General features: G+C 60.5%; 211 protein-coding genes, 1 tRNA gene, 1 other RNA gene and 10 pseudogenes (2 of these 223 only partly in view). 103 read left to right on the forward strand and 120 right to left on the reverse strand.

The genetic code is table 11. The features are described 5' to 3' along the window. From LPU83_RS51690 to pncA, 3 genes and pseudogenes are all read left to right on the forward strand, one after another. Positions 1–1,366 (forward strand): annotated as a pseudogene (locus LPU83_RS51690) (sensor domain-containing diguanylate cyclase); it begins 99 nt to the left of the window's first position. A gap of 266 nt (positions 1,367–1,632) precedes the next feature. Next, positions 1,633–2,913, forward strand: a complete 1,281-nt coding sequence (locus LPU83_RS51695; protein WP_024313593.1) for a sugar MFS transporter — start codon at positions 1,633–1,635, stop codon at positions 2,911–2,913. Positions 2,914–3,018: 105 nt separating this feature from the next. Further along, a complete protein-coding gene (gene pncA / locus LPU83_RS51700; RefSeq protein ID WP_024313594.1) occupies positions 3,019–3,645 on the forward strand; it encodes a bifunctional nicotinamidase/pyrazinamidase in 627 nt (208 codons plus the stop codon). Here pncA and LPU83_RS51705 read toward each other — a convergent pair whose 3' ends face one another. Then, the gene (locus tag LPU83_RS51705) at positions 3,646–3,894 is read right to left on the reverse strand and encodes a DUF2164 domain-containing protein (RefSeq protein ID WP_024313595.1); all 249 of its coding nucleotides are present in this window, start codon (positions 3,892–3,894) and stop codon (positions 3,646–3,648) included. A gap of 132 nt (positions 3,895–4,026) precedes the next feature. On the opposite strand from LPU83_RS51705, the gene LPU83_RS51710 reads away from it, so the two are divergent. Both LPU83_RS51710 and LPU83_RS51715 read left to right on the forward strand, forming a co-directional pair. Continuing rightward, a complete protein-coding gene (locus LPU83_RS51710; RefSeq protein ID WP_024313596.1) occupies positions 4,027–4,743 on the forward strand; it encodes an AzlC family ABC transporter permease in 717 nt (238 codons plus the stop codon). Positions 4,744–4,745: 2 nt separating this feature from the next. Further along, entirely contained in the window at positions 4,746–5,054 is a 309-nt protein-coding gene (locus LPU83_RS51715) for an AzlD domain-containing protein (RefSeq protein WP_024313597.1), read from the forward strand. A 30-nt stretch (positions 5,055–5,084) separates the two neighbouring features. Here the strand turns inward: LPU83_RS51715 and LPU83_RS51720 are convergent, their stop codons facing one another. Further along, entirely contained in the window at positions 5,085–6,920 is a 1,836-nt protein-coding gene (locus tag LPU83_RS51720; protein WP_024313598.1) for an aminopeptidase P family protein, read from the reverse strand. A 280-nt stretch (positions 6,921–7,200) separates the two neighbouring features. Here LPU83_RS51720 and LPU83_RS73070 point away from each other — a divergent pair, with 280 nt between their 5' ends. After that, positions 7,201–7,374: a hypothetical protein gene (locus LPU83_RS73070; RefSeq protein WP_167546209.1), complete on the forward strand. Its 174-nt coding sequence runs from the start codon at positions 7,201–7,203 to the stop codon at positions 7,372–7,374. Positions 7,375–7,531: 157 nt separating this feature from the next. Here LPU83_RS73070 and LPU83_RS51725 read toward each other — a convergent pair whose 3' ends face one another. Genes LPU83_RS51725 through LPU83_RS51735 form a run of 3 tightly spaced genes read right to left on the reverse strand, consistent with a single transcriptional unit; the run spans position 7,532 to position 10,159 of the window. Next, a complete protein-coding gene (locus tag LPU83_RS51725; RefSeq protein ID WP_024313599.1) occupies positions 7,532–8,410 on the reverse strand; it encodes a 50S ribosomal protein L11 methyltransferase in 879 nt (292 codons plus the stop codon). Between the two features lie 14 nt (positions 8,411–8,424). Beyond that, the gene (locus LPU83_RS51730) at positions 8,425–9,552 is read right to left on the reverse strand and encodes an FAD-dependent oxidoreductase (protein WP_024313600.1); all 1,128 of its coding nucleotides are present in this window, start codon (positions 9,550–9,552) and stop codon (positions 8,425–8,427) included. A gap of 4 nt (positions 9,553–9,556) precedes the next feature. Then, positions 9,557–10,159, reverse strand: coding sequence for an SCO family protein (locus tag LPU83_RS51735; protein ID WP_024313601.1), 603 nt, complete (start codon positions 10,157–10,159; stop codon positions 9,557–9,559). Positions 10,160–10,512: 353 nt separating this feature from the next. Between LPU83_RS51735 and LPU83_RS51740 the strand changes: the two genes are divergently transcribed. The 3 genes from LPU83_RS51740 (at position 10,513) to LPU83_RS51750 (ending at position 13,583) form a co-directional block, all read left to right on the forward strand. After that, positions 10,513–12,477 (forward strand): methyl-accepting chemotaxis protein, encoded by a 1,965-nt coding sequence (locus tag LPU83_RS51740; RefSeq protein WP_024313602.1) that lies wholly within the window; start codon positions 10,513–10,515, stop codon positions 12,475–12,477. A 2-nt stretch (positions 12,478–12,479) separates the two neighbouring features. Beyond that, a complete protein-coding gene (locus LPU83_RS51745) occupies positions 12,480–12,947 on the forward strand; it encodes a chemotaxis protein CheW (protein WP_018858340.1) in 468 nt (155 codons plus the stop codon). Positions 12,948–13,172: 225 nt separating this feature from the next. Continuing rightward, positions 13,173–13,583 carry a GFA family protein gene (locus tag LPU83_RS51750; protein ID WP_024313603.1) on the forward strand — a complete coding sequence of 137 codons (411 nt, stop codon included), beginning with the start codon at positions 13,173–13,175 and terminating at the stop codon, positions 13,581–13,583. 17 nt (positions 13,584–13,600) lie between these two features. On the opposite strand, the gene LPU83_RS51755 is transcribed toward LPU83_RS51750, so the two are convergent. Both LPU83_RS51755 and LPU83_RS51760 read right to left on the reverse strand, forming a co-directional pair. Then, the gene (locus LPU83_RS51755; RefSeq protein ID WP_024313604.1) at positions 13,601–14,095 is read right to left on the reverse strand and encodes a CreA family protein; all 495 of its coding nucleotides are present in this window, start codon (positions 14,093–14,095) and stop codon (positions 13,601–13,603) included. A 63-nt stretch (positions 14,096–14,158) separates the two neighbouring features. Further along, positions 14,159–14,749, reverse strand: coding sequence for a 3'-5' exonuclease (locus LPU83_RS51760; protein WP_024313605.1), 591 nt, complete (start codon positions 14,747–14,749; stop codon positions 14,159–14,161). Between the two features lie 264 nt (positions 14,750–15,013). Between LPU83_RS51760 and LPU83_RS51765 the strand changes: the two genes are divergently transcribed. Beyond that, on the forward strand, positions 15,014–15,535 hold the full coding sequence (locus LPU83_RS51765; protein ID WP_024313606.1) for a GNAT family N-acetyltransferase: 522 nt from the start codon (positions 15,014–15,016) through the stop codon (positions 15,533–15,535). A gap of 33 nt (positions 15,536–15,568) precedes the next feature. Here the strand turns inward: LPU83_RS51765 and ligA are convergent, their stop codons facing one another. The 9 genes from ligA to aqpZ all read right to left on the reverse strand — a co-directional run bounded on the left by ligA (position 15,569) and on the right by aqpZ (position 27,784). Continuing rightward, entirely contained in the window at positions 15,569–17,740 is a 2,172-nt protein-coding gene (gene ligA / locus LPU83_RS51770; RefSeq protein ID WP_024313607.1) for an NAD-dependent DNA ligase LigA, read from the reverse strand. Between the two features lie 108 nt (positions 17,741–17,848). After that, positions 17,849–19,522, reverse strand: a complete 1,674-nt coding sequence (gene recN / locus LPU83_RS51775; protein WP_024313608.1) for a DNA repair protein RecN — start codon at positions 19,520–19,522, stop codon at positions 17,849–17,851. 5 nt (positions 19,523–19,527) lie between these two features. Beyond that, a complete protein-coding gene (locus tag LPU83_RS51780) occupies positions 19,528–20,397 on the reverse strand; it encodes an outer membrane protein assembly factor BamD (protein WP_024313609.1) in 870 nt (289 codons plus the stop codon). Between the two features lie 275 nt (positions 20,398–20,672). Next, the gene (gene lpxC / locus LPU83_RS51785; RefSeq protein ID WP_024313610.1) at positions 20,673–21,629 is read right to left on the reverse strand and encodes a UDP-3-O-acyl-N-acetylglucosamine deacetylase; all 957 of its coding nucleotides are present in this window, start codon (positions 21,627–21,629) and stop codon (positions 20,673–20,675) included. A gap of 287 nt (positions 21,630–21,916) precedes the next feature. Further along, a complete protein-coding gene (gene ftsZ, locus LPU83_RS51790) occupies positions 21,917–23,638 on the reverse strand; it encodes a cell division protein FtsZ (protein WP_024313611.1) in 1,722 nt (573 codons plus the stop codon). 56 nt (positions 23,639–23,694) lie between these two features. Continuing rightward, a complete protein-coding gene (ftsA, locus tag LPU83_RS51795; protein WP_018858330.1) occupies positions 23,695–25,026 on the reverse strand; it encodes a cell division protein FtsA in 1,332 nt (443 codons plus the stop codon). After that, the gene (locus LPU83_RS51800; protein ID WP_024313612.1) at positions 25,023–25,955 is read right to left on the reverse strand and encodes a cell division protein FtsQ/DivIB; all 933 of its coding nucleotides are present in this window, start codon (positions 25,953–25,955) and stop codon (positions 25,023–25,025) included. Before LPU83_RS51800 ends, ftsA begins: the two co-directional genes overlap by 4 nt. Further along, positions 25,943–26,869 (reverse strand): D-alanine--D-alanine ligase, encoded by a 927-nt coding sequence (locus LPU83_RS51805; RefSeq protein WP_024313613.1) that lies wholly within the window; start codon positions 26,867–26,869, stop codon positions 25,943–25,945. Before LPU83_RS51805 ends, LPU83_RS51800 begins: the two co-directional genes overlap by 13 nt. A gap of 210 nt (positions 26,870–27,079) precedes the next feature. Further along, positions 27,080–27,784 (reverse strand): aquaporin Z, encoded by a 705-nt coding sequence (aqpZ, locus tag LPU83_RS51810; RefSeq protein ID WP_024313614.1) that lies wholly within the window; start codon positions 27,782–27,784, stop codon positions 27,080–27,082. A gap of 213 nt (positions 27,785–27,997) precedes the next feature. Between aqpZ and LPU83_RS51815 the strand changes: the two genes are divergently transcribed. Both LPU83_RS51815 and LPU83_RS51820 read left to right on the forward strand, forming a co-directional pair. Further along, on the forward strand, positions 27,998–29,302 hold the full coding sequence (locus tag LPU83_RS51815) for an MFS transporter (RefSeq protein WP_024313615.1): 1,305 nt from the start codon (positions 27,998–28,000) through the stop codon (positions 29,300–29,302). Between the two features lie 109 nt (positions 29,303–29,411). Further along, entirely contained in the window at positions 29,412–30,509 is a 1,098-nt protein-coding gene (locus LPU83_RS51820) for a metallophosphoesterase (protein ID WP_024313616.1), read from the forward strand. Positions 30,510–30,512: 3 nt separating this feature from the next. Here LPU83_RS51820 and murB read toward each other — a convergent pair whose 3' ends face one another. The 12 genes from murB to mraZ all read right to left on the reverse strand — a co-directional run bounded on the left by murB (position 30,513) and on the right by mraZ (position 44,323). Continuing rightward, positions 30,513–31,487, reverse strand: coding sequence for a UDP-N-acetylmuramate dehydrogenase (gene murB / locus LPU83_RS51825; RefSeq protein ID WP_024313617.1), 975 nt, complete (start codon positions 31,485–31,487; stop codon positions 30,513–30,515). Continuing rightward, positions 31,484–32,899, reverse strand: coding sequence for a UDP-N-acetylmuramate--L-alanine ligase (gene murC / locus LPU83_RS51830; RefSeq protein ID WP_024313618.1), 1,416 nt, complete (start codon positions 32,897–32,899; stop codon positions 31,484–31,486). The genes murB and murC overlap by 4 nt, the downstream gene beginning before the upstream one ends. Beyond that, positions 32,896–34,020, reverse strand: a complete 1,125-nt coding sequence (gene murG / locus LPU83_RS51835; protein ID WP_024313619.1) for an undecaprenyldiphospho-muramoylpentapeptide beta-N-acetylglucosaminyltransferase — start codon at positions 34,018–34,020, stop codon at positions 32,896–32,898. Before murG ends, murC begins: the two co-directional genes overlap by 4 nt. 6 nt (positions 34,021–34,026) lie before the next feature. After that, positions 34,027–35,181, reverse strand: a complete 1,155-nt coding sequence (gene ftsW, locus LPU83_RS51840) for a putative lipid II flippase FtsW (protein WP_024313620.1) — start codon at positions 35,179–35,181, stop codon at positions 34,027–34,029. A gap of 1 nt (position 35,182) precedes the next feature. Continuing rightward, a complete protein-coding gene (murD, locus tag LPU83_RS51845; RefSeq protein ID WP_024313621.1) occupies positions 35,183–36,595 on the reverse strand; it encodes a UDP-N-acetylmuramoyl-L-alanine--D-glutamate ligase in 1,413 nt (470 codons plus the stop codon). Between the two features lie 7 nt (positions 36,596–36,602). Then, entirely contained in the window at positions 36,603–37,703 is a 1,101-nt protein-coding gene (gene mraY / locus LPU83_RS51850; RefSeq protein WP_024313622.1) for a phospho-N-acetylmuramoyl-pentapeptide-transferase, read from the reverse strand. A 22-nt stretch (positions 37,704–37,725) separates the two neighbouring features. Further along, positions 37,726–39,159, reverse strand: coding sequence for a UDP-N-acetylmuramoylalanyl-D-glutamyl-2,6-diaminopimelate--D-alanyl-D-alanine ligase (locus LPU83_RS51855; protein WP_024313623.1), 1,434 nt, complete (start codon positions 39,157–39,159; stop codon positions 37,726–37,728). Further along, on the reverse strand, positions 39,156–40,613 hold the full coding sequence (locus LPU83_RS51860; RefSeq protein WP_024313624.1) for a UDP-N-acetylmuramoyl-L-alanyl-D-glutamate--2,6-diaminopimelate ligase: 1,458 nt from the start codon (positions 40,611–40,613) through the stop codon (positions 39,156–39,158). Before LPU83_RS51860 ends, LPU83_RS51855 begins: the two co-directional genes overlap by 4 nt. Before the next feature lie 66 nt (positions 40,614–40,679). Continuing rightward, entirely contained in the window at positions 40,680–42,431 is a 1,752-nt protein-coding gene (locus tag LPU83_RS51865; protein WP_024313625.1) for a peptidoglycan D,D-transpeptidase FtsI family protein, read from the reverse strand. Between the two features lie 2 nt (positions 42,432–42,433). After that, positions 42,434–42,841 (reverse strand): cell division protein FtsL, encoded by a 408-nt coding sequence (ftsL, locus tag LPU83_RS51870; RefSeq protein WP_024313626.1) that lies wholly within the window; start codon positions 42,839–42,841, stop codon positions 42,434–42,436. 1 nt (position 42,842) lies between these two features. Next, positions 42,843–43,868 (reverse strand): 16S rRNA (cytosine(1402)-N(4))-methyltransferase RsmH, encoded by a 1,026-nt coding sequence (gene rsmH, locus LPU83_RS51875; protein WP_024313627.1) that lies wholly within the window; start codon positions 43,866–43,868, stop codon positions 42,843–42,845. Positions 43,869–43,882: 14 nt separating this feature from the next. Continuing rightward, entirely contained in the window at positions 43,883–44,323 is a 441-nt protein-coding gene (gene mraZ, locus LPU83_RS51880) for a division/cell wall cluster transcriptional repressor MraZ (protein WP_024313628.1), read from the reverse strand. A gap of 576 nt (positions 44,324–44,899) precedes the next feature. On the opposite strand from mraZ, the gene LPU83_RS51885 reads away from it, so the two are divergent. Next, positions 44,900–45,094 (forward strand): hypothetical protein, encoded by a 195-nt coding sequence (locus LPU83_RS51885; RefSeq protein WP_024313629.1) that lies wholly within the window; start codon positions 44,900–44,902, stop codon positions 45,092–45,094. Between the two features lie 44 nt (positions 45,095–45,138). On the opposite strand, the gene rnpB is transcribed toward LPU83_RS51885, so the two are convergent. The 5 genes from rnpB to LPU83_RS51910 all read right to left on the reverse strand — a co-directional run bounded on the left by rnpB (position 45,139) and on the right by LPU83_RS51910 (position 49,179). Beyond that, positions 45,139–45,534, reverse strand: an RNA gene (gene rnpB / locus LPU83_RS51890) — RNase P RNA component class A. A 110-nt stretch (positions 45,535–45,644) separates the two neighbouring features. Continuing rightward, positions 45,645–46,832, reverse strand: coding sequence for an NAD(P)/FAD-dependent oxidoreductase (locus LPU83_RS51895; protein ID WP_024313630.1), 1,188 nt, complete (start codon positions 46,830–46,832; stop codon positions 45,645–45,647). Positions 46,833–46,931: 99 nt separating this feature from the next. Then, positions 46,932–47,450: a lytic transglycosylase domain-containing protein gene (locus tag LPU83_RS51900; RefSeq protein ID WP_024313631.1), complete on the reverse strand. Its 519-nt coding sequence runs from the start codon at positions 47,448–47,450 to the stop codon at positions 46,932–46,934. Between the two features lie 260 nt (positions 47,451–47,710). Next, complete coding sequence (locus tag LPU83_RS51905; RefSeq protein WP_024313632.1) at positions 47,711–48,475, reverse strand: N-acetylmuramoyl-L-alanine amidase; 765 nt, start codon at positions 48,473–48,475, stop codon at positions 47,711–47,713. Further along, entirely contained in the window at positions 48,472–49,179 is a 708-nt protein-coding gene (locus LPU83_RS51910; protein WP_024313633.1) for a J domain-containing protein, read from the reverse strand. Before LPU83_RS51910 ends, LPU83_RS51905 begins: the two co-directional genes overlap by 4 nt. A 360-nt stretch (positions 49,180–49,539) precedes the next feature. Between LPU83_RS51910 and LPU83_RS51915 the strand changes: the two genes are divergently transcribed. The 3 genes from LPU83_RS51915 to LPU83_RS51925 all read left to right on the forward strand — a co-directional run bounded on the left by LPU83_RS51915 (position 49,540) and on the right by LPU83_RS51925 (position 52,494). Beyond that, a complete protein-coding gene (locus LPU83_RS51915) occupies positions 49,540–50,751 on the forward strand; it encodes a pyrophosphate--fructose-6-phosphate 1-phosphotransferase (protein WP_024313634.1) in 1,212 nt (403 codons plus the stop codon). A gap of 58 nt (positions 50,752–50,809) precedes the next feature. Continuing rightward, positions 50,810–51,445: a LysE family translocator gene (locus tag LPU83_RS51920; protein WP_024313635.1), complete on the forward strand. Its 636-nt coding sequence runs from the start codon at positions 50,810–50,812 to the stop codon at positions 51,443–51,445. A 113-nt stretch (positions 51,446–51,558) separates the two neighbouring features. Continuing rightward, positions 51,559–52,494, forward strand: a complete 936-nt coding sequence (locus tag LPU83_RS51925; protein WP_037069861.1) for a lytic transglycosylase domain-containing protein — start codon at positions 51,559–51,561, stop codon at positions 52,492–52,494. Here the strand turns inward: LPU83_RS51925 and LPU83_RS51930 are convergent, their stop codons facing one another. Next, positions 52,495–53,874: a serine hydrolase domain-containing protein gene (locus LPU83_RS51930; RefSeq protein ID WP_024313637.1), complete on the reverse strand. Its 1,380-nt coding sequence runs from the start codon at positions 53,872–53,874 to the stop codon at positions 52,495–52,497. Positions 53,875–54,046: 172 nt separating this feature from the next. On the opposite strand from LPU83_RS51930, the gene LPU83_RS51935 reads away from it, so the two are divergent. The 4 genes from LPU83_RS51935 to LPU83_RS51950 all read left to right on the forward strand — a co-directional run bounded on the left by LPU83_RS51935 (position 54,047) and on the right by LPU83_RS51950 (position 58,202). Further along, on the forward strand, positions 54,047–55,291 hold the full coding sequence (locus LPU83_RS51935; protein WP_024313638.1) for a BtaA family protein: 1,245 nt from the start codon (positions 54,047–54,049) through the stop codon (positions 55,289–55,291). Positions 55,292–55,341: 50 nt separating this feature from the next. Continuing rightward, the gene (locus LPU83_RS51940) at positions 55,342–55,959 is read left to right on the forward strand and encodes a class I SAM-dependent methyltransferase (protein WP_051166634.1); all 618 of its coding nucleotides are present in this window, start codon (positions 55,342–55,344) and stop codon (positions 55,957–55,959) included. 131 nt (positions 55,960–56,090) lie between these two features. After that, entirely contained in the window at positions 56,091–56,888 is a 798-nt protein-coding gene (locus LPU83_RS51945) for a glycoside hydrolase family 25 protein (RefSeq protein WP_024313640.1), read from the forward strand. Between the two features lie 81 nt (positions 56,889–56,969). Next, positions 56,970–58,202, forward strand: coding sequence for a lytic murein transglycosylase (locus tag LPU83_RS51950; RefSeq protein ID WP_024313641.1), 1,233 nt, complete (start codon positions 56,970–56,972; stop codon positions 58,200–58,202). Positions 58,203–58,703: 501 nt separating this feature from the next. Here LPU83_RS51950 and metF read toward each other — a convergent pair. From metF to LPU83_RS51970, 4 genes are all read right to left on the reverse strand, one after another. Next, positions 58,704–59,603 (reverse strand): methylenetetrahydrofolate reductase [NAD(P)H], encoded by a 900-nt coding sequence (gene metF / locus LPU83_RS51955; protein ID WP_024313642.1) that lies wholly within the window; start codon positions 59,601–59,603, stop codon positions 58,704–58,706. Positions 59,604–59,607: 4 nt separating this feature from the next. After that, the gene (locus LPU83_RS51960) at positions 59,608–60,630 is read right to left on the reverse strand and encodes an ArsR/SmtB family transcription factor (protein ID WP_024313643.1); all 1,023 of its coding nucleotides are present in this window, start codon (positions 60,628–60,630) and stop codon (positions 59,608–59,610) included. Between the two features lie 169 nt (positions 60,631–60,799). After that, entirely contained in the window at positions 60,800–62,449 is a 1,650-nt protein-coding gene (gene ettA / locus LPU83_RS51965) for an energy-dependent translational throttle protein EttA (protein ID WP_024313644.1), read from the reverse strand. A gap of 226 nt (positions 62,450–62,675) precedes the next feature. Continuing rightward, the gene (locus LPU83_RS51970; protein WP_024313645.1) at positions 62,676–63,413 is read right to left on the reverse strand and encodes a ribonuclease T2 family protein; all 738 of its coding nucleotides are present in this window, start codon (positions 63,411–63,413) and stop codon (positions 62,676–62,678) included. Between the two features lie 153 nt (positions 63,414–63,566). On the opposite strand from LPU83_RS51970, the gene LPU83_RS51975 reads away from it, so the two are divergent. The 4 genes from LPU83_RS51975 to LPU83_RS51990 are packed head-to-tail and all read left to right on the forward strand — an operon-like array spanning position 63,567 to position 68,345. Beyond that, positions 63,567–64,496 carry an alpha/beta hydrolase gene (locus LPU83_RS51975; protein ID WP_024313646.1) on the forward strand — a complete coding sequence of 310 codons (930 nt, stop codon included), beginning with the start codon at positions 63,567–63,569 and terminating at the stop codon, positions 64,494–64,496. A gap of 16 nt (positions 64,497–64,512) precedes the next feature. Then, the gene (locus LPU83_RS51980; RefSeq protein ID WP_024313647.1) at positions 64,513–65,469 is read left to right on the forward strand and encodes a DMT family transporter; all 957 of its coding nucleotides are present in this window, start codon (positions 64,513–64,515) and stop codon (positions 65,467–65,469) included. 18 nt (positions 65,470–65,487) lie between these two features. Continuing rightward, positions 65,488–66,690, forward strand: a complete 1,203-nt coding sequence (gene caiB, locus LPU83_RS51985) for a succinate--glutarate CoA-transferase (protein ID WP_024313648.1) — start codon at positions 65,488–65,490, stop codon at positions 66,688–66,690. Continuing rightward, positions 66,687–68,345 carry a thiamine pyrophosphate-binding protein gene (locus LPU83_RS51990; protein ID WP_024313649.1) on the forward strand — a complete coding sequence of 553 codons (1,659 nt, stop codon included), beginning with the start codon at positions 66,687–66,689 and terminating at the stop codon, positions 68,343–68,345. Before caiB ends, LPU83_RS51990 begins: the two co-directional genes overlap by 4 nt. A gap of 40 nt (positions 68,346–68,385) precedes the next feature. Here the strand turns inward: LPU83_RS51990 and LPU83_RS51995 are convergent, their stop codons facing one another. The 3 genes from LPU83_RS51995 to LPU83_RS52005 all read right to left on the reverse strand — a co-directional run bounded on the left by LPU83_RS51995 (position 68,386) and on the right by LPU83_RS52005 (position 70,051). Further along, positions 68,386–68,730 (reverse strand): RidA family protein, encoded by a 345-nt coding sequence (locus tag LPU83_RS51995; RefSeq protein WP_024313650.1) that lies wholly within the window; start codon positions 68,728–68,730, stop codon positions 68,386–68,388. 73 nt (positions 68,731–68,803) lie between these two features. After that, positions 68,804–69,142, reverse strand: a complete 339-nt coding sequence (locus LPU83_RS52000; RefSeq protein WP_024313651.1) for a protein tyrosine phosphatase family protein — start codon at positions 69,140–69,142, stop codon at positions 68,804–68,806. A 69-nt stretch (positions 69,143–69,211) separates the two neighbouring features. Then, the gene (locus LPU83_RS52005) at positions 69,212–70,051 is read right to left on the reverse strand and encodes a DUF4432 family protein (RefSeq protein WP_024313652.1); all 840 of its coding nucleotides are present in this window, start codon (positions 70,049–70,051) and stop codon (positions 69,212–69,214) included. A gap of 231 nt (positions 70,052–70,282) precedes the next feature. On the opposite strand from LPU83_RS52005, the gene LPU83_RS52010 reads away from it, so the two are divergent. Next, positions 70,283–71,635, forward strand: coding sequence for a L,D-transpeptidase family protein (locus tag LPU83_RS52010; protein WP_024313653.1), 1,353 nt, complete (start codon positions 70,283–70,285; stop codon positions 71,633–71,635). A 78-nt stretch (positions 71,636–71,713) separates the two neighbouring features. On the opposite strand, the gene LPU83_RS52015 is transcribed toward LPU83_RS52010, so the two are convergent. The 6 genes from LPU83_RS52015 to LPU83_RS52040 all read right to left on the reverse strand — a co-directional run bounded on the left by LPU83_RS52015 (position 71,714) and on the right by LPU83_RS52040 (position 79,251). Next, positions 71,714–72,427: a ParA family protein gene (locus LPU83_RS52015; RefSeq protein WP_024313654.1), complete on the reverse strand. Its 714-nt coding sequence runs from the start codon at positions 72,425–72,427 to the stop codon at positions 71,714–71,716. A 227-nt stretch (positions 72,428–72,654) separates the two neighbouring features. Next, entirely contained in the window at positions 72,655–73,806 is a 1,152-nt protein-coding gene (locus tag LPU83_RS52020) for an iron-containing alcohol dehydrogenase (protein WP_024313655.1), read from the reverse strand. Then, the gene (locus LPU83_RS52025) at positions 73,803–75,188 is read right to left on the reverse strand and encodes an aldehyde dehydrogenase family protein (RefSeq protein ID WP_024313656.1); all 1,386 of its coding nucleotides are present in this window, start codon (positions 75,186–75,188) and stop codon (positions 73,803–73,805) included. Before LPU83_RS52025 ends, LPU83_RS52020 begins: the two co-directional genes overlap by 4 nt. 104 nt (positions 75,189–75,292) lie before the next feature. Then, on the reverse strand, positions 75,293–76,660 hold the full coding sequence (locus LPU83_RS52030) for a glutamine synthetase family protein (protein ID WP_024313657.1): 1,368 nt from the start codon (positions 76,658–76,660) through the stop codon (positions 75,293–75,295). Between the two features lie 144 nt (positions 76,661–76,804). Further along, positions 76,805–78,352, reverse strand: coding sequence for an amino acid permease (locus tag LPU83_RS52035; protein WP_024313658.1), 1,548 nt, complete (start codon positions 78,350–78,352; stop codon positions 76,805–76,807). Positions 78,353–78,477: 125 nt separating this feature from the next. Continuing rightward, on the reverse strand, positions 78,478–79,251 hold the full coding sequence (locus tag LPU83_RS52040; protein ID WP_024313659.1) for an N-formylglutamate amidohydrolase: 774 nt from the start codon (positions 79,249–79,251) through the stop codon (positions 78,478–78,480). 175 nt (positions 79,252–79,426) lie between these two features. On the opposite strand from LPU83_RS52040, the gene LPU83_RS52045 reads away from it, so the two are divergent. The 7 genes from LPU83_RS52045 to LPU83_RS52075 all read left to right on the forward strand — a co-directional run bounded on the left by LPU83_RS52045 (position 79,427) and on the right by LPU83_RS52075 (position 86,260). Next, entirely contained in the window at positions 79,427–80,299 is an 873-nt protein-coding gene (locus LPU83_RS52045; RefSeq protein WP_024313660.1) for a MurR/RpiR family transcriptional regulator, read from the forward strand. 201 nt (positions 80,300–80,500) lie between these two features. After that, positions 80,501–81,583: an ABC transporter substrate-binding protein gene (locus LPU83_RS52050; protein ID WP_210363622.1), complete on the forward strand. Its 1,083-nt coding sequence runs from the start codon at positions 80,501–80,503 to the stop codon at positions 81,581–81,583. A gap of 74 nt (positions 81,584–81,657) precedes the next feature. Then, on the forward strand, positions 81,658–82,551 hold the full coding sequence (locus LPU83_RS52055) for an ABC transporter permease (protein WP_024313662.1): 894 nt from the start codon (positions 81,658–81,660) through the stop codon (positions 82,549–82,551). Next, positions 82,548–83,336: an ABC transporter permease gene (locus LPU83_RS52060; RefSeq protein WP_024313663.1), complete on the forward strand. Its 789-nt coding sequence runs from the start codon at positions 82,548–82,550 to the stop codon at positions 83,334–83,336. The genes LPU83_RS52055 and LPU83_RS52060 overlap by 4 nt, the downstream gene beginning before the upstream one ends. A 13-nt stretch (positions 83,337–83,349) precedes the next feature. Further along, the gene (locus LPU83_RS52065; RefSeq protein ID WP_024313664.1) at positions 83,350–84,411 is read left to right on the forward strand and encodes an ABC transporter ATP-binding protein; all 1,062 of its coding nucleotides are present in this window, start codon (positions 83,350–83,352) and stop codon (positions 84,409–84,411) included. Positions 84,412–84,554: 143 nt separating this feature from the next. Continuing rightward, complete coding sequence (locus LPU83_RS52070) at positions 84,555–85,889, forward strand: MFS transporter (protein ID WP_024313665.1); 1,335 nt, start codon at positions 84,555–84,557, stop codon at positions 85,887–85,889. 65 nt (positions 85,890–85,954) lie between these two features. Next, entirely contained in the window at positions 85,955–86,260 is a 306-nt protein-coding gene (locus LPU83_RS52075; protein WP_024313666.1) for an NIPSNAP family protein, read from the forward strand. A 56-nt stretch (positions 86,261–86,316) separates the two neighbouring features. Here LPU83_RS52075 and LPU83_RS52080 read toward each other — a convergent pair whose 3' ends face one another. From LPU83_RS52080 to LPU83_RS52100, 5 genes are all read right to left on the reverse strand, one after another. Beyond that, the gene (locus LPU83_RS52080; RefSeq protein WP_024313667.1) at positions 86,317–87,318 is read right to left on the reverse strand and encodes an ABC transporter ATP-binding protein; all 1,002 of its coding nucleotides are present in this window, start codon (positions 87,316–87,318) and stop codon (positions 86,317–86,319) included. A gap of 12 nt (positions 87,319–87,330) precedes the next feature. After that, entirely contained in the window at positions 87,331–88,413 is a 1,083-nt protein-coding gene (locus tag LPU83_RS52085; protein WP_024313668.1) for a Gfo/Idh/MocA family protein, read from the reverse strand. Beyond that, positions 88,410–89,252 (reverse strand): carbohydrate ABC transporter permease, encoded by an 843-nt coding sequence (locus LPU83_RS52090; RefSeq protein WP_024313669.1) that lies wholly within the window; start codon positions 89,250–89,252, stop codon positions 88,410–88,412. The genes LPU83_RS52085 and LPU83_RS52090 overlap by 4 nt, the downstream gene beginning before the upstream one ends. A gap of 10 nt (positions 89,253–89,262) precedes the next feature. Continuing rightward, positions 89,263–90,210 carry a carbohydrate ABC transporter permease gene (locus LPU83_RS52095; RefSeq protein WP_024313670.1) on the reverse strand — a complete coding sequence of 316 codons (948 nt, stop codon included), beginning with the start codon at positions 90,208–90,210 and terminating at the stop codon, positions 89,263–89,265. Positions 90,211–90,395: 185 nt separating this feature from the next. Next, positions 90,396–91,655 (reverse strand): ABC transporter substrate-binding protein, encoded by a 1,260-nt coding sequence (locus LPU83_RS52100; protein WP_024313671.1) that lies wholly within the window; start codon positions 91,653–91,655, stop codon positions 90,396–90,398. A gap of 86 nt (positions 91,656–91,741) precedes the next feature. On the opposite strand from LPU83_RS52100, the gene LPU83_RS52105 reads away from it, so the two are divergent. The 4 genes from LPU83_RS52105 to LPU83_RS52120 are packed head-to-tail and all read left to right on the forward strand — an operon-like array spanning position 91,742 to position 94,744. Further along, positions 91,742–92,116 (forward strand): hypothetical protein, encoded by a 375-nt coding sequence (locus LPU83_RS52105; RefSeq protein ID WP_141652540.1) that lies wholly within the window; start codon positions 91,742–91,744, stop codon positions 92,114–92,116. A 58-nt stretch (positions 92,117–92,174) separates the two neighbouring features. Next, positions 92,175–93,065, forward strand: coding sequence for a glucosamine kinase nucleotide-binding domain-containing protein (locus LPU83_RS52110; protein WP_024313672.1), 891 nt, complete (start codon positions 92,175–92,177; stop codon positions 93,063–93,065). After that, positions 93,055–93,819 carry a GntR family transcriptional regulator gene (locus LPU83_RS52115; RefSeq protein ID WP_007802416.1) on the forward strand — a complete coding sequence of 255 codons (765 nt, stop codon included), beginning with the start codon at positions 93,055–93,057 and terminating at the stop codon, positions 93,817–93,819. Before LPU83_RS52110 ends, LPU83_RS52115 begins: the two co-directional genes overlap by 11 nt. 49 nt (positions 93,820–93,868) lie before the next feature. Then, complete coding sequence (locus LPU83_RS52120; RefSeq protein ID WP_024313673.1) at positions 93,869–94,744, forward strand: PP2C family serine/threonine-protein phosphatase; 876 nt, start codon at positions 93,869–93,871, stop codon at positions 94,742–94,744. An 89-nt stretch (positions 94,745–94,833) separates the two neighbouring features. On the opposite strand, the gene metH is transcribed toward LPU83_RS52120, so the two are convergent. Beyond that, complete coding sequence (gene metH, locus LPU83_RS52125; protein WP_024313674.1) at positions 94,834–98,607, reverse strand: methionine synthase; 3,774 nt, start codon at positions 98,605–98,607, stop codon at positions 94,834–94,836. Between the two features lie 172 nt (positions 98,608–98,779). Between metH and LPU83_RS52130 the strand changes: the two genes are divergently transcribed. Continuing rightward, a complete protein-coding gene (locus tag LPU83_RS52130; RefSeq protein WP_024313675.1) occupies positions 98,780–100,036 on the forward strand; it encodes an AGE family epimerase/isomerase in 1,257 nt (418 codons plus the stop codon). Positions 100,037–100,202: 166 nt separating this feature from the next. Beyond that, a complete protein-coding gene (locus tag LPU83_RS52135; protein ID WP_024313676.1) occupies positions 100,203–101,456 on the forward strand; it encodes a D-arabinono-1,4-lactone oxidase in 1,254 nt (417 codons plus the stop codon). Positions 101,457–101,578: 122 nt separating this feature from the next. On the opposite strand, the gene LPU83_RS52140 is transcribed toward LPU83_RS52135, so the two are convergent. After that, the gene (locus LPU83_RS52140) at positions 101,579–102,070 is read right to left on the reverse strand and encodes a heme-degrading domain-containing protein (protein ID WP_024313677.1); all 492 of its coding nucleotides are present in this window, start codon (positions 102,068–102,070) and stop codon (positions 101,579–101,581) included. Positions 102,071–102,275: 205 nt separating this feature from the next. Here LPU83_RS52140 and LPU83_RS52145 point away from each other — a divergent pair. After that, a pseudogene (locus tag LPU83_RS52145) lies at positions 102,276–102,380 on the forward strand (GntR family transcriptional regulator); the annotation flags it as partial. Between the two features lie 53 nt (positions 102,381–102,433). Here LPU83_RS52145 and LPU83_RS52150 read toward each other — a convergent pair. Together LPU83_RS52150 and LPU83_RS52155 are read right to left on the reverse strand one after the other, a co-directional pair. Next, positions 102,434–102,817 (reverse strand): BRA0787 family protein, encoded by a 384-nt coding sequence (locus tag LPU83_RS52150; protein WP_024313678.1) that lies wholly within the window; start codon positions 102,815–102,817, stop codon positions 102,434–102,436. A gap of 250 nt (positions 102,818–103,067) precedes the next feature. After that, on the reverse strand, positions 103,068–103,811 hold the full coding sequence (locus tag LPU83_RS52155; protein WP_024313679.1) for an SIMPL domain-containing protein: 744 nt from the start codon (positions 103,809–103,811) through the stop codon (positions 103,068–103,070). Between the two features lie 155 nt (positions 103,812–103,966). Between LPU83_RS52155 and LPU83_RS52160 the strand changes: the two genes are divergently transcribed. Beyond that, positions 103,967–104,042, forward strand: a tRNA-Ile gene (locus tag LPU83_RS52160). Between the two features lie 207 nt (positions 104,043–104,249). Here the strand turns inward: LPU83_RS52160 and LPU83_RS75840 are convergent. The 3 genes and pseudogenes from LPU83_RS75840 to LPU83_RS52175 form a co-directional block, all read right to left on the reverse strand. Beyond that, positions 104,250–104,582 (reverse strand): annotated as a pseudogene (locus LPU83_RS75840) (tyrosine-type recombinase/integrase); the annotation flags it as partial. Further along, positions 104,557–104,922, reverse strand: a complete 366-nt coding sequence (locus tag LPU83_RS52170) for a hypothetical protein (protein WP_024313681.1) — start codon at positions 104,920–104,922, stop codon at positions 104,557–104,559. The gene LPU83_RS52170 and the pseudogene LPU83_RS75840, both read right to left, overlap by 26 nt. Continuing rightward, positions 104,922–105,395 (reverse strand): plasmid mobilization protein, encoded by a 474-nt coding sequence (locus LPU83_RS52175; RefSeq protein ID WP_331000945.1) that lies wholly within the window; start codon positions 105,393–105,395, stop codon positions 104,922–104,924. The genes LPU83_RS52170 and LPU83_RS52175 overlap by 1 nt, the downstream gene beginning before the upstream one ends. Positions 105,396–105,856: 461 nt before the next feature. On the opposite strand from LPU83_RS52175, the gene LPU83_RS52180 reads away from it, so the two are divergent. The 4 genes and pseudogenes from LPU83_RS52180 (at position 105,857) to LPU83_RS52195 (ending at position 107,422) form a co-directional block, all read left to right on the forward strand. Then, positions 105,857–106,468 carry a ParA family protein gene (locus LPU83_RS52180; protein WP_231052278.1) on the forward strand — a complete coding sequence of 204 codons (612 nt, stop codon included), beginning with the start codon at positions 105,857–105,859 and terminating at the stop codon, positions 106,466–106,468. Then, complete coding sequence (locus LPU83_RS52185; protein ID WP_037069868.1) at positions 106,465–106,692, forward strand: hypothetical protein; 228 nt, start codon at positions 106,465–106,467, stop codon at positions 106,690–106,692. The genes LPU83_RS52180 and LPU83_RS52185 overlap by 4 nt, the downstream gene beginning before the upstream one ends. 111 nt (positions 106,693–106,803) lie before the next feature. Next, a pseudogene (locus LPU83_RS52190) lies at positions 106,804–107,044 on the forward strand (WGR domain-containing protein). Positions 107,045–107,148: 104 nt separating this feature from the next. Further along, positions 107,149–107,422 (forward strand): annotated as a pseudogene (locus LPU83_RS52195) (HU family DNA-binding protein). Between the two features lie 45 nt (positions 107,423–107,467). Here LPU83_RS52195 and LPU83_RS52200 read toward each other — a convergent pair. From LPU83_RS52200 to LPU83_RS52230, 7 genes and pseudogenes are all read right to left on the reverse strand, one after another. Continuing rightward, positions 107,468–107,779, reverse strand: a complete 312-nt coding sequence (locus LPU83_RS52200) for a DUF736 domain-containing protein (protein ID WP_037069871.1) — start codon at positions 107,777–107,779, stop codon at positions 107,468–107,470. A gap of 651 nt (positions 107,780–108,430) precedes the next feature. Continuing rightward, positions 108,431–109,347, reverse strand: a pseudogene (locus LPU83_RS52205) (ArdC family protein). Positions 109,348–109,566: 219 nt separating this feature from the next. Then, positions 109,567–110,229, reverse strand: a complete 663-nt coding sequence (locus LPU83_RS52210; RefSeq protein ID WP_225039686.1) for a hypothetical protein — start codon at positions 110,227–110,229, stop codon at positions 109,567–109,569. Positions 110,230–110,748: 519 nt separating this feature from the next. Beyond that, positions 110,749–111,660: a DUF3991 and toprim domain-containing protein gene (locus LPU83_RS52215; protein ID WP_024317537.1), complete on the reverse strand. Its 912-nt coding sequence runs from the start codon at positions 111,658–111,660 to the stop codon at positions 110,749–110,751. A gap of 960 nt (positions 111,661–112,620) precedes the next feature. Next, a pseudogene (locus tag LPU83_RS52220) lies at positions 112,621–113,085 on the reverse strand (hypothetical protein); the annotation flags it as partial. A 309-nt stretch (positions 113,086–113,394) separates the two neighbouring features. Continuing rightward, positions 113,395–116,547 (reverse strand): efflux RND transporter permease subunit, encoded by a 3,153-nt coding sequence (locus LPU83_RS52225; protein WP_024317539.1) that lies wholly within the window; start codon positions 116,545–116,547, stop codon positions 113,395–113,397. A gap of 34 nt (positions 116,548–116,581) precedes the next feature. Next, positions 116,582–117,772 (reverse strand): efflux RND transporter periplasmic adaptor subunit, encoded by a 1,191-nt coding sequence (locus LPU83_RS52230; RefSeq protein WP_024317540.1) that lies wholly within the window; start codon positions 117,770–117,772, stop codon positions 116,582–116,584. Positions 117,773–118,165: 393 nt separating this feature from the next. Here LPU83_RS52230 and LPU83_RS74175 point away from each other — a divergent pair. Then, positions 118,166–118,512, forward strand: a pseudogene (locus tag LPU83_RS74175) (hypothetical protein). Positions 118,513–118,547: 35 nt separating this feature from the next. On the opposite strand, the gene LPU83_RS52240 reads toward LPU83_RS74175, so the two are convergent. Then, complete coding sequence (locus LPU83_RS52240) at positions 118,548–118,700, reverse strand: hypothetical protein (protein WP_157997357.1); 153 nt, start codon at positions 118,698–118,700, stop codon at positions 118,548–118,550. A gap of 464 nt (positions 118,701–119,164) precedes the next feature. On the opposite strand from LPU83_RS52240, the gene ku (LPU83_RS52245) reads away from it, so the two are divergent. Next, on the forward strand, positions 119,165–119,974 hold the full coding sequence (ku, locus tag LPU83_RS52245) for a non-homologous end joining protein Ku (RefSeq protein ID WP_024317541.1): 810 nt from the start codon (positions 119,165–119,167) through the stop codon (positions 119,972–119,974). 21 nt (positions 119,975–119,995) lie between these two features. Here ku (LPU83_RS52245) and ligD read toward each other — a convergent pair whose 3' ends face one another. The 5 genes and pseudogenes from ligD to LPU83_RS52265 form a co-directional block, all read right to left on the reverse strand. Continuing rightward, on the reverse strand, positions 119,996–122,509 hold the full coding sequence (gene ligD / locus LPU83_RS52250; RefSeq protein WP_024317542.1) for a DNA ligase D: 2,514 nt from the start codon (positions 122,507–122,509) through the stop codon (positions 119,996–119,998). A 2-nt stretch (positions 122,510–122,511) separates the two neighbouring features. After that, positions 122,512–123,339: a non-homologous end joining protein Ku gene (gene ku / locus LPU83_RS52255; protein ID WP_024317543.1), complete on the reverse strand. Its 828-nt coding sequence runs from the start codon at positions 123,337–123,339 to the stop codon at positions 122,512–122,514. 10 nt (positions 123,340–123,349) lie between these two features. Continuing rightward, entirely contained in the window at positions 123,350–123,580 is a 231-nt protein-coding gene (locus LPU83_RS52260; protein WP_263622950.1) for a hypothetical protein, read from the reverse strand. 113 nt (positions 123,581–123,693) lie between these two features. Next, positions 123,694–124,052, reverse strand: a pseudogene (locus LPU83_RS75360) (hypothetical protein). Positions 124,053–124,453: 401 nt separating this feature from the next. Beyond that, on the reverse strand, positions 124,454–125,479 hold the full coding sequence (locus LPU83_RS52265) for a substrate-binding domain-containing protein (RefSeq protein ID WP_024317546.1): 1,026 nt from the start codon (positions 125,477–125,479) through the stop codon (positions 124,454–124,456). Positions 125,480–125,793: 314 nt separating this feature from the next. Between LPU83_RS52265 and LPU83_RS52270 the strand changes: the two genes are divergently transcribed. The 6 genes from LPU83_RS52270 to LPU83_RS52295 all read left to right on the forward strand — a co-directional run bounded on the left by LPU83_RS52270 (position 125,794) and on the right by LPU83_RS52295 (position 131,977). Continuing rightward, positions 125,794–127,059 (forward strand): ABC transporter substrate-binding protein, encoded by a 1,266-nt coding sequence (locus LPU83_RS52270; protein ID WP_024317547.1) that lies wholly within the window; start codon positions 125,794–125,796, stop codon positions 127,057–127,059. 85 nt (positions 127,060–127,144) lie between these two features. Beyond that, the gene (locus tag LPU83_RS52275) at positions 127,145–128,131 is read left to right on the forward strand and encodes a carbohydrate ABC transporter permease (protein WP_024317548.1); all 987 of its coding nucleotides are present in this window, start codon (positions 127,145–127,147) and stop codon (positions 128,129–128,131) included. Continuing rightward, on the forward strand, positions 128,131–128,961 hold the full coding sequence (locus tag LPU83_RS52280) for a carbohydrate ABC transporter permease (protein WP_037069880.1): 831 nt from the start codon (positions 128,131–128,133) through the stop codon (positions 128,959–128,961). Before LPU83_RS52275 ends, LPU83_RS52280 begins: the two co-directional genes overlap by 1 nt. Before the next feature lie 12 nt (positions 128,962–128,973). Then, entirely contained in the window at positions 128,974–130,002 is a 1,029-nt protein-coding gene (locus LPU83_RS52285; RefSeq protein ID WP_024317550.1) for an ABC transporter ATP-binding protein, read from the forward strand. 71 nt (positions 130,003–130,073) lie between these two features. Next, entirely contained in the window at positions 130,074–130,859 is a 786-nt protein-coding gene (locus tag LPU83_RS52290; protein WP_024317551.1) for a ThuA domain-containing protein, read from the forward strand. Positions 130,860–130,870: 11 nt separating this feature from the next. Then, positions 130,871–131,977 (forward strand): Gfo/Idh/MocA family protein, encoded by a 1,107-nt coding sequence (locus LPU83_RS52295; protein WP_024317552.1) that lies wholly within the window; start codon positions 130,871–130,873, stop codon positions 131,975–131,977. 70 nt (positions 131,978–132,047) lie between these two features. Here the strand turns inward: LPU83_RS52295 and LPU83_RS52300 are convergent, their stop codons facing one another. Beyond that, positions 132,048–133,208, reverse strand: coding sequence for an aminotransferase (locus LPU83_RS52300; RefSeq protein WP_037069884.1), 1,161 nt, complete (start codon positions 133,206–133,208; stop codon positions 132,048–132,050). Between the two features lie 75 nt (positions 133,209–133,283). After that, entirely contained in the window at positions 133,284–133,958 is a 675-nt protein-coding gene (locus LPU83_RS52305; protein WP_225039693.1) for a Crp/Fnr family transcriptional regulator, read from the reverse strand. Positions 133,959–134,057: 99 nt separating this feature from the next. On the opposite strand from LPU83_RS52305, the gene LPU83_RS52310 reads away from it, so the two are divergent. The 7 genes from LPU83_RS52310 (at position 134,058) to cydX (ending at position 141,271) form a co-directional block, all read left to right on the forward strand. Next, positions 134,058–134,213, forward strand: a complete 156-nt coding sequence (locus LPU83_RS52310) for a hypothetical protein (protein ID WP_157997358.1) — start codon at positions 134,058–134,060, stop codon at positions 134,211–134,213. Between the two features lie 148 nt (positions 134,214–134,361). Then, on the forward strand, positions 134,362–134,940 hold the full coding sequence (locus LPU83_RS52315) for a GbsR/MarR family transcriptional regulator (RefSeq protein WP_024317555.1): 579 nt from the start codon (positions 134,362–134,364) through the stop codon (positions 134,938–134,940). Positions 134,941–134,944: 4 nt separating this feature from the next. Further along, a complete protein-coding gene (gene cydD / locus LPU83_RS52320) occupies positions 134,945–136,645 on the forward strand; it encodes a thiol reductant ABC exporter subunit CydD (RefSeq protein ID WP_024317556.1) in 1,701 nt (566 codons plus the stop codon). Next, positions 136,642–138,330, forward strand: coding sequence for a thiol reductant ABC exporter subunit CydC (cydC, locus tag LPU83_RS52325; RefSeq protein ID WP_024317557.1), 1,689 nt, complete (start codon positions 136,642–136,644; stop codon positions 138,328–138,330). Before cydD ends, cydC begins: the two co-directional genes overlap by 4 nt. Before the next feature lie 76 nt (positions 138,331–138,406). Beyond that, on the forward strand, positions 138,407–139,987 hold the full coding sequence (locus LPU83_RS52330; RefSeq protein ID WP_024317558.1) for a cytochrome ubiquinol oxidase subunit I: 1,581 nt from the start codon (positions 138,407–138,409) through the stop codon (positions 139,985–139,987). 6 nt (positions 139,988–139,993) lie between these two features. Next, positions 139,994–141,148, forward strand: coding sequence for a cytochrome d ubiquinol oxidase subunit II (gene cydB, locus LPU83_RS52335; protein ID WP_024317559.1), 1,155 nt, complete (start codon positions 139,994–139,996; stop codon positions 141,146–141,148). A gap of 12 nt (positions 141,149–141,160) precedes the next feature. Continuing rightward, positions 141,161–141,271, forward strand: coding sequence for a cytochrome bd-I oxidase subunit CydX (gene cydX, locus LPU83_RS52340; protein ID WP_007790147.1), 111 nt, complete (start codon positions 141,161–141,163; stop codon positions 141,269–141,271). Positions 141,272–141,408: 137 nt separating this feature from the next. Here cydX and LPU83_RS52345 read toward each other — a convergent pair whose 3' ends face one another. Continuing rightward, on the reverse strand, positions 141,409–141,897 hold the full coding sequence (locus LPU83_RS52345) for a GAF domain-containing protein (protein WP_024317560.1): 489 nt from the start codon (positions 141,895–141,897) through the stop codon (positions 141,409–141,411). 378 nt (positions 141,898–142,275) lie between these two features. Here LPU83_RS52345 and LPU83_RS52350 point away from each other — a divergent pair, with 378 nt between their 5' ends. From LPU83_RS52350 to LPU83_RS52360, 3 genes are all read left to right on the forward strand, one after another. Further along, entirely contained in the window at positions 142,276–142,536 is a 261-nt protein-coding gene (locus LPU83_RS52350; RefSeq protein WP_024317561.1) for a hypothetical protein, read from the forward strand. 62 nt (positions 142,537–142,598) lie between these two features. Then, complete coding sequence (locus LPU83_RS52355; RefSeq protein ID WP_024317562.1) at positions 142,599–143,084, forward strand: NUDIX hydrolase; 486 nt, start codon at positions 142,599–142,601, stop codon at positions 143,082–143,084. 117 nt (positions 143,085–143,201) lie between these two features. Further along, positions 143,202–144,188 (forward strand): DMT family transporter, encoded by a 987-nt coding sequence (locus LPU83_RS52360; RefSeq protein ID WP_024317563.1) that lies wholly within the window; start codon positions 143,202–143,204, stop codon positions 144,186–144,188. A gap of 77 nt (positions 144,189–144,265) precedes the next feature. Here the strand turns inward: LPU83_RS52360 and LPU83_RS52365 are convergent, their stop codons facing one another. From LPU83_RS52365 to LPU83_RS52380, 4 genes are all read right to left on the reverse strand, one after another. Next, positions 144,266–144,616 (reverse strand): hypothetical protein, encoded by a 351-nt coding sequence (locus LPU83_RS52365; protein ID WP_024317564.1) that lies wholly within the window; start codon positions 144,614–144,616, stop codon positions 144,266–144,268. A 170-nt stretch (positions 144,617–144,786) separates the two neighbouring features. Next, the gene (locus LPU83_RS52370; RefSeq protein ID WP_024317565.1) at positions 144,787–145,089 is read right to left on the reverse strand and encodes a hypothetical protein; all 303 of its coding nucleotides are present in this window, start codon (positions 145,087–145,089) and stop codon (positions 144,787–144,789) included. Positions 145,090–145,191: 102 nt separating this feature from the next. Next, entirely contained in the window at positions 145,192–145,614 is a 423-nt protein-coding gene (locus LPU83_RS52375) for a secondary thiamine-phosphate synthase enzyme YjbQ (RefSeq protein ID WP_024317566.1), read from the reverse strand. Positions 145,615–145,692: 78 nt separating this feature from the next. After that, the gene (locus tag LPU83_RS52380) at positions 145,693–146,046 is read right to left on the reverse strand and encodes a DUF1428 domain-containing protein (RefSeq protein ID WP_024317567.1); all 354 of its coding nucleotides are present in this window, start codon (positions 146,044–146,046) and stop codon (positions 145,693–145,695) included. A gap of 207 nt (positions 146,047–146,253) precedes the next feature. Here LPU83_RS52380 and LPU83_RS52385 point away from each other — a divergent pair, with 207 nt between their 5' ends. Next, on the forward strand, positions 146,254–146,706 hold the full coding sequence (locus tag LPU83_RS52385; protein ID WP_024317568.1) for a VOC family protein: 453 nt from the start codon (positions 146,254–146,256) through the stop codon (positions 146,704–146,706). Here LPU83_RS52385 and LPU83_RS52390 read toward each other — a convergent pair. Next, complete coding sequence (locus tag LPU83_RS52390) at positions 146,694–147,713, reverse strand: LysR substrate-binding domain-containing protein (RefSeq protein WP_037069890.1); 1,020 nt, start codon at positions 147,711–147,713, stop codon at positions 146,694–146,696. The genes LPU83_RS52385 and LPU83_RS52390 overlap by 13 nt on opposite strands. 487 nt (positions 147,714–148,200) lie before the next feature. Between LPU83_RS52390 and LPU83_RS52395 the strand changes: the two genes are divergently transcribed. Further along, a complete protein-coding gene (locus LPU83_RS52395) occupies positions 148,201–149,226 on the forward strand; it encodes a porin (RefSeq protein WP_024317049.1) in 1,026 nt (341 codons plus the stop codon). Positions 149,227–149,466: 240 nt separating this feature from the next. On the opposite strand, the gene LPU83_RS52400 is transcribed toward LPU83_RS52395, so the two are convergent. The 13 genes and pseudogenes from LPU83_RS52400 to dnaG form a co-directional block, all read right to left on the reverse strand. After that, positions 149,467–149,847, reverse strand: a complete 381-nt coding sequence (locus LPU83_RS52400; RefSeq protein ID WP_024317050.1) for a DUF427 domain-containing protein — start codon at positions 149,845–149,847, stop codon at positions 149,467–149,469. Positions 149,848–149,983: 136 nt separating this feature from the next. Further along, positions 149,984–150,871 carry a DMT family transporter gene (locus LPU83_RS52405; RefSeq protein WP_024317051.1) on the reverse strand — a complete coding sequence of 296 codons (888 nt, stop codon included), beginning with the start codon at positions 150,869–150,871 and terminating at the stop codon, positions 149,984–149,986. A 69-nt stretch (positions 150,872–150,940) separates the two neighbouring features. Next, positions 150,941–151,741 (reverse strand): AraC family transcriptional regulator, encoded by an 801-nt coding sequence (locus LPU83_RS52410; protein ID WP_024317052.1) that lies wholly within the window; start codon positions 151,739–151,741, stop codon positions 150,941–150,943. A 118-nt stretch (positions 151,742–151,859) separates the two neighbouring features. After that, positions 151,860–152,021 carry a hypothetical protein gene (locus LPU83_RS73080; RefSeq protein ID WP_167546210.1) on the reverse strand — a complete coding sequence of 54 codons (162 nt, stop codon included), beginning with the start codon at positions 152,019–152,021 and terminating at the stop codon, positions 151,860–151,862. Between the two features lie 80 nt (positions 152,022–152,101). After that, positions 152,102–153,289: a DUF930 domain-containing protein gene (locus LPU83_RS52415; RefSeq protein WP_024317053.1), complete on the reverse strand. Its 1,188-nt coding sequence runs from the start codon at positions 153,287–153,289 to the stop codon at positions 152,102–152,104. Positions 153,290–153,447: 158 nt separating this feature from the next. Then, positions 153,448–153,741, reverse strand: coding sequence for a GYD domain-containing protein (locus LPU83_RS52420; protein WP_007790116.1), 294 nt, complete (start codon positions 153,739–153,741; stop codon positions 153,448–153,450). Between the two features lie 208 nt (positions 153,742–153,949). Further along, entirely contained in the window at positions 153,950–156,004 is a 2,055-nt protein-coding gene (rpoD, locus tag LPU83_RS52425) for an RNA polymerase sigma factor RpoD (protein WP_024317054.1), read from the reverse strand. A gap of 456 nt (positions 156,005–156,460) precedes the next feature. Then, positions 156,461–156,808, reverse strand: a complete 348-nt coding sequence (locus LPU83_RS52430) for a GFA family protein (RefSeq protein WP_024317055.1) — start codon at positions 156,806–156,808, stop codon at positions 156,461–156,463. 9 nt (positions 156,809–156,817) lie between these two features. Next, positions 156,818–157,855, reverse strand: a complete 1,038-nt coding sequence (gene tdh, locus LPU83_RS52435; protein WP_024317056.1) for an L-threonine 3-dehydrogenase — start codon at positions 157,853–157,855, stop codon at positions 156,818–156,820. 21 nt (positions 157,856–157,876) lie between these two features. Next, positions 157,877–159,064, reverse strand: coding sequence for a glycine C-acetyltransferase (locus LPU83_RS52440; RefSeq protein WP_024317057.1), 1,188 nt, complete (start codon positions 159,062–159,064; stop codon positions 157,877–157,879). A 70-nt stretch (positions 159,065–159,134) separates the two neighbouring features. Further along, a pseudogene (locus tag LPU83_RS52445) lies at positions 159,135–159,850 on the reverse strand (class I SAM-dependent methyltransferase). Between the two features lie 125 nt (positions 159,851–159,975). Then, entirely contained in the window at positions 159,976–161,829 is a 1,854-nt protein-coding gene (gene recQ, locus LPU83_RS52450; protein WP_024317058.1) for a DNA helicase RecQ, read from the reverse strand. Next, positions 161,829–163,814: a DNA primase gene (gene dnaG / locus LPU83_RS52455; protein ID WP_024317059.1), complete on the reverse strand. Its 1,986-nt coding sequence runs from the start codon at positions 163,812–163,814 to the stop codon at positions 161,829–161,831. Before dnaG ends, recQ begins: the two co-directional genes overlap by 1 nt. 671 nt (positions 163,815–164,485) lie before the next feature. On the opposite strand from dnaG, the gene LPU83_RS52460 reads away from it, so the two are divergent. Next, a complete protein-coding gene (locus tag LPU83_RS52460) occupies positions 164,486–165,364 on the forward strand; it encodes a hypothetical protein (RefSeq protein WP_024317060.1) in 879 nt (292 codons plus the stop codon). On the opposite strand, the gene LPU83_RS52465 is transcribed toward LPU83_RS52460, so the two are convergent. Next, positions 165,365–165,817, reverse strand: coding sequence for a GatB/YqeY domain-containing protein (locus LPU83_RS52465; RefSeq protein WP_024317061.1), 453 nt, complete (start codon positions 165,815–165,817; stop codon positions 165,365–165,367). It abuts the gene before it with no gap. A gap of 273 nt (positions 165,818–166,090) precedes the next feature. Here LPU83_RS52465 and carA point away from each other — a divergent pair, with 273 nt between their 5' ends. Continuing rightward, positions 166,091–167,296 carry a glutamine-hydrolyzing carbamoyl-phosphate synthase small subunit gene (gene carA / locus LPU83_RS52470; RefSeq protein WP_024317062.1) on the forward strand — a complete coding sequence of 402 codons (1,206 nt, stop codon included), beginning with the start codon at positions 166,091–166,093 and terminating at the stop codon, positions 167,294–167,296. Between the two features lie 289 nt (positions 167,297–167,585). Here the strand turns inward: carA and LPU83_RS75845 are convergent, their stop codons facing one another. Beyond that, on the reverse strand, positions 167,586–167,828 hold the full coding sequence (locus LPU83_RS75845; protein ID WP_082321222.1) for a GNAT family N-acetyltransferase: 243 nt from the start codon (positions 167,826–167,828) through the stop codon (positions 167,586–167,588). 504 nt (positions 167,829–168,332) lie between these two features. Between LPU83_RS75845 and LPU83_RS74180 the strand changes: the two genes are divergently transcribed. Both LPU83_RS74180 and LPU83_RS52485 read left to right on the forward strand, forming a co-directional pair. Beyond that, complete coding sequence (locus tag LPU83_RS74180; RefSeq protein ID WP_024317063.1) at positions 168,333–168,626, forward strand: hypothetical protein; 294 nt, start codon at positions 168,333–168,335, stop codon at positions 168,624–168,626. Positions 168,627–168,815: 189 nt separating this feature from the next. Beyond that, positions 168,816–169,136 carry an antibiotic biosynthesis monooxygenase family protein gene (locus LPU83_RS52485; RefSeq protein ID WP_024317064.1) on the forward strand — a complete coding sequence of 107 codons (321 nt, stop codon included), beginning with the start codon at positions 168,816–168,818 and terminating at the stop codon, positions 169,134–169,136. A gap of 14 nt (positions 169,137–169,150) precedes the next feature. Here the strand turns inward: LPU83_RS52485 and LPU83_RS52490 are convergent, their stop codons facing one another. The 3 genes from LPU83_RS52490 to LPU83_RS52500 form a co-directional block, all read right to left on the reverse strand. Continuing rightward, a complete protein-coding gene (locus tag LPU83_RS52490) occupies positions 169,151–170,554 on the reverse strand; it encodes an MATE family efflux transporter (protein ID WP_024317065.1) in 1,404 nt (467 codons plus the stop codon). A gap of 141 nt (positions 170,555–170,695) precedes the next feature. Next, on the reverse strand, positions 170,696–171,943 hold the full coding sequence (locus LPU83_RS52495; protein WP_024317066.1) for a TCR/Tet family MFS transporter: 1,248 nt from the start codon (positions 171,941–171,943) through the stop codon (positions 170,696–170,698). A gap of 156 nt (positions 171,944–172,099) precedes the next feature. Continuing rightward, complete coding sequence (locus tag LPU83_RS52500) at positions 172,100–173,005, reverse strand: LysR family transcriptional regulator (protein WP_024317067.1); 906 nt, start codon at positions 173,003–173,005, stop codon at positions 172,100–172,102. 109 nt (positions 173,006–173,114) lie between these two features. Between LPU83_RS52500 and LPU83_RS52505 the strand changes: the two genes are divergently transcribed. After that, complete coding sequence (locus tag LPU83_RS52505) at positions 173,115–174,110, forward strand: aldo/keto reductase (RefSeq protein ID WP_024317068.1); 996 nt, start codon at positions 173,115–173,117, stop codon at positions 174,108–174,110. A gap of 42 nt (positions 174,111–174,152) precedes the next feature. On the opposite strand, the gene ypfJ is transcribed toward LPU83_RS52505, so the two are convergent. Then, positions 174,153–175,070, reverse strand: a complete 918-nt coding sequence (gene ypfJ, locus LPU83_RS52510) for a KPN_02809 family neutral zinc metallopeptidase (protein WP_024317069.1) — start codon at positions 175,068–175,070, stop codon at positions 174,153–174,155. A 144-nt stretch (positions 175,071–175,214) separates the two neighbouring features. After that, positions 175,215–176,252 carry a phosphatase PAP2 family protein gene (locus LPU83_RS52515; protein WP_225039697.1) on the reverse strand — a complete coding sequence of 346 codons (1,038 nt, stop codon included), beginning with the start codon at positions 176,250–176,252 and terminating at the stop codon, positions 175,215–175,217. 308 nt (positions 176,253–176,560) lie between these two features. On the opposite strand from LPU83_RS52515, the gene LPU83_RS52520 reads away from it, so the two are divergent. The 5 genes from LPU83_RS52520 to LPU83_RS52540 all read left to right on the forward strand — a co-directional run bounded on the left by LPU83_RS52520 (position 176,561) and on the right by LPU83_RS52540 (position 184,343). Next, complete coding sequence (locus LPU83_RS52520; protein ID WP_024317071.1) at positions 176,561–177,601, forward strand: zinc-dependent alcohol dehydrogenase family protein; 1,041 nt, start codon at positions 176,561–176,563, stop codon at positions 177,599–177,601. A 169-nt stretch (positions 177,602–177,770) separates the two neighbouring features. Then, the gene (gene carB, locus LPU83_RS52525) at positions 177,771–181,256 is read left to right on the forward strand and encodes a carbamoyl-phosphate synthase large subunit (RefSeq protein WP_024317072.1); all 3,486 of its coding nucleotides are present in this window, start codon (positions 177,771–177,773) and stop codon (positions 181,254–181,256) included. Positions 181,257–181,326: 70 nt separating this feature from the next. Then, positions 181,327–182,457, forward strand: coding sequence for a T6SS phospholipase effector Tle1-like catalytic domain-containing protein (locus LPU83_RS52530; RefSeq protein WP_309475110.1), 1,131 nt, complete (start codon positions 181,327–181,329; stop codon positions 182,455–182,457). Between the two features lie 328 nt (positions 182,458–182,785). Then, positions 182,786–183,262 (forward strand): transcription elongation factor GreA, encoded by a 477-nt coding sequence (gene greA / locus LPU83_RS52535; protein ID WP_024317073.1) that lies wholly within the window; start codon positions 182,786–182,788, stop codon positions 183,260–183,262. Between the two features lie 31 nt (positions 183,263–183,293). Beyond that, positions 183,294–184,343 carry a glycosyltransferase family 4 protein gene (locus LPU83_RS52540; RefSeq protein WP_024317074.1) on the forward strand — a complete coding sequence of 350 codons (1,050 nt, stop codon included), beginning with the start codon at positions 183,294–183,296 and terminating at the stop codon, positions 184,341–184,343. A gap of 8 nt (positions 184,344–184,351) precedes the next feature. On the opposite strand, the gene LPU83_RS52545 is transcribed toward LPU83_RS52540, so the two are convergent. The 4 genes from LPU83_RS52545 to LPU83_RS52560 all read right to left on the reverse strand — a co-directional run bounded on the left by LPU83_RS52545 (position 184,352) and on the right by LPU83_RS52560 (position 187,797). Continuing rightward, positions 184,352–185,374 carry a glycosyltransferase gene (locus LPU83_RS52545; protein WP_024317075.1) on the reverse strand — a complete coding sequence of 341 codons (1,023 nt, stop codon included), beginning with the start codon at positions 185,372–185,374 and terminating at the stop codon, positions 184,352–184,354. Next, complete coding sequence (locus tag LPU83_RS52550; protein ID WP_024317076.1) at positions 185,371–186,402, reverse strand: glycosyltransferase; 1,032 nt, start codon at positions 186,400–186,402, stop codon at positions 185,371–185,373. Before LPU83_RS52550 ends, LPU83_RS52545 begins: the two co-directional genes overlap by 4 nt. A 12-nt stretch (positions 186,403–186,414) precedes the next feature. Next, a complete protein-coding gene (locus LPU83_RS52555; protein WP_024317077.1) occupies positions 186,415–187,224 on the reverse strand; it encodes a glycosyltransferase family 2 protein in 810 nt (269 codons plus the stop codon). A gap of 105 nt (positions 187,225–187,329) precedes the next feature. Further along, a complete protein-coding gene (locus LPU83_RS52560; protein ID WP_024317078.1) occupies positions 187,330–187,797 on the reverse strand; it encodes an Lrp/AsnC family transcriptional regulator in 468 nt (155 codons plus the stop codon). A gap of 235 nt (positions 187,798–188,032) precedes the next feature. On the opposite strand from LPU83_RS52560, the gene trxB reads away from it, so the two are divergent. The 5 genes from trxB (at position 188,033) to LPU83_RS52585 (ending at position 192,982) form a co-directional block, all read left to right on the forward strand. Then, positions 188,033–189,007, forward strand: a complete 975-nt coding sequence (gene trxB / locus LPU83_RS52565) for a thioredoxin-disulfide reductase (protein WP_024317079.1) — start codon at positions 188,033–188,035, stop codon at positions 189,005–189,007. Positions 189,008–189,030: 23 nt separating this feature from the next. Continuing rightward, positions 189,031–189,927, forward strand: coding sequence for a LysR family transcriptional regulator VtlR (locus tag LPU83_RS52570; protein ID WP_007534166.1), 897 nt, complete (start codon positions 189,031–189,033; stop codon positions 189,925–189,927). Positions 189,928–190,464: 537 nt separating this feature from the next. Then, positions 190,465–190,758 (forward strand): ArsR/SmtB family transcription factor, encoded by a 294-nt coding sequence (locus tag LPU83_RS52575; protein ID WP_024317080.1) that lies wholly within the window; start codon positions 190,465–190,467, stop codon positions 190,756–190,758. A 225-nt stretch (positions 190,759–190,983) separates the two neighbouring features. After that, entirely contained in the window at positions 190,984–192,105 is a 1,122-nt protein-coding gene (locus LPU83_RS52580) for an alkene reductase (RefSeq protein WP_024317081.1), read from the forward strand. A gap of 73 nt (positions 192,106–192,178) precedes the next feature. Then, entirely contained in the window at positions 192,179–192,982 is an 804-nt protein-coding gene (locus LPU83_RS52585; protein WP_024317082.1) for an aminoglycoside phosphotransferase family protein, read from the forward strand. A 118-nt stretch (positions 192,983–193,100) separates the two neighbouring features. Here the strand turns inward: LPU83_RS52585 and LPU83_RS52590 are convergent, their stop codons facing one another. From LPU83_RS52590 to LPU83_RS52600, 3 genes are all read right to left on the reverse strand, one after another. After that, a complete protein-coding gene (locus tag LPU83_RS52590) occupies positions 193,101–193,514 on the reverse strand; it encodes a DUF1801 domain-containing protein (protein WP_024317083.1) in 414 nt (137 codons plus the stop codon). 79 nt (positions 193,515–193,593) lie between these two features. Beyond that, on the reverse strand, positions 193,594–194,019 hold the full coding sequence (locus LPU83_RS52595; RefSeq protein ID WP_029710263.1) for a DUF1801 domain-containing protein: 426 nt from the start codon (positions 194,017–194,019) through the stop codon (positions 193,594–193,596). 146 nt (positions 194,020–194,165) lie between these two features. Then, complete coding sequence (locus LPU83_RS52600; RefSeq protein WP_024317085.1) at positions 194,166–195,167, reverse strand: NAD(P)H-binding protein; 1,002 nt, start codon at positions 195,165–195,167, stop codon at positions 194,166–194,168. Between the two features lie 93 nt (positions 195,168–195,260). Here LPU83_RS52600 and LPU83_RS52605 point away from each other — a divergent pair, with 93 nt between their 5' ends. Then, the gene (locus LPU83_RS52605; protein ID WP_024317086.1) at positions 195,261–196,172 is read left to right on the forward strand and encodes a LysR family transcriptional regulator; all 912 of its coding nucleotides are present in this window, start codon (positions 195,261–195,263) and stop codon (positions 196,170–196,172) included. Positions 196,173–196,198: 26 nt separating this feature from the next. On the opposite strand, the gene LPU83_RS52610 is transcribed toward LPU83_RS52605, so the two are convergent. Continuing rightward, positions 196,199–196,480 (reverse strand): DUF2188 domain-containing protein, encoded by a 282-nt coding sequence (locus LPU83_RS52610; protein WP_007790042.1) that lies wholly within the window; start codon positions 196,478–196,480, stop codon positions 196,199–196,201. A 233-nt stretch (positions 196,481–196,713) separates the two neighbouring features. Between LPU83_RS52610 and LPU83_RS52615 the strand changes: the two genes are divergently transcribed. From LPU83_RS52615 to LPU83_RS52630, 4 genes are all read left to right on the forward strand, one after another. Continuing rightward, positions 196,714–197,811 carry a calcium:cation antiporter gene (locus LPU83_RS52615; protein ID WP_024317087.1) on the forward strand — a complete coding sequence of 366 codons (1,098 nt, stop codon included), beginning with the start codon at positions 196,714–196,716 and terminating at the stop codon, positions 197,809–197,811. A 177-nt stretch (positions 197,812–197,988) separates the two neighbouring features. Then, on the forward strand, positions 197,989–198,258 hold the full coding sequence (locus tag LPU83_RS52620; RefSeq protein WP_024317088.1) for a hypothetical protein: 270 nt from the start codon (positions 197,989–197,991) through the stop codon (positions 198,256–198,258). Beyond that, a complete protein-coding gene (locus LPU83_RS52625) occupies positions 198,251–198,595 on the forward strand; it encodes a DUF1488 family protein (protein WP_318246552.1) in 345 nt (114 codons plus the stop codon). Before LPU83_RS52620 ends, LPU83_RS52625 begins: the two co-directional genes overlap by 8 nt. A 516-nt stretch (positions 198,596–199,111) precedes the next feature. After that, positions 199,112–200,449, forward strand: a complete 1,338-nt coding sequence (locus LPU83_RS52630) for an IS4 family transposase (RefSeq protein WP_197901934.1) — start codon at positions 199,112–199,114, stop codon at positions 200,447–200,449. Positions 200,450–200,498: 49 nt separating this feature from the next. Here the strand turns inward: LPU83_RS52630 and LPU83_RS52635 are convergent, their stop codons facing one another. Then, complete coding sequence (locus tag LPU83_RS52635) at positions 200,499–201,701, reverse strand: pyridoxal phosphate-dependent aminotransferase (RefSeq protein ID WP_024313839.1); 1,203 nt, start codon at positions 201,699–201,701, stop codon at positions 200,499–200,501. Positions 201,702–201,755: 54 nt separating this feature from the next. Beyond that, positions 201,756–202,055, reverse strand: coding sequence for a hypothetical protein (locus LPU83_RS52640; protein ID WP_024313840.1), 300 nt, complete (start codon positions 202,053–202,055; stop codon positions 201,756–201,758). A gap of 19 nt (positions 202,056–202,074) precedes the next feature. Here LPU83_RS52640 and LPU83_RS52645 point away from each other — a divergent pair, with 19 nt between their 5' ends. From LPU83_RS52645 to LPU83_RS52655, 3 genes are read left to right on the forward strand one after another with little or no spacing between them, the layout of a single operon-like run. After that, complete coding sequence (locus tag LPU83_RS52645) at positions 202,075–204,411, forward strand: marine proteobacterial sortase target protein (protein WP_024313841.1); 2,337 nt, start codon at positions 202,075–202,077, stop codon at positions 204,409–204,411. Continuing rightward, positions 204,408–205,190 carry a class GN sortase gene (locus LPU83_RS52650; RefSeq protein WP_024313842.1) on the forward strand — a complete coding sequence of 261 codons (783 nt, stop codon included), beginning with the start codon at positions 204,408–204,410 and terminating at the stop codon, positions 205,188–205,190. Before LPU83_RS52645 ends, LPU83_RS52650 begins: the two co-directional genes overlap by 4 nt. 56 nt (positions 205,191–205,246) lie before the next feature. Beyond that, the gene (locus LPU83_RS52655; protein WP_024313843.1) at positions 205,247–206,392 is read left to right on the forward strand and encodes a PQQ-dependent sugar dehydrogenase; all 1,146 of its coding nucleotides are present in this window, start codon (positions 205,247–205,249) and stop codon (positions 206,390–206,392) included. Positions 206,393–206,400: 8 nt separating this feature from the next. Here LPU83_RS52655 and LPU83_RS52660 read toward each other — a convergent pair whose 3' ends face one another. Beyond that, the gene (locus LPU83_RS52660; protein ID WP_051166635.1) at positions 206,401–206,874 is read right to left on the reverse strand and encodes a class I SAM-dependent methyltransferase; all 474 of its coding nucleotides are present in this window, start codon (positions 206,872–206,874) and stop codon (positions 206,401–206,403) included. Positions 206,875–206,984: 110 nt separating this feature from the next. Between LPU83_RS52660 and LPU83_RS52665 the strand changes: the two genes are divergently transcribed. The 3 genes from LPU83_RS52665 (at position 206,985) to LPU83_RS52675 (ending at position 209,135) form a co-directional block, all read left to right on the forward strand. Further along, on the forward strand, positions 206,985–207,899 hold the full coding sequence (locus LPU83_RS52665) for a DMT family transporter (protein ID WP_024313845.1): 915 nt from the start codon (positions 206,985–206,987) through the stop codon (positions 207,897–207,899). Between the two features lie 466 nt (positions 207,900–208,365). Then, positions 208,366–208,581 (forward strand): cold-shock protein, encoded by a 216-nt coding sequence (locus LPU83_RS52670; RefSeq protein ID WP_007534130.1) that lies wholly within the window; start codon positions 208,366–208,368, stop codon positions 208,579–208,581. Between the two features lie 140 nt (positions 208,582–208,721). Then, positions 208,722–209,135, forward strand: coding sequence for a BA14K family protein (locus LPU83_RS52675; RefSeq protein WP_024313846.1), 414 nt, complete (start codon positions 208,722–208,724; stop codon positions 209,133–209,135). A gap of 63 nt (positions 209,136–209,198) precedes the next feature. Here the strand turns inward: LPU83_RS52675 and LPU83_RS52680 are convergent, their stop codons facing one another. Then, positions 209,199–209,846 (reverse strand): MBL fold metallo-hydrolase, encoded by a 648-nt coding sequence (locus tag LPU83_RS52680; protein WP_024313847.1) that lies wholly within the window; start codon positions 209,844–209,846, stop codon positions 209,199–209,201. 193 nt (positions 209,847–210,039) lie between these two features. Here LPU83_RS52680 and LPU83_RS52685 point away from each other — a divergent pair, with 193 nt between their 5' ends. Continuing rightward, complete coding sequence (locus LPU83_RS52685) at positions 210,040–210,648, forward strand: DUF1236 domain-containing protein (protein ID WP_024313848.1); 609 nt, start codon at positions 210,040–210,042, stop codon at positions 210,646–210,648. Between the two features lie 238 nt (positions 210,649–210,886). Continuing rightward, positions 210,887–211,153 carry a hypothetical protein gene (locus tag LPU83_RS52690; protein WP_024313849.1) on the forward strand — a complete coding sequence of 89 codons (267 nt, stop codon included), beginning with the start codon at positions 210,887–210,889 and terminating at the stop codon, positions 211,151–211,153. 59 nt (positions 211,154–211,212) lie between these two features. Here LPU83_RS52690 and LPU83_RS52695 read toward each other — a convergent pair whose 3' ends face one another. Beyond that, positions 211,213–212,106, reverse strand: a complete 894-nt coding sequence (locus LPU83_RS52695) for a branched-chain amino acid aminotransferase (protein WP_024313850.1) — start codon at positions 212,104–212,106, stop codon at positions 211,213–211,215. A gap of 255 nt (positions 212,107–212,361) precedes the next feature. Between LPU83_RS52695 and LPU83_RS52700 the strand changes: the two genes are divergently transcribed. From LPU83_RS52700 to LPU83_RS52715, 4 genes are read left to right on the forward strand one after another with little or no spacing between them, the layout of a single operon-like run. After that, entirely contained in the window at positions 212,362–212,859 is a 498-nt protein-coding gene (locus tag LPU83_RS52700; protein ID WP_024313851.1) for a MarR family winged helix-turn-helix transcriptional regulator, read from the forward strand. Next, positions 212,860–213,561: a response regulator gene (locus LPU83_RS52705; protein WP_024313852.1), complete on the forward strand. Its 702-nt coding sequence runs from the start codon at positions 212,860–212,862 to the stop codon at positions 213,559–213,561. It abuts the gene before it with no gap. Positions 213,562–213,589: 28 nt separating this feature from the next. Beyond that, complete coding sequence (locus tag LPU83_RS52710) at positions 213,590–214,969, forward strand: ATP-binding protein (RefSeq protein ID WP_037069911.1); 1,380 nt, start codon at positions 213,590–213,592, stop codon at positions 214,967–214,969. Positions 214,970–214,977: 8 nt separating this feature from the next. After that, positions 214,978–215,559 carry a DUF1349 domain-containing protein gene (locus LPU83_RS52715; protein WP_024313854.1) on the forward strand — a complete coding sequence of 194 codons (582 nt, stop codon included), beginning with the start codon at positions 214,978–214,980 and terminating at the stop codon, positions 215,557–215,559. Here the strand turns inward: LPU83_RS52715 and LPU83_RS52720 are convergent, their stop codons facing one another. From LPU83_RS52720 to LPU83_RS52735, 4 genes are all read right to left on the reverse strand, one after another. Then, a complete protein-coding gene (locus tag LPU83_RS52720) occupies positions 215,560–215,901 on the reverse strand; it encodes a tRNA-binding protein (RefSeq protein WP_024313855.1) in 342 nt (113 codons plus the stop codon). It abuts the gene before it with no gap. A 13-nt stretch (positions 215,902–215,914) separates the two neighbouring features. Next, positions 215,915–216,733, reverse strand: a complete 819-nt coding sequence (proC, locus tag LPU83_RS52725) for a pyrroline-5-carboxylate reductase (protein ID WP_024313856.1) — start codon at positions 216,731–216,733, stop codon at positions 215,915–215,917. Further along, entirely contained in the window at positions 216,734–217,234 is a 501-nt protein-coding gene (locus LPU83_RS52730) for a type III secretion system chaperone family protein (RefSeq protein WP_024313857.1), read from the reverse strand. A 391-nt stretch (positions 217,235–217,625) separates the two neighbouring features. After that, on the reverse strand, positions 217,626–217,886 hold the full coding sequence (locus tag LPU83_RS52735; protein WP_024313858.1) for an accessory factor UbiK family protein: 261 nt from the start codon (positions 217,884–217,886) through the stop codon (positions 217,626–217,628). Between the two features lie 279 nt (positions 217,887–218,165). Between LPU83_RS52735 and lgt the strand changes: the two genes are divergently transcribed. The 7 genes from lgt to LPU83_RS52770 all read left to right on the forward strand — a co-directional run bounded on the left by lgt (position 218,166) and on the right by LPU83_RS52770 (position 224,896). After that, the gene (gene lgt, locus LPU83_RS52740; RefSeq protein WP_024313859.1) at positions 218,166–219,047 is read left to right on the forward strand and encodes a prolipoprotein diacylglyceryl transferase; all 882 of its coding nucleotides are present in this window, start codon (positions 218,166–218,168) and stop codon (positions 219,045–219,047) included. Positions 219,048–219,070: 23 nt separating this feature from the next. Next, entirely contained in the window at positions 219,071–220,171 is a 1,101-nt protein-coding gene (locus LPU83_RS52745) for a class I SAM-dependent methyltransferase (protein ID WP_024313860.1), read from the forward strand. Between the two features lie 95 nt (positions 220,172–220,266). After that, positions 220,267–221,061 carry a peptidoglycan editing factor PgeF gene (gene pgeF / locus LPU83_RS52750; protein ID WP_024313861.1) on the forward strand — a complete coding sequence of 265 codons (795 nt, stop codon included), beginning with the start codon at positions 220,267–220,269 and terminating at the stop codon, positions 221,059–221,061. Between the two features lie 5 nt (positions 221,062–221,066). Beyond that, the gene (locus tag LPU83_RS52755) at positions 221,067–222,218 is read left to right on the forward strand and encodes a M24 family metallopeptidase (protein WP_024313862.1); all 1,152 of its coding nucleotides are present in this window, start codon (positions 221,067–221,069) and stop codon (positions 222,216–222,218) included. Positions 222,219–222,315: 97 nt separating this feature from the next. Further along, positions 222,316–223,146: a hypothetical protein gene (locus LPU83_RS52760; RefSeq protein ID WP_024313863.1), complete on the forward strand. Its 831-nt coding sequence runs from the start codon at positions 222,316–222,318 to the stop codon at positions 223,144–223,146. A gap of 106 nt (positions 223,147–223,252) precedes the next feature. Next, positions 223,253–224,185 (forward strand): ribose-phosphate pyrophosphokinase, encoded by a 933-nt coding sequence (locus tag LPU83_RS52765; protein ID WP_024313864.1) that lies wholly within the window; start codon positions 223,253–223,255, stop codon positions 224,183–224,185. Positions 224,186–224,284: 99 nt separating this feature from the next. Further along, positions 224,285–224,896 carry a Kazal-type serine protease inhibitor domain-containing protein gene (locus LPU83_RS52770; protein WP_029709930.1) on the forward strand — a complete coding sequence of 204 codons (612 nt, stop codon included), beginning with the start codon at positions 224,285–224,287 and terminating at the stop codon, positions 224,894–224,896. A gap of 107 nt (positions 224,897–225,003) precedes the next feature. Here the strand turns inward: LPU83_RS52770 and LPU83_RS52775 are convergent, their stop codons facing one another. The 3 genes from LPU83_RS52775 to LPU83_RS52785 all read right to left on the reverse strand — a co-directional run. Next, positions 225,004–225,681: a peroxiredoxin-like family protein gene (locus LPU83_RS52775; RefSeq protein WP_024313866.1), complete on the reverse strand. Its 678-nt coding sequence runs from the start codon at positions 225,679–225,681 to the stop codon at positions 225,004–225,006. Between the two features lie 88 nt (positions 225,682–225,769). Beyond that, a complete protein-coding gene (locus LPU83_RS52780; protein WP_024313867.1) occupies positions 225,770–229,027 on the reverse strand; it encodes an adenylate/guanylate cyclase domain-containing protein in 3,258 nt (1,085 codons plus the stop codon). A 121-nt stretch (positions 229,028–229,148) separates the two neighbouring features. Then, positions 229,149–230,039, reverse strand: the 3' portion of a protein-coding gene (locus LPU83_RS52785) for a hypothetical protein (RefSeq protein WP_024313868.1). 564 nt of this gene lie beyond the right edge of the window; the window shows 891 of its 1,455 coding nt (coding positions 565–1,455); its start codon lies beyond the right edge, outside the window; its stop codon occupies positions 229,149–229,151.

Here is a 230,039-nt window from a genome sequence, read left to right on the forward strand (position 1 = left end):
CATTCGGGCCTACTTGGGAGACGACACAACCCGCGTCGCGTCCTGCTCGCGGCTGATCCGCGTTCTGCGCGTCAACCGCAAGACATTGGAACTCTTCGAGGCCAACGACCTCGACCACCTCGTCGCGAATCTCGGTTCCGTGTTTCGCGATGAGATGCTCGAAAGCCACGTCAACGAATTGGCCGAACTCTGGGAGGGCAAGACAGAGTTCACCAGCAGCGCCGTCAACTACACGCTGTCCGGACGCCGGCTCGATATCCAGCTGCGCGGCTCGGTGCTGCCGGGCCATGAGCAGTCGCTGGCGCAGGTGATGCTGACGACGGAAGATGTTACGGCGCGCGAGGAAGCGCGTCGCAAGGAGTGCGAAAACCGCCGCTACGCCGAAGGCATTTTCGAGCATTCGCCGGTCTCCCTCTGGGTTGAGGATTTCAGCCAGATCAAGCTGCTGCTGGAGAATGTCGGCGATCGCGGCATCGACGATTTCAGGGTCTTCACCGATGTCCATCCTGAGTTCGTGCGCCAGTGCATGAGCGAAATCCGGGTCATCGACGTTAATCAGGCGACCCTCGATCTGTTCTGCGCGCCCGACCGTCACACACTTCTGCAACGCATCGGCGAAGTCTTTCGGGACGATATGGAAAAACACTTCCGCGAACAGCTGATCGAACTGTGGAACGGCAGGCTTTTCCACCAGCGCGAGGTCATCAACTACGCGCTTGACGGCTCGGAACGCTACGTCCTCCTGCAATTCTCCGTCCTTCCCGGTCACGAAGCCGACTGGGCACTGGTGCAAGTGGCGCTCACCGACATCACCGCACGCAAGAAGGCAGAGGCCTATCTCGAATATCTCGGCAAGCACGACGTGCTGACCAAGCTGCGCAATCGCGCCTTCTATGCCGACGAATTAAACAGGCTCGAGCGCAAGTCGCTGCGTCCGGTCTCTGCTGTCATCATCGATCTCAACGGCTTGAAGGAGGCAAATGACCAGCTCGGACATGATGCCGGCGATGCACTGTTGCGCCGCCTTGGCGAGGTCTTGAACGGCGCTGCCGCGCAACCCAATCATGCGGCCCGCATCGGCGGCGATGAATTTGCAGTGCTGATGCCTGGCGCCGACAAGCTGGCTGTCGCCACGATGGTCGAGACCATCGGCGAACTCCTCAAGATCAACAACCAGTTCTACTCCAATGCTCCGCTCAGCATTTCGCTCGGTGTCGCGACAAGCGAGCCCGGCGAAACGATGGAGTCGATGGTGCGGCGTGCCGATATTGCCATGTACACGCAGAAGCGCGCCTACCACGCCAGCCGCAAGGCCGACGAACAGGGCGGCGCGGCCACGAACGAAAAGTCCGCCTCGGCCGCCTGAACACTGCCAAGACGCCCGCCCCGGCCTTCAGTGACGCTGGCGTGAAATCCTGCGCCTAGATGCGTGTTCGCAAGGGCGAAGCGCATATCGCGACGCACAATAAAAATCGATTGCATGCTACCAATTTTGTTTCAAACGGTTATATGAAGCCCCGTGGCTTGCTGCATGCTTCCTCCCAAAGCGCCTGCCGAGCCACCGCCGACCCGTCGTTTCGACGGCTTCAACGGAAAATTTCCGGCGCAAACAAGAACAAGAGGTACAAGACAGTGGCTGGTATCATCACCAACAATGCCGCGACGATACGCCCGGCATCGACTTCCCCAGCAGCGAATTATCAGTTTGCCCTTGTGGCCCTGACATCGCTGTTCTTCATGTGGGGCTTCATCACCTGCCTGAACGACATTCTCATTCCGCACCTGAAGAACGTCTTCCAGCTGAACTACACGCAATCGATGCTGATCCAGCTCTGCTTCTTCGGCGCATACTTTATCGTCTCCCTCCCCGCCGGCGCGCTCGTCAAGCGTATCAGCTATAAGTGGGGCATTGTAGCGGGCCTCCTCATCTCGGCGATCGGCTGCGCGCTCTTCATTCCGGCGGCGAGTTACCGTGTCTACGCTCTCTTCCTCGGCGCCTTATTCGTGCTGGCAACCGGGATCACCTTGCTGCAGGTGGCAGCGAACCCCTATGTCACGGTGCTCGGCCCGCCCGACACGGCTGCAAGCCGCCTGACGCTGACACAGGCATTCAATTCGCTCGGCACCACGCTTGCCCCGATGTTCGGCGCGTTCCTGATCCTGTCCGCTGCGACGGCCGCCGTTGCCGGCGCGACACCCGAACAGCTGGATGCTCTGAGACTGGCAGAAGCCGGCGCCGTGAAGCTTCCCTACATGATGCTGGCTGTCGCCTTCCTGTTGCTGGCAGCGCTCTTTGCAGCCCTGAAGCTGCCGCACGTCGAAGGCGCCGAAGACATCGAGCCGATTACCGGTGGCGGCTCGGCCTGGCAGCATCGCCATCTGGTGCTCGGCGCGGTCGGCATTTTCCTCTATGTCGGCGCAGAGGTGAGCATCGGCAGCTTCCTCGTCAACTTCATGAGCCAGCCGGACATTGCCGGCTTTTCGGAAACCGAGGCCGCTCATCACGTGTCCTACTTCTGGGGCGGTGCGATGATCGGCCGCTTCGTTGGCGCTGTCGTGATGCGCTACGTCAATGACGGCAAGGCATTGGCCTTCAATGCAGTCGCAGTGATCCTGTTGCTGCTGCTCACCGTCTTCTCGGGCGGTCACGTGGCCATGTGGTCCGTGCTGTCAATCGGCCTCTTCAATTCGATCATGTTCCCGACGATCTTCAGCCTGGCGCTGTACGGTCTCGGAAAATATACCAGTCAGGGCTCCGGAATCCTTTGCCTGGCCATCGTCGGCGGCGCGCTGCTACCGCTGGTTCAGGGCGCCCTTGCCGACACCGTCGGCATACATCTCGCCTTCCTAATGCCGGTTCTGTGCTATGCTTACATCGCCTTTTATGGGCTGAAGGGGCACCGCCCAACCTGACCTTTTCAAGGCTCGCTTCGCCGCCCCTGCGGCGAAGCGTCTTGGTGCTTGCGCCATCCCTCGGCCCTTGGCATGGTGCAGTGCAAAATCCAGGGAGTCGCACCGATGAAAGCCTTGCTTCTAGTCGATATTCAGAATGGCTTTTGCCCGGGCGGCAACCTCGCTGTACCGGACGGCGACGACGTGGTTCCCATCGCAAACCGGCTGATCGAGAGCGGCAAATACGACCTGATCATCGCCTCCCAGGACTGGCATCCGCCCGGCCACGGCAGTTTCGCCTCCTCTCATCCCGGTAAGAAGCCATTCGAAGTCGGCACACTTTCCGGCAAGCCGCAGATGCTGTGGCCGGATCATTGCGTCCAGGGTACGCCGGACGCGGAACTGCATCCAGACCTCAAGATGGGGAAGATCGATCTCATCCTGCAAAAGGGTGAGAATCGCAACGTCGACAGCTACTCCGCCTTTCGCGACAATGATCAGGACGCACTGACGGGGCTCGCCGATTTTCTCGAAGGCCAGGACGTCACGGAACTCGACGTTTGCGGTCTCGCAACCGATTATTGCGTGAAGTTCTCGGCATTGGACGCGATCGAGATGATGCCGGGCGTGCGGGTTCGCTTTGTCGAAGATGCCAGCCGCGGTATCACGCCCGAAGGCGTCACGGCCGCGATCGAGGAGATGCGCGAGCATGGCATCGACATCGTCACCAGCCGGAAGGTTCTGGAAGGCTGATCACTCCGTCGCATTCCGCTGCAACTGATAGACGTCCTCGGAAAAGTCATCCATGCGTCTGGTGAGGGCGGCCTGCGCGTCTTCAAGCCCCTTCTTGTAATAGGCGGCGCCAACTTCCTTCGCAAAGAATTCGAGAACGAACTCCGCTTTGAGGAGGCCGATCGGCTGGTCCAGCTCGCGACCGAAATAATGCTGGATCCGTGCAATGAGCTCGGCCTTCTCTTCCTTCGAAAATTCGATCTGATTCATGTTCTCTCCGCGAACGGCAATCGGTCACGCGTGCATCGTTCAGCGAAATCGATCGTTCAATCAAGGAAATTTGCTTGCGGCAGATACCGCCCCTCCTTAGACGGGGGCAAGATTCCAGAAGGATTGTCGCCGATGAGTCGCGCTGATTTTTTCGACGGTTTGCGCGGTGGTTCAGCCGTTGCGCTGGCCTCGGCCCCGTTCGGGGCTTTGTTCGGAGCACTGGCGGTCGATAACGGCATGTCGCTTGCAGAAGTGACCTTCATGAGTGCCACGGTCTATGCCGGCGCGAGCCAGATGGTCGGCATCGAGCTCTTTGGTCATAACGTCCAGGCGTGGCTGATCGTCGCCTCCATTCTGGCTGTCAACTTTCGCCATGTCCTCTATTCGGCGGCAATCGCGCCTTACATCAAACACTTCTCTCCGATCCAGAAGTTCTTCACCTTTTTCCTGCTGGTCGATCCCCAGTTTGCGGTAACGGCAAAACGCGGCGAATCAGGCAAGCCAGTCACCTTTGTCTGGTATCTCGGCTTTGGCATCATCATCTACATACCCTGGGTCCTGGTCAGTCTGCTCGGCGGCCTGCTCGGCAGCTTCATCGGCGACCCGAAATCGATCGGACTGGACATCCTGCTGCCGGCCTATTTCCTCGGTATCGTCCTCGATTTCCGTCATCGCGACAATTTTCTGCCGGTTGCCGCCGTCAGCGCGGTCGCCTCTGTTATCGCCTATCATTATGTCGGCTCGCCTTGGCACGTCAGCCTGGGTGCCGCGGCGGGCATCATCCTTGCCGCCCTGTTCCCGCCCCCGCCTCGTGAACAGGAACTCGAATCCGATCTTCACGAGGTATGACGATGGCCTTCGATCTTCATATGGCACTCGTGATCGCCGCTGCGGCAGTTGCAACCTACGCGACCCGCATCGGCGGCTATATCCTCATCACCACGATGAAGCGGATTCCGCCGCGCATGGAGGCCGCGCTTGCCGCAGTCCCTGCCGCGGTCTTGACGACCCTTGTCGCGCCGGCCTTCTTCACCGGCGGCTGGGATTCGAAACTGGCCCTGCTCGTCGCGCTCCTCGTCGGCTTGCGGGTCTCGCACACCTGGATGCTGATTGCCGCCTGGCTCGTCGTCATGGGCTGGCGTCACACGATCGGCATGTGACGCCACCGGCGGCGAGCAAGGCCGCCGCGCTTAATATTCCAGCGGCAGCGTCGCATTTTCCAGCCACGCCTTGACGTCGTGGTCGTGGATCAGCGGCATCAGCGCGTCGCGGGTGCGCTCATGATAGCCGTTGAACCAACGCAGCTCGTCATGCGTGAGACGTTCGGGAATGACCAGACTGCGGTCGATTGGGCAGAAGGTCAGCGTCTCGAAGCCCAGCATAGGCATGTCGCCGCCGTCGATCGCCTCGGCCTCGCGCACATAGATCAGGTTCTCGATACGGATACCGAAGGCGCCGGGGCGGTAGTAGCCCGGTTCGTTTGAAAGGATCATCCCGGGCAGCAGCTCCTGCGTTGAAAGCCTCGAGATACGCTGCGGACCTTCATGCACCGAAAGATAGGAGCCGACGCCATGGCCGGTGCCATGGGCGAAGTCGACGCCGGCCCGCCAGAGCGCAATGCGGGCGAGCGGATCGAGATCGCAGCCACGCGTGCCCTTGGGAAAACGTGCGGTGCTGATCTGGATCATCCCCTTCAGCACCAGCGTGAAGAAACGTTTGCGCTCCTCGGTGACCGCGCCGATACCAACGGTACGGGTAATGTCGGTCGTACCGTTGATGTACTGGGCGCCGGAATCGATCAGGAAGAGCTCGCCGGCTTCCAGGTTGCGGTTCGTTTCTGTCGTCACACGATAGTGCATGATTGCGGCATGTTCGCCGGCACCGGAGATCGTATCGAAGGAAATGTCCTTCAACGGGTTCTGCATGCTTTCGCCGACGCGGCCGCGCAATGCTTCCAGCTTTTGCGCAACTTCGATCTCGGTCACGGTCCCGGGCTTCGTCTGCGAGAGCCAGTAGAGAAACTCGACCATCGCTGCTCCATCCTGGAGGTGCGCGGCCGCGGAGCCGTTTATCTCGACGTTGTTCTTGACCGCCCGCGGCAGTTTGGCAGGATCGTTGCCCTCTGCGACCTCACCGCCTGCCTTGCGAATGATCTCCGCCAGGGCATAGGAGGTCAGGTCCGGATCGACCAGAACTTTACCGCCATCCTTCGCAACAGCCGCGAGCTTGTTGTCGAGTTCCGAGGGCGGAAGCTGTACGCACATCTGCGCGAGGTAGGCTTCGGCCTCGATGCCGGTCTTGCGCTTGTCGAGGAAGAGATCCGCGTTGCCGTCGGCATAGATGATTGCTCGCGCCAGCGGGTGCGGCGTGTGCGGCACATCGGTACCGCGAATATTGAAGATCCAGGCGACTGAAGACGGATCCGCAATCAGCGCCGCCTTGAGATTCTTCGTTGCAAGATCGGCGGTGATGGTTGCTATCTTCTCCGTCGCGAGCACGCCCGCCTGGACGATGTTCTGGATCATCACCTGCCCCAGCGGCTCCTGCGGCCGGTCGCTCCAGAGCTTGTCTAGAGGATTGTAGGGCAGGACAACGAGCGAACCGCCAATCTCGGCAAGCGCCTTTTCGAGCCGCCTCACCTCTGCTCCCGAATGGAGCCAGGGATCGATGCCGACACGCAAGCCCCTGGAGCCGTTCTTGGCAAGCCAGTCATGAGGCGGCTCGTTCACAAGATCTCCACCAATGAAGACGGAGTTGTCCACTTGCTCGGCAAGTTGTGTCACGTAGCGCCCGTCCACGAAGACGATCGCCTCGGAACGCGTTACCAGCGCGACGCCCGCCGACCCTGTGAAGCCCGTCAACCACGACAAGCGCTCCGCGCAAGCCGGCACATATTCGCCGTTGAACTCGTCGGCGCGCGGCACAAGAAAGGCGTCGATATCAAGCGCGTCAAAACTTGCGCGCAAGGCCGAGACGCGATTTCGGCCGAATTGTGGCGTCGAGGTGACTTCGAAAGACTGGAACATGCTCAATAACCCGGTTTCTTGGACGAATCCGCTGCGAAAGGACACGTCTATGTTATCGGAATCTCAGACGAATACGAGAAATTCGCGACGTGACGTGTGAGCGAAAGCCGCGCAATAATCCGGCGGAAATGAGGCGCCCATTCGCAAATTGGCACGCTTTATGCATTCCACGCATGGCTCCCATGAACGAAACCCTCTCCCTCGACTTTTCTAAATCGCTATATAGGCGCCATCAGACTGGTTCGAGACGAACCTGAAACGAAACAAAAGGAATTTTGATATGACTGCCCCTCTGTCGCGCTTCGCTTACAGCAGCCCGGTACAGGCTGGCGAACGCCAGACTGTGCGTCACGTCATCGGCTCACGCCGTCCGCTCAATGAGGACACCCTCAATCTGCTGGGCGCCGGCCAGAAGGTTACGCGCCGCCAGGTTGCAACCAGCTACGCGTTCTGAGCAACTCGCCGCTCCGTTCTCCTCCTCCCTCATCGGACCGGCGATCAGAACCAGTAGAGCCCGCTCGAGCGCTCCTCCTCCTTCGAGCTCGCGGGCATTGACCGGGAAACTGGTCCGAAGGCGGTGCCATTGGCACCGCCTTTTCTTTTGTCTCACCTCAAGGACGATCGAGATGGATCGTCACCCAGCCATTGCGCCAGATCGTGCGGACGTGCCGCAAATGCGCACCGTTATAGGCGGCCAGCACCTTCCAGCGCTGCGCGGCCAGAATACCGGAGAGAATGACCGAGCCTCCTGGCGCCAAATGGTTCACGAGCTGCGGTGCCATCTTGATGAGGGGTCGCGCCAAGATGTTGGCGATGATCAGATCAAAGGGGCCATGCGCGCCAAAGGTGGTGGAGTGAAACCCCGGCGCCGTCTCGGTGGCGATGCCGGACGCGATGCCGTTGCGCCGAACGTTCTCGGCAGCGACCCGCGTCGCGATCGGATCAATGTCCGTTGCTAGAACAGGAATATTCCGCAGCTTCCTGACGGCAATCGCCAGAACGCCGCTACCAGTCCCGAGGTCGAGCGCATTCCGCACCCGGCGGGAACGAAAGACAGCGTCGATCGTCTCCAGGCAGCCAGCCGTCGTGCCGTGATGACCGGTACCGAAAGCCTGGCCGGCGTCGATCTCGATCGCAATGTCGCCGGAGCGCACCTTGTCGCGGTCGTGCGATCCGTGGACGAGAAAGCGCCCCGCCCGAACCGGCTTTAGCCCTTCAAGCGACTTCGCCACCCAATCGACATCGGGAATCACTTCGCGCTCGACTTTGGCCTCGGGAAAGCTCACCTTCAGCGCTTCCTCGACGCGCGCGCGAACCTGCAGTTCGTCTTCGCGCATCATGTAGACCGAGGCTTCCCAAATATCCTTCTTCTCATCGATCTCAGTGGTCGCGATTGCGAAGTCTTCTTCGCCGAAGACATCGGACAGCAGGTCCAGAATCTCTCCTGCCTGCACTTCGGTCGTCGTCACATAAAGGCGTATTTCACTCACAAGCGGTCTTTCTTCTATAGTGCGCCATCGATCCAGGGCGGCGACTGCGTATCATATCCGGAAACGCCGTGAAGCAATTTTTGTCGGAATGCGGGTATTCGCAAAAGTAAGGGGACGGCAAGATTGCGGATCGCGATCGCCACCGGATGCTTCATGGTAATAAGCGATGTCAGTTGATGCGTCTGCTTCAACACCGTCTTCACCGCCGGCATCCTGAGACCCGCATATTCACGCTCCCGCCCTTCCGAGATGAGCCAGGCCAACCAACACGCGTCCTCGATGCCAAGGTTCATCCCCCGCGCACCGGCCGGCGAATGAATATGCGCTGCGTCGCCGGCAAGAAACACGTTGCCCCTCGCCATCATGGCGACGTGGCGGAAATGAATGCGGAAATCGGAGGCCCAGACGCGCTCGGCGACCGGCGCGGGATGTTGGATTCGGCTCTCGAAATCGGGAAGCGTTGAGATGTAGCGCAGCACATCGCGCGTGACAGGCAGACGACCGATCATGCCTGGATCGAACAGGCTGATCTCGGCAAAACCGGGATCGATCGGCACAGCATAACGAAAGTCCGCCAGATAGAAGCTGCTCTCCAGCGCCTGCCCGGGAAAGCCGATGCCGACGGCCCTGCGCACCGCCGAATGGGCGCCGTCGGCAGCGACCACGATATCGAAATCCGCCGCTTCGACCGATCCATCTGCCTTCCGTAGCGTTACCCGCGGCTTCGAAAGATCCCCGGAGACCGTCTCCACCGCCGTTTGCCACTCTGGAGCAACCTCATAGTCGGAAAGCTTGCCCAGCAGCAGCCGCTCGGTATGCCCCTGTGCCAGGGCGTGGATTGCGCTGTAGGGGCCGGGAACCCTCGTCGTGTCGATGTCGGCAAGCAGTCTGCCCTTGGAGACGATGCGGAAGTGCGCAATCCGCTGCGCCTCCTGCAGGATCGTGTCCGTCACGCGCGAAGGCGAAAGAAGCGTCAGCGTTCTGGCATTGATGCCCAGCGCACGGCTTTCCGTCAGCGGCACGGGTCCGGCGTCGCTGTCGACGATACGCGCAAGGAACCCGCGTCGGGCAAGTTCGAGGGCAGCAGCCAGGCCGGTCGCGCCGGCCCCGGCGATCAAGATGCTGCGATGCCCTGACGCCATGCCGTCATCCCTTGCTGACGAGGTTCTCCAGTTTCTTTACAGCCGTATCGGGATTTTCGCCATAGGCGATGGTACCGGAGAACCGCCCTGCCGAATCGAGCAGGAAGACCGAGGCCGTGTGGTCCATCGTGTAGTCACCGTTCGGATTGCTCTCGTCCACGGGAACCTTCTTGGCGTAGACGCGGTAACCCTTGATGACGTCGGCAACCTTGTCGGGAGCGCCGGTGATACCGACAATGCGCTTGGAGACATTGGAGACGTACTGGTTCATGACGTCAGGCGTATCGCGCTCCGGATCGACAGTGACGAAATAGGCCTGAAGCTTCTTGCCCTGCGGATCGACTTTCTCCAGCCAACCATTCATTTCGAACAGCGTTGTCGGACATACCTCCGGGCAATGGGTAAAGCCAAAGAAGAGCGCCGTCGGCTTGCCGCGGAAGGCCTGCTCCGTGATTGGTTGGCCGTTCTGGGCGACAAGCGTGAATGGCACGCCGAACGGTCCCTCGGATACGGCCTCTTTTGTCTTGGTCACATTGAGCGTCAGCCAGCCGAGAATTCCGGCCATCACCAGCACCGCAACCCAGACCGCAATGCGGACAGTCTTCATCGATCGAACCTCTGAGATCGGGACCATTCCCGTTTCCGGGTGATATCGCCTCGTTCTTCACGGTGCAATTCAACAAGATGTTTTCCAGGCGGCGACCGATTGCCCCACCAGCACACGGAAAAGGCGCAATCAAAATTGGAAACTCCTGTATTTACAAACACATATTCGACGCAACAAAGGCAACCTACAATCTTTGAGGGTTAGTAAATACTTAAAAATGCATATCTATATTTAGCGATGGATAGAACGGTCGCCGTTCTCGTGACATGACGTCTGCCTGGCATTTCAACCCCGGCTATCCGCGTGAGCGCAAGATACATGCCGCGTCTCATCGCGGAGGGGATGATCGTCACATGAGCGATATGAAAGTGCGCAAGAGCCTCTCCGTTGGCCAGAGGCTCGGAACGCTGGCCGGTGCGGCATTCATCGGCTTCGGCGCGATGCTTGGAGTCGGCTGGTACCAGAATTCGAGCGCCGACGCCGCTCTGAGGCACGCCAACGAGATCCAGGCCAGCGTCGATCACATCAACGAGCTACGCACCGCAAATCTCACTCTAATTCTTGCCGCCATGGACACTATCGTCGATCGCGGCGATCGCGCCGTGATGCCCGAACGCCTTAAACTAATGAACGAAGCAATCGGCGAGCTACAGAGCAGTTCCAAGGAAATGCACCGCCTCGAAGAAGAGCTAAACGCGGGAGGCCTGCTCTCCACGTATGATGCAGACGTGGCGACGCTGGGACAGAATATCGTCGGAGACCTGAAGGCTGCCGTCGATTCTGCGGCGCCTGACAGTGAATTCGACAGACTAGATGACGCCATCGACGGTAGCGGCAAAAAGGTGGGGGCGACACTGGAGAAGTTCGCGCGCCAAGGCGGCGAATTCGCCAAGAGGAAAATCGACGAAGCCAATGCGATCTCGCGGCGAGCGATTCACATCCAGCTTGCACTTGGCATCGTCGCTATCGTGACGATGGCGATCCTGCAGTACATCCACGGCGGCTCGATTCGCCGCGGCATCGAGGGCGTACGCACGAGCATGCAGGGGATCATGCGTGGCGATCTCAATCGCCACGTCCCCGCCACCGAGCGTGGCGATGAGATCGGCGACATGGCGCGCGCGGCGGAGAGCTTTCGCCTTGCCGCAATCGAGAAGCAGGAACTCCAGGCGCGAAGCGAAAGCGAGCGTCAGCAGAGCGATGCCGAGCGTCGCAGCCGCGAAACGGCAAAACTGGCAGATGCCGAAGCGCTCAATCGTGCAGTAAATGCGCTTGGCCAGGGCCTCACACGGCTCGCTGGCGGCGACGTGACGGTCACCATCGATCAGCCGTTCAAGCCGGAACTGGAGCGCCTGCGCAGCGACTTCAATGAGACGACGGCAACGCTGCGCCAGACGATGGCCGGGATCTCCCAGAACGGCGCTTCCATCCAGGCAAACAGCCGGCAGATGCGCTCAGCTGCGGACGACCTCGCAAAGCGCACGGAGCAGCAAGCGGCATCGCTCGAGGAGACCTCTGCCGCACTCGATCAGATCACGGCAACGGTTCGCAGCGCCACCAGCCGCGCCGAAGAAGTCGGCCACATGGTCGCCCATACCCGCCAGAACACCGCGAAATCAGACATCGTCGTCACCGATGCCATGGCGGCCATGGAGCGTATCGCAGCCGCCTCGCGCGAGATCGGAACGATCATCAACGTCATCGACGAGATCGCCTTCCAGACCAATCTCCTCGCCCTCAACGCCGGCGTCGAGGCGGCGCGTGCGGGCGAGGCCGGCAAGGGGTTTGCGGTCGTCGCGCAGGAAGTACGCGAACTCGCCGGTCGCGCTGCGGGTGCCGCCAAGGATATCAAGGCTTTGATCGGAAAATCCGGGGCTGAGGTGAAGGCTGGCGGTGAACTCGTGACGGCAGCCGGCGAAGCCTTGCGCCAGATCGGCGACGATGTTTTGCGTATCGACGAACACGTTAAGTCAATCGTAACCTCCGCACGCGAACAATCCACTGGATTGAACGAAATCAACACGGCCATCAGTCAGATGGACCAGGTCACGCAGAAAAACGCGGCCATGGTGGAAGAGACGAACGCTGCAAGCTGCGCGCTCGCCACCGATGCCGACAGCCTGATCCACCTGATCCAGACGTTCAAGATCGGCGAGGGCATGAATGCCCGTTCCACGCCGCGGGAAGCCACCGCAGTCTCGCATCCGAAACCATCTCCCGCACGAAGCCTGATCGGCAAGGTCGCGGGCGCATTCAGCGGCGGCGCAACCGCCAGAGCCATGGCCGCACCGGCCGGAGACAACTGGGAAGAATTCTGATCATGAACAACACCGTCATCAACCAGACCGGCTCGCATCTCGAGATCGTCTCGTTCCACCTCGGCGAGCAGGAATTCTGCATCGACATTATGGCGATCCGCGAAATCCGCGGCTGGGCGCCAGTGACCCCGATGCCGCACACGCCGCCGTACGTGCTTGGTCTCATCAACCTGCGTGGTGCGGTGATCCCGGTCATCGACATGGCCTGCCGCCTCGGCATGAAGATGACGGAACCGTCCGAGCGCTCCGCCATCATCGTCACCGACATTGCCGGCAAGCTGGTCGGCCTGTTGGTCGAACAGGTATCTGATATGATGACCATCAAGAGCGAAGACCTGCAGCCGGCGCCTGAGATCATCCCGGAAGCACAGCGCGCCTTCTGCCGCGGCATCGTGGCGCTCGAAAAGACCATGGTCTGCTTCCTGAACCTCGACACCGTCATCGCCGACGAGCTGGCACAGGCCGCGTGATCAGACCAGCCGGGTTTCGCTGTTAGCCCGACCGCTGACAACACTTCCGAACCGCTTGCGACAGAACGTTGCAAGCGGTTTTTCTATGCCATTCTTCGGGCCGTATTGCAGGCTATCTCGTTGGCGAACGCCACCTCCGTCATGCGGTCCTTGGACATAGCCTTGTAAATCAAGGGCGAAGGCAGGCGTTTGAATGTCGTTGGAAAAGGCAATGGGATACGCAGGATGAGCGATGCAAAGACCCGCCACACCGGAGGATGCGGCTGCGGCGCGATCCGCTATAGACTCGACGAGGCGCCCCTATGTAGCGGCATCTGCCATTGCCACACATGCCGAAAGGTTGCTTCGGCTCCGACGCTGCCGTTCGTCACCTTTCCCGTGCGAACACTGGTGTATGAACAAGGAGCCCCGCGGGCTTTCGCCTCCTCGAAGGGCGTCGTGCGGACATTTTGCGGTTCATGTGGTTCCCCGCTCGGCTACCAGAACGATGCGGACCCCGGCTTGATCGACATCATGACCGTCAGCCTCGACGAGCCGGATGAGTATCACCCGACCTTTCACGTCTGGACATCCGAAAAGGTGTCCTGGGATATCATCTGCGATGACCTTCCGGCCCATCCCAAAAGCCGCACCTAACTCGACGAGCCGCGCTGCTATTGCGGCTTGCCGTTTTTCCACAAAACGTTCTGGCCGTAGAGCGGGATGGTCGAGATCGCCATCTTGGCCGAGCCGTCGGTCAATTCGCGCGAATGCGCAAGATAGATCAACGTGTCGTTCTCTTTGTCGTAGATCCGGTTGACGACCAGCTTCTTCCAGATCAGCGACATGCCTGTCTTAAACACCTCGTCGCCGCCCTTCGACAGGTCGATGTCGCCGATCTCGATCGGCCCTGTCTGCCGGCAGGCAATGGAGTTGTTCGAGGGATCCTCAAACCAGTTGCCGTTCTTTACGCGGTCGATGACGCTGCGGTCGAAATAGGTGACGTGGCAGGTCACGCCTTTCACCTGCGGGTCGGCCACCGCATCGATGATGATGTCGTTGCCGATCCAGTCAACCCCAACCTTGCCGACGACGTCGGCCGACACGGTGCCAGCGCTAAGACCGATGAGTGACGCGGTGGCAAGCGCGATATAGCTCTTTGTGGACATGACGGCTCCCTGATTGCATCAGCATCTAAGGTAAGCGCGCCAGGGGTCTTTACAAGGAAGTGCTCACTGCTTCCTGCAGGTGCAGGCCTCATACCCGTTTGACGTCAGCCGGCCCGGCTTCATGCCGATCACAGCAGGAATGGCGTTCACGGCGGCGGCCCCGACGGCCTTTGCCATCGCGATCGCCGCATGCGCGCAGACGGCGGCATCTTCGGCTGCATTGTGATGCGCAAAGCGAAGGCCGAGATGCTCGGCGATCATGTTGAGCCGGTGCGATAGGAAATGCGGCCAGATCCGCTGTGCCATCTTCAGGCTGCAGAGATAGGTGAGTTCCGGATAAGACTGCCGATAGAGATCGAGGCAGGCACGCCAGACGCTAAAATCGAAAGCCGCATTGTGCGCGATCATGGTCGCGCCTCGGAAATCGTCGTGGAACTCGTCCATCACCTCCGGAAACTCCGGCGCGTCCTCGACCTGCTCCGGCCGGATGCCGTGGATGGCGATGTTCATGCCGGAGAACCGCATCTCCTTCGGCCGGATGAGCCGCTCCTCGACGCGCGTGACCTGGCCGTCCTCGATCCATGCCAGTCCGACCGAGCAGGCGCTGCCGCGCTGTTCGTTGGCTGTCTCGAAATCAATGGCGATAGTCTTCAACGAGGCTTCCGATTCGATTGTATCGATCTGGCATAGCCTTCCTGCCCTGTCGGCGCAAACCAGGCTGTTGACATCCGCAACCGGATTGCGAACATGGCGAGCATGAACGGATCGATGGCCATAACGCTTACGCTGACGACCACCACCCTTGCGGGGTTGGCGGGAGCCACGGTGCGCTAGAAGCAGTCCGTCCAGCCCCGAAACCCCTGCCGAGGCGAGCAGGGTTCGGGAACCGGCTCCCCTCGCAATGACAAGGAGAGTTGTATGCAGAATAATCCAAGCAGCAGAAAAGCACCTGTCGGACTGTTGATCCGAGCCATCCGTTCGTCCGACACCGAGGCCTTGGCAGCGCTGGTCAATCTGCCGGGCTTTCGGGCCGGGACCTTGCGTCCGCCCTACCAGAGTATCGAAGAAACCCGCCGCCATGTCGAAAACAGCAATCCGGACGCGATGCGTCTGGTCGCAACCATCGACGGGCAAATCGTCGGCGACATCGGCATGACCCGCTTCCGCGGCCGTCGCAATCACGTCGCCAGCATCGGCATGGGCGTTCATGACGACTTTGCCGGCCGCGGTATCGGCAACGCGCTGCTCGCCGCCGTCATCGACGCCGCGGACAACTGGCTGAACATTATGCGCCTTGAATTGACAGTCTACACCGACAACGAAGCCGCCCTCGCCCTCTACAGAAAGTTCGGTTTCGAAGAGGAAGGCATACTTCGTGCCTATGCCTTCCGGGCCGGCACCTACGTCGATGCTTATGCGATGGCGCGCATCAAGCGGTAGTAGGAGGCTCTGAGATGAGCGGAACCGATGCCCTCACCCGCCAATCAGCGCCAGCCACTCGTCCTCGTCCATCGTCTGGACACCGAGTTCGCGTGCCTTGTCGAGCTTCGAGCCGGCGCCCGGTCCCGCAACGACGATATCGGTCTTCTTCGACACCGAACCGGCGACCTTGGCGCCGAGGCTTTCGGCCCGCGCCTTGGCCTCGTCGCGCGAAAACTTTTCCAGCGAGCCGGTGAAAACGACGGTCTTGCCGGCGACAGGGCTGTCTGATGTCACCGCCTGTTCGGCGGGCAACGGCCTCTTGTCGTCGAGTTCGTCCAGCAACGCGCCGATCACCTTGATATTACGCGGTTCCTTGTAGAATTCGACGATAGCGCGGGCGACAATCTCACCGATGCCTTCGATAGCGTTCAAGTCGTTCCAGGCATCGCCGGAAAGTGGTGCAGCCTCCTTCATCGCCGCCTCGAAGGCGTCATAGGTGCCATAGGAGCGCGCAAGCAGTTTCGCGGTTGTCTCGCCGACATGGCGCATGCCGAGCGCATAGATGAAGCGGTGGAGCGCGATAGTGCGGCGCTCGTTGATGGCGGCGTAGAGCTTGCCGACACTGACCTTGCCGAAGCCGTCGATATTTTCGAGCTTGGTCAGTGAATCCGCCTGCCGCTTCTCCAGCGTGAAGATATCGGGCGCGGTGCGGATCTGCAGCGCGCTGTCCTCATTATCGAAGAAGAAGTCGATTTGCCTGGAGCCCAGGCCCTCGATGTCGAAGGCATTGCGCGAGACGAAATGCTTGAGATGCTCCGTCGCCTGCGCCGTGCAGATGAAGCCGCCGGTGCAGCGGGTGACCGAATCGAGCTTGCCGGTCTTCTCGTTCTTCTCACGCACCGCATGGCTGCCGCAGACCGGGCAAGTTTTCGGGAATTCGTAAGGCCTGGCCTCGGCCGGACGCTTCTCCATGACGACGTCGAGCACCTGCGGGATGACATCTCCTGCCCGCTGCACGATGACCGTATCACCGATCCGGATGTCGTGTCCCACTTCGCGAATACGTTCGCCCGAATTGCCGATGCCTTCAATATAATCGGCATTGTGCAGCGTCGCATTGGTAACGACGACGCCGCCGACAGTGATCGGCGTCAGGCGTGCGACCGGCGTCAGAGCGCCGGTGCGGCCAACCTGGATGTCGATATTTTCGACCATCGTGAAGGCCTGCTCGGCCGGGAATTTATGTGCGGTCGCCCAACGCGGGCTGCGCGAGCGGAAGCCAAGACGGGCCTGCAGCTCAAGGCTGTCGACCTTGTAGACGACGCCGTCGATGTCGTAGTCGAGATCGGGCCGCTTCAGGCCGATCTCATCGTAATGCGCCAGGATATCGGCGACGGAGTTCAGCCGCTTCATCAGCGGATTGACGGGAAAGCCCCATTCCTTGAACTTCTGCACCATGTCGAATTGCGCCTTCGGCAAATCATTGGGCTCGGAAATCTCGCCCCAGGCGTAGGCGAAGAACTTCAGCTTGCGGCTCGCTGTCACTTTCGCATTGAGCTGTCGCAGCGAGCCAGCGGCGGTGTTGCGCGGATTGACGTAGGTCTGCTTGCCCGCCGCCTCCATCTGCTTGTTCAGCGCCAGGAAGTCGCTCTTGGCCATATAGACTTCGCCGCGCACTTCAACGACGGCCGGAACGCCCCGGGGCAACTCGTTCGGGACTTCCTTGATGGTGCGGATATTCGCGGTGACGTTTTCGCCCGTCGTACCGTCGCCGCGAGTCGCTGCGTTTACAAGTTTGCCGTTCTCGTAGCGGATCGACATGGAGAGGCCATCGATTTTCGGCTCTGCCGTAAAGGCAATCGACTGGTCCGGCAAGCGGCCGAGGAAACGATAGACGCTGGCCACGAAGTCCTGCACGTCCTCCTGCGAGAAGGTATTGTCGAGCGACAGCATCGGCCGCGCATGCACGAGGGGTGCGAATGTGACTGAAGGCGCGGAGCCGACACGCCGCGACGGGCTGTCGTCGCGGATCAGTTCCGGAAAGCGCGCCTCGATCGCGTCGTTGCGCCGCTTCAGCGCATCATACTCGGCATCCGAAATCGCCGGGCGATCCTCGCCGTGATAGAGCTCGTCGTTGCGGGCGATCTCCATCGCAAGCCGCTCGAGCTCGGCGGCGGCATCTTCGATCGTCAGGGCATCAACGGCTATGGTTTCGGTCGACATACGGCTCTCACTCCACGGAATCTGGAGTCGTTTTAGAGCAAAATGCATGGATTGAAAGGGAGTGAGACGTCATCTCCGGCGCCTCTCCCCAATTCGGCGATTTCGAAATCAGCCGTTCCCGGCCAGCAGCCGGGCAGCAGCCGCCCTCGCCTCTTCCGTCACCGAGGCGCCCGCCAGCATGCGCGCGATTTCTTCGGTACGGTCGTCGGGCGCCATCGTCGCGACGCGCGTCGCAATCTTCTCGGAGCCTTCGGCGGCCGGTCCCTTTGAGATCAGCAGATGCGTCGCCGCCCGTGCTGCAACCTGCGGCGCATGGGTAACCGAGAGGACCTGAACGCGGTCGGAAAGCCGCTTCAGGCGCTGACCTATCGCATCCGCAACCGCCCCGCCAACACCGGTATCTATTTCGTCGAAGACGAGCGTCGGTGCAGAGCCGCGATCGGCGAGCGCCACCTTCAGCGCGAGCAGGAAGCGCGAAAGCTCGCCGCCGGACGCCACCTTCATGATAGAACCCGGGCGCGTGCCCGGATTGGTCTGCACGTGGAACTCGACAACGTCGATGCCCTCTGCTGTCGCATCCTCGCGATTGGTGGTGATCTCTACCATGAAACGTGCCCGCTCCAGCTTCAGTGCCGGCAGTTCTGCCATGACGGCGGCAGCCAAAGCGTCGCCGGCGTGATGACGCTTATCGGAAAGCGTGCGTGCTGCTGCATCGTAGTTCGCCTTGGCAACACCAACCTCGGCTTCGAGCTTGGCAAGCCGTTCCTCGCCGGCATCGAGATCGGCAAGATCGCTGATCATGCGAATGGCGAGCGCTGGCAGTTCGACCACCGGAACAGAGTACTTGCGCGCGGCGGCGCGCAAGGCAAACAGGCGCTCCTCTACACGCTCCAGCTCCTTTGGATCGTATTCCGTCTTTCGGAGTGCCGCCTCGACTTCCATCTGGGCGTTGGAGAGCTGGTCGAGCGCAGCGTCCAGAAGCGCAACCGTATCTTCCAGCAAGCCAGGAGCCTCGTGGCTCTTGCGCTCCAGCCGGCGCACGAGCGAGGCGATATGCGGCACGGGAGAGGCATTGCCGTTGAGGAACTCTGAAGCCTCGGCGATATCGCCTGCGATGCGCTCGGCCTTCATCATCTTTTGGCGGCGATCGGCGAGTTCGTCCTCCTCGCCATCCAGCGGCGAAAGCTTTTCCAGTTCCTCGACGGATGAGCGCAGATAGTCCGCCTCGCGCGTAGCATTCTCCACCTTCTCGCGCTGTTTCTTCAGCGTCCGCTCGGTATCGCGCCAGATGCGGTAAATGTTGGAAACGGTAGCAGCGTCTTCGTTCACGCCCGCAAAGGCGTCGAGCAGGATCCGGTGAGCGTGGGTGTCCACGAGCGCGCGATCATCATGCTGACCGTGAATCTCGACGAGCATCTGTCCGGCCTGACGCATCAGCTGAACGCTGAGCGGCTGGTCGTTGACATAGGCCTTGGTGCGCCCGTCGGAGTTTTGGACACGGCGGAAGATGAGATCGCCATCATCATCGATGCCGTTCTCGCGCAGCAGCTTGCGGGCGCCGTGATCAGGGCCGACGTCGAAGACAGCCGTCACCTGCCCCTTGTCTTCGCCGTGGCGAACGAGGCCTCCGTCTCCGCGGCCCCCAAGGGCCAGCGACAGGCTATCAAGCAGGATGGATTTGCCAGCACCGGTCTCACCGGTCAGCACCGAGAGGCCGGTCTCGAAGGCGAGGTCCAGCCGCTCGATCAGGACGATATCGCGGATCGAAAGCTGGATCAGCATTGGCCTCAGGAACCGAGCAGGAGTTTCTTGCCTGCAGCCGCGATCCAGGAACCCGGGTTTTCACGCGGCTCCGCGCCACCGTTCTTCAAGAGCTTGAAGGAATCGGCGTACCACTGGCTGTCCGGATAGTTATGGCCCAGAACGGCAGCTGCGGTTTGCGCCTCCTCGACGATGCCCATTGCGTAGTAGGCTTCGACAAGGCGCGCGAGCGCTTCTTCGATCTGGTTGGTATTCGGATACTTCTCGACGACAGTGCGGAAGCGCGAGATCGCGGCGAGGTATTCCTTCCGCTCCATATAGTAGCGGCCGACCTGCATTTCCTTGCCGGCCATCTGGTCGCGCGCGAAGCGGATTTTCGCCTGCGCGTCGTCGACGTATTCGGAATCCGGGTAGTTGTCGATGACCGCCTGCATGGCCTCGACAGTCTTTGCAGCTGCGCGCTGATCCTGCGTGACGTCCACGATCTGCTTCGAATAGGTCAGACCGATCAGATACTGCACGTAGGGAGCATCTTTCGACTTCGGATACTGCGCCATATAGCGGTTGCCCGAGGCAAGAGCATCGTCGAGACGGCCTTGGCGATACTTGACGAAGGTGCTCATCACGAGCGCCTTGCGCGCCCATTCGGAAAACGGGTTCTCGCGATCGATGGCGTCGAACTTGCGCGCCGCTTCGGCCATGTTGCCGGCCTTCATGTTGGCGAGGCCCTGGGTATAGAGAACATCCGGCGGATCGCTCTCGACGCCGAGCTTGCTAATATCGATATCGGGGTCCGACTGGCATCCAGAAACTAAGGCACCTGCGCTCAGCACCAAGAGCGATGCGAACAAAGCGCGCGCTGTCTTCATCATACTTTCAGACCCTGCATAACCCATCGGAACAATCCCAACGCCGCCATCCCTCAACGGCAGCCACGCCTTGCTGGCGTTTCTAGCCACAAATGTGGAGCCAGAGCAACGCAATGATGATGCATTAACGCATTTTTGTGGCGATGCAGGCGATAATCGCCCGTTTTGCACCGTGAAAGCTGCACCTGTTGCCGCTAAACATCTGCGGCGAAACATCTATCGGGGAATCACCGTCGGTCTGTTCAAAATAAAGAAACCGCCTCCCGAAGGAGGCGGCCCTGGCCTAGTAGATGCGATGGAGGTCATGCCGACCAGGGAGCAAATTCCGGTGCGTTGACCCGGATGAAATCCCGAGGAGCAACACGCTGGCGCGGCGCAGAGGTCTCGACCACTTCGTAGGCGGTCGGGTCGCTGAGCAACGCCTTGAGAGCATTAGCATTCATCTTGTGGCCGCCCCGATAGGAGCGATAGCAACCGATGAAAGGAGCGCCGGCGAGCGCAAGATCGCCGACGGCATCGAGTGCCTTGTGGCGCACGAATTCGTCCTTGGCGTAGCGCAGGCCCTCGACATTGATAACGGTATTGTCGTCCGAGATGACGACCGAATTCTCAAGCGAGGAACCAAGCGCGTGGCCGGAGGCCCAAAGACGCTCTACATCCCGCATGAAACCGAAGGTACGAGCGCGCGACAGCTCGGACTTGAACGTCGCAGCCGTCATGTCGCCTTCCCACTTCTGCCGGCCGATCAGAGGGCAATCGAAATCGATCTCGACTTCAAAGCGCGTACCATCGTAGGGACGGAACTCGCTCCACGAGCCACCATGCTCGATGCGAACCGGCTTGGTGATGCGGATATACCGGCGCTTCACGCCGAGCGATACCAGGCCAACCTGTTCGATCGCTTCGATGAAAGGCATCGAACTGCCGTCCATGATCGGCATTTCGGCGCCATGAACCTCGATCACGACGTTGTCGAGACCGAGCGCGTAGACGGCAGCCATGACATGCTCGATCGTCGCAACCGAGTGTGCCGGCGAGAACCCAAGAACGGTGCACAGATCCGTATTGCCGACCTGCGAAGACACAGCACGGTATTCGGAAACCTCGCCGTTCTCATGCATGCGATTGAAGACGACGCCAGTGTCAGCTTCTGCCGGGTTGAAGGTAATCGAAACGTCAGCACCAGAATGAACGCCGATGCCCGAGAGCGTGATCGGACGTGATACCGTCGTTTGAAATCCCAACATGCCAATAACCATAAATTTTTGCCTTTATAATCCCTGGTGACCCGCCGCGGCTAACATGCCGAACTATCTGCCAGGGTTCATTTCACTCCGTTGAAGGCTCGCCATAAAGCGCGAGAACACGGTTTCTTGAGCACATACATACGTGCGCCCGGGTTCCAATCCAAATCACTGTTTCTTTCGCATTGTTACGAAAGCATGCCTTTGAAATAACAGCGCAATTGGCGCCAGATTCCATCCCTTGAAACAGCAATGCCCGGGAGCGTACTCCCGGGCATCCATGTGGCGATTCTATCCCTGCCTCAGTTCGACTGACGGCGCAGGAATGCCGGAATTTCGAGCTGATCGTCTTCCTGCATCATGCGAGCCTGCGGAACGCTGCGGCCCTGATCGTCGAGGTTTCCGCGGCGCGGCGCATAGAGGCTGGCTTCCGGAGAAAGCGGACGGCGCTGCTGCGAGGCAGCAGCAGGAGCCGACGTCATCTCCGGCGCGACTTCCTCTTCGCGACGGCCAAGCGAGTTGGTGATCCGCTTCAGGAGGCCCATCGGACCACGCTCTTCATGCGCATGAGACGTGGGGGCAGGCTGCGAGCGATGGTCGATCTCTGCCTGAACCACTGGCGGAAAATCCTCCACTTTCGGCATGCGAACGGGCTGTTGGGCGGCCATTGGCTGCTGCATGACAGGCGCCTGGCTCGTCACAGGCTGCTGAACCGGCTGGCTCATGACAGGCGCGTGAACCGGAGCCTGCTGAACCGCGGCTGGACGAATGACCGGAGCGGCTTCCGGAGCGGCAAAGATCTTGCTCTGCGGACGGAAGGTCTCCTGCATCGCCGGCTGCTGCACCGGTGATGCTGCACGTGGAGCGTGGATCTCGAGCTCGCGCTCCATTTCCGCTTCAGCCGTACGGATCGCCTGCGCGACCGGGTCGACGGCCTTTGGTGCCTGCTGCATGACAGGTGCAGGCTGAACTGCGGCCGGCGCCGGAGCGACGGCCGCGGAAGGACGGACAATCGGCTTTGCGACAGGCTGGAATGTCTTGCCGGCTGCTTCGTTGAGCGCACGGTCGATGCCGGTTGCGACGACGGAGACGCGGATGATGCCTTCGAGCGATTCGTCGAACGTCGCGCCGAGGATGATGTTCGCATCCGGATCGACTTCTTCGCGGATACGCGTTGCTGCTTCGTCGACTTCGAAGAGGGTAAGGTCGCGACCGCCGGTGATGGAGATCAACAGGCCCTGTGCGCCCTTCATCGACGTTTCGTCGAGCAGCGGGTTGGCAATCGCAGCTTCGGCAGCCTGCATTGCGCGGCCCTGGCCCGATGCCTCGCCGGTGCCCATCATTGCGCGGCCCATTTCGCGCATGACCGAGCGAACGTCGGCGAAGTCGAGGTTGATGAGACCTTCCTTCACCATCAGGTCGGTGATGCAGGCGACACCGGAGTAGAGGACCTGGTCTGCCATCGCGAACGCGTCGGCAAAGGTCGTCTTGTCGTTGGCGATGCGGAAAAGGTTCTGGTTCGGAATGACGATCAGGGTATCGACCGACTTCTGCAGCTCCTGGATGCCGGATTCGGCTAGACGCATGCGGCGCCCGCCTTCGAAGTGGAAGGGTTTGGTCACGACGCCGACCGTCAGGATGCCCTTGTTACGGGCTGCCTGTGCAACGACTGGAGCAGCGCCAGTGCCGGTGCCGCCGCCCATGCCGGCGGTAACGAAGCACATGTGCGTTCCATTCAGGTGGTCGACGATCTCGTCGATGCACTCTTCAGCGGCTGCGCGGCCGACTTCCGGCTGCGAACCAGCACCGAGCCCTTCCGTGACGTTGGCGCCGAGCTGGATAATGCGCTCTGCCTTGGTCATCGTCAGGGCCTGGGCATCCGTGTTGGCAACGACGAAGTCGACGCCCTGGAGGCCCGCGGAGATCATGTTGTTGACAGCGTTGCCACCGCCACCGCCAACACCGAACACGGTGATACGCGGCTTAAGCTCAGTGATATCCGGCTTTTGCAGCTTGATAGTCATGTTACCGTTCCTTCTCTTTATGGCCGCATCGCCACGCCGGCCAATTCACTCAATTGTCAGAAGCTTTCTTTCAACCACTGGCCCATGCGGGCAAAGCGGCTGGTATTTCCCCCAAGCGACATGAGCAGACCGCTCTGTGACGCATGTGTTTCTTGGTCCGCGACCTGCGGATAGATCATCAGACCGACGGCGGTCGAAAAGGCTGGGCCCTTCGCTGCGGTCGGCAGGCCCGAGACGCCCATCGGACGACCGATTCTGACGTTGCGGGCAAGAATGCGGCGCGCAACTTCGGCAAGGCCGGTCAGCTGGCTCGCACCACCCGTCAGCACGACGCGCTTGCCGACGATCGGGCTGAAGCCCGAGCGCTGGATGCGATCGCGGATCAATTCCATCGTTTCCTCGATACGGGCGCTGACGATGCGCGATACCAGCGCACGCGGCACCTGCGTCGGCAGGTCGCGTTCGTCTTCGCCGATCGGCGGGATCGAGATCAGTTCGCGCTCGTCCGAGGAGTTCGGCATCGCGGAAGCATGAACGACCTTCAGGCGTTCGGCATCCTCGATACGGGTCGACAGACCACGGGCCAGATCAGTGGTCACGTGATGGCCGCCGAGGCTGACGGCATCGGTGTGCACCAGCTTGCCCTCTGCGAAGACAGAAATCGTCGTCGTGCCGCCGCCCATGTCGATGGCCGCGCAGCCGAGCTCGACTTCATCATCGACGAGAGCGGCAAGGCCGGAGGCGTAAGGCGTCGCGACGATTCCCTCGACCGAGAGGTGCGCGCGATTGACGCTGAGTTCGAGGTTCTTCAGTGCAGTGCGCTCAGCGGTGACAACGTGCATGTCGACGCCGAGAACGTCACCATACATCGACAGCGGATCGCGGATGCCGCGCTCGCCGTCGAGCGAGAAGCCAGTTGCCAGCGAATGAAGGACCGCGCGATCCTGTCGAAGCGACTGCTGACAGGCAGCGGACAGAACCTTCTTGAGGTCGTTCAGCTCAACTTCCTGACCACCGAGATCGATGGTCGCAGTGTAGATGTCGCTTGTCAGACGACCCGCCGTGACGTTGACGATCAGGCTTTCGACGGTCAGGCCGGCCATGCGCTCGGCTGCGTCGACCGCAAGCCGAATCACGCTTTCCAACGCATCCAGGTCGGAGATCGCGCCGGTCTTGATGCCGCGCGAACGCTGGTGACCAATCCCGATGATCTCAATGTTGTGCGTACGGCCGGGCAGAACCTGACTTTCCTCGCGAGGCGTCAGGCGGCCAATCATGCAGACGACCTTCGTCGATCCGATGTCCAGCACCGAAACGACATGGGACCGCTTCGACGAAAGCGGCTTCAGGCGCGGCAATCCGAAATGGGACGAACCGAACAAGCTCATATATTTTGCCCCGCCTTCTTCAATTCCTTGGTCCGCTGATCAAGCACGAGTTGCCGGCGCGCCATCGCTTCCGGCGTCAACTCAATCGCCGTGCGGTCGGTAAGCCTCAGATCGACGGCAGCGATGTCGCGCTCCAGAAGATCCTGCTCCTTCATGAACTTCGACAGCCGCGCCAACGCCACCTCGACATCGTCTTCCGGCAGCTTCACCGCAATACCGTTGTCCATGTGCAGATCCCAGCGACGACCCGAAACCCAGACGTAGGCCTTCACCCGCGCCTTGATCTCCGGCCACTTTGCGAATTCGGCTTCGAGCGAGGTTGCAGCAACCTCCGCGCCGCGACCAACCACGAGGGGCAGCTCCGAAAACTTGTTATCGCGTAGCGGAGCGATTACCGAACCACCCTTCTCCACGAGAGAAAGCTCCTGGCCATGCTGCCAGATGGCGTAAGCCTGACGCTCTTTGAGTTTTACCTCGATCGTCTTCGGGTAGATCTTGCGGACTTCGACATTCTCGACCCAGGGAAGCTTAGCGATCTTCTGGCGCGCCGCATCGACATCGAGCGCCACAAGCGACGTCGTGCCATCCAGCCCCAACAGCTGCAGGATCTCGATTTCGGAGGTCTCGGAATTGCCGGACACCTTGACGTCATCGATTGCAAATCCGGCAGCGGTCGTCGTCGCTTGCGCAACAGCGTCGGTGTGACCACCGAGCGACATGCCGTAGAGACCCGTCACAGCAAAGAAGGCCAAGGCGGAGACCGTCCCGACATGGGCCGGAATATGGATGCGGCCACTTCCGAGGCTGACAAGGAAGCGCACGACACGGCGCAGCGGGCGCGGAAGAATCAGCCGACCATCACCCTCGGGATACGAAGGCTCAGCCTGATGACTTGGGCGCCCTATTCTTTTGACCGTCACCGAGAACAAGAAGCGTCCTCCACCATCCAACGGAGAAATTCACCAAATGAGTAGCCGGCATGACCAGCCATTTCGGGCACCAGGGAGGTTGGCGTCATGCCCGGCTGAGTATTGATTTCCAGCCAGATAATTTCGCCATCTTCGGAGAAGCGATCGTCGTAACGAAAGTCGGAGCGACTGACGCCACGGCAACCAATTGCTTGATGCGCCCTTAATGCCAATGATTGTATTTTTTGGTAAATATTCGGTGAAATTTCCGCCGGGATGACGTGTTTCGATCCACCTGCGACATACTTGGCGTCATAATCGTAGAAGCCATGGCCCAGCGGCACCACCTCGGTCACGCCAAGCACCTGATCCCCCATGACACCGCAAGTCAGCTCCCGGCCATAGACGTAACGCTCGACAAGAACCTCTTCGCCGTAGCGCCAGTCCGGAGAGCTGATAATCTGCGGCGGATGCGATTGATCCTCCTGGACGATCACCACACCGAAGCTGGAGCCCTCACGCACAGGCTTCACAACATAGGGCGGCTTCATCGGATGCTCGGCTGGAAAGGCGAATCGATTGATCACCTCTGATTGAGCAACCGGAACGCCCGCGGCGGCGGCAACGCCCTTTGCCTTCTCCTTGTCCATGGCAAGCGCCGAAGCCAGCACGCCGGAATGCGTGTAGGGAACCTCAAGATACTCGAGGACGCCCTGGATCGTACCATCCTCGCCGTAGGGGCCATGCAGCGCATTAAAGACGACATCGGGTCGCAGTGCAGCAAGCTTCGCAGACACATCGCGATCGACGTCAATCCGCGTCACCTGGAAACCCTCAGCCTCAAGGGCATCCGCGCACGCCGTCCCGGAAGAGAGGCTTACCGGCCTCTCCGAGGAAAACCCGCCCATCAGGACAGCGACATGCTTGCGACTCATCAACACCCCCAAAAAATAACCCGCACACTGCGTTCCGACGCTTGCACCAAGCTTGTTTCTCGTCCGAATCCAGCTTGATGATGCAGGTGCATTAGAGCCCGATTATGGTTAACGAAGTGTTTACTTTCGTTAATTTTCACCTCGGAAAGCGGCGCGGACATGACGGCGCAGAACGCAAAAGCCCCGCAGCGGCATGCCGTGCGGGTTCCTTCAGGACGTTGCGTCAGTTGAGGCCACTTCGCCTGTCATTTTCCAGACAAGGCCACCGAGGACACCGCCTATAAGCGGCGCAACCCAGAACAGCCACAGTTGCTGCAACGCCCAGCCGCCGACGAACAACGCCTGTCCTGTCGAAAGAGAGGGATTGACCGACGTATTGGTGACCGGAATCGAAATCAGATGAATGGGCGTCAGCGCAAGCCCGATGGCGATTGGCGCGAAGCCCGCCGGCACCCTGCTGCTCGTTGACCCCAGGATGATGAAGATGAAGAACGACGTCAGGACGACTTCGATGACAAGTGCAGAAAGGAGCGAGTAGCCGCCGGGCGAATGTTCACCATAACCATTGGCGGAAAAGCCTCCGAGCTCGAAACCGGCCTTGCCGCTGGCGACGGCATAAAGCAAAGCCGCCGCAACAATCGCGCCAATGACCTGTACCGCGATATAAGGAACCACGCGACCGGCCGGGAATTTGCCCGCGACTGCGAGACCGACGGAAACCGCCGGGTTGAAATGCCCGCCGGAAATGCCGCCGACGGCAAAAGCCATTGTCAGTACGGTAAGACCGAACGCAAATGCAACACCCACAAAACCAATGCCAAGTTCGGGAAACGCTGCGGCAAGCACGGCACTGCCGCATCCGCCGAATACGAGCCAAAACGTTCCAAGAAATTCTGCAACAAGACTTTTCTGCATATTTCCCTCCTGCGCTCAACCAGGGCGTTCATGAGGAATCGGCTTCATATTGATTCTGGTCAAGTGCCCACACGCGGCATCGATGGGCGGAAAAATGCAAAGCCTGCTAATCTTTTTTCGTTTGTTGCGCGATGGGCATTTGCGCCGAATTAAAATTGCGTTAAGAGCCGCCTGCCTTCCCAAGGCATCTTTACAATCCCGATTGGAATGAAAATGTCAGACGCGATATCCAGAGTATCGCCGATACCCGCTTCATCGAACAGTGCGCAAGTCAACTCGCCGGCGCGCGTTCTGATCGCGAGCCTCGTCGGCACCACAATCGAGTTCTTCGATTTCTACGTATATGCAACTGCCGCCGTGCTGGTCTTCCCGACGCTGTTCTTCCCAAACAGCGACCCGACGACCGCGCTGCTTGCGTCCTTCGCAACCTTCTCGATCGCCTTCTTTGCCCGTCCGCTTGGCGCCGTCGTCTTCGGCCATTTCGGCGACAGGATTGGCCGCAAGACGACGCTGGTTGCCGCCCTGCTCACCATGGGTATCTCGACGGTGGTAATCGGCCTTCTGCCCTCCTATGAATCGATCGGCGTCATCGCACCGCTGCTGCTCGCGCTTTGCCGTTTCGGCCAGGGCTTCGGTCTCGGCGGGGAATGGGGTGGCGCCGTGCTGCTCGCGACGGAGAACGCGCCGGAAGGCAAGCGCAGCTGGTATGGCATGTTTCCGCAGCTTGGCGCTCCGGTCGGCCTGTTCCTCTCCTCAGGCATTTTCTGGCTGCTTCTACAGGTCATGTCTCAGGACGCCTTGCTGAGCTGGGGCTGGCGTGTGCCGTTCATCTCTTCCATTCTGCTGATCGTCATCGGTCTCTGGGTCCGCCTCTCGATCACCGAAACGCCGGCCTTCCAGAAGGCGATCGACAAGCAGGAGCGCGTTGCCGTCCCGGTTGCCGAACTTTTCCGCAAGTACAAGCGCAGCCTATTCCTCGGCACCTTCGTGGCGCTCGCCACCTTCGTGCTGTTCTACATCGGCTCGGCTTACCTGCTGTCCTACAACGTCAAGGTCCTGAAGATACCGTTCCTTGACGCGCTCGAAATCCAGATCGTCGGTTCGGTCGCCTTCGGTATCTTCATCCCGATCGTTGGTAAACTCGCCGAGCGGTTCGGACGTCGCGAAATGCTGATCCTCACCACCGTACTGATCGGTATCTTCTCGTTCTTCCTGCCGGGCCTGATGACGGGCGGCGAAGGCAGCATCGTGGTGTTTGCGATCGTCGCCATGGCGCTGATGGGCATGACCTACGGCCTGATCGGCACCGCGCTTGCCGCCCCCTTCCCAACGGCTGTTCGCTACACCGGCTCGTCGATCACCTTCAACCTTGCTGGCATCTTCGGCGCTTCGCTGGCGCCCTATATCGCCACCTGGCTGCAGGCAAACCATGGCATGCAGTATGTCGGTTACTATCTCGGTCTGTCTGCCGTGATCACGCTGATCTGCATCCTGGCCTCCGGCCGCGACGAAGTCTGATCCCGGAAATCCAATTTGAAGGGCCGCGACAGGCAACTGTCGCGGCTTTTTTTGTTGTTGTTGTCTGATCGCGCCTTGCTCCTAGATTTTCAGAAACAGGGGAAGCCAGATGCTGACAAGACGATCACTGCTGACGCAAGGGCTCGGTGCCGGGATTTCGCTGACACTGCCGTCAATTGCGAAAGCAGCCAGCCTTCCGCCCACCGATGTCACCTTCCTTGTCATCAACGACGTCCACGCATGCCGCTTCGGAGACGGGCAAAGCCCGAACTGCCAGGATGAAGGCAAGACCGACGCAAACCTGTTACGCCACATTCTTGCATTGAACAGCATTCACCATCAAACTTGGCCTATGGAGATCGCCCGGAGACCGAGCGGCCTGCCGCTCGCCGGACAGCCCATTGCAAGGCCGCAGGGCATCATCGTCTGCGGCGATGTGACGGACGATGGTGGTGGTCAGACGGCAGAGGTCGCGGAAGGGTCGCAGCTGCTGCAGTTTTCCCATCGCTACCAGCAAGGGCTCGGTGCCGATCATGTGCACTTTCCAGTCTATGTCGGCCTCGGCAATCACGACCTCGATCAGGATGGGCGCCCGCCGCAGGTCGACTGGTATCGCGATGAGCTGCGCGATTACGTGCAGATGAACCACAAGCCGAGCGTCTTCTTCAAGCCGCTGGTGCCCGTCGACAACTACGACGAAGCCTCGGACAACTATTCCTGGAACTGGGGCGGACTGCATCTGATCCAGGCGCAACGCTACGGTGGAGACAATACGAAAGGCGCCGCAAGCAGCCTCGATTGGATGAAGCGCGATCTCCAGACCTATGCATCAGATGGACGCCCGGTAGTCATCTTCCAGCACTACGGGTGGGATCCGTTCTCATTGGAGCGCTGGGATCGCGAAAAGAAAACGTTCAATGCCAGCGGCACCGGCGCACCCCATTGGTGGGGTGAATCAGAACGTCAGGAACTTCTCGCAATCCTCGAAGGCTACAATGTAATCGGCATTTTTCACGGACACGAGCACAACACGCCCATGGCCTACACCGTCGGCAAACTGGATGTCTTCAAAGCGAAAGCCGCCTTCATGGGCGGCTTCTGCCTTGTCCGGGTGACAAGCAACACGATGGATGTAGCGATCGGCGAAGCCAGCGACAACAGAGGCGGAGTGACCTTTTCCACCGCTTTCACCAAGCGCTTCGCCTAAGGATTACTCGCTGGTCACGCCCTGAAAGGGACGTACCTCGCGCCCGGGCATGAAGACGCCGAGACGCTTGATCTCCCACTCGAGCTTGATGCCGGAATTCTCGAAGACTTCGCGGCGGACCTGTTCGCCGAGATACTCGAGATCGTATCCCGTCGCCTGCCCCATGTTGATCATGAAGTTGCAGTGAAGCGAGGACATCTGCGCGCCGCCGATCACCAGGCCCCGGCATCCGGCCTCGTCGACGAGCTTCCAGGCGGAATGCCCTTCCGGGTTTTTGAAGGTCGAGCCGCCGGTCTTTTCGCGGATCGGCTGTACCGTCTCGCGATGGCTGCGCACAGCGTCCATCTCAGCGCGGATCTTAGCGCGATCCTCGCCATACCCTTCGAAGAGCACCGACGTAAAAATCAAATCGTTCGGTACCGACGAATGACGGTAGGAATAGCCCATATCTGCGTTCGACAGGACATGCTTGTTCCCCTTGCGATCAACGGCGTTCACCTCGACAAGCCGTTCGCGCGTCTCGGCGCCGTTGGCGCCGGCGTTCATGCGTACCGCACCGCCAATGCTCCCCGGAATGCCGTAGTAGAAATGGAAGCCGCCTATGCCGTTATCCATTGCCATGGCTGCGACATGCTTGTCCGGGCAGATTGAACCGGCAAGGATGCGATTTTCGCCCGCGAGCTCGACCGCCCCAAAGCCCTTCGCCGAAAGCCGCAGAACGACGCCAGGAATTCCACCATCGCGCACGAGAATGTTGGAGCCGACGCCCACGACAGTGACCGGCACCTCCTCCGGCAGAATCTTGAGGAAGGCGATAAGGTCGTCCTCGTCGTGCGGCTGGAACATCAGCTCGGCCAGACCGCCGGCGTGGAACCAGGTGACGCGGTCCATCGGCGCATCCGGTGTGATCCTCCCACGGATGTCCTTTACGCCGTCGCCAAGCGACGCAAGAAGCTTTTCCCCATTCACCTGTTTCATGCAGATATTCCCGAAAGGCTTTCCAATTGCTTGGGCAACGCTGCCGCCCAGTATGTGATACTCCCAGCCCCTAACAGAACCACAAAATCCCCCGGCTTTGCAATCTCTGCGACCATTTCAGGCAAAAGCTCTGGGGACGACAGGAAGCGGGCATCGCGGTGACCGCCCGATTTGATCAGCGACACAAGTGCCTCGGAGGTCGCTCCTTCGATGGGATCCTCACCCGCGGCGTACACAGGCGCGAGGAAAATACTATCCGCATCGTTGAAGCAGGATGCAAACTCTTCGAAAAGGCTGGACAGCCGCGAATAGCGATGCGGCTGATGAACCGCGATCACACGACCCTTGCAGGCCTCGCGCGCAGCCCGCAGCACGGCCTTGATCTCGACCGGGTGGTGGCCGTAATCATCGAAGATCTGAACGCCGTTCCATTCGCCGGTCAGCGTGAAGCGGCGCTTGACGCCGCCAAAGGACGCGAGCCCCTTGGCAATGTCCTCGCTCGACATGCCGAGGCGGTTGGCAACCGCGATCGCGGCTGTGGCGTTGGAGATGTTGTGGCGACCCGGCATGGGCATGACCAGATTGTCGAGCCTGATAACCTGCCCCGTCCGGCGGCGGCGGATCTCCACGTCGAAGATCGAACGCGCACCATCGATGCGCACATTCATGAAGCGCACGTCGGCCTGCGGGTTTTCACCATAGGTGATGACCTTGCGATCCTCGATCCGACCGACCAGCGCCTGCACCTCCGGGTGGTCGAGGCACATGACGCCGAAGCCATAGAACGGCACGTTCTCGACGAACTGCCGGAAAGCCGCACGAACGGCATCGAAGTTGCCGTAGTGGTCGAGGTGTTCCGGGTCGATGTTGGTGATAACAGCAACATCGGCGGGAAGCTTCAGGAACGTGCCGTCGGATTCGTCGGCCTCTACCACCATCCACTCGCCTTCGCCCATTCGGGCATTGGTGCCGTAGGCATTGATGATGCCGCCATTGATGACCGTGGGATCGAGGCCACCCGCTTCCAACAACGTCGCCACCAGCGACGTCGTCGTGGTTTTTCCATGCGTACCGCCGATTGCAATCGCATTGCGGAACCGCATCAATTCGGCAAGCATCTCCGCCCGGCGCACGACCGGCAGCAGCTTTTCGCGCGCCGCCACGAGCTCCGGGTTGTTTTTCTTGATCGCGGTCGAGACGACCACCACTTCGGCGTCACCGAGGTTCTCTGCTTTGTGGCCGACGAAGACTTCGATGCCCTTGTCGCGCAGGCGTTGCACATTGGCGCTGTCGGCCTGATCCGATCCCTGCACACGATGGCCGAGATTATGGAGCACTTCGGCAATGCCGCTCATGCCGATGCCACCGATGCCGATGAAATGAACGAGGCCGATGGCCTTCGGCATTTTCATGCGCGTTTCCCCTTGAACTCTGCAATTGTCCGTCGTGCCGCAATAGCCTCTACCATGTCGGCAAGCAAGTTCGCAGCGTCGGGTTTACCCGCTTGCTTGGCGGCGGCGGCCATCCGGGCGAGCTTTTCCGGGTCGTTCATCACATGGGTGAGGATCGAAGCGATCTTCTCGGGCGAAAGCTCGGCCTGAGGAATGACTTTGGCGCCGCCTGTCGCCGCAAGCGCTGCCGCATTCGCCGCCTGATCGTGATCCAAAGCATGCGGATAGGGCACGAGCACGGCCGGTCGCCCGATGACGGAAATCTCCGAAACAGTCGATGCGCCGGAGCGGCAGATAACGAGATGTGCCGCGGCAAGTCGTTCGGCCATATCGGTGAAGAACGGTGCTGTGTCAGCCGCCATCTTCAATTGGGCGACGCAAACGCTCATCATCTCCATGTCTTCTGGTCGAACCTGCTGGGTAATGCGCAGGCGGTCGCGAAGCCCGTCATCGAGCAAGCTGATGGCCGTCGGCATTGCCTTGGAGAAATACTGTGCACCCTGGCTGCCGCCAAAGACGACCAGATTGAAAGGCTCACCTGGTTTCGAAGGAGAATATGGCACGTTGGCAGCGGCGATAATGGCCGGGCGCACCGGATTGCCTGTCGTCACCGTCTTGTCGGGAAACTGGCCACCGCCTTCAGGCAGGAACCCGCCGGCAATCGCCTGCACGCGGCTCGCCAGCGCCTTGTTGGCGCGTCCCATCACCGCATTCTGCTCATGGATCATGGCAGGCACGCCGAGGCGCGTTGCGGCGAGCAACGGCGGCACGGTCGGATATCCGCCGAAGCCGACGACAACAGCGGGCTTCAGGCGCGCGATCAGCTTCTTGGCGGCCCGCATGCCGCTCCAGAGCGTCCACAGGGAGCGCGCAACGGCAACTGGATTTTTCGAACCGATCGTCGCCGATGGCACGACATGAATCTCATCGGCAGGGAATTTGCCGGCATAGCGCTCAGCGCGGCTGTCGGTGACCAGATGCACGGAATAGCCGCGTTCCTTCAGCTTATAGGCCAAAGCCTCCGCGGGAAACACATGACCGCCGGTTCCCCCGGCGGCAAGCAGGACGATGCCTTTACTCATAAGCACTCACTCCGCCGGCATACCATGCGCGACGCGAAAGAGGCTCCGCTCTTGCGCGCGCTTTTCCGGCCTATGACGCGTCAGCGCGAGAATAAACCCGGCGGTGACGCAGATGGCGACCATGGACGAACCGCCGTAGGAAATCAGCGGCAGGGTCATGCCTTTTGCCGGCAGCAGTTCGAGATTGACGCCCACGTTGATGATCGACTGTATGCCGATCTGCAGCACGAGACCAGCGACAGCAAAGCGGTTGAAGTCGTTCCGCTCCTTGTAGGCATGCGAGAGACCGCGCAGCACGAGGACGGAAAACAGCGCGACAAGCGCCATGCAGAAGACGATGCCGAACTCCTCGGCAGCGACCGAGAAGATGAAGTCGGTATGGGCGTCCGGAATGATGCGCTTGACGATGCCCTCGCCCGGTCCCTGGCCAAACCAGTCGCCGCGGATGATGGCTTCGCGCGCCGTATCGATCTGGAAGGTATCGCCCTCGCCAGTCAGGAACTTGTCGATACGCAGTGCCACGTGCGGGAACACGTAGTAGGCGCCAAAAAGTCCTCCGACGCCGCCGGCGCCAAGAAGAATGATCCATATCCACGGCATGCCTGCCATGAAAAACATTCCGCCCCAGACGGCCGTCGTGAGGATCGTCTGCCCAAGGTCGGGCTGGGCGACCAGTAGCGCGGCAACGATGCCGAAGAGGATGATGGCGAACAGGTTGCCCGGAATCTCCGGCTGCCTCGCATGCTCGGCAAAGAGCCACGCACAGACGACGACGAAAGCCGGTTTCATGAACTCGGAGGGCTGGATCGAAATGCCGGCCAAGGTGACCCAGCGGCGGGAGCCCTTGACCTCGACACCGAAGAACAGCGCCAACAGCATCATGCCGAGGGCGACAATCAGCAGGATGATCGCCGTGCGCCGCACTTGGCGCGGCGTCAGGAAGGAGAGACCAATCATGACACAGAGCGAGGGGATCATGAAGGCCGCGTGTCGCTTGACGAAGTGGAACGGCTCCAGCCCGATACGCTCGGCGACCGCTGGCGACGCAGCGAACGACAGCATGAAGCCGATGCCCATCAGGAAGATGAACATCGCCAGGAAAAAGCGGTCGATGGTCCAAAACCAATCGGCCAGAGGCCCACGTTCCGCACGGCTTACCATGTCATTTATCTCCTGTTGCCGAATCGATCAGCATGGTGATCTCGTCGAGCGCTGCCACATGGCTGACAAATGCATCGCCCCTGACTTCGAAGTTCTTATATTGGTCGAAACTTGCGCAAGCCGGAGATAACATCACGGCCAGCGGGCCACTTTCATCTTTGTCGGCATCCGCAGCAGCATGCGCTACGGCGCGCTCCAGCGTTCCAGAAATCTCATATGGCACGGCTTCGCCGAGCGTCGCGGCAAATTCCGCCGCAGCTTCGCCGATCAGATAAGCCTTGGCGATCCGCGGGAAGAAGCCCGTCAGCGACGTGATGCCCCCAGCTTTTGGCAGCCCACCGGCGATCCAGTAGATGCGGTCGTAACTCGACAGCGCCGGAGCGGCCGCATCCGCGTTGGTGGCCTTCGAGTCGTTGACGAAAACGACGTTGCCGCGACACCCGACCGGCTGCATCCGATGCTTGAGCCCGGGGAAGGACGTCAAGCCCGCGCGAATTTCCTCTTCCGAGACACCGACTGCAAGGCATGCGGCAACTGCCGCAGCGGCATTCTGCGCATTGTGGCCGCCCCGCAGTGTCTGGATCCCTTCAAGATCGGCAATCGACTTTGTTGCGCCTCCCGAGGCTTCGATAAGCTTGGTTCCTTCCGCATAGATGCCATAGGGAAGCGCATGACGCCGGGAAATCCGCGTGACCTTGCCACCTGCTCGTTCGATACGATCTGCGATCATCTCGCAATGGCTGTCGTCCACGCCGATGACGGCAACGTCGCTACCTGCAACGAGCCGCTCCTTGATGTCGGCATAGTGCTGCATCGTCCCGTGGCGATCGAGATGATCGGGCGTCAGGTTGAGCAGGATGCCAGCGGAGGGATTGAGCGTCGGTGCAAGGTCGATCTGGTAGGACGAGCACTCGACGACGTAGAAGCGTCCATCCTTCGGCGGATCGAGCGTCAGGACCGCCGTCCCGATGTTGCCGCCGAGCTGTGTGTCGCGCCCACTCGAGGTCAGGATATGCGCGATCAGCGCCGTCGTCGTCGACTTGCCGTTGGTGCCGGTGATGGCGATGAACGGGCAACCCGGCGCATGCGCCCGGCGTTCGCGTACGAAAAGCTCGACGTCGCCGACGATATCAACCCCGGCCGCACGAGCGAGATCGACTGTCCAGTGTGGCTTCGGATGGGTCAACGGCACGCCTGGCGAAAGCACGAAGAGCGACTGCGCGCTCCAGTCAATGGAGCGCAGATCGACCGTACGAATGCCTTCAGCGGCGGCCTTGGAGACGCTGTCTGGGTTATCGTCCCATGCAGTGACCTCGGCCCCCCCCAATTTGAGCGCACGCGCCGTGGCAAAGCCCGAGCCGCCGAGCCCAAAGAGCGCGACCTTCTTGCCTGCAAGTGTCGTAATCGGGATCATCGCCGCCTTACCGCAGCTTCAGGGTGGAGAGACCAAGCAGGGCGAGACCGACGGCGACGATCCAGAAGCGGATCACCACCTGGCTTTCCGTCCAGCCCTTCTTTTCGAAATGGTGATGGATCGGCGCCATCAGAAAGACGCGCCGACCGGTCATCTTGAAGAAGCCGACCTGAATGATGACAGAGAGCGTTTCCATTACGAACAGACCGCCAATGATCGCCATGACGATCTCGTGCTTGGTCGCAACGGCAACCGTGCCGATCGTGCCGCCGAGTGCCAGCGAGCCGGTGTCGCCCATGAAGATCGCAGCGGGCGGTGCATTGAACCAGAGGAAGCCAAGGCCGGCGCCGATAACGGCACCGAGGACAACCGAGAGTTCGCCCGTGCCCGGTACGAAATTGATCTGTAGGTAATTTGCGAAGACGACGTTACCCGCCAGGTAGGCGATGACGCCAAAGGACGCAGCGGCGATCATCACGGGGACGATGGCAAGGCCATCAAGACCATCGGTAAGGTTCACGGCATTGCCGGCGCCAACGATGACGAAGCCGCCGAAGACAACGAACATGATGCCGAGATTGATCATGAAATCCTTGAAGAAGGGAAAGGCAACCGACGACCCGAAGGTCGAACCTGCCGTACCCGACGCCAGCGCCGTGCGCATCATGAAGTAGACGGCAATGCCGGCGATCACGAACTCGATACCGAGACGAGCCTTGCCGGAGAATCCCTTATGGCTTTGCTTGGTGACTTTCAGGTAGTCGTCGTAAAAGCCGATCGCACCGAAACCGAGGGTCACGAGCAGCGTGGCAACCACATAGAGGTTCGAAAGGTCGGCCCAAAGCAGCGACGAACCGACAATACCGGCGAGGATCATTAGGCCGCCCATGGTCGGCGTACCGGCTTTCTTGAAGTGCGTTTGCGGACCGTCGGCGCGGATCGGCTGCCCCTTGCCCTGGCGGATCCGCAGCGAATTGATGATCATCGGACCAAAGAGGAACACGATGAAGGCGGACGTAAACAGGGAGGCGCCCGTGCGGAAGGTAATGTACCTGAACAGATTCAAGAATTTCAGATGTTCCGACAGTTCGACAAGCCAAATCAGCATTCAGGGCCCCTTGTTTACCCGCTCAAAAATCGCGTTGCGTGTCGGCAAATGGCGGGAACTTGTCAAGGAGCACGGCGACGATCTTGCCGAAACCGATGCCCAGTGACGATTTTACCATCAGCACGTCGCCAGCCGCGACAGCGTTCAATATGTACTCTGCTAGTTCTTCGGTCTTCTCGTAGTGGACGACCTGCACGCTCTCGGGGAGCGATTCCTTCAGCGCAACCATTTCAGGGCCGGCAAGCCAGACGTGCTCAATACCGGCAGCGAGCAATGGCCCTGCCAGATCCGAATGGACCTTCTCCGCGTAGTCGCCCATCTCCAGCATGTCGCCAAGCACGGCGATGCGGCGTCCCGTGCCCGTCGGCACGGAACTCGCAAGCACAGCGATTGCCGCTCGCATCGAAGCAGGATTGGCGTTGTAGCTCTCGTCGACGACTGTGAAGGAGCTGCGCTCGATCGCCAAGCGATGACGACGGCCCCTGCCCTTTTCCGGCTGGAGGGTCGCGAGGGCGGCGATTGCCTGCCGCATATCAGCTCCGACGATCTTCACGACGCCGAGGGCGGCCAGCGCATTCTCGGCGATGTGCCGGCCCGGCGCGCCGATCGCAACTTCCTTCGTCTCGCCGTCAATGGTGATCCACAACGTCGAACTCTGATCAGAGCCGTTGAATTCTGCCAGGCGAAACTCGGCCTTCGCATGCTGACCGAAGGAATGGATGTGCTGGATGCCGTGTGTCTCTGCGGTGCGCTCCAGGAAATTGAACTGATCGTTGTCGCGATTAAGCACGACCTGCCCGCCCGGCACTACGCCTTCGAAGACCTCGGCCTTTGCCGTCGCGATCTCCCTTATGCTCTTGAAATTGCCGAGGTGAGCGGGCGCGATCGTCGTGATCACCGCAACATGCGGCTGGATCATCTTGACCAGCGGACGGATCTCGTCCGGATGGTTCATGCCCACTTCGAAGACGCCGAAATAGGTATCGAGCGGCATGCGGGCGAGCGTCAAAGGTACGCCCCAGTGATTGTTAAAAGAAGCAACGGAGGCATGCACCTTGCCCGATGGAGACAAGACCCGCCGCAGCATCTCCTTGGTCGTCGTCTTTCCGACCGAGCCGGTCACGGCAATGATCTGGGCGCGCGAACGCGCGCGAGAGGCTTGCCCGAGTTTGCCGAGCGCCGCCAACACATCCTCCACGACGATCACCGGAACCGTCAGCCGCCCCATGGCGGGAAGGCGCGCTTCGCTGACGACGAGAAGAGCTGCACCGTTTGCCATCGCCATCGAGGCGTAGTCGTGGCCGTCGACGCGGTCGCCCTTGATGGCAAAGAAGGCTTCGCCGGACGCGATGGAACGGCTGTCGATGGAAATCCCGGTAATGCCCTCAGGCAAAGTGCCGAACGGCCGCCCGGCCATGGCGGCAATCAAGTCTTCCGTCGTCCAAAGCCAGTTCACGGTTTCAGCTCCTCCAAAGCCTTACGCAATTCGGCATGATCCGAAAACGGCAGGGTAACGCTCCCGATCGTCTGCCCTTCCTCGTGTCCCTTGCCGGCAACGATCAGCGTGTCGCCGGACGTCAGCATCTCAACCGCCATGCGGATCGCCTCGGCGCGGTCGCCGATTTCGGTTGCGCAGCCTGCGGCCGCCATGATCTCGGCGCGGATGGCCGCCGGCTCTTCTGAGCGCGGATTGTCATCGGTGACGATCACCACATCGGCCAGACGGCAGGCGATCTCGCCCATGATCGGGCGCTTGCCGCGATCGCGATCGCCGCCGCAGCCAAATACGACAATCACACGGCCTGTGGTAAACGGCCGGACGGATTCCAAAACATTGGCGAGCGCGTCCGGCTTGTGCGCGTAATCGACATAAGCGAGCGCGCCATCCCTGGTATGGCCTACCAATTCCAGACGCCCGGACGCGCCCTGCAGCTTCTCGAGCGCGGCCATGGCGACCTTCGCCGGCACGCCCGTCGACATGGCAAGACCTGCCGCCACAAGTGCATTGGCCACCTGGAAGTCGCCGGCAAGCGGAATGTCGACCTCAAAGATCTCGCCGTCAGCATGAATTTCAGCCACCTGCTTATGACGGAAATGTTCGACGCGCTTCAGCGCCAGGTAATCGCCCTTGCGGCCGACCGTGCGAACATCGTGCCCCGCACGGCGAGCTGCCTCGACCGCTTGTTCCGACCAGGCATCGTCGGCAAAGATCACCGCCGGTGCGCCCTTCGGCAGCAGCGTGTCGAACAGGCGCGTCTTTGCGGCCATGTAGCTTTCGACCGTCGGATGGTAGTCCATGTGATCACGGCCGAGATTGGTAAAGGCGGCGGCAGCGAGCTTGACACCGTCCAGGCGGCACTGATCGAGGCCATGGCTGGACGCCTCCATTGAGGCATGTGTGACGCCCTCGTCCGCGAGTTCTGCCAGCAGCTTGTGGAGTGAAACCGGATCAGGTGTTGTCAGTGAGCCGTATTCGTTGCGTGTCGGCGAGACGACGCCAGTCGTGCCGATCATCGCGGCCGCATGGCCGGCATGGGCCCATATCTGCCGGGTGAAGGAGGCAACCGACGTCTTGCCGGCTGTGCCGGTCACGGCCACCATCGTTTCCGGCTGCTTGCCATAGAAACGCGAGGCCGCGATCGACAGGAAGCGTCGCGGGTCGCTGACGACAAGAACGGGGACGGAAGCGTCAATGCTGTGGGAGGCAACTGCTGCGACGGCACCACGTGTTGCCGCATCGGCGATAAAGCCTGCGCCGTCCGCCTTCGTCCCGGCGACAGCCACAAACACCATTCCGGGTTCGATCTTGCGGCTGTCGGACGAGATGCCGGAAACCGCCAGCGCCCCGACAGACCCGGCCAATTGATCAAGTTCCGGAAATGCATCTCCGGCGATGTCTCGCAAGTTCATCGAATGTACTTTTCTCTTTCAAGCCGCCGCGCCCCGTGGCGAATCGGCTCCGACATTCATTCAGACTCAATAAGACACCAACATGGCCGATCCGTCGTCACCGAACTTGGGTTCCACACCGAGAATTGGCGCTGCGCGGGCAATGATGTTCTTCACCATCGGCGCTGCAGTGTACGCGGCGATGTTCTGGCCCTTCTCACCATTGTGCGGTTCATCGCAGAAAGTAAGAACGACATATTTCGGGTCATCGATCGGGAACGCCGCAAGGAACGCATTGAAGTTGAGGTTCGTCGCATAGCGGCCGTTGACGACCTTGTCGGCCGTTCCGGTCTTTCCGCCGACGTTGAAGCCGGGAACGTCCGCATTGCGGCCCGAGCCCTTGATGCCGTTCAGCTTGAAGAGATAGCGCACGTCGTCGCTGGTGCTCTTCTTGACGACCACTTCAGCGACTTCATCTGCCTGCTCACGGTTGCGCGGCAGGAAGGTCGGCTCGATGAGCTTGCCGCCATTGACGAGCGCGGCACCGGCGACGGCAGTCTGCAGCGGGGTGGTCGACACCCCGTGGCCAAAGGAAATCGTGATGGAATTGATTTTCTTCCAAACCTTCGGTTGGCTCGGCATTTTCACTTCGGGCAGTTCGGTCTGCATCTTGGTCAAAAGGCCGAGCTTCGTCAGGTAGTCTTTCTGAGCATCCATGCCGACGATGTCGATGATGCGGGCGGTACCGACGTTCGACGAGTACTGGAACACTTCGGGCAGCGTTAGCCAACGGCGCTGACCGTGGAAGTCATGGATAGTGAAGCCGCCGATGCGGATCGGCTGTGTCGCATCGAAGCTGTCGTTGAGGCTGACCTTGCCCGTGTCGAGCGCCATGGCGAGCGAGAAGGTCTTGAAGGTCGACCCCATCTCGAACGTGCCATTCGACATGCGGTTGAGCCAGCCCTCCTTGGCGCCTTCCAGCGGATTGTTGGGATCGAAATCCGGCGCCGATGCCATCCCAAGCACCTCACCGGTATGAATATCGAGGATGACGGCGCCGGCGCCCTTTGCCTCGTAATTCTTGACTGCGTTGACGACGACATCACGCACGATGTTCTGGACACGAACGTCGATCGACAAGCGCACCGGTTCAAGCGGCTGATCGCTTGTCATGCCAACTGAAGCAAGGTCGGCAAGTCCCTGATCATCGATGTATTTTTCCATGCCGGCAACGCCGCGGTTGTCGATGTTGACGTAACCGAGGATATGCGCAGCAGTCGCGCCACCGGGATAGAAGCGGCGTTTTTCAGGCCGGAAACCGATGCCGGGAATGCCGAGCGCAAGGATCTGGCTCTGCTGCTTCGGTGTCAACTGGCGCCGCAACCAGGCAAAATGGGATGTGCGGTTCGCGAGCTTCTTGTAGGTGCCTTTCATGTCGAGGTCAGGCAAAACCGTGGCAAGCTTCTCGACGGCCTCGTCCGCATCGACGACCTTGTTCGGCTCGGCAAAGAGCGAGACGGTGCGGATATCGGTTGCCAGCACTTCGCCGTTTCGATCCAGAATATCAGGGCGCGACGCCATCAGACGATCCGGCGGCAGTATGCTGGACACAACTTCCGGATCGCGAATCGCGTATTCGACGAGACGCCCACCGATCACGCAATAGACCCCGAGGAATCCGACGATCAGCAGACCGACGCGGCTCTTGGCCTGTACTGCCTTCTTCTTTCTCGATCCCTCGATCTGCACGTTGCCGGACGCCCCGCCAAGACGGTTGTATACGCCAGCGGAAAAATGCGCCTGGCTCTTCAAGACCATGATGCGTGAAAGAAAGGACATCTCTACTCCACCGATCCGGTTGCCATCAGGTCTTCTTCTTCGGGTTGCGGCACCACTGCCTTAGGCTTCGCTTTGGCGCCTGAACCAGCCTTCGCCTCGGTAACGTCGGGAACCGCAACCTGCGACTTCAGCATCGGCAACTCGCTGGCATGAACGAGAGAGGTGGACGCCGTCGGCTGCAGCTGAAGTTCGCCATTGTAGTTGTTGACGAGACGCTCGAGCCTGTTCGGCTGGGACAGCAACGCCCAATCGGCCTTCAACAGGTCGATCGTGTCCTTCTCGAGCTTGATCTCCGCTTCAAGGCGATGAACTTCCTCGAGCTTGAGTTCTGCGTGATGCTTGATCGTGTAGGTGACGGCAGCCGCGGCTGTCATGACACCGACCAGGATGAGGTCCAACGTTCTCAGCATATCAAGCTCCGAGCTTTCCGAGACTTGCCAGGTTCGGCAGCCCGAAGATGGAAACATCAGCCGCTTCGGCGGGGGCTGCGGTGCGCAGCCCTGCACGCAGCTTGGCGGAGCGCGCCCGCGGGTTGACCTCGGCTTCCGCCTCGCTTGCAGCCACCATCGGCTTGCCGATCCGCTCAAAGGTCGCCGCGCGCTCATGCGCGACGGGCAGATGACGCGAGCCCGACGCCTTGCCGGCACGATCTGAGAAGAACGTCTTGACGATCCGATCCTCAAGCGAATGGAAGGTGACGACAACCAGACGCCCGCCGGGCTTCAGCGCCCGCTCGGCACCAAAGAGCGCCTGCGCCAGTTCGCCGAGCTCATCGTTGACGAAAATCCTGAGCGCCTGAAAAACGCGCGTCGCCGGATGAATCTTGTCCTTCATCTTGCGCGGCGTAACGAGCTCGATCAGCCCAGCCAGATCGCGCGTCGTCTCGAAGGGCTTTTCGGCACGCCGCTTTTCGATCGCGTGGGCAATGCGCGGCGACTGACTTTCTTCTCCGAGAAAATGGAAGATACGAATCAGATCGGCCACCTTGGCGCGATTGACCACATCGGCCGCAGAAACGCCTGCAGCCGACATGCGCATGTCCAGAGGGCCGTTCTTCTGAAAGGAGAAACCGCGCTCCGCTTCGTCAATCTGCATCGACGACACGCCGATATCGAGCACGACCCCGTCGAGCCCGTCGTGGGGAGCACACTCGGCCAAATGAGAGAACTGAGAATGAACGAGTTTCAAACGACCTTGACTGTTTGCCACAAGCGCCTGGCCGGCTTCGATAGCGGTCGGATCGCGATCCAGCGCAATCACATCGGCGCCAGCATCGAGAATGGCTGACGCATAGCCGCCCGCGCCGAATGTGCCATCCAGAATGAGCTTGCCAGGGGAAGGTTCGAGCGCACCCAGAACCTCGTCGAGAAGAACCGGAATGTGGCGAACCGGTCCGCCACCGGCATCAGTTGAATCTCCGCCAGGATTCGCCGCCATTCCGTTCCCTCGTATTATTCGAAACGCCTGCCCGCCAGCCGACGCCCTCCTCGTGCCTGCATCTGCGCAGCCTGAAATGCCTGCGGCTGCCACAGCTGAAAATGATCCGCCCGACCGACGAAGGTCACCTCGTCGGAGACGCCGGTGAAGTCGCGAATGAAATCCGTGACCATCAGCCGACCTTCCGCATCGAGCTTCATGAAGATACCGCCCCCGTGGATCAGAAGCGACATCTCGTTCGCATCCGGCGAAAACGGATCCTCCGCAGCGATCTGACGCTCGAACCTTTCCAGAAGGTCCGGACCGCCGACGCTGATTGCCGGAAACACAAAGTCCTGGAAGCAATAGAGCTCCTGAACATTGCGCTGCGCCAGCACGGATCGAAACGCTGCCGGCACGGAGACCCTGCCCTTGGAATCGATTCTGTTGGTCGCATTTGAAAGGAAGCGGCTCATGACACGAAACATCCGTTCCCAAAAGAGCCCGGACTGAACTCACAAGCCCGGAACCCCGAAATTCAGGCACAGCCTCGCGAGCCGAATGGGCACAATCCCATCCGGCGCTTCCGGAAAGGAAGACGCCTTGGCTTTGCGATTGATGGGCACCTACCTGCCCGTGCGCAGTGCATAAATGGGATAACATGGGACCATATGGGCGTCAATGGGAAACGCCCGTCTCACGATGAGCGCAGTATCGAAAATTTATAAGCTGTTAAGTTTAACAAAGGGTTAGGATCGCGCATCTGCAGGCTGAATAGCGGCGCGCTCGCCACCCTTTCGACGGCGGCAGATGACCCAAATAGCGACAGGCAAATAGGCAATTTCATACAGCGTCTTAGCGCGGCGCATTCATGGACGAGGCGAATTGTCGCGACGCCACATGAAGAGGTAGGCCGCGGCTATCCACTTTGAAGTAGGCGACCAACCCCTTCGGATAGAACCACGTGCAAAATAATGAAGTGCCGGAGAATTGAACTAGTTGGAGGCTGCCGCATATTATGCAGTGCTAAATAAATAACGTGGAGTACTGCTATGACAAACTTCACATTAAAGGGGCTTCTTTACGGGCGTTTTGAGCCGGAAAAGCGTATTCCGCTGTCGCAGACTGGCATGACGACCGATATAAAATGCGATTCCTGCGGCAAGATATTCAAGCGTTGGTCTATTCTTGCTCGCAGCAGCACCACCTGCGAGGAATGTCTGGCGAAGGCGCCGACCGCTCATTAGCAACCGACGGCAATCACACGGAAGGCACGCTCCTGCAAAGGTAGTTCGCCAGCTGGCCTGTAAGCCGGGTTCTGTATGGCCCCGGCCGAAGCCGGAACGTGGCAGCCATTCCTCTGGGACAGCGTTCGCACGCTGCCTCACGCAACCCACCCGGATGACTGACCTGGAAACCGGCCGGAAGGCTTGCGCCCCCCACGTCATCCCTATTCGGTCTTGCTCCCGGTGGGGTTTACCTTGCCATCGCCGTTACCGGAGATGCGGTGGGCTCTTACCCCACCCTTTCACCCTTACCTGCCGAGGCAGGCGGTTTGCTTTCTGTGGCACTTTCCCTGAGGTCGCCCTCGCCGGACGTTATCCGGCACCGTGTTTCCGTGGAGCCCGGACTTTCCTCACCCTACCGCCTTTCGGCATTGGTAAAGCGCGGCTGCCCGGCCAACTGGCACGGCTCCCTTAGCGGAGACTTGGGCCGAATTCCACTGAAATATCGCCAATCTCCACGCAATAGTGCAAGGGTTAGCCGAAGCGCCTCCTCGCCACCAGGCGCGCGTGCCTAGCGGAAGACGGGCGTCAGTTCCCTGCCGAAGTCCTCGGCCCCGAGCCAGCCTTGCGTCATGATGACAGCGCCCAGTCGACCGAGCTCATCCGATGATTTCGCGGCAACGAAATTGCCACCGGTCAGCACCGCGATCCGCGGCGAATCCGTATATCCCACGTAGGGATATGCACTTGTCGTGAAGGTCGCCACACATGGCGCGGAGGTCGTTGGGCAGCCGGCCAATGCTGGCATGAGCCGCAAAGCCGTTGACACCAGATGATCGCGCTCGAGCGAATCTCCGTCAGAGCGAAACCATGCTCCGATATCCTCCAGCGTGTCGAATGAGCGCGTTTCCAGATCGCCGCCGAGCTTGAGATAGGTCTTGCCGTCGGGATAGCCGACCGGCGGAAGGATATAGACACGGTCCTCGTCGCGGTCACCAAAGACGATCGTCGAAGGCATTTCGGAGAAGATCGTCATTTCCCGCTCACTAAGCTCGAAGAAGGCGACGGTGCGTGCCGCAACGCGAACATCGATGGCATCAGGCAGAAGATCATTGAAATTGCTGAACCCGCCGGCGGCGACCAGCACACGTTCCGCGGTGCAGCGCTTGCCATCCGCATGGATCTCTACGAACGTGCCTTCGTCACGAACCGCACCAACAGTTGCATCGATGACCGTCACACCGGCCTGCTCGGCAAGTTTGGTTTGAGCCCGAACCAACGCGCGCGGATTGATGTGGCCTGCACGCCGCGCCTCGAGATAGCCGTTGAACGAAGGATTGAGCGCAAACTGAGGAAAGCGGTCGCGCAATGCCGCAGGCGGCAATGTTTCGACGTCGAGATCGAGCGCTTCGGTTACCTGCAGCGCCCCCCCAAGGAATCCCTGGCCCGGCCGGGCGGGCGGTCCGGCAAACAGACAACCCGCCTCCGAGAAAAAGGAAATGCCGCTCTTCGCTTCGATTTCCCGGTAGCGGTCGAGCGAGCGTGCCGCCAGCATCGCCCAGACCATATTGTCGTCGAAGGACCGGGTGATGCGGGCCTCGTCGTAATGACTGGCAAAAACACCGTGATGGCTCTTGCGCTCGGCTGGCTCACCGGGGCCGATGAGCGCAACACCGTCGATCATGCCGGAAAGATGGCGGGCCGCAGCCGCGCCCATCATCCCGCGTCCGACGATGATCACCTTGAAATCAACTGCCATATGTCACCTCATTCAGAGGCGAGATAACACAGGCGCCAAGTTGAATCATATTCTTACTTGCCCGGCCGAAGCGATTCTCGAACAAGCGGTTTTAGATGATCAGTCGAGCATCGCCAGGACCTTGCCGCAATAGGCCTTGGAGACCGGATTCATGCGGGTGGCACCGTGGCCGGCATTGTACTTCAGGATCGTGTCGCAGGTTTCGCCACCGCCGAGCTGATGCGCTGTAGCCAAGTATTTCATGCCGAACTTGATGTTTGTCTCGGGATCGAACAGGCCCTTCCTCGTACCCGAGTAACCCATCATCCTTGCCGTGGCCGGCTTGATCTGCATGAGGCCGACTTCACCCGCGCTACCACGTGCATCGGGATTGAAATTGCTCTCGACGCGCACGACCGCCTGAGCAAGCTCGACAGGGACGTTGTATTGGTTTGCGTATTTGATGATGAGAGCTGAATAGTTGTTGGCGGTGAAGTCCGGCATCGCATAGCCGCTAGTCCGATCGACAGTCTTCAAAGGAAGTGTCTGGATCCTTCCACCCCACTCGCCCGCGAAGGCGCAATTGATGCCCATCAACAGTGTACTGACGCACACTGCAGCAGAAATAATCTTATTCATTCAGTCTAATTACTCCGACCCAAAGAAATTCCGGATCATGATTAAATAATAATCCGGCTACATGCGGCAGATATACATTAGCTATTCTGCAGCATTTCTTTTTGTTTCAATTGACAACCGCCTGAAACCCCAAAACAAACCAGGCGGCGCCGTTCGACGATGGCGTTAGACCATCGCAATGAGGAGATAATAGGGAAATCATGTGGCGGCGCAGCAGACTCCCGAATTCTTGGGAGTCGGTGCCGTCATAAAAGTACGACTTATGAGACGTAATGTGAAAGCGACGCCAGCAAACGGTGCAGCGTGTCTATCGTCGAAAAATCTGCGATTCCATCGATCCGAGCAGGCCGGAAGTGGCGCTGGAAGGCCTCGACATCGCCTGCCGTCCTGTCGGAGAATTCGCCTGTGATTTCTGTCGCATAACCGTAAAGCGAGAGCATCGACTGCAGGGCCTCGACCGGCTGGCCGCGGTCACCGCGTTGGAAAAATCTTCCACCAGCAATCGGGGCAGGCTCGACCCAGTGCCCGACACCGGCTCTGTGGAGGTCTTTCCAGGGAAATTTTTCCCCCGGATCAACCTTCCGAATCGGTGCGACATCGGAGTGCCCAAGCACCCGTTCGGGCACGATGGACCAACGTTGGCCGCAATCGCGACACAATTCAACGAGCGCCTGAATTTGTTCTTGCGGATACTCGGGAAGACCGCCGGGATGCCCTGCATTGGCGATCTCGATCCCGATCGACAGAGAGTTGATATCGGTCTCGCCCTGCCAATAACTTTTGCCGGCGTGCCAGGCGCGGCGCTCCTCAGGCACGAGCTGAAGAACCTCGCCGTCTTCACTTACGAAGTAGTGACTCGAGACCTGGCTCTCGTCACGACAGAGCCATTCCAACGCTCCATCCCGCGTTGGCATGCCTGTATAGTGCAGAAGGATCATGTCGGGCTTGCGCCCGCCTGCGCGCTCGCCGTGATTGGGCGAAGGACGAACGCTCGCCTTCCGGTAGTCGGCCTCGAACGAGGTCATGCGGCGCGGCGTTCCTTTTCGATCGCCTCGTAGGCTGCGTTCAGAGCGGCCATTCGCTCATTGGCGATGGCGTGGAACTCGGCCGGTACGCCGCGGGAAATCAGCCGATCCGGATGATGTTCGCTGACAAGGCCATGATAGCGGCGGCGAATCGTCGTGAAGTCATCGGAGGGCGACACCCCGAGCACCTTGTAGGGATCACGTCCCATTGAGACATGGCGCGCGGCAATCCTTTCGAAATGCTCTTCGTTCATATGGAAAATCTCGCCCACATGCCGCAGGAACGCCAGCTCCTTCTCGTGGACGAGCCCATCCGCCTTGGCGATATGGAAGAGACCGTCTAGAACCTCTTCCAGCACCGGGCAGTTGGCGGCGCATGTCACGCACAAAGACGACAAACGCTCCGCGTAGGCCTCGTAACCAGCGACGTCCTGACGCGCCAGATTGTAGAGACGTGCGACGTTCTTCGCCTGCTCGGGCGGGAACTCGAAGATCTCACGGAAGGCATCCACCTCCTTCTCGCTGACGATTCCATCGGCCTTGGCCATTTTTGCCGACAAAGCGATGATCGCGACCGAGAAGGCGACCTTCCGGCGCGTCTCGGGGTCGCCCTCGAAAACCGTCCGAATGGCCTCGACCACCGCCGAAAGGACATTGCCCGCAGTGTTGCCAATGGCATTCAGCAGTTTTTCCCAGAAGGACATAAAAAGTCTCTCGCCGTGCAAACAGGTGTAAAACACCTTGACCAAATAATGGTTGCCTTTGCAAGGCGGCGATTGGTCGTAGGGCGGAATACACTTTTCACAATTCGTTCATGGTTGCACTGGGATCATCCCCGCATCGCACCCAAGTTCCAATTGCTGCCGGCCGGGTGACGCGATTTCCACAACCCTTCGGCACGGGGCATCTCGAGCTTGAAACGATTATATCAGCGCTTCTGTCCGCCTTCGCCGTTCAGGGCATGATTTTCATAATAACGACACTTTACATGCCCCTTTCCCTGTCGCATCCATGCGTTAGGTAAGCAGCACGCAACTGCGCTGATACGTGACAATGGAGGGATCATGGCCAAACAGAAAGTCGCAATGCTCACGGCTGGAGGCCTGGCACCCTGTCTGTCGTCCGCGGTCGGCGGACTTATCGAACGCTATAGCGACGTGGCGCCTGACATCGAGCTCGTCGCCTACCGCTCCGGATACCAGGGCGTGCTCCTCGGCGACAGCATCAAGATCACCGCCGATATGCGGGAGAAGGCGCCGCTTCTGCATCGCTACGGTGGCTCGCCGATCGGCAATAGCCGCGTCAAGCTCACCAACGCGGCCGATTGCGTGAAGCGCGGTCTCGTCAAGGAAGGTGAAAACCCGTTGCGCGTCGCAGCCGAACGCCTCGCCAACGACGGGATCACGATCCTTCATACGATCGGCGGCGACGACACCAACACCACGGCGGCCGACCTCGCGGCATATCTGGCCGCCAATGGCTACAATCTGACGGTCGTCGGCCTGCCTAAAACCGTCGACAACGACGTCGTCCCCATCCGCCAGTCACTCGGTGCATGGACGGCTGCCGAAGTCGGAGCCCACTTCTTCGACAACGTCAGCAACGAGCAGACGGCAGCACCGCGCACCTTGATCATCCACGAAGTCATGGGACGCCACTGCGGCTGGCTGACGGCGGCAACCGCCCGCGCCTATCTACAGCGGACGAAGAATTACGAATATGTCGATGGCTTCATGACGAACGCCAAGATGAAGAGCATCGACGCGGTCTATCTGCCCGAGATGGCGTTTGATCTCGATGCGGAAGCGGCCCGGCTGAGGGAAGTCATGGACCGCACCGGCCATGCGACCGTGTTCGTGTCGGAAGGCGCCTGCCTCGACGCCATCGTCGCGGAACGTGAAGCGGCGGGCGAAACCATCAAGCGCGACGCCTTCGGACACGTGAAGATCGACACGATCAACGTCGGCGGCTGGTTCCAGAAGCAGTTCGCTGGCCTCATCAACGCCGAGCGTTCGCTGGTGCAGAAGTCCGGCTACTTTGCCCGTTCTGCCCCCGCCAACAACGACGACCTTCGTCTCATCCAGAGCATGACCGACCTTGCCGTCGAAAGCGCCCTCAACAAGATTTCCGGCGTCACCGGTCATGACGAAGCGCAGAACGGCAAGTTGCGAACGATCGAGTTCCCGCGCATCAAGGGTGGCAAGGCCTTCGACACCTCGACCAGATGGTTCGCGCAGGTCATGGAGACGATTGGACAGAAATACCAGGCAGCATGATTGACTGAGGGTTGATATGGTGTCTTTGCTTTTACCCTAGGGAATAGGAGGAGATTCCATGTCGCTCGAAGCCTGGTTCGCTTTTGCCGCTGCGTCTGCAATCATGCTGGCCATTCCGGGCCCGACAATTCTCCTCGTCGTTTCCTATGCCCTCGGCCATGGACGCAAGACGGCGCTCGCGACGGTAACTGGTGTTGCGCTCGGCGACTTCACCGCGATGACCGCATCGCTATTCGGATTGGGGGCCGTACTCGCGGCCTCCGCAACCCTGTTCACGGTATTGAAGTGGGTCGGTGGCGCCTATCTGATCTGGCTCGGCATCAAACTCTGGCGAGCGCCGGTCATGTCCGAGCCGATGGCAGACAATGACAACCTGCCCGAAAAGAAATCGCTCAAGGTTTTCCTCCACGCTTATGTCGTCACGGCGCTCAATCCGAAGAGCATCGTGTTTTTCGTCGCATTCGTTCCGCAGTTCCTGAATCCGGCTCAGCCGTTTTTCGGCCAGATGCTGATCATGGAAGCCACCTTCCTGGTTCTTGCAACCATCAACGCTTCCATCTATGCGCTCGCCGCAAACGCAGCGCGCGGCCTCATTCGCAAGGCAAGTGTCCAGCGCGCAGTCAACCGCACCGGCGGCACTTTGCTCATTGCTGCGGGCGCCGTCACAGCCGGCTATCGGCGCATCGCCGCGTAAATAATTCCAGCGGGTTGCAGCAAAGCAACGAATACGTTAATGGCGAAATCCGGGCTTAAGGTTTTTGGTAACTTCTAACGCTGCCGGGGCGGCGCATTCACGAAAGTGAGAGTATGGTAGCGATCGGTTTTTCCGGCCTGAAACGCAGTCTCATCGTTTCCACGATGCTCTGCGGCGTTGTCGCCGGATGCACGAGCGTCGAATACACGTCGCAGGCCGAATTGACCGCAGTCCAGACCGTTGTCCCGACGCCGAAGCCGGGCGAAGACGCTACGCTTGCAGCCGTGCCCGCCGGCGAAGGAACGACAGAAACGGCGATGATCACCGCCGCTGACCAGACGGCGATCGCCCTCGCAGCGCCCGCCATGCCGGCAACCGATCCCTCTCAGTTAAACGGTCAAATCCAGACAGCGACGGCAACGGGTAATGCGCAGATCCCGCTGACGCCTGAGATGACGGCGATTCAGTCCGTCGTACCGACCCCGCGCCCGGGAACCCCCTCCCCGGCGACGCAGCTTGCCTTTGCAGCAACGCCTCAGAACGGCGGCGGTGCCATCGCCGCGCTTTCCGCGATCGACACCACACCGCATCCGATGATGGACTACGGTTTCGACACCTCGGGGCCCTCCGATCCGCCGGCTGCTCCACCCATGTTCAGTGATAGCGATGACGATGGCGCACCGACCGTCGAGAAAAGCGCGATCACCAAGATCATCGACAAGTACTCGAAACTTTACCGGGTGCCCGCCTCGCTGCTTCACCGCGTCGTGCATCGCGAAAGCCGCTACAATGCCAAGGCCTATAACAAGCGCGGTTATTTTGGCCTGATGCAGATCAAGTACAATACGGCCAAGTCGATGGGCTACGATGGCGAACCTGCGGGCCTGTTTGACGCCGAGACCAACATCAAATACGCCGCCAAGTATCTCCGCGGCGCCTGGCTTGTGTCCGACAGCAGTGAAGACGATGCTGTCCGCCTCTATGCCCGTGGCTACTATTACGACGCCAAGCGCAAGGGCATGGACGACGTCGCCCACGGGAACTACTGACTACTGCCGAGGAAGCGCCGCTAGAATCTCCTTCACGAGGATCTGCGGTCTATAGCCAAGCCAGCTTGGCGTCAGCCCGAGCCTGACGACGACAAGCTTCGCAGACGGCACGATCGCGACACTCTGTCCATCATGCCCTTCCATCCAGAACGTGTCTTCAGGAAGACCGGCAGTCGCGCTGCTATCGCCGCCCGGCGCGGCGAGCCAGGCCTGCGCCTGCGTATATTTGCCACCAGAGGCGGCAGTCGGCGTCCTCATTGCCGCCATGAACCGTTCCGGCAACAGCCTCTGTCCATTCCAGACACCGTCCTGAAGAAGAAACTGGCCGAAACGAGCCCAATCCCGCGCTGTGGCGTAGAGATAAGAACTGCCGGCAAAGGTGCCGCGGGCATCGACCTCCAGAACGGCGCTCGACATGCCGAGCGGATCGAACAGCGCCATCTTGGGATAGGCAAGCGCTGCCTGCATGTTGCCGATCCGATCCATCCATATCTTCGAGATCAAGACCGATGTGCCGCTCGAATAGTTGAAGCGCACGCCCGGGCTCGCCTCCAAGGGGAGGCTCGCCGGCAGTGCCGTCATATCTGCATCGAGATAGAGCATTCGTGTGACATCGGCGACCGTGCCATAACTCTCGTTGAAGGCCAGGCCGCTCTCCATGCCCAGAAGATCCCTGAGCTTGATTGCTGAATGATCGCCGCCCTGCCACTGCGGCAGGAGGGCTGCGTCACCAAACGCGATCCTGTTGTCGAGCATCAGCCGTCCGACGATCGCTGCATTGACGGTCTTCGTCATCGACCAGCCCGTCAGCGGCGTTGTTGGATTGAAGCCGTCACCGTAGTGCTCGGCGATGATACGGCCGTTGTGAACGACGACAACCGCGCGCGCTTCAGGACCGGTCAAATTGGTGTCTGAAAGCAGCGCGTCGACACGGCTGTCATCGACCTTTGCGACGGCGTTGCCCTCCGGCCATATCTCATCATTTTGCGGCTCTGGAGCGGCAGGGCGATCGGGCACTGCGCTCGCTGCCGCTTCAAAATCCCCGTCCGGCACGCTGCTGCAGCCGAGTGCGCCGCGATAGATCGCATAGCCCGGTGCGAAGACCCCGAGGATGCGCGCTGTAACTCGCTTCTCCTGCCTGTCGACAGCCACACGCACCAGCCGCAGCAACGGATTTCCCGGCGCCTGAACGTCCTCGTAGAGCACCTGTTCAGGATCCCGCCCTGCGAGGAAGACGTTCGAGCAAACGATCTTGGCTGCATAGCCATCACCCACCCGCAGCAATTCCGGTGGGCTGACGTAAAGCCAAGTCGCGCCCATAGCGACGATCACGACCAGCAGAAGGGCAAGTGACTTCACGACACGCAGCACAAATCGCATGTACGGTCCTCCATGCCTGCAAGAAAAGCAGGAAAGCCCGCGGCGCGAAAGACCCGAACGCCCGGATGCGTTTCTATTTGCAGCCGCGCAAAGCCCTGCCCACAGCCTGCGTCATCAAACTGTAGTGACGGCGCGCTAAACGCCCTGAACGCTAAAAGGGTGAAAGATTCATATGACGGAATTTGCACCGGATGCCGGCTTCCGCAAGAACCGGAAACTCAAGGCAGCCCTTCTCCGCCACAATGCCTTCTCCAAGGCAGGCTTTTCGGAACGGCTTTTCGGCCTATTGTTTTCCGGCTTGGTCTACCCGCAAATTTGGGAAGATCCCGACCTCGACATGCTGGCGATGGAGCTTCAGCCGCATCACCGCATCGTAACGATCGGCTCCGGCGGCTGCAACATGCTCGCCTATCTCTCCAGAAGCCCGGCGTCGATTGATGTGGTGGACCTTAATGCGCATCACATCGCCCTCAATCGGCTGAAACTCGCGGCGTTCCGTCACCTTCCCGGACACGCCGACCTCGTTCGCTTCCTCGCCACACCGCGCGAAACGTCGAACAGCCACGCCTTCGACCAGTTCCTCGCAGCAAATCTCGACGAGACAACTCGGAACTACTGGAATGGCCGGAAGTTCGGCCGTCGGCGCGTGACGGTTTTCGACCGCAACATCTACGAAACGGGCCTCCTCGGTCGGTTCATCGGTGCAGCCCACCTGCTTGCCCGCCTGCATGGCGTCGAGCTGACGGAGATGACAAAGGTACGTTCGCTGCGCGAGCAGCGCCAGTTCTTCGACGAGAGGATCGCACCGCTCTTCGACAAGCCGGTCGTACGCTGGATCACCGGCCGCAAGAGCTCGCTGTTCGGCCTCGGCATCCCGCCGCAGCAGTATGACGAACTGGCAAGCCTCGCAGCCGACCAGTCGATCGCTCCCGTCCTGCGCCACCGTCTTGAAAAGCTCGCCTGCCACTTCCCCATGCAGGAAAACTATTTTGCCTGGCAGGCTTTCGCTCGCCGCTACGCACCGAAGGGTGACGGCCCGCTTCCGACCTATCTCGAACCGGCGAACTACGAGGCGATCCGTGCCAATGTGGATCGCGTCAACGTTCATCATGCAAGCTTCACCGAGCTTCTCGCCGGCGAGGCGGCCGCCTCGCGCGATCGTTATATCCTTCTGGACGCACAGGATTGGATGACGGACCAGCAACTGAATGATCTATGGGCCGAGATCAGCCGCACCGCGCGTGAAGGCGCTCGGGTGATTTTCCGCACCGCGGCCGAAAAAAGCATCATCGAAGGACGCCTGTCGCCTGCGATCGGCGATCAGTGGACCTACATGGAGGAACGCTCGATCGAACTGACGGCGCTCGATCGCTCGGCGATCTATGGCGGCTTCCATATCTACAGGAAGACCGCGTGAGAGGCGTCGACACCAACCCGGTCGTCAAGGACGACCGCCATGCCGCCCTGATGGATGGCATGTATCGCTATCAGCGCCACATCTATGACCTGACGCGTAAGTATTACCTGCTCGGTCGCGATCAGACGATCCGCAATCTGAATGTGCCGGCAGGCGGCACGCTGCTGGAGGTCGGTTGCGGAACCGGCCGCAACCTCGCGCTTGCCCATAGATATTATCCGCAGGCTAAGCTCTACGGCCTCGATATTTCGGCGGAGATGCTGATCTCCGCGCGCAAGACATTCGAGACCAAAGCCACGCTCCCGGATTTCCGTGTCGCGGACGCGACGGCCTTCACGCCGCGCGAATTCGGCGTCGGCGGCTTCGACCGCATCCTCATTTCCTACGCGCTTTCCATGATCCCGGATTGGGAGTGCGCGATCGACTCGGCCTTGGCCGCCCTAGCCCACGGCGGCGAGTTGCACATCGTCGATTTTGGCCAGCAGGAACGCCTGCCAGGCTGGTTTGCGCGTGTTCTCAAGGCGTGGCTGCAAAAATTTCACGTGTCGCCGCGTGCCAATCTGCGGCAGGTTCTGGAGTCTCAAGCCTCTGAAAACCAAGCACGACTTACGTTCGAGACCATCGGCGGCGGCTATGCCTGGCGGGCCGTCATTGTGACCAAACCTTGACATTTCGCTTGAAACTAACCGAATTTTTACGTTGATATGGCAAATAGAGGGGACATTCCTCTGCTGGACGCGTTTATCACGAAGGTCGAGCTGTGGGGCAAAAATTCCATTCGTTTCGCGACGGAACATCTATGCGCCGGCTTCTGTTTTGCGTTTTGCCGTTGGCTGTCATGCTCGCTGGATGCACGTCATCGGGCTATGACTATCTCGAAACAGCGTCCGTAAAGCCAAAAACGCGCTTCAAGGACACCGATCCTCAGGACTTCGGAACAAAGCATCCGGAGAAGCAGCCGATCCACGGCATCGACGTGTCGAAGTGGCAGGGCGATATCGACTGGCAGACGGTCAGGAACTCCGGCGTCGCCTTCGCATTCATCAAAGCGACCGAAGGCAAAGACCGCATCGATCCGCGTTTCAATGAGTACTGGCAGCGTGCCCGCTCCGTTGGCATTCCCCACGCGCCCTATCATTTCTACTATTTCTGCTCGACGCCTGATGAACAGGCCGACTGGTTCATCAGCAATGTGCCGAAGGATTCGATGCGCCTGCCGCCCGTCCTCGACGTCGAATGGAACTCGGAATCGAAGACCTGCCGCTATCGCCCTGATCCGGCAACGGTCCGCGCCCAACTGCAGCGCTTCCTGGACCGTCTCGAGGCCTACTACGGCAAGCGTCCGATCATCTACACGTCGGTCGACTTCCATCGCGACAATCTCGTCGGCTACTTCCAGAATTATCACTTCTGGGTCCGCTCCGTCGCAAAGCATCCCGAAGTTACCTATGCCGACCGCCGTTGGGCCTTCTGGCAGTACACGTCGACGGGCGTCATCCCTGGTATCAAGGGCCCGACGGACATCAATGTTTTCGCCGGATCGAGCCAGAACTGGCACAATTGGGTAGCCGCAGTCTCTAAGGACACAAATTCTTAGTAACGTCCCCTGGTCTTTCTTGCTTCCGTCACAATCATCTGGGAAATCGACGGAATTCCATTGACGACGAGGATCGAAACTATGCACCGCTCGCCCGCAAGCCGCACGGCACTTGCACTCCTTTTTGCTGCCGGCCTCGCCACCGGCGCTGCCGCGCAGACGCCGGCACCGAGTGCACCGGCTTCGCAGGCGGCCGCCCCCGCGTGTGACGGCGATCTCTCTGAATTTCTGGCCGGCGTGAAGGCCGATGCGATTGCATCCGGCGCATCTGCTGAAGCCGCCGACAAGGCGCTGGAAGGCGCACAGATCGACCAGAAGGTTTTGAGCCGCGACCGCGCTCAGGGCGTGTTCAAGCAAACCTTCCTGGAATTCTCGCAGCGCACTGTCAGCCAGGCCCGCCTCGACATCGGCCGCCAGAAGATGAAGCAATATGCAGATGTCTTCGCCCGTGCCGAACAGGAATTTGGTGTGCCCGCTGGCGTCATCACCGCCTTCTGGGCCATGGAGACCGATTTCGGCGCCGTGCAGGGCGATTTCAACACCCGCAATGCCCTCGTGACGCTCGCTCATGATTGCCGGCGGCCCGAGTTGTTCCGCCCGCAGTTGATTGCCCTCATCGAAATGGTCCAGCACGGCGATCTCGACCCCGCGACCAACACCGGTGCCTGGGCCGGCGAGATCGGTCAGGTTCAGATGCTGCCTCGCGATATCATCGCCTACGGTATGGACGGCGACGGCGACGGCCATGTGCGCCTCAAGCAGAGCGCCCCCGATGCCATCCTGACGGCCGCCAAGTTCATCCAGCATCTCGGCTTCCAGAAGGGACAGCCGTGGATCCAGGAGGTTACTCTTCCAGACAACCTCCCTTGGGAAAAATCCGGCATCGGCGGTCCGCTGACGGCCGGCGAGTGGTTTGCCCTTGGCGTCAAGCCGCGGGATGGCAACACGAGCTTCGGCAATCTGCACGGCGACCTGATACTGCCGCAGGGTCGCCTTGGCCCGACCTTCATCGCTTACCCGAATTTCCAGATCTACCTCGAGTGGAACAAGTCGTTCATCTACACGACCTCGGCCGCTTATTTTGGGACCCGCCTTGCCAGTGCCGAGCCCTATCTCAGGGGCACGCCTGAACAGGGCCTTTCCAATGATCAGATGAAGGAATTGCAGACGAAGCTTGGAACCCTCGGCCATGACGTCGGCAAGGTCGACGGCATCCTGGGTTCGGGCACGCGCGTTGCCATCCAGAAGGAGCAGCAGCGCCTCGGCATGCCGGCCGACGGCTGGGCAACACCGACGCTCCTTAACTCCCTCTGATCGCGCATCTTGAGCGCACGCTTTCGGGCCGGGTTTCAGACCCGGCCTTTTCATTTCCGGATTATTCCATTGTTTCAGACGCTTCAGGCAAAGCCTTCATCTTGCCGCAAGTGTGAAGGCCGGATCGCTGACTTTAACGCCAGGTTAAAATCTGTGAATATTTTTCTCCGGCGATTTCTTTCGTAATTTCAGCGTGTTGATCGCAGGCTCGTGTCTGCGATGTGACATTTTCGCCGCAGTGCAGTATAAAATCCGCTTTCCAAGCGACACATTCACGACATATTATCGCACCGTTAACGCGAGGAGACAGACATGGGACTTACACAATCCTTGAATGTCCTTTTGGTCAGCGCGGCGTTTGCATTCGTATTGACAATGCTTTTCATCTGAACGTCGTGCCAATCGAACAGTGACTCCTGAGTAGCGAAACAGTTCAATGAATCGGAAAAGCGCATCCCACGAGGAGATGCGCTTTTCTTTTTGTCTCCTGACGGGAGCGGTCTATGCGGCTGCACCGGCCTTCTTGGCGCCTTCCCGTGTGAAGCCGAGATGGGTCAGCACGGCCGAGACGAGCGGCGCACGATTCATGGTGTACAGGTGGAAGTCGGTGAGCCCGCGACGGGCCAGATCTTCGATCTGTTCGGCTGCAACGTCAGCCGCAACCTTGGCTCTCTCTTCCGGCTTGTCGTCGAAGCCCGCAAAGCGCTCATCCAAAAACGCCGGTATGATGGTGCCGCAGGCGCCGGCGAAGCGCTTCAGCTGCGTCAGGTTCTGGATCGGCATGATGCCCGGCACAACGGGAATATTGATACCGGCGGCCCGCACTTTCTCCAGGTAGCGCTCGAAACTGTCGTTATCGAAGAAGAACTGCGTCAGCGCCCGCGTCGCGCCGTTGTCCGCCTTCTGCTTCAGCATGTCGATGTCGGCAGCGGTATCGCGGCTCTCCGGATGCTTTTCGGGATAGGCAGACACCGAAATCTCGAAATCGCCAATCTCGCGCAGTCCGGCAACCAATGCCGCCGCGTTCGCATAGCCGCCGGGATGCGGCTGGTAGGGCGCGCCGACGCCGCCCGGAGCATCGCCGCGAAGCGCTACGAAATGCTTGACGCCAACCTTGCGGAAGGTCTCGATGACGCTGTGCGTCTCATCCTTCGTCGCGCCGACGCAGGTGAGATGCGATGCGGTGGCGAGGGGAGTCTCGGCGAGAAAGCGCGAGACGGTCGCCAGCGTCGGTGCCTTGGTGGTGCCACCGGCGCCATAGGTTACCGATACGAAGTCGGGATCCCAGTCCTGCAGCTCGCTGACCGCGTTCCACAGCTGACCTTCCATCTCTTCCGACTTCGGCGGAAAGAACTCGAAGGAAATACCGATCTTGCGGCGCGCGTCGCTGTTCAAAGCCATATCATTATCTCCCGGCAAATATGGGTTCGGCGCCTTCGCTCGCTGAGGAGGCCATGAGACGCCGGGGGTCGCGCGCAAGCCAGACGGTGACGGTGAGCCCCTGCCCGCTTTGATGACCCGGATGAAGGTCGACGACCTGCTCGACATCCAGCCCCACCTTGCGCAGCCAGTCCGATATCGACTGATGCGAGAAGCCGAGGCGAACATGCGCATGCTCGTCACGAAGGTATTCCAGCCCATGCGGCGCCAGATCGATGATGACCAACCGCCCGCCCGGCCGCAGCATGCGCGCTGCCTCGCCGATCGCGATCTCGGGCTGATCGAAAAAATGCAGCACCTGATGGATCGTCACCACGTCGAAATCCTGCGCCTCGAACGGCAGGTTCAGGATATCGGCGTGGCGAACGGATGCCTTGGTGATCCCTGATTTGTCGAGATTGGCGCGCGCCACGCTCAGCATATCGCGGCTGGCGTCCACACCAATCGCGCGGCGATAGAGGCCGGACAGGAGTTCAAGGATGCGCCCCGTGCCGGTGCCGAGATCGAGAAGCGAGTCAATCGGCTGGCTGCCAAGCAGCCGAATGACCGCGGCATCGACTTCTTCGTCCGCGGCATGCAGCCGGCGAAGCTCATCCCATTCGGCAGCGTTGCGACTGAAATAGGCCTGTGCGCGCTCGGCCCGTTGGCGCTTGACCGCAGCCAACCGTTCGCTGTCGCGAAGGACTACAGGATCATTCTCGGAAGCATGCGCAAGCAGGCTGCGTGCGAAAATGGCTGCCTTGCCATCCTGGCGCAGCCGGAAATAGGCCCACGCGCCCTCCTGGTAGCGGTCGATGAGATCCGCTTCGCCGAGCAGCTTCAGGTGACGAGAGATGCGCGGTTGGGATTGGCCGAGGATTTCAGTAAGATCGGTGACCGTCAGATCCCCTGCCGCCAGCAGAGCCAGCAGGCGCAGACGCGTCGGCTCGCCGGCCGCCCTGAGGACGTCCACCAACGCATCCAATCCGAGTCTGATAGGCTCACTCATACCCAATCCAATCAACATATAAAGATATCTTTATGTGAATCGAGCGAGTGTGGCAAGCCGCAATTCCATCCGTTCACGAAATTAGCTGCTCGGATCGCGACATCGATGCGCGCAAAAAAGCCCCGGCGCGAACCGGGGCCTCCATGTCTCTAAACCCGGCTTCTGGCGGTCAACGCGTCAGCCGCTTATAGGTCACGCGGCTCGGATTGATGGAATCGACGCCGAGACGACGCATCTTGTCCTGTTCGTATTCCTCGAAGTTGCCCTCGAACCACTCGACATGGCTGTCGCCCTCGAAAGCAAGGATGTGTGTCGCCAGACGGTCGAGAAACATGCGATCGTGGCTGATGATAACAGCGCAGCCTGCAAAGCTTTCAAGCGCGTCCTCAAGAGCCGCCAGCGTTTCCGTATCGAGGTCGTTGGTCGGTTCGTCCAGCAGGATGACGTTGCCGCCGGCCTTCAGCATCTTGGCAAGATGCACGCGGTTGCGCTGACCGCCCGACAGCGTCCCGACCTTCTGCTGCTGATCGCCCCCCTTGAAGTTGAAGGCGCCGCAATAGGCGCGCGAATTCACTTCATGCTTGCCGAGTTTGATGATGTCGCTGCCACCGGAGATTTCCTCCCAGACGGTCTTGTTGCCGGCGAGCGCATCGCGGCTCTGATCGACATAACCGAGATCGACAGTCTCGCCGATGCGGATGGAGCCGCTATCCGGCTTTTCCTGACCCGTGATCATACGAAACAGCGTCGTCTTGCCAGCGCCGTTCGGACCGATAACGCCGACGATGCCGCCAGGCGGCAGCTTGAAGGTGAGGTTCTCGATCAGAACCGTGTCGCCGTAGCCCTTGGTTAGGTTCTCCGCCTCGATGACCACCTGGCCGAGACGCTCGCCGACTGGGATGACGATCTGCGCATCGCCAGGACGACGGGCATCCGCCGCTGCGACCAGGTCGTCATAGGCACGGATACGCGCCTTGGACTTTGCCTGACGTGCCTTCGGGCTGGAGGCGATCCATTCCTGCTCGCGGCTGATCGCCTTCTGGCGGGAGGCCTCTTCGCGGCCCTCCTGCTGCATGCGCTTGGCCTTCGCCTGCAGATAAGCGGAGTAGTTGCCTTCGTATGGGATACCGCGACCGCGGTCGAGTTCGAGGATCCAGCCCGTGACGTTGTCGAGGAAGTAGCGGTCGTGGGTGATCATCAGCACGGCACCGGGATATTGGCGCAGGTGCTTTTCAAGCCAGGCGATCGTCTCCGCGTCGAGGTGGTTGGTCGGTTCGTCGAGCAGTAGCAGGTCCGGCTGCGCGAGCAGCAGGCGGCAGAGTGCCACGCGGCGCTTCTCACCACCAGAGAGCTTTTCGACCGTGGAGTCGCCCGGCGGGCACCGCAGCGCATCCATTGCCATTTCCACCTGGCTCTCGAGGTCCCAGAGGTTCTGGCTGTCGATGATATCCTGGAGCTTGGCGCCCTCTTCCGCCGTCTCGTCGGAATAGTTCATCATCAGCTCGTTGTAGCGATCGAGGATCGCCTTTTTCGGCGCAACGCCTTCCATGACGTTCTCGAGAACGGTCTTGGAAGCATCGAGCTGCGGCTCCTGCGCGAGGTAGCCGAGTGTTGCGCCTTCGGCAAGCCACGCCTCGCCGGTAAATTCCTTGTCAAGACCGGCCATGATGCGCAGCACCGTCGACTTACCAGCACCGTTCGGGCCGAGGATACCGATCTTGGCATCCGGATAGAAAGAAAGGTGGATGTTTTCCAGCACCTTCTTGTTGCCGTACGCCTTGTTGAGGCCGGCCATATGGTAGATGAACTGACGTGCCATTGATAATTCGCTCCGCGGGGGATTTTAAGTTTTGCCGCTATGTAGGCGAATTGGGACCAAGGAGCAACGCGCGACGGCCAAAAACCAGAGGCTTTTGTGAGCATCGCGGAGAATGGAACTCGGTGTGATCGTCTACATCAGCTTCGTACGCTCTATAGAGATCGGGTGAACTCGTGCCGATCGAGGCGTGTCGACCGGCTGGCCTCCGTTCTCGGTGAGAGGCGGTTCAAAACCCTGCCGCATCCACGACGCCCTCATCACAGCCGAACGACGTCCGCCCTGCCCCTTGAATGAGGTCGCGCAGGCTTGCTTTGTCATCCGATGTCGCGTTCTCCGACAGGCCGATCGTGAGCTCGCTGATGACGCGGTCCCCTCCGCCGGCGCGCCGGCAACTCATCTTGACGCGATCGCCGGCGCCAGGGCCGAAGCTCTTGTCGAATGCAGCCTTGATCACCTCCGCCGTCAGCGCCTTGCCGATACTGGCCGCGAACAAATCGCGGACCGCCGAGGCGTTCAGCTCATCGATCAGACGGACCGACGTGGCAAAATAGTCGTCGGCACTCATCTTGGTGCAGGAGCCGTGCTTGATCCACTCGTGTCGCTCCAGGCCGGATTGCGTTCCAGGCATTATTTTCTCGAGCGCGGCCCTGGTCGCAGTAGACAACTCCACCTCGGGCAGCTCACGCCAATCGCCGTCCTTGTCCGCGGTCCGCAGACTGCCGGAGACGTCGCAGTAGTCCTTCCGCATCGACCAGAGCCCGTGCAGCGAGAAATTGGTCGCATCGAATCTGTCCTTGGTCTGCGTGCGGCATTCCGGCTTGCGCTGGTTGGTTTCACAGAAGGCGGGCTGCCAGCTGGCCGCCAGAATCAAGCGCGTCTTTCCGCCCGCATCCTGGGCCTCCCCAACACCGGCAGCCGCCATTGCAATCAAGAATACAGCCGTGCGCAAAAATGGATTGCTCATCCTCATCCCACAGAACAATTCATGAACAAGAGATCATGGCGCGTTAATTTTCGCAACCCTCAATTCGCAGGTGCGAAAATCCTGTGGCATAAATGTTGGGATGTGTTGCTTTTTACGGCCGATCTGGTCTCCTCCCGGCAATGGGAGAATAAGATGTTCGCACAAACGCAACGCCTTGACGCGGCGAATGCCTCGCTTGGCTTTCATCATGAGCGGGCACAATCGCAGGCACGCGGAATTATCCTTGTGTCTCATGGACTGGCCGAGCATTCCAAGCGTTATTCCCGTTTCGCAGCAGCCATGGCGGCCCGTGGATACCATGTCTTCGCGTTCGATCACCGAGGGCATGGCGAAACGACTGCACCCGATGCGCCAATCGGACGGTTCGCCCGTCGCGATGGCGTTCGGCAGGTAATCGACGACGTCTCGTCGGTCCGCGAGCATGTTGTGAGGCAATATCCCGGCTTGCCGGTCATCCTTTTCGGACATTCGATGGGAGGCCTCATCGCGCTGAATGCGGCAGTCACGCATCCAGAGAAATACGATGCCGTCGCAGTCTGGAACTCGAACTTCAACCCCGGTATCGCCGGGCGCGCTGCGCAGGCGATCCTGCTCGCCGAACGTGCGCTGAAGGGCTCCGATGTCCCAAGCGGCATCCTGCCGAAACTCACCTTCGGCACCTGGGGCAAGTCCATCTCCGGCCGTCGAACAGAGTTTGATTGGTTAAGCCGCGATCCTGCCGAAGTCGACAAGTATATCGCGGACCCGCTGTGCGGCTTCGATGCCTCGGTGTCACTCTGGCTCGATATTTTCGAACTGACGTTTCGCGCCCCGCAGATGACGCATCTGGAACGGCTGCCGAAGCAGATACCGATCCACCTTGTCGGCGGCGGGCAGGACCCGGCGACAGATGGCGGAAAAGCAGTGATCTGGCTATCAAACCATTTGAAAGCCCATGGCTTCTCCCTTATCACGACCCAGATATATCAGGACATGCGCCACGAAACGCTGAATGAGATTGGAGCGGACGCGGCTATCGCTGCATTCGCCGACTGGTGCGACGAAGCGATCGCAAGATCCTGAACTGAAGGATTTCGCGATGAGTAACAGTGTTTATTTTCGCCCCGCCGCCGCTTCGGAGGTGTCGACCGGCATTCTGCTGATGTTTCTGTCGGTGCTTGTCTCGCCGATCATCGACATCTTTTCCAAGCTCGCGATAGCCACGATTCCCGCGGCAGAAATCACAGCCGCACGCTTTGTTGTACAGGCCCTCTGCATGCTGCCGATCGTCATCTGGCGCGGAAGCTGGAAGACCTTCTCCTGGCGCGCCAACGTCTTCCATGCCATCCGGGGCGCCATCATAACCATCTCCATGGTTTCCTTTGTCACGACGCTGAAGTACATGCCGGTTGCCGATGCCATCGCGATTTTCTTCGTCGAGCCCATCATATTGACGATCCTGAGCAGCATCTTCCTCAAGGAGACAATCGGTTGGCGCCGCTACACCGCCTGCGGCGTCGGCTTTTTCGGCGCGATGCTGATCATCCAGCCGAGCTTCCAAGAGGTGGGCTACGTCGCGCTCCTGCCTGTCGTCAGCGCCCTCTGCATTGCCATCTTCGCCTTGATGACCCGCGTGCTTTCGCACCGGGAAGACCCGTGGGCGATGCAGCTTCAGATGGGCATCTGGGGTCTGCTGTTCTGCGCCATCGTGCTTGCGTTCGGCAGCGGCACGGGTTCTGACGTCTTTGACGCGGTGATGCCGGATGGCCGTGGCTATCTCTACCTGCTCGGCGTCGGTGTCACGGCAGCCATTGCCGGCATCTTCGGCGTCTATGCCTACCGCGCAGCACCCGCCTCGACATTGGCACCGCTGCAGTATTTCGAGATCGTGTCGGCAACCTTTTTCGCCTGGCTCGTGTTCGGCGACTTTCCGGATGCGGTCAAGTGGCTTGGCATCCTGATCATCATCGCATCGGGCTTGTACATCATCTGGCGAGAGCGGCGCTTTGCATCGAAGCCGGTATCCGATACACCTCAATCGGCGCTGGCGCCCTGATCTGCTCGTGGGAGGAACATGACGGACCATCAGCCCAAGAAACCACCGCTCTCCGGCATCCGCGTCATCGAGCTCGCACGCGTGCTCGCTGGCCCATGGGCGGGCCAGATGCTGGCCGATCTCGGCGCCGATGTGATCAAGATCGAAAACCCGGATGGAGGCGATGACACCCGCCACTGGGGACCACCCTTCGTCGAGGGCGCCGACGGCGAAAACCTGTCCGCCGCCTACTACCACGCTGCCAACCGCGGCAAGCGCTCGATCACCGCCGACCTGAAGCGCGAAGAAGATCAGGCGCTCGTCCGCCGTCTTGTCGCTACGGCCGACGTCGTCATCGAGAACTTCAAGCTCGGCGGGCTGGTGAAATACGGTCTCGATTACGAAAGCCTGAAGAAGATCAATCCGAAGCTCGTCTATTGCTCGATCACGGGTTTTGGTCAGAACGGCCCGTATGCTAGCCTCGCTGGCTACGACTATATCGTGCAAGGCATGTCCGGCTTCATGTCGATCACCGGCGAGCCGGACGGACAACCGATGAAGGCAGGCGTCGCGATCGCCGACATTTTTACCGGAATCTATGCGGTCGCAGCCATCGAGGCGGCGCTCATCCACGCGCAGAAAACCGGCGAAGGGCAGCTGGTCGACATGGCGCTGCTCGACGTTCAATCGGCAGTGCTTGCCAACCAGAACATGAACTATCTTGTCTCCGGCCGTCCCCCGACCCGGCTTGGAAACGCACATCCGAATATCTCGCCCTATGAAGTTGTTCCGGCCGCTGATGGCTATCTGATCCTGGCCGTGGGGAACGACGGCCAATTCCGCCGTTTGTGCACGATCCTCAGCCTCGAGGGTATTGCTGACGATCCACGCTTTTCGACAAACAAAGCGCGCGTTGCAAACCGCGACGAAGTTCGCAGGCTGGTTTCGACGGAAACGCTGCAATGGCAGAAGGCCGACCTGCTGAGGGCTTGCGAGGCGGACGCCGTTCCGGCCGGTGCGATCAACACGATCGAGGAAATGTTCGACGATCCACAAGTCCAGGCGCGCGGGCTGCGGGTCGATCTGGCCGACGCAAAGGGTACCGTCATTCCCGGCGTGAGGACGCCGGTCGTGCTGTCGCAAACGCCCTTGCGTTACGAGAGCCCGAGTCCGCGGCTGGGAGAGCATCAGCAGGAGGTTCTGGCGGAACTCGCCGAACTGGAGGGGAAGAGACCATCATGAAGAAAACCGGCGGGGAACTAATCGTCGAGGCCTTGAAAGCCAATGGGGTGAAACGCCTCTCCTGCGTGCCCGGCGAGAGTTTCCTTGCTGTTCTCGATGCGCTCTACGACAGCGATATCGACGTCGTGGTCTGCCGTCAGGAGGGTGGCGCGGCCATGATGGCCGATGCATGGGGCAGGCTCACCGGCGAGCCTGGCATCTGCATGGTTACGCGCGGCCCGGGCGCCACAAACGCCACGGCGGGCCTGCACATCGCCAGGCAGGATTCCATTCCGATGATCCTCTTCATTGGACAGGTGCAGCGCGACGCCCGCGAGCGGGAGGCCTTCCAGGAGGTCGAGTTCCGCCGCGCCTTGACCGAATTCAGCAAATGGGTTGGGGAGATCGACGATGCTGCTCGCATTCCGGAGTTCGTCACCCGCGCCTTTGCGATCGCCACATCCGGTCGTCCCGGTCCCGTTGTATTGTCACTGCCCGAAGACATGCTGCGTGATGAAGTGGAGGCGCCCCGCGCCAAGCAATACTCGCGCGTTGAAGCGCATCCCGGTCGTCGCCAAATTGACGACTTTTACCTGCGACTGCTGAAGGCGGAGCGACCGATGGTCATCGTCGGCGGCACGCGCTGGGATGCGGATGCAGTGGCCGACCTGAAAACCTTCTCGGAACGCTTCGCCCTGCCTGTCGGCTGCTCGTTCCGTCGGCAGATGCTGTTCGACCATCTCCACTCGAACTATGCCGGGGATGTCGGCATCGGCATCAATCCTGCGCTCGCGAATGAGATCAAGGAGAGCGACCTGCTGATCCTACTAGGTGGCCGGATGTCGGAAATGCCCTCCTCCGGCTATACGCTGATCGACATCCCCTATCCGCAGCAGTCGCTCGTCCACATTCATCCCGATCCTTCGGAGCTCGGCCGTGTATACAGGCCCGACCTCGCAATCTGCGCGAGCCCGAGTGACTTCGTTGCAGATCTTATTGATCTCGAGGCACCAAGCGAACTCAGATGGGCGGAACGCACCGAACGGATGCATCAGGCCTACATTGCGTGGTCTACGCCACCGCAGAGCGGTCCCGGTCCAGTGCACATGGGGCCGATCATGGAGTGGATCGAGGCAAACACGCGCCCGGATGCAATATTTACCAACGGCGCGGGAAACTATGCCACCTGGCTGCATCGGTTCCATCGTTTCCGTCAATTCAACACCCAGGCCGCCCCGACATCAGGCTCCATGGGCTACGGCCCACCGGCTGCGGTTGCGGCCAAGCGGCTCTTTCCCGAACGCGAGGTCATCTGTTTTGCCGGAGACGGCTGTTTCCTGATGCACGGCCAGGAATTTGCGACTGCCGTTCGCTATAGCCTGCCGATCATCGCCATCGTCATCAACAACGGCATCTACGGCACCATCCGCATGCATCAGGAGCGGGAATATCCGGGTCGCGTCAGCGGCACTGACCTCACCAACCCAGACTTTGCCTCGCTTGCGCGCGCTTATGGCGGCCACGGCGAAACGGTCGAGGCGACCGAGAGCTTCGCAGCCGCCTTCGAGCGCGCCCGCGCAAGCGGCAAGCCGTCGATCATCGAAGTAAAACTCGATCCGGAGGCGATTACGCCAACGCGCACGCTTTCCGAAATTGCCCAAACAAAAAGCCGGTGAGCGAAACCCACCGGCCTTGGAAATCGCGATGCTGTCGACCTTAGTCGATTGCGGCCGTAACCGTGAACTCGACCTTGTACTTCGGCGCAGCGAGCTTGGCTTCGCTGGTGGCGCGAGCCGGCGTGTTTGCCGGATCGACCCAGGCTTCCCAGGCAGCGTTCATTTCCGCGAAGTAGGACATGTCGGAGAGATAGATCAGCGTCTGCAGGATCTTGGACTTGTTCGAGCCGGCAGCGGCGAGCAGGCGATCAACTTCGGCCAGTGCCGACTTGCACTGTTCGGTGACGCTTTCGCCTTCACCGACCTGGCCAGCGAGGTAGACGGTGTTGCCGTGGACGACTGCGCCGCTCATGCGGGCGCCGGCGTCGATGCGCTTGATGCTCATGGTGTTCTCCTGTTTGCGAAACGAAAGACGCCGCTGAGATCAAGCCGCGCCGGACTTGGTTCAGTGACCGACACTAGGCGCGAATATGATGCGTCTTTTGGTAGATCGCGGTGGAGCGGGCGCCGGAGCGGCAGTAGCCGAGCATCGGGCGCGGGAATTCATCGAGCGCGTCGACCATACCGGCAATTGCCTCTTCGGTGACCCCCATGGAGCCGACCGGCACATGCGCGATATCGAGGCCAAGTTCCTTTGCGCGCGCTTCGACCAGGGCATACGGCGTCTGATCCGGGCCCTCATCGTCGGGGCGATGGCAAACGATCGATTTGAAGCCCATGGCCTTGATTTGATCGAGATCCTCGACCGCAATCTGCCCGGAAACCGAATATTCGTCGTCGATCTGGCGAATGTCCATCGCTAATCCTCCTGAAATCGTGGGCTGAATGACTACGCCGCCCCATGCCCAGCGTCAACCGCAGATCACTCAAACGAAGGCGAAGCTGAGCGCATAATTTCGGCTCTCGCCGGGCTTCAGCATGATGAATTCGCCGGCGGTCTCCAACTCAAAACGCGATAGCCAACGATGCGACACCGGCTCGATGCCGAGCACGTCGGCAGGCGCCTTTTGATTGCGCCAGACCTGCAGGTGCGGCAACGTCTCGGCAAGGACACGTACTCTCAGGGCCTTGCCGGCGATCGCGGCAATCGGACCAAGGCGCACCTCGGCAAAACCGCCTTCCGTTGCCGGTGCCTCAACGCAGAAGATACCACCCGGTTCCTCGCCGAAATTCCAGGGAAAGCCGCCGCCGTCGAGCATCTTGCCTTCAAGGCGCGTGCCGGCATCGAACCATTTGCCGCCGATATTCATATGATACATGAGGAAGGCAGGCACGATCTCGTCGCTCGTATTGACGACCTTGTCCTTGAGGCTCACCTCGCCCGTGCCGCCATCGATGAGCCAATGACGCTCGATGCGGGCCGGCAATCCCTCGACCGTCACGACGTCGATATCCGCCCGGCACTCCGCATTCCCATTCTCGAACTTCGTCCAGAGAATTTTGGCTACGTGGCCAGGCGCGGACCCATGCAGCGGATAGACCTTGCCGTCAGCACGGCCCGGAATTGGTTCGCGGTGCCTGATATGGTCCGGCCCGCACGTAAAGAGGAAGCCTTGGACGGAATGCGAGATGCGTGCATCACCATCATCGGGAACCGCCTCCTTGGGAGCGATGTCGACGCCGTTGATGACACATGCGCCGATGTCCATCAATGAGGTTTCGTCGAGCATCAACTTCGGCCCTGCTGCGGCGGCAAACTCGATCATCGTTCAACTTCCTCCCGGTTCTGACCACTTATGCAGCGTTATGTCTCGCGGCCAAATTCGTCAATCGCGACCACGTGCGCAGCGCGCCGGAACCGGTTCGCGCCCCAAATGTTTACGACCAAAGGAAAAATCACGGAGTTTTTATCTTTTGTTCAGCACGATTTCATAAATTCCACACTAGCGTCAAAATTCGCAGGTGTGTGTCGGCCAGTCACTAAAGGGTATGAAGACGTGAATCGCTTTGTAATATCGGGATTATCCGCCGCCGCTGCCCTGCTCGCCATTGCTACCGCAGCGCCCTCTGCCGATGCGCAGCAGTTTTTCAACGGACGCCAGGGCGACGTCGTCTTCGTCGCGCCGAACGGCGATATCCTCGACTATGTCCCATCGGGCGCTGCCTACGCGCGCGACCGAAGGGGCAATCGCGTGCTGGTCGATCCCTATGGCAATGTGATCGCGACTGAAATGCGTGCCCGCGGCTACTACCCACGCCCACCGGTACGCGATGCCTATAATAACGATGTTTATAACGGCGACGATCCCTACGGCGATGCTCGCTATTCCGAGCGCGGCGCCGTGACTGGCTCCATCCCACGCAACGCGCCGATCGACCGCCAGCCGCTCAACGACCAACCCTACCCACAAAGCGACGACTATGCGTCTATCGAGCCTGACCAGCAAACGCCTGATGTGATGCAGCCGAAGCCCTCCCAAGAGCCGGTCATCACGCTGAAGAACAAGTCGAAGTCCGAGATCGTCGCCCTGCAGGTGTTTCTCGACCGCGCTGGTGTGTCGCCGGGCGCGATCGACGGCCACATGGGCGCAAACGTCACCAAGGCGATCTACGCCTACCAGCAGATGACGGGCGAGACGCTCGATCCGAACAACACCGACGCCATTCTCGAGCAGTTGCGCATGTCCGGCGGTCTGCCGCTCGTCGGCTACACCATTACGCCTGCCGACGCTGCCGGTCCGTACGTTGCGGAAATCCCGGAGGACTACGCGCATAAGGCTGCCCTGTCATCACTCGGCTACACCTCGACGACGGAAATGCTCGCGGAGCGTTTCCACATGGACGAAGGCTTCCTGAAGGAAATCAACCCGGGTGTGGATTTCACGGTCCCCGGCACGATCGTAAAGGTCGTCAATCCCGGTGAAGTGAAGGCCGGTTCGGTCGCGCGCATCATTGCCGACAAGGGCCGCAAGCAGGTATTTGCCTATGATAATGCCGGCAATCTGATTGCCGCCTATCCCGCCTCGATTGGCTCCACCGATACGCCCTCGCCCACCGGCACGGTGACCGTCGAGCGCGTCGCATTCAATCCGGGCTACACCTACAATCCGAAGATCAACTTCCAGCAGGGCGCCAACGACAGGATCCTGAACATTCCGCCGGGTCCGAACGGCCCGGTCGGTACGGTCTGGATGGCGCTTTCCAAGCCGACTTACGGCATCCACGGAACGCCAGAGCCATCGAAGATCGGCCGCACCCAGAGCCACGGCTGCATCCGCCTGACAAACTGGGATGCCACCGAACTGGCGAAGATGGTCAAGCCGGGCGTGACAGTCGAATTCGTCGACTGATCCATCCTGCCTGTTCCCAAAAAAATGCGCCTCAGAGGGCGACCTCAGAGGGCGCATTCTTTCTTTTGGTAGTTTCGTCTAGGCCGCTGAGCGGATCAGTGGACCGGTGCTGTGCGTTGGCTCAGCAAGCTTCACCGGCAGCTTGCCCATGATCTCTTCAGCAAAACAGCGAGCGTTCTCACGCGCCTTTTCGAGGTTGCTTACACGAGCCGGATCCAGCGAGTGCAGCGTGCCGCCACAGTCAAAAATATCGCGGAACGCCGAGCGTTCGATGATCGCGGTGTCGAGAACCGGGACCTGGCGCTCACTCAGCAACGACTTGACGAGACAGAGTGCCCGCGTCGTCACCATCGAGTTCACGCGGGTCAGCACGACCGAGTGCCCGATACGAATGCCCGCCTTCTCATCCAGATATTGCAGCAGCTCGAGGACCTGCGCACCACCACGGGCGTCCATGGCGCATCCCTGGATCGGGATCAGCACGTGGTCGGAGAGCCCGATTGCCGTCGCAAGCAGCGGATTGCGCGCTCCCGGAAGGTCGATGATGAAGTAGTCTGTGTTGTGCTTGTTTTCGGCTATGTGCAGCGGCAAGGAAGCCGACGTGACGAAATCGATGACCGAGATATTCGTCACATGCCCGGAGACTTCATGCCATCGCGTGATCCAATGTTGTGGATCGGCGTCGAGGATCGTCACCCGATAGCCCTTCTGGGCAAGCTCGGTGGCGAGAAGAAGTACGGCTGTGGTCTTACCAGCGCCGCCCTTGGTGTTTGCGAAAGTGATGACTGGCATATTCGGTCCTCGAAGGGAGAATGCGAGCCCTCTATGGCTCTGCCGCGCACTCTTGGAAGCATCGTGCGGTTAATGCATCCTTTCTAATTATGGTTAACAACTTCTAAACACGACACCTGAAATTGCGGTCAGCATTTCTTGCACCCGCGAAAAACACCACGATCGCGAACAAGAAAGCCCGGAAAGCCTAGGCTTTCCGGGCTAGCTCAGGTCCGCCGTCTCTATGTTCAGAAGCAATCTTTAAAGAGCACCTTGGTATTTTCGAGCGTCATCTTGACTGGATTGCCGCCAGCGCTTGGATCTTCGATCGCCATCTCCGAAAGTTCGTCGATTCGATCCGGCTTGATTCCCATCGCAGACAGGCTGTCCGGAACGCCGAGCTCCGAGCGAAGCTGCAGCACGTAGCTATAAAAGCCGTCGAAGCCGCCGGAGATGCCGAGATAGGCCGCGGCGCGCGCAATCTTCTCCTCAATCGCCGAACGATTGAAGCGCAACACCGCCGGCATCACGACAGCATTCGTCATGCCGTGATGCGTGTTGTAGACAGCCCCGATCGGATGCGACAGCGCATGGATGGCGCCGAGCCCCTTCTGGAATGCGACTGCGCCCATCGCAGCCGCCGACATCATGTTGACGCGGGCTTCGAGGTCTGTGCCTTCCTTGTAGGCGCGCGGCAGGAACTCCTTGACGAGCCGCATGCCCTCCAGCGCGATGCCGGCCGACATCGGGTGGTAAAAGGGCGAGGAATAGGCTTCCAGGCAGTGCGCGAAGGCATCCATGCCGGTGCCGGCAGTGATGATCTTCGGCATGCCGACCGTCAGTTCCGGATCGGCGATGACGACGCCCGGCAGGAACTTTGGATGGAAGATGATCTTCTTCACATGCGTTTCGGAATTGGTGATGACGCTGGCGCGGCCGACTTCCGAACCGGTGCCGGCCGTCGTCGGGACGGCCACGATCGGAGCGATGCCTTCGACGCTCGCACGCGTCCACCAGTCGCCAATATCCTCGAAGTCCCAGACCGGCAGTGTCTGACCGGCCATGAACGCGACGCACTTGCCGAGGTCAAGGCCCGAGCCTCCACCAAAGGCGACGACGCCGTCATGGCCACCGTCCTTGAACGCCTTGACGCCAGCGTCGAGGTTCTTGTCGTTCGGGTTTGGATCGACATCGGCAAAGATCGCCCGGCCGAGGCCGGCGTCTTCAAGAATGTCGAGCGCGGTCCTGGTGATCGCCATCGAGGCCAGGCCGCGATCGGTGATCAGCAACGGCTTCTTCATCCCGAGGCTCTTGCAAGCGTCCGCCAGTTCCTTGATGCGGCCCCGGCCAAGCTTGAAAGCGGTCGGGTAGCTCCAGTTGGCTGTGATGTTGCTGCTCATGCTGTGACTTTCTTCAGATGGAAGGATTTCGGACGCGTCAGGTTGTGGAAGCCGATGATCGACAGCGAGCCACCTCGGCCGGTTTCCTTGACGCCGGTCCAGCACAGAGCCGGATCGAGATAGTCGGCGCGGTTCATGAAGACGGTGCCGGTCTCGATCTCGCGGCCGAGCCGCCCTGCCCGCTCAGGATCCTTCGTCCAGAGCGAAGCCGTCAGGCCGTACTGGCTGTCGTTCATCAGGGCAACGGCTTCGTCGTCGCTCTTCACCTTCATGATGCCGACGGCAGGACCAAAGGTCTCCTCGCGCATGAAGGCCATCGAATGATCGACATTGACGAGGATCTGCGGTGCCAGATAGGCGCCGCCGTCGTCGGCCGAAAAAAGCTTCGGATCGACCAGTGCCTTGGCGCCCTTGGAAACGGCATCGGCGATCTGCTCGCGCACGACCCTGGCGAAGCGCTTGTTGGCCATCGGGCCAAGCGAGGTTTCAGGATCGAGCGGATTGCCGAGCTTGTAGTTCGAGACCCAGGCGACCGACTTCTCGACAAAGCTGTCATAGAGCGATTCATGCACATAGATACGCTCGATGCCGCAACAGCACTGGCCGGAATTGTAAGTCGCGCCGTCCATCAGCGTGTCGACGGCCGCGTCGAGGTCGGCATCGTCCATGACATAGCCCGGATCCTTGCCGCCGAGCTCAAGCCCGAGCCCTGTGAATGTTCCGGCCGCCGCCCGCTCCATCGAGCGGCCGCCTTCGACCGAACCGGTGAAGTTGACGAAGTTGAAGCTGCCCGCAGCAATCAGCGCCGAGGTCGTTTCGTGATCAAGGAACACGTTCTGGAACACGTCCTCAGGAACGCCGGCCTCGACGAAAGCCTGCACCAGCCGCTCTCCAACCAGCAGCGTCTGTGACGCATGCTTGAGGACGACCGTGTTGCCCGCCATCAGCGCCGGCGCGATGGTGTTGATCGCCGTCATGTAGGGGTAGTTCCATGGCGCCACCACGAATACGACGCCATGCGCCTCGCGCTCGATGCGGCGCTCGAACTTGTCGCTCTCCTCGACAACCAAAGGCGCGAGCGCATCGGCGGCGATCGAAGCGACATAGTTGGAGCGCTCGTTGAAGCCCTTGTACTCGCCGCCGTAGCGGATCGGGCGGCCCATCTGCCAGGCAAGCTCGGGCACGACCACGTCGGACATTTCATTGAGCCGTGCGACACCCTTCAGCACCAGCTGAACGCGCTCCTCCAACGGCCGCTTCGCCCATGCCTTCTGCGCCTTGCGCGCACGCCCCACGGCCTCCTTCGCCGCCTCCAGCGAAAGCGCCGGACGCTCGGCGTAAACCGATCCGTCGACCGGTGAAATGCATTGGATCATTCCCATGATCTTCATCCTATGTTTTCACGTGCCGAAACCGGCAAACCCCAACAATCTCCTCAGGTATGGAGATCATACGACAGGGCGCCGTGCGGCCTTGGCTACGCCTATTATGCTCTTTCGAAACCGCGCGCCACTTCCCAGTCGGTGATGCGACGATCGTATTCTTCCTGCTCCCACTCGGCAGCACGGGTGTAGTGGTCGACGACATCATCGCCGAAAGCATTGCGCAGCATCTTCGATTCCGTCATGGCGACTGTTGCCGCGCGCAGCGTACGCGGGATCTCGCGGACGCTGCGAGCTCCATAGGCGTCGCCGACGAACGGCGCCTCGAGCACCATCTTCTTCTCTATGCCATCGATGCCGGCGGCAAGCAGCGCGGCAAAGGCGAGATAGGGATTGAGGTCGGAGCCGCCGACACGGCACTCGATGCGGATCGCTTTGGTGTCGTCGCCGCAGAGGCGATAGCCGGCGGTGCGGTTGTCCTTGCTCCAGATTGCCTTCGTCGGCGCAAAGGTGCCCGCCATGAAGCGCTTGTACGAGTTGATGTAAGGTGCGAGGAAGTAGGTGATCTCGCTCGCGTGGGCGAGAAGACCGGCCACGTAGTTGTTCATCAGCGGCGACATGCCGTACTTGCCACCCTCATCGTAGAAGAGCGGCGTCTTGCCGTCAGCGCTCCACAGCGACTGATGAATATGCGACGAACTGCCGGCGGCATTGTAGTGCCACTTCGCCAGGAAGGTGATTGCCTTGCCCTTTGACCAGGCGATTTCCTTGCAGCCGTTCTTGATAATCGAGTGGCGATCGGCCATCGTCAGCGCCTCGGCATAGCGGACGTTGATTTCTTCCTGGCCCGCGGACGCCTCGCCCTTGGAATTTTCGACCGGAATGCCGGCGCCGTGAAGGCCGGTGCGGATTGCCCGCATGACCTCTTCTTCCTTGGTCGTCTGGAAGATGTGGTAGTCCTCGTTGTAGGCGCTGGCGAGCTTCAGATTGCGATAGCCGGACGCGTGCGCGGACTCATAGGTCTGGTCGAACAGGAAGAATTCGAGCTCCGAGGCCATGAACGCCTTCATGCCCATGTCTTCCAACCGCTTGACCTGTTTCTTCAGGATCGCGCGCGGTGAGTGCGACACCTCTTCATGCGTGTGGTGGTCGAGGAGATCGCAGAGCACGAGCGCCGTGCCTTCGAGCCACGGAATACGGCGCAGCGTCGAAAGATCAGGCTTCATCGTGTAGTCGCCATAGCCCTTTTCCCAGCTCGTCGCCTTGTAGCCGGAGACGGTTTCCATCTCCATGTCGGTGGCAACGAGATAGTTGCAGCTATGCGTTTCCTTCCATGCGCTTTCGAGGAAGTATTCAGCCTGAAAGCGCTTGCCCATCAAGCGGCCCTGCATGTCCACCTGGCACGCCAGAACCGTGTCGATGCGCCCGTCGGCAACATCCTGCTTGAGATCGTCGAGGGTATAGATGCTCATATTGAATCCGCCTGACCTTGAACTGAAATCGGGGCACCGAAAGAGCATAGAGTGAAGCGGGCCTGCCGCCTTTGATGCCTTTTCGTTGATCCGGGAAGCGGGGCCGCCATCGCGGCCCCGCCGTTGGAGAGGGAAGCCGAAACCTCAGGCTTCGCCGACGGCCTTTTCGGCAGCCGCGATCTCCACCTGACGGCGCGCAACCTCGTCGCCGATCGGCGGGCCTTTGAAGCGGCGGCTTTCGAAGCCGAACCAGACGATGCCGGTAAGGACCAGGAAGCCGACGGTGATGTAAAGCGCCCACTGGTTCGGCGGCTGGATCCCGAGGACGAAGATCAGCATCATCGCAAGGATCGACAGGACCGCGAACAGCTTGAATATGCCTTCGCCGAGGTTCCATGGACCCATCTTGTCCCACTTCGACGTTCCCCACGCGAAGAGACCGAGGGTGATCGGGATCGCGAAGGAGAAGAACAGGAAGATGACCGTGCACGAGACGACGATCGTGTAAACGGGCGTCTCGCCGATCGAAACAAGCGACGAGCCCCAGACGAACAGTACGGAGAGGATCGAACCCGTCCAGATGGCGGCAACCGGCGTGCGGTGCTGCGGGCTGACCTTGGCGAGAGCCTTGGATGCCGGCAGACCGCCGTCACGCGAGAAGGCGAAGATCATGCGGGAGACCGAGGTCACCGTCGCCAGACCGCACAGCCACTGGCTGACGAAGATGGCGAGATAGAGCAGATCCTTGACGGCAGGGTTTACCTGGCTGTCCATGGCCCAGAAGAAGACGTTCCAGCCCTGCTTGGCCGCGTCGTCCATGTTCGGGAGCATCAGCACGAATGCGCAAAGCATGATGTAGCCGAAGAGAGCCGACCAAAGAACGGAGGCAACCATGCCACGCGGAACGGAGTGGGCGGCCTTCACCGTTTCCTCCGAGGTATGCGCCGAAGCGTCATAGCCGGTGATCGTATAGATCGGCAGCAGCAGACCAAGTAGGAATACCCAGGCACCCGAAGTCGACGGCCATACGTTGCCACCCGCTTCGCCGGAATAGTTCGCGAAGGTGAACAGGCGGGCAATGTCGTAGGACGGCGCCGCCAGCAAGCAAACTGCAGCCAGGGCAATTGCCGTTGCGAAGATCAGGTAGCCCGAAAAATCGGTGAGCTTCGCCGTCAGCCCGATCCCCATGTGGTTCACGAGCGCCTGCGCGCCGGTGATAACAACCAGGAACAGGATACGCACGACAGTGGTATCAGTCAGGCCGAAGTAGCTCGTTCCAAACGATCCCATGAAGAAGTAGTAGGTGCCGACGTTGATCGCGCCGAGCACCGTAACGAGGCCGAGGAGGTTGAACCAGGCGGTTAACCAGCCGGTGAAGCGGTTGCCGAGGATCGAACCCCAGTGGTAGAGACCGCCCGCGGTCGGATAGGCCGAGCTGATCTGCGCCATCGCCACAGCGAACACCAGCGAAACGAAGCAACCGAGCGGCCAGCCGATGCCGATGGCCGCACCGCCGGCGCCCGCCGTCGCTTGCGCCAGCGAGTTGATGCCGCCGGAAAGGATGCAGATGATAGAGAATGAGACCGCAAAGTTCGAGAACGAGCTCATTCGCCGTTCCAGCTCCTGGGCATAGCCCATGGAATGCAGGACATGCATATCCTGTTTCTTGTCGTGATCCGTGTAGTCGGACATGACTTCCCCCTGTTTAGCGATCAGCCGCGGGATTGCGGGTGATCATCCAGTGCCAAAGTGCCCGTGACGTTTTCGCCTACGGGCGGACCGCAGTTAGACTGCTCCCCGGGGTCTTTTCTTCGTTGTCAGGCGTCCAGGCTTTGCTGGAGAAGCCCCGTCAGATAGTCGGCCATGACCCCTTGACCGTCTTCGTCTGAGATGAGGTCGTTGCGGACCTCGATCATTACATTGCGGAACCCGTTGGACAGCCCATGCAAGATCAGCGTGTGGGTCACGCCATCCGCAGGGCCATAGGGCTCGTTGCGTTCGATTTTGTAGAGAGGCGAGCCGGTCGATGCGGCGTTCAAAACGCTGTCGGCAAAGCGGCTGTCTTCGTCGTGCAGTATGCCAATTTCCACGGCGCGCGTCCTGTCGTGGTACACCGGAGTGAAGCTGTGGACCGTCGCAATCACCGTCTCCTGCCCCCTCGCCTTGCGATCGCGAATCAGTGCGCGAATGGCGTCGTGGAAAGGAATATACAATGCTTCGGCGCGCGCGAGGCGTTCTTCCGCGCTGAGATCGGCATTGCCGGGAATCTCGTAGATTTCGCTTCTCGCGGGCATCGCCCCCGGAGACTCCGGCGGCCTGTTGCAATCGTAGATCAATCGCGAAAATCGCTGGTAAATGAGCGTGGCATCGAGCGCTTCGGAAATCCCGCGGGCAACTGCCAATGCGCCAGGATCCCATGCGATATGACTTTCCAGGGCCTCAGCGGAGAGACCGAGTGTGCCGTACCGCTCCGGCAGCAATCGGGATGCATGCTCGCAGATCACCAGCAACGGGCTCTTGCCGTCCGGCCGCTCGACCGAAACGCATTCGCCTTCCGCTTCGCTTAGAACCTTGAAATGAGCAGGCACCACAGCCGCATCCCGAGCATTAATAAAGAATGTATAAGAAAAGAATTCTTCAGGTTTCGGCGACTGTCAAGCGCACTCTGAAAATTTCTTTTCATGACAGCAGTTGACATGGATTATGACAGCGTTGTTAACTTTCAGTGGGAAAGTGGCACAAGACCAATCCCGGGGAGCAAGTCGCGTGACCGCTGCGTCGAAGACAGTTTCGGACGTAATCCATTCGCATTTTGGCACGCTCACGCGGGCTGAAAAGCAATTGGCTGAAAGCCTGTTGGACAACTACCCTGTCTCCGGACTGGGGAGCATAACGACGATTGCGGAAAACGCAGGCGTATCGACGCCGACGGTCGTACGCATGGTTCAGAAGCTGGGCTTCAAAGGCTATCCCGACTTCCAGGCGCACCTCCATCAAGAGGTGGAAGCGACGATTTCAAACCCCATCGCCAAGCATGACCGATGGGCCTCCAACGCGCCGGGCACGCACATTCTGAACCGGTTTGCCGACGCAATCATGGGCAACCTGCGCCAGACACTGAGCGCTCTCGACACGGCGACCTTCAACGACGTCGCCTCGCTGTTGTCCGATCGTAAGCGCGGCCTTTACTTTGTCGGCGGGCGCATCACCGGCGCCCTGGCCGAGTACTTTTTCACGCATATGCAGGTCATTCGCCCGAACACCGCGCTGTTGTCGTCGAATTCGAGCAGCTGGCCGCAATATGTTCTCAATATGAATCCCGGCGACCTCCTGGTGATTTTCGATATCCGCCGCTACGAGCAGGAAATGGTTAGCCTTGCGACCGCTGCCCGCAAGAGCGGCGCCGAGATTGTCGTCTTCACCGATCAATGGGTCTCGCCGGCCGCCAAGCTCGCGCGTCATACCTTTCGCGTGCAGATCGAGGCGCCGTCGGCCTGGGACTCTTCCGTCGTCACTCTCTTCATCGTCGAAGCGCTGATCGAGGCCGTCCAGAGCTCGACGTGGGACGAGACGAAAGAACGCATGAAAACCTTGGAGGGTCTGTTCGAACAAACCAGGCTCTTCCGCAAACTCGGCTAGGAGGAAAAATACAACAGAGAGATGACGCAAGTCGTGCATGCAAGCAACGTGTCGTAAATAAAACATCGCGGCCAACTGTCTGCTATACAAAGAAAAAATAACGTCGTCGAGCTGTCACGAAAGCTTCACGTAACGTCAGTAACAGCATCGTCAGACACTGAACCCTGAAGGAGAACAACAGTGATCTCTAATATCTCGAAAATGCTTTCGCTTTCTACTGCTATTGTTGTTGCTTCGACGGCAATTGCAGCTGCCGAACCAAGCGCTGAACTTATCGCCGCTGCCAAGAAGGAAGGCACGCTGACGACGATCGCGCTTCCACACGACTGGTGCGGCTACGGCGACGTCATTGCCGGTTTCAAGGCCAAGTACGGCCTCGAAGTCAACGAACTGAACCCGGATGCAGGTTCGGGCGACGAAATCGAAGCCATCAAGGCCAACAAGGGCAACAGCGGCCCGCAGGCGCCCGACGTGATCGACGTTGGTCTCTCCTTCGGTCCGTCGGCAAAGGCCGAAGGCCTGATCCAGCCCTACAAGGTTTCGACCTGGGATTCCATTCCTGACAGCGCCAAGGATGCCGATGGCTTCTGGTACGGCGATTACTACGGCGTTCTCTCCTTCGTCGTGAACACCGATATCGTCAAGGAAGTTCCGAAGGACTGGGCCGACCTGAAGAAGTCGGACTACGCCAACAGCATCGCTCTCGCTGGCGACCCGCGCGCTTCCAACCAGGCTGTTCAGGCTGTCTACGCTGCCGGCGTCGCTGCTGGTGAAAAGGATGCGACCAAGGCTGGTGAAGCCGGTCTCGCTTACTTTGCCGAACTCAACAAGGCCGGCAATCTCGTTCCTGTCATCGGCAAGTCCGCCTCGCTCGCTCAGGGCTCGACCCCGATCGTCGTCGCTTGGGACTACAACGGCTTGTCCTGGCGCGATACGCTGAAGGGCAACCCGCCGGCTGACGTCGTCGTTCCGGCATCGGGCGTTGTCGCTGGCGTTTACGTCCAGGCGATCTCCGCCTTTGCTCCGCATCCGAACGCTGCCAAGCTCTGGATGGAATACCTCTATTCGGACGAAGGTCAGCTTGGCTGGCTGAAGGGCTATTGCCACCCGATCCGCTTCAACGATCTGGCGAAGAACAAGAAGGTCCCGCAGGCACTTCTCGACAAGCTGCCGCCGGCCGCTGCGTATGAAAAGGCCGTATTCCCGACCCTCGACGAGCAGGCTGCTGGCAAGACCGCCATCACCACCAAGTGGGACAGCGTCGTCGGCGCCAACGTCAAGTAATCTCTGACGCAGGACCTCTCCGCCCGCGTGGCGGAGAGGTTTCGTTCTTCATTGCCCCGATAAGGCTGTCGTCTATGACCACTGTTTCAACATCCGCGGCCCCGGCCACGCCCATGATAAACCGCGACAGGATCGTAGACTGGCTCGGCATCGCGCCGTTCATGATCTTCGCTGCGATGTTCCTTATCATACCGACGCTTTATCTGGTCGCAGGTGCATTTCTGACGCCGGAAGGCGACCTGACCCTCAAGAACATTGCCGACCTGTTCACGCCGTCGATTCTCAGCGCCTACTGGATCAGTATCAAGGTGTCCGTGGCATCTGCCCTCGGTGGCGCACTGATCGGCTTCTTCCTCGCCTGGGCAGTCGTGCTCGGCGGCCTGCCGAACTGGATTCGTTCGGGCCTGCTGACCTTCTCCGGTGTTGCCTCCAATTTCGCAGGCGTACCGCTTGCCTTCGCCTTCCTCGCCACCCTCGGACGCACCGGCCTCGTGACCGTTTTGATGCGCGACTGGTTTGGCTTCAATCTCTATTCCACCGGTTTCAACCTGCTGAGCTTCTTCGGGCTCACCATCACCTACATGTACTTCCAGATCCCGCTGATGGTCCTGATCCTGACGCCGGCGCTCGACGGCATGAAGAAGGAGTGGAAGGAAGCCGCGCTGATCCTCGGCGCCACCAATGGCCAGTATTGGCGCATGGTCGCCTTCCCGATCCTCTGGCCCAGCCTGATGGGCACGACGCTGCTCCTCTTTGCGAACGCCTTCGGCGCCATTGCCACTGCCTACGCGCTGACCGGCAGCTCCCTCAACATCGTGCCGATCCTGCTCTATGCGCAGATCCGCGGCGACGTGCTTCACAACGCCAACCTCGGCTACGCGCTGGCGCTTGGTATGATCGTCATCACCGGCCTGTCCAACCTTGTTTACATCCTGCTGCGCATGCGCGCTGAACGGTGGCAAAAATGAAGACATCACGCCTTGGAGCCTGGATATCCATCGCATTCGGCGCGATCTACTTCGTCCTGCCGCTCATCGCCACAATCGAATTTTCGCTGCGTATGCGCCGTGGCGCCTACAGTTTTGATGCCTACGCCTCGGTTTTTTCCGAAGCGCAGTTCCGCGAGACCTTCGGTTATTCGATGCTGATGGCGCTGCTGACGATCGTCTTCGGTATGCTGCTTGTTGTGCCGACAGCCTATTGGGTGCGCCTGCGCTTGCCGCAGATCCGCCCGATCGTCGAGTTCATCACGCTGCTGCCGCTCGTCATCCCGGCAATCGTGATCGTCTTCGGCTACCTCAGAATGTACAACTCATCGTCGATCCTGCCGCTGACGGGCTCGACGACGGGCACGAACATCCTGCTGGTCCTCTCCTACATGACGCTCTCGCTGCCATACATGTACCGCGCCGTCGACACCGCCATGCGGGCAATCGACGTCCGCACCCTGACGGAAGCGGCCGAAAGCCTCGGCGCAAGCTGGACGACGATCTTGTTCAAGTGCATTTTCCCGAACGTCATGAGCGGCGTGCTTTCCGGCGCCTTCATCACGCTTGCGATCGTTATGGGCGAATTCACCATGGCCGCGCTGCTCAACCGTCCGGCCTTTGGCCCCTACCTGCAGCTGGTGGGCGCCAACCGCGCCTACGAGCCGTCGGCACTGGCCGTCATTGCCTTCTCGATCACCTGGCTCAGCATGGGCCTGCTGCAACTCGTCTCCCGCTTCCACAAAGCCGCCCCGGCTAAGTCGTAAGGTATCTGGTTTCATGGCTTTTCTCGAACTCGCAAACCTCAAGAAATCCTTCGGCAACACGCAGGTCGTGCATGACTTCAACATGCAGATAGAGAAGGGTGAATTCATTTCCTTCCTTGGCCCCTCAGGCTGCGGCAAGACGACCGTCCTGCGCATGATCGCCGGCTTCGAAACGCCTTCCGCCGGTCGCATCGCCATCGGCGGCAAGGAGCAGAACAGCCTGAAGCCCAACAAGCGCAATATCGGCATGGTTTTTCAGGCTTATGCGCTGTTTCCCAACATGACCGTTCACGACAACGTCGCCTTTGGCCTGAAGGTCGCCGGTGCGCAGCCGACGGAGATCGATCAGCGCGTCAAGGAAATGCTCGCGCTGATCAAGCTCGACCATCTTGCCGACCGCTATCCCTATCAGCTCTCCGGCGGCCAGCAGCAGCGCGTGGCGCTTGCCCGTGCGCTTGCAGTACGCCCGCAGGTACTGCTGCTCGATGAGCCGCTGTCTGCCCTCGACGCCAAAATCCGCGTGTCGCTGCGCGAGGAAATCCGCGCGATCCAGCAGACGCTCGGTATCACCACCGTCTTCGTGACGCACGACCAGGAAGAAGCCCTTTCAATCTCCGACCGCATCGTCGTGATGAACGCCGGCCGCGCCGATCAGATCGGCACGCCGTTCGAAATCTACAACACCCCGGCGACCCGCTTCGTCGCCTCCTTCGTCGGCACACTCAACATGATCGAAGCGAAGGTCGTCGATCCCGCTGCCAACCGTATCCAGATCGGCGACCAGGGCGTGACGCTGAAGCAATCGGTTGCCGCCTTCAAAGCGGGCGATACTGTCTCGCTGGCGCTGCGTCCGGAAGCCGGATCGCTGACCGAAGGCACGCCAAGCGACACGAAACTGACGGGGCAGGTCGTATCGGCCCACTTCCTTGGCTCGGTCATCCGCACGCGTATGAACGTCGGCGGCAACGTCATTTCATTCGACATGTTCAACAGCCCCGGCGTGACCCCGCCGGCCGCCGGCGAGACCGTCACGCTCCGCTTCATGGCGGCTGACCTTCTCGTCATCCGCGACTGACCGCCAAAGCGCTCCCTTTGCGGCTTTGCCACACCCGCTTCCGCATTTCCGGCGCTGTATTGCGCGGCGCCGGAAATTGCTTGAAATGGCGACCTTGATGCGCAACGACGGCTGAAACGTTTTTGTTAGGCAAGATCAGCATCATGTCCCCTACCACGACCGCCACAGCGCCCCGCCGCCTCACTTCGCAGGACTTCCGCACACTTGGCCTCTCGGCCCTCGGAGGTGCGCTTGAGTTCTACGACTTCATCATCTTCGTCTTCTTTGCGGCGGTCATCGGCAAGCTGTTCTTTCCGGCCGACATGCCGGAATGGCTCGTGACGATCCAGACCTTCGGGATCTTTGCCGCCGGCTACCTCGTGCGCCCACTCGGCGGCATCATCCTGGCGCATTTCGGCGATCTTTTCGGCCGCAAGCGTGTCTTCGCCTTCTCGATCCTGCTGATGGCGCTTTCGACGCTCGGCATGGCGGCGATGCCGACCTATGCCACGATCGGGGTTGCCGCTCCGGTTCTGCTGGTGCTCATGCGCATCCTGCAGGGTGCGGCAATCGGCGGCGAAGTGCCTGGCGCCTGGACCTTCGTGGCGGAGCACGTCCCCTTCCGTCGCGTCGGCTTTGCCTGCGGCTTCCTCTGCTCCGGCCTGACGCTCGGCATCCTGCTCGGATCATTCATCGCAACGATCATCAACTCCGTCTTCACGCCGGCGGACGTCGAAGCCTATGCCTGGCGCATCCCATTCTTCCTCGGCGGCATCTTCGGCCTCGTTGCCGTCTATCTGCGCCGCTGGCTGCAGGAAACTCCTGTCTTCTCGGAGATGAAACAGGCCCGCTCGCTCGCTCCCGAGTTGCCGTTGAAGGCGGTGCTGCGCGACTATCCGCGCGGCGTGATCATCTCGATGCTGCTGGCCTGGATCCTGTCGGCCGGCATCGTCGTGACAACACTCATGACGGCGACCTTGCTGCAGAAACTTTACGGCTACACTGCGCAGCAATCGCTTGCAGCCACCAGCTTCGGCACCCTCTTCCTGATCGTCGGCACCGCCGCCGCCGGCGCGATCGTCGACCGGGTTGGCTCAGGCCGCTTCTTCGTTGTGTCGAGCATCTTCTTCGGCGCAGCGACCTTCGCCTTCTATACCTACGCGGCCGTTTCACTGACCGTCCTCTTCGTACTCTACGCGATTATGGGACTCTCGGTCGGCATGGTGGGCGCCGTGCCTTACGTTATGGTCCGCGCCTTCCCGGCTCGTGTCCGCTTCAGCGGCCTCTCCTTCTCCTACAACGTCTCCTACGCCATCTTCGGCGGCCTGACGCCTCTGGCGGTGGCATCGCTGCTGCCGCTGAACCCGATGGCGCATGCCTACTACCTTCTCTTCATCGCAGTGTTGGCATTCGTCCTCGGCCTCTATCTGATTGCCAAAGGCGACAGCATCGAATCCGAAGTCGGTATCGAAGAGCCAACGGATCGCCTTGCCGCCTAGCTTAAATACAAGCCTTCGTCCGCGCGGCTAACCCTCGCGGCGTTTTCCCTAAGACGAGATTCTCAATGATTACTTGCTATTTGCGTTATACAATCGACCCACACAAGATGGTCGAATTCGAGCAGTATGCTCGCCTCTGGATCCCGATCGTCAATCGGATGGGCGGCACACATCACGGCTATTTCCTACCATCCGAGGGCGCCAACAACATTGCCATCGCGCTGTTTTCCTTCCCGAGCCTTGCGGCTTACGAGGACTACCGTACCCGCATGGCAAGTGATCCGGAATGCCAGGCCGCGTTCGACCTTGATAAGCGTAACCGCAGCATCATCAGCTACGAGCGCAGTTTCATGCGGCCCGTGCTTGGCTGATCGGTAGAAATGGAAAGCCCCGCTCAATGGCGGGGCTTATGTTTTGTGGCGGGCGTCTAGCGGATTGCCTGGTCATCTGCATCGAAGCGATGCATGTGGCCCGTATCCGGCGTCGCATAGACGATGTCATCCGGCTCGTACTTGTGCTCGCCGAAAAGGCGCGCAGTGATAAGGCCACACTGCTCGGATTCCAGATAGATGATGGTATCCGCCCCAAGATGCTCGACGTGGACGACTTTCGCCCGCCAAGTGCCCTGCTCGCGCGAAAGGGCCAGATGCTCCGGGCGGACGCCGACGGTCTTTGCGCCGGCATCGGCGACCTTGTCGCCCGGAATGAAGTTCATCATCGGCGAACCGATGAAGCCCGCGACGAAGACGTTTGCGGGGCGGTTGTAGAGCTCCATCGGTGAGCCGACTTGCTCGATCGCACCGGCATTCAACACCACGATCTTGTCGGCAAGCGTCATCGCCTCGACCTGGTCGTGGGTGACGTAGATCATCGTTGCCTTGAGGCTGCGGTGAAGGCGCGCGATCTCGAGACGAGTCTGAACACGAAGCGCAGCATCGAGGTTTGACAGTGGCTCGTCGAAGAGAAAGAGCGCCGGCTCGCGCACGATCGCACGGCCAATAGCGACGCGCTGGCGCTGACCACCGGAAAGCTCTGCCGGGCGCCGCGCGAGGTAGGGTTCCAGCGACAGCATCGAGGATGCCTTGCTCACCCGCTTGTCGATCTCGTCCTTTTGCGTGCCGGCCTGCTTGAGGCCGAGGCCCATGTTGTCCTTGACCGTCAGGTGCGGATAGAGCGCGTAGGACTGGAACACCATCGCGATGCCGCGCTTGGCGGGAGGCGTCAGCGTCTCATCCTTGCCGTTGATGAGAACGGCGCCCGAGGTGACATCCTCCAACCCCGCAATGCTGCGCAGAAGCGTCGATTTCCCGCAGCCCGAAGGCCCGACGAAAATGACGAACTCGCCGTCCTTGACCTCCAGGTCTATACCCTTCAGCACCTCGTGGATGCCGTAGGTCTTGCGGATGGATTTGAGTTGAAGCGATCCCACTAGTCGTATTCCTTACAGTTTGACCGGCTCTTGGAGCTTGACGGCTTGGCCGGTACGCACGCTTTCGTCGGCGGCGAGGCAGATGCGCAACGACGCGACGGCGTCTGCCATGTGACGGTTAAGGTCGATGTCCTCGCGAATAGCCTTCAGCATGAAGGCCTGCTCGCGGTCGCAGAGTTCCTGATGGCCAGGTTCTCCCGCCATCGTCATGTCCTGGTCCGGCCTGGTGAACTTGCCGTCGGGTCCCGTGTCTGCCGTGTGCAGACGAATGACCGAGGTCTTGGTGTGAGCGTCGATGTCGTCAGACTTGGCGTTCGGGTCCATGACGATCGAGACGGACCCCTTCGGCGAGATGATGTCCTTCACGAAGAACGCCGTTTCCGAGATCATGGGGCCCCAGCCAGCCTCGTACCAGCCGACGGAACCATCCTCGAAAAGCACCTGAAGCTGGCCGTAATTGCACATATCGGGCGCGATTTCGTCCGAAAGGCGCAGTCCCATGCCGCGCACTTCCAGCGGCCTGGCGTCGGTGATCTGGCACATGACGTCCACATAATGCACGCCGCAATCGACGATCGGCGACGTCGTCTGCATCAGTGACTTATGGGTCTCCCAGGTCGGACCGCTGGACTGCTGATTGAGATTCATGCGGAAGACATACGGCCCGCCGAGCTTGCGCGCCTCCTCGATCAGCCGCATCCAGGACGGATGGTGGCGAAGGATATAGCCGATCACCAGCTTCCGCCCGGCCTTCTTTGCCGCCGCCACGACGCGCTCCGCATCGGCAACCGTTGTCGCCAGCGGTTTCTCGACGAAGACGTCGCAACCGGCTTCGAAAGCCGCGACGGCATAGTCGGCGTGAGTGTCCGAATAGGTGCAGACGGCGCAGAGATCGGGCTTCAGCTTAATAAGCGCCGCCTCGAAATCCGAATGGATCTTGTAGCCCCGCAGTTCCTCCGGCAGATCAGGCGTCGAGCGATTGACCAACCCGACAATCTCGAAGCCGGGATTGTTGTGATAGGCCAGCGCATGGCTACGTCCCATGTTGCCGAGGCCGGCGACCAGAACGCGGATTGGCTTGTCGGACGCACTCACTTGACCGCTCCCGAGGTAATGCCGCGGATCAACTGCCGCGAGAAGATGACATAGAGGACGAGGATCGGCAGGATCGCCAGCGACAACGCGGCAAGCACGGCGTTCCAATTGGTCACGAACTGCCCGATGAAGATCTGCGAGCCGAGAGTAACGGTCTTCGTTGCTTCGGATGGCGCCAGGATCAGCGGGAACCAGAGATCGTTCCATATCGGGATCATCGTGAAGACGGCAACCGTCGCCATGGCCGGGCGCACCAACGGCAGCACCAGCCGGAAGAAGATCGAATACTCCGAGAGCCCGTCGATGCGACCGGCGTTCTTCAGGTCATCGGAAACCGTGCGCATGAACTCCGACAGGATGAAGATCGCAAGCGGAATGCCCTGAGCCGTATAGACGAGGATCAGCGCTGTCAGCGTGTTGACGAGGCCCGCTGCCACCATCCCCTGCAGGATGGCGACCGTGCCGAGGCGAATCGGGATCATGATGCCGATCGCCATGTAGAGACCGGTCAGCGTGTTGCCCTTGAACTTGTACTCCGAGAGCGCAAAGGCGGCCATCGCGCCGAACAACAGCACGAAGAAGATCGAAACGACCGTGACGATGAAGCTGTTCTGGAAATAGGCGGCGAAGTCCCCCTGCCCCAGCACGGTCTGATAGCCGACAAGGCTGAAGGTCGAGGGTGTCGGGACCTGCATTGGCGAACGGAAGATCGCGTTGCGGTCCTTGAACGAGTTGATGATCGTCAAAAACACCGGGAAAATGGCAACCAACGTATAGCCGATCAGTGCCAGGTGAACGAGGCCGGTGCGGATGGGGGATGTGCGTGCTCTGTTGGACATGACACACTCCTCAGAACTGGTACCGGCGCATGCGCCGCTGGATGGCAAAAAGATAGAACGACACGCCGGCGAGTATGATCAGGAACATGACCGTCGCGATCGTGGCGCCCATCGAGCGGTCGCCGAGCTGCAGCTGGAACCCGAAGAAAGTGCGGTAGAGCAGCGTACCCAGAATGTCCGTCGACATGTCAGGCCCGGCAAGCGCACCCTGCACTGTATAAATCAGGTCGAACGCATTGAAATTGCCCACAAAAGTCAGGATCGAAATGATACCGATCGCGGGAAGGATCAAGGGCAGCTTGATCTTCCAGAATTGCGCCCAGCCGGTGATGCCGTCGCACTCGGCGGCCTCGATCACCTCCTCCGGGATGCTGAGTAGCGCAGCATAGATCAGCATCATCGGAATGCCGATATATTGCCAGTTGGAGATCAGCGACACGGCGACGAGCGCCGGCCCGGACTGCCCGAGCCATGGGGCAAAGAACGACTTCATGCCGACGAGGCTCATCAGCCACGGAGCAACGCCCCAGATCGGCGACAGGATGAGCTTCCAGATGAAACCGACGATCACGAAGGAAAGTAGCGTCGGCAGGAACATGGCCGTGCGGTAGAACGCCACGAAGCGAAGTCGTGGCGTCGAAAGCAGCGCCGCCAACGCGACACCGATCGGGTTTTGCACGCACATATGAATGACGAAGAAAATGAAGTTGTTGACCAGCGCGTTCCAGAAATCGTGCGCCCAGCGCGCATCGCCCAACAACACCTTGTAGTTCGCGAGCCCGACGAAGGCAGGCGCGCCATCGACGGTGTTGTAGAACGAAAGCCTGAGCGTTTCGATCAGCGGCAGGACCATGATCGCCGAGTAGACGACAAATGCCGGGAAAAGAAAGACGCCGATGTGCCAACGCACGGGGCGCCTGATGGGAACGACATCGATAGCGGATTCGGCTTCGCTCATGGCTTTTGCCTGTTCTTCTTGGCTGCACCGGTGGTGCAGCGCGTCTGACACAGCGGGCAGAACGCCCTTCCCACCAATCGTCTCCCCGTCTCTTCGGGTTTCGAAGGCGGCGGGGAGAGGAAAAGCGGACACGAAATGGCTTAAGGCCGAATGAGGGACGACGTCACGCCGTCCCTCACCTTTCATCACTTGGCGGGCTTGTACCAGCCGTCGAGGCCCTTCTGGAGCTTCTCGGCAGCAACCTGCGGCGTGTCGGTACCGTTGACGACGTTAGCCGATTCGACCCAGGTCTCGTTTTCGAGGTTCGGCGTGCCGCGCGACAGGACCTGGTAGGTAGAGCGGATGGTCGACTTGTACGGGCCACGCCAGGAAACGAATTCCTGAGCGAGCGGATCGGTCATCTTCACCGGGTTGGAGTTCAGGCTGAAGAAGCCCGGCAGCGAGTTCGCGTAGATGTCGGCGAATTCGCTTGAGGCAACCCAGCTCAGGAACTTCTTGGCTTCTTCGGGATGCGTGCTCTTGGCGTTCAGGCCGACGCCGATATCCGGATGGTCGGAGATGTAGCCGGTGTCACCAGCCTTGGGAACCGGCGGCGGGAAGGCGCCCATCTTGAACTGAGCCTGGCTGTTGAACAGCGAGATTTCCCAGGAACCGGCCGGGTAGATGGCGGCACGGCCGAGCGTGAAGAGGTTCTGGCTGTCCGAGTAGGTCTGAGCTTCGAAGCCGTCGCCGAGGTATGGCTTCCACTTGGCAAGCTCTTCGTACGGCTTGACCCAGTCGGCGTCCGTCAGCTTCTGCTTGCCGGAAATCAGCGCAAGGCGGCCGTCCTCGCCCTTCCAGTAGTTCGGGCCGATATTCTGGTAGCCCATGGTTGCCGCTTCCCAGAGGTCCTTCGTGCCCATGGCGAGCGGAATGTACGTACCGTCGGCCTTGATCTTGTCCAGCGCTGCATAGAACTCGTCCTGCGTCTTTGGAACAGCGATGCCGAGCTTGTCGAAGGCATCCTTGTTGTAGATGAAGCCATGGATGACCGAGGCCATCGGCACGCAGAAGGTGGTCTTGCCGTCATCAGTTGTCCAGGCGGCCTTGGCGACGGGCGAGAAGTTCTCCATGCCCGGCAGGCTCGTCAGATCGGTGAGCTGCTTCTTGTCGAAGAGTCCGAGCGAGGGGTCGAACGGCCGGCAGGTGATGATGTCGCCGGCGGAGCCGGCATCGAGTTTGGCGTTCAGCGAGGCGTTGTATTCGGTCGGCGCCGTCGGCGAGAAAACGAGCTTGATGCCCGGGTTCTTGGCTTCGAAGGCCGGGATGATCTTCTCCTGCCAGATCTGCAGGTCGTCGTTCCGCCAACTTTCAATCGTCAGCGTGACGTCGGCGGCATGAGCAAAGCCTACGGATGTCAGCAGGCTGGAGGCCAGCAGGAAGCCTTTCAGTGCAGTGTTCTTCATTTCCCTCTCCTGTTTTGAGCGCCGATGGGGCGCCGTTCTTGACCTGAAACGAGCGGTTGCGTGCATGAGATGGCACCCAACGCCCCTTGGGGCCGTCAGCAACTGCCGGCCCGAAAGCTCAAATCGGTTCGACAGGTACGACACCCGTCGACCAGACGGCGTGCCCGAACAAGAAACCGATCCGGCACAGCCGTGAAGGGAAACCCGATGGCGAGAAACGGCTGAAGAGCGACAAAGCCGCCACGGCCAATCCACATTTCATCGAGTGGCCCGGCTTATCTCTGTCCTGCCGGTTTGTTGCTGCCCGATGCGCTGTTCCCTTTGATGGAATTAAGTCCAAAAAAATACCAATTGTCCAGCCAATTTTAACATCTGAGCGACAGAAAAGTCGCTTCGAAAATTTTATGATGGAAAATCAAATAGATAAAAAGACGATTTTTGCAGCGCTTTGCACTTGGTAAATGGTATTTTTTGGTATTGTAGTGAAAACAAGGGGGGCAAGCGGATTTTGGTGGTTCAATGACAGAACTTGCGATCGGCATTGATGGCGGCGGTTCTAGCTGCCGCGCCGCAGTCACGGATACGACGGGGCGCATCCTGGGCCATGGCACTGCCGGCCCGTCGAACATCCTGTCCGACCTCGACAACTCGTTGCTCAACATCGTTGCGTCGGCCAGAAATGCATTGAGTGACGCTGGCCTTTCACCTGAAGCCGTTTCCAGCGTCGCGGCGGTCGTCGGCGTCGCCGGCGCGAATGTGGGCGACTATGCGGAGCGCATCGAGCGCGCCCTGCCCTTTGCCAGACGTCGCGTTGTCACTGACGCGACGACCGCGCTCCAAGGAGCGTTGGGCGATTGCGACGGCGTGATCGGCGCGTTCGGAACGGGCTCCGTCTACAATGCGCGCCGCAAAGGAAAGCTTTACGGCATCGGCGGCTGGGGGTTCGTTGTCGGTGACCAGGCAAGCGGCGCCCGCCTCGGTCGCGATCTGCTGGAGCAGTCTCTGCTTGCCCATGACGGTGTACGCCCCTCCTCGCCAGTCACAAAGACGGTGATGGCCGAGTATGGCGACGATCCGGAGCGCGTCGTCGAGTTTGCCCATGTGTCCCGTCCCAATGACTTCGCGCGCTATGCACCCGTCGTCTTTGGGGCTGCCGCTAGAGGCGATCCGGTTGCGACGGCGATCGTACAGAACGCGGCAGCCTCGATCGGCGAGAGCCTGGATGCGCTGCTCTGGCCGGAATGCCAGGCCATCTGCCTGCTCGGCGGCCTGGCGAAGGCTTATCGTCCGTGGCTTGCAGAGCGTCACACCGCCCTGCTGCGCGAGCCGAAGGGGGACGTTCTGCAAGGTGCCATCGAGCTCGCGGTGAAATTCTGCGGGAAGAAGGAAGAGGCGCGGCATGACGGATGATTTTGCAAGCCTCCTTTCCCCCGAGCGCCTCCAAGCTGGCGGCACCGGCCCGCTCTACGTCAAACTGCGGCGCACGCTGGAAGATGCGATCCGCACCGGTACGCTCAGCCATGGCGACGCCTTGCCGCCCGAGCGCGACATCGCCGAATTTGCGACGGTAAGCCGCGTCACGGTGCGCAAGGCGATCGATGAGCTCGTTGCAGACGGCCTGCTTGTCCGCCGCCACGGCTCCGGGACCTTCGTGACGAAACCGGTATCGAAGGTCGAGCAGCGCCTCTCGCAGCTGACCTCCTTCACCGAGGACATGGCCCGACGCGGCATGACCTCGCGCTCCGAATGGCTGCACAAGGGCATCCACACCCCCTCACCCGATGAAATGATGATCCTCGGCCTCGCTACCGACGTCAGGGTCTCGCGCCTCAGCCGTCTGCGCATCGCCGACGACCAGCCACTGGCAATCGAAAACGCCAGCGTCTCCGGCGAATTCCTTCCGGATCCTTTCGTCGTGACGACGTCGCTCTATGCCGAGCTCGAGCGCCGCCAGGTACGCCCGGTACGCGCCGTGCAGAGGATTTCGGCGACCAACATGAAGGAGGCCGACGCCCACCTGCTCGGCGTTCCCGTCGGCGCTGCCGGGCTGTCGATCGAGCGTATCTCCTATCTTGGCTCCGGACGTGCGGTCGAGTTCACCCGCTCGCTCTACCGAGGCGACGCCTATGATTTTGTCGCCGAACTGACGATCGGCGCGCCGTAATGCCTGGACGCATTGAATGGACGGCAATGCGCGTCTATTGAATGCACCCATGACATCTCGCATCAAGATCCTCGACATCATCTCCGATCCCGGAAATCCCGCAAAGCCGAACGACGACAGCTTCGGCCATAACCAGGCCTGCGCCTTCGTCATCGACGGCGCAACGGGCCTCGGTGATCGCCAGTATATGGATGAGGCAGGCAGCGACGCCGCCTGGATCGCCCGGCATTTCGCCCGCGGCTTTCAAGATCAAATCACCCGCGACACCGGCGTCTCGGAGGTTGCGCGCAGCCTGTCACTGGCAGCCCGCACGGAATTTCTACGCCGCAACGAGAATGTTCCGCGCTACGCCTGGCCGCTGACCGCCTTTGCCATGCTGCGTCAAACACGCGGTGGATTCCACTTCGTCGGCCTCGGCGACTCCTGCCTCTTTCTGCTGCAAGAAGACGGCTCAGCCGCGATGCACATGGCGATCCCCGGTGCCTATGAGTATGAGCAGAGCCAGGCGCGAAAACACATTGCCCGCACGGGCGGCATTACGAAGGAAGGTGGCGCACTCGGCAATTTGGAAACGCTCGCCTTGCTGCGTCAGCACCGCGAGCGCCAGAATACGCCGGAAAGCGGCGTGTGGACCCTTGGCCTTGTGCCGGAGGCGGCCGACCATCTGGTTTCCGAACCGCTTGATATCAAAGGCCAGGCACACGCCATCGTCTGCAGCGACGGATTTTCGGATCTGGCGGTGCTTTACGCAGCCTACGATTCGGCAAGCCTTGTACGTACCGCACGACAGAGGGGTCTGCGGCCAATGCTGGACGAACTCAGACGCTTCGAACGCGAGATCGATCCGGAAGGGCTCCGCTATCCGCGTTTCAAGCAGAGCGACGACACCACGGCGCTGCTCGTCGAGTTGACGCCCGCTACCTGAGGCGATTTTCTATTCAGATTCAGTGCGTTGCCGCCGAAACCTGATTCGATCTATCTGCTCTTTGAATCAAATACTGAAGACGCAGCCGATCAGGCCGCGTCATCAATCTCCTCATCGCGCTTGCGCGGCACGTAGTTGAGAACCGGTCCAAGCCAGCGCTCGACGTCAGCAACATCCATGCCCTTGCGAACGGCATAATCCTCGACCTGGTCCCGCTCCACCTTGGCGACGCCGAAGTAGTACGACGCGGGATGGCCGATATAGATGCCGGAGACGGATGAACCTGGCCACATCGCATAGCTCTCGGTGAGCGTCACGCCGGCTGCATTCTCGGCATCGAGCAAGCCGAACAGTGTCTTTTTCTCGGTGTGGTCGGGCTGCGCCGGATAGCCCGGAGCCGGGCGGATACCGGCATATTCCTCGGTGATGAGCTGCGCGTTGGAGAGATGCTCATCCTGCGCATAGCCCCAGTACTCACGGCGAACCTGCTCGTGCATGCGTTCGGCAAAGGCTTCCGCGAAGCGGTCGGCCAGCGCCTTCACGAGAATTGACGAATAGTCGTCATTGGCGCGCTCGAAGCGTTGCGCAATTGCGACTTCCTCGATACCAGCCGTGACGACGAAACCGCCGACATAATCCTGAACGCCGCTTTCGACCGGAGCAACGAAGTCCGACAGCGCGACATTTGGCCGGCCATCGCGCTTCGAAAGCTGCTGGCGTAGCGTGAAGAAGGTGGCAAGCTCTTCCTTGCGACCGTCGTCCTTGAACAGGCGGATATCGTCGCCGACCGCGTTCGCCGGCCAGAAGCCGATGACGGCACGCGGATGGAACCACTTCTCGTCGATGATCTTCTTGAGCATCGCCTGCGCATCAGCCCACAGCTGGCGAGCCGCCTCGCCCTGCTTCTCGTCCTCGAGAATCGCCGGGAAACGGCCGCGCAGTTCCCAAGTCTGGAAGAACGGCGTCCAGTCGATATACTTGGCGATCTCGGCAAGATCGTACCCGTCGAAGACCTTGGTGCCAAGGAAGCTCGGCCTGGTCGGCTTGTAGGCGGTCCAATCGACCTCGTGCGCGTTTTCGCGGGCACGCACCAGCGGCAGGCGGACCTTTTCTGCCTCGCTGCGGGCATGCGCAGCCGCCACTTTGGCATACTCGGCGCGGATATCGGCCACATAGCCGTCGCGGCTCTCGGGCGACAGCAGCGATGAAACGACGCCGACCGCACGGCTGGCATCCGTCACGTAGATCGTCTGGCCCTTGCTGTAGCCAGGATGGATCTTGACTGCCGTGTGGACACGGCTCGTCGTCGCACCGCCGATCAGCAGCGGCAGATCCAGTCCCTGGCGTTCCATTTCAGCGGCGACATGCACCATCTCGTCGAGCGACGGCGTGATCAGGCCGGAGAGACCGATGACATCAACCTGCTCGGCAACGGCCGTCTCGAGGATCTTCGTTGCCGGCACCATGACGCCGAGATCGATGATCTCGTAATTGTTGCAGGCGAGAACGACACCGACGATGTTCTTGCCGATATCGTGGACGTCGCCCTTCACGGTGGCCATGAGAATCTTGCCGGCAGCCTTACGCTCGTCGCCGCCGTTGAGCCGCTTCTCTTCTTCCATGTAGGGAAGGAGCACGGCAACCGCCTGCTTCATCACGCGGGCAGACTTGACGACCTGCGGCAGGAACATCTTGCCGGAGCCGAAGAGATCGCCGACCACGTTCATGCCGGCCATCAGCGGGCCTTCGATGACATGCAGCGGCCGCGCGGCCTGCTGACGGGCTTCCTCGGTGTCGGCCTCGATATATTCGGTGATGCCGTTGACCAGCGCATGCTCAAGGCGCTTGGCGACCGGCCATTCGCGCCAGGTAAGATCCTGCACCTTCGCTTCCCTGGTGCCCGCGCCGCGGAAACGCTCTGCGACCTCAAGCAGACGCTCGGTCGCATCCGAACGGCGGTTCAGCACCACATCTTCGCAGGCTTCGCGCAACTGCGGATCGATGTTGTCGTAGACCGCCAACTGCCCGGCGTTGACGATACCCATGTCCATCCCCGCCTGGATGGCGTGGTAGAGGAACACGGCATGCATCGCCTCGCGCACCGGCTCGTTGCCGCGGAACGAGAAGGACAGGTTCGAGACGCCGCCCGAAATATGCACGAGCGGCATGCGCTGGCGGATCGTCCGCGTCGCCTCGATGAAGTCGACGCCGTAGTTGTTGTGTTCTTCGATGCCGGTCGCGACCGCAAAGACGTTCGGGTCGAAGACGATGTCCTCGGGCGGGAAGCCGGCCTTTCCGGTGAGGATCTTGTAGGCTCGCGTGCAGATCTCGACCTTGCGCTCGTAGCTGTCCGCCTGCCCCGTCTCATCGAAGGCCATGACCACGACGGCGGCGCCATAAGCATGCAGCAACTTTGCCTGAGCAAGGAAGTTCTCCTCGCCTTCCTTGAGCGAGATCGAGTTGACGATCGGTTTGCCCTGAACGCGCTTCAGGCCGGATTCGATGATCGAGAACTTCGACGAGTCGATCATCACAGGCACGCGGGCGATATCGGGCTCGGCGGCGATCAAGTTCAGGAACTCGATCATCGCCTTTTCAGAATCGATCAGGCCCTCGTCCATGTTGATGTCGATGATCTGCGCGCCGTTTTCGACCTGGTCGCGCGCGACATCGAGCGCTGCGGTGTAGTCGGCATTGGTGATCAGCTTGCGGAACTTCGCAGAACCCGTGACGTTGGTGCGCTCGCCAACGTTGACGAAGGGAATGTCCTTGGTCAGCTCGAAGGGCTCGAGGCCCGACAGCGACATGAACGGGCGATGCTCGGGGATTTCACGCGGCTTGTACTTGGCAACGACGTCGGCAATCGCCTGGATATGTTCCGGCGTCGAACCACAGCAGCCGCCAACGATGTTGACGAGGCCTTCGCGCGCAAAGCTCTCGATCTGCGCCGCCATCAGTTCCGGCGTCTCGTCATATTGGCCGAACTCGTTCGGCAGGCCGGCATTCGGATAGGCGCAGATGAAGGTATCCGCAGCGCCCGAGAGCTCCTGCAGGTGCGGACGCATGGCGTTGGCGCCGAGCGCGCAGTTGAGGCCGATCGTGAACGGATTGGCGTGACGCACCGAGTTCCAGAAGGCGGACGGCGTCTGGCCGGATAGCGTGCGGCCAGAAAGGTCGGTTATCGTGCCCGAGATCATGACCGGGAGGCGGATGCCCTTCGCCTCGAAGCGCTCTTCACAGGCAAAGATCGCAGCCTTGGCGTTCAGCGTGTCGAAGATCGTCTCGATCAGGATGATGTCGGCGCCACCGTCGATCAGGCCGTCGATCTGTTCGCGATAAGCGATGCGCAGATCGTCGAAGCTGACGGCACGGAAGCCCGGATTGTTGACATCGGGCGAGATCGAAGCCGTACGGTTCGTCGGGCCGATGGCACCGGCCACGAAACGGCGGCGACCATCTTCGCGCTCGGCACGGATGGCCGCACGGCGCACGATCTCGGCACCCTCCTTGTTGAGTGCATAGACTTCGCTTTCCATCGCGTAGTCGGCCTGGGCGATGCGCGTCGAGGAGAACGTGTTGGTCTCGAGGATATCGGCGCCAGCCTTGGCGTACTTATAATGGATCTCTTCGATCGCATCCGGCTGCGTCAGGATCAAAAGGTCGTTGTTGCCCTTCTGATGGCAGGCACAGCCAATGAAGCGGTCGCCGCGGAAATGGTCTTCATCATAGCCCAGCCCTTGGATCTGCGTACCCATGGCGCCGTCAAGAACGAGGATGCGCTCGCTGGCGGCTTTCTTAAGCGCCGCAAACACTTCACTGCCGTCGCGCTTTGCCCCTTCGGGACCAAAGAGAGTATCAAACACGGGCGGACTCCTTGACGTCGTTACTGGCCAGCTGACCAAATCACATAAAGATATCTTTATGTCAATATATGCCCTTCATGTGGCGCCTTTGCGGCGCTTGACAGATGACAGACTCGGGCGGCCCCTATATAGGCAGTTGCAAGGACTTTGTGCACGAAATCGGAGGAGTATCATGGCATTTGCAATCGGCGAGGCCACGCTCGGAAACTGGACCACCCGCGCCTACCACCGCAATTGGCTTCTCGCACAGGCAAACGGCCTTTTCGGTTTCTTCCAGCACAATTCTGTCAATCCCGAGGGCGGTTTTTTCGATCTCGACGATAGCGGCAAGCCGCTCGATGCCGCTGGCCAGGTCCGTCCGATCCACATTGCAGCCCGCGCCGTTCACTGCTTTGCCATTGGCGCTTTGCTTGGCCGCCCCGGTGCTGCCGACATCGTCGATCACGGCATGCAGTATATCTGGAAGCATCACCGCGATAGCAAGAACGGCGGCTACTTCTGGTCGCTCAACAGCGATGGCCCGGTCGATTCTACCAAGCAAGGCTACGGCCATGCCTTCGTGCTGCTTGCCGGTTCCTCGGCGAAGGCGATCGGACACCCGCTTGCCGACGGCATGATCGCCGATGTGACCGAGGTCTTGAACACCCGGTTCTGGGAAGCACGCCACGGCGCGATCGCCGAGGAATTCAACGCCGACTGGTCGCCGATCGACGGGGGCACCTATCGCGGCCAGAACTCCAACATGCACCTGACCGAAGCGCTGATGGCGGCCTTCGAAGCGACAGGCGACAAGGCCTATCTCGACAAGGCCGAAAGCATTGCCGATCTCGTTATCCGCCGCGCTGCCGGTTCGGTGGATTGGCGCGTGGCCGAGCACTTCACGTCCGAATGGGTTCTCGACAAGGACTATCGCGGCAACGAGATGTTCCGCCCCTCAGGCACCACACCCGGCCATTGGCTGGAATGGGCGCGCCTCGTGCTGCAGCTCTGGGCGCTCGGCGGCAAGAAGCACGACTGGATGCCGGAGGCAGCCAAAGCTCTCTTCGCTCAATCGATGCTGCTCGGCTGGGATGCGGACAAGGGCGGCTTCTTCTACACGCTCGACTGGCAAGATGCGCCCGCCAAGCGCGAAAAGCTCTGGTGGCCGGCTTGCGAAGGTGCTGGCGCGGCACACTTCCTCAACGAGCACCTGCCGAGCGACTTCCACGAGGAAAGCTACCGCAAGATCTGGAACGTCATCGAGCGCTGCTTCATCGACCACAGGAACGGCGGTTGGCACGAGGAACTCACCGAAGACCTGGCTCCCGCCCACACCATCTTCCCCGGCAAGGGCGATATCTACCATGCCCTCCAGGCCTGCCTGATCCCCCTCTTCCCGGCAACCGGCAGCCTGACCAAGGTTATCCCGGAAGCCGGCGGCAAGACCTGATCGGGAGCGAGCGCCACCCCAATGGTGCTCGGCCATCATTTCAAGCGATATCGCGGCGGCACCGTAACTCGAGCGGAGGACACGACGCGGCGTACCCGCGCAAACGACAAGACGTCGTCGGAATGGCCGTGCGATAGAAAAACAAATCAGGGCGAGGTTTTGGTTTATGACGCGAGTTCCAACGACAAATTGGGCGGCAAGCTTTCACTATGGCTTTCGAGATTGCCTCTACCCGACTTCTGTGGAGGCGGTTTGCGAGATCGTGGCGCGATCGCCAAAGATAAAAACCGTGGGGTCAGGCCACTCATTCAATGCAATCGCCGATGGCGAAGTTGGCCTGTCGCTTAGCGAACTTCCGATCAACCCCATTATCGAGGGCGATGGAACACAGGTTTCAATTGGCGGTCATTGCACCTATGGAGAGCTTGCGCTTTTCCTCCATCGGCATCATCTCGCCGTTCACAATCTGGCATCGTTGCCCCACATTTCGATTGCCGGAGCAATTGCCACGGCAACGCACGGCTCAGGCAACCGGAACGGTAACCTGGCGACAGCGGTTTCCGGACTCGAGATGGTTTCAGGCGACGGCCGCCTTATAAAAGTGGCACGCGGCCATGCCGATTTCTTGGCACTGGTGGTGCATCTGGGCGCCCTTGGCGTCATTACGCGCGTGACGCTTGACGTTCAGCCGGAGTTTCAGGTCGCACAGTCCGTCTACGAAGGATTGGCCTGGGACAAGCTGTTGGCCAACCTCGATGAGATCATGGCTGCGGGCTACAGCGTAAGTGTGTTCACGCAATGGCGTCAACACGCGGGATCAATTTGGGTCAAGAGAACCGCATCAGCCGATGAATGGCCTGCCGCCATCCATGGCGCAACGCGCGCGACGGTCAACAGGCATCCCATAAGCGGATTGGATTCGCAAAATTGCACTGAGCAGTTGGGGCAGTACGGGCGATGGTCCGACAGGCTCCCGCACTTCAAGATGGGCTTCACACCCAGCAGTGGCGAGGAGATACAGTCCGAATTCCACGTTTCCAAGGAGTATGGGGCGACGGCGATCGAAGCCCTGCTGTCAATCCGTGAGAAGTTTGCGCATCTGGTGCAAGCAGCGGAATTCCGGACAGTCGCAGCAGATGAGTTGTGGCTCAGTCCTCAGTATCACCGCGACACCCTATCGATCCACTTTACCTGGATTCGGGATCAGGAGGCAGTGAACGCGGCTGTGGAGCATATTGAGCAGAAACTATCGCGGTTCACGGCCCTGCCACACTGGGGCAAGGTCTTCACCGGGCGCCATATCCGGGCAAAATACGAAAGGCTCCCTGAGTTTGCCCAGCTTCGAGACAGGATGGATCCCCAACGGACGTTTTCTAACCCGTGGTTGGAAGACGTCATATTTGGTACGAGCGAAAACTAGGCGCCTGTCGCCGACGACGTTGCCTCTACCTCGACCCGCTCGAATTGCAGCCGTACCGCCGTCCAGAAAGATCGCTTGCAACATAGACCTGGCGTGTCACAAACACGCCAGGTAGGACGGATTTATGCCAAGCGCAGCGCGTCGAGGTCCTTCGCCAGCATCAGCGCCAGCGCCTCGACGGCGAGATTGTGGTCCTCACGTTGCGGCAGGCCGGACACGGTGACCGCGCCAATGCAGCCAGTGCCCTTTACATTGATCGGGAAGCTGCCGCCGTGTGGCGCATAATCGGCATCCGCGAGGCCGTTGTCGGCAACCGTCTTGCCTCTCTGCTTGAGATCGAGGCCGATCGCGTAGCTGCTCCTGAAGTAGCGCAGCACCAGATTGCGCTTGCGCCGCACCCACTGCACATTGTCGGGGGTGACGCCGGGGAGTGCAGCGTAGAAGACAGGCATCGAATGCAAAGTGATGTCGATGGCAATACCGAGGCCGCGTTCGGTTCCGAGCTCCTGCAGAAGCTTGCCGAGCTGCCACGCCGTCGTGAGATCAAAGGTGTCGAAACTCAACGCCCTTTCCTGTTCTGCGATCCGCGCGAGGTCATCGTCTGGCGTGGTCATGTCTGCTTCCTCTCCTGCAATGCCTTTTTCTGAACAAATGCAAGCGGAGCGTAAAAGTAAAGCAGAATCGTGGTGATAGCCGCGCCCCTAAATCTCGGTGGGAGCGCTCGAAGCGATCGCGGATCGTGGATTGGGTGTCCCGTCGAGGGCGCAATGGCATCGACCTCGGCGGCATCGACACGCAGGCGACCGAGCGAAGCATCCGGACGAGGCTTGCCGATTGATGCTTCACCACATCGCACATATTGAGGCCGACCTCGATCTGCGCGAACGCAGGGGCGCCGGCCTCAAGAAAGCCTTCGAACTATAGCAATTTCTAGTTTGGGAGGCGCGATTGCGGCCGAATGACCGCAATCCACCAGTTCAATTATCCGAGTGGCGCTCGGCTGGCCGTTCTGCAACGGCGACGATCTCAGGCATACCGTTTGCAAGCAGGCGCTTGCGAACGAGGACTCCCATGACACGAGCGGCGGTCGAGAAGCTCATCTGGTCAAGCGGTCCCTCGCCTTCCCAGGGTTTGGTAAGCCGTTCAGTGACGGCCCCGACGATGTTCATCGGAACGATATCGTCGCATTGACGCATCGCTTCGAAGACCTGGCTGATGGGAACAACGCGTCCTTCGAAGGTGACTATTGGTTCTGTGAGTTCCGTATCCCACTCTTCGAAGGCATAGAGTGCTTCGCGGAAGAGTTCCTGAAGGGTGAACGGGGCGTGTCCATCGTGAAGCGGCGGCAAGGCATTCGTCATGTCTGTCTCCTCTTTAGGGCTATTTGCCATTCCTCCTCTTCGGCCGGGCAGCAACGCGGGAAGCAGAACTCAGGGTTCCCTGCCGGGCCGAATAACACGATCAATGTTATAGTGTAATATATGCGTGATAAAGCGTTTTATCCGCCTCGCGGTTTCCTGTCGCCGGATAAAAATAGATAGGCCATTGATATTGCAGAGAATATCAATGGCCGTTCGGTATCAAATTAACTGCAGCCGAGGCGCCGGGCGATTACTGCGCGATCGAAAACGTCACGTTGACGGTGATGTTGTAGCTGGTTTCACCGCCCTGGACCGGTACGGCTGAGTCTGCCGCTTCCTTCATCATGGCGGCCCGATAGACCGGCACCGGCTGCGGGCGCGGCGATGTCTCGCTAATCTCGATCACACGCCCGAGCTTGACATCGGCGGCTACGGCCAGCGTCTTCGCCTTCGCAATCGCATTGGCGACGGCATTCTTACGCGCCTCTTCCATTGCCTTCTCGGGCTTGTCATTGGTGAACTGAATGTCGCCGCCCTGGTTGACACCGAGTGTCACGGCCTCGTCGAGGATGACGCCGAGCTTGGACAGGTCGCGGACCCGCACGCTCAGCGAATTGGACACCTGGTAGGCGATCAACTGTGGCGACTGAGGCTGACCATCGTTGGACTGCGGGTAGCTGTACTGCGGCTGCACCGAAAAGCCCGAGGTTTGGAGATCCCGCTCGGCGATACCCGCCTTTTTGAGCGCGGCCAGCACATCGTTCATCGACTTGTTGTTCTCGTCGAGCGCCTCGCGTGCGGTCTTTGCCTGCTTCACGACGGAAAGGTTGAGCACCGCCATGTCGGGTGCCACGCTCGATTGGCCCTCGCCGCTAACCGAAATCACCGCCTCGCGCGGCTGCGAATCGGCGCCCAGCGCCGGCAGCGCCGTGACAGCCGCGATCGGAAGTCCAAGCAGAAGGCTGAAGGCGATTGTTCTGGTGTTCGGCAGCACGATGTTTCACTCCGTGATTGTGAAGTCTCGATTGTCGTCTTGCCGATTGATTGTGAAGCTATTGCGGCAGTCCCTTGTGACCGCTGAAGAATTGCGTTAGAGCGAAACCCGTTCCGGGGAACCATTGCGCCGGACACGGCAGCCACGCTGCCGCAGGGCCTGTAGCTCAATGGTTAGAGCCGGCGGCTCATAACCGCTTGGTTGGGGGTTCGAGTCCCTCCGGGCCCACCATTCCTTTCCACACCTCCTTATGTTTCAAGGACTTGCGGGTGAATTCTGCTAACGGCTCGTACCTGTTAGCAGATTTTTGTTTCTCCAACGTCCTCATGCTGCCCCATAGGTCTTCGCTGTTGCGCTATCGGCAAGCTTGCTCTTGTTCGCTTCCTTCACGTAGGTTTCCACCTCCGCAAGGTTCTTGTGCCCCGTGATGCTCATGATCTCCGATGCGGAGCAACCTGCCTGTGCAAGCCGGATGCATGCTGCTTTTCGTAGGCCGTGGGGGGACCGGTGCGGGGGCAGGCCAGCGTCCCGGCCGGCTTCAATAATCCAGTTGGTGAAAGCCTTCTCCGATCGGGCTGCGCCTTGCGCTGTCACGATAAGGCTCGAATGGCCTTGGGGGATGGTGTTCAGGGTTTGCCGGAATGCGGCATGGATTGGAATGCTGACTTGGACGATGTCGCCGCTCTTTTTGATCTTTGTGACGATGCGGTCATTCTGGATATATGGCCTGCCAAGACGGACAGCATCACTGCGGCGAAGGCCGGTGAACAATAGGATAGCCGATCATCGCGCCAAGCCTGCTGCCGCCACCGAAGGACGCCATCTTGACCACGGCCGGTTGGCTGCCGGACGCGAGCGATGCAAACCGGGACCGCATGGAAGGTTCGCCGGCGCCAAATCCATCCCCGGCCCTCAATCCGGCCGAACGGCGGCCGCGTTTGGTCCCACCATGCATTCGGCCGGCGACAAGAGATGCGGTCGGGACCGCTCCTCCGCGGCGCCGGCGCTCCTCTTCCTCCAAAGTCTTGCCCCGACCCAGCGACCGCTCGTGTAGCAGCGCTGCCCTCAGCCGCTCCCACTCATTCTCGAACGCACCGAAGAAGAACTCCATCAGGCGGCTCCTCGCCGCCGTTGGGCACCGCGCGCCGCGAAACGCCTGAGCTCGAGCATGACGGCGGCGACGACCTTTTGAATATCTGCCGTTTGAGCAGAGATCGCCTTGGCATCAACGTGACCGCTGCTGTTTGCGGCGCGCGCCAGCTGGTTGAGGTTCACGCCAATCGCCCGCATGTCCGACAAAAGCAGATCCAGAATTGCCCGGTCGTCATCGGTGAAGAAGGGGCGGACCCCTGCGCCTTCCAATGTCAGTGACCGCATAAAGGCCGAGATGGTCATTCCGGCGTCTGCGGCAACGCGCGCAATGACGGCGATTTCGGAGGTGCTGAAACGCGCGTGCACGACCCGATCCTTCCGCTTGTCTGCCGCTCCCGATTCGATCACCTTGCGCTGGCTTGCCGCCATTTCATCCTCTTCGAAACAATCGCCGCAGGCGCCATCGACGGCTTGTCCGTCGATCGTCAGCAAATTTGTATCACAAATTTGCGTATCCTGCCAAACATCACTATACGTATTTAGTATTGTTCTTCAAGCTGTCATCGGAGAGCCTTGATGGGGCCTAACCGCGAACGAACGAAGCTTCGCAGGGACAACAGCCATGTGCGCAATGTGAGCAATCACATCGAGTGTTCACACGCTATTTAAATACTTTAGTTCGACACAGACACATCGAGTGATCACATCGTGTGCCATTGGCATGTGATCCCCACTCTAGGGGCCATCGCCCATAGAATGTGTTTGATCGCCAGCATTTTGGTTGACGATTGCTATACTAATAGAGTTATATTCACAGAGACACTGAGCACGTCAGCTGTCAAAGGGTCGATCAAGATGAGCCGGATCTATGCCGCGGTGAGCAATAAGGGTGGCGCGGGCAGACCACGCTCGTCACCCTGGCGGCGGGGGAGTATGCGCTTAGAAACGAGCGTGTGCTTCTGATCGACGCCGATAGCAGGCAGAACCTGTCGGGATGGTGGCGACTGTGCCAAAACAAGCAAAATGTGCCCGACAACATCGAAGTCACGACCGCATCGACATCACGAACGCTCGAGACGGCCATCGAGCGGTTTGCAACGTCCTTCGACCTCATCGTGATCGATGCACCTGGCGTCGACAGCTCACTTCAGACGAGCATCATTCGCGCCTCGGAACTGGTCATCTCTCCTATTCAGCCGGCGATCAAGGAGATCGAGGCGGCTGGACAGGCGGTCGCCATGGTCAACGAGATAAACGACGAAGCGGGTACCAAGATTCAGCATCTGAATGTGAGAACGCGCGTGACTATCCCGGGGCGCAACCTCGAAGCCTATCGCTATATCCGGCCATTCGTTGCCGGCTTGCAGCAAGCCGCCTATCGCACTGCACTTCTCGATACGGAGTTGTTCGAGCGCAATATCTATCGCGCGATCCAAAACGGTCTCGGCACATTGCAGATGCAGGACTTGACCGACAGCGTCCGAAAGGCCCGCGCCGAAGTTCAGGCGCTCGTCAACGAAATCGAGAGCAAACGATCGATCCACCTCAAGGGCATTGCCGCATGAACAAGCCGAGCCTGGACCTTGACGACTTCATCATCGCATCGAACGCCGTCAAAGCCGACCACAATGCCGGGGGTGCGAACGCGAGATCGGTCGAAGGTCTCGCCGAAGAAGGATCTGCGCCGTCGGTCGAGGCCCCTACTCTGCGAAAGCTTGGCCAGGATAATCGACGCGCGACCGGATATGACACCGTGGGTCTGGCGGGCGACATGCCGCCCCTGCCCTAGAAAAACGAGGAGTGGCGTCGATTTTGACCTATCAAGTACGTGAACAATGCGGCGCGACCGATTCAAAGCTGTCGTTGGACGCCGAGCACCAGATCTCCGATCCTGTTGTCCATGTCGCTCGATCCCTATCGCCTCTATTGCCATCGCGCTGATCTAAGCAGGAACATGGCACGGTTCCACACCCTGTCGATACGAGCCAACGCTGTTCGGTGAAACGGCTGTTGTTCGTTCATGGGGCCGGATCGGGACGAGCGGTCGGGAAAAGACGGAGGTGTTTTCGGATGAGCTCGCAGCGGCGTCGCACTTCCTCAAACTCGCGCGCCGGAAAGGTCGAAGGGCTATAAGCCCATAGGAAGCTGTGGAAATGCCGCCGAAGTCAGTTCGGTGGGCATCGTGGCCGATGACAGAGGAGCCGCGTGGTGGAAAGGATTCCGGAGCTTCAATCGGGAGTTCACCATGACCACAACCAACGAAATTGCAGACAAGATCGCCGGCGATGGCCTGACCAAGGTACAGGGCAAGGCGATCGTGGAAGCCGTGTTCGGCCATCACTGCGGCATCCACCTCCGGCAAGGAAACCTCGATCCCAGGTTTCGGCAAATTTAAAGTGAAGGACACGCCGGAGCGCGAAGCGCGCAATCCGGCGACCGGCGCGACCATCAAGGTCGCCGCCGCCAAGAAGCTCACCTTCGCGCCGGCAAAGGCGCTGAAGGATGCGCTCAACAAGTGACATTGAGAAAAGCCCCGCTTGATCGGCGGGGCTTTCTGGTTCTGCTCACCGGCGCGTGTTGCGCGACCAGATGAGCTGGAGGCCCTCCTGGCCCTGGACTTCGGTCAGCGTGGCATAGATCGGAGCCGGGAAGCTCGGATCATCTAGCTTGACCGAGATGTAGTCGCGCTCGGTGTCTCGGGCCTGCTTCTGCCAGCCTGCGCCGAACTCGACATTGCCGGCCAGGACGCGGAAGTCCGGGGCGCCTTCGGAGGCGCGTTCGACCCTGACGATCTTTGCCTTGACGTTGAGATTGAGGGTCTTGATGGTGCCGGTGAAGCCGTCGGTTGAGGCGGTGAAGGAGCCGATGGTAGCCATTGTCGCATTCCTTTTCGGTTGCTCGAGCCGCGCCCATCGCAGTCTCGATGGCTGTCGATCAGACCGGCGACGATCGGCGCGCACCCGCAGGGCCGCAACGAAGTGGAGGACGGCCCATGGGCCGAGGCTTTCTTGGCTATCGCGAGGAATGACGGCGATCCGGGGTCCCCGCGTGACCTGTCACGTGGGGTGGTCGCCGTCAGGGGAAGAAAACGAGCCGGCCGTTGCGGGAGGACGATCGAGCCGAGCAGCGTGAGGCGTTCTCCGGTCAGACATGCCCCATCGAGACCGCGGTGGGCCTGCCTTGCGCAACCATTGAAGGGATAGAGAATGGCGGATCCAGGCGCGCCAGCATCGAGGCCGCGACACCCGCGCGTGTCATTTTCCCGTCTGCGGCAAGCGTAGGATCAGGAATGCGTAATACCAGTGAGCCTTCGGGCAGCGAGGACCGTTCGAAACTTCCTCGCTGCAGACGATGCTTTATTTCGACCGATGCACTTCCTACACCTCACCGTTCGGATGCGGCAAGCGGGCTTCGCCCACCGCGACGCGATGGGCGTGGACAGGGACAGTTTCCTTCATCAGGTCGCTCCACTTCGGTCAATGAGGCCAGTTCCGGACAATCGACACAAACGCCAGCATCATCAACCGTCAAGGCGTGGATCCAGCATTCTGAAGACCGTGCAGGTAGGCAACGGCGCGCTGCGCCTGAGCGGCGGCCTGGAAAATGAAGCGCTTGTCGTCTTCAGCACCAAGAGCCATGATGCAAGATAGCTCGCATGGTCCGGGCGCGGCTCCATCTCCGGAACGATGCCGAGATCGGCCGCGAGAAACACGGCACCCAATTCGGCGATCAGCTCTTCGCGTGCGCGCTCCGACCGGTCTTTCGCGTATCTGGAGAGATCACGATTGAGGCGATGTGTTGCACCGACCCAGTGAATTTCTTCATGGGCCAGCGTTGCATAATAGCTTTCCACATCCCTGAACGTTTCGATCGGAGGCATCTGGATGTCGTCCGTCCCTGGCGCATAGAACGCCTTGTCACCGCCATGACGGATGACGGCACCGGTTGCTGCGAAGAAGGCGTCGGCGTGACCGATCCTGTCGACACACCGCACGCTACTGTCCTCACTCGAGTAGGTTTCGGGAAGCCCGTCGATCTGCTCGACATTGAAGACGGTGTAGGCCTTGAGGAAGGGAATATCGCGTTCGACCTCCTGCCCCTCGCCGTCGGTTTCGATCTTGCTGATACGGTTGGCGTAAACCACCATCGAGCCCGTCTCGCCCTTGCGGACGCAAGCGCCAAGTTCCACTGCCTGGCGAAACGTCATCCATGTCGATGACGAAAAACCGCGTGCCATGCTCTCCGACCAGAGCAGCAGCACGTTGATGCCCGAATAGGGCTCGCCGTTATGGCGCAAGGGCCGCGAAACGCGTCCGCTCAGATGCTTCGCGCTCCATGGCTGCACCCACGGCCGCACGCCCTCGTCGAGCGCGGCAACGATCTTGTCGGTGATGCGTGCATAAATGTCTGCACGCTCGCCGATATTCTTGTCTGACTTCTTCATGGTCTTGTTCCTCAACTTTGCGAACCGCGCCCTTCGCGGTTCGTCACGGCGGTCGAGGAAGCCGAGGCCGGAGGCGGTGCACCCGCTGGCATCCAGTTGGTAATTCGATCATCACAGGCGGGCCGAAACGACAGTGGAGGACGGCTTGCCGTTGCGACCGTCCATCTCCGGACCCGGCTAGACCGCAAAACGGGACGAACCGTAATCGGCAAGGCCTCATCAGACGACATGGGGAAAGGCCGGTGCGCGACGCGCACCGGCCTTGTTTCGGAGATGAAGGGGCTTTCGCCCCTTCCGGTCAGTCGAAGGCGGACATCTGCAGCGAAGCCGCCCTCTGGTCGATCGATGAGCGGAAGGCGCAGCGCCTGTGCGCTCATATGGCTTCCAGGTCTCGCCGGTGATCTCTTCGTAGGCGCTGACAGCGCCTTCTGCGGCCATACGCAGAACGTGGGCCTGCAGGCCGATGTCGGCTGCGAATTCGCGCTTGCGCTGGGCGCGGCTGCCAAAGCCGACCGGGCCTTCGAGATCCTCGTCGCGATAGTCGTTCGAAAGCTTGGTGGTGAGATCGCGCGCTTCCGTGACCGAGCGGCTGTAGAACTGGCCGGCGCCGTAGGCGGAGCCAACGAAGGAACCGACGATGCGCTGCATGTGGATCTGCATGGCCTTTTCGGCCAGACCGTCTTTCAGTGCCGCAGCACTTTCGATCAGTTGGGCATGGTGAAGTTCGCGGATACCGTCGCTGTCCACGACGGCCAGGCCGAAGCTTTCGGAGATGCGTTGTGCCTGTGCGCTGTCCGGGCAGGCGTGGCGGACCATCTCGAAGGTGGTGGCGCGCTGGGCGGCTGGGCGGGCTTTCGGGCCGGAACGGTTGAGCGATGCCATGATGAATGTCCTTGTTTGGGTTGGTTGAGCGAAGCCCGGGGCTGCCGATTGTCCGGCGCTGTCCCTCGGGTGCGGTCGACACGAACCGGCGAAGCAGCCTGGCCCAAGGTCAGGACGATGCGTGGCGAGAAAGGTGGGGTTGCGGACAATGCGGGCCGCGTCCACGGTCTGCAGTGGACGCGGCCACGCCTTGCGAAGCAAGCGTCGAGACTGCCGCCCCGCGGCGCGGAACGCGGCCTTTGATCGGGCTGCCGTCCGGTTCAGACCGCAGCAGAACCGAGGGGCTGCGCCGGATGAACCGCTCGACGTGCGCACTCATCCAACGCGGCGGGAACATCATCGTCGCCTCGCGGTTCCTCGCCAGAAGCTCATCTCAGACGACGCCGATCTCGGAGGCAACCCCGCGGCAGCTTCAGTCCCGCACGTCGTGTTTCAGGTAGACGATGCTGTGCTGTCGCCGGAGACCAGGCCCGCGAGTGTGGACTTTAATTATATTCATTATGCGCCAAGCGACGATTATTACGACGACCACTGATCACGAACACCGCAGAGATCATCATTCCAATCATTCGCGCGTGGCCGCAGTCGATAGAAATCGCAACCCTTGGCATCGGCGATGGCCCGCAGTGCGTCGGCAAAAGCCTCGCCCTGACTGTCACGATCGGTTGCGGCCACCAGCTTTCGATCCCGCCGTGACAGCGCCGAGACAGCAGCCTGAGTGCGCGGCGACCAACCACCCGCGGTGCTGGCATAGAGGGTGTCCTGGCGCAGGCCCTCGATTGCCGCCAGACTGAGAGCGTCGATCGCAGATTCGGTAACGCAGACACGGGTGGGCGCTTCGCTGCCAAACCGAAAGAGCGATTTGGAGCCCCCCGTGGCAAAGCCGCGCCACCCGTCGCCCCTCTCCTCCCAGCCGACAACCACGCGGGCCTCTCGATGCGCAAACCATGCGCTCCCATACGGGCCCGACCGCAACCAGCCATCCGCGACAGCCTTTGCAAGGATCGCCGGCGGGAGACACCGTGTCTTGGAGAGATAAAGGAGAATTCTCGACCCAGCTTTAGGCATGGCTCGCGCCGCCCAGCGGGCCGCCGGCGTCGCGGCAGATGATCGCGGTTTTGGATTGCGCTCGGGGTGCGACCATATGGAATCGGCGACGCGCCACCCGATCAGGTCCGAGGCTACTTTGAGCGCCGACTGAAACCCCAGGCCTTCGATATGGCGAAGCAAATCGAAGATATCTCCCTTGCGATCAGACAGCGGATCAAACCAACCCTTGCCGTCATGGATGACGATGATGATCTCAGCCTCGCGTCTGTATTTCACTGCCCGTCGCGTGCTCTCCTTCAGGTCCACGCGCCAACCGCCGCGTTCAAGGACTGCCCCGCAAGAGATCTTCTCTCGCAATGCCTCTATGTCGTCGCGCACCATCGCTCGTTCTCCTTCACTTTCATTCTCTGAGGACAACTTCCAAAGAGCGCGAAGGCCGATGGACGCAAGGGCGCGCTATCTACTTGACGATGAGTGAGACGTGATGCGCGGCAAAGCCTCCCTTGTGTGCATCCGGCCGCAAGCGCCAGACGTCATTGCGAGGGTCGCCTTGATGACCGCTTCCGCCAGGGATGGATGCCCGACACAGGCCGGGCAGGTTTCCGCTATTCCGACAGCCCGGCCCGCAGGGCGGCGCAAAACCGCCTCACAACGCGACGAAATCGGCTGTCGTTACGTTGGCATCAAAACGCGCAATTCTCCTTAAACGTGTCACGAGATTGCGGTTGCACGCCTTTGCGGGGAGACGATGGCAGCGATCAAGTTGAAGTCCTACACATCTCCGACCCGGATCCTGCTTGTGCTCGATTGGGAAAGGGGAAGCCAGATGAATGATTTCCTCGGATTGGCGATCAGGCGCACTCCAGGGTCAGAGGCGCCTGACAAGCCGGCCGACCAACCACACAGGGACGCGTGGGAGATGGAAGGCGAGCAACCGCGCTTTGCTTGCGAGCATCGACCAGCTCTTGCCCCAGACGGGGAGAGCCGAGAGGTCAGCCTACCCGTTGGTGATCCTCTCGAGCCCTCTCAGGGGACCCGAAGGTGCCCCTGCGTGTCCTTTTTGGCGGAAGGACAGGAGCAACTTAGGCAGAGTGCGCGCGCTTGGAAAGTTGGACCAAGGTCCGATTGGAAGGAGGGAGGCTGCAGGAGGGTTGGTCCGCGACATCCTAAAGCCTCCCTCATCCTTCGGGGCAGAAGGACATGGGTCACTTAGCGCTCACAGAACGCTCGGGTAGTCGGACTTAGGTCTGACGAGTTCACCGCCATTTTGCGAGTCTAGCGGTATTTCCGGCACAACCGCTCGTCACAGGAGTGCCGGATGAAGCGGAAACGCAGGAGGAACTAGAGCCCGTGCGCTAGGACCTTCTGGCAGCCTGGCGACAAACGCTGCATGTTTTCCCTGAGGCAGGCGATGCCGCGTCCGCCGCCGAGCGGAACGGCACGGCAGTAAGACCGGAAGTCCGGCCCGCAGGCCTCGCGGGCAATGACCATTTCCTCTCGCGGTGAAAGCTGAGGTGCGGCGGCGGCCGGCGCTGCGGCCTTGGGGGTGCCGGTATCCGGCGTCGCCGGCGCCGTCGACGCATCGGAAGACGATTTCGGCGCGGTGGCCTTGCTACCTCCGCCGAGCGCGCTGATTGCCTGCTTGCAACCCGACGAGAGCGACGCTTCGTGCTGCTGCAGGCAGGCAAGCGCCTCCTTGCCTCCCGGCGTGACGCCGGAGCAATTGGATATGAAATCGCTGCGGCAGGCGGACTTGATTGCGTTGCGCTGCGCGTCGGTCGGTTGCTGCGCCAAGGTGGCGCCCGCTAACAAGACGACGCCCAGCACGGACAGGCCAAGTCTCATTCTCCACATGCCGCGTTTCGCGTATGCGATTTCCAGTGACGACGACGAGAAATTTTCCATAGTTCCTCTCCTTGCGGAAATCACAGTGTCGACGATGTCGGCATCGTGAGGGCGGCTTTAGCCCTCTTCCTGCGAGGGCGCTCCATTGCTTATCCACGGGCCGAAGGTCGAGCGCGGCGGCCCGTTCGTTCTTCGCCGGGAATAGCAATTCTCAATGCGGCGTCAGTTCTGGTCAGCGGCGTGTCGATGTTGGTCCTTGACGCCGCATACCTACGTCTGTGCGTCAGGCACCGCCACCGCGCGGCGCTTCCGGTATTCCTCGAAGTGCTGCAGGATCACGTAGAAGGACGGCACCAGCAAAACCGCCAGGCACGTCGATGCAATCATGCCGCTGAAGACGGAAATGCCGATCGATCGGCGCGCGTTGGCGCCGGCACCTGTCGCCAGCACCAGCGGCACCACGCCAAGGATGAAGGCAAACGACGTCATCAGGATCGGCCGGAAACGCAGCCGCGCGGCAAGCACGGCGGCAGCGGCGATTTCCATGCCCTGCATGCGTTTTTCACGTGCATATTCAACGATCAGGATGGCGTTCTTCGAGGAGAGCGCGATGAGCAGAATGAGGCCGATCTGGGTGTAGAGATTGTTGGCAACGCCGAGCGCCGTCAGTGCGCCGACCGTCCCGAGCAGAGCGAGAGGAACGGCGAGAATGACGGCGAACGGCAATATCCAGCTTTCGTACTGTCCGGCCAAAACGAAATAGACAAGCAGAATGGCAAGGCCAAAGACGTAGTAGATCTGCCCGCCGACCGCCCTCTCCTGATAGGACAGCGCCGTCCACTCGAAGTCGGCGCCTGGCGGCAGCGTCTGATCGGCAATCTGCTCCATGACATCGAGCGCCTGCCCCGAACTGAAGCCGGTGGCGGGACCCCCGACGATCGTGGCGGTAGGATAGAGATTGTAGAGGCTGATCAGCGACGGCCCCGGCACGCTCGTGACATCGATCACAGTACCAAGCGGCACCATGGTGCCATCGCCGGCCTTGACCTTCAGGTTGCGGATATCATCCGGCCGCACCCGGAAATTTGGAGCCGCTTGCACATAGACCTGAAAGGTACGGCCGAACTTGTTGAATTGGGTAACGTAGCTCGATCCGACGTAGCCCGAGAGGGCGGAGAACACCTGCCCGACCGTGACGCCAAGCGTCTCGGCCTTGATGCGATCGACCGAGACCTCAAGCTGGGGAGCATCCGCGCGGAACGACGTCTGCAGCCGCTGCAGCGAGGATTGCGAATTCCCGTGTTCGACGATCGTATCGGCCAGCGCCTGCAGCAGCGGAAAATCGAAGCTACCGTCCTTGAGCAGCACCTGCATGGTGAAGCCGCTGGCATTGCCGATGCCCTGGATCGCAGGTGGGACCACGACCAGCGTCTTGGCCTGCATGATACTCTCCAGTGCGCCATTCAGATGCTGGTATATCGACAGCAGATCCTGGCCTTGTTCCTTTCCCCGCACATCCCAGTCCTTGAGAACGACATAGGCGACACCGGCGTTCGGCAGGCTTGCATTGTTGTCGATGATCGAAATGCCGCTGATCGTCAGAACCTGGTCGACGCCCGGCGTCGCCTCGGCGATCTCGCTGACCCGCAGCATCACGGCATCGGTGCGTTCCTTCGACGCACCATCCGGCAGTTGCGCGCTGATCAGCACGTAGCCTTGATCCTCGATGGGAAGGAAGGCGGTCGGAAGCCGGGCGAGCCCCCAGAAGGCAACACCAATCAGCGCCAAACCCACGAGGACTGCGATGGCACTCTTGCGCACAAGGCCGCCAACAAGCCGGGAGTAGCCGTTCTCCGCGGCGTCATAGATACGGTTGAAGCCGCGATAGAAAATGTTGCGCTTCTCGGGCGCAACGGGTGGCCGCAGCCAAAGGGCGCATTGCGTCGGTTTCAACGTGATCGCGTTGATCGCGCTGATCAAAGCGGTCGCGGCAATGACGAGCGCAAATTGTCGGTACAGCTGCCCCGTCAACCCAGGCAGGAAGGCAGCCGGAATGAAGACGGCCATGAGAACCAGCGTAATACCGATGACCGGGCCGAGAAGCTCGTCCATCGCCCTCTCTGCCGCTTGCCTGCCGGGCATCCCCTCCTCGACGTGACGTGACACGCCCTCGACGATGACGATCGCGTCATCGACGACGATGCCGATCGCAAGGACGATCGCAAACAATGTCGACAGGTTGACGGTGAACCCAAGGGCTGCCATCGCCGCAAAGGCACCGATGATCGTCACCGGAACGGTCGTCGCCGGCACGAGCATGGCCCGCCAATCCTGCAGGAAGAGCAGGATCACGATCAGCACCAGAACGCCGGCCTCGATCAGCGTCACGTAGACTTCGCGAATCGACGCCTTCACGAATTTCGTCGTATCGAACGGCATGTTGTATTCGAGGCCAGGCGGAAAGCTCTTTGAAAGCTCCGTCATCTTCGCCCTGACGGATTCGGCAACCGCGATGGCATTTGCTTCCGGCAACTGGAAAATGCCGATGCCGGTGGCGGGGCGCCGGTTCTGCAGGAATGATTGGCTATAGGTTTGAGCGCCAAGCTCGACACGGCCAATGTCGCGCACGCGCGTTATCCGGCCGCCACTGTCGGAATCGACCTTGACGATGATGTCTTCGAAGTCGGCGACTTCGTTGAGACGTCCGCTGATATTCAACGTGTACTGAAAATCCTGGCCGCTTGGCACTGGCGGCAATCCCACCTGCCCTGCCGTGACCTCCTGGCTCTGTTGCTGAATGGTGTTGACGACGTCCTGCGGCGTCAGTCCCCGGGCTTGCAGGAGATCCGGGTCCATCCAGATACGCATTGCGTACTGGCCCGCGCCGAAGACGGAGACATTGCCGACGCCTGGAAGCCGGGCGAGTTCATTCTGCAGGTTGATGACGGCATAATTTGACAGAAAGAGGCTGTCGTAGCGGCTATCCGGCGAGGTGAGGCTGACGAAACCGAGGATCGATGTCGACTTCTTCTGCGTCGTCACGCCTTGCACCTGCACCGCCTGCGGCAGTGAGGGCATGGCAATGGCGACACGGTTCTGCACGAGGACCTGCGCCTGGTCGGGGTCCGTGCCGATCGCGAAGGTGACGGTCAACGAATAGGTGCCGTCGCTGGCGCTGGTCGACTGCATGTAGAGCATGTTTTCGACGCCGTTGACCTGCAATTCGATTGGCAGTGCAACGGTGTCCACCAGGGTCTTGGCGCTCGCGCCCGGATAGCGCGTCGTCACCTGCACGGTGGGCGGAACCACGTTCGGATATTGCGCAACCGGCAACTGGAAGAGCGCGACGGCACCGATCAGGACGAACACCAGAGCAAGGACATTTGAGAGCACCGGCCGCTCGATAAAGAAGCGCGAAATCATCTTGTTCGCCTCCTGGATCGGGTCCGGTGCCGTCTCATGGGACCTTCGATCCGCTGGGATCGCCTGTTGCCGCGGCGGCGTCTATCGTGATTTTCTCTGGCGTGACCGTCATGTCGGGCACGGCCCGCTGGATGCCGGCCATGACAACCCAGTCGCCAACGTCGATACCCTGCTCGATGACCCGCATCGAGCCATCGCGCTGGCCGATCTTGACCGGTCGCTGTTCGATCACGTCGTCCTTGCCCAGCACCAGCACATAGTTCCCCTGCTGGTTGGTGCCGATCGCATCATCGCGAACGAGAAGCGCCTTGTCCTGATGGGCCACCGGAACACGAACCCGAACGAAAAGGCCCGGAAGGAGGGCGTGGTCCTTGTTGTCGATGATACCCCGAACCGAAAGCGTGCCCGTCGAGGCATCGATCTGCGGAGCGACATAGTCGAGATGGCCCTTGTGCGGATATCCCTCTTCGTCCCCCAGCCCGATTTCCACCGGTATGGTTGGGAGATCGACTTGTGTCAGCTTGCGTCCTGCCTTTGCGAGGCTCTGCTTGATCCTCAGCACCTGCGCTTCGCTGACGTTGAAATAAACGTACAGCGGATCGGTTTGCACGATGGTGGCAAGCTTTGTCGGGCCGGACACTCCGACCAGAGCGCCGACATCGACGAGATGATCGGTCACCGTGCCATCGAAGGGCGCCACGACCTCGGTATATCCGAGATTGATGTTTGCAAGATCGAGGCTGGCCTGCGCGTTCAGAATGGAGGCGTTTGCCTCATCGAGCGTCGCCTTGGCGCTGTCGACAGCCGTCTGCGTCGTTACCTGCTGCTTGTTGAGATTGAGTTGCCGGTCGTATTCCTGCTTCGCCCCGACCTGCGACGCCTGCTGCGAGGCCAACTGCGCCTGAGCTTGATCGACCTGCGCCTTGTAGGTGTCCCGCTGGATGCTGAAGAGCTTGTCGCCCTTCTTCACTGCAGTGCCATCCTTGTAGTCGACCGACTCAAGAAAGCCCTGGACGCGCGCTTCGATATCGACGGCGCTGATAGCATCCGTATTGCCTGTCAGCTCGAAGTATTCAACTACCGGCTGTTGCAGGGGTTGCGCGACATTGACCTTGGGCGGCGGCGGCGGCACATACGCATTGCCCCCGTCGTCGCACGCCGATAAGCCGGCGACCACTGCCAAAATCCCGATAAACTGCAGCCCTCGATACGATCTACCACGCATTTCCCTGCCTCGATGAATGCACGAGCTTCGGATTTCATGCGTGCCTCGCAGTGGATCCCAACACTCCAGGGACCGAGGCGGAGTGTAGTATGGGACAATATTTCCGCGAAAGGCAATAGCAACGCACGCGATAAATATTTGCCGATACAAGCCGAGATGTGCGAAACGAGATGAACTTACAGTTACATTTCGGCAGCAAGAAAAACAAACGTGCAGTAGCTGCGCTTCCGTCCGATCGGGCGGAGGTTGCCGAGCCGTTTTCGAAGTGTCTCAAAGGCATGCCGTAAAGGAGTAGGCTCGCCTAGGCCTTCTTAGCGATGGCAATGCCGCCGGCAACCTTAACGTACCCAGCATTCGACGCGTACCCCATCAACCGTTGCCAAAGTGAGGGCCGTGACATGTCGAAATTCATCTTGCCGACGCGTACGGATTTTCGCCTTTGCGCTCGCAGTCGCGTTTGCCTCTCTTGACGTCAGCATGGGGGGCAATGACCTGACAACCTTGACCTTCAGGGCGTCCACGCCGGCCGAGGCCGTGATCGGACGCCCGCTGACGCCGCTCTCCTACGCGGGCGTCGCCCGCCGGACCACCCGCCGTGTCGTGCGTAGGACAAACGTCTACATCAGCACTCTGTCGGCGGGCTGCGTCTATGGAGCGTACTATGGGGCTACTATTACCGCTGCGGATCGCTCTACTACGCCAAGAGCGGCGCTACCTATGTGCAAGTGGTGATCGAATAGAAGGCTCGAGCATTCACGTCTGCTTCAAGGGCAAGTCAGCAAAGGAATGGCGCTTGAGACACAGCGACAGGCGCATCACGTGCGCCGTGCGCATGTTCCATGAACTGCCCGGCCAGCAGCTGTTCCAGTATATCGACAACCATGGCGCCTCCCATCCCATCCAGTCGCAGGGATGTGAACTCCTGCATAACGGGCATCCGGAACCGATTTCAGCTCGCGGCAATTCCGCACCTCGGGTGCCACGCAATCGCTGCGATAGCGCTGGCCGCGCTCGAACCGCAGCAAAGCCAGCGTGGACGCGGGCGCCAGATGAACGAGATCATCGATGCGGTTGCCGCACGCCTAGTCACCACACGCACTGTGTGTCGGTCCTCCTATATCCATCCAAAAGTGTCGAAAGCGAAATGGGCGAGCTTGCCAAGCTCGCTGGTGCGCGGCCGAGCCGAAGCGTCAGATTGTTGCGCTGGATGGACCAGGGGGAAATCGTTGTGCCACGCTGGTTGAAAGGCCTCAACGGCCGCTGACAGCGGCTGGTTCACTGCATTCGCACGCTTCACGACGATTGCAATGGAACCAAACCGCACCTCAGTCCGTTATGGGCCATTGCCGCGAATGCGGCCACGGGAGATGGCGCCAGGGCGCCAGGGCGCAAATGGCACGTCAGACCTATTGGAAGGGCTATCTCAAGCTGTCACTCGTCACCGCCGCGGTATCGCTGACGCCGGCGACAACGGAAAGCAACCAGCTTCGATTTCATGTTCTGAACCGAAAGACGAAGAACCGCGTCGAAAGCCGCTACGTCGACAGCGTCACCCGCAAGCCGATTGCCGACAAGGATCAAGCCCGAGGATATCCGCGCGGCGAGGACGACTACGTCATTCTCGAAGACAAGGAACTCGACGAAGTCGGCTTGGAAAGCACGAAGACGATCGATATCGATACGTTCGTGCCGCGCGGCTCAATCGACTGGATCTGGTATGACAAGCCACATTTTCTTACCCCGGAGGACAAGGTCGGCACCGAAGCTTTCTGTGTGATCCGCGAATCGATGAACGCAAACGATGTCGTTGGCATCGCCCGGCTTGTTCTCTACCGGCGCGAGCGGGCAGTCCTGCTTGAGCCGCAGGGCAAGGGCATCATTCTCTGGACGCTGCATTTCGGCGACGAGGTTCGCCCGCCGGCAGCGACACTGGACAGCCACAGCAAGGTGGATGACACCGTGCTCTCCCTGATGAAGAAGCTGGTGAAAGACCGGACCGAGGAATGGCAACCGGCCATGGTGCAGGACCCGATCCAGAAACGGCTGAGAGCAATGATCCGAGCAAAGCAGAAAAGCCTCGTCAAAGCGACACCACCATCTTCCAAGGGGCCGCCACCGAAACCGACGGGCAACGTCGTCAATATCATGGACGCACTGAAGAAAAGCCTCGCCAAGGAAACAGGCCGTCCGAAATCTCACTGAGACATCGCAACCAGCGGTCCGTTATTTTTGCTTCTCGAGCGGGACGGCGGCGGCAAAGAAGTCCGCCCACGGATCGCTTCGCAAGGTATCGAGACGCGCCGGAGCGTTGTCGACCGTGAAATAGGCCGGACCGATTTCCTCGGTCAGCTCTTTCCACTCAAGCGGCATGGAGACGGCAGCGCCGGGGCGTGCTCGCGTCGAATAGGCGGCGACGGCCGTATTGCCGCGCCCATTGCGCAGATAGTCGATGAAGATCTTGCCGTTCCGCTTCGCCTTCGTGGCGGTTGCCAGATATTTATCCGGCTGATCTTTCGACATACCATCGGCGAGCGCCTTGGCGAAGGCCTTGACCTGCGTCCAGCTGGCCTTCGGTTTCAGCGGCGTCACGACATGCAGCCCCTTGCCGCCGGAGGTCTTGACGAAGGCCGCGAGACCGACCGCCTCCAGACGCTCCTTCAGTTCATCGGCGGCGGCGATCACATCCGTCCAGCTGACGTCATCAGCCGGGTCAAGATCCATCGTGATCATGTCGGGCCGTTCCCAACTGCCTGTCGTGGCACCCCAGGGATGGATCTCCAGCACCGCGGACTGGACAAGCGCAATCATCCCGTCGAAGTCCATGATGCGCAGCAATTTCTCGCCGCCCCTGTCCTTCGGATCGGTGATCTCTTCGATATTCGAATTCATGCCCTTCCAGGCATGCTTCTGAAAAAACCGCTGTCCGCCAATACCATCAGGACAACGCAGCAGCGCCAGCGGCCGCTTGGTGACATAGGGTTCGATGAAGCGCCACACCCGCGCATAGTAGCTGGCCAGCCCCTGTTTTGTGATGCCCTCCTCCGGCCAGTAGATGCGATCCGGGTGGGTGAGCGTGACGCTGGACTGAGGCAGTTCCTCAGCGGTCTTACTTGTTGCTTCGGGCATCACATCCTCTGGCGCCTTGTCGTCCCTCAAGCCACGAAACGCAGCATGCCGCAAGTTGCCGTCGGCCGACCAGGCCTGAAACTCCACCTCGGCAACGAGCTCCGGCCTGACATAGACCAGCCCACGGCGCTCTTCGGCAGTGAGTTCATCGTCAAACGAATTCTCACTCTGCTCCATCGCCGACAACTTGTCATAGAGATCTTGTGCGACATTGACGCTGAAGCCCGTTCCTACCCTGCCGACATGCTCGAGCTTGCCGCTGCGGTTGACGCCCATGGCAAGCGAGCCTATCGCATTTTTCATCGAGGTCGACGGCACATAGCCGCCGATGACCAGTTCCTGCCTCCGCAGGCATTTTGATTTGACCCATTCGCCCGTGCGCCCGGACACATATTCGCTGTCCGCCAATTTCGAAATGATGCCCTCAAGACCGAGCTGGCGGACATGGTCCAGCACCAAGGCACCCTTCTCGGCGAAATGCTCGCTGTAGCGGAGCCTTCCGTCAGCGTCTGCCAGCAGACCCAACAGCAACTCCTTGCGGCTGGTGAGCCGGACTTGCTGCAGGCCGTATCCGTCGAGATAAAGCAGATCAAAGGCGTAAAAGACAAACCGATCGTGACGCCCTTGGCTGAGATCGTTCTGGAGGGACGAAAAGTCGGAGGCGCCGTTTTCCCGCTCGACGACGATCTCTCCATCGAGGATCGCTGACTTGGCCGGCAGTGCTGCGAAAGCATCGACAATCTCTTGGCCGAACTTCTCGGTCCAATCGAGGCCGCTGCGCGTGAGCAGGGTCGCCCTGCCATTCTCAAGCCGTATCTGCAGCCGGTATCCGTCAAATTTGATTTCGTGGATCCACCCTTCGCCCGACGGCGGTTTGGCCTTGAGCTTGGCAAGCTCGGGCTTGACAAAGGCAGGCATCGCGGCCTTTTCGGCTCCCTTCGGCCACTCATGGCGTTTCGGCTTGGCCGGGGTCGCTGCAGGCTTGGCGGAGGTCGGCTTTGACGTGCCCTTGGGGCGGGAGTTCCAGGTGGCGTCAGGGTGCTTGGCAATCTCTTCGATCTTGCGGCCGCTCTTGACCGATTCCGGCCGCTGTTTGAGAATGTCGCCCTTGTGGCGCGCTTCCTCGTCCTCGGCCTTGATGAGCAGCCAGTTCTCCTGTCTCTCGGCCGGTTTGCCGTGCATCCGAACCAGATGCCAGCGGCCGCTGAGTTTCTCACCGTCGAGGTCGAACTCCAGATGGCCCTTCTTGTAGCCCTTATGCGGATCGCCATTCGGCGTCCATGTTCCCCGATCCCAAACAAGCACCGTGCCGCCACCATATTGCCCCTTCGGGATGGTGCCTTCGAAGTCGCCATAGTCCAGCGGGTGATCTTCGACGTGAACGGCAAGCCGCTTTTCATCGGGATTGAGGCTTGGCCCGCGTGTGATGGCCCAGCTCTTCAGCGCGCCATCGAGCTCAAGCCGGAAGTCATAGTGAAGTCTCGTCGCATCGTGTTTCTGAATGACGAAGCTGAGCGCTGCAGGCGCGGCAGACTTGGTGCCACGCCGGCTTCCTCGCGGCTCCGGCGTCACCTTGAAATTGCGCTTTGCCTGATAGGCCTCCAGAGCCATGGTCAGCTCGCCTTCGGCTGCCCGCTAGCGGCGCGTTTGCTTCCCGGTGGTTTAGCACTCAGCTTGGCGCTCTGGCGCAGGGCGTCCATGAGATCGATGACCTTGCCCTGCGGCTTTGGCTTCGCTCTCGGCAGCTCCCTGCCGTCGATTTTCGCCTTCACCAGCTCCGAAAGCGCCGTCTCGTAGCGATCGTCATATTCCTGCGGATTGAAGGCGCCCTTTTTCGTGCCGATGATATGGCCGGCCAGTTCGAGCATTTCGTTGTCGAACTTCATCTCCGGAATGTCCTTGAAGACCGTATCCGGCTTGCGGACCTCGTAGTCGAAGCTCAACGTCGTCGCGACGACATAGTCGTCCTGCGGCCGGATCAGAACCGTGCGGTTACGGCGGAACAGCACGGCCTCTGCGATCGCCGCAACCTTTTGATCGTGCATGGCGCGAGCGATCAGCCCGAGCGCCTCCTCGTCATCTTCGCCCGCCGGCGCGAGATAGTAGGGCCGATCGAAATAGAGCTTGTTGATTTCATTGTAGGGTACGAAGTTCTGCACGTTCAGGACTTTGTCGCTCTGCGGCATGACACCGGCGATCTCGTCGCCCTCGATGACAATGTATTCGCCGTTGTCCAACTGATATCCCTTGACCTGGTCATCCCGTTCAACCGGCTTGCCGTTCTCGCTGTCAACGAACTGGCGCTCCACGCGATGGCCGGTCTTGCGGTTGATGATGTTGAATGAGATGCGGTCCGAGGTGGAGACGGCAGTGTATAATCCCACGCCGCATACGAGGTCTCCGACCTTCAGATGGCCTTTCCAGCTTGCCCGAGCTGCCATGACATTCCCCTCAGTTGTCGTTTTGCAGTTTACGCCGGCGCCTTTCGTCCAAGGCTATGATCTTCTCAACGGATGCGACGTCGTCGCTCGTCACCACCGGAACCGGGTCGGCAGCGATGGCTTCGAGCACATCCTTCGATAGTCCTCCGTTGCGGATCACCCATTCAAGGGTCTCACGGGTCTGGCGTTCGGCCTTGAGCTGCGCGTAGAGCGCAACAATCAGCCGGTCTCGGGCATCCATCTGCCCGCTCTTGCGATCGATCTTTCGGATGTGAGGCACGTGATCACCCGCCCGCATTTGCAACGAGAGGATTCAACAGATTGGAGGCAAAAAAGTTCCGGGACTGCGCGGCTTCAGCACTCTTTTTTGCTTTCAATGGCAACCCTAGAACCGCAGCCGAGCAGAAAGAAACGATCTCCTCCTTGCCCTCTCAATGTTTTGCCGGCCCCCCTCGAGATCGTGGAGCCGGTTGCTGAAACCGGATCGCTCGCTGGAAAAGTGCCTTCCAGTCCCTCGTCGAGCTGTTCTTCTATGGCGCTGCGATCGGCTGCCGCACGAGGGCTCGGCCGCCGTCAGTCGATCAGAGTTGACTTCGCCCCATTGGCGGCAGCCATCTCCAGCATGACCGCCTTGGCTCGTTGCACAACAGGACGGAAACCACCTCGCCGCCAACGCCTACGAATTCGATCGTGAAGCCCGGCTTGCCGCCCATTTCGGGAATGACCTACGTGCCGACGACCTGCATGACGTTCTGCTTCAGCTTTTCTTCTTCTTGAGAGGCGCAAGCCACAACCGGATGTTGCGAGTTGCGACCAGCGGCGCGGTATCCAGCGCGCAAAAAAATAGCCACCGCTTGCACGGTGGCTGGGAGTATGAGGTCAAGGACCTCCAGAGGGAACAGTTGCGTCATCGACCGGGAGGTTGGTCGACATGCGTCAGCAACCATCGCCAATATGCAGCTTTGGCGCCGTGCGCTCAATCAACCACGGACCGAAATCCGCTGTTTGCGGAAACCATCTTTCCAGATTTTCGCGGAAACGCGCGATATTCTACCCGCTACAGCGTCCCGGGCGGCTCAGCCGTGCGGAGCCCCTTGCGCCGAAACGAGGAGGATCAGGGCTTGGACGGCCTCGCCGGCCCGGTCGATTCCCGCAGGATGAGTTCGACAGGCCACAATTCGTGGATCTCCAGCGGGGACCGCCCCGACAGCAGCTGCAAGACAAGATCGGCGCAACGCGATCCGGCTGCACGCATCGAAGACCGCGTCGCCGAAAGCGACGGCACCATGTTGTCTGCTGTCAGGTACGGAAAAACGTCGTCGTGGGCGATCACCGAGACGTCCCTGCCGATCTGCAGCCCCAGCGATCGAACCGCGCGATAGACGCCGAGCGCCGTCATCATGGATCCCGCCACAAAGGCAGTCGGCGGGTTCGGTTGTTCCAGGAAGGACCGCGCGAAACGAAAGCCAAGCTCGTCGGTGAAGTTTCCGTTCGCGATCAGCTGCGCATCGGGTTCCATACCGTGGCTTTGGAGGGCCTTGCGAAACCCGCTGTCTCGATGAAGGGCGTAGGTGGCGCCCGGCCGCCCATTGATCATGGCAATACGCCGATGGCCGAGGTCGATCAGATGCGATGTTGCTCGTTTGATCGCGGCTTCGTTGTCGATGTCGAGCCAGGCATGCGGTACGTCGATGGCGGATCGGCCGTGCACAAGAAACGGCATGCCGAGTTCGTGGAGTAGCGCAATGCGCTCATCGTCGGGTTTGGGCGAATGCACGATGATGGCGTCCACGCGTCGACTCTCCACGAGTCGTCGATAGAGCTGCATCTCGTCTTCATGGTTCGGATCCGCCATCGGGATGACGAGAATATCGGTCTCCTCCGCCACCAGTCGCTCCGCCATACCGGCCATGAACTCGGCGAAGTGGAATTCGCCGGCCCGCCCCATCACCACGCCGATCGCCCCGGCCCTACCGGTCTTCAGCCGCACTGCATTGACGTTCGGGCTGTAACCCAGCCGGACCGCAGCCTCCGCAACACGTGCACGTGTGGTCTCGCTCACCTCGGGATAGCCGCTCAGCGCCCGACTGACGGTTGTCGGGGACAATCCCACCTGCTTCGCGAACTCTTTAAGCTTCATACGGCATTGTGTCTTTCGTCCTGGCCTACCTGGCTGGACGCCAGCAGGTGCTGTCTTCCTTATGGCCTAAGCGTCGCAGTTCGCAAACAGCCAAACCGTTTTCAATTCTAGATATTCCTCGGCGGGCGATCCTGTTCTTTTCCCACAACCGAAATCAGCGCCATCCCTATGATTTTTCTTTGTTATCAATATGTGATTGCGGTTGTGCGACTTTGACACGAGTGCCCGCTTGACTCAATATCGACCTTCTGACAGTTTTTTCCAACCAAACCGTTTTCAATTTTCTCAATGTTTGGTTCTTTTGGGAGGAAGATATGAAGTTTCGTTTCACAGCGGTCGCCATTGCTGCCGCGTTGATTGGCGTCGCACAGCCGTCCTTCGCCGCCAGCATCAGCATTTCCGCCAGCTCCACCGGCAAGAACCTGGAGCTGTTCCGCAAGCAACTCGACGCCTTCGAGAAGGCAACCGGCAACAAGGTCAGCATCGTGACCATGCCATCCTCCTCGACCGAGCAGTTTTCGCAGTACCGCCTCTGGCTGGCCGCCGGCAACAAGGACGTCGACGTCTATCAGACGGACGTGATCTGGGCGCCGCAGCTGGCCGACCAGTTCGTCGACCTGAAGGATGCGGCCAAGGATGTCGTCGGCGATTTCTTCCCGTCGATCATCGCCTCGCAGACCGTGAACGGCCGCCTCGTCGCCATGCCGCTCTACACCGATGCACCGGCGCTGTTCTACCGCAAGGACCTGCTCGACAAGTACGGCAAGCAGCCGCCGAAGACCTGGGACGAAATGGCGGCAACCGCCAAGGAAATCCAGGAGAAAGAACGCGGCGCCGGCCAGAAGGATCTCTGGGGCTTTGTCTTCCAGGGCAACGCCTATGAGGGTCTGACCTGCAACGCGCTGGAATGGGTCAAGTCGTCGGGCGGCGGTCAGATCATCGAAGCGGATGGCACCATCTCCATCAACAACGAGAAGGCTGCAGGCGCGCTCGACCGTGCCAAGGGATGGATCGGAACGATCTCTCCTCCCGGCGTCCTCGCCTATCAGGAAGAAGAGTCCCGCGGCGTCTGGCAGACCGGCAACGCCGTCTTCATGCGCAACTGGCCCTATGCCTACGCGCTCGGCAATGGCGCAGACAGCGCCGTCAAGGGCAAGTTCGACGTGGCAACGCTTCCCGTCGCCAAGGACGGTGACACCCCGTCCTCGACGCTCGGCGGCTGGAACCTTGCGGTCTCCAAGTATTCGCAGAACCAGGACGCCGCGATCGCGCTCGTCAAGTTCCTGACCTCCCAGGAAAGCCAGAAGCAGCGCGCCATCGAGCTGTCGAACCTGCCGACGCTGCAGGCGCTCTACGACGACAAGGACATCGCTGCCGCGCAGCCATTCATGCCGAACTGGAAGCCGATCTTCCAGAACGCCGTTCCGCGTCCCTCCGCTTCGGCCAAGGTCAAGTACAACGAGGTCTCCTCGAAGTTCTGGACCGCCGTTCACAATTCCCTCTCCGGCAACGGTACTTCCGCAGAAAACCTCGAGCTTCTCGAAGCCGATCTGACGTCGCTTAAGGGCGACAACTGGTGATCGACAGTACCGGCAGCGGCGGAACCCCCGCCGCTGCTTACTTCTGAAGACGCCATCGTCAATCGCCTCAAGAAGCGGGGACCTCATGACTGAAGCCGCAATGTCTCAAAGCGTCGGATCGCGAGCGCGCGCCGCCAGCACCTCGTCGGATTTGCACGCCGAGCGCGTCCGCTCTGCCTGGATGTTCCTGGCTCCGACCCTGTTCATTCTGGCAGTCGTTGCCGGATGGCCTCTTTTCAGAACCATCTATTTCAGCTTCACGAACGCATCGCTCACCAGCCTCGGCGACGCGCAGTTCGTCGGCTTCAAGAATTACCTCTCCTGGATCACGCTCAAGAGCGGGCGCACCGTCTATAGCGGCCTGCTGGCCGATCCCGCCTGGTGGGGCGCCGTCTGGAACACGATGAAATTCGCGTTTCTGTCAGTGACCATCGAAACCGTCCTCGGCCTCGTCGTCGCCTTGGTGCTGAACGCCCAGTTTCCAGGCCGCGGCATCGTGCGCGCCGCCATTCTCATTCCCTGGGCGATCCCGACCATCGTTTCCGCCAAGATGTGGGCCTGGATGCTCAACGATCAGTTCGGCATCTTGAACGACATCCTGCTTGGCCTCGGCCTGATCAGCCAGAAGATCGCCTGGACCGCCAATCCCGACACGGCGATGATCGCGGTGCTGATCGTCGATATCTGGAAGACGACGCCCTTCATGGCGCTGCTCATTCTCGCCGGCCTGCAGATGGTCCCCGCCGATATCTACGAGGCGGCCAAGATCGACGGCATCAACCCGATCCGCGTCTTCTGGCGGCTGACGCTGCCGCTGGTGCGCCCGGCCATCATGGTCGCCGTGATCTTCCGTATGCTGGATGCCATGCGCATCTTCGACCTCATCTATGTGCTGACGCCGAACAATGCACAGACCAAGACCATGTCTGTCATGGCGCGTGAAAACCTGTTCGATTTCGACAAGTTCGCCTACGGGGCAACCGCTTCAACCGTGCTCTTCCTGATCATCGCAACGGTTACCGTGCTCTACATGTGGCTCGGTCGCGTCAAGCTCGGTGGGAGCGAACGCTGATGTTGCTGACCCTGACCAAGAACACGCTCTTCTATCTGCTCGTCACCGTCATCGTCATCGTTGCGGTCTTCCCGTTCTACTATGCGATCCTGACGAGCTTCAAAGCTGGCACGGCCCTTTTCGAGGTGAACTACTGGCCGACTTCGATCTCGCTCACCAACTACACGACGGTCCTGACCACAGGCAGCTTCATTCGTAGCCTCGGCAATTCTCTGCTCGTCGCCTGCCTCGTCGTCGCAGCCTCGCTGCTGCTCGCCGTCACCGCGTCCTATGCGCTTGCCCGCGTCAATTTCCGCGGCCGGGCACTGCTGATGCTGACGATCCTGTCGGTCTCGATGTTCCCGCAGATCGCCGTGCTCGCCGGCCTGTTCGAGCTGATCCGCTGGATTGGCATCTTCAACACGCCTTTTGCGCTGATCTTCTCCTACATGATCTTCACCCTGCCCTTCACGGTCTGGGTGCTGACCACCTTCATGCGCGATCTGCCGATCGAAATCGAGGAAGCGGCGATCGTCGACGGCGCCTCCCCCTGGGTCATCATCACGCAGGTTTTCATGCCGCTGATGTGGCCTGCTTTGGTCACCACAGGCCTGCTTGCCTTCATTACGGCCTGGAACGAATTCCTCTTCGCCCTAACATTCACCTCGTCGGACGCTCAAAGAACCGTGCCGGTTGCCATCGCCCTGCTTTCGGGCGGCAGCCAGTTTGAAATTCCTTGGGGCAACATCATGGCGGCATCCGTCATCGTCACGGTACCGGTCGTTGTCCTGGTCCTGATATTCCAGCGACGCATCATTTCCGGCCTGACAGCCGGCGGCGTCAAAGGTTGAAGAAAGCAAGATATGGCACAGATTCGACTCGATAATATCCGCAAGAGCTTCGGTGTGCTCGAGGTCATCAAGGGCGTTTCGCTTGATATCCGCAAGGGCGAATTCATGGTCTTCGTCGGCCCTTCGGGCTGCGGCAAGTCCACGCTGCTGCGGCTCATCTCGGGGTTGGAGGACATCTCGTCGGGCACGCTGTCCTTCGATGGCGAAGCCGTTAACCGCTTTGCCCCTTCCAAGCGTGGCATCGCGATGGTGTTCCAGTCCTATGCGCTTTACCCGCACATGACCGTGTTCGAGAACATGGCCTTCGGCATGAAGCTATCGGGCCGCAGCAAGGAGGAATGCAACACCCGCGTCGAACAGGCAGCCGGCATGCTGCAGCTCTCGCCTTATCTGGAACGCCTGCCGCGCCAGCTGTCGGGCGGTCAGCGTCAGCGCGTGGCGATCGGCCGCGCCATCGTCCGCGACCCGAAGGTGTTCCTGTTCGACGAACCGCTGTCGAACCTCGATGCTGCGCTGCGTGTCGCGACCCGGCTGGAGATCGCCAAGCTTCACCGCAGCATGCATGGCACGACGATGATCTACGTCACCCACGACCAAGTCGAAGCAATGACGCTGGCCGACCGCATCTGCGTGCTGCGCGACGGCGTCGTCGAACAGGTCGGCACGCCGCTCGAGCTTTACGAGACGCCGAATTCCGTTTTCGTCGCCGGTTTCATCGGCTCGCCGAAGATGAACTTCCTGACGGGCGAATTCTCGGCACCCTACAACGCCCACACCATTGGCGTGCGGGCCGAACACATGCAGATCGTCCAGCAGGCGCCCGCCTGGACGGGAACCGTCATCCATTCGGAAATCCTCGGCTCGGACAGTTTCGTCTATCTCGACATCGGCATCGCCGAACCGCTCGTCGTTCGCGAAACGGGCGTATCGAGCCACCGACCCGGCCAGAAACTGGGCGTCGCCCCGGTAAAGGGCTGCATTCACCGGTTCGACCAATCCGGACGCGCGCTCGAGAGGATGCCCCTCAAAGGCGCGGCCTGACACCCATCAAACCACAGGATCCGACCGCTTCCCATCGGTTTCGGTCCACCATCGCATGAAGGAGCAGTAACTTGGCTATTCGCACCATTGTCTGGGGTGAAAACATCCACGAAACCACCAATGCCATCGTTCGGGGCATCTATCCGGAGGGCATGCACACCACCATCGCCAATGCGCTGAACACCGATCCAGGTATCAGCGCGACGACGGCGACGCTGCAGGAGCCGGAACACGGCCTGACCGAAGCCCGCCTCGCCGAAACCGATGTCCTCACCTGGTGGGGCCACAAAGACCATGGCGCCGTATCCGATGTCGTCGTCGAGCGTGTCGCCAAGCGCGTCTGGGAAGGCATGGGCCTTCTCGTTCTGCACTCCGGCCACTTCTCGAAGATCTTCAAGCGCCTGATGGGCACGCCCTGCGCGCTGAAGTGGCGCGAGGCCGGCGAGCGCGAACGCCTCTGGACCATCAACCCGCGCCACCCGATCGCAGCCGGTATCGAGGAGAATTTCGTGCTGGAAAACGAGGAAATGTACGGCGAGCAGTTCTCCGTACCGGAGCCGCTGGAAACCGTCTTCATTTCCTGGTTCCAGGGCGGCGAAGTCTTCCGTTCGGGCCTCACCTGGCGCCGTGGCGCGGGCAACATCTTCTACTTCCGCCCCGGCCATGAAACCTATCCCACCTATCATGATGCCAACGTCCAGAAGGTACTCATCAACAGCGTGAAATGGGCTTATAACCCGCAGGGCGATCTCAAGAGCATCACCGATGCCCCGAACGTTCCGGTCGAAAAGGCGCTCGAACCGATCGTCGAGCGCGGTCCGAGACTGCACCAGGCCGGCGAAGCCGGTTACCGCTGAGGAGCATAGCAATGCGTCTACTCGTTCTTGGCACAGGCGTTATGGCCAAAAACCAGGTTGCCAACTTCCTCGCCATTGATGGTGTGGAGGTTGTCGGCGCCGTTGACACCGACCTGGTCCGCCTCGCCGAATTTGCCGATCACTTCCACATCGAGAAGCGTTTCCAGACGCTCGAGGAAGCGATCGCATGGGGCGAATTCGATTCCGCCACCAACGTCACGCCGGATCGCATCCACCACGCGACCAGTCTGGCGCTGATCGCCGCCGGCAAGCATGTGTTTTGCGAAAAGCCGCTGGCGGAAAACTATGCCGACGCTCTGGAGATGACGGAGACCGCGGAAGCTGCGGGCGTCGTCAACATGGTCAACCTGACCTATCGCAATGTGGCTCCTCTGCAGCGCGCCCGCGAAATGGTGCTGGCCGGCGAGCTCGGCACGATCCGCCATGTCGAAGCCTCCTACCTGCAGAGCTGGCTGGTTTCTCGCGCCTGGGGTGACTGGCGCACGGAATCGCGCTGGCTATGGCGCCTGTCGACCGGTCACGGTTCGAACGGCGTGCTTGGCGATGTCGGCATCCACATCCTCGACTTCGCCGCCTATGGCGCAGCAACCGATATCGACCATGTCTTTGCCCGCCTGAAGACCTTCAACAAGGCACCGGGCGGCCAGATCGGCGAATATCTCCTCGACGCCAACGACAGCTTCACCATGTCGGTCGATTTCACCAACGGTGCGCTCGGCGTCATTCACGCCACCCGTTGGGCGACGGGCCACCTCAACGAACTGAAGCTGCGCATCTACGGCGAAAAGGGCAGCCTGGAAGTGATCCATCGTCCCGATGGTTCGGACCTGCGCGGCTGCTTCGGCGAGGACATCGAGACCGCCATTTGGCGCGACATCGAAGTGCCAGCGGTTCTCACCAACTACCAGCGCTTTGCTGAAGCGGTCAGAACCGGAAAGCAGGACGACCCGACCTTCCGCCACGCTGCCAACCTGCAGAAGGTCATCGACCTTGCGATCGTGTCGGAGAAGGAGCGGCGGGAGCTCAATCTGCTGGAGGCCTCCGAACAGGATAGCCCAGCAGACAAGCGGATACCGCCGCTGACTGTCGTGGTCTGATGCAAGCGACGCGCTGCCAGCCAGAAGCAATAAGGGCCCGCTCATGCGGGCCTTTGTCGCCTTGGGTTTGCTATCGAAGGCGCTCTGCGAGGAGACCAATCAAAGCCGCATCGGCATTTGCGAAAGCGAGCCTCAGATAACGCTCCTGCCCTTCTCCGAAATAGCTTCCGGGCAAGCAAACGACGCCCGCCTGCTTTGCCAGCCGCTCCGCGACGGCCGATGAGCCGAGCTGTTCAAAGGGATGACGGATGAAGGCGAAGTAGGCGCCGATCGCGCCGATCTCCCAACCGGGCAAGCCTGCCATTACGGCCCTGAGCGCATCCGCGCGGCGCGCGATTTCCAGACGGTTGCCTGCACGCCAACCGGCGAGGATCGGCATCGCCCCGGCAACGGCGATCTGCGCAGCGCGCGGAGCGCAGATCTGCATATTGTCCATCACCTTGGTAATCTCGGCGACGACGCTCGCACCGGCCGTGATCGCCCCGAGGCGATGGCCGGGAATGCAGAAGGACTTCGAAAAGCTGTAAAGCAGGATGAGCGTGTCTTCCCAGCCCGGAATTGTCAGCAGCGGATGCGGCGCGCCGTAGCCATCGGGCAGAAAGTCGCGATAGGTCTCGTCGACGATCAGCCACGCCCCGTGCTTGCGGCACAACATCAACAGGTCGCGCAGCAACGCCGGCGGATAGATCGCGCCGGTCGGATTGTTCGGCGTGACGATCGCCAGCACCTTCGCACCTCCGGCCAGAGCCTTTTCGGCGGACTGAACGTCTGGCAAGAAACCATTCTGCGCATCGCACTCGACGAGGGCACGCTTGATGCCGAGCATCGACAGCGTCGTTTCCTGATTGAAATAGAACGGATTGGTCAACGCCACCGTATCGCCGCAACCGGCAAGCGCAATCGCCACGGACATGAAGGCCTGATTGCAGCCGGCGGTTATATGGATGTTGTCTGACGACACCGCGGCGCCGTAGAGTGCCGACATGTGCCGCGTATAGGCTTCCCGCAGCACGCCCTCGCCCTCGATCGGCCCGTAGCCGGTCATCTTCGGTGAGGACGCGGCTTCGCCCAACAGCCGCAGCATATCGGGGTGCGCGGGATAGCCGGGCACCGCCTGCGAAAGGTCGACCAGCGGCCCCTTCGCGCCCTTGTATTCACGAGCCCAAGCGAGGACGGACGGGATGGGCGGGGGAGACAGTCGCGAAACAAGCGGATTGGGTTCGGCAGACATGCGTATCTCTTATGGAACGAGGTGGACCAGCACTCCTGCACAAAATCGGCTGCCTCGGCAACATGCATTCGAGCGTCAGGAACCGCAGAAAGCCTTGAGCTTTGAAAGCTTCGGCACGTTGATATGCCGATTGGCAACGATCCCGATCATCCCCTCGGCCTTCAGCTTCGACATCTGACGGGAAACGGTTTCGATCGTCAGCCCGAGGAAGTCCGCAATATCCGCCCGCGATAGCGGCAGGTCGAACTGGCGCCGGTCGCCGGTCGCCTCGGGATCGAGGTGCGTCGCGATCAGGAGCAAGAAGCTTGCGACCTTCTCCGCCGCCGTCTTGCGCCCCAGCGTCACCATCCAGTCGCGCGCTTCATCCAGCTCGCGCAGTGTTTGCGTCATCAGACGTTCGGCAAGCGCGGGGTTGCTCTTGACCATGCGCTCCAGCGCAACCTTTGGAATGCGACAGAGGTTGAGGTCGGATGCCGCCTCCACCGACACGGCATTCTCGTCGGCATTCAGTCGGCCAAGGAGATCGGGAGCGAATTGCAGTCCAACGATCTGCTGGCGTCCGTCTTCCAGCGTCTTCGTGAGCTTCACGACGCCACGGATCACAGTGGCGTAGGATTCGGCCGGCATCTTCTCGCCAGCCAGCTCATCGCCGGCTTCGTGGTTGACGAGGCGCGTATGCGCAGAAAGCGCCTGCAACTCATCGGCGCTGAGCGCGCCGCATATGCCCTTGTGGCGGACCTCACAACTCATGCAACGGACTGGTATGTTTGAATTATGTATGTCTTTGCGCATCAAATCAGCTCCGCGCAAAAGCATAGACGACAGCCACAGCGGGAGAACAGCGTTTTCTTGATCGAAATCAAAGTGTCACCGGATCGGCTGACGAGCTTCGACGGCAACACCTTCGCCATCAGGCCGAAGGGCCGGCCTTTCGTTCGGGTGATCGCCGCGACGTTCGACCGCTACCTCAATCAGGGACAGGCGAAACATTCCGTCGCCGTTTGATCCAGATCACGTTTTGCCGCGGCGAACCTTCGTATGACTGACCGCGACACCAAATTGCCGCAGCCCTCACTTGCCGATTGCCGATAGAGCCGACCCAGTTATAGTAGTTTCAGAAATTTCTGAAATCACAGACATAACGGAAACAGAGATGAACCTTCCGCCGCTTGTTCAATCCTTCGTTCTGCACTTTGGTGAAATGGGCTCGCGCTGGGGCATCAACCGCACGGTCGGCCAGATCTACGCCCTGCTCTACGTGTCGCCTTCGCCGCTCTGCGCTGAGGAAATCGCCGATTCCCTCGGCATCTCGCGATCGAACGTGTCGATGAGCCTGCGCGAACTGCAGACCTGGAACCTCGTCCTGCTGAAGCACCGACCCGACGACCGGCGCGACTTCTTCACGACGCCAGATGACGTCTGGCTGATCCTGCGCACGCTGGCCGAGGAGCGCAAAAAGCGCGAGGTCGATCCGACGCTCTCGGTGCTGCGGGAAATCCTCATGCAGCGGCCGGCAAGCGAGGCCGAGCGTCATGCGCAGGAACGCATGAGCGAGATGCACACGCTGATCGAACAGCTAACGCATTGGTACGAGGACGTAAAACAACTTGAAACCGAACGGCTTGCAACGTTACTCTCGCTCGGAGCGAAAGTGACGAAGCTGTTGGAGGCCAAGGACCGAGTCGTTTCGCTCGGCCGCAGCCGCCGGCCCAATCCTGCGAACAAGAGTTAGCGCTATGGGGAGTGCTTACTTAGACGCAAAAGGAAAGCAGGCTTTCGGCAAGCCGGCAAAAACCGTGCCCGGACATGGTGGGTTGCGAAAGACAGCCGCGATCCAGACCCTGGCATCGCTCATGTGGATCCCACAGGCGGCACTTCTCGCCACTGCAGTCGGCCGGATTGCCGATGGCGGCGGCTTCACCAATGTTCTGTGGCCCGCCGTCTACATCGCCCTGCTCGGCATAGCGAAAAGCTGTCTCGAGGCAGCTGGCGGCCGCATGGCATTTCGCGCCGCGCGCGCCGAGCTGACAGCGCGGCGTGAACTGGCCGCCGCAGCCCTCGCCCGACGCTCGCCGATCGACAGCACGAAGCCGAGCTCCGGCGAGGCCGCAAGCGTTCTCGGCGAGCAGGCCGAGATGATCGTTGCCTATCTCTCGCGCTTCCAGCCGGCTCGCTTCAAGGCGAGTGCCGTACCGCTGGTCATCCTTGCCTGCGTCTTCCCGATTTCGTGGATTGCCGCCCTCATTCTCTTGATCGCCATGCCGCTGATCCCGGTCTTCATGGCATTGATCGGCTGGCGCGCGCAGGCGGCAAGCGAAAAACAGCTGGCAGCGACCGGCGGCCTCAACGGTTTCCTCCTCGACCGGCTGCGCGGGCTGGCCACCATCCGCGCGCTTGGTGCCGTCGACGCGACCGCGACGAGGCTGAGAGCCGACGCCGACGCGCTGAAGGTCCGGACGATGGCTGTGCTGAAGATCGCCTTCCTGTCGTCGGCCGTTCTGGAGCTTTTCGCGGCTCTGGGCGTCGCGCTGGTCGCCGTTTACATCGGCTTCTCCCTGCTTGGAGAAATCCGCTTTGGCGCCTGGACAGCCGGGCTCCACCTGACGACCGGCCTCTTCGTGCTGCTGCTTGCGCCCGCCTTCTTCGAGCCGCTGCGCGAACTCTCGGCCGTCTGGCATGACCGCGCCGCCGGTGAAGCTGCGATCAAGGCGATCGATGCGCTGAGCACTGGCGGCCTCATGCTGCCCGAGGACGCCGACCCATGCGCAGGCAAGCCAACCACGCCAGCTGGCGCCATCCGACTGCAGAATGTCGGCTTCCGCTACGGCAAGGATACCGGCATGACGATCGACGCCTTCGATCTGAACATCCGCCCCGGCGAGCATGTCGCACTGCTCGGCGCCAGCGGCTCTGGAAAATCGACCCTGCTCGCCCTGATTGCCGGCCAGGCTGCGTGCGAGACCGGCAGCATCACCATCGACGGACAGCCAGCCAACCCCGCCCTCCGGGCCAAGATCGCCTGGGTCGGCCAGAAGCCGCACATATTTGCAGGCACGATCGCAGGCAACATTTCTCTCGGTCGGCCCGGCGTTTCGATGCAGGCCGTGGCGAGGGCGCTCGAGCTCGCCAAGCTCGGCCGCTTCGCCCGCAGTCACGCTCGACGCCCGCTCGGCGATGGCGGCATGGGACTTTCCGGCGGCGAAGCGCTGCGCCTCGCAATCGCCCGCGCCGCCTGCAATGCGGACGCCTGCATCGTGCTTGCGGACGAGCCGACCGCGCACCTCGACGCCGAGACCGCAAGCGAGATCACCGAGGGCCTGCTTGCTCTTGCAAGGGGACGCACGCTTGTCGTTGCGACCCATGACCCGCGGCTTGCCGCGCGCATGGACCGGACGATCGCCCTCGATCTCGAAACCGCACGGGAGGCCGCCGAATGAGCGCATCGCTTTCCAACCTCAAGCCGATCGTCAAGCTCTTCCTGACCGAACGACGCCGCGGCTTGATCCTCGGGGCAGCACTTTCGGCGACCACGGTATCTGCAGGGATTGCCCTGCTCGGCCTCTCCGGCTGGTTCATCACGGCAACCGGCATCGCCGGGCTTTCGGCAGCAACGCTCGCCACCTTCGACGTCTTCATGCCGTCGGCCGGCATTCGCCTGCTTGCGCTCGGCCGGGCCGCTTCGCGCTACGGCGAGCGGCTCACCACCCATGACGCAACGCTGAGCGTGCTCGCCGCTCTGCGCGAACGCTTGTTTCGTGGATGGTCCGTGCCCGGTGCCGCCAGGCAGCTTGCACGCCGGCCCGCCCGCCTGCTCTTCCGCCTGACGGGCGACATCGACGCGCTCGATTCCCTTTACCTGCGCGTGCTGGTTCCGGCAGGCGTTGCGATCTGCGCGGCGATTGCCGCGAGCATCGCGCTCGGCCTCATGCATCCACTCTTCGGACTGGCGGCCGGCATCGTGCTGGTTGCCGCCGGTCTCGGCATTCCCTTCGTCGCCGGACGTCGGGCCGCAAAGCACGCTCGCCGCCGTGCCTATGGCATAGAGGCGGTTCGCGCGCGCACCGTTGATCTCGTCGCCGGCCAGACGGACTTGCTGATGGCCGGGTGCCTTGATGCGCAGCGTGCGGCGATCGCCGATGCCGACCGCTATGCCGCTTGCGCCGACGACCGCCTCAACCGCGTCGAAGCCGGCGTCACATTCGGCTTCGGCCTCACCGCTACCGCGTTGCTCAGCGGTTCGCTAATGGCTGGGGCAGCATTGAGCGTAGCGGGCACGATCAGCCCGCCGGTCGCCGCGCTCGGGGTGCTGATGATCTTCGCCGCAGTCGAGCCCTTCGGTGCGCTGCGCCGTGGTGCGATGGAGCTCGGCCGAACCCTGCTTGCCGCCCGCCGCATCGCGCCGCGCCTGTCGGCAGATGAAGACGCACACCGCAACGCTGCATCGGCTCCCGGTCTGGCGTTCCGCCTGAACGAAGTGACCGCGGGATATGACGCGGAAATGCCTGTGCTAGGTGACATCAACCTCGATCTAGAGGCCGGCGAAAAACTCGCATTGATCGGCGCAAGCGGTAGCGGCAAATCGACACTCCTTTCGCTTCTCGCAGCCGAAATGCAGGCCCGCCACGGAGCCGTCGAATGCGTCGACGCGACCCTGCTGACGCAGCGCACGGAGCTTTTCCAAGATAGCGTTCGCGGCAATCTGCAACTCGCGAGCCCCGGTGCGAGCGACGTCGCGCTGCATGGGGCGCTCGCCGCCGCCGGTCTCCTGCGCGCCGTCGTCGCTCTGCCGCGCGGCCTCGACACGCCGCTTGGCGAAGGCGGCATGGGGCTCTCGGGCGGTCAATCGCGCCGCCTTGCCCTCGCCCGCCTCTTCCTGCGCGACGCGCCGCTCTGGCTGCTGGATGAGCCGACGGAAGGCCTCGATGGCGCAACCGCGCGCGATGTCATGAGCCGTCTGGTGGAGAAAGCGGAGGGACGCTCGCTCGTCATCGCCACGCATATCCGTCGGGAGGCCGCGATCGCGGACGTCATCGCGGTCATGGAGGATGGGCGCATCACAGACGTTTCGCGCCGCGGAGAGGCCGCGTTCGAAAAGGCTTTGAACCGGCTGAGACCGGACTGAGCCACACCGCATGACTGCCAGGCAATCCGGTTTGGCGGGAACCCTTCGTACCCCGTGGGACCGTGGGAGAAAGACAATGGAACTAGACATCGTCGCGCTATCGCGCTTCCAATTTGCGCTGACTGCACTTTACCATTTTTTATTCGTGCCTTTGACGCTCGGGCTCTCCGTGCTGCTCGCCATCATGGAAACCGTCTACGTCATGACGGGCCGCCAGGTCTGGCGGCAGATGACGAAGTTCTGGGGCATACTCTTCGGCATCAACTTTGCAATCGGGGTCGCCACCGGCATCGTCATGGAGTTCCAGTTTGGCATGAACTGGAGCTACTACAGCTACTATGTCGGCGATATTTTTGGCGCACCGCTGGCCATCGAAGGGCTGATGGCGTTCTTCCTTGAAGCAACCTTCGTCGGCCTGTTCTTCTTCGGATGGGACAAGCTTTCGAAGGTCGGTCACCTGGTCGCGACATGGTGCGTGGCACTCGGCTCCAACTTCTCGGCTCTCTGGATCCTCGTCGCCAACGGCTGGATGCAGAACCCGGTCGGCTCGGCGCTCAATCCGCAGACAATGCGCATGGAAATCACCAGTTTCTTCGACGTGGTCTTCAATCCGGTCGCCCAGGCGAAATTCGTCCACACCGTATCGGCCGGTTATGTCTGTGCATCGATCTTCGTGCTCGGCGTCTCAGCCTGGTACCTGCTGAAGGGTCGACACCTCGAAATCGCCAAGCGTTCAATGACGGTTGCGGCATCGTTCGGCCTGGCATCGGCGCTTTCGGTCGTCGTCCTCGGTGACGAAAGCGGCTACCTCGCAACCGAAAACCAGAAGATGAAGCTCGCCGCCATCGAGGCGATGTGGGAGACGGAACCAGCGCCCGCCGCCTTCACCGCCTTCGGCTTCCCCGACCAGGAAGCGCGCGAGACGCATTTTGCCATCCATATTCCCTGGGTCATGGGTTTGATCGGCACACGCTCGCTGACGACGGAGATCCCCGGTATCGACAAGCTCGAGCAGCAGGCGGAAGCCCGCATTCGCGACGGTATCAAGGCCTACGACGCGCTGATGCAGATCCGCGCCGCGGCAACGCCGGACGGTATCGCACCTCAGGTCCGCACCTCGTTCGAGGAACTGGGACACCAGCTCGGCTACGCTCTTCTTCTGAAGCGCTACGTCGACGATCCGCGCCAGGCCACCGACGCGCAGATCACCCAAGCCGCACGGGACACGATCCCGCATGTACCGACGCTCTTCTGGTCGTTCCGCATCATGGTCGGGCTCGGCATGTTCTTCATTGTCTTGACGGCCACCTTCTTCTGGCTCTCGGCACGGCGTCATCTGGACAAGTACCCGCTCCTGCTGAAGATTGCCGTCTTCGCGATCCCGCTTCCCTGGATTGCCATCGAATCGGGTTGGATCGTTGCTGAAATCGGCCGTCAGCCGTGGGTCATCGAAGGCGTTCTACCGACGGCAATGGCGGTGTCGAGCCTCGGCGCAAGCACGGTACTGCTGACGATCATCGGCTTTGCCGCGCTCTACACCACGCTCATCATCGTCGAGATGACGCTGATGATCAGAGCCATCCAGAAGGGGCCGGAGCCGGACGACGAGCCGGAAGCAGAGCTTATTTCCGAAACCCTCGTTCCCGCTGCGGAGTAATCCATCATGGTCCTTTACGAACTGATAGACTACGAAATCCTGCGCTTGATCTGGTGGCTGCTTCTCGGCGTACTCCTGATCGGCTTTGCCGCCACGGATGGCTTCGACCTCGGCGTCGGCACGTTGTTGCCTTTCGTCGCCAAGACGGATACCGAGCGCCGCGTCGCCATCAACACGATCGGCCCTGTCTGGGAAGGAAACCAGGTCTGGCTGATCGTTGGCGGGGCCGCTACTTTCGCCGCCTGGCCGCCGCTTTATGCAGTGTCGTTCTCGGGCTTCTACCTCGCGATGTTCGCGATCCTGTTTGCGCTCATCCTGCGCCCGGTCGGCTTCAAGTATCGCTCCAAGCGCGAGAGTGCCCGCTGGCGCAACAACTGGGACTGGGCGCTGTTCGTCGGTGGTTTCGTACCGTCGCTGATCTTCGGCGTCGCCGTTGGCAACGTGCTGCAAGGCGTGCCGTTCCGCTTCGACCCGGCTGACATGCGCATCTTCTACGAGGGCTCGTTCTTTGGCCTTCTCAACCCTTACGCTCTGCTTTGTGGCCTGCTCTCGGTCGCCATGTTCGTCATGCACGGCGCTTCCTGGCTGGTCCTGAAAGCAAGCGGCACGGTCGCCGAACGGGCAAGACGCTATGGCAGCCTCGCCGCGCTCGCCGTCATAGTCCTTTTCGCACTCGGCGGCATCTTCCTGGCGCTTGGTGTGAGTGGCTACAGCATCACCAGCGAGATCAATCGGGCCGGCCCGTCGAACCCTCTGCTCAAGACGGCCACCCACGATGGCTCCTGGCTGGCGAACTATGGCACCTACGCGTGGATGCTGATTGCGCCGGTCCTCGGCTTCCTCGGAGCAGCAGCCGCCTTCCTCGCCCTTCGGGCAAAATGGGAAGTCGCTACCCTGCTCTTCAGCAAGCTCTCGATCTTCGGCATCATCTCGACCGTCGGTCTCTCGATGTTTCCGTTCATCCTGCCCTCCTCACTCGACCCGAGGTCGAGCCTGACGGTATGGGATGCCTCGTCGAGCCACATCACGCTGTTCGTCATGCTTGTCGTGTCGCTGATCTTCCTGCCGATAATCGTCGCCTACACCGCCTGGGTCTACAAAGTCCTCTGGGGCAAGGTCGATGAAGAGACCGTCAACGACAAGAGCGGCCACGCTTACTGAAGGAGAAAGACGATGTGGTATTTCGCATGGATCCTCGGCCTGCCGCTGGCCGCCGCCTTCGCCGTCCTCAACGCCATGTGGTATGAGCTGATGGACGACGAAGCCAAGAAGCGAAAGCAGTAGCGCTTAGGCGTCCTGTTTGAAACCAACGAAGGGACGGTCTGCGCAGGCGCTCGTCCCTTTTTTGCCTGAGAGACGTCAGCTACGAAATTCTGATGCTCACGAACTCAAAGATTAATAGCTCCGGCCAATAGCTGGGGCTAATAGCTGGCCTCGACGAAAATCCGGGCCAGAGCTTCGACGCCGGCCTGATCCTCGGCCTCGAAGCGCGACGCGGTCGGGCTGTCCAGATCGATGACGCCAAGGATTTTACCGTTGTGTTGAAGCGGCACCACGAGTTCCGAACGCGAGGCGGCGTCACAGGCGATATGCCCGGGAAACGCATATACGTCCTCGACGAGGATCGAAGTCCCCTTTTCCACAGCCGTACCGCAGACCCCGCGGCCCACTGCGATTCGAACGCACGCGGCCTTGCCCTGGAATGGTCCAAGAACCAGCTCCTTGTCCGATTTCAGGAAGTAGAAGCCCGCCCAGTTCAGATCCGGCATCATTTCGAACATCAGAGCCGATGTATTCGCGGCATTGGCGATCGTATCGCTTTCGCCATGCAGCAGCCCCTTCAGCTGCTGGCAAAGCTCTTTGTAGAAATCGGCCTTGTTGGCGGAATTTATGGTCGCGGCCTGAAACATATCCGTTATCGCTTCCGTTTGCGTGGTGAGCGTCGATATAGGGGCACGCATCCCGATTGCCAAACGCAATCGTGAGGAGCAGGATGGACCATCATGTCACTAGATGGCGATAGTGATCAGCAACCATCTTGTCGGTCGATGATCCGACTCTATGTAGTGCCCTGTCGCGACCTATTGCGGGTCGCGAGTTAAATCGGCCGGCAGCTGCGGTTTGCGCGCACGGCGATATCGGGCGACGGTCAGGTAAAACGCAGCCGCCCCTCATTGTTAGGGCATTCCGACGAGCGCAGCAGCTATCTCGGCAGGGCTGCGCAAGAAGTCATGAAGCCGCTTCGGCTGGGCAGATTGATCCATTGATTTCAAGCAGAGGTAAGGACGATGACACCGGAAGACAGACGGGCGGTCTTTAGCCACCGCCAGATAGCGGCAATCATTGAAGGCATCATGCAGGAAGACGGCACCGAGGAGCCGATCACGGGAAAATCGCTTGGCGAGGCGATCCTCTTCGTATCGGAAGAAGCGGCGACCAGCGCATCCAGCGCCCATGTCATTTACGGCGAGAACGGCTCGCTTAGCTATACCGATTGCCTGAGCGTTTACCGCGACTACGGCGTGGCTCTTCGCCAGACGCCGAATTGAGACAGAGCGCTGGGCGGGCCGCGCCCAGCGCTCTTCCCCGTAAGCAGAAGGATGCAGTCGATATGGCGAAGCGAAGTGCAGGCCTGCTGATTTACCGCCTCCATGATGGTGGCTACGAGGTCCTCCTGGTTCACCCGGGGGGGCCTTACTGGGCAAAGAAGGACATCGGCGCCTGGTCGATCCCCAAGGGCCTCGTCGACGAGGACGAAGATGAACTTGATGCGGCAAGACGTGAAGCCCGCGAAGAGCTGGGCGTCGACGTCGAAGGAAGCTTTCACCATCTCGGGGAGTACAAGCAACCCGGTGGCAAGATCGTTGCTGCCTGGGCGGTCGAGGCCGACATCGATCTCAAAGCAACTGCCAGCAATCGCTTCCAGATGGAGTGGCCGCCGCGCTCCGGCGTGATGGTTGAATTTCCCGAAGTGGATCGGGCCGAATGGTTCACGCTGGCGGATGCGGAGCGAAAGATCCTGAAAGGTCAGCACCCCCTGCTCGTGGATTTCCGTCGACGGCGGTCGCAAAGTCCCCTGGAGGCATATGCGAGCTGATCAATGATGACAGCCGGGCTTGCGATTGTGCATAGCAGCTATTCGCAATCAGCTCTCGCGTTGCCGTCGGCGGTCCGTAAGAGTTCAAAACACTCTCCTGCGGACGAATCTAGAAACATGACAGCCCATTCTTCGCCGCTGCGCGGTGTTCTCGTCGCGTTCGGCGCCTATGCCGTATTTGCCTTCAGCGATGCATCGATCAAGATATTGCACGGCGGCGTGCCGGCCTATCAGATCGCCTTCATCGGTGCACTGTTCGGCTGCGCAGCACTGCCCTTCATCAAGGGCAGAGATGACACCTGGGTCGATATCGTCAGAAGCACGAACCGCACCCTTTGGCTGCTGAGGTTCGCCTGCGGCGCCATAGGAGCAATCGCTTCGATCATCACGTTCACAAAGCTGCCGATGGCTGAGGCCTTCTGTCTGCTGTTCCTTCTGCCGTCGTTCGTGACCATTCTGTCGGTCATCTTTCTCGGGGAAGACGTACGCTGGCAGCGCTGGGCCGCCGTCATCGTCGGCTTCGTCGGCGTTCTGGTCGTGCTCCGTCCGGGCTTCCGCGAGTTGTCGGTCGGTCATCTTGCGGCGGCGATCGGCGGCCTGGCTGCAGCAATCTCGATCGTCATCATGCGAAAGATGGGGCCGGCCGAAAAGCGCCTGTCGCTGTACGGCGCAGCCTTGCTCGGCACGCTCGCCGTCAGTGGCATCCTGATGCTGTCGGAGGTGGTTGTTCCAACCCCGCGCCAGTGGCTCTTCATCGCAAGCTATGGCCTGCTTGGCGCGGCCGGTAACGTGCTGCTGATGACAGCCGCCCGGCTCGCACCGGCAAGCCTGGTCGCCCCTCCGCAGTACAGCCAGATGTTGTGGGCGATCGCATTCGGATATCTGATCTTCGACGACACCATCGACCTTCCGATGGCTGCCGGCATCGTTCTCATTATCTGCTCGGGCTTGCTGACGCTGGCCCGTGAAAAGAAGCGTGGTACGCCGCTGCCGCGAGCCGTCGTTTCGGCTGACAGCCAGGCGCCGCTTGCAACATCGACCGACGAGACCGGCGACGTGGAGCGACCAGCTCAAACGGCCTTACACGCGATTTCTCAAGCCTAAAAAAACGCCTTTGCCGAGGTCGAATGACGTTGGCAAAGGCGGTCTTCTATGTTTTCAGGGTCTGGTGATCGGGACCGTTAGCGGCGCAGGACCGGGCAGCCGCGGATATTGCCGAAGCTGATTTCATCGGCGCCACGGCGCGTCCAGCCCTCGACGATCACGCGGCGGGGCGTGACGTCGACCACGCGGGTACGACGAAAACCGTAGTCGCGCGCGATATCTTCTGCGAGCCGAGGGTCGCAGCCACGCTGACGCCGCTGCGGGCGATCATAGTCAGGCGGTGGCGGGCGGTAGTAACCGGGAGGCGGTGGCGGGCGACCATTGCCAATGTAGACGTCTACCTGAGCGGATGCCGGTGCAGCTGCCCCGGCAACAGTGCCGGCGGCGAGCAGCGTCGCAAGGCCCGCCTTGGCCAGAAATTGCATCATCGAAAGTTCTCCATCGGGGTGCGGCAGGGCCCTTCCCCATTCGATACACTCTTACCGGCAAGGTCAGGTCCAACCTTTCCGGATCTGCGCATTCATATGCGATTCGCACAAAGCAGGGTGAAAATGGCGTGGCCAAGGCAAGCTGACGGCGCATTTGTGGATGACGCCAATCAGCGGCGGATCAAGGGGCAGCCGCGAACGTTGGCGAAAACCATCCGGTCCCAGCCCCGATAATTGCGGCCGGAAACGACCACACGCCGGCCCGTGACGGTCGTGACGCGCGCGTAACGCAGACCTGTCCAACGTGCCTTCTGGACAGCTTGTACGGGCGAGCAGGCATACACGGGACGGTATTGGACATCGACAACTGGCGCACGTCCCCATTCCGAAGCCGAGGCGGTCGGTGCGCCGAACGGAACCGAGGCCAATGCGATAATGGCGGCAAACGAAGCCTTGGCGATGAAATGGGTCATGATACGAACCTCTGAACCGTCGCTTACATCTCCCATTCGGGATCATGGCGACGATAACCCACTGAAAATGAATGATCTTCGAACCGACCGTTCAGTTCCGGTTCAGCCACCGAGATGCAGCACGATCTCACGCCGATGCGGCCGGTCGCGGTGTTCGAACAGGTAAATCCCCTGCCACGTGCCGAGCGCAAGGCGTCCCCCGACAACCGGAATGCCGATGGAAACCTGCGTCAACGCAGCCTTGATATGCGCCGGCATATCGTCCGGTCCCTCGGTCGTATGAACGATCCAGCCCATCGAGGGATCGGACGCGGGAGGCACCAGTCGGCGAAAGAATGCATCGAGATCGGTGCGGACGTCCGGGTCGGCGTTTTCTTGAATAAGCAGTGAGCATGAGGTGTGGCGCACGAAAACGGTCAGCAGCCCCTCGGCCGCGCCATTGGTGCGAACGAAGGATGCTGCCTCCGCCGTAACCTCGTAAAGGCCCTGGCCCCTGGTGGAAACGCTGATGATCTTCTGGGGCATGGCGCCGGTTCCGCTAAGCGTCTCTTTTACCAGACGTGGCGTTGAGCTGCCCGCATGTCAATGCAGCTTCCTCGCTGCTCAAAGCTGCAGAAAGGGAACGAACCCACCGAAAATCATCCGCTTGCCATCGAAGATCGACTTCCACTCGTCGCCTTGAAGACGAGGGTCTGCCATCACCTTCACCATGATGTCATCGCGCTCCTGGCGTGAGCCATAAACGATCCAGGAAAAAACCACGACTTCGTCGTCGGCAGCCTGCACGGCGCGCGGAAACGAGGTCAGTTCCCCATACGGCACGTCGTCGGCGATGCATTCCACATACTCTTTCGCACCGTAAGACTTCCAGATCGCACCTGTGGTCGCCGAAAAGGCCTTGTACGCCTCCATGTTCTTCTGCGGCACAGCCACGACGAACCCATCGACATAGGACATGGTTTTCTCCCTTTTGCGTTGTAGCACGTCCAAGGACGAACGGAGTTGGCTTGGACCGACAGCCCTCTTCAAATTAAGATTAGGCAGGATCGGCGATAGGCAAGAGACTTGCCGCGAACTTCCAATCGGGAATAATTCGCTGACCGTTGTCGGCACTCCTCCTCTTTCGGCGTCCTTGCCACAGATGAAGCGCCAGGAGGACAACCGATGCAGAAGATCACGCCTTGCCTTTGGTTCGATAACCAGCTCGACGACGCCATCAGCTTTTATAGGACGATATTCAAGAACGCCGGGGACCCGCAGGTGAAGCGAGGCCCGGATGGAAAGGCATTTGCCGCGACGTTCAACCTGGAAGGCCAGCAGTTCATGGGCCTGAACGGCGGCCCTCAGTTCAAGTTCAGTGAGGCCGTCTCATTCTTCGTTCGTTGCAAGGATCAGGCAGAGGTCGACTATTACTGGGAACGGTTGCTCGATGGCGGCAAGCCGCAGCAATGCGGCTGGCTGAAGGACCGGTTCGGCGTCTCCTGGCAGATCATACCCGACGCGCTGATGCGCTATCTCAACGATCCGGACGCAGAAAAGGCCATGCGTGCGCAGGCTGCGATGATGCAGATGGTGAAGATCGATATAGCGGCGCTCGACGAAGCCTACGCAGGCTGAGCGCTGGACATCTCGACAAGCCGGGTCTGATCCTTCGCCTGTGCCTGTGTCTCGGCCTCCTGGCATTGCGTGGTGAGGCGCAGGCTTCGGAACCGCTCGACGAGAAAATCGACGAGCGCGCGAACGGCTGTCGGCAGTCCCCGGGTTGCGGTGAAGACCAGGTAGATCGTCGCCTGGGACATCTGGTGATTGGGCAGAAGGCGCACGAGCCTGCCATCGCGAATTCCCTCGGCGCAGATATGGTCGGGCAGAAGCCCGACCCCTATCCCGGCGTATATCGCTTCCAGCACGGCCGCGACGCTGCGGCAGCTCATGCGCGGCTTGTGCTGATGCCGGTATCGGGTGCCATCGGGTCCAGTGAACTCCCAGACATCCCAGTCCTGCCACTCCGTCAGCGGCCCGGCAAAAGACACCGTCGGAGCGTCGGCGAGGCATTCGACGCCTTCGATCGACGGCAGTGAACGCGCAACTTTCTGGTTCGCCACAAGGATCAGATCCACCTTGCTGAGCACACGCATCGTCAGTTCGGAATCCGTCTCTTCGGCCAATTGCGCGCGAACCGCGAGATCGAGGCGCTCGTTGATGATGTCGACCCGTCGATCCGTACTGAGTATCTGCAGCTGAACCTTGGGGTAACGGTTGAGAAACTCCGGGATCATTGCGCCAAGCGAGCCATCCAGCAAACCGTGAGGCACGCTTATACGAATCTGCCCCTGCGGTTCACCGGTCGCATCGTTGATGGCCTTGGCGGCGCGATCTGCCTCGCGCAGCATGTTTTCGCAGTGATTGTAGAAGGCACGTCCGATGTCCGTCACGCGGAATCGATTGACCGTCCGCTCCAGTAGCCTGACGCCTAGTCTTGCCTCCAGTGCTGTTATGTGCCGGCTGAGCTTCGATTTCGGCATGTTCAGCACCCGCCCGGCGGCGGAAAAGCCATTGTGACGGACGACGGCGGCAAAATAGACGAAATCGTTCAGATCCTGGAAAACACCCTCTGCGTTCAGCATCGGGGCACCCCTTTCAGTCAGCTCGATAGGCCTGCGATCGTTATCGCTTACCGCTACTAAGGGGTGATGCCAACCGCATGGAACGAGAATTCGTTCCAAATTTGGAACACTGCGTTCCAATCCGTGCCCTTCAATTTGGCCTTTGGCGGGACTACTTGCGGTGCGATTTCCTTTGGCGCCGTTGCGATGATGGCGTTAGACGCGCTCCTACGAGCCCGCCGAGAACAGCATGACGATGGCGATGCGCCGTACAGCTGCGACGCTGCGGAATCGCGAGCTTAAGCGTTTGATATTGTTACAAAAAAGCAACAGAAACCATCAAAGAACCGTCGCAAACCGGGATTTCGTTACAGGCAGAATTGATAGATTTAATCAAGGATGAAATTAAGGCTTCAGCGGTTCGCTGATCCGCCAGCCGAAAGGCAAACTACCGGAACGGCCCCATCTCCCCTGGCGGCGGTTCAATCGAAAAGGAAATGGATTTCAAATGAACATACGGATGGCTTTGTTGACCTCCGCCGCAGCGTTTGCTGCTGCGTCTACGCCGGTCTTTGCTGCGGACGCAATCGTCGCAGCTGAACCCGAGCCGGTTGAATACGTCCGCGTCTGCGACGCGTACGGCACAGGCTACTTCTACATCCCGGGCACCGAAACCTGCCTCAAGGTCAATGGTTACATTCGTTTCCAGGTTGACGGCGGCCCGGATGAGAAGGGTACGTCGGACTGGAACGCCTTCACACGCGCCCAGGTTCAGTTCACGGCCAAGAGCGACACGGAATATGGTCCGCTGACCGGCGTGATCGTTTTCCGTAACAACGGCGACAACGCTTCGACCAGCACCATTTTGGACTCGGCATACATTGATATCGCCGGTTTGCGCGCTGGTCTGTTCTACAGCTGGTGGGATGACGACCTTTCAGGCGAGCCAGACGTCCTGTCCAGCTTCGAGACGCTGCACAACTCCATTCGCTACCAGTACGAGAACGGCGATTTCTACGCCGGTATCAGCGTAGACGAGCTTGAAGACGGCTATTACAAGACTGGCGAAAACCCGAACAACGTCGGCGTTGCCTTCGGCATCGGCGGCAAGGCTGGCGCGATCAGCTACCAGGTTATCGGCGGTTACGACACCGACAACGAAGAAGGTGCTGTGCGCGGCATGCTTTTCGCTGATATCGGCCCGGGCACGCTCGGCCTGGCAGCTGTCTATGCGTCTGGCCCGAACTCCTACTACTCTCAGTCGGAATGGACGGTTGCCGCCGAATACGCGATCAAGGCTACCGACAAGTGGACGATTACCCCGATCGCCCAGTACTTCGGTAACTATGTGCCTGATCTGAACACCTTCCACGGCGACTCCTTCGACGGTCTGGGCGATGCATGGAAGGTCGGCATCACCGTCGACTATCAGATTGCCGACAATCTCTACGCCAAGGCAACGGTCGACTACACAGACCCGGACGACGCCGACGAAGTGACCAAGGGCTTCTTCCGCCTGCAGCGCGCGTTCTAATTCGAAATCCCGGCGCCCTGGATCCACCTTGGGCGCCGCCCAGTATTGCGTTTTCTGATCCGTTTGACCTCCGATCAGTTACGGGGACTGGTCCGGTTTCCCTGCCGGACCGTCCTTGCTTTTCCTCCCAAGCATGCCACGCTTCCGCAGCAAGATATCTCGATCAATCAGATGCCATGGGGCAGAACGGTTCCGATATCGAACAACGCTGCTTCAACTCGCCACCGGTGGCGCGCCACACTAACCCGAAAACTCCTCGATAGAGTCCACCCGATCGGGATAGAAGGCGAGATGCTCCTTGATCTCGCTGACCGCGGCATACGGATCTTCATAGGTCCAGATCGCGTTCCCCGCAGTGTCACCACCCGAAACGATGTTGAAATACGAGGCCTCCCCCTTATAGGGGCAAGAGGTATGGTGGTCACTTCGGGTCAGGAGCGCCATGTTGACATCAGCGCGCGGTATGTATTGCACGGCGGGATAGGACGCTTCCTTCAGCGTCAACGCGTTGCGACTGTCGGCAATGACCTGACCGCCGAGCTTTACGACGACGCGCGCCGGATTGGGCCTGACGGTGATTGGATGATCGGGACCAGGTATCTTCATCGGTTGTGCAGACATCGACAGCTCCTTTCGGCCAGACATCAGATATAGGGACCGACGTGGCGAATTTCATGGGCCGGTCGGACGAACGGAATCGCGCTGGCTTCATACGCGTGGCGAACCTGCGCGCATCGTATTGTGCCTTGGCCGCGTTCTACCTCGCCATTGTCGCCCGTCGCTGAAGCGCCCCGAGCCCCAGGACAGCCGCCAACACGCACCCGACGCCGCCGATCTGGTATTTGGACAGCGGTTCACCGAGGATCCCGAAGGCCAGCAACAGCGCTGAGACCGGTGCGACTGCTGTGAAGAGCGACGCCTCAACACCACTCACACGCTCCGCCCCCGCATACCAGAGAATGAAGCCGGCAACAGTCGGCACGAGTGCGTAGTAAATCACCGCCGACATTGCACTTGCAGGCAACGCGCTCGGCACGCCCTCCACCACGAGGGCCGCGACCATGGCGACAATGAAGCCGATCCCCGTCATCAATGCGGATTGCGTCAGCGCCGGGATCGGTGAACTGAGGTTCTTGTTCAGGAGTATGAACAGGCTTTCGCAGATCACGGCTCCGAAAACCAGCGCGTTGCCAAGGAGGGATCCACTCCCTGCGTCGGGCGAAAGAGCAATGAAGAGAACACCGGCTGCCGCCAGCGCGATCGCCAATACCATCGATGAATGTGGTCGCTCGCCCAAAACCGCGACGGAAAGCGCCCCGGCGACGACCGGCAGCGTTCCAATGATGACGCCCGCGTCGGCGGCGGTCGTCAGCCTCAGGCCCGAGATCAGCAAGGTTGTGTAGCCAACGCTACCGGCACCAGCCTGAACGACGAGGATGATCCAGTCGCGAGGCGGCAAGCCTGGCAAGCGCGTCCGGGTCATCCACATCAACAGCACGAAGAACGGGAAGGCCGTGGCGAAGCGCAGAGCTGTTGCCGTGAGTGGCGGCATGCCTGACGCAATGACCCGGCTTGCGATGACCGTGCTGCCGACTGTGATCATCGCCAGGGTCAGATAGAGGTAACCTTGCAAATGTCGCTGCATCGTCTTCTCCTGTTTGCGCAGAAGAAAGACGAAAACCGCACGGCGATCTTGTATGAAATTGCAGCGCAGTCAGGCGACCGCATTCGCATAGGCGCGCGGGGACACGCCGTACTTGCGCACAAACACCCGCGTCATATGGCTTTGGTCGACGAAGCCGCTGGCCACGGCAGCCTCAGCCAAGGGCGCGCCGCCGGCAATCAGGTGTCGGGCAAGATGGATGCGGCGCTGGACCAAATAAGCGTGTGGTGTCATGCCGGTCGCCTTGGCAAAACCGCGCAACACCTGAAATCGGCTGAGCCGGCTTGCGCAGGCGAGATCGGACAGCGAGATTGCGACCGTCGGATCGCAGTCGATCATCTCCTGCGCGGTCCGGATGGAGTGAGGCGCAGCCTGCCGTTCATCCGGCACGACCTTTGCAACGACACGGGCGACGAGTTCAAGAAGGACTTCCTCAAGCTGCAGTCGATGCCCTCCTGCGCTGGTCACCAGCGCAAAGGCTGCCTCGAAGCACGCCGCAATCGCCTTGTCATGCAGTACCGGATGCGAAATCTCGACAGCCGATCGCCGCCCCTGCGTGATCTCGCAGACATTGGCAGCGATCATATCGGGATTGAAGTAGAGGATCCGCCACGATCTGCCCCCACCAATCGGCATGCCATCATGCACTTCGTTCGGATTGACCGTGATGATATCGCCGGCACCCGCCTCAACCATCCCTCGGCCGCTCAGGGACTTTTGCGCACCTGACGAAACCAGCCCGATGCCGAACTGCTCATGCGTATGGCGCGCAAAGCTTTGGTTGCTATCCGCAGCCACGGCCTCGATGCCGGGAACGACCGACCTGAACATGCGAAATTGACTGCGAGCCATGTCTGCGCTTCCGAGGTAACAACGCATAGTGCCAGCACAAGCCACTGAAAACAACGGTGAGCGAAATCGGTCGATGCAGCGATCCCGTCAAGGCTTCAAAACTGGTCAGCCTGACCACTCAATGGATCGTTTCGCGAACATCGTCGTCGGCAAGAATCGCAAAGACGTCCTCAAGCGCGGCGACCAGGATGTCGGTGAGCTCGTCGCCGCGGCTCTCGACAAAGGCCGCCTTGGTTGCCTCATCCTGCAATTCGAAGAAGCGCTCGATCTCGTTCGACATCTCATTGTCCTTTCACGCGCCACCGACATGTGGCGATGGGACAAAGCTATCCCGGCAGTCTTGTGCCGAACTGGCGACAACTAGTCCATCGGGAAACGGCGGCTGGCCCATTCGCTTCTCGGAACAGGATTGCCGACAGCAAGGCCGAACGATTTGACCTTCGTTGCTCCATCGTCCACCTCGCAACGGAAGCTGACATCATACCAGCGCCCCGCAGCCCGGAACGCGCCCCGCTTTACCTGAAGAACCGTTCCCTTTGAAAGACGGTAGGACGGCAAGAGTTCCGGCCGATACGATGGAGCCCCATGCATCAACTGCTGTCGAAGCTCACTGCCGCAGAGCTGATCCACCCGTGCGCCACGCGGCAAATCACCCATTGCGGTTCGCGCTACCGGGTCGTTGGTCATATTTTGCGAGAACAATGTCTTCGCCTCGGTCAGTTCGAGCGGCTTGTCCGCCGCGGCAGTGGCCGTCGCATCGGGTTTTGCTGCAGCGGGCGGCTTTCCCTGCTCGAAACTCGTCTTGGCGTCGCTTGCAGTTCCGGCGGCGGGGCCATTTTTCTCGGCATGGTTCTCCGCGAGGTCCACCTGCGGGAGTTCGACATCCTCAGGAACCGGATTGGCTGGCGGCTCCTCGCTTTCGGGTGCCTTGGCTGCTTGCGCAGTTTCCTCTGGCTTCGTTTGATCCTTAAGGGGTTCCGGCTTGGGCTCAGCTGAAGGAGGCGCCACATCTGGCTTCACGCCCGCGACGGACGCATCTCCCTCATTGGATTTTTCTGGTCCGGTATCCTTGTCGCCAAATTCGACCACCGGTCGCAGCACCGACAGGGGTTGCGACTTGCCGGCCTGCTCCTTGGACTGGGCATTTTCTGCAGCCGCCGCTTCCGGCGGTTTTTCCGGTGGCTTCTCTTCCGGTGCCTTTGCCTCCTGCAACGGGGGTGGCGGCGGAGGCGGCGGCGGTTGCTCGGCCTTTGCCTCCTTCGGCGGCTCCGCAGGCGTCTCGGCCGGCTTTTCTTCGGCCTTCTTCTCCTCCGGTTTCGGCTCCTCGGGCTTGGGCTCTTCCGGCATCTTCAGCTCCGGCGGCTTTTCCTCGGGCTTCTTTTCCTCCGGCGGCGGCACGAGGTCGACGCTGACGGTTTCCTCCTCCGGGTGGGGAGCAGGCACGGGCAGCTTCACGAGAAAGAAGGCGACGACGGCAAGGTGCAACAGCACGGAGGCAAAGATGCCCCAGCCGAACGCTCCCCATTTTTTTGCCGAAACCTGCTGCATGCCTACGAACGATGCCCTACGCCACGCTACCGATGTGGCCTTTTAAGAAGGCATCATCAAGCCATAAAACAAAAAAGCCTCGCGCTCCACGGACGCAATGCGTCGGCGCAGGACACGATCCACATATTTGCCAGCAGCAGGCCCGGCAGCCCGACAAATCAGCCCAGCGAACCTATGATCTCGCGATAGGCGGCCTCCGGAAATGCCTTCAATGTCCGCGTGCGCACATTGCCAGCCATTCCAAGAGACAGGTTGAAACGGGCCATCACGGCATCGTCAGGTGCCTCGCATACGGCGACAAGGTCATGATCGCCCATCGTCAGGAAGAAATTTTGGAAGGAGCCGCCCATGTCGCCAAGCAGCTTCTTTGCCGCGTCCAGGCGCTTTGTCGAGTCGCGAACGTTGCGAATGCCCTGATCCGTCCAATTGATAAGCACGATGTAAGTGGTCATTGCACACCTCCCAACGGAGGGTCTTGGCCCACGCAACAGGCTATGGCGACCTCGCTCATGCGCTGTGGTCGGTCCCTTCCCCCGTGGGGTGTACCTTACTCCTGTCCCCGTTCGACAACAAGAAACACCACGGCCCGCAGATGCGCGCCGAAAGCAAAGAGCCGGGCACACGGCCCGGCTCTTTGATGCGTTTAGCGACGACCAAATCCTAACTGTCCAGGAAGCTGCGGAGCTTTCTGGAGCGGCTCGGATGCTTCAGCTTGCGCAGCGCCTTTGCTTCGATCTGACGGATACGCTCGCGGGTGACCGAGAACTGCTGGCCGACTTCTTCGAGCGTGTGGTCGGTATTCATGCCGATGCCGAAACGCATACGCAGAACGCGTTCTTCGCGCGGTGTCAGTGATGCCAGAACGCGGGTCGTCGTTTCGCGCAGGTTCGCCTGGATGGCGGCGTCGATCGGCAGCAGCGCGTTCTTGTCCTCGATGAAATCGCCGAGGTGTGAATCCTCTTCGTCGCCCACCGGGGTTTCGAGCGAGATCGGTTCCTTGGCGATCTTGAGGACCTTGCGGACCTTTTCGAGCGGCATTGCGAGCTTTTCGGCCAGTTCTTCCGGCGTCGGCTCGCGGCCAATCTCGTGCAGCATTTGGCGCGACGTGCGGACGATCTTGTTGATCGTCTCGATCATGTGCACCGGAATGCGGATCGTGCGGGCCTGGTCGGCGATCGAGCGGGTGATCGCCTGACGGATCCACCACGTCGCATAGGTCGAGAACTTGTAACCGCGGCGGTATTCGAACTTGTCTACCGCCTTCATCAGGCCGATGTTGCCCTCCTGAATGAGGTCGAGGAACTGCAGACCGCGGTTCGTGTACTTCTTGGCAATGGAGATGACGAGGCGAAGATTCGCTTCGACCATTTCCTTCTTGGCGATGCGCGCTTCGCGCTCGCCCTTCTGCACCATGTGCACGATGCGGCGGAATTCCGAGATCGAAATGCCGGTTTCCGTTGCGAGATTCTGGATCTCCTGGCGGATGTCGCGGATCGTCGTGTTTTCGCCCTTGGCGAATTCCTTCCAGCCGCGGGCGGCCAGATTGCCGATCGACTTCATCCAGTTCGGATCGAGCTCGGCGCCCTGATACTGTTCGAGGAAACTATCGCGCTTGACGCCGTAGGATTCAGCCAGACGCAGCAGGCGGCCTTCGTTCTGAACGAGGCGCTTGTTGATGTCGTAAAGCTGCTCAACGAGGGCGTCGATGCGGTTTTGATTCAGCGACAGAGACTTGACGGCCTTGATAAGCTCATCCTTGAGCTCCTTATAACGGCGCTCCTGGGCGGACGACAGCGTGCCGGTCGCGGCAAGGCGCTGTTCGACCTGCTGATCCTGAAGCTTGCGCAGCTTCTTGTAGGTCTCGGCGATGATGTCGAGCGTTTCCATGACCTGTGGGCGCAGTTCCGCTTCCATGGCGGCGAGCGACAGGTTGGACTCGTCTTCGTCCTCTTCCTCTTCCTCAGGAGGCAGGCCCTCGCCGCCGACATTGGTAATGTCGTCGTCGCCGGAACGGACGCGGCGCGTCTTTTCCTTTTCTTCGGCAGCCTTGCGGTCAGCCTCGATCTTCTCAGGGCTCTGGAACTGCGGCGCAGCCTTGGCTTCCGGACCGGAATAGGTCGTTTCGAGATCGATGATCTCGCGAAGCAGCGTCGTGCCTTCGTTCAGTTCGTCACGCCAGATGATCAGCGCCTGGAACGTCAGCGGGCTCTCACAGAGACCACCGATCATCGTTTCGCGGCCGGCCTCGATGCGCTTGGCGATCGCAATTTCGCCTTCGCGCGACAGAAGCTCCACCGAGCCCATCTCGCGCAGGTACATGCGCACCGGATCGTCGGTACGGTCGGTCGGCTCCTTCTTCTTGGCGGTCGCAAGGGCGGTACCGCCAGAAGGGGCCAGTTCGCCGCCTTCGCTTTCGTCGTCGGAGCTGGAATCGTCGTCGTCGCCACCTGTGGCGCCGGCCTCTTCGGCTTCCTCGTCCTCGATGACGTTGATGCCCATATCGGACAGCATCGACATCGTGTCTTCGATCTGCTCGGACGTCACCTCTTCGGACGGCAGGACAGCATTCAGCTCGTCCATCGTCACATAGCCGCGTTTCTTCGCGGCCTTGATCATCTTCTTGACCGCGTCATCGGAAAGATCGAGAAGAGGGCCGTCGGTGCCGCCGTCGCGTTCGACTTCCGCTTCTTCGTTCTCTTTGACCTTGGTTGCCATTTATGTCGTCGCCTTCCTGACGCTATTCAAACTCGCCGCAGTGAACGGCCGCACGCAGCCGATACGCGGCAAACGACCGTCTCGAATCACCTAGTCCCACCTAACGGGATGAGATTTAATGCCTGATTAACCACGATTGCCGGCGACGGACGACAGAGCTTAAAAGTCATCATATGTCCGGCCATGGTTGTGCGATCCGCCCTTGACCCAGTTCACCGCTTTCCAAGTCGAACGGTGATTCCCATATTTTTTGTTCTCGTCAAGCTTTTCTAGCAAAAAAGCCTCAGAAAACCCCGAAAAAGCCTTATCCACAGGTCCGGAACCGCTCAAGCGATTGCCAAGCATAGATAGGATGTCACCACGAGAAGACAAGAGCAGCGGACATTCTTCTTGAACGGCAAAGTTGCCGCCAAGAACCGTTTGCCCGCCGCTAGTTGTTCGATCCGGGTCGAAAGCTTAGTGAGACTGCCCATCCCAGGGTTGGATCTCTAGACTTGCAAGATCGACAGCGGGAATGCAGCGGACGTTGATGCACGCCATCTCGGCGCCATCAGGCATTTTGGCTTCGGCGAAAGGAGCAATCCCGCATGTGTCGCAGAAGCGGTGCTGAATGGTGCGCGTATTGAACGTATAGGTCGACAGGCTCTCACGCGGCGTTTTCAGCGTGAACTTGTCGCGCGCAACGAAGGCGAGCAGTCCTCCGCGCCGCCGGCAAAGTGAACAATTGCAATCAAGGGCGGAGGTGAACTCCCCGTCCACTTCAAACGCGATTTTGCCGCAATGGCAGCTTCCCTCGTAAATCATAAATCCCCCTCAGTTCCAATCCATAACAACCTTGCCGGAATTGCCGGAGCGCATCGCCTCGAACCCCTCACGGAAGTCATCGATGCCGATCCGGTGCGTAATGACGGGCGACAAATCCAGCCCCCCCTGCACGAAGGCTATCATCTTGTACCAGGTCTCGAACATCTCGCGACCATAGATGCCCTTCAGATTAAGCATCTTGAAGATGACTTTGTTCCAGTCGATCTCGAAGCCGGCGGGTGCGATGCCGAGGATGGCGATCTTGCCGCCATTGTTCATCTTGTCGATCATGTCGCGGAACGCCGGTGCGGCGCCGGACATTTCCAGCCCGACGTCGAAGCCCTCGGTCATGCCGATCAACTTCATGACATCGGCAAGGTTCTCCTTCGAGGCGTCGACGACATAGTCGATGCCAAGCTTGCGGGCGAGCTCGAGCCGGTGCGGGTTGATATCGGTGATGACGACCTTGCGCGCCCCCGATCGCTTGGCGACCAGCGCCCCCATGATGCCGATCGGGCCAGCGCCGGTGACAAGCACGTCCTCGCCGACGAGATCGAAGGACAGCGCCGTGTGCACCGCGTTGCCGAATGGATCGAAGATCGCGGCTATCTCGTCTGGAATATCATCCGGGATTGGCACCACGTTCGCCTCGGGAATGCAGACGAACTCTCCGAAGGAACCGGGGCGGTTGACGCCGACGCCCAGCGTATTGCGGCAGAGATGCCCCCTGCCTGCGCGGCAGTTGCGGCACTTGCCGCAGACGATATGTCCCTCGCCGGAGACCCGCTCGCCGACATGGTATTTCGTTACCGCCGAGCCAATCTGTGCGATCTCGCCGCAGAATTCGTGGCCAACCACCATCGGCACCGGAATGGTCTTCCGCGCCCACTGGTCCCAGTTCCAGATATGCACATCGGTGCCGCAGATCGCGGATTTTTTCACCTTGATCAGCACATCGTTCGGCCCGACCTCGGGAACGGGAACATGCTCCATCCAAAGCCCGACCTCCGGCTTCGCCTTGACCAGTGCCTTCATCATGTTCGACATGATCTTACTCTCCCAAACCCTTTAGATGACACCGAGTTCGCGGCCAGCTTCCGCGAAGGCTGCAATCGTCCGTTCGACGTCCGCACGCGAATGCGCGGCCGACATCTGCGTGCGGATGCGTGCCTGCCCTTTCGGCACAACCGGGAAGGAGAAGCCGATCACGTAGACGCCCTTTTTCAACATCAGTGCCGCCATGTCCTGCGCCAGCTTGGCATCGCCAAGCATGACCGGAATAATCGGATGCCCCTCGCCGGCAAGCGTGAAGCCAAGCTTCGTCATCTCGGAGCGGAACAGCATCGCATTTTCCGTCAGCCGCTCGCGCAGCGCGGCACCATTCTCGATGAGATCGAATACCTTGAGGGATGCAGCGGCAATGACTGGCGCCAGCGTGTTCGAAAACAGATAGGGACGCGACCGCTGGCGGAGCCACTCGACCGTTTCCGCCTTGGCCGCGGTATAGCCGCCGGAAGCACCGCCGAGTGCCTTGCCGAGCGTGCCGGTGATGATGTCGATCCGGCCTTCGACCCCGCAATGCTCGGCTGACCCACGCCCATGCTTGCCGACGAAGCCGACGGCGTGGCTGTCATCGACCATGACCATCGCACCATACTTCTCGGCCAGATCACAGACGCCCTGCAGATTGGCGATGATGCCGTCCATCGAGAAGACACCATCGGTGGCGATCAGCTTGAAGCGACTGCCTTGCGCCTTCTTCAGTTCCTCCTCCAGCGCTGACATGTCGTTGTTGGCATAGCGGAAGCGCTTGGCCTTCGAGAGGCGCACGCCGTCGATGATCGAGGCATGGTTCAACGCGTCCGAGATGATCGCATCCTCCTCGCCGAGCAGGGTCTCGAAGAGGCCGCCGTTGGCGTCGAAACAGGAGGAATAGAGGATCGTGTCTTCCATGCCGAGGAAGGAGGAAATGCGCGCCTCGAGCTGCTTGTGCTCCTCCTGCGTGCCGCAGATGAAGCGCACTGAGGCCATGCCATAGCCATAGCGGTCGAGCGCCTTCTTCCCCGCCTCGGCAAGCTCTTCGTTGTCGGCGAGCCCGAGGTAGTTGTTGGCGCAGAAATTCAGAACCCGCTCGCCCGAAGCAACGGCGATCTCGCCCGCCTGCTTCGACGTGATGACACGCTCGGACTTGTAAAGCCCGGCGTCCTTCAGTGCAGCAAGTTCGGTACGGAGGTGGGAGAGAAATTGCGAGGTCATTGAGTGCCCTTCTTGTGATGTTTCCCGATGCCCTGCACTAGCACATAGCCAAGCGCCTGTCTTGCCGTCGTCAACGCTGTGCGGCGATCAACAAAAACATCGGCCGGTCCATCTCTTCTGCCCATTCGGGACGCGCACAACTGCTCGTCGCTCGGCCGCCACGCCTCGACGTGGCGGAGCGAAAAGCCAGCAGCGATCAGCGTGTTCAGTCGTCCCCAGCATGCGATACTCTTTGGCAACACCTTTGGCGAACCAATCCGTCGTGCGCTGCCCTGGCGCAAACAGCCGTCAAGCGGCCAGATCCGGCGCCCGTCGCCATCCACCGCCCAAGCGGGATTGCCCGGCGCCATAGAGATCGGATGCTCGATCAAAAAAGACGACATCGGCGCCCGGCACACGTGCACGGTGGATCGTGGCAGACAGGCGGGTAAAATCCTCGATATCGTGAAATGCCAAAGAGCTATAGCCCAGATCGAACGAAGCCGGCAGCAACTGCGGCCTCTCCAGATTCGCGATCTCGTCGCTGACCGAATGATTGACGGTATGGCGTCGCGCCCGGTCGATCATTCGCTCCGAGATATCGAAGCCGAAGACGCTTTTTGCACCCTGCCGGGCGGCACAACGGGCAAACCAGCCAGAGCCGCAACCGAGATCGACGATCCGCGTGCCGTGCAGATCCGGTAGCACTGCCTGGATCGATTCCCAGTGCGCGCCGTCGAGGCCGTGCAGAGACCGCGAAAGCTGGCTGGCCTGTCCAACCAGCACGCGATAAAGGCCGCGCACCAGCGGCGACCCACAGCCCTTCCGACGTCCATCGGGGAGACGCGGTGGGCCGGCCGCCGAGCGACCTGGATGAGTATACGCCTGGGATCACTCCAGGTCGCATCGCGATTATAGGCGTTCGCAGCTACCTAGTCGTGGCTGAGGATCACGTCCAGAAACGCATCGCCGTAGCGTTCGAGCTTAGACTGGCCGACGCCTGAGATGGCGAGCATCTCCTTGTGCGTTCGCGGCCGCTCGGTCGCGAAAGCGATGAGCGTCGTATCGGGAAAGACGACATACGGTGGCACGCCGAGCGAGCGTGCAATCGCCGTCCGCTCCGTGCGCAAAGCGTCGAACAGGACACCGTCGCCACCAGACAGAACGGAGCGCGGCTCGACCTGCGCCGTTCGTTTCGAGCGACGTTCGGCAGCCGGACGATCCTTGCGGAAAAAGACCGGTCGTTCGCGCTTGAAAACGGCGCGGGCCTCCGGCTCCAGCTTCAGGGCGCCAAACGCCTCGTGATCGACGCGGACCAGTCCCATCGCAAGCAGTTGCCGAAATACCGATTGCCACGTGCGGGCCGGCAGATCGTTTCCGGCCCCGAAGACCGGCATCGTGGTGTGGCCGAAGCGTTCCGTCTTCTCGTTGACATGACCGAGCAGCACGTCGACCACATGTCCGGTACCGAACCGCTCGCCCGTCCGGTAGACCGCGGCAAGCGCCTTGATCGCCGCCTCGGTCCCGTCCCAGGTTTCGACCGGCTTCAAACAGCTATCGCAGCCGCCGCAATTGCCCGCATGGGCCTCGCCAAAGTGCGCAAGGATCGCCTGGCGGCGGCACGAAGCGGTCTCGCAGATCGCCAGCAGTGCATTGAGCTTGGAGCGCTCGACACGCTTGATCTCGTCGGCGGCGGCTCCCTCGTCGATCATCCGTCGGCGCTGGATGACGTCGGCCATGCCGTAGGCCATCCACACTTCCGAAGGCAGGCCATCGCGCCCGGCGCGGCCGGTTTCCTGATAATAGGCCTCGACGGAACCCGGCAGATCGAGATGCGCCACATAACGCACGTTCGGCTTGTCGATCCCCATGCCAAAAGCAACGGTGGCGACAAGGCACAGGTCTTCCTCTTTCAGAAAGGCATCCTGGTTGGCATCACGAAGCGCCCTGTCCATGCCGGCGTGATAGGGGAGCGCGCGAATACCCTGCCCGTTCAGCCACTCGGCCGTATCCTCGACCTTGGCGCGCGACAGGCAGTAGACGATACCGCTGTTGCCTTTGTGTCCGGAGAGAAAGCGCAGCAGCTGCTTTCGCGGCTGGTCGCGCTCGACGATTTCGTAAGAGATGTTCGGTCGGTCGAAACTGGTGGTGAATACCTTCGCATTGCTCAAGCCAAGCCGTTGCGCGATGTCGTCGCGTGTATGCGGGTCAGCGGTCGCCGTCAGCGCGATGCGCGGCACCCCGGGATAGTGTTCCGCAAGCCTGCCGAGTTCGCGATACTCCGGCCGGAAATCATGTCCCCATTGGGACACACAATGCGCCTCGTCTATGGCAAAGAGCGCGATCTTCGAATTGCCGATGGTGTCACGGAAGCCATCCATGAGAATGCGTTCCGGCGTCACATAGAGAAGGTCGAGCTTGCCCGCCGATAGCGCCCGTCGAACTTCCATGAACGCCTCTCGCGACAGGGAAGAGTTCAGCGCCGCTGCACGGATACCGAGCTGCTTCATCGCCTCCACCTGATCGCGCATCAGCGCAATCAACGGCGAAACGACAATGCCGACGCCCTCGCGGCAGAGCGCTGGAATCTGGAAGCACAGCGACTTGCCGGCCCCCGTCGGAAAAAGAACGACGGCATCGCCGCCGGAGACGACATGCTCGACCACCTGCTGTTGCTTGCCGCGGAAGGCGGGATAGCCGTAGACACGGTTGAGAATGCCAAGAGGCGAGCGCTCGGCACCGAACAACGCATCGCCAGCGGAAAATTGCCGATCTGGCGCTCCCATCAATGGCTCGCCGCTCCCTTGACGCGGCCGGAGAGCACGCCGAAACCATCGATGATGGCTTCCTGGTTCTCGAGGCGAAGCCCCTCGAAATGGACCTCCTGCAGCGCGCGCATCAGCTGGTCGATCACCTCGCCGTTGCCGGCCTCGGTCGCCTCGGCGATCTCGCGTTCGAGCTCGATCTTCTGGAAACGCAGAGCTTTGGCGCGTTTGTGGAAAGCGAGCGCCTGCCGGTAGCCCTCGCGCGCATCCTCCATCGCTGCCTCGGCCGTGGCGATCCAGAGGCGGGCATTGCGGATCTGCTGCTCGAGCCCCTGCAACAGCGAGCCGAAGCCCTGCTCTTCCATGCGCTCCAGCAGATACTCGCGCGTCAGACACGGCCCGGCGACGGCGGCAGCAGCCCCGAGCATGACGGACCAGAGCCGCTGAAGCTCGCGGTTGTCGTAATCGATCGAGGCGATCTCGTCATATTCGTCCTGCATCAAGGCTGGATGATTGATGACCGTCAGCGCCAGCACGCTCTCTCGCAAAGCAGGTGTTTCCTGATGGCCACGAACCAGACCGGAGCGGGCCAGCCGATCGGAGATGCCGCCGCCGGAAAGGCGCGGGCCGCGCGGCCCCTCGTTGCCGCGGCCGCGACCTTGGCCAGCGCCGCGATCGAAACTTCGCCGTTCGCCGCCGCGGCTCTGGAATTGCGGCTGGAAGAAGCCGTTCAGGCGGTCGCGCATGTCCTGCTGGTAGTGACGACGCACGTTTTCATCGGCGATGACCGTCACCAGCTGCTTTAACCGCGCTTCGAGCTCGGCCTTGGCTTCGGGCGTCTCGAACTGCCCCGTATTGATTTCACGGCTCCAGATCATCTCGGCCAGCGGCTTGGCCTGGCTCATCACCTTGTCGAAGGGCGCGCGGCCTTCGTTGCGCACCAAATCGTCCGGATCCTTGCCATCGGGCAGCAGGGCAAAACGCACGGTGCGCCCCGGCTTGATATGCGGCAAAGCCAGATCGGCCGCGCGATTGGCGGCGCGAATACCGGCGCCATCGCCATCGAAGCAAAGCACCGGCTGCGGTGTCATCTTCCAGAGGAGTTCGAGTTGGTTCTCGGTCAATGCCGTGCCGAGCGGCGCCACGGCATTCTCGACGCCCGCCTGGTGCAGCCCGATCACATCCATATAGCCTTCGACGGCGATGATCGTGGCCTCGCTGTTCGCGCCCTGTGTCGCCCGCCGGGCGCGCGCGAAATTGTAAAGTACATTGCCCTTGTGGAAGAGCTCCGTCTCATTGGAATTGAGATACTTGGCTGGAGCGTCCGGCGACATGGCACGGCCACCGAACGCAATGACCTTCTCGCGCGACGACAGGATCGGAAACATGATGCGGTCGCGGAAACGATCGTAGGAGACCGGCACCTCGGGTCCGTGCACAACAAGCCCGCAGGCCTCGATCTGGTCCTTCGCAACGCCCTTGCCCGCCAGGAACTCCTTCAATGCATTGCGACTGTCGGGCGCAAAGCCCAGCCGGAACGTCTCGATCGTCCGTCCCGTCAGCCCGCGATCGCGCAGATAAGCGCGCGCCCGCGCGCCGTTTGCCGTCTGCAGCTGATCCTGAAAGAACGTGGTCGCAAGCTCCATCACATCGAGAAGCGAGGTGCGCTCCTTCTCGCGCTTCTCCATGACCGGATCGGCAATCGGCATGGCGACGCCCGCCATGTCGGCGATCTGCTGCACGGCCTCCGGGAAGCTCAACCCCTCCAGATCGGTGAGGAATCGGAAGTGATCGCCGGTCACGCCGCAGCCGAAGCAGTGGTAGCGCCCCTTCCGGTCCTCGCAGTGGAAGCTCGGCGACTTCTCGCCATGAAACGGGCAGCAGGCCCAATAGTCCGCGCGCGAGACATTGGTCTTGCGCTTGTCCCAGCTCACACGACGGCCAATCACGTCCGAAATCGGCACGCGATCGCGTATCTCGTCGAGAAAGGAATTGGAAAAGCGCATGTGAACCTCTTAACAGGGGTCCATATAAGCAGGTTCATCAGCACATGCCACGGCATTTGGCCAAAAGACGCGCTATTCACAGGACTGCCGCGCCTTCAGAACCATCATCGGACGAGCGTTCAAAAATGCGTTACCATGCCTGCGACAGGGGGTGCGACATTGAGGATCGCGCCCCCCGTTTTGCGTGTATGCGAGCCGGCGTCTTGAGCGCGCCAACCTTTGGCTTTCGTCAAAAATCGGTTGCAGAACAATAGCTTCCTATCTGCCCGGAACGACGAATAGCCATCGCGAAACCACCGCCTTCAGCATGAAGGACACATCTAAGGCAGGCTGCGTCGCCAATCATTATTTTTTTGTAATTTGAATCACTTGCCGCATCGCAATACCGTCATCTCCAACAAAGCGATCCCCGAGCGAGGCACCATCCCTACCCCCGGCGCCGCCTCGCAAGGGTGTCTTTGCTAATATTCGCTGGCTTGGATCTCGGTCCTGCGTCGCCACCGGAAGCAAAGAGCAAGAAGGCAGGAGCACCCCCAGCTCCTGCCTTCTTTAATTTCACGCAACGGTTTTATTTTTGATATTTCCGCGTCCACTATTGGCCCTGGAAGGCCCTGGAGGCATTGACAGTCACCATCCTATGCCTAATGAAAGCGACCTATCGGGATGGTCGCATGCCACATAAAGTTGAAAATTTTCTAGAAAGCGACGCCTTCTTCGTGGCCGTGTTGCATTGCGCCCGCGAAATGCTGTCGATCTATCGCGAGAGCCCGCGCATCGCATCGATCTTTGCCGCGCAACAGCGCTGGCTGATGGCCCATGCCGGCTTCGCCCTTCATTTCGGCTACCCCGGCGAACCGAAACTCGGCCTTTATTCGGGCCGTTTCATCGCCTTCGTCGTGGCCAACAAAATTGCAAGCCGCAATACCGCCGCGGCCTTTATCCAGGAAATGCGCGCCTACCGGTTCCTTCGTCCGGTCGAGAGTACGAGCGACAAGCGCACGCGCCTGTTGGAGCCGACCGAAACGGCCCACGAGCACTTTTTCAAGTGGCTCACCACCCATCTTCTCGTTCTCGACAGTCTGGACGGCGGCAACCGGCTGGACCGGTTCAACGCCGATCCGTCAGCCTTTTCCAAGCTGCAGCCGCTGATTTCGAAGGCGATCATCGATAGCGACGCCGTGCGCGACCCCGGCGCAACATACAATCTGTTCAACTGGGCCAATTCCGGCGGTCTCATCATGGACTACCTGATGAGCCGCATCGGCAACTTCGATCGCAGCTCGGAACGGGCCTACATCGGGCCGCTGTCACTCAAGGAAATCCGCGACCAGTTCATGATCTCCAACACGCACCTCAAGCGCCTGCTGACGCAGGCGTCCGAAATGGGAAGTGTGGGCTGGGCGCAGCCGCCCTACAAGGGCGATACCTGGTTGTCGCGCGGCTTTGTCATGGAGTACTGGGGCTATCAGGCAGCAAAGTTCGCGGTTGTCGATGCCGCCGCAGAGGCAGTGCTGGGGCCTGCCGCCAGAAAAACGGCGAGCGTGCGCTGATCAGTTCAGCAGTTCCTTGACGGCGCCGGAGGCCTTGGAGAAGTCCATCTGGCCGGCATAGCGCTCCTTCAGGACAGCCATCACCTTGCCCATATCTTTCGGGCCGGCGGCACCGATCTCGGCGATGATCGCGGCGATGTTTTTGCGAACCTCTGCGTCGGAGAGCTGCTTCGGCAGGAAATCCTGGAGCACGACAATTTCGGCGCGTTCCTTGGCTGCCAATTCCGGACGTGCGTTTTCTTCGTAGATCTTCGCCGATTCGTCGCGCTGCTTCACCATCTTGGCGAGGATCTGCAGAATCTCGTCGTCGCTCGCCTCTGCCTTTCCGGCGCCGCGATTGGCGATATCCCGGTCCTTGACGGCGGCCTGAATCAGGCGAACGGTCGAAAGCCGTTCGGCATTCTTGGACTTCATGGCATCCTTGAGGGCGGCGGCGAGTTGATCGCGCAACATTATGGTCACTCCTGTTTGAATGCCGCTTCATAAACCACGCGAATGCTTGGGATCAAATAAATTGCGGAAAATGGCGGCAGAAAGCGCGAGAAAACCCGCAGAATGTGCGGTACAAAGATTGACCTCGCGCAATAGCGTGGCTATTTACCGCCACCTGAACCAAAATTCGTGATCAGGCCTGAGAGCGCGCGCCTTGCCGCGCGCATACGCTTGCGAACCAAATGGCCGGCCAACGTTGCCCAAGAACGTGTGGCTGCCGGAAACGGGATGAAGATGACCGCAACAGCACCCTGGACAACCGAAAAGCCGACCGCCCTGCTCGTTCTTTCAGACGGAACCGTCATCGAAGGCAAGGGCATCGGCGCGACCGGCAAGGTACAGGCCGAAGTGGTCTTCAACACAGCACTGACCGGCTACGAGGAGATCATGACCGATCCCTCCTATCTCGGCCAGATCGTCACCTTCACCTTCCCGCATATCGGCAATATCGGCACCAACGACGAAGACATCGAAGACCTGACGCCGGCAGCACGCCACGGCGCCGTCGGCGTCATCTTCAAGGCCGAGATCACCGAACCGTCCAACTATCGCGCCGCCAAGCATCTCGATGCCTGGCTGAAGGCCCGCGGCATCATCGGCCTTTGCGGCGTCGACACTCGTGCCCTGACGGCCTGGATCCGCGAGAACGGCTCGCCCAACGCCGTCATCGCCCACGACCAAAACGGTGTCTTCGACGTGGAGACGCTGAAGGCCGAAGCCAAGGCCTGGAGCGGCCTCGAAGGGCTCGACCTCGCCAAGATCGCCTCCTCGGGCCAGTCCTCGCAATGGGCGCAGACCCCGTGGATCTGGAACGAGGGCTATGGCGAACTCGCCCCCGAAAATGCCAGGTACCACGTCGTCTGCCTCGACTACGGCGTCAAGCGCAACATCCTGCGCCTGTTTGCCGGCCTCGACTGCAAGGTCACGGTGATGCCGGCAACGACGAGTGCTGAGGACGTGCTGGCCATGCAGCCGGACGGCATCTTCCTTTCGAACGGCCCGGGTGATCCGGCAGCAACCGGCGAATATGCCGTTCCCGTCATCCAGAAGCTGATCAAGACCGACATCCCGGTCTTCGGCATCTGCCTTGGCCACCAGATGCTGGGCCTGGCGCTCGGCGCCAAGACCGAGAAGATGCACCAGGGGCATCACGGCGCCAACCATCCGGTGAAGGACCACACGACAGGCAAGGTCGAGATCGTCTCGATGAACCACGGCTTCGCGGTCGACACGAAGTCTTTGCCCGATGGCATTGAGGAGACTCACGTTTCGCTCTTCGACGGCACCAACTGCGGCCTGCGCGTCGCCGGCAAGCCGATCTTCTCCGTCCAGCACCATCCGGAAGCCTCCCCAGGCCCGCAGGACAGCCACTACCTCTTCCGCCGCTTCGTCAATCTGGTGCGCCAGAAGAAGGGCGAGGAAGCCCTCGCCGAGCGCTGAGAGGCATCCGTTCGCTCAATTCGAAAGCCCACTTCTGAGGCCAACCCCTCATTCAGATGTGGAATACATAAGCTCGCAAAAGTCGGGTCGCTGAACTCCAGCTTTTGCGACCTTGTTCCGCTGATAAGTTCGAAGGGGCCAAGGTTGGGAATGGACTTGGCGGAAGGACCGTTGCGCTTGCTCAAAGCCGGCCAGGCTATCTGATAACCATTTCCATGGAACGCGTCGCCTCTTCCAAGCCCCTCGGTGTTGGTTCAAACGGTTTGCACTCTTGAAATCCGAATTTGCGCTAAAGGGAGATGGCATCCTTCATGAACGCAATCGTCACGAGGTTCACTTTTTGGAACTTGGACTGCTCGATAGCATCAAGCGCGGTCGCAAGCAGGCGGGTTCCTGCGCCTTTTCCTCTTCCTTCCGGACGCACGAAGAGTTTGATGATTTCGGCACATCTCCACGACTGACGTGGCCGATGCAACCTAAAACGACTGAGCCGACCTGAGCGAGGTACATGCCAGTGTTCGGTAATGTGCACATTTCCAACAAGCTTGCGACATCGTCAGAATAGTAGGCAGAAATCACGTCCTCCGACGGAAGACCGAGCGCATCGCATTGTGCAACATCCCACCGGCCCATCTCCGCGATGAGCGCGTGGGCTTCATAGAAGTCAGCAAGCGTCCGTGCCTTTGTAATGACAACCATCGCACGCCCATGATGTGAGGTTCGGCGAGGCTTTACGTTCGTATTGCATATGGTCGCGAGACTAGCACAATCAAAAGTAGCTGTCTGCCTTCCCTTTTGAGCTGAGAAAAGCTTAGCGAAAATCTCTTCGGCAAGGAGTGCCCCGGCCTCCGGCGAGTGGGTTCAGGCTCCAATGTGATTCCCACTCCATATTTCGGCTAAAGGCTGGGGTTCAAAAACGGTGTTTTTTCGTTTTTGAGCTATTGCCCTCAACTATGGCTGGCGCGCCCGCCGCATCGATATCCGTTTGAATAGTGTCGAGAGTGCTGATTTACTGACTCTGATCAGGGAGGCGGCCATGAGATGCGTGGTTCTGGCAGTTGCGTGCTTGGTCCCGACGGTATTGCTTGCCGCCGGGCCCGTGAAGGTCGATGCAAAAGATCACAGCTGTGCGCAGCTTGCGCAGATTATCCGCCAGTCCAAAAAGGTCTATGTACGCCTCGGCTTCGGGGGCCGCAATTTTCGCTATCCGCCGGCCCAATGCGGGCCTGGGGATAAGCTGAGCACTACCAGTTTGCGTGATGGCACCGGCAGGCAATGTCTCCTGGACTACGCCTGTGTGAATGATCCGATGTCGATGTACAATTACTAATTTAGCGGCGGCAAACTGGCTTGGGGGGTGAGAGGAAGCGCGCGCGCGCGCGCCCCGAGCCCAGCGACCGTCCATTCGCTCAGTTGAAAGCCGGCTCTCGCGCGGGGTTTTTCGTTTCCGGCCTGTTGACCTCAACTTAACTTGAGGAATTACACCCGCCTTTGTGACATCGAAGCAAAGGAGATGAGGATGAACGGAGCGTTTTACCGGATCGACAAGTTTGCTGTTCCGGAGGCAGCGCGCGAGGAGTTCCTGATGAACGTGCTGAAGACGCACGAGGTCTTGCAGGTGCAAGAAGGCTTCATCAGCCATCAGGTGCTGGAACAGGTTTCAGGACCCGGCGAATTCAACTTCGTGACGATCGCCCAATGGGAAAGTGCGGAGGTGATCGACCGGGTAAAGGCCGTGGTGCAGGCCGCCCATCGTGCCCGAAACTTCGATCCGCAAGCACTGTTCGAACGGCTCGGCATTCGCGCCGACCTTGCCAATTACAAACCGATCGCGGCTTGATCTGAATTGGCCGGCTAGACGCCGGCCATGTCCTTCTCGCGGCGCACAAGCAGGTAGAAGCGTCCGCACAGCATCACGGCTGCCGCCGCCAGTCCGACGAGGAAGCCGAACCAGATGCCGATGCCGCCGAAGCCAAGCGGGAACGCAAAGGCCCAGGCAAGGAAGAAGCCGATCGGCCAATAGGCAATCAGCGCCATGATCATCGGCACGCGCGCATCCTTCAGGCCGCGCAGCAGCCCGTTGGCGATTACCTGCAGGCCATCGACCAGCTGGAAGAGCCCTGCCACAACGATCAGCGGCCCGGCATAGGCAAGCACCTGCGGCGCCTCTGGCAGGGTGGTATCGAGGAACCAGCTTCCCAGGAACTCGGGAACGACAGCAAACAAGATGCCACCGGCACCCGCGATCAGGCAGGCGATGACGACGACTGCGATCGAGGCTCGAACAACCGCGGTGTAGTCGCCTTGCCCGTGCGCCACGCCAACCCGAACGGTCGCCGCCTGCGACAAACCGAGCGGGATCATGAAGGCGATCGAAGCCCATTGCAGGGCGATGCCGTGAGCGGCGAGCTCGATTGTCCCGATATGCCCCATCAGCAGTGACGCCACGGTAAAGAGGCTCACTTCAGCCAAGATCGTTATGCTGATCGGAAGACCAAGGCGCACGACCTCCCAAAACGCCTTCCAGTCGGGACGCCAGAACCGCACGAAAATCTCGTAGCGCCGCGTCTCCTGCCTGCTTTGCACATAGGCAACGATAAACAGGAAGCCGGCAACCTGCACGACGACCGAAACGATCGCGGCTCCCTCCAGCCCCATTGCCGGAAAACCGAAATGCCCGAGCACCAGCGCATAGGCGAAGAAGGCATTGAGCACCAGCATCGCGATCGTCACGTTGAGAACGACCGCCGCTCTTCCGATCGCACTGACGAGGGCGCGCATGACGTTGTAGAGCAGGCCGGGCAGCACGCCGAACTGACCGATCAGGATGTAGCCATGCGCCAGTGCCGCCACTTCGGGCTTCTGCCCGGCGGCCAGCAGGATCCGCTCGGAGTTGAAGAACGCCGGCAGCATGATCACCCAATAGGCCAGCACGACCCAAAGACCCATGCGCAGTGACCGGCGCACGCTGACGACGTCACCCTTGCCGTATGCCTGCGCAACCATCGGGATGACCGCGATCGCAAAACCCGAGCCGAAGACGAGGATGGTGAACAGGAACTGCGCCGAAAGCACCATGGCGGCCAGATTCTCGGCGCCGAGGCGGCCGACGATCATCACGTCGGTCGTATTGATGCCGAGCTGGGCCAACTGCGCGCCGATCAGCGGGATTCCGAGCGCCAGCGTGGCGCGAAAATGCGCAGCCCAACGGTTATCGGTTTTCGGCGCAAGCTTGCGCGCGTCGATCGGCGTGTCCATGACACTGTTCCTGTAATTCAATCGGCAAGGCCGCAAGTTGCGGCGAAATATCAAGACGCCTTAGATCAAACCCCGGCAAAGAACCACTCAAAACGATGCAAATGATGAAAAATTCATCATCGCATCACGAATTCTAATGGCTCACTGCGCCGGCTGCTCGACGATGTCTGCGGCCTTAACCGTGCGCACCTTTGTCAAGAATACCATGGCCGCGATCAGGATGATGATGGCCGACAGCAGATACGGCGCTCCGGCAAAGCGCACCGGCGCCTCGGGCTTCGTGAAGTAGCCGAACAGCTGCGTGAAGATCAGCGGCCCGATGATCGTGGTGATGCTGCTGAGGCTTGTGAGCGCCCCCTGCAGCTCGCCTTGCGCCGACGGCGGCACTTTGCCGGCTGCTATGCTTCGCAGCGGCGGATCGGCGACATTTTCCATCACCGTCAGCACGATCACCGTGTAGACCATCCAGCCCTCCCAGGCGAAGGCGTAGCCCGTCAGTCCGACGACGGAAAAGGACAGGCCAAGGACGGCAGTCTTCCACTCGCCAAGCACCGGCACGATTTTCGGCAAGATGACACCCATGACGAAGGCTGCTCCGATGCCATAGATGCCGAGCGACAGGCCGATTTGCCCCTCGCTCCAGCCATAGCGATAGGTCGACACGAACGACCAGACCGCCGGATAGACGGCATGCGCCAGCCAGAAGAGGAACATGACCGCACAGATCGGCCCGATACCGGGATAGGCGCGCATCTGCTTCAGCGCGCCAAGCGGATTGGCTCGCTTCCATTCAAACGTCCGACGATGCCTTGCCTCCAACGTCTCGGGAAGCATGAAGTAGGCGGCAACGAAATTCACGAACGAAAGAGCCGCAGCCCCGAGAAACGGCACCCGGGGGCCGAACTCGCCGAGGAAGCCGCCGATGACAGGACCGATCGTGAAACCGACACCGAACGCAATGCCGATCAGGCCGAAGTTCTTGGCGCGATTCTCATCAGTACTGATATCGGCGATGTAGGCCGAGCAGGTCGCAAAGCTGCCGCCGCTCAAGCCAGCAAGCGCACGACCGATGAAGAGCATCCAGAAGCTCGTCGCCACCGCGCAGATGAAGTTGTCGATCGCAAAGGTCAGCACCGATAAAAGCAGGATGGGTCGCCGCCCGAAGCGGTCGCTGAGATTGCCGAGGAACGGTGCGAACAGGAACTGCATGACCGCATAGACGACAAGCAGCCAGCCGCCGTCGAGCGCAGCGTCGCTCACCGATCCCCCGGTCAATTGCTCGAGATAGGCGGGAAGTACCGGCATAATGATCGCAATCCCGATCACGTCGAGAAACAGGATCATGAAGACGAGGAAGAGGCCGCGACGAACGAATTTCGGATCGAGCATCAGACATCTCTACAGCAGGTTGTTTTCTGAAAAGACGATCTCGTCCCCGGTCTTGTTACATAGCTCACGTACATGAGCGAAACAATCCGTGAACATTTCAAATCTTTTGATAGGCGCACGACTTATGTTGATGAGGAACGGGAACAAACGCAGATTCTAACCGGCTTTGCGCTGCTCAGCCTTGACGAAATCGACGAAAGCCCGAAGTGCAGGCGGCATATGCTTGCGGCTCGCGTAGTAGAGAAACGGGCCGGAGAACTCCGTTACCCATTCTTCGAGGATCGGCACCAGTGCCCCTGTCTCCATGGCTGGCAACAAGACCTCCTCGAAGGTCCGGATAACGCCGAGCCCGGCGACCGCAGCCGAAACCTCCATATCGATCGCGTTGGCAATGACCGGCCCCTTCGGCGTGATCATCAGCGTCTCCTCGCCCCGCTCGAATTCCCAAGGCAATGAAGCGCCACTGAGGAAGCGATGCCTGATGCAATCATGCGCGAGCAGATCACGCGGGTGACGAGGAACGCCACGCTGCTCCAGATAGTCAGGTGCGGCCGCCGTGACATATCTTTGCCTGCGAGGCCCGATCGGCACCGCGATCATGTCGCGCTCCAACCGCTCGTCATAGCGGATGCCGGCGTCGTAGCCGGCAGCGAGCACGTCGACGAACGTGTCCTCGCCGACGATCTCGAGTGAGATCTGCGGATAGCGCTTCAAGAACCGGTTGGCGAGATCGGGCAGAAACAGCCGCGCGGCGATCGTCGGGACGTTGAGGCGGAGCGTCCCGCTGGGGCCATCGCGGAAGGTATCGAGTTGCTGAAGCGCCAGGGAGACCTCTCCCAGAGCAGGCGTAAGACGTTCCAACAGCCGCTCCCCCGCCTCCGTCGGCGTGACGCTACGGGTCGTCCGGTTGAACAGGCGAACGCCGACGCGCTCCTCCAGGCGCCGCAGCGAGTCGCTGAGCGAAGAAGCGGAGACACCGCGTTTGCGGGCCGCCGCGCGAAAACTGCGCTCCCTTGCAATGGCGGTGAAGGCATCCAGATCATTGAGGGGAAGGTCTTCCATTGTGCATTTTCCCGTACAGCCCGTTCGCATTCACATGGATTATCGCACGAAGCGCGGCGCGATAAAACCGCTCCGAAGTATCAACACAGGCATGACGAAGGAGAACGAAATGGAGACGCATCGTTTGGGGAAAACTGGCCCCACGGTATCGGCCATCGGCCTCGGCTGCATGGGCATGTCCGGCATGTATGGGCCATCCGACCGCGGCGAAAGCATTGCGACGATCCATGCCGCACTCAACGTCGGCATCAATCTGCTCGATACCGGCGACTTCTATGGCATGGGCCATAATGAAATGCTGATCGGCGAGGCGCTGAAGGGCGGCAAGCGGGACGATGTTGTCATCAGCGTCAAATTCGGCGCGCTGCGCGATCCAGCCGGCAACTGGAGCGGCTACGACTCCCGTCCGGTGGCAATCAAGAACTTCCTCGCCTATACACTGAAGCGTCTCGACGTCGACTACATCGATATCTATCGCCCTGCCCGCCTGGATCCCAGCGTTCCGATTGAAGAAACGGTGGGCGCGATCGGTGACATGATCAAGGCCGGATACATCCGCCATGTCGGGCTGTCCGAAGTCGGCGCGGACACCATTCGTCGGGCGGCAAGCACCCATCCGATCTGCGACCTGCAGATCGAGTATTCGCTGATATCGCGCGGCATTGAGGACCAGATCCTGCCGACCTGCCGCGAGCTCGGAATTTCCATCACCGCTTACGGCGTTCTCTCCCGCGGCCTGATCAGCGGACATTGGCAAAAAGGGCAAGGAAGCAGCGCCGGCGATTTCCGCGGCATGAGCCCGCGTTTTCAGGACGGCAATGTCGATCAGAACCTCGCGCTCGTCGAGGAATTGCGCAAGATCGCGGACGCAAAGCGGGTATCGGTCGCTCAGATCGCCATCGCCTGGGTGGCAGCCCAGGGCGACGACATCGTGCCTCTTGTCGGGGCGCGCCGGCGCGACCGCCTGACCGAAGCGCTCGGTTCGCGCGCCGTGCAATTGTCGGCCGAGGAAATGGCGGCCATCGAGCGGGCCGTTCCGAGGGATGCTGCAGCGGGCACCCGCTATCCCGACGCCCAGCTCAAACATATGGACAGTGAAAGATGATGATGATCAGCCTCTCCTCTGAGGAGAGGCTGTGTCTGTGTTTCAGATCGGCCCTGAGAACGTATCGCAGGCGGACAACTGCCCGCTGTCGAAGCCGCGCTTGAACCATCGGGCCCGCTGCTCCGAGGTGCCGTGGTTGAAGCTTTCCGGCACCACGTAGCCCTGGCTGCGCTTCTGCAGCGTGTCATCGCCGATCTGCTGGGCTGCGTTCAACGCCTCCTCCAGATCGCCGGCTTCGAGAATGCCCTTCTGCTCGGTGAACTTGCCCCAGATACCGGCAAAGCAATCGGCCTGCAGTTCGACGCGAACCGACATCTTGTTGGCGTCCGCCTCGCTCATCCGCTGACGCGCCTGATTGAACTTCGGCAGGATGCCGAGCAGGTTCTGAACGTGATGGCCGACCTCATGTGCAACCACATAGGCTTCGGCAAAATCGCCGGAGGCGCCGAATTGGCGGCTGAGCTGGTTGAAGAAGGCCGTGTCGAGATAGACCTTGTGGTCGCTCGGGCAGTAGAACGGCCCGGTCGCGGCCGAGGCAAAGCCGCAGGCAGATTGCGTCTGTGCGGAGAAGAGAACGAGGCGAGGCTCCTCGTACTGACGGCCCTGGGACTGGAAGATCCCGTTCCAGGTATCCTCCGTCTCGGCAAGGACGGTTCGCACGAATGCGGTCATTTCGTCATTGGCGGGCGTCTGGCTTCCCGATTCGCTCTGCTCGTAGCCCGGTCCACCTGTTGTCATGCCGCCATCCATGATCTGCAGCAGGTCGATGCCCATGGCCTTGAGGACAAGGTAGATGACGACGAGGAAGATGATGGTGCCGATGCTCAAGCCACCGCCGCGCCGGCCCATGCCGCCGCCGGACGGAAAGCTGAAGCCTCCTCCTCTGCCCAATCCGCCCATGGAAGGGTCGCTACGGCGATCCTCGATGTTGTCGGACTGACGCCGGCCTTTCCATTCCATGACGGTTCCCCCAGGCTAAACCTTCGGTCGCTACAGGCTCATATATATCTCGCCGATCGGGAAATTCCAGCTACCCGAGAAGGCGTGTTTGAGCGGAGGCTAACGGCGCAAGCAGCCTTCGGGATTTGCGTCCGGCCGGGGCAATCAGACGGTTACGACGGCATCCTTTGGAGCCTCGGCGGCTGATCCTGATTCGCGATCAAGCAGCTTTTTAAGAGTAAAATGGCCGAGCCCAACGACAAGCAACGACGCGTAGCCATCAATGGCGTAGTGCCAGCCGAGATAGACGGAGCTCGCTATCACGAACGCCGTGTAACAAAAGGCGATGATACCCAGCCTGCGTGAGACCTCTGCGGCGAAGAATGCATTCAAGGCGATCAGCCCCACATGGACGCTGGGAAACGCCGAGATGCCCGAGCCGAGCCCGGATGTCCCGTGCTCGTGAAGCGACCATAGATAACGCTGAAACATGCTCGCGGTCGTCGGACTATCAGGCGAGTTGAGAACCGTCAGCAGCTCCGCAAAGCGCTGCCCGTCGCCGGTTACCGCGCCATAAAAGACAGGCCCGGCCGATATGAAGATGCCGGCAAGAATATTTCCGCAGACCACCCAGACGAGCATGAACATGCTGATATAGCGGACGCGTATCGACGCCGCTCGCGGCGAGGTTGCCACGTAGAAGAGCGTTGCGAAGCAGACCAGGAACCACAATACGCTGTAGTTCCAATCGACGATCTTGACGATGGCGTCGTGGCCGGCGATCGAGAGCAGCCCCCTCCAGGGATCGGGCCCGAACGACAGCAGGGCATCGAGGTTTGCGAGCGGTTGATCGTAGATGAAGCCGCCGCGAATGATCGGCAGCAGGTTCTTGATCGATGTGAACGTGCCCTGAAAAATCATCAGCGCCATCATCAGCGCCATGCCCGAGAAGAGATGGGCCAAACGCTGAGGCGAAAATGCTCTTCGCGCAGCCAGCGATCGTTTCTGATCAAAGCGAAGCAAAATCCATGCGTAGTCAAAAATGGCGGCCATAAGTGGCATGAAAAACAGGAACAGGTAGGTCCATTGGTTGAAGTATAGGCCGAAAGACATCATCTCGGCGTGGCCATCGGCGATCAGCAACACGACGCCAATCACGAAATAGACTGCTACGGCGAGATAAAGCCAAACGTCCGCCGTCATCCGGACCTTGAGGTGCGATAGCAACTCCAAAGTCCACGCTCTCAGGCTCGCAAGCCTTTTATCACGCTGAGATACTGTCAATTCAAGCGCGCCCCTGCAAGCAAACCGCCCGCCTGGTTTGCAATGATAAATAGAAGCACCCAATTTGTTAATTTTCACGAACTGGCACTGCTAGAAGGCCGGCCTGACCATATTTTCCAATTGCGAGGCAAAGAAGCACTGACCGAGCGCAGCGCGCGCAACCGCTTGACGAGACATCGCCATTCAGGCCTCCTTGCGCGACGAAGTCAAAGGAGGAGAGACAAACGATGAAGGCGGTGCGGCTCGAAGCGACGGGAAAGCTGGCACTGCGCGAGGTAGAGCGTTGCGAGCCGGGAGTTGGCGAATTGCTGGTTCGCGTGGAGGCCTGCGGCATTTGCGGCACCGACCGCCATCTGTTCCTCGGAGAGTTTCCTTCCAAGCCACCCGTTACGCTTGGCCACGAATTTGCCGGCATCATCGAAAAGGTGGGCGAGGGTGTGAGCGGCTTTCGCAAAGGCATGCGCGTCACCGGCGATCCGAACATCGCCTGCGGTCGCTGCCCGCAATGCCAGCGCGGCCGCGTCAATCTGTGCCATAACCTGCAGGCGATCGGCATCCATCGCGACGGCGGTTTTGCCGAATATGTCTGCATTCCGCAGCAGCAGGCCTTCGAACTGCCTTCGGCACTGGATCCTCTCCACGGCGCCTTTTGCGAGCCTCTCGCCTGCTGCATCCACGGCGTCGATCTTGCCGAAATCCGGACCGGCGCCTCGGTCGTCGTCCTCGGCGGCGGCGTGATCGGCTTGCTCATCGTGCAGTTGGCCCGGCTGGCGGGAGCAACCAAGGTTGTCCTCGTCACCCGCAGCGAGGAGAAGCGGACGCTCGCCGAGAGGCTGGGCGCCACTGCGAGTGCGGATCCTTCGACAGGCGATATCGTGGCACGCTTGACTGCGGCAGACGGTTTGCTGCCCGGCGGCGCCGACATCGTCATCGAATGCGCCGGTGTTGCCGAAACAATCGAGCAGGCGCCCCGCCTTGCACGGCGCGGCGGCACCGTCGTGATCCTCGGGGTCATGCCCCAGGGCATGAAGATTGCGGTCGAACCCTTCGACCTCCTCTTCCGCGAGATCAAGCTGGTGAACTCGTTCCTCAACCCGTTCACGCACCGGCGCGCGGCCGATCTCATCGCATCGGGGACCATCAAGGTCGCGCCGCTTGTCTCCCGCCGGATCGGCTTCAATGACGCGGTTGAAGCAATCTCCAGTCCCGCCCGCCGGGGTGAGATCCGAGCCCTTGTCGTACCGGGTGTCGTACCGGGTATCGACTAGGCTTCTGTCGTTCGGCCAATTCCTGTCGATTCCGCAATTTATGGGGTTCCGTTTACAAATACATTTGCCTATAAGCCGCTTCTAGCCTGAAAAGACCATCACATGCGCGACCCGGCCGGTGCCTCCCACCCTGGCCGGCTTTCTGCGCAGCTAGGAAACGGAAAAAGCCATGCCGAAGCGCCAAGATATCAAATCGATCCTCATCATCGGCGCGGGACCGATCGTCATTGGCCAGGCTTGCGAATTCGACTACTCCGGCACCCAGGCGTGCAAGGCGCTGAAGGAGGAAGGCTACCGCGTCATCCTCGTCAATTCCAACCCGGCAACGATCATGACCGACCCTGGTCTTGCCGACGCCACCTACGTCGAGCCGATCACGCCCGAAGTCGTCGCAAAGATCATCGCCAAGGAACGTCCGGACGCGCTGCTGCCGACCATGGGCGGTCAGACGGCACTCAACACCGCCCTTTCGCTGAAGCGCATGGGTGTTCTTGACCGCTACAATGTCGAGATGATCGGCGCGAAGCCCGCTGCAATCGATATGGCCGAAGACCGCGCCCTCTTCCGAGAGGCAATGGATCGCATCGGCCTGGAAACCCCGCGCTCCATGCTGGCAAACGCCACCGACATCAAGGATGCCGATCGCAAGACGCATGAAGCCGAGCGCAACAAGCTGAAGGAGAGCCTCTCCGGCTCCGACCTCGACAAGGCGCTCGACGAGCTGGAAAACCAGTGGAACCTCGGCGAGACCGACCGCAAGCAGCGCTACATCAGCCACGCCATGGCGATCGCTGCGCAGGCGATCGACGCCGTCGGTCTGCCTGCCATCATTCGCCCGTCCTTCACCATGGGCGGCACCGGCGGCGGCATTGCCTACAACCGCTCGGAATTCTTCGAGATCATCGGCGGCGGGCTGGATGCGTCGCCCACCACCGAAGTTCTGATCGAGGAATCGGTTCTCGGCTGGAAGGAATATGAAATGGAGGTCGTCCGCGACAAGGCGGACAACTGCATCATCATCTGCTCCATCGAGAACATCGACCCAATGGGCGTCCACACCGGCGACTCGATCACCGTCGCCCCGGCGCTGACGCTGACCGACAAAGAATATCAGATGATGCGCAACGCCTCGATCGCGGTCCTGCGCGAGATCGGCGTCGAGACCGGCGGCTCGAACGTTCAGTTCGCCGTCAACCCGAAGGACGGCCGCCTCGTCGTTATCGAGATGAACCCGCGTGTTTCGCGCTCCTCGGCCCTCGCCTCCAAGGCGACCGGCTTCCCTATCGCCAAGGTCGCCGCCAAGCTCGCGATCGGCTATACGCTGGACGAACTGGAAAACGACATCACCGGCGGCGCGACGCCGGCCTCCTTCGAGCCGTCGATCGACTACGTCGTCACCAAGATCCCGCGCTTTGCCTTCGAAAAGTTCCCGGGCGCCTCGCCGGTGCTCACCACCGCGATGAAGTCCGTTGGCGAGGTCATGGCGATCGGCCGCACCTTCGCGGAATCGCTGCAGAAGGCGCTCCGCGGTCTCGAAACGGGCCTGACTGGCCTCGACGAGATCGAAATTCCGGATGTCGAGGAAGGTGAATCCAGCCAGAACGCCATCCGCGCCGCCATTGGCACACCAACGCCGGATCGCCTGCGCATGGTCGCCCAGGCGCTGCGTCAAGGGATGAGCCCTGAAGAAGTTCACGAAGGCTGCAAGATCGACCCGTGGTTCATCGCCCAGTTCAAGGCGATCGTCGACATGGAAGCCCGCATCCGCGAGCACGGCCTGCCAACTGACGCAACCAACCTGCGCGCGCTCAAGGCGATGGGTTTCTCCGACGCCCGCCTGGCAACGCTGTCCGGCAAGCGCCCGAAGGAAGTGGCTGAGCTGCGCAACAGGCTGAACGTCCGACCGGTCTTCAAGCGCATCGACACCTGCGCCGCCGAATTCGCCTCGCCGACCGCCTACATGTACTCGACCTACGAAACCCCGTTCGTCGGCGTTGCCCGCTCTGAAGCTGACGTTTCCAACCGCAAGAAGGTCGTCATCCTTGGCGGCGGTCCAAACCGTATCGGCCAGGGCATCGAATTCGACTATTGCTGCTGCCACGCCGCCTTCGCCTTGAGGGATGCCGGCTATGAAGCGATCATGATCAACTGCAACCCGGAAACGGTCTCGACTGACTACGATACCTCCGATCGCCTCTATTTCGAGCCGCTGACGGCCGAGGATGTCATCGAGATCCTGCGTGGAGAGCAGGAAAAGGGCGAAGTCGTTGGCGTCATCGTCCAGTTCGGCGGCCAGACCCCGTTGAAGCTTGCCGAAGCCCTCGAAAAGAACGGCATTCCGATCCTCGGTACGGCACCCGACATGATCGACCTCGCCGAAGACCGCGACCGCTTCCAGAAGCTGTTGATGAAGCTCGATCTCAACCAGCCGAACAACGGCATCGCCTACTCCGTCGAGCAGGCCCGCCTCGTCGCCACCGAAATCGGCTTCCCGCTGGTCGTGCGCCCGTCCTACGTTCTCGGCGGCCGCGCCATGCAGATCATCCACTCGGAATCGATGCTGCAGACCTACCTGCTCGACACGGTTCCGGAACTGGTGCCTGAGGACATCAAGCAGCGCTATCCGAACGACAAGACGGGCCAGATCAACACACTTCTCGGCAAGAACCCGCTGCTGTTCGACAGCTACCTCAGCAACGCCATCGAAGTCGACGTCGACTGCCTCTGCGACGGGACAGACGCTTATGTCGCCGGCATCATGGAGCATATTGAGGAAGCCGGCATTCACTCCGGCGACTCGGCCTGCTCGCTGCCGCCGCGCACCCTGTCGAACGAGATGGTCGACGAGCTCGAGCGCCAGGCGAAGGCCATGGCCAAGGCGCTTAACGTCGTCGGCCTGATGAACGTGCAGTTCGCCATCAAGGACGGCACCGTCTACGTTCTCGAAGTGAACCCGCGCGCCTCGCGCACGGTACCCTTCGTCGCCAAGACCATCGGTGCGCCGATCGCCAAGATCGCGGCGCGCGCCATGGCTGGCGAAAAGCTCGATGCGACGTTTGCCGCCTACGGCGAAAAGCCCGATCCGCGCAACCTCAAGCACATTGCCGTCAAGGAGGCCGTATTCCCCTTCGCCCGCTTCCCCGGTGTCGACACCCTGCTCGGTCCGGAAATGCGCTCGACCGGCGAAGTCATTGGCCTCGATACGGATTTCGCGCTGGCCTTCGCCAAGTCGCAGCTCGGCGCCGGCGTCGAACTGCCGCGTGAAGGCACCGTCTTCGTTTCGGTCCGCGACGAGGACAAGCCGCGCGTTCTGCCGGCCATCGGCGTTCTCGTCGGCGAAGGCTTCAAGGTCCTGGCAACCGGCGGCACGCAACGCTTCCTGGCTGAAAACGGCATCGAGTCGACGAAAATCAACAAGGTCCTGGAAGGACGTCCGCACATCGAAGATGCGATCCGCAACCGCCAGGTTCAGCTCGTGATCAACACGACCGACGGCAACAAGGCGATCTCCGACTCGAAATCGCTGCGCCGCGCAACGCTGATGCAGAAGGTACCCTACTACACGACGATGGCCGGCGCCGAGGCAGCCGCCCAGGCGATCAAGGCGCTGCGCGCCGGCAACCTCGAAGTCCGTCCGCTGCAGAGCTATTTCTGAGCCAAACGACCTGAAGTTGCCGTCCGATCGCTCGGATGCTACCGTTGCGGCGGTAGCTCCGGAGTGGTTCATGGCAAAGAACCTCGTCATTCTGTTTGACGGCACGTCGAACGAGATTTCGGCTGACCGGACGAATGTCCTCAGACTATTCGGCACCCTGAAACGCTCGGATGAGCAGATCGTGTATTACGATCCGGGCATCGGCACGTTCGGCGCGACCAATGCCTGGTCGAGACTGCTTCGCAAATCCTACGAGATTTTCGGGCTCGCGACCGGCTGGGGTCTCGATCAGAACGTCAAGGAAGCCTATCGCTTCCTGGTGGAGAACTACGATCGCGGTCCGCCCGATGCCGACGGGCGACATCCCGATCGCGACCGTATCTATATCTTCGGCTTCAGCCGCGGTGCCTATTCGGCCCGCGTCCTGGCAGGCTTCATCCATGCCTTTGGCTTGACAAGCCGATATCATCTCAATCTGCTCGACTATGCCTATAGGACCTACAAGGGGATTCCCGCGCAGGAAGAGCAGCTTGGCGGTGCCCCAGAAGATGGCGGCGAGGATGCGCCGTCGGCCTTCGCTGCCATGCGTCTCTATGAGCGCACGCTCAGAAATGACCGTCCGCCGATCAAGCTGCTCGGCCTCTTCGACACGGTGGCGTCGGTGATCGAGGCCGGCAAATGGCATCCGCAATTCAAGACCCACCCTTTCACCCGCAAAAATCCGAGCGTCGAATGGGTGCGCCACGCCGTCGCGATCGATGAACGGCGAACGATGTTCCGGCCGGTTCTCTGGGAGCCGGATCAGGAATATTGGGGTCGCCCGTTCCGCCCAAAGATGCCGGTCAGGCAGAACGTCAAGGAAGTGTGGTTTGCCGGCGTGCACGGCGATGTCGGCGGCGGCTATCCGGAAGCGCAGAGCGGAGCCGTCAAGATCCCCCTCGCCTGGATGATCGAGGAAACGAACCCCGCCGGGCTCCTCTATCGCACCCGCACTGTCAACGACATCGTGCTTGCAAAGAGCGGGAAGAAATACACGCCGTTGGACCCCATGGCTCCCCTCCACAGTTCCATGACCGCCGGCTGGAAAATCCTGGAATACATCCCCCGGCGCGTGCCGGAAAATTCCTGGCGCAAGCGCGGCAGTCGCAATGGCATTTATGTTCCCTTGAGCGACGGCGCTTCATTGCGGACGATGCGCTGATCCATATTTCGGTCAAGGAGCGGAAGGATGCGTGTTCCTATGATCCACCGAACCTGCCCGCAAACCCTCATTTCGTTCCCTAGCGGCTTGATCCATGTCCTGCGATCAAGCAGTCAAACCCTTGATCCGGCTCTTGCCTTCGTTATGACGGCGGCATGCAAAGACGCATCGCGTCGTAGCCGTGAATACGAATTTTATGGAAATCGCCGGTGCCGATCTGCTATAAGCCGTGTAACTAGGATTGTTGCACGGTTCCGAAGTTCGCCTTCGGGACCTGTTTTCTTTTGTGTCTGCGGCAAAGCAGACGCAGGGAGTGAAGGACAGAGAAATGGTTGATAAGGTACCGATGACACAGGGTGGTTTCGTCAAGCTGCAGGAAGAGCTGCGCTGGCGTCAGCAGGAAGAGCGCCCGCGAATCATCGAAGCGATCGCAGAGGCGCGCGCGCACGGCGACCTTTCCGAAAACGCCGAATACCACGCCGCAAAGGAAGCGCAGAGCCACAACGAAGGCCGCATCAGCGAACTTGAAGACCTCACCGCACGCGCCGAGGTTATTGACCTGTCCAAGATGTCTGGCGACAAGATCAAGTTTGGCGCCAAGGTGAAGCTCGTCGACGAGGACACCGACGAAGAGAAGACCTATCAGATCGTCGGCGACCAGGAAGCCGATGTTAAGGCCGGCCGTATCTCCATCTCCTCTCCGATCGCGCGTGCGCTGATCGGCAAGGAAGTCGGCGACTCCATCGAGGTCAATGCACCCGGCGGCGCCAAGGCTTACGAAGTTCTTTCCATTTCCTGGGGCTGATGAACCCGTGGAAGGTCGCGGCCAACCGGCTATCATCAATGTCAGTGACGTCGAGATTATTGCGCCGAACTTCAAGAAACGGCTCTCAGGCGTCACCTCCACCATCATTCAGTTGATCCCGGTCCAGCGCGCTCTCGGCGAGAAGATTGCGGCTCTGGGACCGGGTCTTCCGGCATCTTTGCCGCACATTCGCTTTCGCGACCTGCCGAAGCTTTGGCGCGCGCCCCGCAGCCGGCCCTTCCGCATATGGCACGCCCGCCGCAACATCGAGATGCTTCCAGCCATCCTGATGCGCGATGTCCTGCGCATGCCCTTGAAGATCGTCTTCACCTCGGCCTCTCAGCGACGCCATACCGGCTGGACGAAATGGCTGATCTCGAAAATGGACGCCGTGATCGCAACCAGCGGCAAGACGGCCGATTATCTGGAGGTGCCGAACACCGTCGTTCTGCATGGAATAGACACGACCCGTTTTTCCCCGAGCGACGACAAGGCAGGAGCCAGGCGAGGCCTTGGTCTCGACGCGACGAAGAAAATCGCCGGCTGCTTCGGCCGCGTTCGCCATCAGAAGGGAACGGACCTTTTCGTCGACAGCATGATCCGCCTGCTGCCGACCCGACCGGACTGGATCGCTATTCTTGCCGGACGTGCAACCACGCAGCACGTCGAGTTCGAGAAGCAACTGAAGGCGCGCGTCGCTGCCGCCGGCTTGACCGATCGCATTCTCTTCGTCGGCGAACACACCAATATCAATGACTGGTATCGGATGCTCGACCTCTTCGTCGCTCCGCAACGCTGGGAAGGTTTTGGTCTGACGCCGCTCGAAGCCATGGCAACCGCTGTCCCCGTGGTCGCCACTGACGTCGGTGCGTTTCCGGAACTGCTGTCAACCGGCGCCAACGAAACCGGCGTCATTGTCCCGCGCGATAATCCGGACGCAATGGCTCAAGCTGCGGGCCTTTTCATGGACGACGACAGCCGCCGGCAACGGGCATCGGCCCGGGCGCGGGTCCATGCGATGAACGCCTTCAGCATCGAAGGGGAAGCCCAGAAAATCGGTGCCGTCTATCGATCGCTTTGAGCGACGCCTCAAGGTTTGCGGGTGAAGAGCTCGAGGTAGGCGTTGGCAACCACGTCTTCAGAGAACTGCTTCATCAGCGTCTCGCGTCCGCCTGCAGCAAGCTTTGCGGCCAGGTTCGGGTCGTTGATCACCCGTTCGATGGCGTGCGAAAAACCATCGGTATCTCCGATTTCGGCAAGAAGCCCATTGTCGCCATCCCGCATGAACCACGACGGTCCTTCGGAACGGCTGGAAACGACGGGCTTGCCCTGCGCCCAAGCCTCCAGAATGACATTGCCAAGCGGTTCGTGGTTTGACGGCATGACAAAGATATCTGCCGCCGCCACGAAAGGTCGCGTATCCTTCTGCCAGCCGAGAAATCGCACGCGGTCCGTCACGTCGAGATCCGCCGCTATCTTCTTGACATTGTCCAGCTCCTCGCCTTCTCCGGCGAGCCACAAATAGACGCCCGGAAGCTTCGCAACCGCCGCCGTCAGCAGCGCAAACTCCTTGCGTGGCACGAAACGGCCCATCGACATCACAACAGGCGCATCCGCTGGTGTGCCGAATGCAGCACGGTCGATCGGGGCAACCTGTTTTGCACTCGTGAAGTTCGAAATCACCTCGACTCCTCGCGTCCATCCCAGCTTGCGCACGTGCTCGGCGATGCCGGGCGTGTTGCAGACAAGAATGTCGGAGTTCTTGAAGTATCTGAGATTGGTCGGGTAATCCCCAAGCCGGGAGATCTTGATGCAACCTTTGTAGTTCGGCATCAACTCGCTCGCGCGAGGTGCCCAGGCCATGATTGCATCCGGCCGAACCCATCGCGCATTGAGAGCAACTCTCAGCGGCAGCAAAACCCGATCCAGGGAGAGATTGCGGAAGTTGCTTTCGGAGATCCTGACCGAGGCCGGCATATCCTTGCGCCAGATCCGACCGGGTCGGATGACGGCGCTCTGCTCGACATTGCGCCGAGCCAGGGCATTGACAAGGTGAACGAAGAACCGCTCGGCCCCCCCATCCTTGCCAAAGTGGAAGTGCATCACCCTCACGGTTCACTCTTCCCGGTTTCAAACAAGCGGATGTAGGCTTGCGTGATGGCCTCCTCGGAAAACCGGTTCGTGAGCGTGTCTTGGCCACCTTCGATCAAGGCAGCACGCAAGGCCGGCTGATCGCGAAGGCGCGCCATTGCATTCGCGAGCCCCTCGACGTCGCCGCAATCGACCATCAACGCATCCTTGCCATCGGTCATCACCCAGCTCGGTCCCTCGGCACGAGAGGAGATGGTGGGTTTCCCCGCCCCCCAGCCCTCGAGGCACACATTGCCGAGTGGCTCGTGAAGCGACGTAACGGTGAAGACATCGGCGGACGCGAGATAGGCATAGGCATTGGTCTGCCAACCGGCAAACCGTACGCGGTCGCGCAGGCCGAGCTCATCGGTGAGTTTTTCAAGGTTCTCGCGTTCGGGCCCATCGCCCAGCAACCACAGGTATGCGCCCTGGGTTCTCGCAATCGCCTTGATCAGGACATCAAAGCCCTTCCGCTTTACGAAGCGTCCCATGCCGATCACAACGAACGCGCCTGCGGGCGTCTGTAGCGCCTCCCTGGCGATTGGCTCGCTCGGGACCGAACGCGTAAAATTGGCGATCACCTCGACGCCACGCGTCCAGCCGAGTTCCCGCACACGCTTGGCGATATCAGGCGTGATACAGACGAGCGTTTCAGAATTGCGGTAATAGTCGAGGTGTTCCGGATAGTCTCCGAGCCGCGAAATGCGTCTGGCGTTCTTGTATCGCGGCATGAAGCGGCTCGCGCGCAATTGCCAGGACATGATCACGTCGGGCTGAAAATCGTTCAAAATGGCGCGCATGCGCGCCGACAAGACAAACCGGGAGAGCGAAATACGCCGGAACGTACCCTCATAGACCTCACCGCACTTTTCTATGTCCTTGCGCCAGCTGCGATCGGGGCGAATGAGCGCACGCTGCTCGATACCGCGGTCGTGGAGGGCATTGACCAAGTTGACAAAGAAGCGCTCTGCTCCGCCCTCCTTGCCGAAATGAATATGCATCACTTTCATTGCGATCGGACCTCAGTGCCTTCCTGCGTCGTCAAAGCTCGGGTGCCGCTCTGCGACCTGCCGTTGGTACAGCTTCGCCTGGGTGAGAAAGGCGTACACGGCGCCGGTCATTGCCTCGATAAAGCCCGACGGCCCGCAGCGCCATAGCCCGTTGTGGAAATACAGACGCAGGAAATAGAGCGGCGGGCTGCAAATCAGTTTGGCGAAGGTTGTCCCCTCGCCCAAGGCAAAGTGCTGATCGGCCTTCAGGGTCGAATACTTATTCTCTTTCAGGATTTGCTCATCGATGATCAGTGGCCGATAGTGAAGGAGACTCCCGGACTTCGCATCCCCGACACGCCCGGTCGGCACGATACCTTCGTGAACGGTTTGCGTGAGATCATACGCACCTCTGCCTTTGCGGATGAGCCGCAGGTTCTTTCGCTCGTGCACATGCTCGGGCGTGTAGCCGTAGCCGATCAGATAGGGGCGACGCGCCACCCGCCAGCCGACAATATCGTCGGGAGCGGCAACCAGCTCCGGTAAAAGCTTCCGCAGCGGCGCATCGAGCCGCTCATCGGAATCAATATTCAAGCGCCAGGGCTGGGTACACTGATCGAGCGCGAATTGCTTCTGCCCCGCATAACCGCGCCACGTCTCGTGAAACAGCCGGATCGGCCAGCCCTTGTCGATATAGGATTGAAGCAGAGCGACCGTGCCGTCCGTCGAACCGGAGTCGACAACCACGATTTCCGCACATTTATCGAGACTTTCGATGCAATTGCCGAGGTACGTCTCTTCGTTCTGGCAAATGATGAACGCGGAAATGGGCAATTTGGTCATAGAATAATCTTCGCATCTTCATCCGCAGCGGACGGCCCGGCAAAACGCCTCTAATAAGGCATAAGCCGTTCCATTCATAGAGCTTCGCTTCCAGCTCTTTGCCGCTCAGACTTCGACCAGGCCCGCGCGCTTGACCTGTCGGATCGTCAGCATCGTGCGCACGGTATCGACGTGCTCGTTGGCCGTCAGCACCTCGATCACGAAGTCCTGGAACCGCGTCAGGTTCTCAGCAACGCAATGCAGCAGGAAGTCGCTGTCGCCGGACACCATCCAGGCCTGTCGCACCAGCGGCCACTGGCCCGTTGCGGCGGCAAAGGCCTTGAGGTTGGCCTCCGACTGATGCTTCAGACCAACCATGCAAAAGGCGACCAGATCGAAGCCCAGCTTCGGACTGTTCAGCATCGCGTGATAGCCTTCGATAACGCCGGTCTCTTCGAGCTTACGCACGCGGCGAAGGCATGGCGGCGCCGAAATGCCGACGCGGTCGGCCAGCTCGACATTGGTCATGCGGCCGTCGGCCTGTAGCTCACGCAGTATCTTTATATCGATGGCATCGAGTTCGGCGCGAAGCACAATCCTGCCCTTCCTTTAATTCATGCTCGCCAGCTTCTATATAAAGCGACGGAATTCGCAAGAAAGTTTCACCTCGGCGATGGATTGTTGCACGCCGCGCCGAGAAAGCCCTGTTGGTAACGCAAGGCTGCCCTTGAATAAAAGCACTGGACGTTCATAAATGGCGGATGGATCGCGAAACGGCCTCATTCGCCTCTTAGCCGCCGCCCTCCCGACAGTCGAAAAGGAAATACCCATGTCCGCCCGCCACACCAAGGTGCTCATTATCGGCTCCGGCCCTGCCGGCTACACGGCTGCCGTCTATGCAGCACGTGCAATGCTGAAGCCCGTGCTGATCGCCGGGATGGAGCAAGGCGGACAGCTGATGATTACGACTGACGTGGAGAATTATCCAGGTTTTGCCGATCCTATCCAAGGACCGTGGCTGATGGACCAGATGCTGCAGCAGGCAAAACATGTCGGCGCAGAGATCGTCAATGACATCGTCACCGAAGTCGAGATGAACCAGCGCCCGTTCGTGGCGCGCACCGATAGCGGCCAGGTCTGGACTGCTGACACGCTGATCATCGCAACCGGTGCCAAAGCGAAGTGGCTGGGTATCGAAAGCGAGCAGCATTTCCAGGGCTTCGGCGTCTCGGCCTGCGCGACCTGCGACGGCTTCTTCTACCGGAACAAGGATGTCATCGTCGTCGGCGGTGGCAACAGCGCCGTCGAGGAAGCGCTCTACCTTTCCAACATCGCGAAGTCGGTGACGGTCGTGCACCGCCGCGACATCTTCCGTTCGGAAAAGATCCTGCAGGAACGTCTGTTCTCGAAGGAAAACATCAAAGTGCTTTGGAACACCGAAGTGGCCGAAATTACCGGCACGCCGGCCAAGCCGCCGATGCCGCCGTCGGTTACCGGCGCCCGCCTGCGTAACACACGCACCGGTGCGATCACCGAGGTTGCCGTCGACGGCGTCTTCGTTGCGATCGGCCACGCGCCGGCCACCGAGCTTTTCAAGGGCAAGCTGAAGCTGAAGGACAATGGCTACCTCTGGACCGCGCCTGACTCGACGGCAACCAGCCTCGAAGGCGTTTATGCCGCTGGTGACGTGACCGACGATACCTTCCGCCAGGCGATTACCGCCGCCGGTCTGGGATGCATGGCAGCTCTCGAAGCCGAACGATATCTGACGGGCCATATGCCCGTCGCGGTTGCCGCGGAGTAGGATCGGCTATGAGGGGTGGGGGAATGCCATTGGATTGGGACAAGCTGCGTATCTTTCACGCAGCTGCCGAAGCGGGTTCGTTCACGCATGCGGCGGATAAACTGCATCTGTCCCAGTCCGCGATCAGCCGCCAGGTCAGCGCGCTCGAGCAGGACGTCGGCACCAAGCTTTTCCACCGCCATGCGCGCGGTCTGATCCTGACGGAACAGGGCGAACTGCTCTATCGCACCGCTCACGATGTGCTGCTGAAGCTCGAAACGGTGAAGATGCAGCTGACCGAGACGACGGAAACGCCGACCGGAAAGCTGCGCGTGACCACGACGGTCGGCCTCGGTCAAGGCTGGCTGACGGACAAGATCCAGGAGTTCATGCAACTCTATCCGGATGTCCAGATTCAGCTGATCCTCGACAACGAGGAAGTGGATGTGAACATGCGTTATGCCGATTGCGCCATCCGCCTGCGCCAGCCGGTGCAATCGGACCTGATCCAGCGCAAGCTGTTCACCGTTCATATGCACGTCTATGCGGCCCCCTCGTACATCAACCGGCACGGCGAGCCGCAGACGGTCGAAGATCTCGACAACCATCGCATCATTACGTTCGGTGAGCCCGCGCCGAGCTACCTGCTCGATGTCAACTGGCTGGAAGTCGCGGGACGATCGTCCGACAACAAGCGCATCCCGCATCTGCAGATCAACAGCCAGACCTCGATCAAGCGCGCGTGCCTGCTCGGGATGGGCATCGCCTGCATGCCCGACTACATCGTCGGCCGCGACCCTGGCCTCATCCAGCTGCCGATCAACGCCGACGTGCCGTCGTTCGATACCTACTTCTGCTATCCCGACGAAATGAAGAATGCCGCGAAGCTGAAGGCTTTCCGCGACTTCATTGTCAGCAAGGCGCGCAACTGGAACTTCTAGTTGCTTCGTTCGGAAATACAAGCCGTGCAATATACGCATGTCTGGCATGCATAAAACGGGGTTGCCGTTTGCTCATTAAAACACCATATCGCACATAGCTGATGCACATGGTGGCTTTTCCTCCCAGTTCCACCGCATTGGCTGTTCCCCTCTGGAGGTTTTGACCTTCACACCTATAAGGGCCCCGATCTTTCGGTGGCCCTTTTTTTGCCCGATTTTTTCGCAGTGCAGCAGAATTGTGCAGCGCATAGCAGGCATGCGCAAACATGCATTGAAATCTGCCTCCCAAAGCATCATATCCCAATCAGTTGATGCATTTCGTGGTTTCTCTCCCAGTGCCACCGCGTCAGCTGTTCCCCTCTGGAGGTTTATTGACCTTCACACCTTTAAAGGGCCCCGATCTTTCGGTGGCCCTCTTTTTTTGCCCAAAATTTAGCCAGGCCGGGAAATGCAACACTTCACGCCGTCGTGACTTGCATATCGAAAACGAGCAATCCATATAACGCCTATAAACGATTTATAATTCGAAGAACGGCGATGGAAAAAGACGAAATCCTGAAGGCGATCGCCCATCCGACACGGATGGAAATCCTGAACTGGCTGAAGAACCCCGAAAAGCACTTTTCCTCGCAGGAGCACCCGCTTGAGATGGGCATATGCGCCAGCCAGTTCGAGCGCTGCGGCCTATCGCAATCGACCGTCTCAGCGCATCTGGGGACCTTGAGCCGGGCCGGCCTCGTGACGACAAGACGCGTCGGCCAATGGATCTTCTACAAGCGCAACGAGGAGACCATCGCGGCTTTCCTCAATCAACTCTCGAAGGATCTGTAGGATGCCGGTCGCCTCTGCGCTGCCCTGCCTGAGCGCCTGCGTTCGGCATGATGAGCGCCAAGCGACTGGCGGACGACTTTCTAACACGGGCTCAGATGCAACGCGCACCGCTTGCGGCTGCCGCCGTTGATCGGCGCATCGCAACAGCCCTCACCCGTCCCTTTGCCGAATGGCAGGCGCGTCCGCCTCGGCCGAGTGATCTTCCCGCAGCAAGAAAGGACTCCCATGAGCAAGCTTTTCGAACCGACAAAGGTTGGCGACATTACCCTCAAGAACCATATCGTGATGGCGCCACTCACTCGCAACCGCTCACCGGGGGCCATTCCGAACGACCTCAACGTCGAATACTACCGCCAGCGCTCAGGGGCTGGGCTGATCGTCACCGAAGCAACGGCCATTACGCATCAGGGCCAGGGCTACGCAGATGTTCCCGGCCTCTACTCCAAGGAAGCGATCGACGGCTGGAAGCGAGTGACCGATGCCGTGCATGCGGCAGGCAGCAAGATTGTTGTTCAGATGTGGCATGTCGGCCGTATCTCGCACACGACGCTGCAGCCGAACGGTGGCAAGCCGGTCTCTTCGACGAATACGGCTGCAAAATCCAAGACCTATCTCGTCAACCCGGACGGTACAGGAAGCTTCGTACCGACGTCTGAGCCGCGCGCCCTTGAAACATCGGAAATCCCGGGCATCGTTGAAGACTATCGCAAGGCAGCGCGCGCCGCGATCGAAGCCGGCTTCGACGGCGTCGAGATCCACGCCGCAAACGGTTATCTGATCGACCAGTTCCTGCGCTCCGGCATCAACGACCGCACGGATCAGTACGGTGGCTCCGCCGAAAACCGCGCACGTTTCCTCTTTGAGGTCGTCGATGCGATCACCGCCGAGATCGGCGCTCGCCGCACCGGCATCCGCATTTCACCTGTGACGCCGGCAAACGACTCCTCCGACCCGCATGCACAGTCCATCTTCACCTACGTGGTCGAAGGCCTGGCAAAGTATGACCTCACCTACATCCACATCGTCGAGGGCGCGACCGGAGGTGATCGCGACTATCAGCAAGGCGACAAGCCCTTCGACTACAAGGCGCTCCGCAACGCCTACGAAAAGGCTGGTGGCAAGGCGAGCTGGATGGTCAACAACGGCTATGACCGCGACATGGCGATCGACGCTGTAGAGAGCGGCCGCGCCGACCTCGTCGCGTTCGGCAAACCGTTCATCTCCAATCCCGACCTCGTCCAGCGCCTCAAGGACAACGTGTCCCTCGCCGGGTTCGACCAGGCAACGCTTTATGGTGGCGGTGCCACGGGATATGTAGACTATCCAACGCAAGTGAAGGCTGCCTGAGCCCGCAAACGCCAACGGACATCCCGCCATCTGGCGGGATTTTCTTTTTCCAGCGCCCTGTTAGCATGACGCCATGTTCTTACCGCACATCAAGCGCTGGCGACTGAGCGTCGACGGCGAACCGATCATCACCCATTCCAGCCACCTGTTGCCCGTTTCCTGGGACGGCAAACCCGCGATGCTGAAAATCTCAAGCGATGCGGCCGAGCGGGCTGGCGGCGCCTTGATGCAATGGTGGGACGGCGTCGGCGCAGCCAGGGTGTACGCGCACGACAGCGAGGCCGTTCTGCTCGAGCGCGCGATGGGCCGCCGCTCGCTTCTGGCAATGGCAATGGACGGCGCCGACGATACGGCAACCCGCATCATTTGCAGCACGGTTGCAAAGCTTCACGCCCCGCGCGAACGCCCCCGGCCCGAGCTCATTCCGCTTGCCCGCTGGTTTCGCGACCTCGCGCCTGCGGCAGACGTTTATGGCGGCATACTGGCTCGGTGCAACCTGATTGCCGCAGCACTGCTTGCCGACAACGGCGATCCCGTCGTCCTGCACGGCGACATCCACCACAACAACATCCTCGATTTCGAACAGCACGGGTGGCTGGCGATCGACCCCAAGGGCCTCATCGGCGAACGCGGTTTTGATTACGCCAACATCTTCGTCAACCAAGACCTTCCGACAACAAGTACTCCCGGCCGCCTGCGAAGGCAGCTTGGCATCGTCGCGACCAAGGCAGGCCTTGAGCCGAAACGCCTGCTGCAATGGATTGCTGCCTATTCGGGCCTGTCAGCTGCCTGGTTTCTCGGCGACGGATCGACGGAACTGGCCGAAAGTCCACTCGCTGCGGCGCGCATTGCGCTTGCCGAACTGCAGCAGGGCTAGCCGCGCCGTCCATCCAGCGCGCCGTGCTCGGATCCTGGCGTCGGACGCCCTGCCGGAGCGAGGCCGGTACAGCGAAGAAACGCCACTATGCTGCAATCCGTCAGAACAACCGTTGGCGTTACGCCTCTTTGGTTTTGCGCGCTTTCGCCTTGGCGGGCGCGTTCTTCTTCAAGTTGTTCTTGTTGTAATCGATAGCGGCCCGGACGAGTTTCTTGAGAGCGGGCTCATTGATGTCATCGCCCTCGAGGAAATCGATGGCGCGCCGCGCGTTGCCTTCGAGGCCCGCATTGAAGAGCTTGGCAGGATCCGGGATGTTCGCCCCATGAGCAAAGGTAAGCTTCACCTTTCCCTTGTGCGCGTTGGCAACGGCGATCATTCCGTCGCGGGACCAGACCGGGCTTCCCATCCATTTCCATTCCTCGATTATCTCCGGGTCGACCTCGAGAATGGTCTTACGGACACTGGCGAACGTCTTGCCGCGCCAGTCTGAGATTCCTTCGATCAATTGATCAATGCGTTCCGATGCATCCATTGTATCCAATTCCTCCAATTCCAACCTTGCGGCAGTCCCTTCACCAACCCTCCAACGATGAGAATGCCTCGTAGCGCTCTCACATTCGTTCACCAGGCAACCGACTTGCCTGTCTCACCCAGTCGGCGAACTGAGCCTCATCGAGCTGGTCGTCTTCACGGATATCGAGGTAACGCACCTCCTTCTGTTTTGACACCCCTGGGGGCACCGGCTCCAGAGAGCTGCCGCGGAAGAAAGCCACCTTGATGTACTTGGTGAAGCAGTGAAAGCTCAGGAACCAGCCCTCACCCTTGATGCCGTAGAACGGCGAGTTCCATTTGACTGCCTTATGGACGTCGAGCACGGTTCGCCCGATGAGCGCATCCAGACGGCGTCCAAGGTCGCTTTTCCAGCCTGGCATGGCGGCGATGTAAGCCTGTACGGGCGCATCGCCTTCGGCTTTGGCAATCTGGGGATTGCCGTCTGAGAGCAGTGTCGGCCTGGTTCCACTCGCTGTCTTGGTCATTGTCCATCCTCTTGAGCCGACCTTGGATATGATCGCTCTTTGAATTGGCGGCCTCGGTCACGCGCGCGCCGTGACGCAGCAACGGCGACACGCTCGACATCAAAGGCTATCCGCAGACGCCTTGGCAATGCAACCCTAAACAGGTGCTAGTGGACTGCCTGCACCAACGCGTGCTCCGGCCCTGCTGGCGGCATGCAGCCGAGCGAGACCAAGGAGGCGCGAACGGCCTCGTCGACTGGCGTATTCGGCTCGCTGCCGAGCGCGCAGACCAATCGTTCATTCGACATCCGCAGCGGTTCTTGCCAGAGATAACGCATCTCCTTCAGCTCACGCATGAACGTGACGAACGGAGCGGCCAGCGGCACGATCCACCAAGGAAAGTCCTGCGTCCTTGTTGCCTTGCCGGCCACCCGCTTGATCGCAGCCACCATCTGGCAGCCATCGGCGTCCCAGAAGCCGTCCATGTGATAGACGGCAAACGATGGCAGGCGCTCAGCGCATTCGACGAGACGGACCATCGTTTCTGCAACATCAGGCAGATAGGCCCATTGATGCCCGACACCGCGCCGCGCCGGATTCTTGACGGCGTTCACCGGCTTTCCCGGTGTGACCATGCCCTGCGAGAACCAGCTGTTGGCGGCTCCCGGTCCGAAGAAATCGCCGGCGCGCACAATGATGACCGGTACGCCGCTGCGCGAGGCCACCTCCAGTCGCCGTTCCATTTCGACGCGGATCGCTCCCTTCACCGTCACAGGGTGTTGCGGGCTGTCTTCTCGAAGGACTGGAAATGCATCCGGTCCGAAATTATAGACGGTACCCGGCAGAACGATGCGCGCGCCGACCGAACGCGCGGCTGCGATGGTGTTGTCGAGCATGGGAAGGACGAGCTTGTCCCAATCGCGATAGCCCGGCGGATTGACTGCGTGGATAATAAGGCTGGCGCCTTGCGCCGCAGTCATGAGATCGTTGGCGTGCATCGCATCGCCTTGCACCCAATCGAAGTCGGGCGCTTTCGCGCGGGCCTTTGCGGCATCCCGGTTCAGCGCCCTCACCCGCCAACCGCGTGCGGCGAACTTCCGAGCGACCTCGCCTCCGATCCCGCCTGTTGCACCGAGCACCAAAGCAACCTGCCCATTGATTTCAGTCATGATGGTCTCCGTCATGTTCGACTGACCCGATCATGCCCGCATTTCTACATAAACAAAATTGACGAAATTCGTAGGGCCGATATACATAAATACATGAGCAGAGAACCCGACTGGCATTTCTACCGAACGCTGTTGGCCGTGCTGGACCACGGATCGCTTTCGGCGGCAGCGCGTGAATTGGGCCTGACGCAGCCGACGGTCGGGCGGCACATCGATGCGCTGGAGGACGCGATAGGCTCGCAGCTCTTCGTCCGCTCACCGAACGGTCTTTTGCCGACCGATGCAGCGCTTGAATTGAAGCCTTATGCCGAAACGCTCGCGTCGACATCCGCCGCCCTCATGCGAACGGCGTCGGGGCATCGCGAGCAAGTTGCCGGCACAGTCAGGATAAGTGCCAGCGAGGTCATCGGTGTCGAGGTTCTACCGCCGATCCTCGCACCGCTGATGGCGGCCCATCCCGAGCTCAATATCGAGCTCTCGGCGTCGGACGCCATCGAGGACCTTCTCAATCGGGAGGCAGATATCGCCGTACGGATGGCAGAGCCGGCGCAGGATCAGCTTCTTTTCCGGCGCATCGGAGAGATACCGCTCGGCTTTCACGCCCATCGACGCTACCTCGCCCAGCACGGCATGCCGCAGGAGATGGCCGACCTCGCAGGACACCGCCTTGTCGGCTTCGACCGACAGACAGCCTACATCCGGACCATGATGGCGCGCTTTCCAATGCCGGACGGCCTCCCCTTCGCTTTCAAGAGTGATAACCCGCTCGCGCAGATTTCGGCGATTCGCGCCGGCTTAGGGATTGGAATCTGCCAGACCGGCCTCGCAGCGCGGGAGCCGGATCTGCTGCCGGTCCTGCCGGAGCTTTTCCGGATACCTCTCGACACTTGGGTCGTCATGCACGAGGGGATCAAAACTGCACGCCGCTACCGCGTCACATTCGACGCACTGGTCGACGGCCTGATGAATTACGTGAAGGCAACGGCGCGCAAGCGCCCGGGCTGATCATCGTTTGGACGATAACCGTATGCTCATGCGCGAGGCGAGGCTTCGCTTGAATGGCTTTTCCAGGTGCCGTCGACCACCTCGGTTTCCGGCCGGTCTCCGCCTTCGGCATACTCCTCATGCCATTTACCCTTATCATCCTGCCAGCTGATCTCCGCGGAATCACCGCCAACCTGCTGTTCGGCCGCAACGATACGGGCTGCTTCGAGCGCTTCGGAGTGTGTCGGGAATGCTTCCGAATAGACATTGCCCAACCGGTAGGCCCAGCCCCCGTCGTGAGGAACGACCTCGTAGACCACCTTGACCATGCATCTCACTCCACTTCTTCTTGTTTCGCGCTCGAATACTGACCGGATTGCATCCAGTTCTGCGCGGGCCGCGTTGCAAGAGACGAGAGGGCGCCGCGATGTGCTTCCGGCTGACCGATGGGGTAGTATTCCATTAAATTCTCAAGACTGCAAACGCGCTCCCTCCCCGTGCTCGCTTGCCATGCAAAATCATCGCTTTAGACTTGCCCGATGATTCAAGATCGGAGCTTTCCGTGGATATCGTGTCGCGACTGAAAGACGAAATGCTCTTGGTATTGGCGATGGTGGTCGCGGCTGTCGCCTATGTGACGGAACATGCGGTTCTTGAGATGGGGCGCGGGATATCGCTCATCGCCGCAGCCCTCCTTGTCGCCACCATCGTCTTTGCCTCGGTTCGCGTCGCCCACCATGCGGAGGTGCTGGCAATCAAGGTCGGCGATCCCTACGGCACGATGATCCTGACGCTGTCGGCCGTTGCCGTGGAGGTGATCATCCTCGCCATCATGATGAGTGGCGAAAGCTCCCCCACGCTCGTTCGCGACACGATCTATGCGGCCCTGATGCTCGACATCAACGGCATCCTTGGCCTTGCCGCCCTACTCGGAGGCTTGAAGCACGGAGAGCAGCCATACAACGACAACTCGGGAAAGACCTATGGCGTTATGATCCTCACTGCGATGGGTATCTCGATGATCGTCCCTGAATTCGTGCCGGCGGATAAGTGGCACTTCTACTCCGCCTTCACCATCCTGGCGATGATCGCTCTTTACGGCCTCTTCCTGCGCATGCAGGTCGGCCAGCACAGCTACTTCTTCAGCTATGCCTACCCTCGCAACGAACGGAAGAAGACCGATCCAAAGGAGCACTCGAGCGAGGATTCCACGGCCGCCTCGATCGCCACGATCCTGATCGGCGTGGTCATCATCGGCCTCCTTGCGGAGTTCATGGCCACCTTCATGACGGAGGGCCTGCGGGACACCGGCGCTCCCGTTGCCCTGACCGCCATCGTCGTCGCAGCGATTTCCGCAGCGCCTGAAATCCTGACGGCGCTGCGTGCGGCGCTGCGCAACCGCATGCAGGCGACCGTCAATATCGCCATGGGCGCGTCGCTGTCGACTGTCATCCTCACGGTTCCGGTGATGGAGGCGATCGCCCTCTATAGCGGCCAGCCCTTGATCATGGCGATGACACCGGTCCAGACCGTGATGGTGGCGATCACCCTGGTTGCGGCGGCCATCAACCTCAACGACGGCGAAACCAATGCCATAGAAGGCATGACGCATTTCATCCTCTTCGCAACGTTCCTGATGCTGTCGGCATTGGGGCTTTGATTGTGTGAAATGTGTCCGATCGTTCTGTCGCTACGGCGAGCAGATCGCACCTTGCAATTCGTATGCGTGCACACCATGTCCATGGTATCGGCGGCATCTCAAACGGACGCTGCCCCCGTGCGGACGATCAGGAGCGTTCCAGCCCCACCAAAGCCAGCCCCAACAAAGGAGGACAGCATGTCTTCCGGCTCCAGCATAGAGTGCATTGTAACGTTCGCCCATCCGTTCGTTCTAAAGGCGCAGATGATTGCGTTGGAAGCCGGGCCTTATCGGCTGATCGTCGACGAGGAAGAGATCGAAGGCCTTCGATTTTCCGCCTTCAGGAGAACCAGGACCCATCTCGAAATACCGGCGATTGCAACGCGCATCGGCACCAGGCAGCGGCTGAGTGTGTCTTCGCAGGAAATCGAAACTGCCCTTCCCAAGGATGCCAGCACCGGTGAGTGATGCTGCCGGCAGACCGCGCGACGGCGATCTTGCCGACAACGCGATCCAACAGAAGAACAAGAGGCGCATTATGGCAATCGCATTTCCCAACCGCGCCAGAAGTTATGACGAAACCGCCAGGCGCATCCGCTTCCTCGGCCATGATGGTATGTTCGAGATTCGTTTCTCGATGGATATTGACGTGCTGACGAAGGGACCTTGCCCGGCAGCCACATCGGAACGCGACTATCTCGCGGGATTTGACGGGCTTCGAACCCGAATTCTAGATGTCGCCAAACGCGTGTACGGTTCTAAACGACAAAATTCGATCATCCTGAAACTGTCGGATTTCAGATAGCAGATTGATCGCTGGTTCGTTTTTCCTGCACCAAAGCCCTTATCGAAAACCAACCCTACAACGAGGACCCGCCGCATGCATGAACCATGGAGCAAAAGCCGCGAACGCGCAGAAGCGGCGTTCGGCTTGACACAGACACAAATGTTGTCCCGCACCAAGGAGGCTTTGAAAATCGACGCCGTCGCTACCGCCAGAAATGAGAAGACTGCGCGACTGAGGGCGATGCGCCTTGAGCAAGAAGCGCACGCGCGGGCCGGGAAATCGTCCCATGCAACGCCGATCACGGAATGACCGAGGGCACCTGCGGCGCATTTGGGCGTTGGTTTGGTTGAAGCGATCCCACCGGATCGGGCGCAAGCGGCGCCTTGCGGTACGAGGTGGGGAACATGGCGCTCCACGCTGGGAATTCGGTCGATCTTTCATCTCAGCCGGTTGGCGACGCCGAGCAACAAAAAACCCGCCATTCGCCGTAATGCAGTTCACTTAGTGAGCTGCGGGCAAGTTTGATGGTTCAGGATGGGGATTCGTTTTCCCATCCTGTTTTTGTTTGTGATGTCACGCACCCTTGGACATTCGGCCGAATTATCGGCTCTTTCGCAGGCGATCGACCCGGACTGGATCGCTCAGGCTCTCGCCACGACAGGCAAGGCGAGCATCCGCAAGCGCAAGCTGCCAGCCGAGCAGGTCGTCTGGCTGGTGATTGCGTTGGCCCTTTATCGTCATCAGTCGATCCCGGAGGTGGTGGCTCATCTTGATCTGGTTTTGCCCGATGAGGTCAACGCGGATATTGCCAAGAGCGCGTTGACACAGGCACGGCAGCGCTTGGGTCAGGCACCGTTGGCGCAGTTGTTTGCAATGAGTGCATCATGCTGGGATGAACGCCACCAATCCGGGCGTGCCTGGCGGGGTCTTTGTCGTTATGCCGTGGACGGCAGCACGCTGCGGACGTCCGACAGCCCGGAGAACCGGGCGCATTTTGGAGCGCAGGCCTACGCGTCTGGCGTTGTCGCAAGCTATCCGCAATTGCGGCTGCTGACGCTGACGGCGCTGGCGACGCATCTGGTGCGTGATGCGGTGTTCGGAGCCTATGGCACAAACGAGATGCTCTATGCCAAAAGCCTGCTCGACCGGGTTCCGGACCATTCGCTGACGGTCTTCGACAAGGGCTTCTTCAGTGCCAGCCTTCTCTTGCAATTGCAGACGAAGGGACATGAGCGTCACTGGCTGATTCCGGCCAAAGCCAACAGCACATGGGAACGACTGGATCCGCACCCCACCGATTATCGGGTGCGCATGAAGGTCTCGCCCCAGGCGCGGCAGGCAGAACCGGACTTGCCGGCCTTCTGGGAGGTCAGGGCCATCGAGACGACCACCAGCCATGGCAAAAAGCGCATATTGTTGACATCGCTGATGGACAGACAAACTTATCCGGCAAGCGAAATCGTCCATCAGTATGAAGAGCGATGGCGCATCGAGACAAGTTATCGCGAACTCAAGCAGGAGCTTCTCGGTAGCGAACTGACCCTGCGAAGCGGCACGCCGGAGACTGTCTATCAGGAGGTCTGGGGCGCGTTGCTGGCCTACAATCTGGTGCGGCTCGAAATGGCAGAGGTCGCGACCGAAGCCCAAGTCGAGCCAACCCGACTAAGCTTTATCACAGCCCTGCATTACCTGCGTCACGAATGGGGATGGATGGCGATCGAAGCACCCGGCAAAATCCCCGCCCACCTCACCAGATTGAGAAACAGATTGGCAGACTTGCTGCTGACAGAAAAACGGGGGCGATCATGCCCCCGTGTCGTCAAAAAACTGCCTGCCAGATACCCGATAAGAGCCGTAAGCAAACCTAAGTGAACTGCATTACGCCATTCGCCGGGCTTTTTGCATTTCGTTCCTGAACTGCTTACTTGCAGGCGCCGCAGAAACGCTGGATGCGCTTGCAGGCTTCCTCAAGCAGCGCTTCCGAGGTCGCATAGGAGATGCGGAAGTTCGGACCAAGGCCGAAAGCCGAGCCATGAACGACGGCGACACCTTCGCTTTCAAGCAACTCGGACACGAAGTCCTCGTCCGTCTCGATAACCTTGCCAGAGGGCGCGGTCTTGCCGATCAGGCCGGCGCAGGACGGATAGACGTAGAACGCGCCTTCCGGCGACGGGCACGTGATGCCCTTGGCCTGGTTCAGCATCGACACGACGAGGTCGCGGCGGCCTTCGAAGATCTTCTTGTTCTGAGGGATAAAGTCCTGCGTGCCGTTCAGCGCTTCGACAGCGGCCCACTGGGCGATCGACGTCGCACCCGAGGTCTGTTGACCCTGGATCATGTCCATCGCTTTGACGAGCTGGATTGGACCTGCCGCATAGCCGATACGCCAGCCGGTCATCGCATAGGCCTTGGAGACGCCGTTCATGGTCAGCGTGCGGTCGTAGAGCTTCGGCTCGACTTCGACAGGCGTGACGAACTTGAAGTCGCCATAGGTCAGATGCTCGTACATGTCGTCGGTCAGCACCCAGACATGCGGATGCTTGAGCAGCACGTCCGTCAGTGCCTTGAGTTCGGCATGCGTATAGGCAGCGCCCGACGGGTTGGACGGCGAGTTGAAGACGAACCACTTCGTCTTCGGCGTGATCGCCTTGTCGAGATCGGCCGCCTGGAGCTTGAAGTTGCTTTCCTGCGTCGCCGAAACGATGACAGGCGTACCGCCGCACAGCGCCACCATCTCCGGATAGGACACCCAGTAAGGGGCTGGAATGACGACTTCATCACCCGGGTTCAGGGTCGCCATGAAGGCGTTGAACAGAATCTGCTTGCCGCCGGTGCCGACGATCGTCTGCTCCCAGGCGTATTCCAGGCCGTTCTCGCGCTTGAACTTCGCGGCAATCGCCTTGCGCAGTTCCGGAATGCCGGATACCGGCGTGTACTTCGTTTCGCCGCGATTGATCGCGTCGATGGCGGCCTGCTTGATATTGTCTGGCGTATCGAAGTCGGGCTCACCGGCACCGAGGCCGATCACATCGCGTCCTTTGGCTTTCAGCTCGCGCGCTTTCTGGGAAACGGCGATGGTGGCTGAAGGCTTCACACGGGAAAGAGCATCGGCAAGAAAGGCCATGATATCGGTCCTATACGGTTGATTTGGGCAGAAAGCCGGGACCGGAGTTCTGCGCTAAGCTCTATGTCCAATGTCAGCAGGCATTTCAAGCGCAAAGGCGTGATGGTGCCAATGATTCTTCGTGATCAGTCGGCTCACGCGATTGTCGATTCGCGACATCGCCCACTCGGCCCGATGCACCATTTTGCGAAGCACTTGAATCGGTTTCTGAAGAGAGCCCGATTTACGCCCTGAAATCAAAAACTTCGCCTTTTTCAGGCTTTGCCACGAATTGGCCGCAACAAATGCCGCGGCATGCCGCAATTCGGTCGCGAGCACGCCGAGATCGAAGCCGCATCTTGGTGCATCCGACATTGGTTATTGAGGGCATACCATGTTTCTGGAAGACGAGTTCGTCATAAGGCGCGTTCGCGCCAGTCGCGTATCCATCTCATTGCTGGTTGCATTCGTGGCTTTCGCCGCGTCGATCCTTATGACGTTCGGGCTCGTCACGACGGTTTACGCCGAACAAAGCCAGCAGACGGTCGAGCAGTTCGCCGGCCTCGTGCGGCCGAACGACGTCAACAGCGGCTCCCTCCTCCTTCCCGCCAGGGAGCCCGGCTTCTTCGTCGAGGCACCGCGCCAAAAGACCGATGTGCAGATGGATGTCTCCGGCCCCATCGCGCGAGTCAAGGTCACACAGCGCTTCCAGAACCCAAGCAAGGGTTGGGTCGAGGGCACTTACGTCTTTCCGCTGCCTGAGAATTCCGCCGTCGACGTGCTGAAGATGCAGATCGGCGAGCGCTTCATCGAGGGCCAGATCAAGCCGCGTCGGGAAGCGCGCGAGATCTACGAACAGGCCAAGGCGGAAGGCAAGAAGGCAGCCCTTCTCGAGCAGCAGCGGCCCAACATCTTCACCAACCAGGTCGCCAACATCGGCCCCGGCGAAACGATTGTCGTGCAGATCGAATACCAGCAGGCGGTCCACCAATCCGGCGGCGAGTTCTCGCTGCGCTTCCCGATGGTCGTCGCCCCCCGCTACAATCCGGCGCCAATCGTCCAGACCGTGGAATTCAACAACGGCGCAGGCTTCGCAATTCCGAACGATCCGGTGGAAAATCGCGAGAAGATCGAGGCTCCGGTTCTCGATCCGCGCGACAACGCCAAGATCAACCCCGTTGCGCTCACCGTCAATCTGAAGGCCGGCTTCGTGCTCGGCGACGTGACATCCTCCTTCCACGACGTCGACATCCAGCAGGACGGCGACCAGAACCGGATGATCTCGTTGAAGGGCGAGAGCGTTGCGGCAGACAAGGACTTCGAACTCACCTGGAGGGCTGCGCCCGGCAAGACGCCAAGTGCCGGGCTTTTCCGTGAAGTCGTCAACGGCAAGGCCTACCTGCTCGCCTTCGTCACACCGCCGGCAACGCCCGATGCATCCTCGCCCGCAGCCAAGCGTGAGGTCGTCTTTGTCATCGACAATTCCGGCTCCATGTCCGGCCCGTCGATCGAGCAGGCCAAGGAAAGCTTGGCGCTTGCCATCTCGAAGCTCAATCTCGACGACCGCTTTAACGTCATCCGCTTCGACGACACGATGACCGACTACTTCAACGGCCTCGTTGCAGCCTCGCCCGACAATCGCGAGAAGGCCATTGCCTACGTTCGCGGATTGACCGCCGATGGCGGCACCGAAATGCTGCCCGCATTGCAGGATGGCCTGCGCAACCAGGGCCCCGTCGCCAACGGCGCGCTTCGCCAGGTCGTGTTCCTGACCGATGGCGCGATCGGCAATGAACAGCAGCTGTTTGCCGAGATCAGCCAGAACCGTGGCGAGGCTCGCGTCTTCACCGTCGGCATCGGTTCGGCGCCGAACGCCTATTTCATGACCAAGGCCGCCGAGATGGGCCGCGGTACGTTCACCCAGATCGGCTCCGCCGACCAGGTCGCTGGCCGCATGGGCGAGCTCTTCGCGAAGCTTCAGAACCCGGCAATGACCGACATCGCGGCAACCTTCCAAGGCGTCAAGGCAAAGGATATCACCCCGGCTCCGATGCCTGACCTCTACACCGGCGAGCCGGTCGTCCTGACCGCCGAACTGCCGGAAGAAAAACCCGCCGGCAAGCTCCAGATCATAGGCAAGACCGGCGTTCAACCCTGGCGCGTCGATATGGATATTGCCAAGGCTGCTGACGGCCAGGGAATTTCGAAGCTTTGGGCCCGTCGCAAGATCGACGACCTCGAAGCCCGCGCCTACGAGCGCGAGGACCGAACCTCCCTCGACAAGGACATCGAGACGGTGGCGCTCGCCCATCACCTCGTCTCGCGGGTGACCAGCCTCGTCGCAGTCGACGTCACGCCGTCGCGTCCCGCCGGTGAGCCGCTTGGCTCGGCAAAGCTGCCGCTCAACCTCCCTGACCGTTGGGATTTCGAGAAGGTCGGCGGCGAGGACGTCCGGCCCGCACCTGCCAGCGCGCCCGATCACGCGATAACAACGCCCCAGCAGGAATTTGCGCAGCTGGCAGCATCGCGTATGGCTGCTGCCCCGACGGCGAAAGCAGCCGGGCTGATTGCCCAGAAGTCCGCGTCGGTAAAGCTGCCGCAAACGGCAACGCGTGCTGACGAAAAGATTGTCCGCGGCATCGTCATGCTTCTCGCCGCACTGATGGCGGCAAGCGGGCTTGCCGTCTGGCGCCGGCGCGTGCGCGGCGTCTTTGCAGGAGCCAAGCCATGACGCCCGCCAGCGCAAGATCAGGAGTTCGAAACCAGGACGTGGACGAGTTCGGCCCGCTTCCGACCTACCTCGAGCTCGCCATGGCGACGGCTGCGGCGACCGCCTACGATGCAGCCACCGAGCGCGAGAACCGCTCGCTCCTGCCCAGTCTCTCCGTCGTCGAGAAGGCAATTGCCGTCAGCATCGCCCTCCTTGCTCTCTACGGAACGGCACTGGTCGCCGATGGACTCTACATCAAGGCCAAGGCGGAATTGTCACAGATCCTCCTGAAGCGAGCCTTTGCCGCCGAACTCCGCGGCGAAGACGCCAGGCCCTGGCCCTGGGCGGATTTCACGACCGAGGCGGAGGTGACTGCGCCGCGCCTCGGCAAGCATGCGATCGTCCTGTCCGGCGCCTCCGGCGAGGCTCTGGCCTTCGGCCCCGCCTGGCTCACCGATACGCCCCAACCCGGCGATGAAGGGACCTCCGTCATCGCGGCCCATCGCGACACGCATTTCCGCTGGCTGAAGGATGTCAAACCGGGCGACGAAATCGAGGTCACACGTCGCGACGGCAAGGTCTTGACCTTCAAGGCGGGCGAAGGCCGCATCGTGCCATGGGATCGAAGCGGGATCGATCCGGCAGCGCAAGGTCGCCATCTCGTGCTTGCGACCTGCTGGCCTTTCGGCGCGACGCAACGCGGCCCGCTGCGCTATATCGTCGAAGCGGAACTCGTCGATCCGCAACCGACCGGCGCGATACCATCGACAAACACAAAGCCGTTATCCCGAGCCGAATGAGGTTGAAGCAGGTGTCGGATGCTCCACGTTGATCAGGACAGGCAATGGGACGGACCATGACGATCTTTGCAAAGCTTCACGTCGGCTTCTTTCTAGCAGCCGCGGTCTTTCCCTCCCCGAGCTTGGCGGCCGATGCGGTCAAGACGAAGACCGTCGAGGTTCAGGTCGATACGATTGCGACCGGGCTTGAGCACCCCTGGGCCGTGGAGGTTCTTCCCGACGGCTCTTATCTCGTCACCGAACGACCGGGGCGGCTGCGCATAATCCGTGACGGCAAGCTCTCCGCTCCCATTGCCGGCGTACCCAAAGTCAGTGCCCGCGGTCAGGGCGGCCTGATGGATGTTGCGCTCGCACCCGATTTCGCAACGAGCCGCAAGATATTCCTCACCGCTGCCATAAGGGCCAAGGGCGGCTCCGGCACCGAGGCCTTCAGCGCCACGCTGTCAAAGGAAGGAACCAGGCTCGATGACGTCAACTCCATCTTTGCGATGAAGCGCTTCACCGGTGGCAATATCCAGTACGGTTCCCGCATCGCCTTCGCCAAGGACGGCTCGCTGTTCATCAGCATCGGGGACCGCGGCGACAGGGATCGCTCCCAGGACTGGAAGGACGACGCCGGCTCCATCATTCACATCAACGCTGACGGCAGCATTCCTGACGACAATCCTTTCAAGGACGGCGCCAAGGCGCTCCCGGAAATCTGGTCGAAAGGCCATCGCAATGCGCAAGGCATCGCCTTCGATGCCGCCGACGGCAAGCTCTATACGGTTGAGCACGGCGCCCGCGGCGGCGATGAGATCAACGACATCGAGCCCGGCAAGAACTACGGCTGGCCGATCATCACCTATGGCCGTGATTATTCCGGCGCCGAGATCGGCGAAGGCACGGCCAAGGAAGGACTTGAGCAACCTCTTTATTATTGGGACCCGTCCATAGCGCCGGGAGCGCTCGTCATTTACCGCGGCAAGATGTTCCCCGAATGGGATGGCAATTTTCTTGTCGCGGCGCTGAAGTTCCAACTGCTTTCGCGTTTGCAGCGCGACGATGGCGGAGCCTTCGTCGCCGAGGAGCGGCTATTCGATGGCTCCTATGGCCGCATGCGTGATGTGGTCGTCGCGCCCGACGGCGCCCTGCTGATCCTTACGGATGAAGACGATGGTGCATTGCTCAGGGTGTCGCGAGCACCGGCGGACAATGGCTGATGCGAAGCCTAGAGACCGGCGCCCAGTTCCTTTCGGATCATGAACTTTAGCCCCGACCACGTCTCGTCTATTGCGCAGACTTTTACGTCAACCAGCCCCAAAGGCAAAAAAATCGATCGCAGCACGTCTTCGGTGATTGTTGTCGGCATTCGCGCGGCTTTCTTGGGCCAGGAAATCCAGAGCATCCCGTCGGGCCTGAGAACGCCGGACAAAGACTGCGCCATATCTTCCAGACGTGGCAGGCGGGTTTCGAACACGTGCACATAGTCGAAGCGACGCTCGATCACTGCCGGGACGGCCGTGTCGACAGAGGAGAAATGGAAGCCTCTAAGCTCAGCAATGTCAGGCACGCCGACCAGCAGTGCCGCTCGCCCTTCCTTGAGGCCAAGCTTTCGCGTGAGTGAACTGCCGGAGTATCCAGCCGGCGCAAGCGGAGCCTTTTCCTCGCGTTCCAGGGGCAATGAACCCGCTTTCGTCGTCATCGGTTTTTGCTCTCATGGGCTGACGCCTCGCGACAGTCTTCACCCTTGCCCCAACGAAAGGCAACTGCTAACGCTCGACGACACCCCCCTCTCCCCGCATCGAGGACGAAATGACGCGCATTCAGGCGAACCTTCTTTTGTTGCTTGCAGCTGCCATCTGGGGTGGCGGCTTTGTCGCGCAGTCGACGGCAATGAAGGCGATCGGTCCGTTCTGGTTCATTGGCCTGCGCTTCATGATCGCTGCGCTGGCGGTTCTGCCGTTCATGCTTTTTGAGGCACGCAAGGGCCCGGTCAAGACCGCGCCTCGCCACCTCAAGCTCTACCTGCTGACCGGTCTTGCGCTGTTTGGCGGCGCCGCCACCCAGCAGATCGGCCTGCAGACGACGACGGTGACGAATTCCAGCTTCATCACCGGCCTCTACGTGGTGATCGTGCCATTGATCGCCGTGGTCTTCCTGCGCCGCTCTCCGCACTGGATCATCTGGCCCGGTGCGATCATGGCCGTATCCGGCATATACTTGCTGTCGGGCGGACAGCTGTCGGCACTGACGACCGGCGACCTGCTGACGGTCGTTTGTGCAATCTTCTGGGCCGGACAGATCACACTGGCTGGCACCACGGTATCTGAAACCGGCCGTCCGCTTGCCCTCTCGGCCGCTCAGTTTGCCGTTACCGGCGCCTGCGCGCTCGCCGTTGCGGTCGTCACGGAGCCGATCAGCTGGGCGGCGATATGGGCTGCGGCCCCGGAAATTCTCTATGTCGGGATCTTCTCCTCGGGTGTCGCCTTCTCGCTTCAGATCATTGGCCAGCGCTACACGACGCCATCGCAGGCAGCCATCTTCCTGTCCTCTGAAGCGCTCTTCGGCGCGTCGCTCGGCGCCCTGCTGCTTGGTGAAACCATGCCGCCGCTCGGCTACGCCGGCTGCGCACTGATGTTCACCGCCATGCTTCTGGTTGAAGTGGTGCCCGAAATAGCGCGCCGTCGCGCTTCGGGCAGACTGAAACCGAGCCCAAATTTGGGTTGAACGTTCGGAAAAGAAAAAAACTTTAGCTTTTACGCAGTCGCGTTAACGTTGCATTTTTGGCAAAATCTGCTCCCAAACTATATTGCCAACAATATAAAGCGTGCCTCCACGGCTGCTGACGAATGAAATTTTGCTCCGCGAGCGCAAAAATGCGGCCCGAAGGCAGCCGCCGGCACAAACGCGTTAAGAAACTTTTGCTTGCCAAAATTTAATAATCGCAGCACTCTCACCGTGTTCGGGCATTTTGCGAGCATGGGAAGTCCTTTAAGAATGTGCGCGCCGGAGACGCTAATATTCCGGTCAGCCAGTTCCGAGAAAGCGGGCGTCAGTCCCGTGGTGAGCTTGGTTGTGCTAGAGGGGACCTTTTTCTCACATTTCAATGATTGCCTGCCAACGTCTCCGCGAGGAGGCATTATCAGTGATGCTGCCCGTGTGGATGGCGGGCGGAGATAAAAGGACCTGACGCATGGCCGAGACTGGCACTGTAAAATTCTTCAACACCGACAAAGGCTTTGGCTTCATCAAACCGGACAAGGGCGGCGCCGACATCTTTGTACACATTTCTGCCGTTCAGGCTTCTGGCTTGGCCGGACTGACGGAGAATCAGAAGGTTAGCTTCGACACGGAGCCGGACCGCCGCGGCAAGGGCCCCAAGGCTGTCAACCTGCAGATCGCAGGCTGAGCCTCCAGCCAACGCTGTCAATTCGAGTTGAGCCCGGCAGCAATGCCGGGTTTTGTCATTCAGCCTGTATTCAGATCGCAGCCCTTACCTTGCCATCATCAAGGTGCAGAACCGGAATCGGTTAAAACAGGGAAAGACAAATGAACAGGCTTGCGAAGACCCTCCTTATGACGGCAACCGCTGCTGCCCTCACGGTATCATCGATCGGCGTTGCTTCGGCTGGTGATTGGCATCGTCATCACCACGGCGATGACGCGCTTGTTGGCGGCGCTGTCGGCCTTGCAACGGGTCTGATCGTCGGCTCTGCCATCGCCAGCGCGCCGCGTTATGATGAGCCGCGCTATATCGATCCGCCGGTCTATGAGCCGGAATACGAAGCAGTGCCGGTCTATCGCGCTCCCCCGCCCCGTTACTATCGTCCGGTCGCTGCCGACGTCGAGCCTTGGACTGCGCAGTGGGAACGCTACTGCTCCTACCGCTACCGGTCGTTCGATCCGCGCAGCGGCACGTTTATCGGCAATGACGGCCGGAGCCACTTCTGCAACGCCGGCTGATGTCTGAACGCATGATCAAACACCAAGCGCCGCCACTCAGCGGCGCTTTTGTTTTGTTGGTGCTCAGATCTGCTGCAGGAAGGGATTGCTGCGTCGCTCGTCACCGATCCGGCTGCCCGGCCCGTGCCCGCAAATAAAACCAACGTCATCGCCCAGCGTCAAAACCTTGTCGCGGATGGAGTCGAGCAGTTGCTGGTGATTGCCACCTGGCAGATCCGTCCGACCGATGGAACCGTTGAAGAGTACGTCGCCCAGATGGGCGAAGCTTTGCGCGCGATTGAAGTAGATGACATGGCCCGGCGCGTGGCCCGGTGTGTGATACACTTCGAACTCGTGCGTGCCGAAAGAAACCTTGTCGCCATCCTTCAGCCAGCGATCCGGAACGACGTTGTGCATGCCCGGTGGCAGGCCGTACTTCTGCGCCTGCGCCTCGATCCGCTGCAACAGCGGAAGATCGTCCTCGTGCGGGCCAACGATATCGATGCCCAAGGCTTGCCTGAGCTCCTTGGCACCACCGGCGTGGTCAAGATGGCCGTGCGTCAGCCAGATCGCCTTGATGTCAAGCGCGTTCGCCGTGATGGCCTCAATGATCGCCGGCACGTCACCACCGGGATCGACCACGACGCCTTCCTTGGTCTCCGGATCGAAGAGGATCGTGCAGTTCTGCTGAAAGGGTGTCACCGGAATAATGCCGGCCTGGAGCATGCCCATGAGTGCCTCGCTTGTCTCTGTCCCGTGTCGCTATAGTCCGAAACTGCGCCGCGCGCAGCCCGCGATTTTGTTCGGCCACCAGCCGCCCTGGAGTTTAACACATCGATACAATCGTTTACCGGCGAAGCCCACCGCAGGGGAACCTCGCCATCAGCCAAACGTTACTTGGCTGTATAAGACAAGGAGAAACGAGATGACCCTGAAGCGAAATCTGTTCCTGGCTGGCGCGATCGTCGTGGGAAGCGCCGGTCTTGCCCAGGCGGACATGGCTGCCACGGCCATCAACGATCTGAACGTTCGTGCCGGCCCTGGTCCGCAGTACCCATCCCTCGGCATAGCGACGCGCGGTTCCCAGGCGATTCTGGACGGCTGCATCCAGGGAAGCCGCTGGTGCCGGGTTGACGTCAACGGCGTCCGTGGCTGGGTCTATGCCGAGTATCTGCAAGTTCAACAGGGTGGCAGCAGCGTCATCGTCGAGCAGCACCAAGTCGATCTCGGCGTTCCTGTTGTGACCTACGAGACGACGGCAAGCGTCGCTCCCGACCCGGCTCCAGGCGACGAGTTGCTGGGACCGGTTGGTTCTGTCGAGGCCATCAGCCCGCCTGAGACGGTCACGACCTATGTTCAAACCAATCCGGCTCAGACCGTCCGCCTCCGCGGTGATGTCGTCGTCGGTGCAGCGCTGCCGGGCGATGTGACATTCCAGGAAATTCCGGACTATCAGTATCGATATGTCCGCATCAACGATCGGCCGGTCCTTGTGGATCCCGCTACCCGTCGCATTGTTTACGTCTACGACTGATTTTGACGCACGACATGGAAAAGGCGCCTTCGGGCGCCTTTTTTCCAAGGGACAGCGTGGAAAACTTTCACGCATGGGTTGCTCTCCATTCCACTCCATATTCAATCATGATAAAATACTGATATTCAGACGATATCCCTGCTCCCGGTCGGACGTCGGATCGCCTGTATGGCTGGCTATCCTTTCGGACCGCGCAGCCGGCAGTGGCGTTTTGAGGAAACGCAAAAGGAGGGAAATCGTGGAAGCCTTATTGCCCATCATCACACAAGTGATAGCAGGGGCCGTCGGCGGCAATGTCGCAAGCGGCGCACTGAAGCAGGTTGCAATCAATGCCGTTGCCCGGACGATCGCCGGCGCAATCGGTGGCATTGGTGGCGGCATGCTTCTCAGCATGGTCGGCGGCGAAGCCGCAATGAGCGGTCTGATTGCCGACGGAATCGGCGGCCTGATCGGCGGCGGCATCCTGTCGACGATCGTCGGCGCAGTAGCCGCTCGCGCAAGGTAGACAGCGCATCGAAAAACGGCCGAGCTCGCGAGGAACTCGGCCGCTCCTGCTCTTAACGATCACTCGGCCGCTGCAGCGGCCGCCGGGCATACCTCTTTTATGTAGTCGTTCATCAAAGTTTCGCTGATCGTTGCCGGCGTGAATTTATGCGGGCCGATTTCCGAGACCGGCGTCACCTCTGCCGCAGAGCCCGTCAGGAAGCACTCGCTGAAATCCGCAAGCTCCTCCGGCATGATGGCGCGCTCGATCACCTCGATACCGCGACGCTTCGCGAGCTCGATCACTGTCTGTCGGGTGATGCCGTTCAGGAAGCAATCGGGCGTCGGCGTATGGATAACGCCATCCTTGACGAAGAAAATATTTGCACCCGTCGCTTCCGCCACCTGGCCTCGATAGTCGAGCATCATGGCATCGGCATACCCCTTGGCTTCGGCCGCATGCTTTGAAATGGTGCAGATCATGTAGAGCCCGGCAGCCTTCGAGGCGCACGGCGCCGTCTTCGGATCGGGCCGGCGATATTCGGCAATGTCGAGCCGGATGCCCTTCAGCTTCTCTGCCGGATTGAAGTAGCTCCCCCATTGCCAAATGGCGATCGCGACGTTGATGCGGTTCGATTGAGCGGACACGCCCATCATCTCGCTACCGCGCCAAGCGATCGGCCGGACATAGGCATCGGAGAAGCCCTGGCGCTTCAGGAGCTCGATCGTCGCCGCATCCAGTTCAGCAACCGAATAAGGCACCTTGAAGCCGAGGATCTGCGCGGACGTGTGCAGGCGCTGGTTATGTTCCGTGAGCTTAAAAACCCTACCGCCGTAGGCGCGCTCCCCCTCGAATACCGCGCTTGCGTAGTGGAGACCATGGGTCAGCACGTGGATCTTTGCGTCTTTCCAGGGCACGAACGCACCGTTGAACCAGATTTCGCCATCCAATTGATCAAAGGGAACTGAAGCCATTTCTCACTCCTCCGGCGCCCGCACGCCATTGCTGTTGATTGTTGTCCCCAATACGTTTTATCCACTCACGCAGGGGAAAATTACGCATTGTAGTGAAGTTTGCGAAGTCAGGCCAAATTTCCAGTGGAAATGGCGTCCTCTTCCGGCTTCGCAACGCTTGGGGAAGCTAGCAACGGCGCAGAGATACGTCAACAATGCTGACATATTTTAACGAGCGCTTCCCGCACGGTGCGCAACAAGAAAGGAAATGCCAAGTTGGCACGCCAGACGAGCCCGAAGGCGGGCAAGCCCGAACCGCTGAAGATGCCGATGGAAAACACGCAAAGCATCGATTTCGAGATCATCGAGCTTCTGTTTTTCTCCTATCGTGACTTCGTTTCCGATCCCGACGCCATTCTTGCGGAGATCGGTTTCGGGCGGGCGCACCACCGTGTCGTTCACTTTGTTAACCGCAACCCCGGTATGACGGTTGCCGATCTGCTGGATACATTGAAGATTACCAAGCAGAGTCTCGCAAGAGTGCTCAAACAACTCATCGATTCGGGGTATATTCGCCAGATTGCAGGGCCTGAAGACAGGCGGCAGCGCAAGCTCTATCCTACCAAGCTGGGGCGCGAGCTGGCCCTTGCTCTGGCAGAGCCGCAATCGCGCCGTATTGAGAGAGCATTCGACGGAGCTTCTCCTGAGGTACGGGAAGGCATAAAGGCCTTCCTGAGGGGTATGCGGAACAGACAAAACGCGAAAGCAGACTGAATGGCGACAAAGACAGTGATTTCGGACGACGCTGCGCACTTGCTTGTTGTGGACGACGACACGCGTATCCGTGCCCTGCTGAACCGCTATTTGACCGAGAACGGGTTCCGGGTGACGGTGGCCGCGGACGGCGCGGAAGCGCAGCGCAAGCTTGCCGGACTGGACTTCGACCTCATCATCATGGACGTCATGATGCCAGGCGATTCCGGGATCGACGTGACCAGGGATCTGCGCACGATCAAGAACGTGCCGATCATCATGCTGACGGCACTGGCAGAGTCGGGCAGTCGCATCGCCGGACTGGAGGCCGGCGCCGACGATTATCTGGCCAAGCCCTTCGACCCGCGCGAACTCGTGCTGCGCGTCAACAACATCCTGCGCCGCAATGTCTCCAACGATGCGCCGAAGATCGAACAGGTGATGTTCGGACCATATACCTTCTCCCTGACGCGCAAGGAGCTGAAGAAGGCCTCCGAAGTGGTCCGGTTGACGGATCGCGAGCAGGAAATCATGCTGCTGTTTGCCAAGCGCGCCGGCGATACCATTCCGCGGCACGAGCTCATCGGCAACGATGTCGATGTCGGCGAGCGCACCATCGATGTGCAGATCAACCGCCTGCGACGCAAGATCGAGGACGATCCCGCAAATCCGGTCTGGCTGCAGACGGTTCGTGGTATAGGATACCGGTTGAGCATCGATTGACAGTCGCAACCCCAGGACCAGCGACCAAATGGTGACATTCGACTCCCTTCGGCGCGAGGACCGCCCGCCCGCCCGCGGCTGGCGGTCGATGATCCGCAGATTACGGCTCTACCTGCCGACCGGCCTTTACGTCCGCTCGCTTCTCATCATCATCATCCCGATGTTGCTGCTCCAGTCCGTCGTCGCGGCCTTGTTCATGGAACGCCACTGGCAGATGGTGACGCAGCGCCTCTCTGCTGCGGTCACACGCGACATCGCAGCGGTCATCCAGATCATCGAGACCTATCCACAGGATACTGATTACAGCGAGGTCACGCGCATAGCACGCGACCAGCTGGGCCTGCAGATCTCGATCGAACCGGACGGCGACCTGCCGCCGCCACGCACCAAGCCGTTTTTCTCAATCCTTGATGGCATCCTGAGCGACGAGATCAGCGACCAGGTCAAACGCCCGTTCTGGATCGACACGCTGGGCGATTCCAACCTCGTCGAGATCCGCATCAAGCTCGAAGACAAGATCCTTCGCGTGCTGGCAAGACGCAACTCCACCTACGCCTCCAACACCCACATCTTCATCGTCTGGATGGTCGGCGCTTCGCTGGTGCTGATCGGCATATCGATCCTCTTCCTGCGGGGACAGATCCGGCCGATCCTTGCGCTCGCAAACGCAGCAGAAAGCTTCGGCAAGGGCCAGAAGGCTGACAACTTCCACCCGCGCGGTGCAGACGAGGTTCGCCGCGCAGGCCTCGCCTTCATTCTGATGCGCGAGCGCATCGAGCGGCAGATGGAGCAGCGCACGGCGATGCTGACCGGTGTGAGCCACGATCTGCGCACGATTCTGACCCGCTTCAAGCTGCAACTGGCGCTGGCCGGCGACAATCCCGACCTGCACGGCCTGAACGACGACATCAATGACATGCAATCGATGCTCGAGGCTTACATGGCCTTCGCGCGAAGCGAGGTCGAAGAAGACGTCGGCGAAATGAAGCTCAGCGACCTCTTTGCAAAGCTTGAGACCGATTTCGAACTTCACGAGGGCAAGACACTCAAATACTCCATAGAAGGCGATGACGGCATTGCGGTGCGTCCAAACGCCTTCGCGCGCCTTGTGACGAACCTCGCCTCGAATGCTCGCCGCTACGCCACCACCCTCGACGTCAACGCCAAACACAGTGCCAAGTGGCTGACGATCACCTTTGACGACGATGGTCCAGGCATTCCCGAGAAGAACCGCGAGGATGTCTTCAAGCCATTCTTCCGGCTCGATGAAGCGCGCAATCTCGACGCCTCGGGCACGGGCCTCGGTCTTGCCATTGCCCGCGACATCGCCCGAAGCCACGGCGGCAACGTGACGCTCGGCGACAGCCCTCTGGGCGGTCTGCGGGCGACCGTGCGCCTACCGGCGTGAAAAAACAGATGATGATCGATACGGCGCGAATGACATGGCTGAACCCGCCGCCTCGCTTTGAAGAGCGCAACGGCGACCTGCATGTCTGGTCTGGACCGAAGACGGACTTCTGGCAAGGAACCTACTACGGCTTTCACCGCGACGACGGGCATTTCCTGCATCAGCGAAGAGGCGGCGACTTTTCGGCCGAAGTATCCTTCTCCGCACGCTATGAGGAACTCTACGACCAGGCCGGCATGATGGTTCGGGCCGACGCGACGCATTGGATGAAATGCGGGATCGAATATACCGATGGAGCAATGCACTTCAGCGTCGTCGTGACCAATGGCAACTCCGACTGGTCAGCCTTTCGGCTCGACCATGCATTCGAGCGCATGGGCGTGCGCGTAACGCGAACCGGCGATGCCCTGTTCATTCAATACAGAACAGACCGGATGGAGGACTGGCGCATGGCGCGGCTTGCTTGGTTCGATCCGGCATTGGTGCAGGTTGCCGTCGGCCCGGCATTCTGCTCGCCGCAACGCGCCGGCTTTGAAGCCGTATTCCATGCGTTCTCGCTGACCGACCCGCTGTCGCGCGATATCCACTGATCACATCAGCTTCTTGCCGTTCGGCACTGGCTTGTCCGGTGCCGCAAGAACAATCGCGCCCGCTTCGTCCTCGAAACCGAGGGTCAGGACTTCTGAGCGAACTGGGCCGATCTGTCGCGGCGGAAAGTTGACCACACCGAGAACCTGCCGACCGATCAGGCTCTCGGGCGTATAGTGAACGGTGATCTGGGCCGATGATTTCTTAAGGCCGATTTCCGCCCCGAAGTCGATCAACAGCTTGAAGGCCGGCTTGCGCGCTTCCGGGAACGGAGTTGCCTCGACAATCGTCCCGACACGGATGTCGACACGCTCGAAGTCGGCATAGGTGATTTCGTCAGCCATGGTCTGGATGTCCTCAGCCGGCAAGCTCTTCGGCACGCTTGCGTGCTGCTGCAAGGGCCTTGTCGAAAAGAGGCTGCATCGCGTCCTCGGCCATAAGGACGGAAAGCGCGGCAGCCGTCGTGCCGCCCGGCGAGGTCACGTTCTGGCGCAACCGCGAGGCGTCGTCGGGGGACTGGTGCAAAAGCTCACCAGCCCCCGCGACAGTTTCCCGTGCAAGACGCATGGCAAGGTCCGCCTGCAAGCCAAGTTTACGGCCTGCCTCTGCCATACACTCGACGAGATAAAACACATACGCCGGTCCGCTTCCCGACAGGGCCGTGACGGCATCGATGTCGGCTTCGGTTGGAACCCACTCGACCGGACCGGATACACGCAACAGAGAATGGACTAGCTCGCGCTGCGCATCTGTGACGCGCGCATTGGCAAACGCACCCGTAATGCCACGACCGACCATGGCCGGCGTATTCGGCATGGCGCGCACCATCGCAGCCTCGCCGAGATGCTTTTTAAGGAACGACAATGTCTTGCCAGCGGCAACGGACACGACGACCGTCTCCGGTCCGACCGTTGCCTTGACCGGCGCCAGCACGCCATCCATTACCTGCGGCTTGACCGCAAGGAAAAGAACGCCTGCCGTCAACCCTGCCGGGGCCGAGATGACGTGCGTCACGCCGGCATCGTTGATCGTCTTCATCATCTGCTCCGACGGGGCGGGATCGATGACGACGACGGAGGAACCGGCCACGCCGCTCTTGAGCCAGCCGGAGAGCATCGCGCCCCCCATGTTGCCGGCACCGACGAGAACGACAGGACCTGAAGATGCGGATGACATTTACGCCTCGCCGACCGTTTCGAAGAGAACCGCTTCCATAGCGCGGTTCGCTTCCATGCCGGACCAGATCACGAACTGGAAGGCCTGATAATACGCCTCGCAAGTGTCGAGTGCACTAGCCAGCAGAACCTCGACCTGTCGATTGGTCGGCTCGGCACCACCGGCAAGCAGCAACGACTGGCGGAAAATGATGACATCTTCCTGGCGCCAGAGGTCGAAGTGTCCCATCAGCACCTGACCATTGATCGCGGCCAGGAGCTTGGTGACTTCGTTGACACGCTGTTCGGGAACCCTGACGTCGAAGGCGCAGCCTAGGTGCAGCGCCTCAAACTCTTCCATCCAGGAAAAGGAAACGTGGTAGTCGGTCCACTTCCCTTCAACCGTCATCGCAATCTCGTCATCGCCCGACCGCTCGAAAGACCAGTCGTTATTGGCGGCGACGTACTCGATCATATCGACCGGGTTCGACTGACGCTCGACTTCCAATTCCATGAGGCTCATGCAGCACCTTCTTGACCGGAGTGAATGCGAACCAACTTCTCAACGAGACACAAGGAGAACACACGCAACAGCCGGAACCACCAACCCTGATGACCGTTGAACCGCTACCAGACTTAACGCAGTCAAACCTGCCTGGAGCTTATCAACTGCTTCGAATCATCATTTAAAATCAGTGTATAACGGGCTAGGCGACGCGCCAGCCCCTCACAGCCGTTTTAGGGAACGGCACTGTGGAAAGCTTTTCGGGTTTCCATTCAGAAGGAGGGTTTAAATGACTCTGCCCATTGATCTTTTTGGCAGTGTCCACAGGTGGATAACGACACCCGGTTTTTAAGTCACAGCCGCGGCGTGTCTCATAAAGGTCACACCACGGCCTGTGTCACAACGGGAATTATTTGCCCTTGGCTGCAAGCTTCGCTTCAAGGGCGGCGATCCGGGCAAGGAGGGCGTCGTTTTCATCGCGCGCCTTGATCGCCATGTCACGCACGACCTCGAATTCCTCGCGCTTGACGACGTCGAGAGTATTGAGCCAGCGCTCCGCCTGCGCATTGAAGGCTGTCTCGATTTCCTTGCGCACACCCTGGGCCGCGCCGGCGGCATCCGTCATCAGCTTGGCGAACTCGTCCATGATGCGGTTTGCTCCAGTCGTCATGGCGGTGTTCTCCCTTTACAACATACAACGTGCGGCCTTTGGGGCCTTTCAAGAATGAGGTAGGGCTTCGCCGCTAAGGATGCAAGCGCTTTGCTCTGGATAAGCCTGCCCGTGCGCCGCGATCGCCAACAATCGACTTGACCGTTTTTGATAGCAGCGCCATCTTCCGCCCACATCGAGCTTGGCGCGCCTTTAGAAAGTCGCAAAGGACGCCTTGAACTGAACTGCGTTCGTCCGACCGGCCACTCCGTAGGGCTCACGCCAGCGAATGGGAAACCCTTGCCGACAGCAGCCAATCTCCTGGCGATCATGCCCTTCCCCGAGATCGACCCGATCGCCTTTTCGCTCGGCCCGCTTTCAATTCACTGGTACGGACTTGCCTATGTCGCCGGCATCATGCTCGGCTGGTACTATGGCCGTCTGATCGCCGCAAACAACAAGCTATGGCCAGGCGATGTTTCCCCGATCACCAAGGTGCAGCTCGACGATTTCATCATCTGGGTCGCTCTCGGCATCGTTCTCGGCGGGCGCATCGGCTACATCCTGTTTTACGACATGCCGGCAGTGATCGAGAGCCCGATCCGAGCCATCCAGATATGGAACGGCGGCATGTCGTTCCACGGCGGACTGACGGGCACCACGATCGCGATGATCATCTTCGCACGTCGCAACGGCATACCGATCTGGAGCCTGTTCGACATCGTCTCGGCGGTCGTCCCGATCGGCTTGTTCTGCGGCCGTATCGCCAACTTCGTCAATGGTGAGCTGTGGGGTCGCCTGACGGATGCGCCGTGGGGCATGGTTTTCTGCAATCAGTACATTGAGAAGACCAACGGCTACTGCCCTGGCGGCGACTTTGTTCGCCATCCCAGCCAGCTCTATGAGGCTGGGCTGGAGGGCATCGTGCTGCTCTTGGTTCTCGCCGTTCTGATCTACGGCTTCCGCGCCCTGAAGGCGCCGGGCTTCGTCACCGGCGTCTTCGTCTGCGGCTACGCACTTTCTCGTATTTTCGTCGAATTCTTCCGCGAACCGGATGCCCAGCTGGGCTACCTGCTGGGCACCAATTGGCTCACCATGGGCATGGTGCTTTCCACGCCGATGGTTCTGCTGGGAATCTGGGCCATGCTTTTGGCCCGCCGTCAGGCTGCCTTGCAGCACTGAACGCAGCCGGACAGGAGGTATCGATGAGCACCGCGCTCGGTGAGAAGATCAAGGCGATCATCCAGGCAAACGGCCCGATCAGCGTCACGGACTTTTTCTCGCTGTGCCTCGCCGATCCCGAACACGGTTACTACAGGACCCGCGAGCCTTTCGGGCGCTCGGGCGACTTCGTCACCGCGCCGGAGGTGAGCCAGCTTTTTGGCGAGATGATCGGCGTCTTCATCGTCCATGCCTGGCAGCGACACGGAACCCCTGGAGGTGTCCGTCTTGTCGAGATCGGCCCCGGTCGCGGCACGATGATGTCGGATATGCTGCGCGTCATTTCCCGCATAGCACCGCCGCTCTTTGAGGACATGACGGTGCACCTCGTCGAAACGAGCGAGCGTCTGCGCGACATCCAGCAGGAAACGCTTGCGTCGTATCGCGACAAGGTCAGCTGGCATCAAGGTTTCGACGACGTGACGCCGGGTTTTTCGCTCGTCGCGGCGAACGAATTGTTCGATGCCATTCCGATCCGTCAGTTCGTGAAGACGACGACAGGGTTCCGCGAGCGCATGGTCGGCGTCGACGCAGGCGGTGAACTGGCCTTCGGCGTCGGGGTGGCAGGGATCGATCCAGGCCTTCTGCCCTCGCCGGAAGAGGATGTGCTCCCGGGAACGCTGTTTGAAATCTCGTCGGCTCGCCAGTCGGTGATGGTAGCGATCTGCGATCGGCTGAAGGAATATGGGGGAACGGCTGTCGCCATCGACTACGGGCACCTCGTAAGTGGCTACGGCGATACGCTGCAGGCGGTGCGCATGCATGAGTATGACCCGCCGCTGGCACATCCGGGCGAAGCCGACCTTACGAGCCACGTCGATTTCCAGGCCCTGGCGCAGGCCGCCACCTCGGCTGGCGTTCACCTGAACGGCATGCTTCACCAGGGCGATTTTCTTGTCGGCCTCGGCATTCTCGATCGCGCAGCGGCGCTTGGCCGAGACCGGGAAGCACATACGCGCCAGATTATCCAAACCGCCGTCGATCGACTTGCCGGCGAAGGCGAAGGGCGCATGGGCGAACTCTTCAAGGTCATGGCGGTCTCTCACCCGGCCGTGGATTTGATGCCCTTCCGTCCAGCGGATTGACAGCGCAAGCGCCGCTCGCCAACATCCGCCGCAACCGACGGGCTTCGCCATCCGAAAATGGCGCATAAGCAGTTCAAGCAATCTTGGAAGTTTTAATGACACAAGCAGCATCTCCGGCACCGATCCAAAGCACGCTGCTGAGCGAGACAACCGGTGACGCGATTCTCCATGGCTATTTTACGCGGGAAGGCGGCGTTTCGGACGGCATCTATCGCGGCCTGAATGTTGGCCTCGGCTCGAACGACGAGCGCGAGAAGGTTCAGGAGAACCGCCGCCGCGTGGCAAACTGGTTTGAATTGCCTGTCGAGCGTCTCGCTACCGTGCACCAGGTCCACTCTCCCGATGTGGTCATCGTCGACAAGGACTATGACGGATCCCGGCCAGCAGCAGATGCGATGGTAACGGCAACCCCCGGCATAGCGCTTGGTGTTCTGGCAGCCGACTGCGGACCCATCCTTTTCGCCGACGCGACGAACGGTGTCATCGGTGCCGCTCATGCCGGTTGGAAAGGCGTCCTAACCGGCGTGTTGGAGAACACGATTGACGCCATGGTCCGACTTGGCGCGAAGCGGGAGGCAATCGTTGCCTGCCTCGGGCCATCGATCAGCCAGGCGAGCTACGAGGTCGGCCCGGAATTCGTGGAGCGCTTTGTCACACTGGATCCATCTTACGAGCGCTACTTCGTGTCCTCAGGAAAGCCGGGGCACGCGATGTTCGACCTGCCGGCGCTGACTGTCGATCGGCTGCGCGTCGCCGGTGTCCGCGCAGAAACCCTGGGGATCTGCACTTATCCCGACACCGAGCGATTCTTCTCTTATCGCCGGACCACACATAACAAGGAGCCGGACTACGGCCGGCAAATTTCTGCAATCGCAATCAGGGAGATTTAAGCGGCATGGCCCTGCACTTCGACAGACCCGAATTCGCCGTCCGTCTCGCACGTCTGACCGATAGAATGCGCGAAGAAAAGCTGGACGCCCTGCTGCTCTTTGCGCAGGAAAGCATGTACTGGCTGACCGGCTACGACACCTTCGGCTACTGCTTCTTCCAGACGCTTGTCGTCAAGGCCGACGGGACAATGGCCTTGATCACGCGCTCCGCCGACCTGCGCCAGGCCAAGCACACCTCTATCTTGGAAAATGTCCAAATCTGGGTCGACCGCGTGAATGCCGACCCGACCGTCGACCTCAGGAACCTGTTGGTCGAGATGGACCTGCTCGGCGCCAGGATCGGCGTCGAGTACGATACACATGGCATGACGGGCCGCGTTGCCCGGATGCTCGATGCGCAGTTGACGTCGTTCGGACAGATCGTCGACGCCTCCTATCTCGTCAGCCGCCTGAGATTGATCAAAAGCCCGGCCGAAGTCGCCTATGTCGAACGCGCGGCCGCCCTGGCCGACGATGCGCTCGATGCGGCGCTAACGCTGACCAAGCCAGGTGCGGACGAAGCCGACATTCTGGCCGCCATGCAGGGCGCCGTCTTTGCCGGTGGCGGCGACTACCCGGCGAACGAATTCATCATTGGCTCCGCCGAGGACGCACTGCTCTGCCGCTACAAGGCCGGCCGCCGCAAGCTCGATGCGAACGATCAGCTGACGCTCGAATGGGCAGGCGCGTACGCGCACTACCATGTGGCAATGATGCGTACCATCGTCATCGGCGAACCGAACTATCGCCACCGGGAACTCTACAATGCCTGCTTCGAGACGATCCAGGCGATCGAGACCGTCCTCAAGCCGGGCCAAAGCTTCGGCGATGTTTTCGATATGCACGCGAAAATCATGGATGAACGAGGCCTTTCCCGCCACCGTCTCAACGCCTGCGGCTACTCTCTGGGCGCCCGTTTCTCGCCGTCCTGGATGGAGCATCAGATGTTCCACGTCGGAAATCCGCAGCCGATCGAGCCGAACATGTCGCTCTTCGTGCACATGATCATCATGGATTCCGACACGGGAACGGCGATGACCCTCGGGCAGACCTATCTGACGACCGACGACGTGCCCCGCGCCCTTTCGCGCCATTTTCTGGACTTCATCAACGTCTGACGCAAACCATTGCTGGCCAAGAATCCGGAATTGACACAGACCGGCGCCGGCCTTCATAAAGTGGATGGGGCCGGCACTGGGAAGGATGAAACGAGGGATGACGCGAGTTGCGACTGCGCCGATGCTCCTTGCCTGCTTTGCCCTATCCGCCTGCAACACAACCGATGCCCTGGTTCCCCTGGTCGACATCGGCGAACCCTCCGGAAGCATCCGTTCATCGCCGGTAACGCAGGGCGACGTAGAGCGCATGGCAGGCGCGGCGCCACGCCAGCAGGCCTTTGCCTCCGAACAGCGGTCGAACGGATATCACCCTGCCTACAACCAGACGGGCTACCGGCAGGGTTCTGGCGCACCACCGACCACGATGGAAGCCCAGGCTATGGCGCTGGAAAACGACCCGCCCTCGCCCGCCGCCGCCGCTCCGATAAAAGCCGAGACGCTGCCTGAGCCTGTGTCCAATGCCCAGGCCGAAGAAGAAGACATGGGGGAAACGCCCCCGCGTGAGCCGTCGCGGCAGCAAACCCAGACTGCCATGCTGAATACCAACTCCCCCTCGGCACGCGGCACGACCGTCCGCTTCCTGCCGATCATCGGCGCGCCGGTCCAGGCCGTCACGCCGCTTTCGCGCCAGCTCGGGGCCGAGGCCCGCTCGCACGGCCTTTCGATCAAGAGCTCGAACGACAGCTCCAGCGCCTACATTCTGAAGGGGTATCTCTCCGCCTTTTCTGATAGCGGTAAGGTCACGGTGGTCTACGTCTGGGACGTTCTCGACGGTGGGGGCGCTCGGTTGCACCGCATTCAGGGAAAGGAAAGCGTGCCCTCGCAAGCGCAAGATCCCTGGGCCGGCGTTCCCGCGTCGGTCATGCAGCAAATCGCCTCGAAAACCATCACCGAATTCTCGACGTGGCGCGACGCTCGTGGCGGTTAAGCCACAAGCTTTTTAGAAATATAGGCGCAGATGACGCCTTAGCCCTTGCATTCAGGAGCAAGCTGGCTAAAAAGCGCGGCTATCAGCAGGTAATAGGCGGACCAAGATGAAGGTTTTCGCAGGCAATTCGAACCGGCATCTCGCCGAAGCGATCTGCAACTATCTCAACGTGCCATTGGGCAAAGCCAGCGTCAGAAGATTTGCCGATCAGGAAATCTTCGTGGAAATCCAGGAAAATGTCCGCGGCGAGGACGTGTTCGTCTTCCAGTCGACGTCTTTCCCGACGAACGATCACCTCATGGAACTGCTCATCATGATCGATGCGATGCGCCGCTCGTCGGCGCGCCGCATCACCGCCGTCCTTCCCTATTTCGGCTATGCCCGTCAGGATCGCCGCGCCTCGGGGCGTACGCCGATCTCGGCCAAGCTCGTCGCGAACCTCATCACGGAAGCCGGCGCCGATCGTGTGCTGACACTCGATTTGCACGCTGGCCAGATTCAAGGCTTCTTCGATATCCCGACGGATAACCTCTACGCTATCCCGGTCCTGACACGCGATATCAAGGCAAATCACGACATCAGCAACGTCATGGTCGTTTCGCCGGACGTCGGCGGCGTCGTTCGTGCCCGCGCGCTCGCCAAGCGCCTCGACTGTCTGCTGGCGATCGTGGACAAGCGCCGCGACCGCCCGGGTGAATCCGAAGTCATGAACATTATCGGCGAAGTTGAAGGCAAGGATTGTCTGCTGATCGACGACATCGTCGATTCCGGCGGCACGCTCTGCAACGCCGCCGACGCGCTGCTTGCGCAGGGGGCTGCAAGCGTTACCGCCTATATCACCCACGGCGTTCTCTCCGGCGGCGCGGTTACCCGCATCACCTCCTCGAAGCTGCGCGAACTGGTGATTACCGACTCCATCCAGCCGACGACGGCTGTTCAATCAGCCCACAACATCCGCGTTGTCAGCACGGCAAGCCTGATCGGCGAAGCCATCAACCGAACCAGCCAGGAAGAGTCGGTTTCCAGCCTATTCGACTGAACCTGTACGAAATTCTCAACTACCGCTGAGGTTCGAACTTCCCCGGAAATGCAACTTACGCTAGGATTTAGAAAGAAATCCAGCCATAGGGGAAGAATAATGACGCTCGCCGGATTCCTGTCGCCGCGAAAGCTCGCTCTGCTGGCGCTCATCCCGCTTCTTTCCGCCTGCACCGTCGACGTCGGGCCAAGTTATTCGCGTCCGCCGCCTCGCCCGCCCGGGCCGGCGATGTGCAGCATGGAGTATGCTCCGGTCTGCGGCCAGCGCAGTGGACGTGTCGAGACCTTCACCAATGCATGTCAGGCCCGCGCAGCTGGCTTCGCGATCATCAACCGCGGCCAGTGCCGGCGCCCGACCCCGATAACATCGCGTCCGCCGCCGCCTCCTCGCGCGGCCAGGCCGCAGATGTGTACCATGGAATATGCTCCGGTCTGCGGCCAGCGTGGGGCACGTGTCCAGACCTTCGCCAATGCATGCCAGGCGCGCGCCGCCAACTTCGCGGTCATCAGCCGCGGCCAGTGCGCCCGACAGCCCGGCATAACGGTGCGCCCGCAGCGTCCGGCACCGCGACCGCAGCCGGGCGGCATCTGCACACGCGAGTACCGGCCGGTCTGCGGCCAGCGCGGCTCGCAGATCAGGACGTTCCCGAACGCTTGCGAAGCAAGCAACAGCGGTTTCCGCATCGTAAGCCAGGGCGCGTGCCGGCGGTGAAACAGCAACCCTCATAGGCGGCTTCCGCTTCCGCGTGCGGGAGCCTAAGCGCGTCTGTCGAAGTGGACTGGGGCGTGACGAGCGGACCTGAAAGCCCGCGACGCGTGTTAGGCGGCGATGTGCGATGCCGCCGACATGACTTCTTCGGGGGCCGGCACGCCGAACATGTGTCGACCGTCGTCGGCGACTTCAGTAAAACACCATCTGATGACGCCATCGCGGTCGAGCAGGAATTCGCCGACCAACTGGCCCTCTCCCGTTGCGATCATGCGCTTATCGTCGTCGGTGAATTCGTAGCCATCGGCATTGTCGAGGAATTCGACAGCCGCCATCGGCGCCATCGGCTGAGGCAGATCGGGCATATCGACCCGCATCGAGGTCAGCGTGTCGAGACTAACCTTATAAGGCCAGACTGTCTCCGACTGCGTGAACTCGAGATTGGGAAGTCCGAAGGCGCGATGCGATATCCGGTCGGGATCGGATGCGGCCACCAGATTGGGCAAGGGGTGGTAACGGAAATAGAGGCGCGCTCGGTCGATGGGCGTGTTGACGATCGTCAGGCTCTCGACGCCCTTTTGCTGGAGATCACCCGCGAGGCTCGCCATCGAGGCGATTTGCCGCCGGCAGAATGGACAGTGGAGCCCGCGAAACAGGCCGACCAGCACAGGCTTCTGCCCCCGGAAGTCATCGATCGATATCTTGCCCTGGCGGGTGATCGCATCGAGAATGACGTTCGGCGCGCGGTCGCCGGGCTGCAGCGGTCTTTCGCTTTGATTTTCGGGCATGATAGCCTCCCTCACAGACGCGTCGGCGAGACGCCGAACAGAAGAACAAAAACAGCGAAAATTCAGCACCTTACCTGTCGGCGCTGAATCAATCCAGGAAGGGCAACACGACCAGTGCGTCGGGATCCAGCCCATGCCTGACGCAAACGTCCTGGGCGAGCGAAAAGTATCGCTCCGCCTCGGCCATATCGTCTTTTTCCAGGTTCAACGTCGCAAGCCCATCATAGCATGGAAAGAGCAGCTGTGGTTCGCCGATTTCACGCGCGAGCTGAAGCGCTTCCTCATAATAATTCCAGGCCAGGTCCGGTTTGCCGTGACATTGATGGATCTGTCCGAGGACGATGAGCGGCACCGCCAGGTGATCGCGCTGATCCAGCGCCCGGTCGATCTCGATCGCCCGCTCCGCCGCCGGCACTCCCTCCTTGGCGCAGTTGTCCGTGAAGGTGCAGCAGGCAACGGCGAGATTGGCGAAAAGCCGTGCTTGAAAGCCGAGGTCGGAAATGCGCTTAGCAACCTCGAGGCCTTGGCGACACACATCGATGGCGCGCCTTGGATCGACGATCGTGTAGAGCACGCCGAGATTGGAATAGGCACGGCAGGCGGCGCCAAGAAGTCCCGCCGTTTCGGCAACCTCCAGGCTTCGCTCGACTTCGCGCACGGCCTCGCGATGCTGTCCGAGCCGCGCCAGTGCCACGCCTTTCGTATTCAGCGCCTCGGCGCGCACCTGTGCTGCTTCCACGGCGACGGGACCACCGTCATCAAAGGCTGCCGTGCTGAGGCAGGATAGCGCATCGTCGGCCCAGCGTGCTGCTGCGCTTTGATCACCCATGCGGAAGGCAAGATGTCCGCGCTCCTGCAGCAGATGCGCAAGCTCGATGGGCGCAGCGCTCTCGCTCAGCAGCGAGGCGGCCTGCGCATAGTCGGCGTCCGCAAGATCGCTTCTGCCGGCTGCGAGATTGAGGCGACCGAGCTTGCGCAGGATCCGTGCCGCCCCGGGCTGGTCACCAGCTTTCCTCAAGGTCGTCAATACGCGCCCATAGTGTTCACGTGCCGTATCCCGTTCTCCCGCCGGCCCGCAGAGATCGGCGACGCGCTCATAAAGGGCAAGCAATTCCGCACCGGCCTGTGGCTTATCCGAAATCGCCGCAAGCGCCTCGCGGTAGAGGCGCATTGCATCGTCATTGGCATAGGTCTTGCGGGCAAGATCGCCCGCAGCCATGAGATATTGGGCGCCCTTACCCGTCTCCTCGGCCCGGCAGTAGTGACGGCCGAGTTGTGCGATGTCCTCAAGCCGAGCGGGTATGCCATGATGCATCCGCTCGATGGCCGCGCCGATGCGCGCGTGCAGCTGCTTGCGGCGCTGCAGCAAGAGATTGCCATAGATGGCATCGTGCAATAGCTGTTGCGGAAAGCGATAGGAGATCGCCTTTGTCGAAGCAACACCGGGCGCTTCCTCGACGATCTCCGCCTGGCAGAGATAGTCCAGCCCATGCTCGATACGCGCTGCATCAAAAGCGACGGCGTGAAGCAGCGCCAGATCGAAGCGCGGACCGATGACGGCGGCTTCCTGCGCCAAACGCTTGACGTCGGGCGGCAGACGGTCGACGCGTGCAAGCAGCATCGCCTGCAGGCTCATCGGTATCTCGCTGCCTATTTCAGCATTGGCGACATGCCAACATCCGCCCTCGGAATGCAGCACGCCCGTCTCGATCAGGGCCCGAACGATCTCCTCCATGAACAGCGGGTTGCCGCCCGCTCGCGCGAGAATTCGTGAGCGCGTTTTCGCTGGCACGGAACTGTCCGCGCCAAAGAACTGATCCAGCAGCGCCTCGCCATCCTGAACCGAAAGCGGCGCGAGCCGCATGAGCGTACGGCTGATCCGGCTTGACTCCAAGCCCTCGCCTTCAGCAACCGACCGCCCTGTTGTCAGCATCATCAGGCGCGTTCGCTCCAACCTGTCCAGCACAAAGCGAAGCGCCTCGATCGAAGCCGCATCCGCCCAGTGAAGATCCTCCACCACCAGCAGCAGCGGACTGAGCGAAAGCCGCCGCTCAAAAATGGTGCGCGTGGCATAAAAAATCTGCCTGCGCAGTTGCTCCGGCTCCACGTGGCGCAGCGCTCCATCGGGATCGCCGAGGCCAAAGACGTAAGACAAAAGCGGCGTCAGACCGGCAACCTCGCTCTCGGAAAAGCCTAGGTCGATCAATCCTGATGCCAGCAGTTCCGCCGTCCGGGCTGCAGTTTCGCGCTCGGCTATTGCGTAGGCGCTTCGTAGAACGGCCGCGAGCATACCGTAAGACTGTTCGCCAAGCGGCGAGCAGACGGCGCGGCGCACAACAACATGACGAAATCGCTCTTTCTCAGCGACGGTCTCCAGGAACTCCCTGACCAGCCTTGACTTGCCGATGCCGGCCTCGCCGATGAGCTGGACGAGTTGCGCATTGCCGCCACAGGCAAAATCCAGGCAATCGGACATCCGCGACAGTTCTGCGTCACGCCCGATGAGTGCGGCGTGTAGTCCAAGGCTTTCCAATCCGCGCGCCGTGTGGGGCGTCTCCATCCGCCCGAGGAGACGATGCACCTGTACATTGCCCGTCTTCCCGCGAAGGGCCAGCGAACCGAGATTTTCGAAGGCGAACGCATGCAGCGTCAGGCGGTATGTCACTGGCCCGACCAGTATCTCGCCCGGACCGGCTAGGCTTTGCAGCCGTTGCGCTGTATTTACTGTATCGCCAGTCACGGAGTAGGATCGCGCCGCCGCCGCCCCGAAACCACCGCTAACCACCGGTCCGGTGTTGATACCGACATGCAACTGCAGCGGATCACCACCGACCAGATCCAGCCATTTGGCGCCGAGGCGGTCGGCCCCCGCAATCATGTCGAGCGCTGCGCAAAGCGCGCGATCGGGATCATCCTCATGCGCCGTCGGCGCACCGAATAGCGCAAGCAGCGCATCCCCCACAAACTTGTCGACGAAGCCGCCGTAAGCCTCCACCGCCCGCGTCAGTTCCTCGAACAGCTCGTTCTGCAGCGCGCGCATCAGCTCGGGATCTGTTCTCTCGCTGAGAGCAGTAAAACCACAGAGATCCGCAAACAGAACCGTCAGCGGACGCCGATCAGCGGCATCGTCAGGCGTCGATGTATGCGCGACGGTAAGCGGCAGCGGTTCGGCAGGAGCTGCACGAACGTCGGCTCGGCCGAGGGCTGCCCCACATTTCGGGCAAAACGCGAAATCGGGCTGGCAGGCCTCGCCACAGGAGGCGCAGACTATAGGTTGTCTTGCGCCGCACTTCGGGCAGAACGCAAAACTGCTTTCGATCGCAAAACCACAGGCGGCACAATTCATCGGCCTGCCCCCAGGACGCGCACTGGCCCCCGCCCGGGAGCCTACGCTAGCGAGACAGAATGAACCTGCCGCGAATGCGCCGCAAGGGGTGCCCGTGGCGCTTGGAGCTGTTACGGCAAACTCAGTCCGCGCCCTTGATGACCTGGCCATTGATCGTGACGGATCCGTTTCGCGCAACGCTGATATCCCAGCGCTGGCGCCCGTCAGGATCAGTCTTCGCAAAGCCCTTGGCCATCATCAGGCCGAACGAGACCTGATTGAGATCGGCATTGGTCTTTGCAAGCTCCTGAACGGCGGCAATGGTCTTGTCGAGATCACGCGCCAGAACGGTCGCATCCATGGAATAATCCTTGGAGGTATCGACGCGACCGCGGATCTTTCCGGAAATCTCGGCATCATAGACGCCCGACACCGCACTGATCTTCGGGAAATCCATCACCAGTTCGCCGCCCTTGAAGAGGCGCTCGACAGCCTTCTTGCCGCTCTCTTCCGAGGAAGCGCCGCCGGTGAAATCGACCTTGAGGAACTCATCGCCGAAGGCAGTGAAATCCATGTCCTCAATTGCGAACTGCAGCTGCAATTCCCGTGGCACGAAGGCGGAATAGGCCGCAGGGACGATCGCGCTCGCAAAACTGATCTGCTGCGCCGTCAAGCCGACGCCGAAACGCGTAGCATCGGTCGGGCCGTCGAGCGTGACGTCGTAGTTGACGTTCTTCGCACCACCGTTGCCCGCAGCACTCGACACGGTGAGATTGTTGAAGTCGATCGTTTCGTTGAAGCTCGTGAGCAAAGGGAAGGCATCGCGAAGCATCGCCTTCAGCTTGTCGCTGTCTGCCCCGGCAAGCTGCTTTTCGTCGGCATGATCGACCGCAAACAGGATGATATCGCGAACCTTGTTTGCCGGCAGGCCGTTGACAGCGGCTGCGAAATCGATCGCGTCGGCGCGAATTTCGACCGGTGGCACCTCGCGACTGCTGATCTTCTCGAGGAATCCTGCAGCGGAGCCGCTGGT

The organism is Rhizobium favelukesii, from assembly GCF_000577275.2.
Classification (GTDB): Bacteria; Pseudomonadota; Alphaproteobacteria; order Rhizobiales; family Rhizobiaceae; genus Rhizobium; species Rhizobium favelukesii.

Coding starts and splice junctions, on each gene's coding strand:
- pncA (WP_024313594.1), top strand. CDS start 3,019: ATGAAAGCCTTGCTTCTAGTCGATATTCAGAATGGCTTTTGCCCGGGC.
- LPU83_RS51705 (WP_024313595.1), bottom strand. CDS start 3,894: ATGAATCAGATCGAATTTTCGAAGGAAGAGAAGGCCGAGCTCATTGCA.
- LPU83_RS51710 (WP_024313596.1), top strand. CDS start 4,027: ATGAGTCGCGCTGATTTTTTCGACGGTTTGCGCGGTGGTTCAGCCGTT.
- LPU83_RS51715 (WP_024313597.1), top strand. CDS start 4,746: ATGGCCTTCGATCTTCATATGGCACTCGTGATCGCCGCTGCGGCAGTT.
- LPU83_RS51720 (WP_024313598.1), bottom strand. CDS start 6,920: ATGTTCCAGTCTTTCGAAGTCACCTCGACGCCACAATTCGGCCGAAAT.
- LPU83_RS73070 (WP_167546209.1), top strand. CDS start 7,201: ATGACTGCCCCTCTGTCGCGCTTCGCTTACAGCAGCCCGGTACAGGCT.
- LPU83_RS51730 (WP_024313600.1), bottom strand. CDS start 9,552: ATGGCGTCAGGGCATCGCAGCATCTTGATCGCCGGGGCCGGCGCGACC.
- LPU83_RS51735 (WP_024313601.1), bottom strand. CDS start 10,159: ATGAAGACTGTCCGCATTGCGGTCTGGGTTGCGGTGCTGGTGATGGCC.
- LPU83_RS51740 (WP_024313602.1), top strand. CDS start 10,513: ATGAGCGATATGAAAGTGCGCAAGAGCCTCTCCGTTGGCCAGAGGCTC.
- LPU83_RS51745 (WP_018858340.1), top strand. CDS start 12,480: ATGAACAACACCGTCATCAACCAGACCGGCTCGCATCTCGAGATCGTC.
- LPU83_RS51750 (WP_024313603.1), top strand. CDS start 13,173: ATGAGCGATGCAAAGACCCGCCACACCGGAGGATGCGGCTGCGGCGCG.
- LPU83_RS51755 (WP_024313604.1), bottom strand. CDS start 14,095: ATGTCCACAAAGAGCTATATCGCGCTTGCCACCGCGTCACTCATCGGT.
- LPU83_RS51765 (WP_024313606.1), top strand. CDS start 15,014: ATGCAGAATAATCCAAGCAGCAGAAAAGCACCTGTCGGACTGTTGATC.
- ligA (WP_024313607.1), bottom strand. CDS start 17,740: ATGTCGACCGAAACCATAGCCGTTGATGCCCTGACGATCGAAGATGCC.
- recN (WP_024313608.1), bottom strand. CDS start 19,522: ATGCTGATCCAGCTTTCGATCCGCGATATCGTCCTGATCGAGCGGCTG.
- LPU83_RS51780 (WP_024313609.1), bottom strand. CDS start 20,397: ATGGGTTATGCAGGGTCTGAAAGTATGATGAAGACAGCGCGCGCTTTG.
- lpxC (WP_024313610.1), bottom strand. CDS start 21,629: ATGGTTATTGGCATGTTGGGATTTCAAACGACGGTATCACGTCCGATC.
- ftsZ (WP_024313611.1), bottom strand. CDS start 23,638: ATGACTATCAAGCTGCAAAAGCCGGATATCACTGAGCTTAAGCCGCGT.
- ftsA (WP_018858330.1), bottom strand. CDS start 25,026: ATGAGCTTGTTCGGTTCGTCCCATTTCGGATTGCCGCGCCTGAAGCCG.
- LPU83_RS51805 (WP_024313613.1), bottom strand. CDS start 26,869: ATGAGTCGCAAGCATGTCGCTGTCCTGATGGGCGGGTTTTCCTCGGAG.
- aqpZ (WP_024313614.1), bottom strand. CDS start 27,784: ATGCAGAAAAGTCTTGTTGCAGAATTTCTTGGAACGTTTTGGCTCGTA.
- LPU83_RS51815 (WP_024313615.1), top strand. CDS start 27,998: ATGTCAGACGCGATATCCAGAGTATCGCCGATACCCGCTTCATCGAAC.
- LPU83_RS51820 (WP_024313616.1), top strand. CDS start 29,412: ATGCTGACAAGACGATCACTGCTGACGCAAGGGCTCGGTGCCGGGATT.
- murB (WP_024313617.1), bottom strand. CDS start 31,487: ATGAAACAGGTGAATGGGGAAAAGCTTCTTGCGTCGCTTGGCGACGGC.
- murC (WP_024313618.1), bottom strand. CDS start 32,899: ATGAAAATGCCGAAGGCCATCGGCCTCGTTCATTTCATCGGCATCGGT.
- murG (WP_024313619.1), bottom strand. CDS start 34,020: ATGAGTAAAGGCATCGTCCTGCTTGCCGCCGGGGGAACCGGCGGTCAT.
- ftsW (WP_024313620.1), bottom strand. CDS start 35,181: ATGGTAAGCCGTGCGGAACGTGGGCCTCTGGCCGATTGGTTTTGGACC.
- murD (WP_024313621.1), bottom strand. CDS start 36,595: ATGATCCCGATTACGACACTTGCAGGCAAGAAGGTCGCGCTCTTTGGG.
- mraY (WP_024313622.1), bottom strand. CDS start 37,703: ATGCTGATTTGGCTTGTCGAACTGTCGGAACATCTGAAATTCTTGAAT.
- LPU83_RS51860 (WP_024313624.1), bottom strand. CDS start 40,613: ATGAACTTGCGAGACATCGCCGGAGATGCATTTCCGGAACTTGATCAA.
- LPU83_RS51865 (WP_024313625.1), bottom strand. CDS start 42,431: ATGTCCTTTCTTTCACGCATCATGGTCTTGAAGAGCCAGGCGCATTTT.
- ftsL (WP_024313626.1), bottom strand. CDS start 42,841: ATGCTGAGAACGTTGGACCTCATCCTGGTCGGTGTCATGACAGCCGCG.
- rsmH (WP_024313627.1), bottom strand. CDS start 43,868: ATGGCGGCGAATCCTGGCGGAGATTCAACTGATGCCGGTGGCGGACCG.
- mraZ (WP_024313628.1), bottom strand. CDS start 44,323: ATGAGCCGCTTCCTTTCAAATGCGACCAACAGAATCGATTCCAAGGGC.
- LPU83_RS51885 (WP_024313629.1), top strand. CDS start 44,900: ATGACAAACTTCACATTAAAGGGGCTTCTTTACGGGCGTTTTGAGCCG.
- LPU83_RS51895 (WP_024313630.1), bottom strand. CDS start 46,832: ATGGCAGTTGATTTCAAGGTGATCATCGTCGGACGCGGGATGATGGGC.
- LPU83_RS51900 (WP_024313631.1), bottom strand. CDS start 47,450: ATGAATAAGATTATTTCTGCTGCAGTGTGCGTCAGTACACTGTTGATG.
- LPU83_RS51905 (WP_024313632.1), bottom strand. CDS start 48,475: ATGACCTCGTTCGAGGCCGACTACCGGAAGGCGAGCGTTCGTCCTTCG.
- LPU83_RS51910 (WP_024313633.1), bottom strand. CDS start 49,179: ATGTCCTTCTGGGAAAAACTGCTGAATGCCATTGGCAACACTGCGGGC.
- LPU83_RS51915 (WP_024313634.1), top strand. CDS start 49,540: ATGGCCAAACAGAAAGTCGCAATGCTCACGGCTGGAGGCCTGGCACCC.
- LPU83_RS51920 (WP_024313635.1), top strand. CDS start 50,810: ATGTCGCTCGAAGCCTGGTTCGCTTTTGCCGCTGCGTCTGCAATCATG.
- LPU83_RS51925 (WP_037069861.1), top strand. CDS start 51,559: ATGGTAGCGATCGGTTTTTCCGGCCTGAAACGCAGTCTCATCGTTTCC.
- LPU83_RS51930 (WP_024313637.1), bottom strand. CDS start 53,874: ATGCGATTTGTGCTGCGTGTCGTGAAGTCACTTGCCCTTCTGCTGGTC.
- LPU83_RS51935 (WP_024313638.1), top strand. CDS start 54,047: ATGACGGAATTTGCACCGGATGCCGGCTTCCGCAAGAACCGGAAACTC.
- LPU83_RS51940 (WP_051166634.1), top strand. CDS start 55,342: ATGGATGGCATGTATCGCTATCAGCGCCACATCTATGACCTGACGCGT.
- LPU83_RS51945 (WP_024313640.1), top strand. CDS start 56,091: ATGCGCCGGCTTCTGTTTTGCGTTTTGCCGTTGGCTGTCATGCTCGCT.
- LPU83_RS51950 (WP_024313641.1), top strand. CDS start 56,970: ATGCACCGCTCGCCCGCAAGCCGCACGGCACTTGCACTCCTTTTTGCT.
- metF (WP_024313642.1), bottom strand. CDS start 59,603: ATGGCTTTGAACAGCGACGCGCGCCGCAAGATCGGTATTTCCTTCGAG.
- LPU83_RS51960 (WP_024313643.1), bottom strand. CDS start 60,630: ATGAGTGAGCCTATCAGACTCGGATTGGATGCGTTGGTGGACGTCCTC.
- ettA (WP_024313644.1), bottom strand. CDS start 62,449: ATGGCACGTCAGTTCATCTACCATATGGCCGGCCTCAACAAGGCGTAC.
- LPU83_RS51970 (WP_024313645.1), bottom strand. CDS start 63,413: ATGAGCAATCCATTTTTGCGCACGGCTGTATTCTTGATTGCAATGGCG.
- LPU83_RS51975 (WP_024313646.1), top strand. CDS start 63,567: ATGTTCGCACAAACGCAACGCCTTGACGCGGCGAATGCCTCGCTTGGC.
- LPU83_RS51980 (WP_024313647.1), top strand. CDS start 64,513: ATGAGTAACAGTGTTTATTTTCGCCCCGCCGCCGCTTCGGAGGTGTCG.
- caiB (WP_024313648.1), top strand. CDS start 65,488: ATGACGGACCATCAGCCCAAGAAACCACCGCTCTCCGGCATCCGCGTC.
- LPU83_RS51990 (WP_024313649.1), top strand. CDS start 66,687: ATGAAGAAAACCGGCGGGGAACTAATCGTCGAGGCCTTGAAAGCCAAT.
- LPU83_RS51995 (WP_024313650.1), bottom strand. CDS start 68,730: ATGAGCATCAAGCGCATCGACGCCGGCGCCCGCATGAGCGGCGCAGTC.
- LPU83_RS52000 (WP_024313651.1), bottom strand. CDS start 69,142: ATGGACATTCGCCAGATCGACGACGAATATTCGGTTTCCGGGCAGATT.
- LPU83_RS52005 (WP_024313652.1), bottom strand. CDS start 70,051: ATGATCGAGTTTGCCGCCGCAGCAGGGCCGAAGTTGATGCTCGACGAA.
- LPU83_RS52015 (WP_024313654.1), bottom strand. CDS start 72,427: ATGCCAGTCATCACTTTCGCAAACACCAAGGGCGGCGCTGGTAAGACC.
- LPU83_RS52020 (WP_024313655.1), bottom strand. CDS start 73,806: ATGAGCAGCAACATCACAGCCAACTGGAGCTACCCGACCGCTTTCAAG.
- LPU83_RS52025 (WP_024313656.1), bottom strand. CDS start 75,188: ATGGGAATGATCCAATGCATTTCACCGGTCGACGGATCGGTTTACGCC.
- LPU83_RS52030 (WP_024313657.1), bottom strand. CDS start 76,660: ATGAGCATCTATACCCTCGACGATCTCAAGCAGGATGTTGCCGACGGG.
- LPU83_RS52035 (WP_024313658.1), bottom strand. CDS start 78,352: ATGTCCGACTACACGGATCACGACAAGAAACAGGATATGCATGTCCTG.
- LPU83_RS52050 (WP_210363622.1), top strand. CDS start 80,501: ATGCTTTCGCTTTCTACTGCTATTGTTGTTGCTTCGACGGCAATTGCA.
- LPU83_RS52055 (WP_024313662.1), top strand. CDS start 81,658: ATGACCACTGTTTCAACATCCGCGGCCCCGGCCACGCCCATGATAAAC.
- LPU83_RS52060 (WP_024313663.1), top strand. CDS start 82,548: ATGAAGACATCACGCCTTGGAGCCTGGATATCCATCGCATTCGGCGCG.
- LPU83_RS52065 (WP_024313664.1), top strand. CDS start 83,350: ATGGCTTTTCTCGAACTCGCAAACCTCAAGAAATCCTTCGGCAACACG.
- LPU83_RS52070 (WP_024313665.1), top strand. CDS start 84,555: ATGTCCCCTACCACGACCGCCACAGCGCCCCGCCGCCTCACTTCGCAG.
- LPU83_RS52075 (WP_024313666.1), top strand. CDS start 85,955: ATGATTACTTGCTATTTGCGTTATACAATCGACCCACACAAGATGGTC.
- LPU83_RS52090 (WP_024313669.1), bottom strand. CDS start 89,252: ATGTCCAACAGAGCACGCACATCCCCCATCCGCACCGGCCTCGTTCAC.
- LPU83_RS52095 (WP_024313670.1), bottom strand. CDS start 90,210: ATGAGCGAAGCCGAATCCGCTATCGATGTCGTTCCCATCAGGCGCCCC.
- LPU83_RS52100 (WP_024313671.1), bottom strand. CDS start 91,655: ATGAAGAACACTGCACTGAAAGGCTTCCTGCTGGCCTCCAGCCTGCTG.
- LPU83_RS52110 (WP_024313672.1), top strand. CDS start 92,175: ATGACAGAACTTGCGATCGGCATTGATGGCGGCGGTTCTAGCTGCCGC.
- LPU83_RS52115 (WP_007802416.1), top strand. CDS start 93,055: ATGACGGATGATTTTGCAAGCCTCCTTTCCCCCGAGCGCCTCCAAGCT.
- LPU83_RS52120 (WP_024313673.1), top strand. CDS start 93,869: ATGACATCTCGCATCAAGATCCTCGACATCATCTCCGATCCCGGAAAT.
- LPU83_RS52130 (WP_024313675.1), top strand. CDS start 98,780: ATGGCATTTGCAATCGGCGAGGCCACGCTCGGAAACTGGACCACCCGC.
- LPU83_RS52135 (WP_024313676.1), top strand. CDS start 100,203: ATGACGCGAGTTCCAACGACAAATTGGGCGGCAAGCTTTCACTATGGC.
- LPU83_RS52140 (WP_024313677.1), bottom strand. CDS start 102,070: ATGACCACGCCAGACGATGACCTCGCGCGGATCGCAGAACAGGAAAGG.
- LPU83_RS52150 (WP_024313678.1), bottom strand. CDS start 102,817: ATGACGAATGCCTTGCCGCCGCTTCACGATGGACACGCCCCGTTCACC.
- LPU83_RS52170 (WP_024313681.1), bottom strand. CDS start 104,922: ATGGAGTTCTTCTTCGGTGCGTTCGAGAATGAGTGGGAGCGGCTGAGG.
- LPU83_RS52185 (WP_037069868.1), top strand. CDS start 106,465: ATGAACAAGCCGAGCCTGGACCTTGACGACTTCATCATCGCATCGAAC.
- LPU83_RS52200 (WP_037069871.1), bottom strand. CDS start 107,779: ATGGCTACCATCGGCTCCTTCACCGCCTCAACCGACGGCTTCACCGGC.
- LPU83_RS52210 (WP_225039686.1), bottom strand. CDS start 110,229: ATGGCATCGCTCAACCGTTCCGGCCCGAAAGCCCGCCCAGCCGCCCAG.
- LPU83_RS52215 (WP_024317537.1), bottom strand. CDS start 111,660: ATGGTGCGCGACGACATAGAGGCATTGCGAGAGAAGATCTCTTGCGGG.
- LPU83_RS52225 (WP_024317539.1), bottom strand. CDS start 116,547: ATGATTTCGCGCTTCTTTATCGAGCGGCCGGTGCTCTCAAATGTCCTT.
- LPU83_RS52230 (WP_024317540.1), bottom strand. CDS start 117,772: ATGCGTGGTAGATCGTATCGAGGGCTGCAGTTTATCGGGATTTTGGCA.
- LPU83_RS52240 (WP_157997357.1), bottom strand. CDS start 118,700: ATGCAGGAGTTCACATCCCTGCGACTGGATGGGATGGGAGGCGCCATG.
- ku (WP_024317541.1), top strand. CDS start 119,165: ATGGCACGTCAGACCTATTGGAAGGGCTATCTCAAGCTGTCACTCGTC.
- ligD (WP_024317542.1), bottom strand. CDS start 122,509: ATGGCTCTGGAGGCCTATCAGGCAAAGCGCAATTTCAAGGTGACGCCG.
- ku (WP_024317543.1), bottom strand. CDS start 123,339: ATGGCAGCTCGGGCAAGCTGGAAAGGCCATCTGAAGGTCGGAGACCTC.
- LPU83_RS52260 (WP_263622950.1), bottom strand. CDS start 123,580: ATGGATGCCCGAGACCGGCTGATTGTTGCGCTCTACGCGCAGCTCAAG.
- LPU83_RS52265 (WP_024317546.1), bottom strand. CDS start 125,479: ATGAAGCTTAAAGAGTTCGCGAAGCAGGTGGGATTGTCCCCGACAACC.
- LPU83_RS52270 (WP_024317547.1), top strand. CDS start 125,794: ATGAAGTTTCGTTTCACAGCGGTCGCCATTGCTGCCGCGTTGATTGGC.
- LPU83_RS52275 (WP_024317548.1), top strand. CDS start 127,145: ATGACTGAAGCCGCAATGTCTCAAAGCGTCGGATCGCGAGCGCGCGCC.
- LPU83_RS52280 (WP_037069880.1), top strand. CDS start 128,131: ATGTTGCTGACCCTGACCAAGAACACGCTCTTCTATCTGCTCGTCACC.
- LPU83_RS52285 (WP_024317550.1), top strand. CDS start 128,974: ATGGCACAGATTCGACTCGATAATATCCGCAAGAGCTTCGGTGTGCTC.
- LPU83_RS52295 (WP_024317552.1), top strand. CDS start 130,871: ATGCGTCTACTCGTTCTTGGCACAGGCGTTATGGCCAAAAACCAGGTT.
- LPU83_RS52300 (WP_037069884.1), bottom strand. CDS start 133,208: ATGTCTGCCGAACCCAATCCGCTTGTTTCGCGACTGTCTCCCCCGCCC.
- LPU83_RS52305 (WP_225039693.1), bottom strand. CDS start 133,958: ATGAGTTGTGAGGTCCGCCACAAGGGCATATGCGGCGCGCTCAGCGCC.
- LPU83_RS52315 (WP_024317555.1), top strand. CDS start 134,362: ATGAACCTTCCGCCGCTTGTTCAATCCTTCGTTCTGCACTTTGGTGAA.
- cydD (WP_024317556.1), top strand. CDS start 134,945: ATGGGGAGTGCTTACTTAGACGCAAAAGGAAAGCAGGCTTTCGGCAAG.
- cydC (WP_024317557.1), top strand. CDS start 136,642: ATGAGCGCATCGCTTTCCAACCTCAAGCCGATCGTCAAGCTCTTCCTG.
- LPU83_RS52330 (WP_024317558.1), top strand. CDS start 138,407: ATGGAACTAGACATCGTCGCGCTATCGCGCTTCCAATTTGCGCTGACT.
- cydB (WP_024317559.1), top strand. CDS start 139,994: ATGGTCCTTTACGAACTGATAGACTACGAAATCCTGCGCTTGATCTGG.
- cydX (WP_007790147.1), top strand. CDS start 141,161: ATGTGGTATTTCGCATGGATCCTCGGCCTGCCGCTGGCCGCCGCCTTC.
- LPU83_RS52345 (WP_024317560.1), bottom strand. CDS start 141,897: ATGTTTCAGGCCGCGACCATAAATTCCGCCAACAAGGCCGATTTCTAC.
- LPU83_RS52350 (WP_024317561.1), top strand. CDS start 142,276: ATGACACCGGAAGACAGACGGGCGGTCTTTAGCCACCGCCAGATAGCG.
- LPU83_RS52355 (WP_024317562.1), top strand. CDS start 142,599: ATGGCGAAGCGAAGTGCAGGCCTGCTGATTTACCGCCTCCATGATGGT.
- LPU83_RS52360 (WP_024317563.1), top strand. CDS start 143,202: ATGACAGCCCATTCTTCGCCGCTGCGCGGTGTTCTCGTCGCGTTCGGC.
- LPU83_RS52365 (WP_024317564.1), bottom strand. CDS start 144,616: ATGATGCAATTTCTGGCCAAGGCGGGCCTTGCGACGCTGCTCGCCGCC.
- LPU83_RS52370 (WP_024317565.1), bottom strand. CDS start 145,089: ATGACCCATTTCATCGCCAAGGCTTCGTTTGCCGCCATTATCGCATTG.
- LPU83_RS52375 (WP_024317566.1), bottom strand. CDS start 145,614: ATGCCCCAGAAGATCATCAGCGTTTCCACCAGGGGCCAGGGCCTTTAC.
- LPU83_RS52380 (WP_024317567.1), bottom strand. CDS start 146,046: ATGTCCTATGTCGATGGGTTCGTCGTGGCTGTGCCGCAGAAGAACATG.
- LPU83_RS52385 (WP_024317568.1), top strand. CDS start 146,254: ATGCAGAAGATCACGCCTTGCCTTTGGTTCGATAACCAGCTCGACGAC.
- LPU83_RS52390 (WP_037069890.1), bottom strand. CDS start 147,713: ATGCTGAACGCAGAGGGTGTTTTCCAGGATCTGAACGATTTCGTCTAT.
- LPU83_RS52395 (WP_024317049.1), top strand. CDS start 148,201: ATGAACATACGGATGGCTTTGTTGACCTCCGCCGCAGCGTTTGCTGCT.
- LPU83_RS52400 (WP_024317050.1), bottom strand. CDS start 149,847: ATGTCTGCACAACCGATGAAGATACCTGGTCCCGATCATCCAATCACC.
- LPU83_RS52405 (WP_024317051.1), bottom strand. CDS start 150,871: ATGCAGCGACATTTGCAAGGTTACCTCTATCTGACCCTGGCGATGATC.
- LPU83_RS52410 (WP_024317052.1), bottom strand. CDS start 151,741: ATGGCTCGCAGTCAATTTCGCATGTTCAGGTCGGTCGTTCCCGGCATC.
- LPU83_RS73080 (WP_167546210.1), bottom strand. CDS start 152,021: ATGTCGAACGAGATCGAGCGCTTCTTCGAATTGCAGGATGAGGCAACC.
- LPU83_RS52415 (WP_024317053.1), bottom strand. CDS start 153,289: ATGCAGCAGGTTTCGGCAAAAAAATGGGGAGCGTTCGGCTGGGGCATC.
- LPU83_RS52420 (WP_007790116.1), bottom strand. CDS start 153,741: ATGACCACTTACATCGTGCTTATCAATTGGACGGATCAGGGCATTCGC.
- rpoD (WP_024317054.1), bottom strand. CDS start 156,004: ATGGCAACCAAGGTCAAAGAGAACGAAGAAGCGGAAGTCGAACGCGAC.
- LPU83_RS52430 (WP_024317055.1), bottom strand. CDS start 156,808: ATGATTTACGAGGGAAGCTGCCATTGCGGCAAAATCGCGTTTGAAGTG.
- tdh (WP_024317056.1), bottom strand. CDS start 157,855: ATGTCGAACATGATGAAGGCACTGGTCAAGGCGAAGCCGGAGGTCGGG.
- LPU83_RS52440 (WP_024317057.1), bottom strand. CDS start 159,064: ATGACCTCGCAATTTCTCTCCCACCTCCGTACCGAACTTGCTGCACTG.
- recQ (WP_024317058.1), bottom strand. CDS start 161,829: ATGGGAGCGCCAGATCGGCAATTTTCCGCTGGCGATGCGTTGTTCGGT.
- dnaG (WP_024317059.1), bottom strand. CDS start 163,814: ATGCGCTTTTCCAATTCCTTTCTCGACGAGATACGCGATCGCGTGCCG.
- LPU83_RS52460 (WP_024317060.1), top strand. CDS start 164,486: ATGCCACATAAAGTTGAAAATTTTCTAGAAAGCGACGCCTTCTTCGTG.
- LPU83_RS52465 (WP_024317061.1), bottom strand. CDS start 165,817: ATGTTGCGCGATCAACTCGCCGCCGCCCTCAAGGATGCCATGAAGTCC.
- carA (WP_024317062.1), top strand. CDS start 166,091: ATGACCGCAACAGCACCCTGGACAACCGAAAAGCCGACCGCCCTGCTC.
- LPU83_RS74180 (WP_024317063.1), top strand. CDS start 168,333: ATGAGATGCGTGGTTCTGGCAGTTGCGTGCTTGGTCCCGACGGTATTG.
- LPU83_RS52485 (WP_024317064.1), top strand. CDS start 168,816: ATGAACGGAGCGTTTTACCGGATCGACAAGTTTGCTGTTCCGGAGGCA.
- LPU83_RS52490 (WP_024317065.1), bottom strand. CDS start 170,554: ATGGACACGCCGATCGACGCGCGCAAGCTTGCGCCGAAAACCGATAAC.
- LPU83_RS52495 (WP_024317066.1), bottom strand. CDS start 171,943: ATGCTCGATCCGAAATTCGTTCGTCGCGGCCTCTTCCTCGTCTTCATG.
- LPU83_RS52500 (WP_024317067.1), bottom strand. CDS start 173,005: ATGGAAGACCTTCCCCTCAATGATCTGGATGCCTTCACCGCCATTGCA.
- LPU83_RS52505 (WP_024317068.1), top strand. CDS start 173,115: ATGGAGACGCATCGTTTGGGGAAAACTGGCCCCACGGTATCGGCCATC.
- ypfJ (WP_024317069.1), bottom strand. CDS start 175,070: ATGGAATGGAAAGGCCGGCGTCAGTCCGACAACATCGAGGATCGCCGT.
- LPU83_RS52515 (WP_225039697.1), bottom strand. CDS start 176,252: ATGACGGCGGACGTTTGGCTTTATCTCGCCGTAGCAGTCTATTTCGTG.
- LPU83_RS52520 (WP_024317071.1), top strand. CDS start 176,561: ATGAAGGCGGTGCGGCTCGAAGCGACGGGAAAGCTGGCACTGCGCGAG.
- carB (WP_024317072.1), top strand. CDS start 177,771: ATGCCGAAGCGCCAAGATATCAAATCGATCCTCATCATCGGCGCGGGA.
- LPU83_RS52530 (WP_309475110.1), top strand. CDS start 181,327: ATGGCAAAGAACCTCGTCATTCTGTTTGACGGCACGTCGAACGAGATT.
- greA (WP_024317073.1), top strand. CDS start 182,786: ATGGTTGATAAGGTACCGATGACACAGGGTGGTTTCGTCAAGCTGCAG.
- LPU83_RS52550 (WP_024317076.1), bottom strand. CDS start 186,402: ATGAAAGTGATGCATATTCATTTCGGCAAGGAGGGCGGAGCAGAGCGC.
- LPU83_RS52555 (WP_024317077.1), bottom strand. CDS start 187,224: ATGACCAAATTGCCCATTTCCGCGTTCATCATTTGCCAGAACGAAGAG.
- trxB (WP_024317079.1), top strand. CDS start 188,033: ATGTCCGCCCGCCACACCAAGGTGCTCATTATCGGCTCCGGCCCTGCC.
- LPU83_RS52570 (WP_007534166.1), top strand. CDS start 189,031: ATGCCATTGGATTGGGACAAGCTGCGTATCTTTCACGCAGCTGCCGAA.
- LPU83_RS52575 (WP_024317080.1), top strand. CDS start 190,465: ATGGAAAAAGACGAAATCCTGAAGGCGATCGCCCATCCGACACGGATG.
- LPU83_RS52580 (WP_024317081.1), top strand. CDS start 190,984: ATGAGCAAGCTTTTCGAACCGACAAAGGTTGGCGACATTACCCTCAAG.
- LPU83_RS52585 (WP_024317082.1), top strand. CDS start 192,179: ATGTTCTTACCGCACATCAAGCGCTGGCGACTGAGCGTCGACGGCGAA.
- LPU83_RS52590 (WP_024317083.1), bottom strand. CDS start 193,514: ATGGATGCATCGGAACGCATTGATCAATTGATCGAAGGAATCTCAGAC.
- LPU83_RS52595 (WP_029710263.1), bottom strand. CDS start 194,019: ATGACCAAGACAGCGAGTGGAACCAGGCCGACACTGCTCTCAGACGGC.
- LPU83_RS52600 (WP_024317085.1), bottom strand. CDS start 195,167: ATGACTGAAATCAATGGGCAGGTTGCTTTGGTGCTCGGTGCAACAGGC.
- LPU83_RS52605 (WP_024317086.1), top strand. CDS start 195,261: ATGAGCAGAGAACCCGACTGGCATTTCTACCGAACGCTGTTGGCCGTG.
- LPU83_RS52610 (WP_007790042.1), bottom strand. CDS start 196,480: ATGGTCAAGGTGGTCTACGAGGTCGTTCCTCACGACGGGGGCTGGGCC.
- LPU83_RS52620 (WP_024317088.1), top strand. CDS start 197,989: ATGTCTTCCGGCTCCAGCATAGAGTGCATTGTAACGTTCGCCCATCCG.
- LPU83_RS52630 (WP_197901934.1), top strand. CDS start 199,112: ATGGGGATTCGTTTTCCCATCCTGTTTTTGTTTGTGATGTCACGCACC.
- LPU83_RS52635 (WP_024313839.1), bottom strand. CDS start 201,701: ATGGCCTTTCTTGCCGATGCTCTTTCCCGTGTGAAGCCTTCAGCCACC.
- LPU83_RS52640 (WP_024313840.1), bottom strand. CDS start 202,055: ATGTCGGATGCACCAAGATGCGGCTTCGATCTCGGCGTGCTCGCGACC.
- LPU83_RS52645 (WP_024313841.1), top strand. CDS start 202,075: ATGTTTCTGGAAGACGAGTTCGTCATAAGGCGCGTTCGCGCCAGTCGC.
- LPU83_RS52650 (WP_024313842.1), top strand. CDS start 204,408: ATGACGCCCGCCAGCGCAAGATCAGGAGTTCGAAACCAGGACGTGGAC.
- LPU83_RS52655 (WP_024313843.1), top strand. CDS start 205,247: ATGACGATCTTTGCAAAGCTTCACGTCGGCTTCTTTCTAGCAGCCGCG.
- LPU83_RS52660 (WP_051166635.1), bottom strand. CDS start 206,874: ATGACGACGAAAGCGGGTTCATTGCCCCTGGAACGCGAGGAAAAGGCT.
- LPU83_RS52665 (WP_024313845.1), top strand. CDS start 206,985: ATGACGCGCATTCAGGCGAACCTTCTTTTGTTGCTTGCAGCTGCCATC.
- LPU83_RS52670 (WP_007534130.1), top strand. CDS start 208,366: ATGGCCGAGACTGGCACTGTAAAATTCTTCAACACCGACAAAGGCTTT.
- LPU83_RS52675 (WP_024313846.1), top strand. CDS start 208,722: ATGAACAGGCTTGCGAAGACCCTCCTTATGACGGCAACCGCTGCTGCC.
- LPU83_RS52680 (WP_024313847.1), bottom strand. CDS start 209,846: ATGGGCATGCTCCAGGCCGGCATTATTCCGGTGACACCCTTTCAGCAG.
- LPU83_RS52685 (WP_024313848.1), top strand. CDS start 210,040: ATGACCCTGAAGCGAAATCTGTTCCTGGCTGGCGCGATCGTCGTGGGA.
- LPU83_RS52695 (WP_024313850.1), bottom strand. CDS start 212,106: ATGGCTTCAGTTCCCTTTGATCAATTGGATGGCGAAATCTGGTTCAAC.
- LPU83_RS52705 (WP_024313852.1), top strand. CDS start 212,860: ATGGCGACAAAGACAGTGATTTCGGACGACGCTGCGCACTTGCTTGTT.
- LPU83_RS52710 (WP_037069911.1), top strand. CDS start 213,590: ATGGTGACATTCGACTCCCTTCGGCGCGAGGACCGCCCGCCCGCCCGC.
- LPU83_RS52715 (WP_024313854.1), top strand. CDS start 214,978: ATGATGATCGATACGGCGCGAATGACATGGCTGAACCCGCCGCCTCGC.
- LPU83_RS52720 (WP_024313855.1), bottom strand. CDS start 215,901: ATGGCTGACGAAATCACCTATGCCGACTTCGAGCGTGTCGACATCCGT.
- proC (WP_024313856.1), bottom strand. CDS start 216,733: ATGTCATCCGCATCTTCAGGTCCTGTCGTTCTCGTCGGTGCCGGCAAC.
- LPU83_RS52730 (WP_024313857.1), bottom strand. CDS start 217,234: ATGAGCCTCATGGAATTGGAAGTCGAGCGTCAGTCGAACCCGGTCGAT.
- LPU83_RS52735 (WP_024313858.1), bottom strand. CDS start 217,886: ATGACGACTGGAGCAAACCGCATCATGGACGAGTTCGCCAAGCTGATG.
- LPU83_RS52745 (WP_024313860.1), top strand. CDS start 219,071: ATGAGCACCGCGCTCGGTGAGAAGATCAAGGCGATCATCCAGGCAAAC.
- pgeF (WP_024313861.1), top strand. CDS start 220,267: ATGACACAAGCAGCATCTCCGGCACCGATCCAAAGCACGCTGCTGAGC.
- LPU83_RS52755 (WP_024313862.1), top strand. CDS start 221,067: ATGGCCCTGCACTTCGACAGACCCGAATTCGCCGTCCGTCTCGCACGT.
- LPU83_RS52760 (WP_024313863.1), top strand. CDS start 222,316: ATGACGCGAGTTGCGACTGCGCCGATGCTCCTTGCCTGCTTTGCCCTA.
- LPU83_RS52765 (WP_024313864.1), top strand. CDS start 223,253: ATGAAGGTTTTCGCAGGCAATTCGAACCGGCATCTCGCCGAAGCGATC.
- LPU83_RS52770 (WP_029709930.1), top strand. CDS start 224,285: ATGACGCTCGCCGGATTCCTGTCGCCGCGAAAGCTCGCTCTGCTGGCG.
- LPU83_RS52775 (WP_024313866.1), bottom strand. CDS start 225,681: ATGCCCGAAAATCAAAGCGAAAGACCGCTGCAGCCCGGCGACCGCGCG.
- LPU83_RS52780 (WP_024313867.1), bottom strand. CDS start 229,027: ATGAATTGTGCCGCCTGTGGTTTTGCGATCGAAAGCAGTTTTGCGTTC.